Source organism: Stenotrophomonas sp. FR012, from assembly GCF_047520565.2.
Taxonomy (GTDB): Bacteria; Pseudomonadota; Gammaproteobacteria; order Xanthomonadales; family Xanthomonadaceae; genus Stenotrophomonas; species Stenotrophomonas sepilia.
This window is the reverse complement of record NZ_JAXBQL020000002.1, coordinates 67,180-293,074: the sequence shown is the minus strand read 5'-3', so window position 1 is coordinate 293,074 and position 225,895 is coordinate 67,180. Positions and strand designations below refer to the sequence as shown.

Annotated in this window: 213 protein-coding genes and 6 pseudogenes (1 of these 219 cut by a window edge); 93 read left to right on the top strand and 126 right to left on the bottom strand. The window is 66.8% G+C overall.

Translation table 11 applies throughout. The annotated features are described in order from the left end of the window. The 3 genes from ACM0O9_RS05465 to ACM0O9_RS05455 all read right to left on the bottom strand — a co-directional run. Positions 1-60, bottom strand: partial view of a DUF6622 family protein gene (locus ACM0O9_RS05465; RefSeq protein WP_065177788.1) — the beginning only. The gene continues 468 nt to the left of window position 1, outside the view; the window shows 60 of its 528 coding nt (coding positions 1-60); its start codon is at positions 58-60; the stop codon falls past the left edge of the window. Positions 61-148: 88 nt separating this feature from the next. Continuing rightward, positions 149-1,033: a methylenetetrahydrofolate reductase gene (locus ACM0O9_RS05460; RefSeq protein WP_065177787.1), complete on the bottom strand. Its 885-nt coding sequence runs from the start codon at positions 1,031-1,033 to the stop codon at positions 149-151. Beyond that, on the bottom strand, positions 1,033-1,947 hold the full coding sequence (locus ACM0O9_RS05455; protein WP_005416621.1) for a LysR family transcriptional regulator: 915 nt from the start codon (positions 1,945-1,947) through the stop codon (positions 1,033-1,035). Before ACM0O9_RS05455 ends, ACM0O9_RS05460 begins: the two co-directional genes overlap by 1 nt. 75 nt (positions 1,948-2,022) lie before the next feature. On the opposite strand from ACM0O9_RS05455, the gene msuE reads away from it, so the two are divergent. The 3 genes from msuE to ACM0O9_RS05440 are packed head-to-tail and all read left to right on the top strand — an operon-like array spanning position 2,023 to position 4,724. After that, the gene (gene msuE, locus ACM0O9_RS05450) at positions 2,023-2,616 is read left to right on the top strand and encodes an FMN reductase (protein WP_065186417.1); all 594 of its coding nucleotides are present in this window, start codon (positions 2,023-2,025) and stop codon (positions 2,614-2,616) included. Positions 2,617-2,672: 56 nt separating this feature from the next. Next, a complete protein-coding gene (locus tag ACM0O9_RS05445; RefSeq protein WP_414603746.1) occupies positions 2,673-3,650 on the top strand; it encodes a DUF1852 domain-containing protein in 978 nt (325 codons plus the stop codon). A gap of 39 nt (positions 3,651-3,689) precedes the next feature. Continuing rightward, positions 3,690-4,724, top strand: a complete 1,035-nt coding sequence (locus ACM0O9_RS05440) for a methionine synthase (protein WP_139727135.1) — start codon at positions 3,690-3,692, stop codon at positions 4,722-4,724. Here the strand turns inward: ACM0O9_RS05440 and ACM0O9_RS05435 are convergent. The 4 genes and pseudogenes from ACM0O9_RS05435 to ACM0O9_RS05420 all read right to left on the bottom strand — a co-directional run. Next, positions 4,681-5,316: a hypothetical protein gene (locus tag ACM0O9_RS05435; RefSeq protein WP_414603747.1), complete on the bottom strand. Its 636-nt coding sequence runs from the start codon at positions 5,314-5,316 to the stop codon at positions 4,681-4,683. The two genes, ACM0O9_RS05440 and ACM0O9_RS05435, sit on opposite strands and share 44 nt — an antisense overlap. Positions 5,317-5,394: 78 nt before the next feature. Beyond that, a complete protein-coding gene (locus ACM0O9_RS05430) occupies positions 5,395-6,198 on the bottom strand; it encodes a S1 family peptidase (protein ID WP_164229174.1) in 804 nt (267 codons plus the stop codon). Between the two features lie 173 nt (positions 6,199-6,371). Further along, positions 6,372-6,980 carry a hypothetical protein gene (locus ACM0O9_RS05425; protein WP_138951294.1) on the bottom strand — a complete coding sequence of 203 codons (609 nt, stop codon included), beginning with the start codon at positions 6,978-6,980 and terminating at the stop codon, positions 6,372-6,374. A 165-nt stretch (positions 6,981-7,145) separates the two neighbouring features. Continuing rightward, positions 7,146-7,277 (bottom strand): annotated as a pseudogene (locus ACM0O9_RS05420) (extracellular catalytic domain type 1 short-chain-length polyhydroxyalkanoate depolymerase); the annotation flags it as partial. A 237-nt stretch (positions 7,278-7,514) separates the two neighbouring features. On the opposite strand from ACM0O9_RS05420, the gene ACM0O9_RS05415 reads away from it, so the two are divergent. Further along, entirely contained in the window at positions 7,515-8,471 is a 957-nt protein-coding gene (locus ACM0O9_RS05415; RefSeq protein WP_065177780.1) for an NUDIX domain-containing protein, read from the top strand. A 49-nt stretch (positions 8,472-8,520) separates the two neighbouring features. Continuing rightward, complete coding sequence (locus ACM0O9_RS05410) at positions 8,521-10,365, top strand: hypothetical protein (RefSeq protein WP_414603748.1); 1,845 nt, start codon at positions 8,521-8,523, stop codon at positions 10,363-10,365. Between the two features lie 143 nt (positions 10,366-10,508). Here the strand turns inward: ACM0O9_RS05410 and ACM0O9_RS05405 are convergent, their stop codons facing one another. Beyond that, the gene (locus tag ACM0O9_RS05405; RefSeq protein WP_279946064.1) at positions 10,509-12,083 is read right to left on the bottom strand and encodes a S15 peptidase family protein; all 1,575 of its coding nucleotides are present in this window, start codon (positions 12,081-12,083) and stop codon (positions 10,509-10,511) included. 159 nt (positions 12,084-12,242) lie between these two features. On the opposite strand from ACM0O9_RS05405, the gene ACM0O9_RS05400 reads away from it, so the two are divergent. Both ACM0O9_RS05400 and ACM0O9_RS05395 read left to right on the top strand, forming a co-directional pair. Further along, a complete protein-coding gene (locus tag ACM0O9_RS05400) occupies positions 12,243-13,256 on the top strand; it encodes a DUF4034 domain-containing protein (protein ID WP_065177777.1) in 1,014 nt (337 codons plus the stop codon). A 311-nt stretch (positions 13,257-13,567) separates the two neighbouring features. Further along, positions 13,568-14,308, top strand: coding sequence for a DNA/RNA non-specific endonuclease (locus ACM0O9_RS05395; protein WP_414603749.1), 741 nt, complete (start codon positions 13,568-13,570; stop codon positions 14,306-14,308). Between the two features lie 18 nt (positions 14,309-14,326). Here ACM0O9_RS05395 and ACM0O9_RS05390 read toward each other — a convergent pair whose 3' ends face one another. Further along, complete coding sequence (locus tag ACM0O9_RS05390; protein WP_414603750.1) at positions 14,327-14,797, bottom strand: hypothetical protein; 471 nt, start codon at positions 14,795-14,797, stop codon at positions 14,327-14,329. A gap of 131 nt (positions 14,798-14,928) precedes the next feature. On the opposite strand from ACM0O9_RS05390, the gene ACM0O9_RS05385 reads away from it, so the two are divergent. Continuing rightward, entirely contained in the window at positions 14,929-15,624 is a 696-nt protein-coding gene (locus ACM0O9_RS05385; protein WP_111176402.1) for an HAD family hydrolase, read from the top strand. On the opposite strand, the gene ACM0O9_RS05380 is transcribed toward ACM0O9_RS05385, so the two are convergent. The 4 genes from ACM0O9_RS05380 to ACM0O9_RS05365 are packed head-to-tail and all read right to left on the bottom strand — an operon-like array spanning position 15,600 to position 17,671. Further along, positions 15,600-15,854 (bottom strand): hypothetical protein, encoded by a 255-nt coding sequence (locus tag ACM0O9_RS05380; RefSeq protein ID WP_414603751.1) that lies wholly within the window; start codon positions 15,852-15,854, stop codon positions 15,600-15,602. The two genes, ACM0O9_RS05385 and ACM0O9_RS05380, sit on opposite strands and share 25 nt — an antisense overlap. Beyond that, positions 15,851-16,276: a VOC family protein gene (locus tag ACM0O9_RS05375; protein ID WP_414603752.1), complete on the bottom strand. Its 426-nt coding sequence runs from the start codon at positions 16,274-16,276 to the stop codon at positions 15,851-15,853. Before ACM0O9_RS05375 ends, ACM0O9_RS05380 begins: the two co-directional genes overlap by 4 nt. A 10-nt stretch (positions 16,277-16,286) precedes the next feature. Continuing rightward, positions 16,287-16,748 carry a helix-turn-helix domain-containing protein gene (locus ACM0O9_RS05370; RefSeq protein ID WP_414603753.1) on the bottom strand — a complete coding sequence of 154 codons (462 nt, stop codon included), beginning with the start codon at positions 16,746-16,748 and terminating at the stop codon, positions 16,287-16,289. After that, positions 16,745-17,671, bottom strand: coding sequence for a LysR substrate-binding domain-containing protein (locus tag ACM0O9_RS05365; RefSeq protein ID WP_414603754.1), 927 nt, complete (start codon positions 17,669-17,671; stop codon positions 16,745-16,747). Before ACM0O9_RS05365 ends, ACM0O9_RS05370 begins: the two co-directional genes overlap by 4 nt. Before the next feature lie 91 nt (positions 17,672-17,762). On the opposite strand from ACM0O9_RS05365, the gene ACM0O9_RS05360 reads away from it, so the two are divergent. Further along, positions 17,763-18,803 (top strand): hypothetical protein, encoded by a 1,041-nt coding sequence (locus tag ACM0O9_RS05360; RefSeq protein ID WP_414603755.1) that lies wholly within the window; start codon positions 17,763-17,765, stop codon positions 18,801-18,803. Continuing rightward, positions 18,800-19,681: a TolB family protein gene (locus ACM0O9_RS05355; RefSeq protein WP_414603756.1), complete on the top strand. Its 882-nt coding sequence runs from the start codon at positions 18,800-18,802 to the stop codon at positions 19,679-19,681. The genes ACM0O9_RS05360 and ACM0O9_RS05355 overlap by 4 nt, the downstream gene beginning before the upstream one ends. Positions 19,682-19,688: 7 nt before the next feature. Here ACM0O9_RS05355 and ACM0O9_RS05350 read toward each other — a convergent pair whose 3' ends face one another. Next, entirely contained in the window at positions 19,689-21,044 is a 1,356-nt protein-coding gene (locus ACM0O9_RS05350) for a sigma-54 interaction domain-containing protein (protein WP_414603757.1), read from the bottom strand. A 397-nt stretch (positions 21,045-21,441) separates the two neighbouring features. Here ACM0O9_RS05350 and ACM0O9_RS05345 point away from each other — a divergent pair, with 397 nt between their 5' ends. The 15 genes from ACM0O9_RS05345 to ACM0O9_RS05275 all read left to right on the top strand — a co-directional run bounded on the left by ACM0O9_RS05345 (position 21,442) and on the right by ACM0O9_RS05275 (position 31,211). Next, positions 21,442-21,972, top strand: coding sequence for a FapA family amyloid fibril periplasmic chaperone (locus ACM0O9_RS05345; protein WP_414603758.1), 531 nt, complete (start codon positions 21,442-21,444; stop codon positions 21,970-21,972). Further along, positions 21,969-22,586, top strand: coding sequence for a FapB/FapC family functional amyloid domain-containing protein (locus tag ACM0O9_RS05340; RefSeq protein ID WP_005416643.1), 618 nt, complete (start codon positions 21,969-21,971; stop codon positions 22,584-22,586). Before ACM0O9_RS05345 ends, ACM0O9_RS05340 begins: the two co-directional genes overlap by 4 nt. 43 nt (positions 22,587-22,629) lie before the next feature. After that, complete coding sequence (locus ACM0O9_RS05335) at positions 22,630-23,946, top strand: FapB/FapC family functional amyloid domain-containing protein (protein WP_088497575.1); 1,317 nt, start codon at positions 22,630-22,632, stop codon at positions 23,944-23,946. Between the two features lie 99 nt (positions 23,947-24,045). Continuing rightward, positions 24,046-24,750 (top strand): C39 family peptidase, encoded by a 705-nt coding sequence (locus ACM0O9_RS05330; RefSeq protein WP_005416645.1) that lies wholly within the window; start codon positions 24,046-24,048, stop codon positions 24,748-24,750. A 13-nt stretch (positions 24,751-24,763) separates the two neighbouring features. Beyond that, positions 24,764-25,513 (top strand): hypothetical protein, encoded by a 750-nt coding sequence (locus ACM0O9_RS05325; protein ID WP_065186438.1) that lies wholly within the window; start codon positions 24,764-24,766, stop codon positions 25,511-25,513. Between the two features lie 49 nt (positions 25,514-25,562). Then, positions 25,563-26,855, top strand: a complete 1,293-nt coding sequence (locus ACM0O9_RS05320) for a transporter (protein ID WP_414603759.1) — start codon at positions 25,563-25,565, stop codon at positions 26,853-26,855. Positions 26,856-27,155: 300 nt separating this feature from the next. Further along, entirely contained in the window at positions 27,156-27,446 is a 291-nt protein-coding gene (locus tag ACM0O9_RS05315; protein WP_005416648.1) for a RebB family R body protein, read from the top strand. Positions 27,447-27,489: 43 nt separating this feature from the next. Further along, entirely contained in the window at positions 27,490-27,759 is a 270-nt protein-coding gene (locus ACM0O9_RS05310) for a RebB family R body protein (protein WP_262219992.1), read from the top strand. Between the two features lie 26 nt (positions 27,760-27,785). Further along, entirely contained in the window at positions 27,786-28,052 is a 267-nt protein-coding gene (locus ACM0O9_RS05305) for a RebB family R body protein (protein WP_329888859.1), read from the top strand. A gap of 60 nt (positions 28,053-28,112) precedes the next feature. Continuing rightward, positions 28,113-28,385: a RebB family R body protein gene (locus ACM0O9_RS05300; protein WP_005416651.1), complete on the top strand. Its 273-nt coding sequence runs from the start codon at positions 28,113-28,115 to the stop codon at positions 28,383-28,385. 70 nt (positions 28,386-28,455) lie between these two features. Continuing rightward, a complete protein-coding gene (locus tag ACM0O9_RS05295) occupies positions 28,456-28,692 on the top strand; it encodes a RebB family R body protein (protein WP_005416652.1) in 237 nt (78 codons plus the stop codon). Further along, positions 28,689-29,273, top strand: a complete 585-nt coding sequence (locus ACM0O9_RS05290; RefSeq protein WP_111128124.1) for a RebB family R body protein — start codon at positions 28,689-28,691, stop codon at positions 29,271-29,273. Before ACM0O9_RS05295 ends, ACM0O9_RS05290 begins: the two co-directional genes overlap by 4 nt. 47 nt (positions 29,274-29,320) lie before the next feature. After that, positions 29,321-29,668 carry a hypothetical protein gene (locus ACM0O9_RS05285; protein WP_005416654.1) on the top strand — a complete coding sequence of 116 codons (348 nt, stop codon included), beginning with the start codon at positions 29,321-29,323 and terminating at the stop codon, positions 29,666-29,668. 20 nt (positions 29,669-29,688) lie between these two features. Continuing rightward, entirely contained in the window at positions 29,689-30,768 is a 1,080-nt protein-coding gene (locus ACM0O9_RS05280; RefSeq protein ID WP_111128125.1) for a hypothetical protein, read from the top strand. 29 nt (positions 30,769-30,797) lie between these two features. After that, positions 30,798-31,211 (top strand): hypothetical protein, encoded by a 414-nt coding sequence (locus tag ACM0O9_RS05275; RefSeq protein WP_414603760.1) that lies wholly within the window; start codon positions 30,798-30,800, stop codon positions 31,209-31,211. Between the two features lie 59 nt (positions 31,212-31,270). On the opposite strand, the gene ACM0O9_RS05270 is transcribed toward ACM0O9_RS05275, so the two are convergent. After that, the gene (locus ACM0O9_RS05270; RefSeq protein WP_065196335.1) at positions 31,271-32,764 is read right to left on the bottom strand and encodes an AraC family transcriptional regulator; all 1,494 of its coding nucleotides are present in this window, start codon (positions 32,762-32,764) and stop codon (positions 31,271-31,273) included. A 667-nt stretch (positions 32,765-33,431) separates the two neighbouring features. On the opposite strand from ACM0O9_RS05270, the gene ACM0O9_RS05265 reads away from it, so the two are divergent. The 8 genes from ACM0O9_RS05265 (at position 33,432) to ACM0O9_RS05230 (ending at position 40,930) form a co-directional block, all read left to right on the top strand. Next, entirely contained in the window at positions 33,432-33,695 is a 264-nt protein-coding gene (locus ACM0O9_RS05265; protein WP_235652623.1) for a CD225/dispanin family protein, read from the top strand. Positions 33,696-33,827: 132 nt separating this feature from the next. After that, the gene (locus ACM0O9_RS05260; protein WP_495495878.1) at positions 33,828-34,967 is read left to right on the top strand and encodes an SPFH domain-containing protein; all 1,140 of its coding nucleotides are present in this window, start codon (positions 33,828-33,830) and stop codon (positions 34,965-34,967) included. Positions 34,968-34,987: 20 nt separating this feature from the next. Continuing rightward, the gene (locus tag ACM0O9_RS05255; protein WP_032954186.1) at positions 34,988-36,340 is read left to right on the top strand and encodes a membrane protein; all 1,353 of its coding nucleotides are present in this window, start codon (positions 34,988-34,990) and stop codon (positions 36,338-36,340) included. Continuing rightward, positions 36,337-36,594, top strand: a complete 258-nt coding sequence (locus ACM0O9_RS05250; RefSeq protein ID WP_005416661.1) for a hypothetical protein — start codon at positions 36,337-36,339, stop codon at positions 36,592-36,594. The genes ACM0O9_RS05255 and ACM0O9_RS05250 overlap by 4 nt, the downstream gene beginning before the upstream one ends. Positions 36,595-36,783: 189 nt before the next feature. Further along, positions 36,784-37,368 (top strand): AprI/Inh family metalloprotease inhibitor, encoded by a 585-nt coding sequence (locus ACM0O9_RS05245; RefSeq protein WP_005416662.1) that lies wholly within the window; start codon positions 36,784-36,786, stop codon positions 37,366-37,368. A gap of 69 nt (positions 37,369-37,437) precedes the next feature. Continuing rightward, positions 37,438-38,397, top strand: a complete 960-nt coding sequence (locus ACM0O9_RS05240; RefSeq protein WP_235649638.1) for a cation diffusion facilitator family transporter — start codon at positions 37,438-37,440, stop codon at positions 38,395-38,397. 72 nt (positions 38,398-38,469) lie between these two features. Continuing rightward, the gene (locus ACM0O9_RS05235) at positions 38,470-39,096 is read left to right on the top strand and encodes a DNA-3-methyladenine glycosylase (protein WP_235649639.1); all 627 of its coding nucleotides are present in this window, start codon (positions 38,470-38,472) and stop codon (positions 39,094-39,096) included. A 115-nt stretch (positions 39,097-39,211) separates the two neighbouring features. Then, the gene (locus ACM0O9_RS05230; RefSeq protein WP_414603767.1) at positions 39,212-40,930 is read left to right on the top strand and encodes a sensor domain-containing diguanylate cyclase; all 1,719 of its coding nucleotides are present in this window, start codon (positions 39,212-39,214) and stop codon (positions 40,928-40,930) included. On the opposite strand, the gene xth is transcribed toward ACM0O9_RS05230, so the two are convergent. The 3 genes from xth to ACM0O9_RS05215 form a co-directional block, all read right to left on the bottom strand. Continuing rightward, positions 40,931-41,722, bottom strand: a complete 792-nt coding sequence (xth, locus tag ACM0O9_RS05225) for an exodeoxyribonuclease III (RefSeq protein WP_095377540.1) — start codon at positions 41,720-41,722, stop codon at positions 40,931-40,933. It abuts the gene before it with no gap. Between the two features lie 223 nt (positions 41,723-41,945). Continuing rightward, a complete protein-coding gene (locus tag ACM0O9_RS05220) occupies positions 41,946-43,889 on the bottom strand; it encodes a MacB family efflux pump subunit (protein ID WP_065186447.1) in 1,944 nt (647 codons plus the stop codon). 2 nt (positions 43,890-43,891) lie between these two features. After that, positions 43,892-45,073, bottom strand: coding sequence for an efflux RND transporter periplasmic adaptor subunit (locus ACM0O9_RS05215; RefSeq protein WP_235649641.1), 1,182 nt, complete (start codon positions 45,071-45,073; stop codon positions 43,892-43,894). Between the two features lie 237 nt (positions 45,074-45,310). Between ACM0O9_RS05215 and ACM0O9_RS05210 the strand changes: the two genes are divergently transcribed. The 4 genes from ACM0O9_RS05210 to ACM0O9_RS05195 all read left to right on the top strand — a co-directional run bounded on the left by ACM0O9_RS05210 (position 45,311) and on the right by ACM0O9_RS05195 (position 48,833). Beyond that, positions 45,311-45,877, top strand: coding sequence for a hypothetical protein (locus ACM0O9_RS05210; protein ID WP_235649642.1), 567 nt, complete (start codon positions 45,311-45,313; stop codon positions 45,875-45,877). 41 nt (positions 45,878-45,918) lie between these two features. Next, on the top strand, positions 45,919-46,635 hold the full coding sequence (locus ACM0O9_RS05205; protein WP_235649643.1) for a response regulator: 717 nt from the start codon (positions 45,919-45,921) through the stop codon (positions 46,633-46,635). A 3-nt stretch (positions 46,636-46,638) separates the two neighbouring features. Then, entirely contained in the window at positions 46,639-47,715 is a 1,077-nt protein-coding gene (locus ACM0O9_RS05200) for an ATP-binding protein (RefSeq protein WP_005416672.1), read from the top strand. 191 nt (positions 47,716-47,906) lie between these two features. Beyond that, the gene (locus ACM0O9_RS05195) at positions 47,907-48,833 is read left to right on the top strand and encodes an ABC transporter six-transmembrane domain-containing protein (RefSeq protein ID WP_065177752.1); all 927 of its coding nucleotides are present in this window, start codon (positions 47,907-47,909) and stop codon (positions 48,831-48,833) included. Between the two features lie 96 nt (positions 48,834-48,929). On the opposite strand, the gene ACM0O9_RS05190 is transcribed toward ACM0O9_RS05195, so the two are convergent. From ACM0O9_RS05190 to ACM0O9_RS05180, 3 genes are all read right to left on the bottom strand, one after another. After that, positions 48,930-50,042, bottom strand: coding sequence for a DNA glycosylase AlkZ-like family protein (locus ACM0O9_RS05190; protein WP_235649644.1), 1,113 nt, complete (start codon positions 50,040-50,042; stop codon positions 48,930-48,932). Positions 50,043-50,113: 71 nt separating this feature from the next. Then, positions 50,114-50,740, bottom strand: coding sequence for a signal peptidase I (lepB, locus tag ACM0O9_RS05185; protein ID WP_065186452.1), 627 nt, complete (start codon positions 50,738-50,740; stop codon positions 50,114-50,116). Between the two features lie 139 nt (positions 50,741-50,879). Next, entirely contained in the window at positions 50,880-51,473 is a 594-nt protein-coding gene (locus ACM0O9_RS05180; protein WP_235649645.1) for a TetR/AcrR family transcriptional regulator, read from the bottom strand. Between the two features lie 254 nt (positions 51,474-51,727). Between ACM0O9_RS05180 and ACM0O9_RS05175 the strand changes: the two genes are divergently transcribed. Both ACM0O9_RS05175 and ACM0O9_RS05170 read left to right on the top strand, forming a co-directional pair. Then, positions 51,728-53,923 carry a TonB-dependent receptor gene (locus tag ACM0O9_RS05175; RefSeq protein ID WP_235649646.1) on the top strand — a complete coding sequence of 732 codons (2,196 nt, stop codon included), beginning with the start codon at positions 51,728-51,730 and terminating at the stop codon, positions 53,921-53,923. A 215-nt stretch (positions 53,924-54,138) separates the two neighbouring features. Then, on the top strand, positions 54,139-55,527 hold the full coding sequence (locus tag ACM0O9_RS05170) for a bifunctional NUDIX hydrolase/phosphatase PAP2 family protein (RefSeq protein ID WP_414603761.1): 1,389 nt from the start codon (positions 54,139-54,141) through the stop codon (positions 55,525-55,527). Between the two features lie 115 nt (positions 55,528-55,642). On the opposite strand, the gene ACM0O9_RS05165 is transcribed toward ACM0O9_RS05170, so the two are convergent. From ACM0O9_RS05165 to ACM0O9_RS05110, 12 genes are all read right to left on the bottom strand, one after another. Then, positions 55,643-56,014: a hypothetical protein gene (locus ACM0O9_RS05165; RefSeq protein WP_235649188.1), complete on the bottom strand. Its 372-nt coding sequence runs from the start codon at positions 56,012-56,014 to the stop codon at positions 55,643-55,645. Between the two features lie 478 nt (positions 56,015-56,492). Then, positions 56,493-57,224, bottom strand: coding sequence for a fimbrial biogenesis chaperone (locus ACM0O9_RS05160; protein WP_235649189.1), 732 nt, complete (start codon positions 57,222-57,224; stop codon positions 56,493-56,495). Positions 57,225-57,230: 6 nt separating this feature from the next. Beyond that, positions 57,231-58,274 carry a fimbrial protein gene (locus tag ACM0O9_RS05155; protein WP_152427450.1) on the bottom strand — a complete coding sequence of 348 codons (1,044 nt, stop codon included), beginning with the start codon at positions 58,272-58,274 and terminating at the stop codon, positions 57,231-57,233. A gap of 122 nt (positions 58,275-58,396) precedes the next feature. Then, positions 58,397-59,092, bottom strand: a complete 696-nt coding sequence (locus ACM0O9_RS05150) for a fimbrial biogenesis chaperone (RefSeq protein WP_235649190.1) — start codon at positions 59,090-59,092, stop codon at positions 58,397-58,399. 53 nt (positions 59,093-59,145) lie between these two features. Continuing rightward, positions 59,146-60,159: a fimbrial protein gene (locus ACM0O9_RS05145; RefSeq protein ID WP_235649191.1), complete on the bottom strand. Its 1,014-nt coding sequence runs from the start codon at positions 60,157-60,159 to the stop codon at positions 59,146-59,148. A 29-nt stretch (positions 60,160-60,188) separates the two neighbouring features. Then, positions 60,189-62,765, bottom strand: coding sequence for a fimbria/pilus outer membrane usher protein (locus ACM0O9_RS05140; protein ID WP_414603762.1), 2,577 nt, complete (start codon positions 62,763-62,765; stop codon positions 60,189-60,191). Between the two features lie 82 nt (positions 62,766-62,847). After that, on the bottom strand, positions 62,848-63,600 hold the full coding sequence (locus ACM0O9_RS05135; RefSeq protein WP_080104319.1) for a fimbrial biogenesis chaperone: 753 nt from the start codon (positions 63,598-63,600) through the stop codon (positions 62,848-62,850). Positions 63,601-63,659: 59 nt separating this feature from the next. Continuing rightward, a complete protein-coding gene (locus ACM0O9_RS05130; protein WP_235649193.1) occupies positions 63,660-64,211 on the bottom strand; it encodes a fimbrial protein in 552 nt (183 codons plus the stop codon). Positions 64,212-64,377: 166 nt separating this feature from the next. Next, positions 64,378-65,061, bottom strand: coding sequence for an outer membrane protein (locus ACM0O9_RS05125; RefSeq protein WP_005416687.1), 684 nt, complete (start codon positions 65,059-65,061; stop codon positions 64,378-64,380). 68 nt (positions 65,062-65,129) lie between these two features. After that, a complete protein-coding gene (locus ACM0O9_RS05120; protein WP_414603978.1) occupies positions 65,130-66,029 on the bottom strand; it encodes a hypothetical protein in 900 nt (299 codons plus the stop codon). Positions 66,030-66,275: 246 nt separating this feature from the next. Further along, complete coding sequence (locus tag ACM0O9_RS05115; RefSeq protein ID WP_065177739.1) at positions 66,276-66,497, bottom strand: hypothetical protein; 222 nt, start codon at positions 66,495-66,497, stop codon at positions 66,276-66,278. 88 nt (positions 66,498-66,585) lie between these two features. Next, positions 66,586-67,263 (bottom strand): response regulator, encoded by a 678-nt coding sequence (locus tag ACM0O9_RS05110; RefSeq protein ID WP_065177738.1) that lies wholly within the window; start codon positions 67,261-67,263, stop codon positions 66,586-66,588. A 77-nt stretch (positions 67,264-67,340) separates the two neighbouring features. Between ACM0O9_RS05110 and ACM0O9_RS05105 the strand changes: the two genes are divergently transcribed. Continuing rightward, complete coding sequence (locus tag ACM0O9_RS05105; protein ID WP_065177737.1) at positions 67,341-67,988, top strand: response regulator; 648 nt, start codon at positions 67,341-67,343, stop codon at positions 67,986-67,988. A 23-nt stretch (positions 67,989-68,011) separates the two neighbouring features. Here ACM0O9_RS05105 and ACM0O9_RS05100 read toward each other — a convergent pair whose 3' ends face one another. Beyond that, positions 68,012-71,383 (bottom strand): hybrid sensor histidine kinase/response regulator, encoded by a 3,372-nt coding sequence (locus ACM0O9_RS05100; protein WP_235649198.1) that lies wholly within the window; start codon positions 71,381-71,383, stop codon positions 68,012-68,014. Between the two features lie 32 nt (positions 71,384-71,415). Then, the gene (locus tag ACM0O9_RS05095; protein WP_235649199.1) at positions 71,416-74,082 is read right to left on the bottom strand and encodes a sensor histidine kinase; all 2,667 of its coding nucleotides are present in this window, start codon (positions 74,080-74,082) and stop codon (positions 71,416-71,418) included. A gap of 219 nt (positions 74,083-74,301) precedes the next feature. Between ACM0O9_RS05095 and ACM0O9_RS05090 the strand changes: the two genes are divergently transcribed. After that, positions 74,302-75,174, top strand: a complete 873-nt coding sequence (locus ACM0O9_RS05090; protein WP_065186486.1) for a hypothetical protein — start codon at positions 74,302-74,304, stop codon at positions 75,172-75,174. 42 nt (positions 75,175-75,216) lie between these two features. Here the strand turns inward: ACM0O9_RS05090 and ACM0O9_RS05085 are convergent, their stop codons facing one another. Together ACM0O9_RS05085 and ACM0O9_RS05080 are read right to left on the bottom strand one after the other, a co-directional pair. Further along, positions 75,217-75,642 (bottom strand): organic hydroperoxide resistance protein, encoded by a 426-nt coding sequence (locus ACM0O9_RS05085; protein WP_005416694.1) that lies wholly within the window; start codon positions 75,640-75,642, stop codon positions 75,217-75,219. A 117-nt stretch (positions 75,643-75,759) separates the two neighbouring features. After that, positions 75,760-76,425 (bottom strand): TraX family protein, encoded by a 666-nt coding sequence (locus tag ACM0O9_RS05080; RefSeq protein WP_065196367.1) that lies wholly within the window; start codon positions 76,423-76,425, stop codon positions 75,760-75,762. Positions 76,426-76,539: 114 nt separating this feature from the next. Between ACM0O9_RS05080 and pip the strand changes: the two genes are divergently transcribed. The 8 genes and pseudogenes from pip to ACM0O9_RS05040 all read left to right on the top strand — a co-directional run bounded on the left by pip (position 76,540) and on the right by ACM0O9_RS05040 (position 84,542). Further along, positions 76,540-77,487, top strand: a complete 948-nt coding sequence (pip, locus tag ACM0O9_RS05075; protein ID WP_065177733.1) for a prolyl aminopeptidase — start codon at positions 76,540-76,542, stop codon at positions 77,485-77,487. Between the two features lie 206 nt (positions 77,488-77,693). Further along, a pseudogene (locus tag ACM0O9_RS05070) lies at positions 77,694-77,993 on the top strand (EF-hand domain-containing protein). Positions 77,994-78,286: 293 nt separating this feature from the next. Beyond that, positions 78,287-78,586, top strand: a complete 300-nt coding sequence (locus ACM0O9_RS05065; protein WP_005416698.1) for a hypothetical protein — start codon at positions 78,287-78,289, stop codon at positions 78,584-78,586. A 63-nt stretch (positions 78,587-78,649) separates the two neighbouring features. Then, positions 78,650-81,409 carry a magnesium-translocating P-type ATPase gene (mgtA, locus tag ACM0O9_RS05060; protein ID WP_414603979.1) on the top strand — a complete coding sequence of 920 codons (2,760 nt, stop codon included), beginning with the start codon at positions 78,650-78,652 and terminating at the stop codon, positions 81,407-81,409. 31 nt (positions 81,410-81,440) lie between these two features. After that, on the top strand, positions 81,441-82,178 hold the full coding sequence (locus ACM0O9_RS05055) for an MgtC/SapB family protein (protein ID WP_065177730.1): 738 nt from the start codon (positions 81,441-81,443) through the stop codon (positions 82,176-82,178). A 162-nt stretch (positions 82,179-82,340) separates the two neighbouring features. Next, positions 82,341-83,396 (top strand): sensor histidine kinase, encoded by a 1,056-nt coding sequence (locus ACM0O9_RS05050; protein ID WP_138951462.1) that lies wholly within the window; start codon positions 82,341-82,343, stop codon positions 83,394-83,396. Then, positions 83,389-84,030, top strand: a complete 642-nt coding sequence (locus ACM0O9_RS05045) for a response regulator transcription factor (RefSeq protein ID WP_065186490.1) — start codon at positions 83,389-83,391, stop codon at positions 84,028-84,030. Before ACM0O9_RS05050 ends, ACM0O9_RS05045 begins: the two co-directional genes overlap by 8 nt. Further along, on the top strand, positions 84,027-84,542 hold the full coding sequence (locus ACM0O9_RS05040; protein ID WP_235649203.1) for a DUF1697 domain-containing protein: 516 nt from the start codon (positions 84,027-84,029) through the stop codon (positions 84,540-84,542). The genes ACM0O9_RS05045 and ACM0O9_RS05040 overlap by 4 nt, the downstream gene beginning before the upstream one ends. Here ACM0O9_RS05040 and ACM0O9_RS05035 read toward each other — a convergent pair. Both ACM0O9_RS05035 and ACM0O9_RS05030 read right to left on the bottom strand, forming a co-directional pair. Beyond that, a complete protein-coding gene (locus tag ACM0O9_RS05035; RefSeq protein WP_235649204.1) occupies positions 84,539-84,931 on the bottom strand; it encodes a DUF3224 domain-containing protein in 393 nt (130 codons plus the stop codon). The two genes, ACM0O9_RS05040 and ACM0O9_RS05035, sit on opposite strands and share 4 nt — an antisense overlap. Positions 84,932-84,962: 31 nt before the next feature. Then, positions 84,963-85,397: an EamA family transporter gene (locus ACM0O9_RS05030; RefSeq protein ID WP_321573322.1), complete on the bottom strand. Its 435-nt coding sequence runs from the start codon at positions 85,395-85,397 to the stop codon at positions 84,963-84,965. Positions 85,398-85,700: 303 nt separating this feature from the next. Between ACM0O9_RS05030 and ACM0O9_RS05025 the strand changes: the two genes are divergently transcribed. Genes ACM0O9_RS05025 through ACM0O9_RS05015 form a run of 3 tightly spaced genes read left to right on the top strand, consistent with a single transcriptional unit; the run spans position 85,701 to position 89,854 of the window. Next, the gene (locus tag ACM0O9_RS05025; RefSeq protein ID WP_065177724.1) at positions 85,701-86,897 is read left to right on the top strand and encodes a cell surface protein; all 1,197 of its coding nucleotides are present in this window, start codon (positions 85,701-85,703) and stop codon (positions 86,895-86,897) included. Position 86,898: 1 nt separating this feature from the next. Next, entirely contained in the window at positions 86,899-88,398 is a 1,500-nt protein-coding gene (locus tag ACM0O9_RS05020) for a DUF6384 family protein (protein ID WP_495495877.1), read from the top strand. 16 nt (positions 88,399-88,414) lie between these two features. Next, complete coding sequence (locus ACM0O9_RS05015) at positions 88,415-89,854, top strand: hypothetical protein (RefSeq protein ID WP_235649206.1); 1,440 nt, start codon at positions 88,415-88,417, stop codon at positions 89,852-89,854. Here ACM0O9_RS05015 and ACM0O9_RS05010 read toward each other — a convergent pair. Continuing rightward, a complete protein-coding gene (locus ACM0O9_RS05010) occupies positions 89,851-91,029 on the bottom strand; it encodes a low temperature requirement protein A (RefSeq protein ID WP_065177721.1) in 1,179 nt (392 codons plus the stop codon). The two genes, ACM0O9_RS05015 and ACM0O9_RS05010, sit on opposite strands and share 4 nt — an antisense overlap. A 9-nt stretch (positions 91,030-91,038) precedes the next feature. Beyond that, positions 91,039-91,305, bottom strand: coding sequence for a hypothetical protein (locus ACM0O9_RS05005; protein WP_005416705.1), 267 nt, complete (start codon positions 91,303-91,305; stop codon positions 91,039-91,041). A 203-nt stretch (positions 91,306-91,508) separates the two neighbouring features. Between ACM0O9_RS05005 and blaL1 the strand changes: the two genes are divergently transcribed. After that, entirely contained in the window at positions 91,509-92,378 is an 870-nt protein-coding gene (gene blaL1 / locus ACM0O9_RS05000; RefSeq protein WP_414603981.1) for a L1 family subclass B3 metallo-beta-lactamase, read from the top strand. A 116-nt stretch (positions 92,379-92,494) separates the two neighbouring features. Here blaL1 and ACM0O9_RS04995 read toward each other — a convergent pair whose 3' ends face one another. Beyond that, positions 92,495-93,034 (bottom strand): DUF411 domain-containing protein, encoded by a 540-nt coding sequence (locus ACM0O9_RS04995; RefSeq protein WP_414603982.1) that lies wholly within the window; start codon positions 93,032-93,034, stop codon positions 92,495-92,497. A gap of 481 nt (positions 93,035-93,515) precedes the next feature. Then, entirely contained in the window at positions 93,516-95,801 is a 2,286-nt protein-coding gene (locus tag ACM0O9_RS04990; RefSeq protein ID WP_235649207.1) for an FdhF/YdeP family oxidoreductase, read from the bottom strand. A gap of 244 nt (positions 95,802-96,045) precedes the next feature. On the opposite strand from ACM0O9_RS04990, the gene fdhD reads away from it, so the two are divergent. Both fdhD and ACM0O9_RS04980 read left to right on the top strand, forming a co-directional pair. Then, on the top strand, positions 96,046-96,885 hold the full coding sequence (gene fdhD / locus ACM0O9_RS04985) for a formate dehydrogenase accessory sulfurtransferase FdhD (RefSeq protein ID WP_164092822.1): 840 nt from the start codon (positions 96,046-96,048) through the stop codon (positions 96,883-96,885). A gap of 434 nt (positions 96,886-97,319) precedes the next feature. Continuing rightward, positions 97,320-98,087 (top strand): TraB/GumN family protein, encoded by a 768-nt coding sequence (locus tag ACM0O9_RS04980; RefSeq protein ID WP_235649208.1) that lies wholly within the window; start codon positions 97,320-97,322, stop codon positions 98,085-98,087. A 56-nt stretch (positions 98,088-98,143) separates the two neighbouring features. Here ACM0O9_RS04980 and ACM0O9_RS04975 read toward each other — a convergent pair whose 3' ends face one another. After that, positions 98,144-98,680: a carboxymuconolactone decarboxylase family protein gene (locus tag ACM0O9_RS04975; RefSeq protein WP_005416712.1), complete on the bottom strand. Its 537-nt coding sequence runs from the start codon at positions 98,678-98,680 to the stop codon at positions 98,144-98,146. Positions 98,681-98,786: 106 nt separating this feature from the next. Between ACM0O9_RS04975 and ACM0O9_RS04970 the strand changes: the two genes are divergently transcribed. Next, a complete protein-coding gene (locus ACM0O9_RS04970; protein WP_235649209.1) occupies positions 98,787-99,668 on the top strand; it encodes an AraC family transcriptional regulator in 882 nt (293 codons plus the stop codon). A gap of 251 nt (positions 99,669-99,919) precedes the next feature. Here ACM0O9_RS04970 and ACM0O9_RS04965 read toward each other — a convergent pair whose 3' ends face one another. The 8 genes from ACM0O9_RS04965 to ACM0O9_RS04930 form a co-directional block, all read right to left on the bottom strand. Next, entirely contained in the window at positions 99,920-100,477 is a 558-nt protein-coding gene (locus tag ACM0O9_RS04965) for a TetR/AcrR family transcriptional regulator (protein ID WP_065177713.1), read from the bottom strand. A gap of 4 nt (positions 100,478-100,481) precedes the next feature. Further along, on the bottom strand, positions 100,482-102,014 hold the full coding sequence (locus tag ACM0O9_RS04960) for an MFS transporter (protein ID WP_235649210.1): 1,533 nt from the start codon (positions 102,012-102,014) through the stop codon (positions 100,482-100,484). A gap of 150 nt (positions 102,015-102,164) precedes the next feature. Continuing rightward, the gene (locus ACM0O9_RS04955; RefSeq protein WP_235649211.1) at positions 102,165-102,908 is read right to left on the bottom strand and encodes a hypothetical protein; all 744 of its coding nucleotides are present in this window, start codon (positions 102,906-102,908) and stop codon (positions 102,165-102,167) included. Further along, a complete protein-coding gene (locus ACM0O9_RS04950) occupies positions 102,908-103,528 on the bottom strand; it encodes a DUF3299 domain-containing protein (protein ID WP_235649212.1) in 621 nt (206 codons plus the stop codon). The genes ACM0O9_RS04955 and ACM0O9_RS04950 overlap by 1 nt, the downstream gene beginning before the upstream one ends. After that, positions 103,518-104,069: a DUF3299 domain-containing protein gene (locus tag ACM0O9_RS04945; protein WP_065177709.1), complete on the bottom strand. Its 552-nt coding sequence runs from the start codon at positions 104,067-104,069 to the stop codon at positions 103,518-103,520. Before ACM0O9_RS04945 ends, ACM0O9_RS04950 begins: the two co-directional genes overlap by 11 nt. A 2-nt stretch (positions 104,070-104,071) precedes the next feature. Further along, complete coding sequence (locus ACM0O9_RS04940; RefSeq protein ID WP_065177708.1) at positions 104,072-105,325, bottom strand: ABC transporter permease; 1,254 nt, start codon at positions 105,323-105,325, stop codon at positions 104,072-104,074. After that, positions 105,318-106,013 carry an ATP-binding cassette domain-containing protein gene (locus ACM0O9_RS04935; protein WP_414603983.1) on the bottom strand — a complete coding sequence of 232 codons (696 nt, stop codon included), beginning with the start codon at positions 106,011-106,013 and terminating at the stop codon, positions 105,318-105,320. The genes ACM0O9_RS04940 and ACM0O9_RS04935 overlap by 8 nt, the downstream gene beginning before the upstream one ends. Next, positions 106,010-106,543, bottom strand: coding sequence for a ZrgA family zinc uptake protein (locus tag ACM0O9_RS04930; RefSeq protein WP_065177706.1), 534 nt, complete (start codon positions 106,541-106,543; stop codon positions 106,010-106,012). The genes ACM0O9_RS04935 and ACM0O9_RS04930 overlap by 4 nt, the downstream gene beginning before the upstream one ends. A gap of 32 nt (positions 106,544-106,575) precedes the next feature. Between ACM0O9_RS04930 and ACM0O9_RS04925 the strand changes: the two genes are divergently transcribed. Next, entirely contained in the window at positions 106,576-107,049 is a 474-nt protein-coding gene (locus ACM0O9_RS04925) for a MerC domain-containing protein (protein ID WP_005416722.1), read from the top strand. 175 nt (positions 107,050-107,224) lie between these two features. Here the strand turns inward: ACM0O9_RS04925 and ACM0O9_RS04920 are convergent, their stop codons facing one another. Beyond that, positions 107,225-108,127 (bottom strand): LysR family transcriptional regulator, encoded by a 903-nt coding sequence (locus ACM0O9_RS04920; RefSeq protein WP_005416723.1) that lies wholly within the window; start codon positions 108,125-108,127, stop codon positions 107,225-107,227. Positions 108,128-108,244: 117 nt separating this feature from the next. On the opposite strand from ACM0O9_RS04920, the gene dkgB reads away from it, so the two are divergent. Genes dkgB through ACM0O9_RS04900 form a run of 4 tightly spaced genes read left to right on the top strand, consistent with a single transcriptional unit; the run spans position 108,245 to position 111,285 of the window. Further along, positions 108,245-109,048, top strand: a complete 804-nt coding sequence (gene dkgB / locus ACM0O9_RS04915; RefSeq protein WP_065177705.1) for a 2,5-didehydrogluconate reductase DkgB — start codon at positions 108,245-108,247, stop codon at positions 109,046-109,048. 11 nt (positions 109,049-109,059) lie between these two features. Further along, the gene (locus ACM0O9_RS04910) at positions 109,060-110,007 is read left to right on the top strand and encodes a TIGR03571 family LLM class oxidoreductase (protein WP_065186500.1); all 948 of its coding nucleotides are present in this window, start codon (positions 109,060-109,062) and stop codon (positions 110,005-110,007) included. Between the two features lie 19 nt (positions 110,008-110,026). Next, positions 110,027-110,965, top strand: coding sequence for a cyclase family protein (locus tag ACM0O9_RS04905; protein WP_111176457.1), 939 nt, complete (start codon positions 110,027-110,029; stop codon positions 110,963-110,965). Beyond that, positions 110,962-111,285, top strand: coding sequence for a MoaF-related domain-containing protein (locus ACM0O9_RS04900; RefSeq protein WP_065177703.1), 324 nt, complete (start codon positions 110,962-110,964; stop codon positions 111,283-111,285). Before ACM0O9_RS04905 ends, ACM0O9_RS04900 begins: the two co-directional genes overlap by 4 nt. Positions 111,286-111,304: 19 nt before the next feature. Here ACM0O9_RS04900 and ACM0O9_RS04895 read toward each other — a convergent pair whose 3' ends face one another. Then, positions 111,305-112,258, bottom strand: a complete 954-nt coding sequence (locus ACM0O9_RS04895) for a LysR family transcriptional regulator (protein WP_065186501.1) — start codon at positions 112,256-112,258, stop codon at positions 111,305-111,307. Between the two features lie 106 nt (positions 112,259-112,364). Between ACM0O9_RS04895 and ACM0O9_RS04890 the strand changes: the two genes are divergently transcribed. Next, positions 112,365-113,108 carry an SDR family oxidoreductase gene (locus ACM0O9_RS04890; RefSeq protein WP_188238535.1) on the top strand — a complete coding sequence of 248 codons (744 nt, stop codon included), beginning with the start codon at positions 112,365-112,367 and terminating at the stop codon, positions 113,106-113,108. 165 nt (positions 113,109-113,273) lie between these two features. Here the strand turns inward: ACM0O9_RS04890 and ACM0O9_RS04885 are convergent, their stop codons facing one another. The 3 genes from ACM0O9_RS04885 to ACM0O9_RS04875 are packed head-to-tail and all read right to left on the bottom strand — an operon-like array spanning position 113,274 to position 118,764. After that, the gene (locus tag ACM0O9_RS04885; RefSeq protein WP_414603984.1) at positions 113,274-116,351 is read right to left on the bottom strand and encodes an efflux RND transporter permease subunit; all 3,078 of its coding nucleotides are present in this window, start codon (positions 116,349-116,351) and stop codon (positions 113,274-113,276) included. Beyond that, complete coding sequence (locus tag ACM0O9_RS04880; protein ID WP_164092811.1) at positions 116,348-117,520, bottom strand: efflux RND transporter periplasmic adaptor subunit; 1,173 nt, start codon at positions 117,518-117,520, stop codon at positions 116,348-116,350. The genes ACM0O9_RS04885 and ACM0O9_RS04880 overlap by 4 nt, the downstream gene beginning before the upstream one ends. Beyond that, positions 117,517-118,764, bottom strand: a complete 1,248-nt coding sequence (locus tag ACM0O9_RS04875) for a TolC family protein (protein ID WP_265329248.1) — start codon at positions 118,762-118,764, stop codon at positions 117,517-117,519. Before ACM0O9_RS04875 ends, ACM0O9_RS04880 begins: the two co-directional genes overlap by 4 nt. A 62-nt stretch (positions 118,765-118,826) precedes the next feature. Between ACM0O9_RS04875 and ACM0O9_RS04870 the strand changes: the two genes are divergently transcribed. Together ACM0O9_RS04870 and ACM0O9_RS04865 are read left to right on the top strand one after the other, a co-directional pair. Continuing rightward, a complete protein-coding gene (locus tag ACM0O9_RS04870; RefSeq protein ID WP_065177697.1) occupies positions 118,827-119,501 on the top strand; it encodes a response regulator in 675 nt (224 codons plus the stop codon). Continuing rightward, positions 119,494-120,867 carry a sensor histidine kinase gene (locus ACM0O9_RS04865; RefSeq protein WP_065177696.1) on the top strand — a complete coding sequence of 458 codons (1,374 nt, stop codon included), beginning with the start codon at positions 119,494-119,496 and terminating at the stop codon, positions 120,865-120,867. The genes ACM0O9_RS04870 and ACM0O9_RS04865 overlap by 8 nt, the downstream gene beginning before the upstream one ends. Positions 120,868-121,010: 143 nt before the next feature. Here the strand turns inward: ACM0O9_RS04865 and ACM0O9_RS04860 are convergent, their stop codons facing one another. Further along, the gene (locus ACM0O9_RS04860; RefSeq protein ID WP_065186505.1) at positions 121,011-123,362 is read right to left on the bottom strand and encodes a GH92 family glycosyl hydrolase; all 2,352 of its coding nucleotides are present in this window, start codon (positions 123,360-123,362) and stop codon (positions 121,011-121,013) included. A 461-nt stretch (positions 123,363-123,823) separates the two neighbouring features. Between ACM0O9_RS04860 and ACM0O9_RS04855 the strand changes: the two genes are divergently transcribed. Next, the gene (locus ACM0O9_RS04855; protein WP_065177694.1) at positions 123,824-124,069 is read left to right on the top strand and encodes a hypothetical protein; all 246 of its coding nucleotides are present in this window, start codon (positions 123,824-123,826) and stop codon (positions 124,067-124,069) included. A 59-nt stretch (positions 124,070-124,128) separates the two neighbouring features. On the opposite strand, the gene ACM0O9_RS04850 is transcribed toward ACM0O9_RS04855, so the two are convergent. Beyond that, the gene (locus tag ACM0O9_RS04850) at positions 124,129-124,452 is read right to left on the bottom strand and encodes a thioredoxin family protein (RefSeq protein WP_065186506.1); all 324 of its coding nucleotides are present in this window, start codon (positions 124,450-124,452) and stop codon (positions 124,129-124,131) included. 5 nt (positions 124,453-124,457) lie between these two features. Then, the gene (locus tag ACM0O9_RS04845; protein ID WP_065177692.1) at positions 124,458-124,874 is read right to left on the bottom strand and encodes a host attachment family protein; all 417 of its coding nucleotides are present in this window, start codon (positions 124,872-124,874) and stop codon (positions 124,458-124,460) included. 568 nt (positions 124,875-125,442) lie between these two features. Between ACM0O9_RS04845 and proP the strand changes: the two genes are divergently transcribed. Continuing rightward, positions 125,443-126,930, top strand: coding sequence for a glycine betaine/L-proline transporter ProP (gene proP / locus ACM0O9_RS04840; RefSeq protein WP_235649221.1), 1,488 nt, complete (start codon positions 125,443-125,445; stop codon positions 126,928-126,930). An 84-nt stretch (positions 126,931-127,014) separates the two neighbouring features. Here the strand turns inward: proP and ACM0O9_RS04835 are convergent, their stop codons facing one another. The 10 genes and pseudogenes from ACM0O9_RS04835 to ACM0O9_RS04790 form a co-directional block, all read right to left on the bottom strand. Continuing rightward, the gene (locus ACM0O9_RS04835) at positions 127,015-127,632 is read right to left on the bottom strand and encodes a hypothetical protein (RefSeq protein WP_069138412.1); all 618 of its coding nucleotides are present in this window, start codon (positions 127,630-127,632) and stop codon (positions 127,015-127,017) included. Between the two features lie 63 nt (positions 127,633-127,695). Continuing rightward, the gene (locus tag ACM0O9_RS04830) at positions 127,696-128,322 is read right to left on the bottom strand and encodes an ATPase (protein WP_065177689.1); all 627 of its coding nucleotides are present in this window, start codon (positions 128,320-128,322) and stop codon (positions 127,696-127,698) included. A gap of 3 nt (positions 128,323-128,325) precedes the next feature. Then, positions 128,326-128,667: a type II toxin-antitoxin system prevent-host-death family antitoxin gene (locus ACM0O9_RS04825; RefSeq protein WP_065177688.1), complete on the bottom strand. Its 342-nt coding sequence runs from the start codon at positions 128,665-128,667 to the stop codon at positions 128,326-128,328. A 70-nt stretch (positions 128,668-128,737) separates the two neighbouring features. Then, the gene (locus ACM0O9_RS04820; protein WP_235649222.1) at positions 128,738-130,324 is read right to left on the bottom strand and encodes a sensor histidine kinase; all 1,587 of its coding nucleotides are present in this window, start codon (positions 130,322-130,324) and stop codon (positions 128,738-128,740) included. Between the two features lie 9 nt (positions 130,325-130,333). Continuing rightward, a complete protein-coding gene (locus tag ACM0O9_RS04815; protein ID WP_005416747.1) occupies positions 130,334-130,738 on the bottom strand; it encodes a response regulator in 405 nt (134 codons plus the stop codon). A gap of 136 nt (positions 130,739-130,874) precedes the next feature. Then, the gene (locus tag ACM0O9_RS04810; protein WP_414603985.1) at positions 130,875-132,329 is read right to left on the bottom strand and encodes a surface lipoprotein assembly modifier; all 1,455 of its coding nucleotides are present in this window, start codon (positions 132,327-132,329) and stop codon (positions 130,875-130,877) included. Between the two features lie 90 nt (positions 132,330-132,419). Continuing rightward, positions 132,420-133,184, bottom strand: a complete 765-nt coding sequence (locus ACM0O9_RS04805) for a Slam-dependent surface lipoprotein (RefSeq protein ID WP_065186511.1) — start codon at positions 133,182-133,184, stop codon at positions 132,420-132,422. 52 nt (positions 133,185-133,236) lie between these two features. Further along, positions 133,237-136,359, bottom strand: a pseudogene (locus ACM0O9_RS04800) (TonB-dependent receptor). A 182-nt stretch (positions 136,360-136,541) separates the two neighbouring features. Continuing rightward, complete coding sequence (locus ACM0O9_RS04795; RefSeq protein WP_065186513.1) at positions 136,542-137,498, bottom strand: FecR family protein; 957 nt, start codon at positions 137,496-137,498, stop codon at positions 136,542-136,544. 82 nt (positions 137,499-137,580) lie between these two features. After that, entirely contained in the window at positions 137,581-138,084 is a 504-nt protein-coding gene (locus tag ACM0O9_RS04790; protein WP_005416753.1) for an RNA polymerase sigma factor, read from the bottom strand. A gap of 321 nt (positions 138,085-138,405) precedes the next feature. Here ACM0O9_RS04790 and ACM0O9_RS04785 point away from each other — a divergent pair, with 321 nt between their 5' ends. Continuing rightward, positions 138,406-138,804, top strand: coding sequence for an OsmC family protein (locus tag ACM0O9_RS04785; RefSeq protein WP_065177680.1), 399 nt, complete (start codon positions 138,406-138,408; stop codon positions 138,802-138,804). Between the two features lie 63 nt (positions 138,805-138,867). Here the strand turns inward: ACM0O9_RS04785 and ACM0O9_RS04780 are convergent, their stop codons facing one another. The 6 genes from ACM0O9_RS04780 to ACM0O9_RS04755 form a co-directional block, all read right to left on the bottom strand. Further along, positions 138,868-139,197, bottom strand: a complete 330-nt coding sequence (locus tag ACM0O9_RS04780) for a hypothetical protein (protein ID WP_065196391.1) — start codon at positions 139,195-139,197, stop codon at positions 138,868-138,870. A gap of 97 nt (positions 139,198-139,294) precedes the next feature. Beyond that, positions 139,295-141,040, bottom strand: coding sequence for a putative porin (locus ACM0O9_RS04775; RefSeq protein WP_139727178.1), 1,746 nt, complete (start codon positions 141,038-141,040; stop codon positions 139,295-139,297). Positions 141,041-141,083: 43 nt separating this feature from the next. Further along, positions 141,084-141,749, bottom strand: a complete 666-nt coding sequence (gene tolA / locus ACM0O9_RS04770; protein ID WP_414603986.1) for a cell envelope integrity protein TolA — start codon at positions 141,747-141,749, stop codon at positions 141,084-141,086. Between the two features lie 39 nt (positions 141,750-141,788). Further along, complete coding sequence (locus ACM0O9_RS04765; protein WP_065185671.1) at positions 141,789-142,202, bottom strand: ExbD/TolR family protein; 414 nt, start codon at positions 142,200-142,202, stop codon at positions 141,789-141,791. Between the two features lie 10 nt (positions 142,203-142,212). Continuing rightward, the gene (locus tag ACM0O9_RS04760) at positions 142,213-143,997 is read right to left on the bottom strand and encodes a DUF2341 domain-containing protein (RefSeq protein ID WP_414603987.1); all 1,785 of its coding nucleotides are present in this window, start codon (positions 143,995-143,997) and stop codon (positions 142,213-142,215) included. Positions 143,998-144,035: 38 nt separating this feature from the next. Then, a complete protein-coding gene (locus ACM0O9_RS04755; protein ID WP_414603988.1) occupies positions 144,036-145,652 on the bottom strand; it encodes a ShlB/FhaC/HecB family hemolysin secretion/activation protein in 1,617 nt (538 codons plus the stop codon). Positions 145,653-145,853: 201 nt separating this feature from the next. On the opposite strand from ACM0O9_RS04755, the gene ACM0O9_RS04750 reads away from it, so the two are divergent. After that, positions 145,854-146,189, top strand: coding sequence for a hypothetical protein (locus tag ACM0O9_RS04750; RefSeq protein WP_053500982.1), 336 nt, complete (start codon positions 145,854-145,856; stop codon positions 146,187-146,189). Between the two features lie 93 nt (positions 146,190-146,282). On the opposite strand, the gene ACM0O9_RS04745 is transcribed toward ACM0O9_RS04750, so the two are convergent. Then, positions 146,283-146,759 (bottom strand): general secretion pathway protein, encoded by a 477-nt coding sequence (locus ACM0O9_RS04745; RefSeq protein ID WP_176556922.1) that lies wholly within the window; start codon positions 146,757-146,759, stop codon positions 146,283-146,285. Between the two features lie 103 nt (positions 146,760-146,862). Here ACM0O9_RS04745 and gspH point away from each other — a divergent pair, with 103 nt between their 5' ends. From gspH to ACM0O9_RS04730, 3 genes are read left to right on the top strand one after another with little or no spacing between them, the layout of a single operon-like run. Next, positions 146,863-147,309 carry a type II secretion system minor pseudopilin GspH gene (gspH, locus tag ACM0O9_RS04740; protein ID WP_065177675.1) on the top strand — a complete coding sequence of 149 codons (447 nt, stop codon included), beginning with the start codon at positions 146,863-146,865 and terminating at the stop codon, positions 147,307-147,309. Then, entirely contained in the window at positions 147,306-147,668 is a 363-nt protein-coding gene (gene gspI, locus ACM0O9_RS04735; protein WP_065177674.1) for a type II secretion system minor pseudopilin GspI, read from the top strand. Before gspH ends, gspI begins: the two co-directional genes overlap by 4 nt. After that, on the top strand, positions 147,665-148,279 hold the full coding sequence (locus ACM0O9_RS04730; RefSeq protein ID WP_065177673.1) for a prepilin-type N-terminal cleavage/methylation domain-containing protein: 615 nt from the start codon (positions 147,665-147,667) through the stop codon (positions 148,277-148,279). The genes gspI and ACM0O9_RS04730 overlap by 4 nt, the downstream gene beginning before the upstream one ends. 355 nt (positions 148,280-148,634) lie before the next feature. Here ACM0O9_RS04730 and ACM0O9_RS04725 read toward each other — a convergent pair whose 3' ends face one another. From ACM0O9_RS04725 to ACM0O9_RS04655, 15 genes are all read right to left on the bottom strand, one after another. Beyond that, positions 148,635-161,018 (bottom strand): putative filamentous hemagglutinin family protein, encoded by a 12,384-nt coding sequence (locus tag ACM0O9_RS04725; protein WP_414604035.1) that lies wholly within the window; start codon positions 161,016-161,018, stop codon positions 148,635-148,637. Between the two features lie 164 nt (positions 161,019-161,182). Beyond that, a complete protein-coding gene (locus tag ACM0O9_RS04720; RefSeq protein ID WP_065196400.1) occupies positions 161,183-162,358 on the bottom strand; it encodes a substrate-binding domain-containing protein in 1,176 nt (391 codons plus the stop codon). Between the two features lie 270 nt (positions 162,359-162,628). Next, positions 162,629-163,828 carry a type II secretion system inner membrane protein GspF gene (gene gspF, locus ACM0O9_RS04715; protein WP_065177670.1) on the bottom strand — a complete coding sequence of 400 codons (1,200 nt, stop codon included), beginning with the start codon at positions 163,826-163,828 and terminating at the stop codon, positions 162,629-162,631. 7 nt (positions 163,829-163,835) lie between these two features. Continuing rightward, positions 163,836-165,269 carry a type II secretion system ATPase GspE gene (gene gspE, locus ACM0O9_RS04710; RefSeq protein WP_414604036.1) on the bottom strand — a complete coding sequence of 478 codons (1,434 nt, stop codon included), beginning with the start codon at positions 165,267-165,269 and terminating at the stop codon, positions 163,836-163,838. Then, entirely contained in the window at positions 165,266-167,647 is a 2,382-nt protein-coding gene (gene gspD, locus ACM0O9_RS04705; protein ID WP_065185679.1) for a type II secretion system secretin GspD, read from the bottom strand. The genes gspE and gspD overlap by 4 nt, the downstream gene beginning before the upstream one ends. Further along, on the bottom strand, positions 167,644-168,171 hold the full coding sequence (locus ACM0O9_RS04700) for a type II secretion system protein M (protein ID WP_005416793.1): 528 nt from the start codon (positions 168,169-168,171) through the stop codon (positions 167,644-167,646). Before ACM0O9_RS04700 ends, gspD begins: the two co-directional genes overlap by 4 nt. Continuing rightward, on the bottom strand, positions 168,168-169,331 hold the full coding sequence (gspL, locus tag ACM0O9_RS04695) for a type II secretion system protein GspL (RefSeq protein WP_005416795.1): 1,164 nt from the start codon (positions 169,329-169,331) through the stop codon (positions 168,168-168,170). Before gspL ends, ACM0O9_RS04700 begins: the two co-directional genes overlap by 4 nt. Next, positions 169,328-170,233 (bottom strand): type II secretion system minor pseudopilin GspK, encoded by a 906-nt coding sequence (gene gspK, locus ACM0O9_RS04690; protein WP_235649227.1) that lies wholly within the window; start codon positions 170,231-170,233, stop codon positions 169,328-169,330. Before gspK ends, gspL begins: the two co-directional genes overlap by 4 nt. A gap of 9 nt (positions 170,234-170,242) precedes the next feature. Next, positions 170,243-170,680, bottom strand: coding sequence for a type II secretion system major pseudopilin GspG (gene gspG / locus ACM0O9_RS04685; protein ID WP_005416799.1), 438 nt, complete (start codon positions 170,678-170,680; stop codon positions 170,243-170,245). A gap of 57 nt (positions 170,681-170,737) precedes the next feature. Further along, the gene (locus ACM0O9_RS04680; protein ID WP_235649228.1) at positions 170,738-171,295 is read right to left on the bottom strand and encodes a hypothetical protein; all 558 of its coding nucleotides are present in this window, start codon (positions 171,293-171,295) and stop codon (positions 170,738-170,740) included. Between the two features lie 144 nt (positions 171,296-171,439). Further along, positions 171,440-171,991, bottom strand: coding sequence for a hypothetical protein (locus tag ACM0O9_RS04675; protein ID WP_005416804.1), 552 nt, complete (start codon positions 171,989-171,991; stop codon positions 171,440-171,442). Between the two features lie 58 nt (positions 171,992-172,049). After that, on the bottom strand, positions 172,050-173,030 hold the full coding sequence (locus ACM0O9_RS04670; RefSeq protein WP_095377489.1) for a FecR family protein: 981 nt from the start codon (positions 173,028-173,030) through the stop codon (positions 172,050-172,052). A gap of 68 nt (positions 173,031-173,098) precedes the next feature. Beyond that, positions 173,099-173,629, bottom strand: coding sequence for an RNA polymerase sigma factor (locus ACM0O9_RS04665; RefSeq protein WP_065177664.1), 531 nt, complete (start codon positions 173,627-173,629; stop codon positions 173,099-173,101). A gap of 16 nt (positions 173,630-173,645) precedes the next feature. Further along, complete coding sequence (locus tag ACM0O9_RS04660) at positions 173,646-174,326, bottom strand: STN domain-containing protein (protein WP_065196405.1); 681 nt, start codon at positions 174,324-174,326, stop codon at positions 173,646-173,648. A 538-nt stretch (positions 174,327-174,864) separates the two neighbouring features. Then, positions 174,865-175,329, bottom strand: coding sequence for an Lrp/AsnC family transcriptional regulator (locus tag ACM0O9_RS04655; protein ID WP_005413654.1), 465 nt, complete (start codon positions 175,327-175,329; stop codon positions 174,865-174,867). Positions 175,330-175,456: 127 nt separating this feature from the next. Between ACM0O9_RS04655 and ACM0O9_RS04650 the strand changes: the two genes are divergently transcribed. From ACM0O9_RS04650 to ACM0O9_RS04635, 4 genes are all read left to right on the top strand, one after another. Continuing rightward, entirely contained in the window at positions 175,457-176,188 is a 732-nt protein-coding gene (locus ACM0O9_RS04650; protein WP_235649229.1) for an AzlC family ABC transporter permease, read from the top strand. Next, positions 176,185-176,499 carry an AzlD family protein gene (locus ACM0O9_RS04645; protein WP_065177661.1) on the top strand — a complete coding sequence of 105 codons (315 nt, stop codon included), beginning with the start codon at positions 176,185-176,187 and terminating at the stop codon, positions 176,497-176,499. The genes ACM0O9_RS04650 and ACM0O9_RS04645 overlap by 4 nt, the downstream gene beginning before the upstream one ends. Before the next feature lie 215 nt (positions 176,500-176,714). Beyond that, on the top strand, positions 176,715-177,143 hold the full coding sequence (locus tag ACM0O9_RS04640; protein WP_005416824.1) for a PAS domain-containing protein: 429 nt from the start codon (positions 176,715-176,717) through the stop codon (positions 177,141-177,143). After that, the gene (locus ACM0O9_RS04635) at positions 177,140-178,669 is read left to right on the top strand and encodes a flavodoxin domain-containing protein (protein WP_188247550.1); all 1,530 of its coding nucleotides are present in this window, start codon (positions 177,140-177,142) and stop codon (positions 178,667-178,669) included. The genes ACM0O9_RS04640 and ACM0O9_RS04635 overlap by 4 nt, the downstream gene beginning before the upstream one ends. A gap of 138 nt (positions 178,670-178,807) precedes the next feature. Here the strand turns inward: ACM0O9_RS04635 and ACM0O9_RS04630 are convergent, their stop codons facing one another. The 19 genes from ACM0O9_RS04630 to moaA form a co-directional block, all read right to left on the bottom strand. After that, positions 178,808-179,476, bottom strand: coding sequence for a sulfate/molybdate ABC transporter ATP-binding protein (locus ACM0O9_RS04630; protein WP_065177658.1), 669 nt, complete (start codon positions 179,474-179,476; stop codon positions 178,808-178,810). Beyond that, positions 179,466-180,149: a molybdate ABC transporter permease subunit gene (gene modB, locus ACM0O9_RS04625; RefSeq protein ID WP_065196410.1), complete on the bottom strand. Its 684-nt coding sequence runs from the start codon at positions 180,147-180,149 to the stop codon at positions 179,466-179,468. The genes ACM0O9_RS04630 and modB overlap by 11 nt, the downstream gene beginning before the upstream one ends. Before the next feature lie 3 nt (positions 180,150-180,152). Continuing rightward, positions 180,153-180,896 carry a molybdate ABC transporter substrate-binding protein gene (gene modA / locus ACM0O9_RS04620; protein ID WP_235649230.1) on the bottom strand — a complete coding sequence of 248 codons (744 nt, stop codon included), beginning with the start codon at positions 180,894-180,896 and terminating at the stop codon, positions 180,153-180,155. Positions 180,897-180,915: 19 nt separating this feature from the next. Beyond that, positions 180,916-181,692, bottom strand: a complete 777-nt coding sequence (locus tag ACM0O9_RS04615; RefSeq protein WP_005416832.1) for a helix-turn-helix domain-containing protein — start codon at positions 181,690-181,692, stop codon at positions 180,916-180,918. 11 nt (positions 181,693-181,703) lie between these two features. Then, complete coding sequence (locus ACM0O9_RS04610; RefSeq protein WP_414604037.1) at positions 181,704-182,918, bottom strand: oxygen-independent coproporphyrinogen III oxidase; 1,215 nt, start codon at positions 182,916-182,918, stop codon at positions 181,704-181,706. A 142-nt stretch (positions 182,919-183,060) separates the two neighbouring features. Then, positions 183,061-184,392 carry an MFS transporter gene (locus tag ACM0O9_RS04605; RefSeq protein ID WP_005416836.1) on the bottom strand — a complete coding sequence of 444 codons (1,332 nt, stop codon included), beginning with the start codon at positions 184,390-184,392 and terminating at the stop codon, positions 183,061-183,063. Between the two features lie 23 nt (positions 184,393-184,415). Then, the gene (locus tag ACM0O9_RS04600; protein WP_065185686.1) at positions 184,416-185,315 is read right to left on the bottom strand and encodes a peptidylprolyl isomerase; all 900 of its coding nucleotides are present in this window, start codon (positions 185,313-185,315) and stop codon (positions 184,416-184,418) included. A 3-nt stretch (positions 185,316-185,318) separates the two neighbouring features. After that, a complete protein-coding gene (gene narI / locus ACM0O9_RS04595; protein WP_235649232.1) occupies positions 185,319-186,026 on the bottom strand; it encodes a respiratory nitrate reductase subunit gamma in 708 nt (235 codons plus the stop codon). After that, complete coding sequence (gene narJ / locus ACM0O9_RS04590) at positions 186,023-186,703, bottom strand: nitrate reductase molybdenum cofactor assembly chaperone (RefSeq protein WP_005416842.1); 681 nt, start codon at positions 186,701-186,703, stop codon at positions 186,023-186,025. The genes narI and narJ overlap by 4 nt, the downstream gene beginning before the upstream one ends. After that, entirely contained in the window at positions 186,703-188,247 is a 1,545-nt protein-coding gene (narH, locus tag ACM0O9_RS04585; RefSeq protein WP_065177652.1) for a nitrate reductase subunit beta, read from the bottom strand. The genes narJ and narH overlap by 1 nt, the downstream gene beginning before the upstream one ends. Further along, the gene (locus ACM0O9_RS04580; RefSeq protein WP_414604038.1) at positions 188,247-191,990 is read right to left on the bottom strand and encodes a nitrate reductase subunit alpha; all 3,744 of its coding nucleotides are present in this window, start codon (positions 191,988-191,990) and stop codon (positions 188,247-188,249) included. The genes narH and ACM0O9_RS04580 overlap by 1 nt, the downstream gene beginning before the upstream one ends. A gap of 72 nt (positions 191,991-192,062) precedes the next feature. After that, the gene (locus ACM0O9_RS04575; RefSeq protein ID WP_053499738.1) at positions 192,063-193,481 is read right to left on the bottom strand and encodes a NarK family nitrate/nitrite MFS transporter; all 1,419 of its coding nucleotides are present in this window, start codon (positions 193,479-193,481) and stop codon (positions 192,063-192,065) included. A gap of 144 nt (positions 193,482-193,625) precedes the next feature. Continuing rightward, on the bottom strand, positions 193,626-193,991 hold the full coding sequence (locus ACM0O9_RS04570) for a hypothetical protein (RefSeq protein ID WP_053499740.1): 366 nt from the start codon (positions 193,989-193,991) through the stop codon (positions 193,626-193,628). After that, positions 193,988-194,530 carry a molybdenum cofactor guanylyltransferase gene (gene mobA / locus ACM0O9_RS04565; protein WP_065177648.1) on the bottom strand — a complete coding sequence of 181 codons (543 nt, stop codon included), beginning with the start codon at positions 194,528-194,530 and terminating at the stop codon, positions 193,988-193,990. Before mobA ends, ACM0O9_RS04570 begins: the two co-directional genes overlap by 4 nt. Before the next feature lie 36 nt (positions 194,531-194,566). Further along, complete coding sequence (locus tag ACM0O9_RS04560) at positions 194,567-195,067, bottom strand: molybdenum cofactor biosynthesis protein MoaE (protein ID WP_005416853.1); 501 nt, start codon at positions 195,065-195,067, stop codon at positions 194,567-194,569. A gap of 3 nt (positions 195,068-195,070) precedes the next feature. Beyond that, complete coding sequence (locus tag ACM0O9_RS04555) at positions 195,071-195,331, bottom strand: MoaD/ThiS family protein (RefSeq protein ID WP_111128615.1); 261 nt, start codon at positions 195,329-195,331, stop codon at positions 195,071-195,073. After that, positions 195,331-196,584: a molybdopterin molybdotransferase MoeA gene (locus tag ACM0O9_RS04550; protein ID WP_164229625.1), complete on the bottom strand. Its 1,254-nt coding sequence runs from the start codon at positions 196,582-196,584 to the stop codon at positions 195,331-195,333. Before ACM0O9_RS04550 ends, ACM0O9_RS04555 begins: the two co-directional genes overlap by 1 nt. Beyond that, positions 196,584-197,579 (bottom strand): bifunctional molybdenum cofactor biosynthesis protein MoaC/MoaB, encoded by a 996-nt coding sequence (gene moaCB / locus ACM0O9_RS04545; RefSeq protein ID WP_065185689.1) that lies wholly within the window; start codon positions 197,577-197,579, stop codon positions 196,584-196,586. Before moaCB ends, ACM0O9_RS04550 begins: the two co-directional genes overlap by 1 nt. Before the next feature lie 8 nt (positions 197,580-197,587). Then, positions 197,588-198,568 (bottom strand): GTP 3',8-cyclase MoaA, encoded by a 981-nt coding sequence (gene moaA / locus ACM0O9_RS04540; protein ID WP_065185690.1) that lies wholly within the window; start codon positions 198,566-198,568, stop codon positions 197,588-197,590. 194 nt (positions 198,569-198,762) lie between these two features. Between moaA and ACM0O9_RS04535 the strand changes: the two genes are divergently transcribed. Further along, entirely contained in the window at positions 198,763-199,167 is a 405-nt protein-coding gene (locus ACM0O9_RS04535) for a ribonucleotide reductase subunit alpha (RefSeq protein ID WP_065185691.1), read from the top strand. Here the strand turns inward: ACM0O9_RS04535 and ACM0O9_RS04530 are convergent. Further along, complete coding sequence (locus ACM0O9_RS04530) at positions 199,161-199,490, bottom strand: hypothetical protein (protein WP_019659894.1); 330 nt, start codon at positions 199,488-199,490, stop codon at positions 199,161-199,163. The genes ACM0O9_RS04535 and ACM0O9_RS04530 overlap by 7 nt on opposite strands. A 573-nt stretch (positions 199,491-200,063) precedes the next feature. Here ACM0O9_RS04530 and ACM0O9_RS04525 point away from each other — a divergent pair. Further along, positions 200,064-200,438: a hypothetical protein gene (locus ACM0O9_RS04525; protein WP_235649233.1), complete on the top strand. Its 375-nt coding sequence runs from the start codon at positions 200,064-200,066 to the stop codon at positions 200,436-200,438. A gap of 19 nt (positions 200,439-200,457) precedes the next feature. Here ACM0O9_RS04525 and ACM0O9_RS04520 read toward each other — a convergent pair whose 3' ends face one another. The 10 genes and pseudogenes from ACM0O9_RS04520 to ACM0O9_RS04475 all read right to left on the bottom strand — a co-directional run. Then, positions 200,458-200,937: a hypothetical protein gene (locus ACM0O9_RS04520; RefSeq protein WP_235649234.1), complete on the bottom strand. Its 480-nt coding sequence runs from the start codon at positions 200,935-200,937 to the stop codon at positions 200,458-200,460. 151 nt (positions 200,938-201,088) lie between these two features. Next, entirely contained in the window at positions 201,089-201,478 is a 390-nt protein-coding gene (locus tag ACM0O9_RS04515; RefSeq protein ID WP_065185693.1) for a hypothetical protein, read from the bottom strand. A 487-nt stretch (positions 201,479-201,965) separates the two neighbouring features. Then, on the bottom strand, positions 201,966-202,376 hold the full coding sequence (locus ACM0O9_RS04510; RefSeq protein ID WP_235652616.1) for a hypothetical protein: 411 nt from the start codon (positions 202,374-202,376) through the stop codon (positions 201,966-201,968). Positions 202,377-202,579: 203 nt separating this feature from the next. Beyond that, positions 202,580-203,020: a YbbD-related protein gene (locus ACM0O9_RS04505; RefSeq protein ID WP_235649235.1), complete on the bottom strand. Its 441-nt coding sequence runs from the start codon at positions 203,018-203,020 to the stop codon at positions 202,580-202,582. 192 nt (positions 203,021-203,212) lie between these two features. After that, positions 203,213-203,683 (bottom strand): annotated as a pseudogene (locus ACM0O9_RS04500) (RHS repeat-associated core domain-containing protein); the annotation flags it as partial. 38 nt (positions 203,684-203,721) lie between these two features. Beyond that, the gene (locus ACM0O9_RS04495) at positions 203,722-204,006 is read right to left on the bottom strand and encodes a hypothetical protein (protein ID WP_164229610.1); all 285 of its coding nucleotides are present in this window, start codon (positions 204,004-204,006) and stop codon (positions 203,722-203,724) included. A gap of 307 nt (positions 204,007-204,313) precedes the next feature. Beyond that, positions 204,314-204,797, bottom strand: a pseudogene (locus tag ACM0O9_RS04490) (RHS repeat-associated core domain-containing protein); the annotation flags it as partial. 14 nt (positions 204,798-204,811) lie between these two features. After that, positions 204,812-205,384, bottom strand: coding sequence for a hypothetical protein (locus ACM0O9_RS04485; protein WP_141750807.1), 573 nt, complete (start codon positions 205,382-205,384; stop codon positions 204,812-204,814). Position 205,385: 1 nt separating this feature from the next. Then, positions 205,386-205,811 carry a hypothetical protein gene (locus tag ACM0O9_RS04480; RefSeq protein WP_065185773.1) on the bottom strand — a complete coding sequence of 142 codons (426 nt, stop codon included), beginning with the start codon at positions 205,809-205,811 and terminating at the stop codon, positions 205,386-205,388. Positions 205,812-206,263: 452 nt separating this feature from the next. Continuing rightward, positions 206,264-207,004: pseudogene (locus ACM0O9_RS04475) on the bottom strand (RHS repeat-associated core domain-containing protein); the annotation flags it as partial. Between the two features lie 577 nt (positions 207,005-207,581). On the opposite strand from ACM0O9_RS04475, the gene ACM0O9_RS04470 reads away from it, so the two are divergent. Then, positions 207,582-208,403 carry an alpha/beta fold hydrolase gene (locus tag ACM0O9_RS04470; protein WP_414604039.1) on the top strand — a complete coding sequence of 274 codons (822 nt, stop codon included), beginning with the start codon at positions 207,582-207,584 and terminating at the stop codon, positions 208,401-208,403. Between the two features lie 35 nt (positions 208,404-208,438). Here the strand turns inward: ACM0O9_RS04470 and ACM0O9_RS04465 are convergent, their stop codons facing one another. After that, positions 208,439-209,233, bottom strand: coding sequence for an AraC family transcriptional regulator (locus ACM0O9_RS04465; protein ID WP_058981714.1), 795 nt, complete (start codon positions 209,231-209,233; stop codon positions 208,439-208,441). A gap of 70 nt (positions 209,234-209,303) precedes the next feature. On the opposite strand from ACM0O9_RS04465, the gene ACM0O9_RS04460 reads away from it, so the two are divergent. The 5 genes from ACM0O9_RS04460 (at position 209,304) to ACM0O9_RS04440 (ending at position 214,289) form a co-directional block, all read left to right on the top strand. After that, a complete protein-coding gene (locus tag ACM0O9_RS04460) occupies positions 209,304-211,274 on the top strand; it encodes an FUSC family protein (protein ID WP_235649237.1) in 1,971 nt (656 codons plus the stop codon). Positions 211,275-211,278: 4 nt separating this feature from the next. Further along, complete coding sequence (locus ACM0O9_RS04455) at positions 211,279-211,488, top strand: DUF1656 domain-containing protein (RefSeq protein ID WP_235649238.1); 210 nt, start codon at positions 211,279-211,281, stop codon at positions 211,486-211,488. Between the two features lies 1 nt (position 211,489). After that, on the top strand, positions 211,490-212,374 hold the full coding sequence (locus tag ACM0O9_RS04450; RefSeq protein WP_414604040.1) for an HlyD family secretion protein: 885 nt from the start codon (positions 211,490-211,492) through the stop codon (positions 212,372-212,374). Then, entirely contained in the window at positions 212,371-213,807 is a 1,437-nt protein-coding gene (locus ACM0O9_RS04445; RefSeq protein WP_235649239.1) for an efflux transporter outer membrane subunit, read from the top strand. Before ACM0O9_RS04450 ends, ACM0O9_RS04445 begins: the two co-directional genes overlap by 4 nt. 134 nt (positions 213,808-213,941) lie before the next feature. After that, positions 213,942-214,289: an RcnB family protein gene (locus ACM0O9_RS04440; RefSeq protein WP_065185701.1), complete on the top strand. Its 348-nt coding sequence runs from the start codon at positions 213,942-213,944 to the stop codon at positions 214,287-214,289. Positions 214,290-214,340: 51 nt separating this feature from the next. Here the strand turns inward: ACM0O9_RS04440 and ACM0O9_RS04435 are convergent, their stop codons facing one another. Then, positions 214,341-214,658, bottom strand: coding sequence for a hypothetical protein (locus ACM0O9_RS04435; protein ID WP_005416890.1), 318 nt, complete (start codon positions 214,656-214,658; stop codon positions 214,341-214,343). A 483-nt stretch (positions 214,659-215,141) separates the two neighbouring features. Between ACM0O9_RS04435 and ACM0O9_RS04430 the strand changes: the two genes are divergently transcribed. The 6 genes from ACM0O9_RS04430 to ACM0O9_RS04405 all read left to right on the top strand — a co-directional run bounded on the left by ACM0O9_RS04430 (position 215,142) and on the right by ACM0O9_RS04405 (position 220,684). After that, positions 215,142-215,774 carry a YbbD-related protein gene (locus ACM0O9_RS04430; RefSeq protein ID WP_235649241.1) on the top strand — a complete coding sequence of 211 codons (633 nt, stop codon included), beginning with the start codon at positions 215,142-215,144 and terminating at the stop codon, positions 215,772-215,774. 36 nt (positions 215,775-215,810) lie between these two features. Continuing rightward, complete coding sequence (locus tag ACM0O9_RS04425) at positions 215,811-216,341, top strand: nuclear transport factor 2 family protein (RefSeq protein WP_235649242.1); 531 nt, start codon at positions 215,811-215,813, stop codon at positions 216,339-216,341. 102 nt (positions 216,342-216,443) lie between these two features. After that, entirely contained in the window at positions 216,444-217,118 is a 675-nt protein-coding gene (locus tag ACM0O9_RS04420; RefSeq protein WP_095377093.1) for a response regulator transcription factor, read from the top strand. Then, positions 217,115-218,356: a sensor histidine kinase gene (locus ACM0O9_RS04415; protein ID WP_111129134.1), complete on the top strand. Its 1,242-nt coding sequence runs from the start codon at positions 217,115-217,117 to the stop codon at positions 218,354-218,356. The genes ACM0O9_RS04420 and ACM0O9_RS04415 overlap by 4 nt, the downstream gene beginning before the upstream one ends. A 56-nt stretch (positions 218,357-218,412) precedes the next feature. After that, a complete protein-coding gene (locus ACM0O9_RS04410; RefSeq protein ID WP_005416899.1) occupies positions 218,413-218,799 on the top strand; it encodes a diacylglycerol kinase in 387 nt (128 codons plus the stop codon). A gap of 73 nt (positions 218,800-218,872) precedes the next feature. Further along, positions 218,873-220,684, top strand: a complete 1,812-nt coding sequence (locus ACM0O9_RS04405) for a phosphoethanolamine transferase (RefSeq protein WP_065185704.1) — start codon at positions 218,873-218,875, stop codon at positions 220,682-220,684. Here ACM0O9_RS04405 and ACM0O9_RS04400 read toward each other — a convergent pair. Next, positions 220,588-221,511, bottom strand: coding sequence for a M14 family metallopeptidase (locus tag ACM0O9_RS04400; RefSeq protein ID WP_032954249.1), 924 nt, complete (start codon positions 221,509-221,511; stop codon positions 220,588-220,590). The two genes, ACM0O9_RS04405 and ACM0O9_RS04400, sit on opposite strands and share 97 nt — an antisense overlap. A gap of 146 nt (positions 221,512-221,657) precedes the next feature. On the opposite strand from ACM0O9_RS04400, the gene ACM0O9_RS04395 reads away from it, so the two are divergent. From ACM0O9_RS04395 to ACM0O9_RS04380, 4 genes are read left to right on the top strand one after another with little or no spacing between them, the layout of a single operon-like run. Continuing rightward, complete coding sequence (locus ACM0O9_RS04395; RefSeq protein ID WP_005416902.1) at positions 221,658-222,311, top strand: DUF3348 family protein; 654 nt, start codon at positions 221,658-221,660, stop codon at positions 222,309-222,311. A gap of 10 nt (positions 222,312-222,321) precedes the next feature. Next, positions 222,322-224,586 (top strand): DUF802 domain-containing protein, encoded by a 2,265-nt coding sequence (locus ACM0O9_RS04390; RefSeq protein ID WP_235649243.1) that lies wholly within the window; start codon positions 222,322-222,324, stop codon positions 224,584-224,586. Beyond that, complete coding sequence (locus ACM0O9_RS04385) at positions 224,583-225,221, top strand: OmpA family protein (protein WP_235649244.1); 639 nt, start codon at positions 224,583-224,585, stop codon at positions 225,219-225,221. The genes ACM0O9_RS04390 and ACM0O9_RS04385 overlap by 4 nt, the downstream gene beginning before the upstream one ends. Further along, on the top strand, positions 225,211-225,579 hold the full coding sequence (locus ACM0O9_RS04380) for a DUF2894 domain-containing protein (RefSeq protein WP_235649245.1): 369 nt from the start codon (positions 225,211-225,213) through the stop codon (positions 225,577-225,579). Before ACM0O9_RS04385 ends, ACM0O9_RS04380 begins: the two co-directional genes overlap by 11 nt. 53 nt (positions 225,580-225,632) lie before the next feature. Here the strand turns inward: ACM0O9_RS04380 and ACM0O9_RS04375 are convergent. After that, positions 225,633-225,895 (bottom strand): hypothetical protein (locus ACM0O9_RS04375; protein WP_495495876.1); only part of this gene is annotated, 263 nt, incomplete at its 5' end.

Genomic DNA, 225,895 nt, shown 5'->3' with positions numbered 1-225,895 from the left:
GGCCAGGAGCAGCCACACCCAGATTGGCGTCTGCGAGGCGAGGTGCTGGAGCATGTTCATGAGCGGTCCCCTTGGTGAGTGGTGGCGAGGCGCCCTCGCCTTGGCGCTCACTATTCGCTTCCGCCCGGGTTGCAGCCAGTGACAGCTGTCAGCCTTCGGGGATTACGCTGCGGGCACTGGAAATGCGCCGCCGGTACCGCGCCATCCACTCCAGCGACGGCGCAACACCGCCGAACGGGAAGAAATGCGGGCTGACCGGGCCATGGGCGCTGGTCAGCCCCTTCACCAGTCGATCGACGAACACCTCCGGCCCCGCCGTGCCGAGCAGCCGGCCGATCGAGATGCCATACCGGGCCAGCATCGATGCACTGGCGCCTACGCCGCACATCGCGGCGTATCGCAGCAGCCGGGTGATGCTGGCTGGACCCGGCACACCGACCAGCACCGGAACCGCGATGCCACGCGTGCGCAGTGCATCCAGCCAGGTCAGCACGGTATCGGCATCGAAGGCGAACTGGGTGACGACCAAGGGGGCCATGCCACGTGCTTCGATGGCCTGGCATTTACCCTCCAGCGCCTGCCAGCGTTCTTCACTGCGCATTGCCGGATGCCCTTCCGGGTGTCCGCCGATAGCAACGACCTTGATGCCGCATTGCTCCAGAACACCGGTCTGGATGATCGAAGCACTGTCGGCAAACGGTCCGGCAGGTGTGGCCAGGTCACCCGCGACCAGCAGGCAACGCGCGACCCCGGCTTCGCCGGCAGCACGCTCCAGGAAGCGCTCAAGCGCTGCGTTCGAGCCGATGCGGCGGGCAGAGAGATGCGGCATCGGTTCGAATCCGAGCGCGCGCACCGTGTGCGCGGCGGCCAGGCGGGTGTCGTCATCCTCGCTGGCCAGGTAGGGAATGGAGATGACCGTACCGCGCGGGATCCGATCCGCCTCGGCGCACAGCGCGGGCATGGCCTTCGCGCTGACTTCCAGTGAAAAAGCGCTGATGAAGGCGTCCGCCCGCAGTGACAGGCCTGCCGGCATCAACGTGCTCCGCCCACATTGCCGGCAAGCGGCGAGCTGTTGCGGGCCAGTTCGATGAAGGCCTGCAGGTAGTCGATACCGGTATCGGCCTCGCGCGCGCCCAGGTAGATCTGCTTGGGGATGCCCTTGGCGCCCAGCCGTACGGGCACCACGTCCATGCGCGTGGCGTACTCCTCCACCAGCCAGCGCGGCATGGCAGCCACGCCGCGGCCGCTGGCCACCATCTGCATCATGATGTCGGTGGTTTCAATGGCCTTGTGGCGCCGCGGGGTGATGCCGGCCGGCAGCAGGAACTGGTTGTAGATGTCCAGGCGCTCGAACGGCACCGGGTAGCTGATCAGCACTTCCTGGCTGAGCTGGCGCGGCTTTACGTGGTCGACCTTGGCCAGGGCGTGGTTGCTGGCCACCACCAGCACCTGCTCGTAGTCGAACACCGGGATGAACTTCAGGCCCGGCTTCAGCAGTGGATCGGGCGTGACCAGCAGGTCGATCTCGTAGCCGAACAGCGCGCCGATGCCGCCGAACTGGAACTTCTGCTTGACGTCCACATCCACGTCCGGCCACGCGGCCAGGTACGGCGAGACGATCTTCAGCAGCCACTGGTAACAGGGGTGGCATTCCATGCCGATGCGCAGCGCGCCGCGCTCGCCCTGGGCAAACTGGCGCAGGCGCTCCTCGGCCAGGTCCAGCTGCGGCAGCACCCGGTTGGCGACTGCCAGCAGATATTGCCCGGCCTGGGTCAGCCGCAGGCTGCGGCCTTCGCGCAGCCAGACATCGGTACCCAGCTGCTGCTCCAGCTTCTTCATGCTGTGGCTGAGCGCCGACTGGGTCAGGTTGAGCACGCCGGCCGCTGCGGTGAGCGAGCCCTGCTGCTCGACCTGCTGCACGATGCTGAGGTGGATCCGCTCCAACATAAAGATGAATCTCACTCATGGATAGGTGAAGTAATACCATTTTACGTCATGGAAAGGCATGACTAGGATCGGGTCATGCCTTCATCCCAACGCCCCCTCCGTATCGTCGCCGTTTCCGGTGGACTGCAGCGCCCCTCCCGGGCCGCCACCCTCGCCGAGCACCTGCTGGGCCTGATCGGCGAGAACATGCGCAGCGAACAGCAGCTGATCGAACTCGGCGAACTGGCGCCGCAGCTGGCCGGTGCGCTGTGGCGTTCGCAGCTCCCGGAGGTTGTCGAGCGCCAGCTGGTGGCCGTCGAACGGGCCGATGTGCTCGTGGTGAGCACGCCGGTCTATCGCGGCTCCTACACAGGGCTGTTCAAGCACTTCTTCGACTTCATCGACCAGGACGCGCTGGTCGATACCCCCATCCTGCTGGCCGCGACCGGCGGCAGTGACCGCCATGCACTGGTGATCGATCATCAGCTGCGGCCGCTCTTCAGCTTCTTCCAGGCCCGCACCCTGCCCCTGGGCGTGTATGCCACCGACCGCGATTTCGCCGAGGGGCGCGTGCACAACGAAGCGCTGATCCAGCGCGCACGACTGGCGGTGCAGCGCGCAATGCCGCTGCTTACGCTGTCCCATCGCCGCGCGCCACTCGCCGCCGCTGAGGCCATCGAAGCCCTTTGAATGCCAGATGCCGCCGACCTGCATCTGGATGTCACCCTGCAAACGGAACACCGCCCATGACGAACGACGCCTTCACCTTCAGCATCACGCGCATCCCCTTCAACGAGGACTACCAGCCGGCCGAAGGCACGCGCATCACCACCAACTTCGCCAACCTGGCGCGCGGCGCATCCCGGCAGGAGAACCTGCGCAACACGATCAGCATGATCAACAACCGCTTCAATGATCTGGCGCATTGGGACAACCCAAGCGCCGATCGCTACGCGGTCGAGCTGGACATCATCTCGGTGGAGATGCACATCGACGGCGCCGACGGCAGCGATCCGTTCCCGTTGATCGAAGTGCTGCGGCCGACCATCGTCGACACGCAGACCGGCGTGCGTAGCGAGGGCATCGTTGGCAACAACTTCTCGTCCTACGTGCGCGACTACGACTTCAGCGTCGTGCTGCCGGCCAGCAACGAGGGCAAGGCCACCTTCGGCCTTCCGGAGGGCTTTGGCGACCTGCACGGCAAGCTGTTCCAGCACTTCCTGCGCTCGGACGCCTACCGCGCCAACTTCAGCAAGGGGCCGGTGATCTGCATCAGTGTTTCCAGCAGCAAGACCTACCACCGCACCGAGAACCATCACCCGATCCTGGGCGTGGAATACCGCCAGGGTGAGTTCTCCCCCACTGACCAGTACTTCGACAAGATGGGCCTGCGGGTACGCTATTTCATGCCGCCGGGCAGCGTCGCACCGCTGGCGTTCTACTTCCAGGGCGACCTGCTGGGCGATTACTCGAACCTGGAGCTGATCGGCACCATCAGCACGATGGAGGCCTTCCAGAAGATCTACCGCCCGGAGATCTACAACGCCAATTCCGTGGCCGGCAAGGTCTACCAGCCCAGCCTGAAGCACCAGGACTACTCCTCCACCCGCATCGTCTACGACCGCGAGGAGCGCAGCCAGCTAGCGGTCAAGCAGGGCCGGTTCACCGAAGAACACTTCATCAAGCCGTACCGCGCCATGCTTGAGCAGTGGGCCGCCCGCTGATCCATCGATTTTCCATTCGCCCCCAGGACACACCACACGATGCCGACGAAGACGCTGCTCCCCACCTCCACCGCAGGCAGCCTGCCCAAACCCTCCTGGCTGGCAGAGCCCGAGAAGCTCTGGTCACCCTGGAAGCTGCAGGACGAAGGCCTGATCGAGGGCAAGCAGGACGCCCTGCGCCTGTCCCTGCAGGAACAGCAGCATGCCGGCATTGATATCGTCAGTGACGGCGAGCAGACCCGCCAGCACTTCGTCACCACCTTCATCGAGCATCTCAGCGGCGTCGACTTCGAGAAGCGCGAAACCGTGCGCATCCGCAACCGCTACGATGCCAGCGTGCCGACCGTGGTTGGCGCCGTGAGCCGCCCCAGGCCGGTATTCGTCGAGGATGCGAAGTTCCTGCGCCGCCAGACCACGCAGCCGATCAAGTGGGCGCTGCCCGGCCCGATGACGATGATCGACACGCTGTACGACGCGCACTACAAGAGCCGCGAAAAGCTGGCCTGGGAGTTCGCGAAGATCCTCAACGAGGAAGCGAAGGAGCTGGAGGCCGCCGGCGTCGACATCATCCAGTTCGATGAACCGGCCTTCAATGTGTTCTTCGACGAAGTGAATGATTGGGGCGTAGCCGCACTGGAGCGCGCGATCGAAGGGCTGAAGTGCGAGACGGCGGTACACATCTGCTATGGCTACGGCATCAAGGCCAACACCGACTGGAAGCAGACCCTGGGGTCGGAATGGCGCCAGTACGAGGAGTCGTTCCCGAAGCTGAAGGCCTCCAACCTCGACATCATCTCGCTGGAATGCCACAACTCCCACGTGCCGATCGACCTGATCGAGCTGGTGCGCGGCAAGAAAGTGATGGTGGGTGCCATCGACGTGGCCTCCAGCACGGTGGAGACCGCCGATGAAGTAGCCAGCACCCTGCGCAAGGCGCTGCAGTTCGTGGACGCCGACAAGCTCTACCCGAGCACCAACTGCGGCATGGCGCCGCTGGCGCGCCATGTGGCCAGGGGCAAGCTGCGCGCGCTCAGCGCGGGGGCGAGGATCGTGCGCGAGGAACTCTCGGCATAAGCCTGGCCGGGGAGGCATTGCCGTTGGAATTCCGGCTTGACCGAGCCTGCCCGGGTATCGACCAGGCTCCACCTCGCCCCTGCAGCTCCGGCCGGGTCTTCATCGCGGGCTGTCGCGGCGCCAGTGCCTGTTTGATCCGTACCACCTCACCCGCCCCGGCCTCGGCCAGGCGGCGGGCCTGCTGCCGTTGTTCCCGCGAAAGTGCGGGCGACGGCGCAGCGCTTGTTTCCGGCACCACGTCCACCAGGCGTGCCACCGCCTCGCGCAGCCGCAGCTGTGGGCAGAGCCGCGCGGCACACCAGCGCTCGGCGTAGCGCCTGGCCTGCCGCACATTCGTGGCGGCCACCACCTTGGTCTGGGACATCTTGCGTGCGTCCAGGTACACCCGGAACCCGAGCACGGCATGCGGCACGATGTTGGCCACGGAACGCCCGTTCCACCACAGGTCCCAACGCTCGCCGCTCTGCACCCAGCCGGAGGGCCGGGTGACCGTCATGAACTCTGGAAGATCGACGGGAGAACTCATGCCGGGAAGGATACGAGCGCCCGTCGCACCGGCTGAGATCCGCGCCGTGTGCTTGTTCTTGACCATGAATCGTTAAGGCGCGCTTCCCTCCGCTATGCCTGCTCCGCGCCGTCGCGCCAGGGGCACAAGAACTGAAGTTTCGCGTCACGCATCGATGATGCTTTCGATCCAATCGATGTAGCGGGACACGCGCACGTTGTAGACCACCTGCCCGTAGAAACCCGCCTCCAGCGCATGCTCGGGAACGGCGGTGATCCAGGAACCGAGGCCCACCAGCTGCCAGGCCCCATCTTTCCTGATCACCAGCGGGCCACCGCTATCGCCGTTGCCGAGCACGCCTTCAAGGGGAAGGCCCTGCGGAGGCGGATCGAAACGGTACCAGAGATAACGCGCGTTGCCGCCGGTGATCGCGTTGCAGGCCCGACGCAGGGTCGTACGATGTGACCCGCCGGGTACCAGTCCAGTCGCACCGTTGCCGGTGGCGCCCTTCCCTATCAGGGCGGCGACCTGCGTGACCTCGTCGGCGCCACGGTAGAGTGCGACCGGCGGAACATCGCTCACGGGTGCGGCAAGTTTGATCAATGCAATGTCATCGGACGCCGCCAGAAACGCGTGGATTTTCGACGCACTCCCCGTTGCCATGGCTTCCTCGCCCAGCGCCTCGGGCATCCTGCGGTAGCCGGGATGCAGGAAGACACGCTCGACGCCGTAGCTCTTCCCATCGAGGGTGATGGTGGCGCCCATCCCCTCCATCGGTGCGGCATGCGCTGCGGTCAGCACCCAGCGCGGTGCGATCAGGACGCCGTGCCCCTCGCCTGGCATGTCCGCCAGTGCCGGGAACACCGATGCGTCGATCTGGTACCTGGCATCGTCAACATCATCGCGGATGACCACGGCACCGGCAGCGAACGGGAGCGTGGCCAATGCCAGGAGAATCCAGCGGTTCATGATGACCTTCATCCTCGTCTTCGATCAGACCAGCCTAGCCGAACATATCCAGCATGGGGATGTCGTACGACCAGACCCTGGCACGGGTCGATGAAGCGGCAGAATCGGGCCATGAAACCCACGATGCTGCACGAGCCGCCCTGCGCATCAACACAGGAGCGGCCCGGGAGCGGTCAGGACCGGATCGGACCGACGTCGCTGATGCCGCTGCGATCGCAGAGCTCAAGAACCTTGCCTGGCTCCTTCACTTCGCCGCATGACACCCAGTTCGGACGCAGCCCCAGCACATGCTCGACGCGATCATGGAACAGCTTCAGATCGGCCGTGCCCTGGCGTCCGTCCAGCGGAAGATCGTGACGGAAGCTGCTGTGAATGGCCGGGACAGCAGGGTTGGCCCAGTACGAAGCCTGATCGTCGGCACGCGTCTGCAGCGCAAACCGGGCCCGCGTACCACCGGCCTCTTCAGAAAGCGCAACGGTGTACCAGCTGACCGCCGTCATGTTGACGTTGTAGAACGTCGTCATGGTGCCCTGGTAGCCCATGCGGCGTTCGACATACCCATAGGTGCGCTTCGCCGCGATACCGGGCGCGCCAGCATCGAATTCCATCTTTCCGGGCGCCAGCAGGTTCAAGACCTCGATTGAAGCAGCCCTGACCTGGTCGATCGATTTCCCGGGATAGAAGCGGGATGCCGCCACCGCCTGCTCGGGCGTTTCCTTCTTCGGAAGCATCCCGCACCCACTGATGGACAACGCCAGCGCCAGAACAACAATAACTCTCACAGAACTACATCCTTATATGTGGGCGAGAAGTGCCCAATCGAGCGGGCACCATGCCCGCCCCTGCGCATTAGCGACCATCGGCAGTACTTCTTGAGCCCTCCGACCGCCCTGCGAGGCGGTTCGTGGGGCGGTGGCGTGCATGGTTCTGCGCAACTGACCTGCGCCTGCATCCGGCCCCTTGGGATCGGTGAACGGCAGGCCCGACTGACTGCCGCTCCATGCATGCCCCATCCCCTGCACCACATAGTGCTGCACCAGCGTCCTGCCGCCGTGGGCATAGGTATCGACCGTGTAGGCGCATCTGTCCGTGGCAGGAAGAAGCTGCGTGGACTGCATGACCCGGAGGCAGGCGCCGGGAGTCGTTGACGCCCGGGCGGCCACGGGCTTGGCACCAATGCGGGGAAATCAACGCCCCCTGCCCTCCTGCTCCGTCGGTTCCACCGCATACATCATCGCTACCGCCGATTCTCCCTCGCCTCCCGCTTCTACAGTGGATCCACCGCGCCCGCCCCGCGCTTGATGGAGGACTGAATCATGCCCCAGGTCTATGCTGCGCTCTGGAACGGAACCCATTACCTGATCACCCGCAAGCGGGTCATCAACAACTGGTGGGCGTCCAATTCGGTGATGGTGCTGACTGCAGAAGCACTGGACGCTGCCCTGACAGTCGCCGCATCTCCCGCATTGCCGCGGGACGAGGACTGGCAGCCTGCGCTTGCGTTGCTCCAGAGTGCCCAGGTCGCTGCCACATCCGCCGGCTATGCAGAGACGACCCAAGGCCAGAGCATCCTGGTGAATCTCAGCAATGCCGTCCAGGCGATGCAGGCGTCACCGCCGAATCCGGACCAGGTTGGATCTGCTGTCACCCACCTCACCCGCAGATTGTTCCGTCAATCCACGCTGCCAGAGCGCATCAGGAACCTGGCAAACACGTTGCCGGTGTTCTCGCCGGATTCATGGGGGCCCGCGCTGCTGACGGCACAGAACCTGGCCCGGGACACCCGCGCATGGGCGGCGCAGGTTCCCATGGTTGTCGTCAACCAGGCTGGGCAATGGACGCTCCCTGGCGGCCGCAGGCATGACAACGAGACCGAGGAAGATGCTGCCCGCCGGGAGTTCATGGAGGAAACCGGCATCTCCCTCGACACCGTCAACTTCCCGCGGGATCTGCTCAAGCCTAATCGACGCTATGCATTGGTCCGCTTCAGGACGGTCGCCCGGGATCTGCAGAACATCGCCGATGCAGTCTGCGCCAACGTGCGGGCAAGGCCCAGTGTGATGCGCCCGACCGCCAGTGAGGTGACCGATTGGGAAATCGATCATGCACAGCTGGTGGCGGCCGCCGATCTTGGCAACTACCTGGGCGCACGCGCGGCGGTCACGCCACCCAGCACGCAGGATTTCGCCACCATGCTGCAGCAGATGTCCAGGCCCTACAGCCAGTCGATTGACTGGTACGCCGCGATGGCCGCATCGCTGTCTTCCAGCTGAGAGGGCCCTTCGCCCCCCTGCCCGCCCCTGCACCCCAGCGAGGCCCACCATGAAAGAGAGCACGCCCGAACGCGAGGCCCGGCGCCACATCAGCAAGCAGCTCACCGCGCAGATCAACAACGCGCAGGTGTATTCCGACGTCCGCTCGGTCGTGGTGAAGGCCCTGGCCGACATCAAGGACCAGCTGCGCAGCCTGTCCAGCAAGGTACGGCGGGATTACAGCCTGAAACCCGGTGAGCCGTTGATGTTCTTCTACGTCAAGGGCGGCAATGCGCTGGACGCACTGCTTGAACGCCCGGCAGACCCGCCGCCGACGCTGTTCGATTTCGGCAGGTCCGACTGGGACACGCAGGTGGTGATCAACCCCTGGATCCCGATCCCGGCACAGGACGCCCTGCACGGCGGTGTTGAAGACATCGTGATCGATGTGATGCAGGGTGCCGGCCTCAACATCGCGCTGGAGATCAGCGTCTTCCCACCCAACCAGAATCCGCTGGCCGGCCAGGTGGTGGATCTTGCATCGGTGGACATCCATGTGCCGCCCGGCCAGCAGTGCCTGGTGACATGTGACAACCCGCAGACGTTCCGGAAGGTGTACGAACGTGACCGCGCGGGCCTGCATCTGTTCACCAGCGAGCCATTGAAGGGCATCGGCACGTCCGCGCCGGTAACAAGCCCGTCCGTGCTGCCCCCTCCGCAGCCACCGTTGCCGCAGCCCGTGCAGCCGCCGCCTGTCCCTCCGCCGCCACCCGGCATCATCCTCAACGACGGCATCAAACCGTTCGTGCTGTATCGCATGGGCTATACTTGGCACGCGCGATGGGTGAAGGATCCGAAGGCGCCTGCCGGCGATGACCCGGTGACGCCGCGGCCGATCCTGATGGAACTGATCGATGTCACCACGCCGCGCCGCGATACCGTGGAGGCCGTGACAGTGTGGTCGGACATCATCCGCAACCACCTGGTGATTGCCGAGGATGCCGGTTCTGAAGAGCGCTGGCGGCTGCCCCTGCCCAGCATGGAGTACCACCTGTGGGAAGGCCTGACCATGCTGTGCGAGATCGCTGCCTATCCCGGCTGGCCAGGTGCGGACAAGCTGCAGAAACGTCGCCGCAACGTGCAGCGCATCCACGACTGGTACCGCGACCAGCAGGGCGACCTGGCGACGTTCGGCCGGGTGATCGATGGCATCGCGGCGGCGCCGGTGTTCGCCGATGACACGGACTGCATGCAGCAGGTCGATGCCTGCATGCGTATGGTCAAGGCGCGCATGCAGGCGTCAGCCTCGGGATTCGATCACGGCGCGCTGTCGGCCACCCACGCGCAGCGTCTGGCGCACGGGCGGCAATGGGGCGTGCAACGGGTCGCAGCGCTGCTGCAACGCCTGGGTGCACCTGCCGCTTCGTGCGGCTACAGCGACGATCTCGCCTTGATCGGGACACTGGCACAGAACCCGTACCTGGATGTCACCCAGGTGCCGATCTCCGGCGTCGACTGCGCGATGATCATCCGCACCGACCCTGCAACGCTGCGCAAGGCGACGGCGGCCAACTGCTTCCTTGCGCTTGCCCAGGATCTCGGCGCGCACATGACCATCGAGGATTCCCTGCACTCGACCGTACGCGCCACAGGTGTCAGCTACGAGCGGACGCTGGTGATCTTCGATGCGCCGCATTCGCCGTCGGCGCGCGTGGCCAAGGCAATCCTGTCGTTGACCACTGCAGGTCCGATCGATTGCCCATTCCACGACAGCCCCCATGGTTCCGGGCAGGCCATCGCACCGTTGCTGGACATGGACAACCAGCGCAAGGTGGCGGCCTCGATCATCCAGGGCTTCGTGCAACGGGCGAACCTGTCCAGGCAGCACGAAATGATCCGAGTGTTGCTGCCGTAGGGGGAGTGAGCCGCGCCACCCTGCCCTGCACCTGGATCGCATCAATCGCGCAAACTCCGCCGCAGCAAGGGTGCGGAGCAACTGATCCACCGGGAAACGCCTTCGCCCGGCATGGCGTCGAGCGAAGGCCGTGTGGCTTTGAATCAATGCAGCGGCACCTTCAGCACCGAAGGCGCGTTGGCCGGCGAGCTGAAGGTCACCGCCCCCCCCAGCTGGCTGATGCCCGCATAGCGCAGGTCCACGGTATCGACCACCAGGGTCAGCCGGCTGCCGGTCGGGAGGTTCCAGCTGCTGGCTTCCAGGCGAAGATCGATGGTTCTCGGCTGGCCGGGCGTGGCACCGCGCAGGGTGTACGGCTTGTGGCTGATCAGCTGGCCGTTGCCCAGCATATCCTCGGCATACAGGTAGGCATACAGCGTGGTGTTGGCGCGAGTGGGCGTCACCGTCAACCGCACTTCCGGTGCGCCATCCAGGCGGCGTGCACTCCAGTAGATCGGGCCCTGCCAGACGCCTGCGGCGTTGCGGCCAACGAATGGTACATAGGCACCGGGCGGCAGGTTGAACATCTGCAGCGCGCCGGACGCCATCACCACGCCGGAGTTGGCGGCAGTCAGCAGGCCGCTGCCGATCCGGTAGTTCCAACCGGTGCCGCCACCGCTCTCGGCCAGCCCTCCGGTGGGCAGCAGAAGCCCGGTCGGCGCGGTCAGCCCGTAGCTTACGGCGCCGGTAGAGGTGGCCTGCCAGTCCGGATAACGGCTCCAGCTGCCCTTCTGCGACTTCAACTGCACCGCCGGCTGGCGATCGATGCCATTGGCGACGCCCTTGAGGTAGTGGTCGAACCAGTCGCCCACCGTGGCATAGACCTCATTGGGAATGCCGAGCGCACCGAAGGCTTCGTTGAGGGCGTGGTCGCCATGGCGCAGCTGCAACTGCTTGGGTCCCTTCAGGCGGGTGAAGAAGTCGACCAGCTGGCCCGGCGGGAACAGGCTGTCGTTGAAGGCGTTGGCGAGGAATACCGCGGGTTGGTTGGCATTGATCTCATCAAGGCTGCTGGCCGGGCTGCGCTGTGCCGCCACCGGCAGCAGCGAGTCCACCGCCCCCTGGTAGTTGCCGACCAGCACATTGCCGTTGATGGTGGCCAGCTCCGCCCCGGGGCGGCCAGTGGCCAGGCCGGCTGCTACCAGCAGGGCAATGCCCTGCGCGCTGGGCGTGTCATGGCTGTAGAGCGACGCCTGCAGGTCGGCCCAGCCGCTCAACGCGGCAACGGCCTTGATGCGCGGGTCGCGTGCCGCCGCCAGCAGGCTGGTGCCGGCCCCATAGGAGATGCCCGATACACCGATTCGTGAGGGGTCGGCACGGGTGTTGTCCAGCGCCCAGTCAATCAGTGCACTGACATCTTCGACCGTGGCGGGCCCGGCGATGTCGATGCTGCCGCCGGACTCCCAGAAGCCGCGCGAGCTGTAGCTGATGACCACATAGCCGCGCTGCGCCAGCGACTGTGCCACGCCCACGTACTCCACGCTGGGCACTGCCCAGCTGCTGGGCATCACCAGCAGCGGATAGCGGCCACTGCCGGTATCCTGGGGTTCGATGACGAAGGCCCCGAGGGGCGTGCCATCCCAGCTGGGGATGGTGCGATGGGTGGTCTTGACCGTGGCCGCCAGGGCCGTGGGCGCCAGCCCGGTCAGCAGGATCAACAGCAGCAAAAGCTTGCGCATCGTCGTCTCTCCCCGTCGGTGGTGGTGCAACGGGTCGGACCGTACCAGTGCGAATGGTGGCTGGCACCTTGCGACGCAACATGCCGCAAAGCGCGCCTTGCTATGCCTCGAGGCACTGCGGGCCCTCCGCAGTCTCCCATCAAAGCAAGGACGCCCCCGATGCACAGGATGCTCGTCGCAGGCACGCTCTCCAGCGTTGCCTGCCTGTTCGCCCCTTCAGTGTTGGCAGAAGATGCCCCCGAACCCGCCAACGACTGCGCGGACATTGCGCGGCTGATGGCCAACGACGACTTTGCGGCACTCGACGCGATGGCCGCGCGTTTCCGCAAGGGCGAGCTCAACGCCGCCGGCCAATCCCGGCTCGGCCGTTTCTACATCTGCATGTCGCGTGCAATCGGCACGTCGCGGCAGGAGGTTCAAGCCTGGAACGACTGGTCTGCGTGGGCGGCGCGCTGGGTTCAGCACGCGCCGAAGTCTGCGGCGGCCCACCTGATCACCGCACGGATTCCACTCAACCTGGCCTGGAGCTACCGCGGCAACGGATACGCCAACACCGTCAACGACGAAGACTGGGCACAGTTCCATGAGTACAACGCGGTTTCGCGGGCCTACCTGCAATCGCATGAGGATGTTGCCGGCGGCGACCCGTTCTGGCACGAGATGAACGTGCTGATCGCGCTGCGCGAAAGCGCGGATGACGACGAAATGCTGGCGCTCGTTGATCGAGCAGCGAAGGCCTTCCCCGACTACGAACCACTGCACCTCATTGCCATGGAGTACTTCACGCCGGCCTGGGGCGGCAGCGCGCAGAAGATGGAAGCCTTCGCGCGGCACTCGATGGCCAGCGCACCAAAGAAGAAGCGGGCCATGCGCTACGCACGGCTGTACTGGTCGGCCACCGAGTATTCGCCCGATCACTTCCGCGCGGCGAAGCCCGATTGGCCGCTGATGCGCCAGGGACTGGACGAAATCGCTCAGCAGTACCCGACCATCGACAACCTGGAATCGATCGTCCGCTATGCCTGCCTGGCACGCGACAGCGACGCACTGGTCCGCTGGAATCGTTTGTGGTTGAGCCGCAGCGGTTTCGACGAGGCGGCCATTGCGAGCTCGACCGAGCAAAGCAAGGCCGCATGCCTGGCGCCGGACGAAGAACAGGAAGCATTCCTGTAGCGCCCGCCGCCGCAGGCCCTGGCGCGCAGCTGGCAGGCCTGCCAGGCGCCTAGCACGCGCGCGTGTCATCCACGCGCCGCGTGATCTGACATATCACCAGTGCTTGCGCATGATCACAGCTTCGCCCTTTCGTCATTGACCACAAGGCGCCAGCTTGTGACGCTTATGACACCGCAGGGCTGATGGCCCAACAACGCGGCCAGGCTCCACCGCAATCCGCAGCATCCGTCTCCGCAGCATCTCCGCATGTCCTCGCCCCGGCCAGGTCGTGACGGGCGGCTGCGCCCTGAATCTTCTGCTGGAGAATCGAAATGCGCCTTGCAGGCTTTGTCTTTGCCATCGTACTCAGTGCTTTTGCCGGTGCTGCACAGGCCCAGGTGGTCACCCTCAACAAGGGCGGCTTCGTGCTGACCTACGACTGCAGCATCCACAGCGCCACCCGCTACGAGTACACGCTTACCGCCGATACCGGTTCGGCCGCACGGCCGTCCAGCTTCTACAAGGACCCGGACCTGCCGGCCGGCTGCCTGGGCCAGACCAGCACCGCGTCCTACGCCAGCATCAGATCCGGCTATGACCGTGGCCATCTGGTCACGTCCAACCACATGGACTACGACGCGACCTACATCCGTCGCGCCAACTACATGACCAACATCGTGCCGCAGGTGTCCAGCTTCAACCAGGGCATCTGGGTGAAGGCCGAAAACGTGGCCGAGTGCTACCGCGACATCGCACCGGTGGACGTCTACGGTGGTGTGGTCTACGGCGACGCTGCCAACGATTACTTCCTGGCCAGCCATGGCATCCCGACCCCGGAGTTCTTCTGGAAGACGATCATCACCCGTGACCCGAACACCGGAACCGCCAAGGCGATCAGCTGGATCATTCCCAACGAGGCCAACCTGGGCAGCCTGGACAACTATCTGGTGACGATTGCCGATCTGGAGGAGCTGCTGGGCGCCAGCTATGTGGCGATCAACGCACCGACCTCGCTGAAGAACATGCTGCCGGCCAGCACCTGGCCACAGCCTGCAGGGTGTGACCTGGGCTGATCGGCGGGCAGAGCAACGTCACGATGCCTGTACACGCAACCATCGTGACGCCAGCACTCTGGCAGACAGGAACTGCAGTAGGGCGCCGATGAGCACGGCAAAGGCAAGCCCGCGCCCTATCGCCGGTACCCCACCGGACAGCATTCGCAGCAGGTAGGCCATGCTGGCCAGGCTGATCAGCAGGGACGTAGCAAGCAGGACCAGCGACACCACCATCGTGCGCACCATCGATGCGGGTCGCGGTGACAGCTCGCTGGCCCATAGGCCGGCAAACGTGGCCAGTGCGCAGGACACCAGCAGGATCAGCCCCGCACTCCGCAACTGCGCGGCCCCGTCGGCGACGGGCATGATGAACTCGCCTGGCGAGAATCCCGCAGGCAGCAGCAACACCAGGACGGGGAGCAGGCAGCTGCCGGCCAGCGCCACCGCGCCGGCGATGCCGGCACTGATGAGGTGATGGTGCCGGGCCTGGGATCGCACTTGGTTCAAGGGGTATTCCCGTGCAGGCGCTGGGTGGGGTGGCCCGGCAGTCTAGCGTTCCTGTGGCCGGCGTGCCCTGCCCGTCCCGCTATGGGAAAATGGCGGGCGCTTCGCCCTTTTGGCTGTTCCCGGAGTAGTAGATGTCCCGTTTCCCCTTCGATGCCGTGCTGTTCGACTGCGACGGCGTACTGGTCGACTCCGAGCCGCTGGTGGCCCGCGTGCTCTCGGAAATGCTGACCGCACGCGGCTGGCCGCTGACGCCTGCGCAGGCGGGCGAGGTCTTCCTGGGCCAATCCGTGGCCCATCTGGCCGGGCTGATCGCAGAGCGCACCGGCAAGCCGTTCACCGAGCAGTGGCTGGAGGAATTCCGCCAGCAGCGCAATCGTGCGCTGGAGCAGGACCTTGAGGCGATCCAGGGGGCGCCCGAGGCCGTGCGTGCGATCGCCATAGCAACCGGTGGCCGCATTGCCTGCGCGTCCGGTGCCGACCTGTTCAAGGTGAAGCTGCAGTTGAGCAAGGTCGGCATCCTCGATGCCTTCGGTGACCACGTCTTCAGCGGCCAGGACATGCCGCAGACCAAACCCCACCCGGACGTGTACCTGGCCGCTGCCGCTTCGCTGGGTGTGGACCCGGCCCGCTGTGCGGTGATCGAAGACACCGTGACCGGCGCGACCGCCGGCGTCGCGGCGGGTGCGACCGTTTTTGGGTTCAGCGAGGGCGGCCCGCACCACAGCACGCCGGAGGCCCTGCGCGCTGCGGGTGCGAAGGTGATCTTCCAGCGCATGGACCAGCTGCCGGCATTGCTGGCGGCCTACGCCGCCGACGCTGCCGCCTGAGTCGGCCTCAGCCCGCGGCGTCCAGTGCGGCGCTTCCCGGCGTAATGCAGCACGAACAGGTACAGGCCAGTGAACAGCTGCAGGAACAATGGCGGCAGCGGCGAATAGGTGATCCACGCTGCCGGCTCGCCCTGTCCCAGCCCGCGGACGGCGAAATTGGCGATCACCGCCAGGGTGAAGACGATCGAGGTCCAGCGATGCACGGGCCGCGCCCAGCCCCCCCGGCTCATTGACGGCGCCTCGCTTCAGAGCGGGCTTCGATCATCTTCCAGCCATTGCCGGACGGGTCACGGAATCCGGCATCGATGGCGCCATAGCGTTCGACCGGCTCCTGGGTGAACTCCACGCCCTGCGCCCGCCATCGCGTATAGCACGCCTGGCAATCGTCCACGGCCAGTACCAGCGGCGGCATGGCGCCCTTGGCCACCAGCTGCTGCAGCGCCTGCGCGGTGGCCGCATCGTGGGTGGGCGGGCCCGGAACGAACAGCCCCAGCTGGAATCCGTCCTGGCCGGGGCTGCGTACCGTCAGCCAACGGTAGCTGCCATTGCGCACATCGGTGTGCACTTCGAAACCGAGCATGCCGACGTAGAACGCGAGTGCCTCATCCTGGTCGCGCACATACAGGCCGACCGTGTTCACAGTGTTTCTCATGGGACCTCCCTCAGGTGGGGTCCACGTTAGCAACCGCCTGGCGACGGCGCTTCTCCAAAACTGCGATGTTCAGGTCCGGTCGCTGCGCGGCACGCGCATGGCATTCCGGCACGCTGGCCGGGGTCACCTGGCCAGCGCGCTCGCGCTCGCGCACGTTGCCGGGGCTGTCGCCGGTGATGTCACGGAAGATGCGGCCGAAGGTGCCCAGGCTGCTCCAGCCGGTCTGCGCGGCGATCTCGGTGACCGGCAGATCGGTGTCACGCAACATCGCCACGGCCCGTTCGATGCGGCGGCTCAGCAGGTAGCGGTGCGGCGGCAGCCCGAAGGCCTGCTTGAACGAACGCGCGAAATGCGCGGGCGATACGGCACTCACTTCGGCCAGGCGGGCCACCGGCCAGTCCTCGTGGCTGGCATGGTCCATCCGGTCCTTGGCACGCAGCAGGCGTCGCAGCAGTTCAGGGCTCTGGTTCATGCCGCCACCGTGCGCCCCAGATGATGTCGCGCCGCATGCCTGGCCTGCGCGGCCTGCTCGCCCAGCCAGTCACCGAATGCAATGACCTTGGCGCTCCGGCTGCGCGCCGTCGGTGCCACGAACCAGAAACCACGCCCGTCGCTGGCCACACCGGGATGTGCCTGCACCAGGCGCCCGCTGTCCAGTTCGGCCTGGAACAGGATTGGCGAAGCAATGGCGATGCCCTGCCCGGCAATGGCCGCGCCGACGTCCAGATGCTCTACCGCAAAGGGGCTGACCAGGCTCTCCTCGGCCGGCGGCGGAACCGCGCCATGTGCGGAAAACCACAGTGCCCACCAGTCGGGCCTGCCGAGCAGCGGAACCTCCAAGGCCCGGCGCCCGAGCCCGTCTGCCGCCAGCAGCAGCGCTGGCGCGCACAACGGGGTGAAAATGCTGGGGAACAGGGGCGTGGCCTGCAGCCCGGGCCACTCGCCATGCCCATTGCGGATGGCAGCATCAAAATGCCCGGCGGCCAGGTCCTGCGGCTCTGCCGACAGGTCCAGTTCCAGCACGATGCTCCGATGGCGGCTGCGGAAACTGCCCAGCCGCGGTGTCAACCAGCTGGTGCCCAGCGTGGGCAATACGGACAGGCGCAGTCGCGCCGCATCCATGTCAGCGGCACGCATGAAACTGGCACGAAGCGCGTCGAAGGCCCGGGTGGCCTCCTGCGCGACGCTGGCACCCGCTGCCGTCAGTTCCACATGCTGTGCATGGCGCAGGAACAGGCAGGTACCGGTCTGGGCCTCCAGCCGGCGCACGTGGTAACTCACCGATGCCGCACTGGTGTCGAGCTCCTCGGCGGCACGGGCGAAACTGCCCAGCCGCGCCGCCGCTTCGAAGGCGCGGATGGCGACAAGCGATGGAAGCTGGCGTTGGGTCACCATAAGTGTGGCTTAGCCTGAGCCCCGATATCTGCGTGGTCAATCCCCCTCGCACCCGCAACGATGGAGGCACGTCCGCCAAGGGGTCACGCACATGGATCGACGGCAGTTCCTGGCCACCTTGGCCGCGGCGGCAGCCTCAAGCGCCCTGCCCTCGGGGCGGCCCCTGGCCAGCCACAGCGAAGACTGGAAATGGTTACAGGGCAACTGGCGGGTCCGGCACCAACGGCTGAAGGAGCGCCTGCGGGGCGATACCCGCTGGGAAGCCTTCAGCGGCGCCAGCGCGGTCTGGCTCACCCTGGGCGGACTCGGCACCATCGATGACAACGTCATGGCGCTGCCTTCGGGTCCCTACAGGGGCCTGGGCGTGCGTGCGTTTGATCCGGTGTCTTCCACGTGGTCGATCTGGTGGATCGATGGACGCAACCCTGCCTATATCGAAGCGCCCGTGCGCGGTGTCTTCGAAGGCGATGGCGGCAGCTTCCGTGGTCGTGATCACTTCAAGGGCCGCCCCATCGACGTCTGGTTCCGCTGGCATGACATCCATGGCGAGGAGCCGTGGTGGGAGCAGGCGTTCTCCGACGATGCCGGCGCGCACTGGGAAGTGAACTGGCGCAACTGGTTCCGCCGCACTGCGGCAGCCCCCTCTCCGCTTCCGAAGCCGCCGGATGCACCGCGCGATTTCGATTTCCTGGTGGGCCATTGGAACGTGCGCCATCGTCGCCTGCGCGCTCGGCTGGCAGGCAGTGATGCGTGGGACGCGTTCAACGGCACCCTGCACAACTGGCCGGTACTGGGAGGATTCGGCAACGTGGGCGACAACCTGATGGACGTGCCGGGAGCACCACTGCGCGGCATGGGTATCCGCGCCTGGAGTGCGGCTGAGCGGCACTGGCTGAGCTGGTGGCTGGATGGCCGGGAGCCGACCCGGATCGGCGCGCCGCTGCGCGGTGGTTTCGAGGCCGGCGTCGGGCGCTTCTTCGGCGATGACCAGCACGACGGACGGGCGATCCAGACGCGGGTGATCTGGTCACGCATTACCCCGCGCTCGGCGCGCTGGGAACAGGCGGCTTCGACCGATGGGGGACGCAGCTGGGAAACCAACTGGGTCAGCGACTTCGAGCGACAGGCATGAAGCCGCTGTTGGCCGTGGTGCTGCTGGTTGCTGCGTCGCCTGCCGCGTCTCAATCAAGGCCGCTGCAGATCATCGGCCCCGCCGAACGCTTTGCCCCGGGCGTTGCATCCACGCAGTACGACGAGATTCGACTGACCTTGAGCCCGGACGGAAAAACCGCACTGTGGTTCAGCCGCAACCGGCCCGGCGGTCCGGGCGGGTATGACATCTGGGTCTCCCGCCACGATGGGCAGCGCTGGCGGCCGGCGACGCCGGTACCGTTCAACACGGCTGGGCGCGACTTCGATCCCGCGTTCTCCGCAGATGGGCGCGTCGTGTATTTCTGCTCGGACCGCGCAGGGGGCCAGGGCGGCGACGATCTGTACCGGGTCAGCATTGGACGCGACGGTCGATTCGGCGAACCGGAGAATCTGGGCCCCGCGGTGAACAGTGCGGCCGACGAGTTCGCACCGATGCTCTCCCCGGACGGTCGTACGCTGTTGTTCTCCAGCGATCGCGCGGGCGGTGCCGGCGGCCATGACCTCTACAGCGCCACGATGATCGGCGGCGTGGCGCAGCTGGCGCGGCCGCTGGCCGGTGGCATCAATACCGCCGCGCAGGAGTTCGATGCCACTTTCCTCGGCGACGGCCGAACGGTGGTGTTTGCCCGCGCCCTGGACTTCGCCACTGCACCGGTCCGCCAGTTCATTGCCTACGAGCGTAGAGGCCGTTATGACGCGGGCCATGCATTGCCCTCCCCGGTGAACGAAGCCTCCGGCGACAGCTACGGTGCGATGCTGGATGGCTCGCAACCTGACACTTTGACCTATTCGGCGCGGCGCGCAGACGGTGCGGGGTTGGACCTGTACCGCATCCGCTACCGTTCGGGCGAACCATGATCCGCACTCAACGCTGCGCCGGCAGCTCCAGCCGATGCTTCCGGCACAACCGGTACACGGTCACCCGCGAGATCTGCATCTGTCGCGCGCACTCGGAGACGTTGTAGCCGGTCTGGCGCAGGGTCTGCAGCAGCACATCGCGCTCGGCCTGGCCGCGGGCATCGTGCAGCATCGCCCCCGGCGGCGCATGCTCGCTCCCCCCCAGTTCGAGGTCACGCTCGCTGATCAGCTCGCCTTCGGCCATGATCGCCGCCCGCTGCACCCGGTTGAGCAGTTCACGCACGTTGCCGGGCCAACCGAAGCGTCGCATCGCCTGCAGCGCGGCGGGCGCAAAGCCACGTGCACGCACGCTGTGGCGCAGACGGAAGCAGCGCAGGAAGTGCTCGGCCAGCAGCTGCACATCGGCGCCACGCTCGCGCAAGGGCGGCATCAGCAGGCGCAGCACATTGAGCCGATAGTAGAGATCGCTGCGGAACCGCCCCTGCGCCACCGCGTGCTCCAGTTCGACGTGGGTGGCCGCGAGTACGCGCACGTCGGCCCGCAGCGGCTGGCTGCTGCCGACGCGCTCGAAGGTGCCTTCCTGCAGCACGCGCAGCAGGCTGGTCTGCGCCTCCGCCGGCAGGTCGCCCACCTCGTCGAGGAACACGGTGCCGCCGTGTGCGGCTTCGAATACGCCTATCTGGCGCTTGTCGGCGCCGGTGAACGAGCCACGCTCGTGGCCGAACAGCTCCGACTGCACCAGGCTGGCCGGAATGGCACCGCAGTTGATCGCGATGAACGGCTTGCCCGCACGGCCAGACAACGCATGCAGCGCGTGAGCCGCCAGCTCCTTGCCGGTACCGGTTTCGCCGGTGACCAGCACCGGCAGTTCGACCGGCGCGAACTTGTGCAGCACGGTGCGCACCGCATGCAACGCAGGACTCTCGCCGATCAGTGTGCGCGGCCCCTGGCCGCCGCATACCTCGCTGGCAGAAGGATCATCCGCGTCGAACTGCTGGCGCATCGCCGCCACCAGGTCCTGCAGGCCGAAAGGCAGCGTGAACCGCGAGATGCAACGCTGCAGCAAGGGCAGCCACGCTGCAGGCGTGGGCCCTGCGCCGGGTGGCAGCACCGCAAGCCAGGGCAGATGCACGTGCTGTTCGATCCATGGCGCCAGCAACTGCAGCGCGGGCGTATCCAGATGGCGAAGATCCAGCACAGCGAGCAGCCGATCACGCCCGCGCAGCCCGATCGCCATCGCCGGGTCGGGATGGATGCGGCGCACGTACCAGCCTGCGGCCGCCAGCGCGCTGCGCTCGTTCGCCAGCGGCTCGCCGAACCAGAGCACGCAACGTGATGTAGAAGCCTCCGGGACCGCCGCCATGCTTCCCCCAGCATCCGGACACCGTCGGCGGACTGTTAGGCAATCACCGGCGTGCCGCCCTCCGCCGGGACCCTTTACGGCCACCGCAGCGGCCTTTGATGGGCGGATCCTAGCGCTGCGCTAAACGGCGGCGCAATGAGCGCCGCGTCAAGAAAGCACCGGCTGAAGCGGCATCGTTGCAGTCCGCGACGGCACCTGTAACGCCAGTGTGACAGTCGGGCGCCCGCCTTGCCCTGCGGCGCTTGGTACAGCGCAATCCCAACATTTTTCCGACGCCGCTGTAACAGCGCGGCAGCAGCACCCCACGCCTGCCAGCGCCTGGCGCCATGGCAGCCAAGCCTTGCAGGGTTGGCACGGTTGATGCGTGGTTCCGCCGCACCCACCACGGGAGATCGGCATGGACGGCATCACCCCCATTCGCGGCCTGCTGGCAACGCTGGCCATGGCCCTGCTGTCGGTTGCCGCGAGCGCCTCTGCCTCCGGTGCACGCCAGGGCGTGAAGGCTCAACCGGGCGAAATCGTCCTGTTGCGTGATGTGTCCGCACGCCCGGCCTATCGCATGGCGCCCCCTGGCATGGCGCTGATCGCCGACCCGAAACCCCAGCGCGAGATAGCAGCGGCCCTCGGTGCGGGTGCCCCGGCAAACGGGATGGACGAGCTGAGCGATGAGGACTACGCAGGCATGGGGGCGGGTCAGGCAGCCACGGCCACCGCACCCGCAGGCACCACGGTCGAACGCGTGACACAGCAGGCATTGGGCGGTACGCTCGGCCGCCACGGTGACGGCATGGTCGGCGGCAGTCTCGGTGGCGCCATGAGCGGGCCGCTCGGCGCGGTCGGCAACAGTACCCGCGGCATCGGCGAGACCGTGCGCGGCGCTCTCGGCCAGTTCCCGCTGCAGGGCATGGCCCCGGCAGGTGGCAAGTGAGGCGGGCGCACTGGCTGCTGCTGATCCTGCCTGCCACGCCGTTGATCGCGCAGGCCGATGACTACAGCGGCATGCTCGCCTACCTCGACGTTGCCCGCATCGACGGCCGTGCACTGGCCGGCGCGAACGGCGCCATCGCGGTCAACCAGGCGGCCGGCGACCTCAATATGCAGGCCAACCTGCGCGGCATCGCCACGGGCGAACATGCCGACGTCTCGATCGGCAACCGACAACTGCGCGGTGGCAACCGCGTGCTGGGTGCACCGATGCACGCCACTGCCGTCATCGATGGCAAGGCGCTGGCCGGTGCCAGCGGCATCGCATCCATCAACCAGGCCAGCGGCATCGCCAACACGACGCTCAACGTCGTCAGCGCGACGCTGGCCCGACAGGGCATACGCGAAACCGACGATACGGCCTTGGCCGCCGAGGGTTCCGCGTTGGCAGGGGGGCGGGACGACGCCGGTCGCGGCGTCGCGACGGGCACCCGCAGCGCCGGTGTCACCAGCACCGCGCTGCGGGGATTCGACGGGGTCCTGCAACTCAATCAGATCGCGGGCAGCGGCAATGACACGGCCAATGTGCTGGGCCTGGTCGTGCAGGACCGCCCGTGACAACCACCCAACCGATGCACCACCTGATGAGAGAGAGGGCACCATGAAAGCGACCGTCAAACGGACCATGCTCGCCATGGCGATTGCCACTGCCTCGACCGCCGCTGCGGCCAATGGCTGGGACAACCAGAACGCCAACGCGAACATCAACCACACCCACACCGTCAGCGAAACCCGCAACGAGACGCACAACCACACCGACAACGACGTGCGCAACCGCACCGTCAACGTCAATGTGCAGAAGCACAGCACCATCCAGGCCGACGAACGCAAGGAAAAGAACAACCACGGCGTCGACGTGAACCTGGAGAAGGACCTGCGACTGAGCACCGACATCAATTTCTCCGGCGACCCGAACATCACCGGCGACATCGACCTCGACTCGGCGGCCATCGCCGTGATCGACAACCGCCAGTCGATCAGCAACAACGCCACCAGCAACAGCCTGGTCACCAACAGTGCCTCCATCGGTGACAGCGTGGGCGCAGGTGCCTCCGGCAACCTCGGCTTCAACGTGGTATCGGGCGACAACAACGCCCAGGACAATGCCGCGTCATTGTCCGCCGCCGACGCGTCCTTCAGCTTCGGCATGGCCGACGCCGAGGTGTTCGTCAACCAGGCCGGCTTCGGCAACGCGACCATGAACTCCGGCGTGACCAATGCCGCAGGTCTCGGTGGCAATGCCTTCGGCGGTGCGTCAGGCAACATCGGCGTCAACATTGCGTCGGGCAACAACAACGAGCAGAAGAACGCGCTGGCGGCGTCGGTCGCGACCACCGCGGTGGCGCAGTCGAGCATCAGCTCCAACCAGGTCTCCACCGGCAACACGGTCAGCAACGCCGGCTTCGTGCAGTCCTACACCGATACCGTGCAGGTCGGCATGCGTGGCGGCGTCAGCGGCCTGACCCTGGCCTATGGCGCCGGCACCTACCGCGGTACCGGCAACGCCTACCAGATGGCCAACTACTATCTGGATACCTGGAGTGGCGAGCTGCCACACCCGGGTGGCAGCAGCACCGGCCACATCGACCTGGACGACGAAATCCAGAACGCCACGATGAACCCCAACCGGCCGGGGGTGGGTGGCCTGGGCTTCGATACGCGTGAGAGTGGCACCAGCCAGTTCGTCGAGCTGGGCGTGGCCGACCTGTATGCCAGCCTCAGCGGCACGGTCAGCACCACGCGCTGGGTGAACGTCAACGCGACCAACACCTCGGCCTTGTCGGGCAGCGCCTTCTCCGGCGCCTCGGGCAACATCGGCGTGAACGTGGCCGCGGGCACCGGCAACCTGCAGGCCAACAGCCTGGCCCTGGCAGTCGCCCAGCCCAGCACCGGCGGCGGTGGTGGCAGCGGCGAGTAAGCGCAACACCCCGGCCGTCCGCCAATGGCCGGGTTCCCGGGAGCTCCTGTTCCTCCTCCCCCTTGGGACAGGGGCTCCCCCTTGCTGCCGGAGAATGCGATGTTCGGCCACCGTCTCTCGATACGCCTGCTGGCCTGCCTGCTGTTGCTGGGCGGCGCGTCTGCGCGGGCGGGCGACGTCGGCTTCGCCGGCGTACTGCCCAATGGCGCGCTGCTGCAGCAGAAGGTGGAGAGCATGCAGGAACGGCGCTACCGCAACGTGGTACGCCAGCACACCGATTACAGCTGCGGAGCGGCCGCACTGGCGACCATCCTGCGCCATGCCTACCACCTGGACACCGACGAGGCGACGGTGATCGAAGGGATGATGGGGGTGTCCGACCCCGCGCTGGTGGCCGAGCGCGGTTTTTCACTGCTCGACATCAAGCGCTATGTGGAATCGCTGGGCATGCGTGGGCGCGGCTATCGCATCGATGAGGCACGCCTGCGCACGCTTCGCGTTCCCGGTCTTGTGCTGATGGACGTGCGCGGATTCCGCCACTTCGTGGTGCTCAAGCAGGTACGCGACGGCGTGGTCGAGGTGGCCGATCCCATCCTTGGCAACCGCAGCCTGGCGCTGCCTGAATTTCTCGCTGCCTGGCCATCGCGCGCCGTATTCGTGGTGATCGGCAGCGATTTCGATCGCAACACAGTCCTGCTGCAACCCAGCGAACGACCCAGTGCCCGCGCGCTCTACGCGCGACAGGGGCCGATCACCGATGCCGAACTGGTCGATTTCGGCTTCAGCCACGCCGACCTGTTCTGAAGGAGGCTCCGCCATGTTCCGCCACCGACTGTTGATGGCCCTGCTGCTGGCCTGCCCCGCCCTGCCCCTGCAGGCAGCGGACGCGGCGCCCGGGCGTGGCCTGAAGGAAATTCCGGATCCCGAACTGAACCTGATGCGCGGCCGCTACACCGTAGGTGGCAATACCGTTGCCTGGTTCGGAGTGACGATGGTCTCGCAGTGGCAGGCCAGCAACGGAAGCGTGCTGCAGGGTGCGTTGACCCTGGGCATGGACTTCCGCGGCGGCGGCAGCCCGAAATTGAGCTTCCAGCCCAGCGTGCACGTGACCGCCGCAGATGCGCCGCTGCCTGACACGCAGGGTCGCCACATCGATAGCAGTGGCCTGGCCAACGCCAGCGGCCTGGTGCAGAGCGTGCAGGTGGCCGGCGATGGCAACGTCGCCCGCAATGCGACCACGCTGGTGGTGCGCAACGGCACGGTGCCGGCCCGTTCGTATGACGGTGCCCATTCGCTCAGTGCGCAGGGTGCAGGCGTCTCGGCCTCCGCGGTGCTGGACGGCAACCAGGCACGCCTGCAGTTGCAGGTGGATGGCCAGGGCCTGGTCCAGCAATGGATACGCAACGGCAGCGTCGGCCAGGGCATCGCCCTGAATGGTGACGGCCAGATCGCCAGCAACCAGCTGCGGCTGGAGCTGGTGCGGGATACCGCGGGCGGCAACCTGCCGTTGAGCCAGAACGTGGCCCAGGCGATTGCGATGAACCGCGGCATGGGGCCGGGCCGGTAGCACCACGGCACGGCGTTGGGGGAAGCGTTGCACAACGCAGGACACGAACATGCACACCTTGATGAGGATCACACCGTTGGCGCTGGCGGCGCTGGCGGGCACCGCCCTCGCCGCGCCACCCGCGGCGGAAGATGGCGCCGACGTGCAGGCACTGGCCAACCAGCTGGAGCAGCTCAAATCCAACTATGCGCAGGAAGTGCGGCGGCTGCGCGAACTGGACATGCAGGTGCAGGCCATGCAGGCGCGGCTGAGTGGGAAGGTTGGCCCGATGGCCCTGTCTACGGCTACGGCAGTCGAGCGTGGCGCGACTCTACAGACTTCGTCGGGTGGCGAAGGCTACGCCAGTACCGCCGCCGAGGCACAGCAGGCGAAGCAGGAATCGCGGCGCAGCGTGGATGATGTGAAACAACAGCAGTCGGCGCTGTTCTCGCGCCGCTTCACCGTCGAGAACAGCCTCACCTACGCCCGCTACGACCGCAAGCAGCTCACCCTCAATGGTTTCCTGGCGCTGGACGCGATCTTCCTCGGCAACATCGCCATCGAGAACGTTGAATCCGATTCGCTCACCTACAACCTGGCCGCACGTTGGGGTGTCAGCCCGAACCTGACGCTCAACCTGGACGTGCCTTACCTGGCGCGGCGCACCGTCTACCAGAAGGGCGGCGCCGGCGGTGCGGCGGCCGCGATCGCGCAGGAAGAAACCAATGGCAACGGGCTGGGCGATATCGGCCTGAGTGCGAATTACCGCTTGTTCGGCGAACGCGGCTGGCGCCCGGAGACCGTTCTCACTGCCGGCGTGACCGCCCCTACCGGGCGCGCACCTTACGGTCTGGACTGGAAGGTGATCGAGCGAGACGACGATGACTACATCCGCTTCGCCGTACCCAGGGAGCAGCCCACCGGCAATGGCGTGTGGCAGGCCAATGTGGGCCTGTCGATGGTCAAGGCCGCCGATCCGGCGATCCTGTTCGCCAACGTCGGCTATGTGCATTCGTTCCCGCGTGGTTTCAGCGACATCGACAGCAACCCCGACACGGTCAACCCGGGTGACGTGAAGCTCGGCGGCGCGGTCTACTTCGGCGCTGGCGTGGCCTTTGCGTTCAACGAGCGCACCAGTCTCAGCCTGTCCTTCAGCGACCGCATCAGCGCCCGCGCTTCCACCCGTTTCCAAGGCGGGAAGTGGATGAAAGTGATCGGCAGCGACGCCAACGCGGCATCACTGAATCTGGGCGTGACCTACGCGCTCAACCAGCACACCACACTGGTGACCCTGCTGGGCATCGGGCTGACCCCGGATGCACCGGACTTCACGCTGGCGTTCAAGATCCCTTACATGCTCTGAGCGGCCGGACCCGGCGACGACGTGGCCACGGCCCGTCGCCGCCGGATCGCGCTACCCACGCGCAGCATCTGTGTGTGCCCCAGGGCAACCCGCAAGCGCTGGCGACGACGGCGATGATCATCAGTTCCGCCGCATTCACGCCGCACCTTCACGGTGATCCCCCCGCATTCTCCGTCGATTCCGCCAATCCGGCGGCGACGCCATTTCCTACTCTGGCCCCACGGTGAGGCCCAGGCCGCTGCAGGCGACGCACCGTGACACTGGATACCACGCACTTCCACCCTTTCGCAGGAGCAGGACATGGCATTTCCAACCGCGGTAAACGACCAGATCACTGATTCGGTCACCCAGGCCAACACCAAGGTGCTGGGCGATGCGCCCGCCGTGGCAGTGGGCAATCTGTACCAGGCCACCGCACAGGCGCTGGCCAATGCCGCCCACAACGCCACCAACGCGCAGCAGCAGTCCTACGTCACCGCGCAGTCGGCCACCACCATGGGCGTGGCCACCCTGTACTCGATCGATACCGCCACCACAGCGGTGGCGAGCAAGGAAATCCTCAGCACCCGCGTTCGCGGCCTGGGTTCCTGACCTGTCGTTCCGTAGCTGATCCGCCAACCTCAAGGAGATCGACATGGCATTCCCGACCGCTGTAAACGACCAGATCACCGATTCGGTCACCCAGGTCAACACCAAAGTGCTGGGTGACGCGCCCGCCGTCGCCATGGGCAATCTGTACCAGGCCACCGCACAGGCCCTGGCCAACGCCGCCCACAACGCCACCAATGCGCAGCAGCAGTCCTATGTGACGGCGCAGGCGGCCACCACCATGGGTGTGGCCACGCTGTATTCGATCGACACCGCCACCACAGGCGTGGCCACCAAGCAGATCCTCGGCGCGTGATGCGCCGGCAGGCAAGGAGCTGAGCCATGGCATTTCCCACGGCCGTCAACGACCAGATCACCGACTCGGTCAGCCAGGCCAACCTGCAGACGCTGGGCGTGGCGTCTGCCACGGCAATGGGCACGCTGTACCAGGCCACCGCGCAGGCACTGGCCAATGCCGCCCACAACGCGACGCTCGCCCAGCAGCAGATGTATGTCACGGCGCAGGCCGCGACCACGATGGGCGTCGCGCTGCTCTACGCCGTCGATACCGGCGCCACCGGCGCCGCCACCCGGAAGATTCTCGGCTGATTCCATTGAGTGCCGGCAATCTCCGTTCCTGTAGTGCTGTCCACCCTAGGAGCTTCCACCATGGCATTTCCCACCGCCGTCAACAGCCAGATCACCGATTCGGTCTCGCAGGTCAACACCAAGGTGCTTGGTGATGCGCCGGCTATCGCAATGGGCAACCTGTTCGTGGCCACCAGCCAGGCGCTGTCCAACGCCGCGCACAACGCCACCAACAACCAGCAGCAGTCCTACGTGACCATGCAGGCGTCGACCACCCAGGGGGTGTCCACGCTGTATGCGATCGATACCGCCTCCAACGGCGTGGCCACCCGCGAAATCCTGGGTCTGCGCTGACGTGTCGGCCCGGCGTGACGCCAACCACCGCGCCCCCGCTCAGGGCGGCGTCACGCCGGGCCCCTGATCGATGGCCGCATCGCCCGCCACCGGCTACCTGCTGGCCGCCACCAGCGCCGGATCCGGTGTGGCGATCGCCCTCGCCCCCTCGTTCGCGATGTCCGCCACCTACCTGGCGATGGCCGACAGCCTCGGCCTGGCAATGCAGAACGCGGTGGCCAACCAGCAACGCGGCCAGGTGACCGCCGGCGCAAGCCTGGCCCAGGTCCTGGCCCTGATCATCCAGAAGGGAGCCGTTCCGTCATGAGCAGTGAGAACACCGTCAACAGCCAGATCGTCGACAGCGTCAGTGCCGCCTCGACCCTGCTGGTGGCCCAGGGGCCGGCGCAGTCCTTCAGCATGCTGGACATGGTGATGCTGGAGACGCTGGGCACCGCCATGCACAACGCTGTCGCACGCCAGCAGGGTGCCGGCATGGTCAGCAACGCAGCGGTCACCGCGACCTGCGCGAAGATGATCAATGCCCCCTGGCCGGTGCCACCGCCTGCTCCGGAACCCCCTCCGCCGCCACCGCCGCAGGTCATCCCCCTGCCCGGCCCGGTGCCGGCGCCCCCTTCGCCTGCGGCCGTGATCGCCGCGGCCACCGCAGAAGGAAAGACCGCCATCGGCGTCCTGCAGGCACAGACCCACGGTGCCACTGCCGACGCTGCGGCCGCCACCAGCAGCCTGCATGCACTCCAAACGCTTGCAGGCAATGCGGCAGCGCCTGCGCCCGGTCCTGCGCCCGACGCCGCGTCCGGTCCGGATCCGGACGCAGGTCCCGCCCAGGATCCCGCGCCAGATTCTCCTTCTTCTTCCCCGGCAGCCGACGCTGACGCCGGGGCCTGACACCCTGCAGGCCGCCTGCGGCCCCACCCGCCCATCAAGGAGCCCGTATGGACCCGAGCAACGTCAACGCCCAGGTCATCGATGTGATCAACCAGGTGCAGACGGCCACCATGTCCGCATCCGTGGTGAAGACCAGTGGCGCCGGCAAGGCCTACCAGTCGGTGGCCCAGTCTGCGGCGATCGCCGTGCAGGATGCCGCCGACGCCCTGCGCAATGTCTCAACCATCGCGACCACCGCGGCCGGCGTGGCCATGGCCCAGTACCTGGCGACGGGGGACGAAAAGTATGCAAGGGTGCTCACGCAGGCGCAGAACATGATGCAGGGGGCCACCGACGACTTCAATCGCGTCGGCAATGCCGCTGCGACCGTCCTAAAGGAATTTCCGGCCCAGTGAGGCCACCAGGAGAGCCACGCATGAGCGTTTTCATTGCCGGTCGTTCCATCCCCCAGGCCAATCAGATCAGCCAACCCTGCAGGCATGTCCTTCAGTTCATCGACGGTGGCGAGCAATGGCTGAAGTGGGCCATGGAATCGCATGAGCACCGTTACGCTTTCTCCGACGAGGGCACGATGCTCGATGGGGTGCAGCAGGGTCTGCACGGTTCGCGCATGACATGGTTGCCACGCCTCGGGTTGCAGGTCGGCCCGATCAAGCTGCTCAGCCTTGGCGCCAGCGACCTCGGTGCCCTGCGCAACATGGAGTTTGACGAAGAAACACGCCTGTCGCACAACGAGGCGCAGCGGGTACTGGACAAACACCAGCTGCTGACCAACACCGACCTCGGGGCCTCGCGCGCGTTCCTGGCGGCGATCGGTGCGGCCGCTGCTCCCCTGCTGCAGCAACTGGATTTTCGTGAGTCGCTGGCGCTCCACCAACTGGCCGGTGAGGTCGGCATGCCTGCCACAGGGCGCGATGACCTGGCCGACGCTGCCCACTTCGCGCTGCTGCACGCGCGCAGGCCCATCGAGTTTGCCGACTACTTCCGTTTCTACCAGCGGGTGAGCGCAGGTGGCGGCAGTCGCGAGCATCGGCTGGCGCGTGCCACCCGCGCGTTGCAGCAGGTGCTGCCGATCCTGTTCGGCTTCCTGGACGGGCCGCAACTGCCACAGTTGCCGTCGCCAGAGCAGGTGCGTGAGGCGATCGACGCAAGCCTGGCCGCGAACCGGCAGATCGGCTACGCCCGCATCTCGCTGGCCGCCCAGCAGATGGCAGCCTGCTTCGACAACGATCCCGACCTGCTGCAGGATGACAGCCGGCTGCGCGAGGCCGTGCGGTGGCAGCTGCGCGATGCGCAGGAATTCCTCAACGAACATCCGGTTTCCCGCGGCCGCCTCGGCCAGGATGGTGCCAGCGTGCAGTTCCCGATCGATGGCTCCAGAGCGCAGGCGCTGGTGCAGGTGGAGGACAATGTGATCACCCTGCAGGACTACCGCCGAACCGGCGGCTACCTGGGCGATGAAGGGACGCTGGATTACCGGGCGGACGCGGTGTGAACCCGGCTCCGGCGCCAGGTGGCGATGGCGTGCAGGCAGCAACGGAGGCGCTCGCGTCGGCAGCCGGCGCGGCCGTTGCTGCCGGACGCCTGGCGGCCCGGCAACAGGCGCAGAAGATCCTGGCCGATGCCCAGGCGGCATTGCGCCACATCCTGGGGGAACGCAGCGACGGTGTTCCCCCCTCATCCCCAGCAGGAGCACCGACGATGACCTTCCCGACCCCGCTTCCCGGCAAGCCCACTCCCGCCCATCCGGCGGGCAAATCCCCGATGCAGATCGCCCAGGAGCTGGCGGACGCCGCGATGGCCGCCAGTGAAGACGGCATCCGCGCCGCGATGGAGGTCTCGCAACGCGCGGTCGACGCTGCCGCCGAGGTGGCACGGCGCGCCGACGAAGCCGCCGAGCAGGCCGTGCAGCGCGCTGCAGAAGCAAACGCACGGTAACGCTGGATCTGCCACCCCAGCGCCCCGGGCAGGCCCGCGCCTGCGCCGGGGCGTTGCTTTTACTGGTGCGGGGTTCGCCGGTAGCTGCGCGGGCTGACCCCTACCGCGCGCCGGAAGCTCTTCTCGAAGTGGCTCAGGTCACCGAAGCCGACCTGCAGCGCGACATCGGTAATGCGCAGGCGCTGCCCATCCCGCAGCAGCTGCTTGGCATGCTCGATGCGAAGTTGCTGCAGCAGCAGCTTGAACGTCGTGCCCAGCTCGCTGCGGAACAGGAATCCCAGGTGCGACTGGCTCACATGGGCCTGGCGAGCGAGGTCGCCCAGGGTGAGCGGCTCCGCAGCATGGTCCTTCAGATAGGCCAGCGCACGTTTCAGGCCGTCGTGCAGGCCCTCATGCGCTGCCCGCACCGTATCCGGCTGCACGGGCTCAGGAGCGACGATCTCCTCAAGCGTGGGCAGCCGTTGCGGCGCGCACCCGGCACCGCTGGCGACGTGGCCTGCTGCCAGATCCGGCGCGTGGCGTGCAAGATCCTCGCGGCGGATGCATCGGCCACCGGTCATCACCGCCAGCCGTACCACCACCCGCTCCATTTCCAATAGATTGCCGGGCCAGTCATGCGCGCACAGGGCTTCCAGCACATCGTCGCCCAGCACGTGGGGATTGAATCCATGCAGCTCAAGCGAACGCGCCGCCAGCGCACCGATGTCCTCCACCCGTTCGCGCAGCGGTGGAATATCCACTGTCAGGAACTCCAGCCCGGCCAGCAGGGCGCGCGAGAACTGCTTTTCTCTCACCCGTTGTTCCAGGTCCGCGCTGGTCGAAGCGATCACCCGTATCGGGCCGGCCGCCAGCGCTTCAGCATGGGCAGCAGGCAGCCCACGCATGCGATGTGACAGCTGGCCCTGCAGCGGCACCGGCAGTTCGTCGACTTCGTGGAAGTACAGCGTCCCGCCCTGTGCGCGCGCGAACCAGTCGCTGGCTTCGCCCTGCGGGTGGACACAGTTCACTTCGACGAACGGGCCCTGCCTGCAAGGGCCGCCACTGTGGAGGGCAGCGGCCAGTTCCATCTTCTCGGTACCGAACTCGCCGCGCAGCAGGACCGGCAGCGGGCTGGCCGCGGCGCGCTCGACGAATTCATCCATCTGTTTCAACGCCTCGCCAGCGCCGACCAGCAGCAGTGGCCGGCTAAGCGCCTGTTCGGCCCAGTCCTTTGCCTCGTAGCGCTTGATCAGGTGCGCGCAGCGCTGGGCAAACTGCTCCCCCAGCGCCAGCGCACTGCCGTCCAGCCGCCCCCCCTCACTTTCCAGGTGCAGTTCACCCAACAGCTCGCCGCCATAGCGGATGGGAACCCGCTGCAAGCAAACCTCTTCCGCATTCCCGGACGCCGCCGGCAACCCCGCTGCCGCCCCTGCCACCGCACCACGCAACCGCACTTGACCACCACGCATCACCTTGTGCCGGGACAGCTCCTTCACGAACGCGCCCAGCAGGTCGGGCAATGACGGATAGGGCCGATAAGCGCGCTGCAGCATCTCACTGACTTGCCTGTGCATCGAAACTCCCCTTTGGAATGGCGACCCGATGCATCTGCAACGGGCGATCTCGCGATGCAGGCCCTCCGGCATCATCGCGGGATGCTGCGACGTCCACGCCGCACGCCGTGCCCGCTGGTCGAACCGCTGTTGCCGTGCACGCTTTCCGCTCCCGCGGTGCCGGGAACTGCCATCGCTGCTGGAGGTCGGCAACGCGGACGTCGTCCAGGCCTGGGTCGTGCGCCACAGGGCGGCACTGCCTGTGACGCGGCGCTCCCTGTGTTCCGGCCATCGCGTCCCTGGATTATGGAGAGCGAGTTTCCAGAAAATAAGCATGATAATGACGTGAATATCCGCGCCGGATATCTGTCGCCCACGTTTCCGTGCGCCGCTCGCCGCTCGCCGCAAAGCAGGTGAAGGCAAGCCGCCGAAATCCCATCCACGCTGATGATCAGCGCGTCTGCCCGAACCAGAGGCGGGCACGTGTTGCGCCGCCATGACGGCTACACCGCCTGCTCGCCCAGCCCCGCAGGCCACCGCGCATGCCTGCCGCGTCGCCGCCCCCGATCAATGACCATTCGACCAGCAGAAGATTGCGCACCACGCACGGGTGGCATGCCTTCCGCTGCGATTGGCCTGTCGGCATACTCGCGCTCCCGGCCGCAGCATGATCAAGGAGATCGACCGCATGGACCGCACCCCGCCACCCGTGCCCCCCAGGAACTACCTGATGTGGGCCATCCTGAGCATCATCGCCGGCTTCTGGCCGTTCGGCATCGTCGCCACCGTCTACGCCAACCGCAGCACGTCACTGGTCGCCAGCGGCCAGATCGGCGCGGCCACCGAGGCTTCGCGCAAGGCCCTGCGCTGGATGATCGCCTCCTTCGTCACCTTGCCACTGTGCCTGGCGATGATGATCGGCTATGCCCTGATCGCGCGCGGCATGGCCTGATCGCCTGCTGCCGCCGTCTCGCCATGATGAATGGGAGGCGCGCGCGGCGGTGGCGGCGGCCCATGCCGCTCCTCTATAGTCAGTCCAGCTCGGCAGGCATGGTGCCTGCCCTCGAATCACAGGGAGTTGGACATGGGTCTGGTACAGGCGGTGAAGGGTGCAGTCGGTGGTGTGCTGGCCGACCAGTGGAAGGACTTCTACACCGTGCCCACAGGCCTGCCCTCGACGGCGGCCCTGTTCGCCGCGGTGCCGCGCGGCCCCAACGCCGGCCGCGGCTCCAACACCAGTGGCTCGTCCAACATCATCACCAACGGCTCGAAGATCATCGTGCCGGAGGGCTACGGCCTGCTGCTGTTCCAGGACGGCGCGATCACCGCGTTCGTCGCCGAACCGGGCGGCTACGAGTGGCGTTCGGACGATCCCAACTCGCAGTCGATCTTCGCCGGCGACGGTCTGGTCAGCACCTTCATCAAGCAGAGCTGGGAACGCTTCAAGTTCGGCGGCCAGCCCGGTTCGCAGCAGGCGGCTTATTTCGTCTCGCTGAAGGAGCTGCCGGACAACCGCTTCGGTACCCAATCGGAAATCTACTGGGACGATGGCTTCCTCAATACCCAGGTGGGCGCGGTCACGCGCGGCTCGTACACGCTGAAGATCGTCGACCCGATCCTGTTCGTGAAGAACTTCGTGCCGGCCAGCTACCTGCAGCCGGGCCAGGTGTTCGACTTCACCGACCTGGACAACGCCGCCGCCAGCCAGCTGTTCAGTGAAGTGGTCGGTTCGCTGGCACCGGCCTTCAGCCTGTACACGAACGATCCGGGCAAGGGCAACCGCATCACCAAGTTGCAGCAGGACTCGCTGGGCTTTGCACAGAGCCTGTCGGCCGCCGTCGAGCAGGGCTACCATTGGAAGTCCGATCGCGGCCTGGCCATCGTCAAGACCGCCATTGTCTCGATCGAGTACGACGCCAACACCCGCGAACTGCTGAAGACCGTCCAGCGCGCAGATGCGCTGTCCGGCTCGCGCGGTAATTCCAACCTGCAGGCGAGCGTCGCCCAGGGCATCCAGTCGGCCGGCGAGAACGGTGGTGCGGCTGGCCTGGTCGGTGTCGGCATGGCCTCGGGCATGTTCGGTGTCGGCGGCATGCAGCAGCCGGTCACGCCGGCTGCCGACGATCCGGTGGCCAAGCTGAAGAAGGCCAAGGAAATGCTGGACCTGGGCCTGATCACCCAAGGCGACTACGACGCCCTGAAAGCAAAGGCACTGGGCCTGTAACAGCAGGACGCACAACGAACATGTCCGATCCCCGAAACGGCCCACCGCCGCTGCCCGGATCCGCGCCCGCGACGCCGCCGCCCTTGCCGGCGGCGTCGTTGGATGGGCCCGGTTCGCCGCAGGACGTCCCTCCCCTGCCCGGCAGCTTCCCGCTGGACACCTCGAAGCTGCCCCAGGCCATCCGCGATGAAGTGGAAGCGCCCGATCCTGTAGCCATCGATACCTCAGCCAGCGAGCTGAAGGACGGCCTTAACCGCTGCCCGAAGTGCGGCGCCACCGACATCCGGCCCAAGGCCGGCACCGATATCCTCGTCTGCCTGTACTGCCGTCACGAATGGCATGGCGCGCGCGTCGAGGAGGAATTCGGGCTGGGCGAGGCCATCGACCAGCTGCGCGGTACGGTCATCGCCTCCGGCGCGCGTGACATCGACGCCGACACCTCGGCGCTGATGACGTTCAAGTGCACGGGCTGCGGTGCCGAAGTCACGGTCAATACCGAAAGTACGATGACGGCGCGCTGCCACTGGTGCCGCCACGTCTTCGGCGTCAACGAACAGATCAGCAATGGTGCGGTGCCCGATGCGGTGCTGCCCTTCCACATCAAGAAGGACGATGCGGTCGCGCGCATCCGCCAGTTCGTCGACAAACGCCGCATGTTCGCGCTGAAGGCGTTCAAGGAGCAGTTCACCCCGGAAAACGTGGTGGGCGTGTTCCTGCCCTACATGATCGTGGACAGCAATGTCAGCGCGGCCGTGGCCGGCAAGGGCGAGATCCAGACCCGGCAATACACGGTCGGCAGCGAGAAGAACAAGCGCACCCTGTACGACGCAGATGTCTACCAGGTCGAACGCCAGGTGGATTTCACGGTTGATGACCTGCCCCTGGAATCCTCGGCCGAGCGCGGCAATCTGGATACCCGCGCCAACACCAACAACATCATCAACACCATCCTGCCGTTCGACACCAAGAACGCGGTGAAATGGAACGCCTCATACCTGGCCGGCTTCACCTCTGAGAAGCGCAACCTCGACGTGGAGAAGCTGCGGCCGCGGCTGGAAGACCAGCTGCTGTCGATCGCCCGCGCGCAGGTGGAAGGTTCGGTGAGGCGCTACAACCGTGGCGTGCGTTGGGAACAGGAACAGCTGGAGGTGCATGGCACTCGTTGGGTTTCGATGTACCTGCCGGTGTGGTTGTACTCCTACCACCAGCCCGGCAAGAACGGCGGCATGCTGCACTACATCGCGGTGAACGGCCGTACCGGCGAAACCATGGGCAGCGTGCCCGTGCAGCAATGGAAGATGCTGCTGGCGGCCCTGGCCACCGGCACCGTCATTGAAGCCCTCGCAATTGCCTTCCTGGTGGCATCGACATGAGCGACGACAGTGGCCTCTGGCTGTTGGCGGCAGGTCCAGCCGGCGCAACCGCGCTGTACTGGGCGCTGTACCGCTATTACCGCAACACCGACAAATCGCACTCCTTCGAACATGAGACCGAGATCGAGGCCAAACCGGTCACCGGCTCGGACCAGCAGGTCGGCCGGATCACCGGCACCGAGGACAAGCGTATCCGCGGTGACAACGTGTATGAGTACCGGAAACGGGTGGCAAGGGTGAAGCCGGATCAGTAGCGCCAGGCGATGCCTGGCTGCGGGAAGTGCCGGCCGCTGGCCGGCATTCCTTCGGTTTCTGGGCGCCAAGTGGGAGCCGGCCAGCGGCCGGCACTACCCTTCGCTGGGCTGCGCCAGCGCACACCCTCACACCGTCTCCCGCCCCACCGGTTCGATACTCGCGCGGTTCACCCGCCCGAGGATGCTGCAATGGCTGCCGTGCTCGCCCGTACCTGCCTGTCCGCGTTGTGCTGCCTGGCCCTGCCCGCCCTGGCTCAGGACGCCTCGTTCGGCTTCGGCGAACAGACCACCCACACCGACCAGACCACGCAATCCAGCAGCACCCAAACCCAGAGCAGTGGCGCGGTGACCACCCAGGCCACCACCAGCGGCAGCTCGCAGTCCGGGTCACGCAGCGAAAGCAAAGAGATCGACGTGGGCTTCGGTTTCCACGACGACAACGACGACTGGGGCCACGACCGCCACCGTGGCGGCCGCGATGTGCGCGACAGCGATCTGTTCGGCAGCTGGACACTGGGCCAGGAGAACGGCAACACCTGCTCCATCGAGCTGAAGAGTATCGAGTGGTTCGGCGGCTACAGTGCTTACGTGCCCGCCGGCTGCCCGGATGGCTTCTTCTCGGCCAACCGTTGGGTACTGTCGGGCAATCAGCTGCTGCTTACCGACACCAGCAACACCGTGTTCGGGCGCTTCCGCGCGTCAGGCGGTGGGCGCTGGACGGGCTACCGTGAATCGGATGGGGCGCGTTTGTACCTCAATCCCAAGGGGCACTGATCGCGCCGTGCACGCAATGGGCACGCGCTGATCGGGAAGATCAGGCGTCCGCCCCGCCCCGCCGCCGAAATGTCCGCTCCCACCGGTTCCCGTCTGGTCATCTATGCCGCCCTCGCGGGTAACCTCGCCATTGCCATCGCCAAGTTCGTCGCTGCCGGCATCTCCGGCAGCTCGGCCATGCTCAGTGAGGGCGTGCATTCGCTGGTCGACACATTGAATGAACTGCTGCTGCTGTACGGGCTGCGCCGTGCCGGCAAGGCGCCGGACCCGGTGCATCCCTTCGGCTATGGCCGCGAGCTGTACTTCTGGAGCTTCATCGTCGCCCTGCTGGTGTTCGCTGCTGGCGCCGGCGTCTCGGCGTACGAGGGCATCCAGCACATCCGCCGGCCGGAGCCGGCCACCAACCATGCGTTGAGCTACAGCGTGCTGGGCATTTCCATCCTGTTCGAGGGTGCTTCCTGGTGGGTGGCGCTGCGCGAGTTCCGGCGTACCAAAGGCAAGCTTGGCTACTTCGAAGCCTTCCGCCGCAGCAAGGATCCTTCCACCTTCACCGTACTGCTGGAAGACAGCGCTGCATTGCTCGGGCTGGGCTTCGCGTTGATCGGGCTGGTGGCCGCGCAGGTGCTGGACATGCCGGTGCTTGATGGGGTCGCCTCCCTTTGCATCGCCGGCGTGCTGGCCGCAACCGCCTTCCTCCTGGCCCGTGAAACCAAGGGCCTGCTGGTCGGAGAGCCTGCACATCCGGCAGTAGCCGAGCGGATCATGGCGGTGGCCGAAACCGATCCGGACCTGCGTCGCGCGAACGGGGTGACCACCATGCAGATGGGCCCGGAACAGGTGGTGGCCATGCTCAGCGCCGAGTTCGAGGATGACCGGCAGACCCCGCAGATCGAAGCCTGCATCACCCGCATCGAAACGGCGGTGAAGCGCGAGTATCCGGAGCTGGTGGCACTGTTCATCAAGCCGCAGACGCCGGAGGTGTATGCCGCCCGGCGCGCTGCATTGGCCGCACCGCCTGCGCCGCAATGACCCGGCGTCTGCGCCCGTTTCACCTGATCGATGCCACAGTGCCACAGTCTTTCTCCCGAGCCTGCCACCACCGTGCCGGATTGGTTGCCCGCCTCCCTGCAGATCCTGCCGCGCCGCTTCTACCGGCGTCCATCGACCGACGTTGCGCCGGAGCTGCTCAACAAGCTGCTGGTGCGCAACGATGGTCGCGTCGGCCGCATCGTCGAGGTTGAAGCCTATGCCGGCAGCGACGATCCGGCCGCGCACTCTTATCGCGGGGCAACGCCGCGCACGGTCAGCATGTTCGGTGAGGCGGGCCACCTCTATGTCTACTTCACGTACGGTATGCACTGGGGCAGCAACGTTGTCTGCGGAGAGATCGGCGAAGGCGTCGCCGTACTGCTTCGCGCCATCGAACCTCTCGAGGGGCTGGACCAGATGCGGGCGCGGCGTCCCGCCGCACGCCGCGACCACGATCTGGCCAGCGGCCCCGGCAAGCTCTCGCAGGCCTTCGGGCTGGACCGCAGTTTCGACGGCGCCGATCTGGTGACAGGCAGCCACGGCCTTGTCATCGCCAGCGATGGCGTGCCGCCTCCGGCAGATCCGGTGATCGGGCCCCGCATCGGCATCACCCGCGCGGTGGACTTCCCCTGGCGCTGGCATGTTCGCCACCACCGTCACGTTTCAGTGCGGCCCTCGCGCGGGCCCCGCAAACTCTGACCGCGATGCGTCACGCCAGCATCACCCTGCCATGGCGATACATAACGCCGCATGCATTACCGTGGTCTCAGACAGCCGCCGCAACCGCCCTCGCCACCCAGCCCTGAAAAGCGCCATGGACGAAGCCGAACGACTGCTCGAAATCGAACGACTGCACCTGTTGGATACGCCCCCGGAGCCGGTGTTCGATGCCATTGTCGCCGCCGCCCGCGCCGCGACCGGCATGACCATGGGACTGATCAGCGTGGTGGCCGAAGACCGGCAGTGGTTCAAGGCCAATATCGGGCTGGAGGGCGTCACCGAAACGGCCCGCGAGATCTCCTTCTGCACGCATGCGATCCGCCACGACGAGCTGTTCGAGATACCCGATGCACGCCAGGATCCGCGTTTTTCCACCAATCCACTGGTGACGGGCGGGCCGCGCATCCGTCACTACGCTGGCATCCCTCTGGGCTCAGCGCACGGGGCACGTATCGGCACGCTGTGCCTGCTCGATCCGATGCCCGGCGTGCTGTCTCCGTCCCAGCGCGAGCTGATGGTGCACCTTGCCCGGGTCACCACCCAGGTACTGGAGCAGCGCAGCATGCTGATGGCGCAGGTGGGCCAGGCCAAGGCGCTGCATCGTGAGCTCAAACGCAGTGAGGACTTCCTGGAGCGCACCAACCGCGCCGCCCGGGTGGGCGGCTGGGAGATGGACCTGGTCACCAACGAAGTGCGCTGGACCCGCGAGACCAAGCAGTTGCACGGCGTGCGCGGCAACTTTGAACCGACGCTCGACACCGCGCTGTCGTTCTATCGCGAAGACAGCCGCAACATCATCCGGGCAGCAGTGCAGCGTTGCATCGACGAAGGCACGTCCTGGGAAGTGCAGCTGCCGATGACCACGGCCGACGGGCGCGCGATCTGGACCCGCGTGGTCGGCAGCCGGCAACAGGTCGACGGCCACCCGCGCCTGGTCGGGGCGATCCAGGACATCACGGACGAACGAGCCGCGCTGGACGCGCTGGAAGCGAGCGAAACCCGTTACCGCCGATTGTTCCACTACAGCCTGGGCCTGATCTGCACCCACACGCTGGACGGAACATTGACCTCGGTGAATCCGGCGGCCGTGCAATCGCTGGGTTTCGAAGAAAGCCAGATGATCGGGCGCAGCCTGTGTGACCTGATGCCGCCGGAAAAACGCGCGGGCTTCAATGCCTACCTCGCTCGGATCCAGGCAAACCACACCGACGCTGGTGTGATCGAGCTGATCGCCGCGGACGGAACGCGCCACTACTGGGCGTATCACAACGTGCTCGACAACGAAGCCAGCCCGCCCTACGTGCTGGGACATGCTCAGGACGTCACCGCGCTGCGGATGCAGGAGCAGCAGCTGCGCGAAATGTCCTTCAAGGATCCCCTCACCCAGTGCTACAACCGGCGCTACCTGCACCGGCTGGATGAACTCATTGACGAGCGCTGGGCATGCGTGATGTTCGACCTGGACCACTTCAAGCACATCAACGACACCCAGGGCCACCGGCGTGGCGACGCCGTCCTGGTCGAGTTCGCCACGTTCCTGCGCTCACCACTGGGCAAAGATGAGACGGTGGTGCGACTGGGCGGCGACGAATTCATGGTGGTACTGGTCGCGCCTGCGGACGGCCGGTTGAGCGAACTGGAGCATTGGTACCAGGACCACGCCGCGCTCGCGCCCAGCGCGTTCTCGATGGGTGCGGCCATCAACACGCCCGGCGAGCCGGTGGCCGACACCATCCAGAAAGCGGACAGCCGCCTGTACCGCACCCGCGCACGGGTACGCCGCGAGCGACGCGAGGACCCAGCCGCGCGTTGATCACGCGCTTACCGTCACCCAGGCCGGCGCGTGGTCGCTGGCCTTTTCCTGCAGGCGTACCCAGCGGTCGACGCCAGCGTCCTTCAGTCGCCCCGCCAGTATGGGGTTCAACAGCAGATGATCGATGCGTAACCCACGGTCGCGCTCGGCATGCTGGCGGAAATAGTCCCAGAAGGTGTAGATCGTGGCGTCGCCGTGCACCTTCCGCACCGCATCGGTCCAGCCCTGCGCCAGCAGTCGTTCAAAGGCCTCGCGCACCTCTGGCTGGAACAGCGCATCGCGGCGCCAGGCCTTGGGGTCGTAGACGTCGGCGTCGGTGGGAATCACGTTGAAATCACCCAGCAGCAGCGCAGGGTGCGGCTGCTCGACCAGGCTGCGCGCATGCCGGATCAGGCGCTCCATCCAGCGCAGCTTGTAGTCGAACCTGGGCCCGGGCTGCGGGTTGCCGTTGGGCAGGTAGAGTGCACCCACCACAATGCCATGCGCCGCCGCTTCCAGGTAGCGGCTCTGGGTGTCCTTGGGCTCGCCCGGCAATCGGCGGCGGCTCTCAACCGGCGTGGTCCCTCGTGCCAGCAGCGCCACGCCGTTCCACCGCGCCTCGCCCTGCCAGAGCGCGCCGTAGCCAGCCTCTTCCAATGCCGAAGCCGGAAACGCGGCGTCGGTCGCCTTCAGTTCCTGCAGGGCAACCACATCCGGCGATTCCCTGTGCAGCCAGTCTAACAGCTGCGGCAGGCGTGTGCCGATGCCGTTGACGTTGAACGTGGCAATGCGAAGCATCTTGCGACGGGCCATGCGGGAAGTCTCCTCGGCGCATCGGGTGAGCGTTCAGTGTGCGCGCCCAGGCATCCAAGGACCGTGGATGCCGCGTAATGATGCGGTGCCATCCGGTTCACCGACCGCTGCCTTGCCGCGCAGCAGGCTGGTCACCGTGAACCCGGCATCAGCCACCTGTGGCTGCTGCCGTTCTACCGCAACGCCGGCCGTGATGGCGGCTACGATGTCACCGGGTGCGCCCCTACTCCGCCGCCAATGCCTGGATCGGGTCCAGCTGCGCGGCAGTGCGTGCCGGAAAGTAGCCAAAGCCCAGCCCGATGGCCGAAGAGCACGCCAGTGCGGCGAGCACCGGCCCCGGCGAGAACAGGAACGGCACGCCCAGCGACAACAGGCTCGACAGCGCACCCACAGCGAACGCGAGCAACACCCCCAGCACACCGCCGAACAGGCAGATCAGCACCGCCTCGATCAGGAACTGGCGCAGGATGTCGTTCTGCCGCGCCCCCACCGCCAGTCGCACGCCAATCTCGCGCACGCGCTCCTTCACCGACACCAGCATGATGTTCATCACGCCTACGCCGCCCACCACCAGCGCCACCGCCGCGATCGCCGAAACCAACGCGGCCAGGGTCTGGCTGGACTTCATCACCGCCTTGCGGATCTGGTCGGCGTTGTAGATGAAGAAGTCACGACGGCCATGCAGGCGCTCCAGCTCGGCGCCCAGCGAGGCTTCGGCGGCATTGGTGGGTACGTTGTCGCGTACGCGCACGGTGATGCTCTCCAGGCGTTGGCTGCCCAGCAGCCGGGAAGCCGCCGAGGTGTACGGCACGTAGACCGTGGGGGTTGCACCACCGGCGAACGCATTGGGACCGACCGCGCCGATCACCTCGACCGGCATGCCACCCAGCAGCACCGTGCTGCCGATGGGATTGCCAGTGAACAGCGCCTTCGCCGCCTTCTGGTCGACCACGCCCACTGCGCGGTGCGCATCGACTTCGGCGTCGGTGAAGAAGCGGCCGGCCTTCAGCCGCAGCCCCCGCACGCGCGGCATGTCGGCCCCTACGCCCAGCACCTGGGTGTTGGCACGACGGCTGCCCTGCAGTGCCGCCACCGATCCCGTCAGGTTCGGACTGGCGCTGTCCACATAACTCAACGCCGCAAGATGGTCCGCGTCGGCCACCACCAGCGTTTCGACTTCCGCCGAGCGCGGGTCACCGAAATCTGCGCCCGGGAAGATCTCCAGGGTGCTGGCGCCCAGCGCGTTGATCTGGGATTCAACCTGCGCTTGTGCGCCCTTGCCCAGCGCAACCACGGTCACCACCGCGGCCACGCCGATGATGATGCCGAGCATGGTCAACAGCGTGCGCAGGCGATGGGCCAGCATCGAACGCGCGGCCATGCGTGCCGCTTCGCGGACCGCGTCCCTGCGTGCGCGGCGCTCGGCGACCGGCGACGTGCCGCGTTCGGTCCCGCATCCTGCGGCCGCAGCCAGCAATCCCGGCTCGGCGCGGTCGGCCACCATCCGGCCGTCGGCGATCTCGATCACCCGCGCCGCGTTGGCGGCGATCGCCGCATCATGCGTCACCAGGATCACCGTGTGGCCCTGCGCGTGCAGGCGCTTCAGCTCGGCCATCACCTGCTGGCCACTGGCGTGATCGAGCGCACCGGTCGGCTCGTCGGCCAGCACGATCGCGCCGCCGTTCATCAGCGAGCGGGCAATGGACACGCGCTGCTGCTGGCCACCGGACAGCTGACCCGGCCGGTTCCCGGTGCGTTCGCCCAGCCCCAGCGCTTCCAGCAGCGTGCGTGCGCGCGCAGTGCGCGTCTGTGCGTCCACGCCCGCATAGACTGCCGGCAGCGCTACGTTCTCGGTGGCACTCAGGTTCTCCATCAGGTTGTAGCGCTGGAAGATGAAGCCGAAATGCTCACGGCGCAGGCGTGCCAGCGCGTCCGGCGCCATCTGTTCGGTGGCCTCGCCGTTCACGCGATAGCTGCCCTCGGTCGGCCGGTCCAGGCAGCCCAGGATGTTCATCAGCGTGGACTTGCCCGAACCCGAGGGGCCAATGATGGCGATGAACTCGCCGGCGTTGATGCGCAGCGAGACCTCCTTCAGCACCACCACCTCGCCGGCGGCCGAGCGATAGGCGCGCGATACGCCCTCCAGTTCCAGCAGTGCATGGGCCATGCTCACATCCCCAGCAGGCTGGCGCGTTCGGCGTCGCCACCGCTGGGCGCCTGTCCAACCACCACGTTATCGCCCGCTTTCAGGCCAGACAGGATCTGCACGGCGGTGGCGGTGCGCAGGCCGGTCGTCACCGCACGTTCCTCAGCGCGGCCCTTGGCATCGACCACGCGCACGGTGCCGCGGCTGCCATCCTTGTCATCCGGCTCGGCCAGTGCCGTCAATGGCACCTGCAGCGCGTTGGCGACCCGCGCCAGCTGCAGGGTCACTTTCACCGTCATCGAAGGCTTCAGCTTCAGGCCAGGATTGGCTACATCGAACAGCCCGGCGTAGTACACCGCTTTCGGCGTCTGCGCAGAGCCGCCCGCATTGCCGGAAGCGGCCTCGGCAATCGAGGTCGGCGCTGGCTCCAGCTGCTGCAGATGAGATTCATAACGGCGCCCGCTCGGCCCCAGCGTCGAGAACCACAACGGCAGGCCGGGTGCGACCAGTTCCACATCCGCCTCGGCGATCTCGGCACGCACGGTCATCGTATCCATCTGCGCCAGCATCACGATGGTTGGCGTGGTCTGCATCGAGTTCAACGTCTGCCCGGCCTTGGTGACGATGGCCACGATGTAGCCGTCGCTGGGCGAGACGATGCGGGTATAGCCCAGATTGATCCGTGCAGTTTCGACCTGGGTCACAGCCTGGTCGATCTGCGCCTGCAACGAGGCCACCTCCGAACGCGCCGCATCGCGTGCCACGCGCGCGGCTTCGAAGCCTTCCTGCGACACCAGGCGCGATGCCACCAGCTGCGACTGGCGCTGGTAAGCACGACTGGCCTGCGCATAGCGCGCCAGGCTGGCCGCATGCTGGGCACGCAGCGTATTGGTGGCTGCCTCGGCGCTTCGCAGCGCGATCCGCTGCGGTTGTGAATCGACCTCGGCGATCAGATCGCCGGCCCGCACGCGCTGGCCCAGCACCACATGAAGGCGCTTGACCTGGCCGGACACCTGCGCGCCCACCGCCACCAGCTCCTTCGGATGGACCCGGCCGACCGCCTGTACGGTCTTCTCCAGATCCGCCACCCTTGCCGGCGCGGTGATCAGCGCGGCATCATCGCCGCCTGCAAACGTCCACCATCCAGCACCGGCGGCCAACGTGGCCACGGCGGCACCAATCATCCAGGTCCTGCGGTTGCTCATCGAAACGCCCGGTTGCGGGCAGTCACCCAATGCGACCGCCGGAGCCGCAGTCTGGAAGACACTGATGGACGTTTCTTGGAGCCACCGTGGAGATTGCATGGAGGCGCCGCGGCCGTTCAGGCACCAGCGCCACGCCTGAACGCGATAGCTCCGCGTCCACGCAATCTCGACACAATCTCGACCGAATCTCCATCAACGGTCGCTAGCCTCGTCGGCCTCGCCGACCGCCTGTTTGCCGTGTCCCTTTCCTACCCGGACCTGCCACCCATCGATGTGCGCCGTGCCTACCTGGCATGGTGTGCGCCTTCGCCATGGTTGATAGCACTGGTGCTGGCATCGACCAGCACGTGGATGTGGGTCGCGCCGTATCCGGGCCTGCCATTGCTGGCCGGCTTCGGGGCCGCCGCACTGGTGGGGTTCGGCAGTGATGGGCCCGGCCGCACCTGCCGCACCGGGTCCCTCGCATCGCTGGCCTTGATCGGCCTGGCGGTCTGGGCGGCAACGCACCCGGCCGCCAACGTCAACCTGCATCTGCTGCTTGCCCTTGCCACCACCGTGGTGGCCGCCCTGCTGGCAGTGCGCCTGCACACCATCGCGCGCATGGCTGCACGGCTGCAGGCCCGGGTGGACGCCACCCCCATGGCCTCGCGCTGGAGCAAGCTACCCTCGGCGGTGTCCACCCTGATGCAGCAGCAGCTGCGCGGCGCGGCTGCGGTGGAACCCAGCCTGCAGCGCACGCTGGTGCTGGCCACACTGGCCTGGGCAGCCAACGAGGAAGCACAGGCCATGGAGCGCCACCGATGACCCAGCCCCTTCCCGCCCTGCCCTCGAACCCGCAGCACGCAATGAGACATGAACTCCGTAGCCGACCCGCGCCCCTGGTCCTGATTGCCGAAGATGAAGGCGAAATCGCCGATATCCTCGGTGCCTACCTGGCCCGTTCCGGCCTGCGCAGCGCACGCGCCGCCGACGGCGAGGCGGCGCTCGCCAGCTATCGCCAGCTGCGCCCGGACCTGGTGCTGCTGGACGTGCAGATGCCCAGGCTCGATGGTTGGCAGGTATTAAGCGAACTGCGGCGGCGCGGCAACACGCCAGTGATCATGCTCACCGCGCTCGACCAGGACGTGGACAGGCTGACCGGCCTGCGCGTGGGTGCCGACGACTACGTGGCCAAACCATTCAATCCCGCTGAGATCGTTGCACGCATCCAGGCCGTGCTGCGCCGCAGTGCCCCCACCGCCGCCGAAGAACCCAACGGGTTGATCCGCCAGGGGCCGTTCGAGATCGATCTGCGCAGCCACGAGGTGACGGTGCGCACCGGCGAGCAGGTGCACGCACTGAGCGTCACCCTCACCGAGTTCCGGCTGCTGGTGCATATGGCGCGCGCGCCGCGCCAGGTGCATGCGCGCGCGGACCTGCTGCATGCCTGCCTGCCCGAAGGTGATGCGCAGGAACGTACCGTCGACAGCCACGTCAGCAAGCTGCGGCGCAAGCTTGAAGAGGTGGGCGTGATCGGCATTCCCGCCACCATCCGTGGCGTCGGCTACCGTTTCCTGGACTGATCGATGAATCCCAAAGGCAAGAGCATCGGCCGCCAGATCACCCTCTCCATCACGGTCGCCTCGTTGTGTTCGACGGTGCTCTCGATCAGTGGCTTCTATCTGTTCTATTACCTGCTGGAGGTGTTCTATCCGCGCTGGTACGACGCGCCGGAAACGATCATGCCGTCCGGGCTGGAATGGCTGTGGATCGGCTTGACCGCCACCGTGGTGGTCATCTTCGCCACGCTGGTCGCCTCGCGCCTGACCCGGCGCATCATCACCCCGTTGAACTCGGTGGCCGAGAGCCTGCGCCGGGTGGCCAGCGGGGATCTGGAAGCGCGTGCACGTGGCGGCAACACCACGATGGCCGAAGCGGCCACGCTGGTCAGTGATTTCAACTCGATGGCCGAACGGCTCAGCCGGATGTCCGAGAACCGTGTGTTCTGGAACGCGGCGATCGCGCACGAACTGCGCACGCCGATGACTATCCTGCGCGGCCGCCTGCAGGGTATTGCCGAGGGTGTGTTCGAGCCGGGCCCCGAGCAGTTCAACAGCATGCTCACCCAGCTCGAAGGACTCACCCGCATCATCGAAGACCTGCGCGTGGTCAGCCTGGCCGAGAGCGGTCACCTCGATCTGCGCCTGCAGCGCAGCGACGTCAGCGTGCAGGTGGCCGCGGTGGTGGAAGCAATGTCCGACGCACTGGCCGAAAGCGGGTTTTCGGTGACCCTGGAGGCACGGCCGTCACTGGCGGACTGCGATCCGGCCCGCATCCGCCAGGCGGTGCTGGCGCTGCTGGAAAACGCACGACGCCATGCCGTCCCCTGCCCACTGCGGGTTCGTGTCACGCTGGCCGAAGGCCATTGCACCGTGACAGTGGAAGACGGCGGCCCCGGCGTGCCCGACGAGCTTCGCGACAGCATCTTCGAGGCGTTCCAGCGCACCGATGTCTCGCGATCGCGACAAAGCGGAGGCTCCGGCCTAGGCCTGGCCGTGGTGCGGGCGATTGCCGTGGCCCATCACGGAACGGCGCAGTGCCGCCCGACCGAACGCGGCGGCAGCGCGTTCGAGCTCCGTTGGCCGGTGCATGCGCGTCGTTGAGGACGCGGCAGACGCTGCCCTGGTAGCGGCCCACCTTTGATGGGCATTCGCTTCGCTGAACGGCGCCGGTTTCTCCACGCAATCTCCATCGATCCTCCATGCCCGCTCCAAAGGGCCGCAGATACTGGGCGCAACCCGGGAGATGGCAGGCATCCGTCCCCTGCCCTGTCCCCGACCCACCCAGGCATCCCATGAAACACCCCAACGATCCAGCGGCAGCCGCCGGCAGCATCGGCCAGCAGAGTGCGGCCGCCACTCTGAAGGCGATCCTGCGCACCTATCCCTGGCAGCTCACCGGCACGTTCTCGCTGGTGGCGCTGGAGAACACCCTGCTGCTGGCCTATCCGTTGTTCGCCGGCTTCGCGGTGGACGCGATCATCAGCGGCAACATCGGCCATGCCGTTTCCTATGCCGGCGTGGTGCTGTTGTTCTGGTTGGTCGGCGCCGCCCGTCGAGCGGTCGATACCCGCACCTTCACCCGCATCTATGCCGATCTGGCAGTGAGCGTGGTGCAGGCACAGCGCCGCCTGGGCCAGGCCACGTCCACCTCGGCGGCACGCGTGGTGCTGGCCCGCGAGTTCGTCGACTTCTTTGAAAAGCACGTCCCGATCATCGCCACCGCGCTGGCATCCATGTTCGGTGCGGTGGCCATGCTGCTGGCGATCGAACCGATGGTCGGTGCCGCTGGCCTGGTCACCCTGCTCGGGGCCCTGCTGGTACTGCCGTCGTTCGCACGCCGCAACGAGCAATTGCATGGCCGGCTGAACAACCGCCTGGAACACGAGATCCGCCTGGTCGACCGGGTCAGCCCCTCGGTACTGCGCCGCCACTACACCACGCTGTCGCGCCTGCGCATCCTGCTGTCCGATCGCGAAGCCGGCGCCTATGTGGTGATCGGGCTGGCTGCTGCGGCATTGTTCGCGCTGACCATCGGCCGCCTTGCCACCACCGACGGAGTTACCCCGGGCCATGTGTACGCGGTGATGACCTACCTTTGGACGTTCGTCGGCAGCCTGGATGATGCACCGTCGATGGTGGATCAGCTGGCACGGTTGAAGGACATCGGCCGCCGCGTCAGCCCCGGCATGGAGGATGCGGAGCGCAAGGACGCCGCTTGACCGGTAGATGCCCACCTTGGTGGATACCGGTGGAAGCCAGCGCCAACCAAGGTTGGCGGCTGACAGGAGCGATAGGCGCCCATGCGCCGCTTGGCGCTACAGGAACTCCGCCATGCGCTGCAGTTCGTCTTCAAGCGCGCCACGAAACACCTTGTCGCGGGCCAGCGACTTGCCGGCATAGCCCACGCTGGACACCAACTCACCCTCGCGCACGCTGAGATTGGCCCAGCCCACCACCTGGTCGTGCCACAACACCGGCAGTGCGTAGTAGCCATACTGGCGCTTCGGTGCAGGCGTGTAGGCCTCGAACTTGTACACCCATCCCCACAGCAGCTCGAAGCGACGGCGGTCCCACACCACCGGGTCGAACGGCGCCAGCAGGCGCACCTGTTCGTCCGGTGCATAGCGGCGCGAACGCGGATTCTCGTCCGCCGGCCAGTACCAGGTGGTGCCCTCCAGCGTGCAGCTGGCCAGCTGCTGCTTGGCCAGCGCCAGTGCCTTGCGGGTCTGCTCGGCCAGATGCGGTGCACCATAGCCCAGCAGGCGCACCAGATAGGTCAGGCTGGCCGATGGCAGCGGCGCGTACTTGCGCACCACCAGGTCGATCAGCGCGGCCGCGCGCTCGACCTGCGCTTGTTCGCTGGCATCTGGCTCGGCATGCGCGGCCACTGCATAGATGCGGGTGCCACTGTCGCGCCGCTGTACGCGCAGCAGGCCGCGGTAGTGCATGCCGTCCAGCAGGTGCGTGCTGGCATTGCTGGTGCCGCCCCAGTAGTTGGTCACCCGGCCATGCGCAAACGCCTGGTCAACCTCGCGGGGGTGCACACTGCCGCGCTCGCGCACGAACGCCAGCACCTCGGCAGCGCGGCGATGGGTCTCGGCGTCCCACTCGCGCTTGGCCGCGCGTGGGTGCATCAACGCCAGATGCTCGCGCGGCAGGAAGCCGTAGTTCACCAGGCAGTCCTCTTCCACCGGCAGGCGCGCATAACGACGTTCAAGATCACCTGCGCGGTAGTCCTTCACCCGGTGCCGCAGGGTCAGGTCCTGCGCGCGTGCCGGTGCCCGGATCGGGTCGGCCTGCACGAAGCCCAGCTTCCGGATCGCGGTCAGCAGCGTGGTCGGCTTGAACAGGGTGCGCGCCACCGCATAGCGGCGCAGATCTTCAAGGGTGGGCGTAGCTGGCATGGCCGCATTGTAGATCCACGCCATGCGTGGATGGGAACACGGCAATTCCCCCGAGGGCTAGCGCTCATCGCTCCCGGACACTTCACCGGGCCCAACTACAGGCGCTGCCAGACCACGCCCTCACCGCGGCGAAAGTACACCGCCACGGCGCGGCCGTAGATCCGGTCCGCATCGACCCAGCCGAAGAAGCGGCCGTCCAGGCTGTTGCCACGGTGATCGCCCAGCACCAGCACCTTGCCGGCAGGTACCCGCAGATCGGCAATGTCCGGGCCTCCGCCATGCGTTAGATCCAGTCGGGCCTGCCGCTTGCCGAACCGTTCCACGTCAGTCATGGCAGTCATCTGCAAAGGCTGGCCATTGATGGTCAATCGTCCCTCCTGCAAGCGCACGCGGTCCCCGGCTACTGCGACCACGCGCTTGATCATGCGCACGCCATCGGCCGGGGAAGCGAACACCACCACCTCCCCGCGTTGCGGCACGTTGTCGCCCATCAGCTTCAGCCCGGTGAAAGGCAGGCGCAGGCCGTGCGCCCGCATGTCGACAACCACACGATCACCCGGCTGCAGGGTCGGCTGCATCGAACCGGTTGGCACCACGTAGTGATTGGCCAAGGTGTCGCGTGCAGCCAGGAACAGGCTCAGCAGCATCAGCAGCGGCAAGGCCTCCTTCTTCAGCCACAGCAGCGCTCGCTGGGGCAACGGCGCGCGGGAAGGGGCATGCATTGAGGGCTCCGGAAGATGTTGGAGGGGTCCAGCCCCCAGCCTAGACGTACGGCTCTGGGCCATGCATAGGACAAATTCCAGATGTCCTCCCTGGGCGCATGAAGTGCCCACCCGGAGGGCTGTCCGGCCTGGCTCGACGTTACAGCGCGCCGTCCGCATCCAGCATCTGCAACGACCCGATCACCAGCGCCCGCATGCCCTGCTTGAACTCGGTGATCACCTGGCCCTCTTCGTCATCCGCAATCGCGTAGATGGTGTCGGCGCCGGCGATGCAGTAGAACGCGATTGTGGCCAGCAGCCAGCGTGCCTTGTCCATCGGCAGGCCGAAGACTTCGGCCACGTGCGCCTGGTGGGAGGCGATCTTCTCCAGCATCGGCGCGGTCGCCACCGTGCGCCGCAGCAGGTACGGCGGCAGCCCGGGATGCGCCTTCACCACCTCGCACAACGATTCCACGAACACCATCAGATAGCCCTGCAGGCCGCCCGCCGCATCGGCCGAGGCGCGCGGAATCTGCCAGCGCTGGAACACCGCCTGGGCCACCAGCCGCTTCAGCGCCTCCAGGTTCGCCACGCGCTTGTACAGCGCGGCCTGGGTCACCGCCAGTTCGGCGGCCACGTTGGCCATGGTCAGGTTGGGCAGGCCCAGGCGAATGCCGATGTCGGCCAGGCGCTCGTGGGTGATGGTGGGCGGGCGGCCACGGGTCGGCGCCGTTGGATCGGGGTGCGGGCTCATACGGTGCGTGTTCATACCCTGCCGAGGGTGCCAGCAAAGGGACCCTCTTGTCCGCTTCGGTCTATTTAGTTTAATTTACTCAACTAATTCGGAATGCGTCTGGTTCGCACTCATGGCGCCGCCCGAACCGAGCCCCAGGCTCACTTCCCGCCAGGTCCCCACCCAGCCGACAACCCTGCGCTGCGCGCTCTTCCCGTGCTTGCCGATGGCAGCGCGCCAGGCGCGCTCGCGCCCAAGATTCACAGGACCCTGGCATGACCACGTACCCCTCCTCTTCCCCGCAGAACCGCGCTGCCGCCGCGTCATGCGGCCAAGCGCATCTGCACGGCCTGGCCCGGCGCTACCGCGCATCGGCGCTCGCGCTTGGCCTGATGGCATCGTGCGCCGCGCTGGCCGAAACCGCGCCGTCCACCCTGCCCTCGGTGCAGGTACAGGAACAGCGCCGCGTGACCGGCGACTATGCCGGCGGTCAGGTGGCCGCCGGCGGCCGTATCGGCCTGCTCGGCGACAAGGATTTCATGGACACGCCGTTCAGTACGGTCAGCTATACCGAGTCCTTCATCCGCGACCGCCAGGCCAAGGACCTGACCGACGTCATCGCCGCCACCGACCCCACCGTCTTCAGCAACGGCGTCACCGGCGCATGGAGCGAGAACTACGCGATCCGCGGCTTCGCCTCCAGCACCAGCGACACCACCTTCAACGGCCTCAGCGGCATGGCGCCGTACTACCGCACTTCGCCGGAAATGTTCGAACGCATCGAGGTGCTGAAAGGCCCGTCTGCGCTGCTCAACGGCATGCCGCCGGGCGGCTCGGTCGGTGGCAGCGTCAACCTGGTCCCCAAGCGTGCCGGCGATCAACCGTTGCTGCGGGTCAGTGCCAACTTCGCCTCCGACGCGCAGTTCGGCACCCACCTGGATATGGGCCGTCGCCTGGGCGCCGACAGGCAGTTCGGCATCCGCTTCAACGGTGCCTACCGTGATGGTGACGGCGCAGTCGGCAAGCAGAGCAAGAAGGTACAGCTCGGTTCGCTGGCACTGGACTGGCGCGGCGAACGTACGCGGCTGTCGGCCGATCTGTACAGCGCCGATGACCGTGTTGATGGCCCCGCACGTGGCGTCGGCCTGGCACCCGGCGTCGCCATTCCGCGGCCGCCGCGTGGCGATACGCTGATCAACCCGGACTGGGCCTACGTGGACAGCCAGGACAAGGGCGCGATGCTGCGCGGCGAACTGGACATCAACGATAGCCTGATGGCCTACCTTGCGTACGGCACCAGCAGGACCGACTACCGCTACAACGGCTCGATCAGCGCGCAGATCCTCAACCCGGCGGGTGACTTCACCACCGTGATCGGCCAGCTCGCGTTCGACATCAAGAAGCAATCCGGTGACGCCGGCCTGCGCGGCAGCTTCCGTACCGGCAGCGTCGGCCACCAGTGGGCTGCCAATGTGACCCACTACCAGCACACTCAGAACGACTATGGCCGCCGCAGCGTGCCCGGCTGGGACTGGACCACCAACCTCTACAACCCGGTGTGGGGCCCGGCCGCGCCGTTCGTAGCGCCGCACATCTCGCATACCGAACTGCGGCTGGACAGCATCGGCTTCGCCGACACCTTGTCCTTTGCCGATGAACGTGTGCAGCTGACGCTGGGTGTGCGCCGCCAGCAGGTGGTCAGCGAGACCTTCAACGTGGCCACGGGTGCACGCACCTCACGCTACGACGAGAGCGCCACCACCCCGGCAGCGGCGCTGCTGGTGAAGGCGACCGACACGATCTCCCTCTACACCAACTACATCGAAGGCCTCAGCCAGGGCGCCACCGCGCCGATGACCGCTGCCAATGCCGGTGAAGTGTTCGCACCGTTCCGCACCAGGCAGAAGGAGCTGGGCCTGAAGCTGGACCTGGGCCGCTTCGCGCACACTTTCAGCCTGTATGAAATCAAGCGGCCCAGCAGCTACACCGACCCGGTCACGAATATCTTCTCGTTTGGCGGCGAACAGCGGAACCGGGGCGTGGAATGGGGCTTCTTCGGAGCACCACTGGACGGCGTGCGCCTGCTCGGTGGCGTGGCCTATGTGCAGCCGAAACTGACCCGCACGGCTGGCGGCGTGAATGAAGGCCGCATGGCCACAGCGGTTGCGCAGCGTCAGGCCAAGCTGGGCGTGGAGTGGGATGTGCCCGCGCTGGAAGGCCTGACTCTGACAGGTAATGCCACGGCGATGTCGAAGCAGTACATCAGTGCCGACAACCGCCTGTCGGTGCCGGGACGGACGTTGTTTGACGTGGGCGCGCGCTACAGCACCACGCTAGCCGGGTGGCCCCTTGCGCTGCGGGCCACGGTGAACAACGTGACCAACAAGGCGTACTGGGGCATGCCGTTGCTGTCCAGTCTGGCGCTGGGAGCGCCGAGAACGGTGTTGTTGTCGGCGACGATGGATTTCTGAGCCGAGCCAGGTCCACGCCAACAGCATCCACGCATGGCGTGGATCTACCGGAGCTTGCCACCGTCCGGGTTGGTGCCAACCTTGGTTGGCACTGCGGCATGCATCCGTGCATGGCGTGGATCCACAAAAACGCACTATCGGATTCGTACGAATCCGATAGTGTCCTTCCCAGCGGGCCTCCACCATCGGCGTGACCCTCCTCACGCGATGGTGCCATGCCCCTTCCAGCCCTCCCTTCCTTCGCCGCCTCGTTGCGGAATGTGCTGCTCGCAACACTGCTGTTGGCACCCCAGCTGGCCAGCGCCGCCTCGGTCTGCGTCATGCGCTGGGGCGAGCGCATGCTGCTGGTGCAGGATGTCACCTCGCGCTGGCAGCTGCCCGGCGGAACAGCAGAACATGGTGAGTTGCCGCAGCACACTGCCATCCGCGAAGCACTGGAAGAAACCGGGCTTGTCGTCGCCACCACCGACCTGCTGGACGACGAGGCGGGCGTGCATATCTTCGCCTGCCGCGCCCTCGAACCGGTCCAGGTGCAGGGCAATGCGGTGAACCTGCTGGATGCGCCGCACCTCGGGCAGGAAATCATCCAGGCGCGCTGGGTCGGCCGTGACGAGGCTCGTACATTGCGCACCCGGTTCCCGCAACAGCTGAAGCGCGCGTATCAACAGCTGCATGCGGCGCCCCCCAGCGAAGTGCAGCCCGTCGAGCGCTTCGCGCCGGTATCGGCGTTCCGGCAGGCCGAGGTGGATCGCGTGCAACGCACCCAGCAGTGGCCGGTACGTGGGCTGGCGGTGGTGGGCAACGCCCTGGGCGAATTCTGGTTCTATCTGCTGGCGATGCCGGTGTTGTGGGTGGCGTTCGGCGCGCAGGCAACGCGCCTGATGCTGATGGCGTTGATGCTGGTCACGCTGGTCGTGCAGAGCATCAAGGTCTTCGCACCGGTGCCACGCCCCTTCAGCTTCGACGCCACGCTCAGCCTGGCCGGTGCCGCCGGCCCTTCCCTGCCCAGCGGGCACACCACCAGCGCTGCCTGCTTCTTCGTGCTGGCCGCACTGTGGTTGTTGGCGCGCCAACACATCGCTGGCAGTTTCAAGCGCGCGGCAGTGCTGGGCATCGCACTGACCGCCGGGGTGATCTCCGGAATGGCAAGGGTCTGGCTGGGCGTGCACTACTGGAGCGATGTGGTGGCCGGGCTGCTGTTGGGCAGTGCGATCGCGGTTGCAATCCATGCCCTGGGTAAGTCGCTGGCACGCGCCAGCCATCCGGCTGCGCGCGAGCGAATCTGCTGGGGTGTCATCGCCGTTGCCAGCCTGGCCGTGGGCGTGACCTGGCAGGCCATGCCGCTGCTGTTGCCGTTCTGCGTGGCGGCCGCGTGCGCAATGGTGCCCCGTGTCGCCCCGGAACGTTCGTCGATGGGCTCGGCAGCATGGCTGCTGGCCGGCCTGCTGGTGCTGGGTGGCGTGTGCCTGCCGATGGCCCAGCGCGCCGAACCGTTCGTGCTTGCGGCCGGCCTGCAGGCGCTGGTCTACGTGGCGCTGGGCGCGTGGGTCGCGTGGGGTGCGGGCGCGGTTGCCGCGTGGCGGCCGATGAGGCACCAGCGGTAGCGTCCACGCATGGCGTGGCTCTGCTGTAGAGCCGAGCCGTGCTCGGCTGCGTTTTGTCCTGTGAGCCGAGCGTGGGCTCGGCTCTACATGAACAACATTCACGCATGGTGCGGATCTATTCGGGGTGCAGGCGATAGATGGCGTGGTTGGTCAGCGCCAGCGCGGCCAGCTTCAACCCTTCCATCACGCGGTCGCCCACGTAGTGTTCTGGGCCGCCATTCTGGCGGGCGCGCTCGGCGGCCAGCAGGATCTCGTTGACGATGCGCAGGCCCGCCAAGGCGCCGTCGCTGTCGGCCAGCGCCAGGCAACGGCCGGGCAGCTGGTGGCGCTCGGGCCAGGGCTGGCCGTCGGCGGCTACACCGCGACCAATCTGGTGCAGCAGCGCGATCAGGTTGTTGGGGTCGGGCCTTGCGCGCTCCTCTTCGCTCTCATCGGCGTTGGCCGGGGCATGCTGGGCGCGCAGAGGGGGAATATCCGATGGGTTCATGGCAGGTCTCCGTACAAGGCTACGGTGCCACCGCCCTTAACAAAGGCGGCGGGACGGTACGTGTGTGGAAACCGGTAGCTAAGCGTCATTACCCGGTGGGTACGCTTGCGCGCACCCCACGTACCGCCCGCCATGGAACGCGAACGGAATGCCAGCCGGCGCCGCGCAAGGCGACGCCGGCTGGCAAGCGTAAACAACGCATAGCTAAACGGGTTTCCACACCCGGCCACCCTTTTCCGGTGGCAACCCATCATGCGCACAACCGGCTTGCCATCAGCAAGCGCCGTGGTGCACAGACGGAGACATTCATGCAGCGGGCGGCATTGTCGCATACCCACAGACGCCCGTGTTTCAGGGCCCGCGCGCGCCACTGACATGCTTCCCAACCAGGCCCGGCACATCCCCAACTGCCAGCGCCCCGAATCCGCATCACCGCCACGGCCACGCCGATGCCGACATGTCCACGCCCTCAGCGCCGTCAAAGCGGCCGGGTCACCGCATGCAGCACGCCATCATCGTCCACCCATTCATAGCGCACCGCCGTCAGCGGACCGCTAAACTCTTCGGGCAGCGGCAATATCCGGCTCTCACCGGGGGCCAGGTAGAACGCGTCCACCGCCCGCTCGCCGGAGGCGGAGACCAATGTCATACCCGCCAGGTTGAAGTAGTGCCGTGCCGCATTGCGCAGCGCCAGCCCGCCCGCGCCTGCTGCCATGCTCACCTGGCCGTCAGGATTCACCGGCGCCCCGAGCCCCTGCGGGCGGTACAACAGCTTCATGCGGAAGCGGATGGCCACCTGCACTACGTTGTCACCGTCCTTGGCCTCGCGTGCGGGTACATCCACCACGTTCAGCCAGTACAGGTGCTCGTGGTCGCCCGTCGGCAGCTGCGCTGCGATGCCTCTTATCCGCAGTGCGTGGGATGCACCGGGGCCCAGCCGCAACATCGGGCGATCAAGCACGAACGGCGCTGCGGAGGCTTCCGGGGTCTGCTGAAGGTTTCCGTCGGCCACCCATGCCTGCACCAGCGACGCGCGTTCGCCGTCATTCTTCAATCGCAGCGCCGCCTCACGCTGCCCCGCCGCATAGATCACTCGCGTGCCTTCCACGGTCACGTCGGCCTGCGCGGCCGGCGCGAGGAACAGCAGCCACAAGGCGCTGGTCCAGCAGGCCGCGCGCAATCCTGTCATTGCTTGCACGTGATCGCGCATGAGGCCTCAGGGGAAGGTCAGGCTGAAGGTCAGCCCCGCGTTGGCGGGGCCGGGCGTGATGGCCGGAAGGGTCTGCCGATAGCGCACACCAAAGGTCTTGCGCAGGATCTCGGCGTTGGCCGAGCCCCGGCCAAACTCATCGGAACCATAGAAGCGCATCGGCGAACCATCGCCGTTGAGGAACTGATAGCCCACGCCAACCACCCCGCCGCTGGCCTCGGCGATGCCCTGCGAGGCATCCAGCACCGCCGTGGTGGGAACCACCTGATAGTCCACCCGCCCGACACCGGCTTCGCAGTCGAGCACCAGCTGATAGCTACGTTCGCCTGCGATGGATCCCACGCCCGTGAACGCCGCCACCGGTACGAACCCCATGTTGACCTCCTGCGTGCGCACGCGGCAGCTGGGACGGTCCTGAACCTTCAGGGTGGTTGCAGCTATCCACAGCTGCTGCCGCAGTGGGCCGACGCCGCCTTCGTAAAGCCGCGACTCGATCACCATTTCGCGGTTACTGGTTGCGCTGCCGTTGGCAATGTTGCCGGTGCGGATGTACTTCACCTTCAGCCGCGCCCCCACCGGCCCGGTTCCGCTGTCGCCTGCATGCAGCACTACCTCATCGTAGCCCATCGCTGACGGGCGTCCGCGGCTGCTGCCCTCGTACTCCGCCAGGAACGCCATGCCGATCCCCGCAACGCCGGTCTCATACACCACATACTCTGCGCCGCTTTCGTGATAGCGCTCACGGATGAACCCGCCGTGCGTCTCCATCCGGTAGTCGATGGGGGCGTTCGAGTCGCAGCGGAACTCGCCGGTGGACGCGCCGCCATTGGCTGGCAGCCACGGCGTCAGGCCGGCGCCCACGGGAACGTCGCGCGCGGTGAACTCCACCAGTGCGGGGGGGTGGAAGTCCGTATGGCCGCCACCACCACTGCAGGAGGCCGCGACGGCGATGCCCGGCACGAGTACACTGGGGACGAGCAAAAGCCCGAGACGCGCAACTGGCCGCCGCGAATGCCCCACGTTCAGCACCTCGCCAGTGGATGGGTCCATAGCCGGGAACGTGCCGCCTCAAGCCGTGATGCCAAACGATATACCCTCCTGCAGGCCGGCTGCGCAAGTCTGGCGCGGCCCGGTGGTTTCATAGCCTCGGTTGCCGCACGCCTGCGGATCCACTACCCCCCGTGGTCCAGTTCGCGGACGATCGGCAGCAGGCGGCCGTCATCATCGATCCAGTTCAAACGGGCACTCAAACGTCCGTCCGGGGCATCGCCGGGTATCGGAATCGCGACGCTGCCGAACGGTGCCACATGCGGGTTGCCCAAGCGGGTATCGCCCGACGCGTGCAGCAACGTTACGTCGCCCAGGTTCAGGTAGTACGGCGTCGGATTGGTCACGACCAGGGATCGCGCCGCGCCCTCGCGCCGCAACTGCACCGCGACCGCCTCTGCCCGCTTCACGCTTGGCGCCGGAAGGCCTTCAGGCCGGTACAGCAGCTTGTAGATGCTGCGCACCGGCAATTCCAGCCGATCGCCTTGCGCGAGTTCCGAACGTGATGAAATGGTGTGCACGTTCAACCAGTACAGGTGCTCGCGTGCATCGGTGGGCGCGCGCGTTGCGAGGGCCCTGATGCGCAGCGGCTTGTCCTTCCCCGGATCAAGCCGCATCAACGGCGGCGCCAATGCAAACGGTGCATCGGACTGCTCCGGCCTCTGGTTCGGGTCACCTTCGGAAATCCAGGCTTGCACCAGCACCGGAGTGATGCCCAGGTTGCGAAGAGGCACCGTCACCCCGGCCTGCTCGGCCCGCATGACGACGCGCGTGCCAGGTAATGCGACCTGTGCCACAGCACTCTCGGTGCAGGCCAGCAACAGGCATGCCACCATTGCCCAGGCGACGCAACGGCACCGTCTCAGCCGCCTGCTCATGGGTAAGCCATCACGATTGCAATGGCCGCGTTCGCGTCGCCGGGCACGATGTCACTCGCATTGCCAACGATCTGCACGTACCGGGCTTCAAAGCTGCGACGCAGCTCACCCGCTGCACCGCTGTGGCCAAAGGGCCTGACCGAATCGAACGGAATCGGCGTTCCGCCCACCTCGGTCATCTGAAGCGCGATTCCCGCAGCGCCGCCACTGACTGCAACAAGCCCCCGCTCACGATCAAGCAGCGGGCTGGCGGCACTCTCTTCAAGGTAGAATTGCACATCGCCGACTTTCTCTTCGCAGTCCAGCACAAGATCAAAAGAACGCGGTGAGCTGTGACTATACCGGGTAGAGAACTCCGTCTTGATCGCACGCCCCATATTCACCGAAGTGTTGCGTGGGTAGCAAAGCTTCCTGTGGATACCTTCAATGGAGGTTGCCGCGAGCATAAGACGGCCTCCGGTACCCACAGACGTGTAGTCGCGCAGCGTGAAGTTCGCTGCCGCGACCTCCGGTACAGTCAGGGTTCCTTCGGGAACGTCACCCACTTTGATGAAGCGGACTCTCAGGTCCAACGTCAGCCAGTCATAGAAGCGCACATTTGAGTTGGTTGCGCTTGCCAAGACGGGCTGATAGTCAATGTCGTCCAGCCGAGCCTCATTGCGGAATGCGAGGATGAAGCCAAGACCAGGAACGCCGGTGTCATAGATTGAGTAGGTGAGTCGGCCCTCCGAATAGCTCCCCAGGGTCGTGGCGCTGCCAGTCATGTGCAGCGTTGCAAGATTGCCAGAGGTGCAACCGCCCACGTCGTTGCTGGAAGACAGGCTGTACCATGGCGACAGCGGCCTGCCATTCTGGATGCCGTTCACCGTGAGCCGAAGGCCAGTGAGCGTCACACGGGCATCTTTACCAAAGTCACAGCGGGCCATGGCCGGTGCGGCTGCGCCCATCGCGGCCACCACCACCGCGGGCAGTAGCATTCGTTTCGCCCATTTGTGCAGTTGAGACTTCATGATCCACATTCCTCCAAGCCAATAGTGATTTAATCTGCTGCCAGCTGAGTCTGATCATTTGCCGGCAATGCACAGGTGGCGACCAGAAGATCCGCGTTCGAAGCTGCACGGAGGTCATAGGGAATTCGGCATTGCGCGTTCCCCGCGTCATGTGCAATGAAGAGCTCGCCCTGCTCATCCAGGCCGCGCACCCAGAGCCGGCTGCCCTGCCCCACCACGCCCACCACGTCGCCCCGTGCATTGAGCACATCGGTGCCGAAGGGCAACGCAGTGCCATCCGGCAGCCGCGCTTCGATAAGTGCATTACGGCCCACGGCCGTCGGCAGCACCATCTTCACCACCGCACCCGCGTTGGGGATGGCAGACACGGAACCGGCGCTGAGTTCGACGTCCAGTGACAGGTCACTGGGGTCCACGCCCAACTCGTTGCGGCGGAACGGGCTCAGGTGCGGTACCACGGCATAGCCACGCGAGTCGGTCTTCACGCCGGTGGAGCTGTCGACCTTGGCGCCCGCAGCACCCGGCACATGCACCAGGCCAACGGTCTCACCCAGGCGCTGGGCCAGCGTGATGCCGCCACCGTGCACCACCAGGCCGCCGCTGGCGCCCAGCGAGAGCCTGCTGCTCTGCGTTGAGCGGTTGAAGGAACCGGTGACGTGTGCCACCGGCAGCTGATAGTTGGCACTTACGCCGTAGCTGGAACGGTCGCCGTCGCGATTGAGCGAGGCGCTGTAGCTGCCCAGGCCGGTGTCGCCGAGGGATCCGATCACGCCCACGCCGTACCCGTTGCGCCCGCTGCTGTCGCGGCTTGCATTCACATCCAGGCGCGGCGCGCTGGCCGGCACGCCGAGCGGCACACTGACGCTGAGGTACACGCTGTTGGTGGCCTTCGCCGCGTCGCTGGAGAACAGCGACGATTCCAGCGTGCGACGGGCGCTGATCGTATAGCTGGCGCGCCCGATGCGGCTGCCATAGCCCAGCGAGAAGCTGGTCTGGCGTCGGTTCTGGTCCCAGTAGTCACTGGTGCTGCCGGTGAACGTCAGCTGGCCTTTGCCGTCCTGCAGGCGCTGGTTGATGGTCAGGTCCAGGCGGCTGCGTTGGCGCCCCACGATGTCATAGCCAGCCTCCTGGCCTACATTGCCACGCAGGCGCATGGCGTCGGCCAGGGTCAGGAAGTCGCTGGTCGAATAGCGGTAGGCCGCCATTGTGATGTTGGTGTTGTCGTCGAACAGCGCCTTGTTGTACGCAACGCGATACGACTGGCCACGGCGGCGCTCGACGCCGTTGATGCCCGGAATCCGCGCGTCGCTGAAGGTGACATCGCCGGAGAATGCACCGATGGGCGTCGACCAGGCACCGCCCAGCACCAACCCGGTATAGCCCGACGCTGCGGTGGCACCAGCATAGCCGGTGAACCGGTTGCTCACGCCCCGGCGCGGCGTCGCTTCAATGAAGCGCGGCTTGTGCACGAACTGGTCGTCGCGCAATTCACCGGCGGTGATGCTATAGCGCTGCTGGCCAGGGCGCAGCAGCTGCGGCATGGCGGTGAACGGCACCACGAAGCGCTCGATGCGGCCATCGGCCTCGGTGACCTCCACCTCGATGTCGCCACTGGAACCATAGATCTGCAGGTCGTCAATCTCAAAGGGACCCGGCGCGACGCTGGTCTCGTGAATCACGAACCCGCGCTGCCGAATGGTCACCCGCGCATTGGTCTGTGCCACGCCCCGCACGACAGGTGCGAAGTTGCTTGCTCCGTCCGGCAACATCCGCGCGTCGGTCGTGATGTTCACGCCGCGGTAGTTCACGCCCTGCAGCATATCGCCGCTGGTGGACGACTCGCCGACGGTCAACTGCGCCCCCAGTGAAGACAGATTGCGCTGCAGGTAGCTTCGCCCTGCCGAGTAGCGCATGCCGTCGTCCTTGCTGTGATGAAGATAGCCACTGTGACGCAGCCGCCACTGCCCCAGGTTCAGGCCGGCATCAACGGTCATGCTGGTGCTCTGGCTCTCCCGGCTATCGCTGCGATAGCGATCGTGGCTGATGCTGTAGCCCAACATGGCAGCGGTGATACCCTGGTCCCACCTGGCCGGGTCCACCCAGCCACGCTGGGTGCGGGCCAGATAGATCTGCGGAATGCTGATCAGCAGCGCCTGCTCGCCAACGTCGAACTCGCTCGTTGCACTCGGAATGAAGGCGTCCAGGCGTTCACAACTGGACTCGGCCGGCAGCGGCAGCAGGGTGCCTTCAGCACCGTCACCAGAGGCGCGCTCGGCCTCCAGGCGCTTCTCGTCCAGGCCCATCAGTTCGAAGAGCGCCGCATCAAAGCAGATGCGCACTTCGTCGTCCTGGGTAATGCGGGCCACGATGTCCCGTCGATCAACGACCTGGCCGTTGATACTGATATCCGCGTTGTAGGTGCCCGGCAGCAGATCGCCACGCTCGAAACGACTGAGGTCCACGTGTTCGCTGCCCATGCCGAACAGCAGATCCGGGTTGAACTCCACCTTCGGCGCGGCCCATGCGGACATCGGCAGCAGCGCGGCCACCACTGCGGCCGCCAACGGGCGACGGCAGAGCGAGTTGTGCTTGGCATGTCGAGTCATGGTCATGGTCCAGTATTCGGGCAAGGCGCTGCCGTCCCCGGGCCAGGCCCAGGTGAATGGCGGTCAGCGGGGAACCGGTGGGTCAGTGCGTAGTCAGCGGCATCGTGCGTTCAACAACGCCACCGTGGTCGTTGATGTACTTGAATGTCACGCTTCCCGATGAAACGGTGGACAACGTGCCCGTTAGTGGGAACCGATGCGTGGCGTATGGGCGCAGCATGTCCATGCTTCCGGCAGCGGCGCTCCTGCCATTCACGGTTACCGAAGCCTTTACCGTACTGACATGGAAAGGACTATCGTTCTTTGCCTGAAGCACCCAACCTTGACCTTCGGAAACAAGCGACCAACGGAGACTGTCGATGGCACCGGCAGCGTCAAGCCTGCTGATCGACTTGGGGCGATAAAACAACTTGAGGCGATTGCGGAGAACAATGTTCAGCACTCCGCTCGAGGCCTCATCTCCTACTGGGCTGGCGGGTATTTCTGCCAGATTGAGAGAAAACACGCTCTCACGATCTGCGGGCAGGTCATCGCCAAGAAAGCGGAGCCTGAAAACCTGGTGCTTTCCTGCATCAACGCGGACCACTGGAGGCAGGATCACGAACGGCGCGCTGCTCTCCGCAGGTGGCGTGCGTGCGCCATACGCGCTGATCCATGCCTGTACCAGCACTGGACCGCTTCCGGCATTCTGCGAACGCACGCTGAGTTCTCGGGTCCCTTCCGTGTAGACTACGCGGTTGGATTCAACCACGACCTTTGCTTCAGCGCTGAAGCCAGCCAGAAGTCCCGGCACGGCCAGCGCGCAGCACATCAGTGTTCGATGGGAAAAATGCATCGGAGGCGTCCTCTGGGGTGCAGTGGCGCCGGGGGCCAGTCGCCCCCGGCCCGGACTGCTCAGTAATTGTCGATATCAAAGGCTAGGCGGCCACTGAAATCACCAACGGTCAGATCTGCGCTGGTCGGGTTGTGGTAGCGCGCAATCAGGTTGTACTTGAATTCACCGGCGGTCTTGGAACGGACCAGGCTGCTGTCCGCGATATCGCTCAGGTCGATCACCCTGTTTGCATTATCGGCATCCAGCAGCTTCACGCGCGCGCTGGTTCGGGAACCGGTGCCGCCGGTGGTATCCGTGATCATGCCGTCCGACGAGAGATCGCTGGCGCTTGTGTCGACCACCAGTCGAGCGTTGTCCTCGCCGCAGGTTGCAGGGCTGGTGCCAGCCTTGAGCGTGATCGTAAACGGGGTGCTGCCTACCGTTTCATCGGTCTTGAAGGCACCCGCATTGATCTGGCGCAGCGCAATAGTGCTGGAGCCCGTGCTGAATTCGACCGCGCAGGTCGACGCGACGACCTTGCCGGTGAACGTGATGTTGGCGTCGGCGGCGCTGGCCGAACCTGCGGCGCCCAGCGAGAGCGCGGCCGAAAGTGCAATTGCAAGCTTGTTCATAATGTTGAATTTCCATTGGTAGATTGGTTTACAGCGCTCAAGCCGCGCTATGCCTGGGCTTGACCGAAGGGCATTCCCTTCGAGAGGGAATGCTAGAGATGTCGCGGATGCCAAGGCATAGGACAACGACGAGAAACGCCCCCCGGCAATCCGCGACGAGATTGGTTCAGAACGCGTAGCGCAGGCCCAGCGTCACTTCGCGCGACACCAGATCCAGCTGCATCTTCTCGTCCTGCAGGCCACGCGCATTGCCGAAGGTGTTCCAGCCGCTTTCGGTGCTGCCCAGGTCCACATAGCGGTAGCCCAGGTCCACAACCAATGCATCGCTGGCAGCGAACGAAACACCGGCACCCAGCGACCAGGCCAGGCCGGTGCGCGTGGCCTTGGCGTACTGGCGGCCTTCATTGCCCTGCCAGCCACCAGACTCGATCTGCGACAAGCCCAGCCCGGCACTGCCGTACACCGACCAGGCATCGTTGAAGGCGATATTGCGGTAGGCGTTGAGCATCAGCCGCTGCGAACGCACCTCATGTTGGTTGAAGCTGGTGGCGAAGATGCTGGAGCCGCTGGTGTAGGTGTCGTTGCGGCGGGCCACGTATTCGCCCTCGGTGCGCCAGCCATTGCCATAGGCACGGCCGAAGGACAGCGAACCGGTGGTGAAGTTCTGCTTCTGGTCGCCGGCAACGAACTGGCCGATACCCGGACGCGCACTGGCGTCCATGTTGCGGGCCTGATGGTGGGCGTCGATGACGCGAAGGGAAGCGTAATAGCCGGCTTCGGTTTCAGCGGTGGCCACCGACGGCAGTGCACACGCAGCGGTGGCGCACAGCGCCAACAGGGAGGTCTTCATCGGATTCTCTCTTGAAAACTGCAGGAAGATGGCGCAAAACCTGAAGGTCCTGCGCCATCCCTCGCGGATCAGTTGGCCGCGTAGGTCCAGCGGGCTTCGCTGGCGTTGTAGCGATAGGTTGCCTTGTTGGTCGCCTGCCCATTGATGGTGTAGAAGCGCGAGTTCGACAGATCGGTAAACTCGATGATGTCGCCATCAACTGCCTCGACCGGCAGCGTCAGGTGCTGCGGCGTGGTCACGTCCTGGGCCGGACCGGCAGTCACGATATCCGTCCAGCGCTGCTGCAGCTTCGGCAGCTGCGCTACAGTCGGCTGGAAGTGCGCACGGCCTCGACGGGCGTGCCACTGGCCATCGGCGCCATCAAAGACGAACGCGCAGGTCTGTGCAACAGCGCAGGTCTGCACACCACCGGCGACTTCCGGACCCTTGATCGTCACATCGTTCTGGGTGTAGTTCACCAGGCCCAGCACGGCACGTGCCGGTGCCTGCGGCGGCAGTCCGACGCTACTCACCGCCTTGGTCACGTGCAGGTCGATCAAAGTTTTGTCCGTCGCGGGCGCCTGCTCATGGGTTCCATTGTTGAGCACGATGCGGGTCTCACTCATGCCTCGCCCAGTGGCAATCCAGCGGCCCAGCGTATTGGTCTTCTGGAGCGCGAAATTGCTGAGGCGAGGAACGGGGATGTAGACGAGATCGGCAACGCTGGTGCCGGTCGCATTCAGCATCGCTGTCTGACGCTGGGCCATCGAGGTCAGCACCACCTGGTCCAGATGGCGCGGGATGGCCGGCAGCTTCAGCTCCGCAGCAAAGTCGCTGTCGGAAACTTCGAAGAACAGCTTGCTGTAGCCCGACGGCATGTCGCCGCTGCCACCGTTGGACTTCGGGGTCAGATGGGCTTCGGCGGCACTGGCGGTGAACGGGGCCAGGCACAGCAGGGTGGCGGCACACAGGAGCTTGCGTGAAATCATGGTCTCTCGCGGTTTCAGTTGAGGGAAACCACGCCACTGCCCAAGCCTGCGGCAGTAGCGTGGTGCCCCAACGATGCCTGCGAGGCGCCATGACATCTGTCTGACGTGTACGATTTTCACGTCGATTTCACATTGTGCAAGGGAGGGCTGGAACCTCACCGGGTGCTGCCTGTCTGGCGTGTACGAGAGCGACCTGCGCCGCTGGGCCGAAATCCGTTGGCAGTGACCAGGCCGAAGTGCATGCGGCTAGCGGGTGCCAGTACGCACCTGGGCTGCGGGCGTGTCCTCATGGCAGCCACAGGGTTCGATCACCACGTCCGGCCATGTGCTGCGCAGCTGCCTGCGCTGTGCGGGCGAGGCATACAGATACACATTCAGAAGATCCAGGAATCGCTTCTGCCCTTGCGGCGACAAGCGGGAGAAGCTGGACATCAATGCGGCGATGCGAACATCGAGCAGACGCGACACGGCGGCTCCGGAATGAGAGTGAGGGGTCCCCATCACCCTATCCAGTGCAGCGGCCAGTTCTATCGGACGACGTCTGATTTGCACGGCGTCAGTCATCTTCTTTGCTGCCGGTTCCGCGGGCCAGCCGTGCACCCTGTGATGCAGAAACCATGCCTTCGCTCACGGCGTACTCGAAGATGTCTGCCGTGCGATCAAGCTTCAACTTGACCATGGCCGAGTGCTTCTGCGTGCTGATGGTCTGGCGGCTGCGCTGCAGCTGTGCGGCGATTTCCTTCTGCGACTTGCCTTCGGCGATCAACCGCACCACTTCGGCCTCGCGCTTGGTCAGCACCGCCGGCGGCGCATCATCATCGCCCAGCTGGTGGCGCACGTCGCGAGAGAGGTAGCGCACGCCCTGCTTGGCGCAGCGGATCGCCTCGGCCAATTCGTCGATGGGGTCGGTCTTGGCCACGATGCAGTTCACCCCTGCCCTGCGTATGCTGCTCAGGACCTGCCGGCCGCCGACGGCGGTAAGCACCACCAGCGGGACGGCGGCGAAGCGGCGGCGCAGGAAGCCGACCAGGGCGACGCCGTCGCCGTACTGGCCCCCGGGCATCGAGAAGTCGGTGACCGCTACATCCACGGGAAGGCGGTCCATCACCTCGACCAATGCCGTAGAATCCTCTACGCTCGCTACAACCTTGATGTCGGCTACCCTGTCCAATGCTTCGCGTACGCCAGCAAGGATGACAGGATGGTCATCGGCAATAACGATGCGGATACTCATGGTGCGTTCTCCTTGAAGCGGTTCGTGTTTCCTGCTGCGCTGCCAGCCATCCCGTTTACGACCGGACAGTTCCCCTCATGATCCAGCTCGCCATCCGTGTTGCGCTCGCCGACGATCATCCGGTCATACGACTGGGCGTGCAGAGCGCGCTGGACCAGGCGCCGGCCATCCACTGCATCGGTGCGGTGGAAGACTCCACGGCGCTGGTGGCACTGCTGGAACGGGAGAACTGCGATGTGGTGGTGACCGACTACGCGATGCCGGGCGGTGCGTATGGCGATGGCCTGGAGCTGCTGGCGTACCTGCAGCAGCATTTCGCACAGCTGCGCATTGTGGTGATGACCGGCCTGGACCAGCCCAGCCTGCTCAACCGGCTGGACGTGCTGGGCGTGTCCGGCATCCTCAGCAAGGGCGACGACCTGCATCACGTGCAGGCCGCGGTGATGGCCGTGTATGCCCACCGCCGCTACTTTTCGCCGAGCGTGGCCGAGCTGCTGCAGCGCAAGGAGGCCCGGCGCGTGACCGAACTGTCGCCGCGCGAGAAGGAAGTCGTGGCCCTGTTCGTCAATGGGCTGACCGTTGCCGAGATCGCTGCCCGGCTGGACCGCAGGAAGCAGACCGTCAGCACGCAGAAAGTGAATGCCATGCGCAAGCTCAACGCCACCAATGACGCCGAGCTGCACAAGTTTGCCGTTGACCTGGGCCTGAACCTGCTCGGCAGCTGAGGCGGTCTGGCGCGCTGCGGGAATCACGGGGCCGCCTCCAGCGTCTGCCGGTACTGGTCCAGGCGCACCTGCAATGCGTGCTGCAGGGCATCCAGTGCTTCGGCATCGACCGTCTCGCCGTCACGCAACGCACGTTCGATGACGCCGCACTGCTCGGCCAGCGTCTTCTCGCCCAGCATCTGCAGTGCGCCCTTGAAGGCATGCACGCGCTCCAGCAGGCGCAGCGCGTCGCCGTCTGCACGGGCCTGTGCAATCGCACGCAGGTCCTTGTCGCCGGTTTCAACGAAGATGCGGCGGATCGCGGGCGACACGGTTGCTGCGGGCGGAGCCGCGTCCATGGCGGGCGTTGCATCCACACGCACCCGGGTCAGCCCGGCTTCCAGGCGGTCCAGGTTCAAGGGTTTCAGCAGCAGATCGTCGATGCCGGCCGCCAGGCAGCGCTCACGCTCGCTGGCCAGCGCGGTGGCGGTGATGGCCAGGATCGGAAGCGAGTGGCCACGGCTGCGCAGTTCACGCGCCAGCGCGTAGCCGTCCATCACCGGCATGTTGATGTCGGTCAGCACCGCCAGGTAAACGCCGTCCTGCCACAACGCCAAGGCCGCCTGGCCGTCCTCGGCGGCATCGACGGCAAAGCCCAGCTCCTCCAGCTGCTGCTGGATCAGTTCCCGGTTCACTGCATTGTCTTCCACCAGCAGCACCCGTCCACGTGCGTTCACCGCTGGCACCGGGTTCGCCTGTGGCGCAGGCGCGGCGCCTTCGTCGGCCCCGATCGCCGCCAACAGCGCATCGCTGGCATAGCAGGTGACTTCGGTATAGCCGCCGCGCAGTTCGGGATTCAACGGACCCTGTGCGTAGGCCAGCACGGCATGGCGATGGGCGGCGGCCAGCTGCCGTTCCTCCTCGCGGTCCCACGGGCGGTGATCGCCGACGACCAGCAGCACATCGCCAGCGGCTTCGGCCTGCGGATGATCCAGCACGGTGACAGCCGCACCCCACTGCGCCAGCAGGCGCTCGAACTCGCCGCGCCATTCCGGTGACGACGACAGTACGGTGATGCGACGCCCACGCAGTGGCTGCGGCCGCGCCGTCGTCGCTGCCTGCGTGCGCACTGGCAGCCACAGGGTGAAACTGCTGCCCACGCCCACCGTGCTCTGCACCGACACCTGGCCGCCCATGGCGTGCGCCAACTGCTGGCACAGGGCCAGGCCCAAGCCACTTCCGCCGTAGCGGCGCGAGACGCTGGCATCGGCCTGCTGGAAAGGCTGGAACAACTGCTCGGCCTGTTCGGCGGTCATGCCGATGCCGGAATCCACCACCTGCACCCGGAGCTGCGATGCGCTGCCGTCGACCAGCAGTTCCGCACGCAGCAGGATGCGGCCGGAGGCGGTGAACTTCACCGCGTTGCTGACCAGGTTGTTGAGAATCTGGCGCAGCCGGTGCACATCGCCGATGCAGTCCTGGCCGGCCGGTGCTTCCACCGCGAAGTACAGGCGCACGCCCTTGCGCAGGGCGTCGGGTGCGTACAGCAGGGCCACGCTCTCGATCAGCGGCCGCAGCGGGAACGGGGCCAGCTCGACATCCAGCTGCCCGGCCTCGATCTTGGAGAAATCCAGCACGTCACTGATGATCCGCATCAGCGCGTCTGCGGAGAACCGGATGCGGTCCAGGCGCTCGCGCTGGCTCGGCTGCAGCGGCGACCGGCCGAGCAGCTCCAGATGGCCCAGCACGCCGTTGAGCGGCGTGCGGATCTCGTGGCTCATGGTGGCCACGAACGCCGACTTGGCTCGGGTGGCGGCTTCGGCGGACTCGCGCGCGGCCTCGGAATCCTCGCGCGCGCGGCGCAGGTTTTCTTCCAGCTCGACCTGCGCGGTGACGTCGCGCAGTGCACACACCCACACCGCCTGATCGTGGTACCTGGCCAGCGCCAGGCTGATCTGCAGCTGGGTGGCATTGCCTTCTTCGGCCGACCAGTGCAGGTCCAATGATTCGTCACCCTGCACGCCCCGCCCGGCTTCGGCCAGGCGCGCGTACAACGGCGGCACTTCACCTTCCTCGGCATCATCCTCCTCAACGGCCCGCACCAGTTGCCGCGCGGTTTCGTTCTCAAGCAGTGGGCGGCCATTGTCGCGGGCAAGCAGCGCCAGCCCAATCGGTGCAGTACCGATGATGGCGCGACTGAGTGCCTCGCTTTCGTAGACACGCGACGCATCGGCCAGCGCCGGCGCAAACACCCGCCGGTCGATGCGGCGCAGCAGCCACCACAGCAGGACGATGATCAACAGCGCGCTGATCCAGCGTAACAGCAGGTAGTTGCCCTGCGCTTGCCAGATGTCGGACCAGTCATAGACGTGGCTGAGCGTCCAGTCCACGCCGGGCAGCGCGCAGGCAAGGATGAAACGGCCGTTCCCGTAGTGGCGCACTGGCTTGGTGCCCAGCCCGCTGGCGACGGCAGCCAGTGCCAGCGCCTGCTCGTCAGCGGTGAGCCCGCCGCTGCTCAGCACCACGCGATGGTCGCCGGTGGCTACCAGGTAGCGGCCTTCCTCGCGCGCTTCCAGGCGTGCACGGATGGTATCGATGGACTCGAACACGACCCGCCTGAAATACGGGGTGGTGCCTTCGGCCATGGTCACGGTTCCCACCAGGGATGCCTGGCCATTGAACGGATTCACGGCGAAATGTGAGCGCAGGCGTCCTTCACGCGACGCCGAGCGGATCGGGCCGGGGCGCGCTGCCAACCGCCGTACGTCGGGTTCGTCGCGCAGCAGCCGTGCGAAGGCCTGTTGCCGCGTCGCCACCCCAAGCGTCTGCAGCAGCTGCGCCTCATCACGCACGTTGGACACAGCCAGCAACCGTCCCTGTGGCTCGTAGGCGTAGACCATCACCGCGCCGGGAGCCTCCTGCGAGGTGATCGAATCGGCGGTGTAGGCGGAGTAGACCTCGATCATGCCCAGATAGGCACTGAGCTCATCCGCCGGCAGCGGGTTGTCGTGCAGCCCGAGCACCAGCCACGGCACCGCCGTGCGGCCTTCGGCCCGCACCAGGAGTTTCTGGTCCTGCGCCTGGAAGCGCTCGGCCAACGGTCCGCCGGCGTGCTGCAGGACCGCCCGCTGGTCGCGCCAGAGCACGTCGTTGCCGTTGACCACCGTGGCATACGCGCGGTCACGCTGGAACAGGAAGTAGTCCAGCGCGGCACGGGCTTCCATGAACGACTGGCGTTCGCGGCCATGGAACTCTTCCACGTCGGCGATGGAGCTGACGATGGCCGCCAGCAACACCAGCACGGTGATCAGGGCGCCGCCGCCGATGAGGAGGCGCTTGCGCAGGCGGCGCAGGTCGTCCAGGCGCGCTGCGGCAGCCGAGCTTCCTGCGGTGGGCGCGGTTCCGGAACCTGCCATGACATTGATCCTGACGTGGGTGCCCATGCAATTTATCCGATTGCGACATTCACTGGCGGTTCTGGCTCGCTTTGAACCAGAGCCTGATACAGCGATTCGCTGGCATAGCAGGACACCACCTGCCCCTCCCCTTGCCACTGCGGACGCAGCGGGCCTTCACGGCAGACCCGGACCCACGCACGGCCCGAGCGCTGCACGCCCTCCCACTCGCTTGGAGCAGGCTCAAACATCACCACCACCGCCCCTTCGGGAATATCCAGCCACGGCGCCGTCGCCAGCAGCTGCGGAGTGACGACCTGGGCTCCCCAACCGCGGATGCGCCGTTCAAGTTCCGCGCGCCACGGGCCGGCCGCAGCCAGCAGGCCCACCACCCGGCCCGCCAGGGGCACCGCCGCCGCCTGTGTGACCGAGGTCGCCAGCGGGGTTTCGAACACGAAACGGCTGCCGACCCCGGGGGTGCTTTCCACCCATATGCGGCCGCCCATGCGCTCGCAGAGCTGCTGGCACAGTGCCAACCCCAGGCCCGAACCACCAAACCGCGACAGGATGGTGGTGTCGGCCTGCACGAACGGCTTGAACAGCCGATCGCACTCGGCCTGGCTCAGGCCGATGCCGGAGTCGGTCGCCTCGAAGCGCAGCCACGCCAGCGCGTCCTCGCGACGGCAGGTTACGCCCAGCTGCACGCGCCCGGACGCAGTGAACTTCAACGCGTTGCTGGCCAGGTTGCGCAACACCCGCTCGATCGCCGCCATCGGCGCCACCGCGCCTTCCGGCACGTTGGCACCCACCACGCAATCGAGCTGCAGGCCCTTGGCATTGGCCATCGGTGCGAACAGCAGCGCCACCCGTTCAAGCATCGCCGCAGGCGAGAAGCGTTCGGGCGTCAGTGTCCACTGGCCGGACTCGATGCGCGACAGGTCCAGCACGTCGGTGATGATGTCCATGAGTGAATCGGCGGACTGGCGCAGGCGCAGCACCCGTTCCATCGACTCTGCGGGCAGGGGCGCGCGCGCCAGCAGTTCCAGGTGGCCGATGATGCCGTGCAACGGCGTGCGGATCTCATGGCTCATCGCCGCCACGAAATGCGATTTGGCGCGGCTGCACGATTCTGCGGCAGCGGTCTGCGCCTGCTCGGCCAGCAGGGCACGCATGTCCTCACTGATGTCCTCCACCATCAGCAGCACCCCGCCCGGCCACGCGTGCCCGCCGCAGTGGACATGAGTACGGTGGAACAGACGCTGCTGCGGATCGCTGGCCAGCGGCAGCTCGCCGCCGAGGATGACCGGGCCATCGGCCAGATCAGCCTGTTCGACCGCGGCGCGCAGCTGTGGAATCAAGCGGCCACCGCTGGCGCGGTCCATCCGCTGCAGGGGACTGTTGAGGTCCTGTACCTCACCACTGCGGGCATCCAGCAGCGCGACCCCGACTGGAACATAGTCCAGCAGCAGGCGCAGGCGCTGGTCGCGCGCGTAGATCGCCTTGACCTGGCGCAGCGCCGGCATGTACATGCGCTTGTGCAGCCACAGCAGGAAGATCCACAGCACGGCCAGCGCGGCGATCAACGAGGCGCCGCCCGACAGCAGCATCGGCGCTATGCCGCGCAGGATGTCGCGCCAGCGGTAGGTTTCCACCAGCGTCCAGGGCGTGCCATTCACCGCCAGCGCCAGGGTGAAGCGCCCGTTGTGGAAGCGTGCGCGGGTGGCATTGCCGAGCAGAACCCAGTCGGCGTCGGCGCCGCTGACATCACGTGCATCCTCGTGGCTGGAGAGCACGCGCAGGCCGTCACGGTCCAGCAACATCAGGTGGCCCTGGCTGTTGCGGCGAAGCAGGTCCTGCAAGCGGGCCAAGGGCTCGTACGCGACGAACGTGGCAATGGGGGCGTCGCCGGCACTGGCCTGGAACACCGAGACCAGCGACGGCTCGCCGCTGATCGGATGGCGGCCGAAGGTACGTTGCGGCGCGTCGCTGCGCGCCAGGCTCTCCAGCAACGGCACCTGGTCATGCAGCGAGGCCGGCGCCAGCAGCTGCGCCGGGGCCCGCAGGTGCGCGAAGATCTCCTCGCGCGAACGCATGCCCAGCGCGTCCGCCAGGCTGCGCTCGGTGAGGCCGTTGTCCAGCGACAGGTACTGCCCGCTGGGGTCGAAGAAGTACGAAGCCCCCACCGGCTCGCCTTCATCGGAGGTGCGGGTCAGGCGCTGGATCAACGAGACGGCGGCACTCAGCTGCAGGTAACGCTTCAGCTCCTGCGGCTGCCACTGCAGTGTCTGCAGGCCCAGCGCCATCTGCGGCCGGCTGCTGTCGTCGGCCACCACCAGCAGCCGCTGGCCGCCCTGCAGATACGCCTGGTACATCGCATCGGAACTGGCCTGGCCCAATCGCGCGTCGTGGCCCCAGGCGTACTCGGCCATGTTGGCCAGGCGGGCGTAGCTGGCATCCTGCCGCGCCAGCTGGATCTGCAATGCATTGTGAGCACGGCGGAAATCGGCGATGCGACGGGCCTCGTAGGCGTTCACCTGGACCACGATGAGGGTGATCAGCACGCTGATCGAGAGCAGGCTGAGTACCGCCCCGCACGCCAGCATCAGCCGACGTGGGTAGCGTCGCAGTGCCTGCAGCTCGCCGCCATCAGCCGGCCCCGCACCTGCACGGGCGTGCAGGCGGTACGGGGACGCTGCGACGGTGGTAGGGGACGACGGCATGGCAGGAGGCGGCGTTGGAGGCTCGCAGACAGATCGGGGACGCTCAGCATGCAGTCGCGCCCGCCCTATCGATGTAGGACGATGTCCAAATTCGACGTTTGATGTGTCGTATTCCGCCCAAATCTTCACGCTCCTCACAATTCGTACTTGTCCGGTTTCTGCCCGTCCCACCCGCCGCGACCCTGTCCGTCCCGAACCCCAGGACACGGAGAGACCGCGATGTGGGCACGACGCATGGGCGAACGCTGGTGGCTGCTGCGGCTGCTCAGCCGGCACGCACTCGATCAGGCCAGCCTGCGCTTGGGCGTCGTCGCCGCGCGCCTGCTGTCGCCGTCGCAACAACGGCGCGTCGCCTGTCGCATTTCTGCTGCGCTGGGGCCCAGCCTGCAGCCCCGTCGCTACCAGAGCGCCTGTAGCGTCCTGCAACGGCTCGGCCTGCCCGCCGGCACGGCGAGCAGGCTGGGCAGCATCGTGCTGGCGCACGCGTGGCTGCGACGAATGCGCCTGCGCCACCTGCGCACACTCCCCTTCCACGCGGTGAAGCGGCATGCGCGCCTGATCGCCTGGAAGGACCCTCAGGCACTTTGGGCGTCCGGCGCGGGCCGGCGCCGTGTCGTCTGCCTGCTGCCCACCGGTGATGTGGAGCTGGCCATCGCAGCGGTACTGGATCGACCCGGTGCGCCTGCGCACTATTTCATCCGCAGCCCGCACGCTCCAGGGTCGGCCGAGCATCGAATCCTGGCGGCACTGCAGGGCCAGGGCCATCGCCTGGACATCGGATCATCGCCCAGGCCCGGCCAGGGCTGGCGGCAACTGCGACGCGGCGCCACGATCATCGCGCTGCTGGACCCACTGCTGATGGCACATTCCGCCCTGCCGGGCCATCGCCAACCCGCACCGTTGCGGCTTGCGCGACTGGCGCGTGTGCCGGTGCTGCTTGCCGGGCATCGCAACGATGACGACGGCGCCGGCACCCTGCACGTGCTGGGTGAGTTCCGGCTGGATGGGAGCGCTGCGCAGTCGGACGCGCTGTACAGCACGGTGCAGGCATTTCTCGCAGCATCACCACTGGACTGGATGGCGCCGGGGTAAACCCGAAGGCCGCAGCGGGCGCGTCCCGCTGCGGCGGTTGGCTCAGGCTACGATGAGCGCGACGTTGATGTTGTTGCGGGTGGCATGCGAGTACGGGCATACCACGTGGGCCTTGCTGACCAGATCACGTGCCTGCTCGCTGTCTACGCCCGGCAACGAGATGGTCAGCGCGACGTCGATGGCGAAGCCGGTGCTGACCGGGCCGATGCCAACGCGACCGGTAACCGAAGCATTGTCGGGGATGCTCACGCCCTCGTGGCCAGCGACATGGCGCAGCGCGCCGAGGAAACACGCCGAGTAACCTGCGGCGAACAACTGCTCCGGGTTGGTGCCCGTCCCGCCAGTCCCACCCAGTTCTGCCGGCGTGGACAGCGCGATATCGAGCATCCTGTCCGATGAGGTGGCGTGGCCCTCGCGCCCACCGACGGCGGTGGCCTGGGCGGTGTACAGGATCTGTTCAATGCTCATGGAGTGCTCCTTTGCGTGGTTGCGCGACCGCAGACGCGGCCGGAAACCGCATCGTGGAAGCAGGATCGAGCACGTTCCATCGGACAGGGACGATAGCCGCCACCCTGCAGCGACGAATCAGGCGCGCAGCAGCACGTACGCAGCAAGCACCGCCAGGTGCCCGACGTAGTAGAGATAGAACGCCCACCGCCAGCGCGGCAGTGGCCATGTCACCCGCGCGGCCAGCAGCACCACCGGTACGGCCAGCAATGCCCAGCCGTTGTGGTTCGCCCAGCACACCGCTGCGAGCCCGACCAGCAGCAGCCACCACGCGCGATGCCGGAACGCGATCCATCCCAGCAGCACGCAGCCGACACCCGCCCACTGGTAATCCACGAACATCGGCAGCACGCCGGCAGCCAGCAACAGCTGAACGGGCCGATGGTTCGCCAGCGCATGAACGGCCACCGCAGCCAGGGCAAAGGTCAGCAGGATGTTGAGCGGCAGCCAGGAACCAAACGCGAATGCGTGCACTGGCTGCGCGATCAGCCCCCACAGCGCGAGCCGACGCATCGACTTGCGCAGGTCGGCCCCGGGCTGGGCCAGGTTGCAGGCCATCACCAGCGCGAACAGCGGGAAGGCAATGCGCCCCAGTTCGCTGACCACCGGTACGTAGCCGCCAAAGACCACCTTGGCCACGTGATCACCGGTCATGGCCAGCAGTGCGATCCACTTCAGCAGCTCGCGCGCGCCGCTGCCAAGGGTGAAGTTGAAGGTTGACGTCCCGGTCGTGGTCGCTTGCATCGCGGAAGCTTATGCGCATCGGCCAACCCATTTCCAGCGCCGCGCAGGAGTCCGTCGCTGCAGCCCGCAGGTGGCGGCGCTATGCTGGCCGCCCCAGCTTGTGAGACACCTGCCATGCGTACCCTGTACCCCGCCATCGAACCCTACCGCGAGTTCACCCTGCCGGTGAGCGATCTGCACACGCTGCATGTCGAAGAGTGCGGCACACCGGACGGCATTCCGGTGGTGTACCTGCACGGCGGCCCAGGCGCGGGCATTTCACCCACCCATCGCCGTTTCTTCGATCCGGCACGCTACCGCATTGTGTTGATCGACCAGCGTGGCAGCGGCCGCTCCACCCCGTTCGGCGAGCTGCGCGACAACACCACGCAGGACCTGGTGGCCGACATCGAGAAGGTGCGTGAGCACCTGGGCATCGAGCGTTGGCTGGTCTATGGCGGCTCCTGGGGGTCGACCCTGTCACTGGCCTACGCACAGGCACATCCCGAGCGCGCCACCGGCCTGATCGTGCGCGGCGTATTCCTCGGCCGCGAAATGGAAAACCGCTGGTTCGCCGAAGCCAACGGCGGTGCGCGCTGGATCTTCCCGGAGCGCTGGGACCGCTATGAGGCCTACATTCCGGAAGCCGAGCGCGGCGACATGATCGCAGCCTACTGGAGCCGCATGGACAGCCCGGATGTGGCGATCCGGATCGAAGCCGCGCAGGCCTGGCTGGGCTGGGAGGACAACGCGGCCACCCTGCAGCACGACGTGGATGCGCAATCCACCGACGACCCGCTGGACACATTGGCAAAGGCCCGCATTGAAGCGCATTACTTCCGCAACAGCATCTTCCTGGAGCCGGACCAGCTGCTGCGCGATATCGATCACATCCGCCACCTGCCCTGCGTGATCGTGCAGGGGCGCTACGACATCATCTGCCCGCCGCGCAGTGCGTGGGATCTGGCCAAGGCCTGGCCGGAAGCCCGGCTGGAGATGGTGACCTCCGGCCACAGCGCCAACGAGCCGGCCACGGTGGATGCGCTGGTGCGGGCCACGGACGCCTTTGCCGACCGTTTCTGAGCAGATGGTAGTGCCGGCCGCTGGCCGGCATCCCACCGTTCGAGGGTAGCTTCGACTCCGCGCAATCGCTGCTGCGCGGCCAGGTGAATGGCGACCCACCGGCAACGGTCCACGGCCCCATTCTTCGCAGCCCGCTTACAGCTCCGCGCAGAAGATCCGGCGGTGACCACCGCACCGGTGGTTCGCCCTTTCCCCAGGAGCACGCCATGACCGGTTATCGCTGCCTTCCCATCGCTCTCTCGCTATCTGCGGGCCTGCTGCTGGGCGCCTGTTCCAATCCCTAGGAGGCCAGCAAGGCCACCGCCGCCGAGGACGTGACAGAAGTAAGGCTCATCCCTGCCTACGAATCGCTGGACAAGGACAAGGACGGCATCGTCACCCTGGCGGAAGTCGATGCGGTAGCACCGGACTGGGCCGAACGGCTGCATGCCTGCGATACCGACCGTGACAAGACGTTGACCCGTGGCGAGTACGACGTGTGCAAGCAGACCAGCGCTTCGCATTGATCCATCACTGAACCCTCGATTGGCGCTGTGCATGCCCGGCTATACCAAGGTATAGCCGGGCTAACCCACGAGTCTCTAGGCCTGTCCCATTCAGGGGCGGACAATAGCACCACTGGCCAGGGCAACCCTGGCTGCCAACTTCCCCTCATGGAGACGCAGATGGACCCCGACCCTGCCGGGTGCGCCGCACCCCGGATCACCGCCTGTTGCCTGTTCCTGGCGCCTGCCCGCCGGTCCCTGCCTGCCTGAGTGACGGGGGACCGCCAGGCGCCGCCTGCCTGGAGATCGCCCCCATGTCCTACAAGATCCTCTACATCACCCTGCGCCGCCTGATCGGCGAGCGCGATGTTGCCGCCCTGCGCAGCCAGCTGCTGCAATACGGCCCGGTCATGTTTGCCCGTTCGCTGTCGCTCGGTTCGCCGCGCGTGGTAGCCGACGCCTTGTCGCTGCTGCCGATCAGCGAGCGCATCACTGTGCTGCGTCATCTGCCCTATCCCCTGCGCGATGCGATGAAGCCGCTGTGCATCGGTGGCAGCCAGCGGCTGCACATGCAGCCATGGTCACCGGCGGTGCTGGCGATGCGCCACGCCTGATCTGTGTCACCCATTCCGTTCGTGTTCCGGCTGCGGCCGGCTCTGACATTCGAGGAGCGTCCCATGAGCCTGCTCAACGCCTGGTTCAACGCCTTCCTGCGCAGCCGTCGCGCAGGCAACCTGTTCCGCCGCCGCGCGATGCCCGAAGTCGGGTTTGGTCCGGGCAGCGCCGAAGCGGCGCCGTTCGCGCTCACCACCGGCCTGGTCACGCTCGCCCAGCGGGACGAAGCCGAGCTGCTGGCCACGCTGGGCTCGCATGCCGATGGCCTCAGTCCCCATGAGGCCGAGGAGCGACTGTCCACGCTCGGCCCCAATGAGGTGGATCACGAGAAGCCGCTGCCGTGGTGGCGCCACCTGTGGCAGTGCTACCGCAATCCGTTCAACCTGCTGCTGACCGTGCTGGCGGCGGTGTCCTGGCTGACCGAGGACATCAAGGCGACGATCGTCATCGGTGCGATGGTGCTGCTGTCCACGCTGATCCGCTTCGTGCAGGAGGGTCGTTCGAACCGAGCGGCCGAGCGGCTGAAGGCACTGGTCGGCAACACTGCGCGCGTGCTGCGCCGCAATCCCGGCACCGAGGCTGCGGATGTGGCAGACCAGTACTTCGGCGCGCGCCTGCACAGCCGTCGCCCTGCACGCCTGCTGGACCTGCCGATCCGTGAACTGGTGCCCGGCGACCACATCGTGCTGTCGGCAGGCGACATGATTCCGGCCGATTGCCGCGTGCTGAACGCCAAGGACCTGTTCGTGGCGCAGGCGGCGATGACCGGCGAGTCGCTGCCGGTGGAGAAATTCGCGCACCCGGGCGATGGCCTGGCCGGCCTGCTGGAACAGCACAACCTGCTGTTCATGGGTACCAACGTGGTGTCCGGTACGGCCACCGCCATTGTGCTGGCCACCGGTAACCGCACCTACTTCGGCACCCTGGCCCAGCGCAGCACCGCCACCGACCGTGCGCCCACCGCATTCCAGGCCGGCGTCAACAGTGTCAGCTGGCTGCTGATCCGCTTCGCGCTGGTGATGGTGCCGTTCGTGCTGCTGATCAACGGCTGGACCAAGGGCGACTGGACCGAGGCGTTCCTGTTCGCGCTGTCGGTGGCGGTGGGCCTGACGCCGGAAATGCTGCCGATGATCGTCACTTCCACCCTGGCCAAGGGCGCGGTGCTGCTGTCGCGGCGCAAGGTGATCGTCAAGCGCCTGGATGCCATCCAGAACTTCGGCGCGATGGAAGTGCTGTGCACCGACAAGACCGGCACCCTCACCCAGGACAGGATCGCGCTGGAGCGCCACACCGATGTGTTCGGCCACGATTCGGAAGACGTGCTGAAGTTCGCTTACCTCAACAGCCACTTCCAGACCGGGCTGATCAACCTGCTGGACCGTGCGGTACTGGAGCACGTGGAGCTGCAGAGCTCGCTGCGGCTGTCGCAGGACTACCACAAGGTGGATGAGATCCCGTTCGACTTCGAGCGCCGCCGCATGTCGGTGGTGGTCTCCGAGCGCGAGGACCACCATGAGCTGATCTGCAAGGGAGCCGTGGAAGAGATGCTGGCGGTGTGCAGCACCGTGCGCGAGAACGGCCAGGACATGCCGCTGGACGAGCGCCGCCTGGCGCGGGTGCGGCAGACCACCGAGGAACTGAACGAACAGGGCCTGCGCGTGGTGGCGGTGGCGATGAAGGAGACCGCAGCCAGCCAGACCACCTACTCGCAGGCGGACGAGTGCGGGTTGACCCTGGTCGGCTACGTGGCGTTCCTCGACCCGCCGAAGGAATCGGCCGCGCAGGCGCTGCAGGCGCTTGCCGCGCATGGCGTGGAGGTCAAGGTCTTCACCGGCGACAACGAACTGGTGACCGCGCGTGTCTGCGCGCAGGTGGGGCTGGACGCCGACACCATCCTGACCGGGCCGCAGATCGAGCGCATGGATGACGGCGCGCTGTCGCGGGCGCTGCACCACCATTGCGTGTTCGCCCGGCTGACGCCGCTGCACAAGGAGCGCCTGGTGCGCGAGCTGCGTGCTCAGGGCAAGGTGGTCGGCTTCCTCGGCGACGGCATCAATGATGCACCGGCGCTGCGCGCAGCCGATATCGGCATCAGCGTGGACAGTGCGGTGGACATCGCCAAGGAGGCCGCCGACATCATCCTGCTGAAAAAGAACCTGATGGTGCTGGAGGAAGGCGTCATCCAGGGCCGGCGCACGTTCAACAACATGCTGAAGTACATCCGCATGACCGCCAGCTCCAACTTCGGCAATGTGTTCTCGGTGCTGGTGGCCTCGGCCTTCCTGCCGTTCCTGCCGATGCTGCCGCTGCAGCTGCTGGTGCAGAACCTGCTGTACGACATCTCGCAGATCGCCATTCCGTTCGACAACGTGGACGAGGAGCTGGTGCGCAAGCCGCTGAAGTGGAACCCGGCGGACATCGGCCGCTTCATGGTGTTCTTCGGGCCGATCAGCTCGATCTTCGACCTGAGCTCCTTCGCGCTGATGTGGTACGTGTTCGATGCACGCACGCCGGCCGACCAAGGCCTGTTCCAGTCCGGCTGGTTCGTGGTCGGCCTGCTGACCCAGACCCTGATCGTGCACATGATCCGCACGCCGAAGGTGCCGTTCCTGCAGAGCATCGCCGCGCCGCCACTGCTGCTGATGACCGGCCTGATCATGGCCATTGGCGTGGCCCTGCCGATGAGCCCGCTGGCCGGCTACTTCAAGCTGCAGGCGCTGCCGGCCGGCTACTGGCCGTTCCTGGTGGCGATCCTGTTCGGCTACGCGGTGCTGACCACTGCGCTGAAGCGGTTCTACATCCGTCGTTACGGCTGGCAGTAAGCGCCCGCCGCTTTGTCCAGGGAGAAACACAATGGACATCAATCCGAACCTGCCGGCGTTCGACGCCGGTGCCACGCTCAGCTCGCTGATCAGCCTGTCGGTGGCGTTCGTGCTGGGCACGGTCATCGGCCTGGAACGCCAGCTGCGGCAACGCACCGCGGGCCTGCGTACCAACACGCTGGTGGCGGTGGGTGCGGCGGTGTTCGTCGATCTGGCCGTGCGCTTCCATGACCTGTACGGCGGCCCGCCGTCACCGCTGCATGTGGTGGCCTATGTGATCTCCGGCGTCGGCTTCCTCGGTGCCGGCGCGATCATGAAGGACGGCGCGCAGGTGTCCGGCCTGAACACCGCCGCTACCCTGTGGGGATCGGCGGCGGTGGGAGCATGTGCCGGTATCAAGCTGCTGCCCGAAGCAGTGCTCGCCGCGGTGTTCGTGCTGGCCGCCAACACCCTGCTGCGGCCGGTGGTGAACCGCATCCAGCGGCAGCCGCTGCCGGAAGCGTTCAGCGAAGCGACCTATGCGATCAACGTGGTCTGCCAGCGCGAGCAACAGGCAGAGGTGCTGGATCAGCTGTTGCTGCTGCTTGAGCAGGCGCAGTACCCGGTGCGCGCGGTGGACCAGCGCCCGTTCGGCGAGCGCGACGTGGAAATCGAAGCGGTGCTGTATGCCACCACGGTGGATGCCGGCGAACTGGATGCGGTACTGGCGACGCTGGCGACCACGCCCGGCGTGCTGCAGGGGTTCTGGAACGCCAGCCTGGAGGAGTAGTGCCGGCGGCTGGCCGGCAACCTGATGATCTCCGGAAGCACCCTGCAGATGCCGGCCAGCGGCCGGCACTACCAGGCATCGCTTTGACCGGTGCCGACCAAGGCCGGTATCCACCGATGGCGGCTTTGCTATCCTTTCACCCCACGCCAGGGAGCTTCCCCGATGCCATCGCTGTCGCCCCGCCGCCCACTGGTGCTGCTGGCCCTGATCGTCGTGATGGCGGCGATCTTCCTGATCGACACCGTCACCGATTACGCAGTTGCCGCTGCCTGCTTCTACGCGGCGGTCATCCTGGCCGCATCGCGCGTGCTGGGCGCACGCGGGTTGATCACCCTGGCCATTACCTGCATCGCGCTGACCGGGCTGAGCTTCTTCCTGACCCGCTTCGGCACCTATCGCATCGGCCTGGTCAATTCGGTCATTGGCATGCTGGTGATCGGCATCACCACCTACCTTGCCCTGAACATGGAAGCAGCCAAGGCCGCCGTGCAGGAGGCGCAGGGCCGCCTGTTGCGTGTGGCGCGCGCGTCCACCGTAGGCGAACTGACCACTTCCATCGCGCATGAAGTGAACCAGCCGCTGGCGGCCATCGCCAGCAGCGCCGAAGCCTGCCAGCGTTGGCTCGCGCAGGACCCACCGAACGTGGACAAGGCCCGGCAGACCGTGGCCCGCATCCTGGCCGATGCACACCGCGCAGGCGACGTGATCGCCCGCATCCGCGGCCTGACCCAGGGCGCGGCACCGCAGCGACGCGCCTTCGATCTGAACGAGGCGGTGGAGGAAATGCTGGCGCTGTCGCGCAGCGAGCTGGACCGGCATGGCGTGGCCGTGGCGCTGCTGCTGGACGCCGAACTGCCACCGGTGCAGGCCGACCGCGTGCAGGTGCAGCAGGTGATCGGCAACCTGATCCTCAATGCGGTGGACGCGATGGAGACCGTGCCCACCGCCGACCGGCGCTTGTCCCTGCTGACCCGGCGCGACGGCCAGCGGGTCAGCCTCAGCGTCCGTGATCGCGGTGTCGGCCTGCCCGCCGACCATCCCGAACGCGTCTTCGATGCCTTCTGGACCACCAAGTCGCACGGTCTGGGGCTGGGTCTCAGCCTGAGCCGCTCGATGATCGAAGCCAACGACGGCCAGATCCGTGCCGAACGACCGGCAGGCGGCGGTGCCTGCTTTGTGTTCGACCTGCCCATTGCCACGGACGCCCACCATGCGTAAGCCCACTGCCGCCAACCCCGATCCGGCACCCATCGTCTATGTGGTCGACGACGATCCGTCGGTGCGCGCAGCACTGGAAGACCTGCTGGCCTCGATGGGCCTGCAGGTGCGGGCCTTCGCCTCCACCCAGGCCTTCCTCGAACACGCGCTGGAAGACGCACCGGCATGTCTCGTGCTGGACGTGCGCATGCCCGGCCAGAGCGGTCTTGAATTCCATCGCACGATGGGCAGCCACGGCCTGCAGCTGCCGGTGGTGTTCATCACCGGCCACGGCGACATCGCGATGGGCGTCAACGCGATCAAGGACGGCGCCATCGAATTCCTCACCAAGCCCTTCCGTGATCAGGAACTGCTCGATGCCATCCACAAGGGCATCGAGATCGACCGCCAGCGCCGCCGCGAGGGCGAGGCACTCGGCGCGCTGCAGCTGCGCTGGGACACCCTCAATGCCGGCGAGCGCGAGGTGGTCGATGGCGTGGTGCGCGGCCGCCTCAACAAGCAGATCGCCGGCGACCTGGGCGTCAGCGAGATCACGGTGAAGGTGCGCCGTGCGCAGGTGATGCGCAAGATGGGCGCACGCACCCTGGTTGACCTGGTGCGCATGTACGACCGCCTGCAGGCGGGTACGCCATGAACGTCCACGTCGCGCTGCTGCGCGCGGTCAACGTCGGCGGCACCGGCAAGCTGCCGATGCGCGAACTGGTGGCGATGTGCGAGGACGCAGGCTTCGCCGATGTCCGCACCTACATCGCCAGCGGCAATGTGGTGTTCCGCAGCGGGCTTGATGAATCCACCGTACGGGAGGCCCTCGCCCAACGGCTGCAGGCGTACGCCGGCAAGCCGGTGGGCGTGCTGGTGCGCTCGGCCAACGAGATCGTAGGCGTGGTGGCACGCAACCCGTTTGCGCAGGCCGCCGGCAACCGTGTGGTCGCGCTGTTCCTCGACGGCAGCCTGCCTGCCGATCCGCTGGACGGCGTGACCGGCCGGCGCGATGAACAGCTCGCACTCGGCACGCGCGAGATCTTTATCCACTACGGTGCCGGCATGGCCGACTCGCGCTTGCGTATTCCCGGTTCGGCACAGGGCACGGCACGCAATCTCAACACCGTCGCCCGGCTCGCGGCGATGGCAGCGGAACTGCGCTAGCGCTCTTCCGGCAGGCTGTACAGGAGCCGGTAGTCATGGCGACCCTCGCTGATGGTGATCTCCAGCGTGCCGACCAGGCCCAGCAAGCCGTCACTGCCGGAATCAGGCACCACCACCACGCTCAGCTGTGGCGTGCCACGGGTCATCAACCCATTGTGCTGCAGGGTGAACGCGCCGTGGCGCCCGGCCAGCGTGGCCGTCACCCGCTCCATCGCCACGTAGCCGGCCGAGCCCTGCACCGGTGTGCGGAAGGCCAGCATCTGGCCGACGCTGCTGCCGTGCAGGTCGCCGGCAAAGGTCTTGTTGATCGACATCACCGCGATCGGGCCGTTATTGCCACCGATCGCCCGCAGATCCACTTCAAACGTACCGTGTGCTTCACCCTGCATCCTGCTCTCCCCTCTGGTCGGTTGAACGCAGCTACTTCTTCGTGGCCAGCACGATCACCCTGGTCAGCACCAGGCCGATGCCGCTCCACTCCCGCAGGCTGGGCCGCTCGCCCAGCAGAAGATAGGCCAGCACGATCACCAGTACCACGCTGAACTTGTCCACCACCGCCACCTTGGCCAGCTCACCGCTCTGCAATGCGCGGAAGTAGAACAGCCACGACGCTCCGGTGGCCAGCGCCGACAGCACCAGGAACAGCTGGGTGCGCCCCGGCAGCAGCAACGGGTTGGACCATTTGCCGGTGACCACCACCAGCGGCAGGACTACCGCTGCCACCACCAGGGTGCGGATGGCCATGGCCAGGTCCGAGTCGACGCCCTTGACGCCGACTTTGGCGAACAGCGCGGTCATCGCCGCGAAGGCGGCAGACAGTCCAGCCCATATCAACCACTGCGGTACGTTCTGCACGGACCCCTCGCTTGCCGGAACGGATGAGCGTGCGCCAACGCTACTCCACCCTGCCATCGGTGGGGCTTCACCTGCCCATCACCACCGCTACAATGGGTGAGGAATCGCCAGGGGGGCTATCTGCAGGGAATGCGCCATGCGTGAACAGGACACCACCCTCGCCCTTGCCGGGCCGTCGTCCCTTGACCGGGCCCGCCTGCCGTGCACCACACGGCTGCTGCTTCCCCTCCCCTTCGTTTCGCAGCAACCTGCCCGTTCCGCATGGCAGGTTCCTCATCGCTTGCCCTGACCGGAGCCGTCGAAATGCCCGAGAACACCCTCCTTGCCACGCCGGCCGCCACCGCGCCGATCAAGTACCTCGACCGCGCCATGGCCACGCTGCGCAGCCTGGGCCTGGCCGCCCCCCAGGACAACAACGCACCGGCCATCGCGCTGGTCTCGCAGCTGTCCACCCTCGACCAGGGCCGCGTGGTGGCCATTGCCCGCGTGCTGCAGCAGTCCGGCCATTTCAATGCCGTGATGCGTGATGAAATCAGCTCGGCCAAGGTGTCCGACCGCTATACCGAGATCATCCGCGCCTTCGACAGCATCCGTGATGACGCCAGCAGCATGGTCGAGCAGGTGCGTGACGGCAAGATCGACATGGGCGAGCGCCTGCAGAACCTGTGGATGAAGGTCACCCGCGGCGACATTCCGAGTCGGTTCGAGAAGATCCGCCGTACGTTCCTGGACGTCAGCCGCGATTCGGCCGAGCAGCTGCAGCGTGAGTCGCGAGTGCTGGAGATGTACGGCGACTTCCGCCTGTCGATCAAGGATGCCGAGATCCAGGCCCATGAGCTGTTGAAGCTGCAGGAGCAGGCGCTGGCCGATGCGCGCGAGGCGCTGAAGCAGGCGCAGCAGCGCGTGGAATCGGCCGACCCGTCCGCCGATGCCGCCGACACCGGCCGCCTGGTCATGGCCCGCGACGAGGCCCTGCGCAACAACCAGGCCGAGGAGTCGCGCTACCAGCTGGCCAAGGACCTGGCCGAGAACCTGCAGGTGAACTACGCCACCTCCGAGGCGATCATGCTGCGCGTGCACCAGTCGCATGAGGTCAAGCGCCGCGTCAACGAGCGCTCGGTGGTGTTCTTCTCCACCAATGAGACCAGCTTCACCGCCTTGAACCTGGCATTCACCACGCAGATGGGCCTGCATGAGTCCACGCAGGCGCTCAATGCGATGACCGAGGGCACCTCAAAGGGCCTGGAAGCGGTGGCCAACATTGGCGACGACGTGCTGCACGAGGGCCTGAAGGCCGGCTACGGCGCCACCATCGGCGTCGATTCGGTGCGCAAGCTGGTCGATGCGGTGGTGCGCTTCCAGGAGACCTCGCTGCAGGAGATCGAGCAGCTGCGTGGACAGGCCACGCGCGATTCGGCGGAGATCGCCGAGTATGTCGAACAGGGCAAGCAGCGTTTCGCTGCCCTGCTGCAGGCACCGCCGAGCCCGGAGTCGCGCTGAGGTGAGTGCGACGATGGCCCCTGCCGAGCTGCAGGATGCGCTGCTGACCATGGATGTGGTCGACCAGCTGCGTTACCGCAATGCCGAAATGAAGGCGCTGGCCGACAGCGGCCATGACAAGGCGACGCTGAAGCAGCGCCTGCTTGAGTTGTACCGCTCGCAGGGCATCGAGGTCTCCGACGAGATCCTCGAGGCCGGCATCCAGGCCCAGCGTGAGCAGCGCTACCTCTACACCGCGCCGCGAGGCTGGAAGGCCTGGCTGGCGCGGCGCTGGATCGACCGCAGCCGGCTGCTGAAATGGGCGCTGATGGTAGCCCTGGTGCTGCTGATGCTCGGTGTCCTGCTGGTGATGGCGCGCAGCTTCGGCGCGTTCGTGCACGAGAGCAACGTGCAGAAGAACGTGCAGCTGCTGAACGACAAGGTGGCCGCGCAGCAACAGGAGGCTGCCGCAGCGCGCGCCCTGCTGGCCTCACAGGAACAGGCCCTGCAGGGACTGCTGCCACGTGCCACCGCCAGCGGCGAGCGCCTGCAGCCGCTGACCGAAGGTGCACAGACCGCGCTGGCCGAAGCACAGCGGCGCTTTGCCGACGTTCCCGCCGCGATGGCAACGCTGCCGACCCTTGTGCGCAAAGACAAGCTCACCCGGCTCAGCAGCGGTGGCAGCGCCACCGGCGAGCAGGCGGCCGCGCAGGTGGAACAGCACCGACTGGCAGCGGCGCAACTGCTGGCGCAGGCCAAGGACACCCTGCCTCCGCTGACCGAGCGGGTGAACACCTTCGGCCAGGCGATCGAGGCCAGCGAGCTGCTGGATACCACCAACGCCGCTGCAAAGGCAGCACGCCTCGCGCCGGATGCCGAGCAGGTGCGCGCACGCGCCTACACCGGCGGCGACGTGGCACTGCGCGCGGGCGACATCGCCGCAGCCGGCCAGGCGGTAGCGACCCTGAAGGACCTGATCGGCAGCGCCGACAAACTGGCCGCGCTCAACGAGCGCCTCGCCCAGCTCAAGGCCGATGGCCTCGCCACCGGCGTCACCGGCGAAGACCGCAAGCGCTTCGAGCGTGCACTGGAGCAGGCCGCCCGCCTGATCCGGGTCGAGACGCTGTCCGAAGCCGGGCCGGCCCTGGACGAGGCCAGCCAGCTGGTGGCGCTGCTGTCGCAGACCCTGGTCTACCGGATCGTCAACCGCGACAATGAACGCACCGGCGTCTGGCGCTACAACGAAAAGGCCAACGGTGGCCGCAATTACTACCTGGTGACCGAAGCACTGGACGAGGCCGGCAAGGCCACCGAACTGCTGATCCGCAACGAGGAAACCGGCAAGGACGAATGGACCTCGCTGTTCGCCGTGCGCGTGCCCGAGGCCACCTACAACCGCGTTGCCGCCGACAAGCAGGACAACGGCATCATCGAAGACGACCAGATCGGCAGCAAGCCGCGCGGCAGCCTGTCGCCGCGGTTCCGCATGCCCACCACCGGCGGCTACATCACCGAATGGTGATGGGTAAGGAACTGACATGAGAGATCTGAACGAGGCCATTGCTGATGTCGAAGCCGATATCGGCCAGGTGCAGGCACAACTGGCCGCGCGTGGCGACCAGTGCCGGGAACTGATCAAGGAACAGGAAGCGCTGCACGGCGGGGTCCGCGACGACTTCAACACCTTGGCCCGCCTGCAGGCCGAGGCCGCTACCGATGCGCCGCCGATGCTGGCCCGGGACCTGCTGCAGCAGTCCAGCGCCGATCTGCAGCGCCGTGACCGCAAAGCGGCGGTGCTGGCCGACGAACTGCAGGCGCTGCTGGACATCGAGCAGTCGCTGCAGCAGCGGTCGCAGGAGGCCGTTACCGCGCGCGACGCCGCCGGTGGACGCTGGCAGGCCCTGCAGGATCAGGTGGACACCGCGCTGCAAGCGGAACCCACCTACAGGGCCCTGCAGGACGATCTGCAGCTGGCCGTGGCGCGCGCTGACACGGTGGAGCGGATGGCCGCCTCCGCGCAGTCGGAGCGTGACGCCAAGGCCGGCGCCTACCAGGCCGACCCGATCTTCATGTACCTGCATCGACGCGGCTTCGGCAGCACGGCCTATCGCGGTTGGCCGCTGGTGCGCACCGTCGATGGCTGGTTGGCCGAGCTGTGCGGCTTCGACCGTGCCCGCCGCGAGTACGCCACGCTGGTGGAGCTTCCGCCCTATCTGCAGGAACATGCCGGACAGGCCCGTGCCGACATCGAGGCGGCCCGCCAGCCGGTACAGCAGGCCCGCGACGCCGCTCTCGCCCATGCCGGTGGCGACCCGCTGCGCCAGCAACTGCAGGCGGCACAGAGCGCAGTGGCGCAGGCACTGTTGGCCGAGCAGCTGCATCGGCAGACCGTGGATGCCAAGCAGGCACAGATCGATGGCTTCCGCAGCTGGACCGATGCCGAAGGCGGCGCCCTGCTCACCGCGCTGGCGCGCACGCTGTCTGCCAAGAGCATGGACGACCTGTACCGCCGCGTCGCCGCCACCGCCTCCGGCGAGGACGATGCCGTGCTCGAACGCATCCATGGCAGTCGCCTGCGCCTGGGCGAGATCGACGGCATGGTGGCTGAGCACACCCGTGAAATGGCCGTGCTGAAGAAGCGCCTGGACAGCCTGCAGGCTGCGCGCAGGAGCTACCAGGCAGCAGCAGACATCGAACGCCAGGCCTACGAGGCGCCGAGCTACCGGTCCGCCGCGCCGGCCACCGTCGCCGCATCCTTCTTCAGCACCACCCGCGGCCAAAGCACCACCCGCTCCTCTGGCAGCCTGTTCGACCTGCTTTCGGGCGGTTCCAGCAGTTCCAGCTCGAGGTCAAGCTCGCGTTCGAGTTCCAGCTCAAGCTCCAGTTCCGGTTCCAGTTCCAGTTCCAGCGGCAGCAGCTTCCACAGCGGCGGCGGTATCAGCGGTGGCGGTGGCTTCAAGACCGGCGGCGGGTTCTAGCCCGGCAACGACCGGGTGCGCCGCTTCAGCCGCGCATCCAGCACGCCCACGCCCAGCAGCACCAGGCTGGTCAGCCATCCGGCGGCCAGCAGGTGCGTCCATGGCAACACCAGGCACAGCACCAGCAGCGCGGCAGCGCCCAGCAGATGCGAGCGCGGCGCGTGCCCATAGACCACGCGCTTGTACAGGGCACTGCCCAGCAGATAGATCAGCGGGCCTGCCACCATCACGGTCACGTAAACCGGGGTGACGGCCACCCCCGGATGGTCCATGACCAGATCATTGCCCACCGCCGTGGCGATGATGCCGGCGATCAGCAATGCATGCACGTAGTGGAAGTTGGCGCCCATCCGCCCGGGGTCTTCGGCGTGGGTGATGGCCTCTGTGGCATCGCGGCTGGAGATGCCGAAGTACAGCCACCACATGGCAATCGTGCCGGCGAAGGTGGCCAACACCGCTGAAACCACTTCCAGGCTCCAATGCTCGACGTCGCTGAGCACGCCCCCGGTTGCCAGCAACGTCTCGCCCAGTGCGACGATGACGAACAGCTGGCAGCGTTCGGCCAGGTGTCCGCCCTCGATGGTCCAGTCGCGGGTGTGCGAACGGCCCATGCCCGGGAACGCGAAGCCGAACATCGGCGAGATGTATTCGCAGGCCACCGCCACCGCCCACAATGCCAGGCGAAGGTTGCCCTCGGCCGCCGCGCCGGCCAGCCAGAAGCAGGCCGACACGCTGACCCAGGCAAGCATGCGGCGGAAGTTCGGTGCCAACGGATGGCTCCGGCCGACCTCCAGCAGCACGAATGCGGTGCGTCCGACCTGCATCGTGGCGTACGCCCCGGCGAAGATCCACGCACGATCGGCAAACGCCTCGGGAATGGACGAGGACATCAACAACGCCAGCAGCATGGTGGCGAACAGCAGGCCGCGGATGCGCGGCGCCTCCGGGTCGAACCAGTTGCTGACCCAGCACGCGTACTGCCAGCCGAGCCAGACCGCGAACCACAGCACCAGCGTCTGCAGTACACCGGCCAGGTCCAGGTGGTGCAGCAGATGGTGGCTGAGCTGGGTGACCGCGAATACGTAGACCAGATCGAAGAACAGTTCTTCGTAGGTCACGCGGGCATGGTGGCCGTCGCGGTGGCGCAGCGCGGGCAAGCGCAGTCGGGTACGCATGGAACTCCTTCAGCGCGCCAGGCGCCAGTACAGGAAACCGGCCAGCAACGCCGGCGCGGCAAACACCAGCAACAGGATCGGCAACTCCTCGCGTACCGCGTAACCGGCCTTGCTGACCCCCACCCACATGTTGGCCACGGCCACCAGCAGCCAGGTAGCGATGAAGGCGATCAGCGCCGTGGGCAGCTGCGAGGTACCCACGCTCCAGAGACGGCCAAACAGCAGGAACACGCCCAGCAGGAGCACGCCGCCGAGCATCACCATGAGCACATGCATGGTCCACCTCCTTGAGCCTGGGAACAGGCTAGCCCCGGCCGATTGTGCGCAACAGCCCGTGGAGATGGATTCACAGTCCAGAGCAAGCGAACAATCCCGGCATCGGCTGCGGCGAACCTTATGGCAGCCATGAGTTATTCGCGAAACGGGCCGTCCAGGGTACGTGCTAGCTTCATCCGACCCTATCCAGACCCCTCTCCGCCATGCGCCGTTGCCTGACGACCCTTGCCCTGACTGCCACACTTGCCTTTGATGTCACTGCCGCCGACACACCGCTGCCACAGCTGCAGGCCTACACCGTAGACCCATCCTGGCTGCAGCCGATGGCGCCGCTGCAGATCGCCGACCATACCTGGCAGATCGGCACTGAGGACCTGACCGCGCTACTGGTGCAGACCGCCGACGGCGCGGTGCTGCTCGACGGCGGCATGCCGCAGATGGCCAGCCACCTCATCAGCAACATGAAGGTGCGCGACGTGGCGCCGCAGGACCTGCGCTTCATCCTGCTCAGCCATGCGCATGCCGACCATGCGGGCCCGGTGGCAGAACTGAAGCGCCGTACCGGTGCGATGGTGGTAGCCAACGCCGAATCAGCGGTGCTGCTGGCGCGCGGCGGCAGCAACGACCTGCACTTTGGCGACAGCATCACCTTTCCGCCGGCCAGCACCGACCGCATCATCATGGATGGCGAAGTGGTCACGGTGGGTGGCATCGCGTTCACCGCACACTTCATGCCGGGGCACACCCCGGGCAGCACCGCCTGGACCTGGACCGACACCCGCGATGGCAAGCCGGTGCGCATCGCCTACGCCGACAGCCTGAGTGCGCCGGGCTACCAGCTGCAGGGCAACGCCCGCTATCCCCACCTGGTCGAGGACTACCGGCGCAGCTTCGCTACGGTGCGCGGCCTGCCCTGCGACCTGTTGCTGACCCCGCATCCGGGCGCCAGCAACTGGAACTATGCCGCTGGCAGCAAGGCCAGCGACAAGGCACTGAACTGCAAGGCCTACGCGGATGCGGCCGAGAAGAAGTTCGACGCGCAGTTGGCCAAGGAAACGGCCGCAGCACGCTGATCCCGTAGAGCCGAGCCCATGCTCGGCTTGCCGGCCAAACACAGCCGAGCGTGGGCTCGGCTCTACACAGGATGCGTCGAAGAGTGCCGGTCAGAACGACCGGCACCCGTCGTCCATCAGCCACCCTGTCCGTGCTGGGCGAACGGCTCGGTACTGCCGTCGGTGCGCACCAGCTCGACGGTATACGGCTGCACGTAGCCATCCGGCATTTCCATGCCCGGCGAACCGGCCGGCATGCCGGGCAGCACCAGCCCGCGCGCGGCCGGGCGTTCGGCCAGCAGGCGCTTGATGTCCTCGGCCGGAACGTGGCCCTCGACCACATACCCGCCGATCTCGGCGGTATGGCAGGACGCCTTGCCGACCGGCACGCCCAGGCGAACCTTGATCGGGTTCATGTCGTCGGTGTCATGCACCTCCACCTGGAAGCCGGCGGCCTTCAGGTGGTCGACCCAGATGCCACAGCAGCCGCAGCTGGCGGTCTTGTGCACGATGACCACCGGCAAGGCCGGATCGACCTTGGCCGGGCTGGCCTGGATCGGTGCCACCGGTGCTGCGCTGGCGATCGGTGCGGCGGCGGATTCTTCGGCGGCACGTGCACAGGCGGTCGTGGCCAACACGGTACCCAGCAGCAGGCCGAGGGAGAGAGTACGGTTCATTGCGTGATTCCTTTGCAGAGGCGGGCAACGCGGCCCGTCGCCCGCGCATCGAAGGCACAGGCAGAGTCGAGAAAAGTCGAGCAACTACGGCAGGCGCTTGAGGCCTGCAGGGAATCACGCGATAGGGGGCCGCAACGGGTCCGGCATCGGCGGCGGTGCGCGTTGCCGGGTACTGGCGGCTACCGGCGCCTCGCGCCACGGCGAGGCGGGCATACCGCTCGACATGGCCAGCATGCCAAGGCAGGCCGGCGGGCATTCACACTCACCACTCTGGCAGGCCGCCGGGACCGCATCATCACAGCAGCCGGCTGCCGCCATCGCGGCCGAGTGCGGTGCAGCGCAGTGATCCTGGTTGGCCGACCCGCTGTACGAAGATGAGGCAAGCGCGAGCGCCGGTGCATTCAGCACCAGGGCGACAAGCAGCATCCATCGCAGCAGCAGGCCAGGCAGGTTCACCTGCCGATGATAGCCGATGCGCGTGTCACGCAGTCGCCGCCGCCATTGCACTCATCCGCACCGGAATCGACTTGGCAGCGGGCGTGCCGCTGATGCGGTCGTAGTAGTCCAGTGGCAACAACGGGTTCAGTTCCGGGTAGTACCCGGCCAGCGCGCCGCGCGGCATCGGGTAGTCCAGTACGGTCAGGCCCTCGACGCGCCGCTGCACGCCATCGCGGCTGATCGTCTCCAGGCTGACCAGCGCCTCCTTCTCCAGACCGCGCGCCAGCCGGTCCTCGATGTTCATGAACAGCACCATGCGATCGTTGTACACGCCGCGATAGCGATCATTGTAGCTGTAGATGGTGGTGTTGTACTGATCATGCGAGCGCACGGTGGCCAACCGCAACATGTCCGGATCGTGCACCGGATCGTCCACGTCCAGGCCGGGCATCACCAGGATGTTGGCCTTGCCATTGGGCGTGGGCCACACGCGGCGGCGCGGCGGAATGTCCAGATGGAAACCGTGCGGCTGCTGGATGCGCGCGTTGAAGCCGGTGTAGATCTCCGGGTACACGGCAGCGATGAGTTCGCGAATAGGTGCATAGTCGTGCATGCAGCGCGCCCAGTCGACCTTGCTGTGCGGCAGCGCAGCCATCGCCATGCGGCAGACGATCTCGACCTCGGGCAGCACCTCCGTGCTGACCGGTTCGAGCACGCCGCGCGAGGCGGTCACGTTCGACATCGCGTCTTCGATGGTGACGAACTGCTCGCCGGCCGGCGTGACGATGCGCTCCGAGCGCGCCACTACCGGCAGGATCAGCGCATCGCGGCCATGAACCAGATGACCTCGATTGAGCTTGGTGGCGATGCCCACGGTCAGGTCCAGCCCACGCATCGCTTCATACGCGCGAGGCGTATCGGGCACCGCATGGATGAAGTTGCCCCCCAGGCCGATGAACACCTTGGCGCTGCCGTCCAGCATCGCCTCGATGGACTCGACCACATGGTGGCCATGCTCACGCGGCGGATCGAAGCCGAACACCTGCTGCACGCGGTCCAGGTAGGCCGGCTTGGGCTTCTCGTCGATGCCGACGGTGCGGTCGCCCTGCACATTGGAATGACCACGGATCGGCCCTATGCCAGCACCGGGCTTGCCGAAGTTGCCACGCAGCATCAGCAGGTTGGCGACCTGCTGCAGCAGGCGCGAGCCGTACTGATGCTGGGTCAGGCCCATGCCGTAGCAGATCACGGTGGCCTTGGAGCGGATGTAGATCTCCGCATAGCGGTGTATCTGCGCCTGCGAGATGCCGGATACCTGCACGATCTGGTCCCAGTCCTGCGCCAACACATCCTCGCGCAGCGCCTCCAGGCCCACTGTGTGTTCTGACAGGAAATCATGGTCGAGCACGCGCTCGCCCTGCGCCTCGCGCTCGAACATCACCTTCATCATGCCCTTGATCAGGGCCAGGTCGCCGCCGATGCGGATGTGCACGAACTCGCTGGTGATCTCGGTCGAACCGAACGTGGCCATCTGCACCACGTCCTGCGGCTCGGCAAAGCGGATCAGCGCGCGCTCGGGCATCGGATTGACCGCCACAATCGGGATGCCGCGTTTGCGCGCATCGACCAGGTTGCTCATCATCCGCGGTGAATTGGTGCCGGTGTTCTGGCCGATCACGAAGATCGCCTCGGCGTGCTCGAAATCCTGCAGCACGATGGTGCCCTTGCCCACCCCGATGGCCGGCGGCAGCCCGCGGCTGGTCGGCTCGTGGCACATGTTCGAGCAGTCCGGGAAGTTGTTGGTACCAAACTCGCGCACGAAGATCGAATACAGGAACGCCGCTTCGTTGGGCGTGCGCCCGGAGGTGTAGAACTCGGCCTGGTGTGGGCTGTCCAGCGCCTGCAGGTGGCGACCGATCAGTGCAAAGGCATCGTCCCAGCTGCACGGCACGTAGTGGTCGGTGGCTGCGTCGTAGCGCATCGGCTCGGTCAGCCGGCCCTGCATCTCCAACCAGTAGTCGGTCTGCGCCATCAGCTCCGTGACGGTGTGGCGGGCGAACAACTCGCGGCCGGCCCGGAACTCCGTAGCCTCCCAGGCCAGTGCCTTCGCGCCGTTCTCGCAGAACTCCAGCTTCCTGCGTTCGTCGGCATCGGGGAACGCGCAGCTGGGGCACTTGAAGCCACCGGGCTGGTTCATCGCCAGCAGCGCCTTCGACCCCTTGCCGATCACACTCTGCTGCAGCAGCACCTTGGCGGTGGCACCGGCGGCACCCCAGCCGCCGGCAGGCTGGTTGTAGGGCTTGTAACGCGGCGGTTTCTGCTCGGACATGTTCGGGAACCTTACGGAAGGAACGCAGCAACAATCGGCACAACGCGGTCCGGCGGCGCAGTCAATGGCACGACCAGCCGCACAGTCAAGCACGGCCTGCGCGGCTTCGCCAGAGGGTACAGGCGGTTTTCAGCACAACCTGCCATGGCAACGGTTACAGCCGCGTCTGCGCGCGACCACTGCGCTATCCTCGAAACCGCAGGCGGTGGCCCGCCCGCGTTTCTCCCTTGTCCGGACGCGCTGCATGCCTGATTCGATCCCGCCACACACCCCACCTGCCGGCACCGCCCAACGCCCGCTACAGCGCTGGCGCAACGAGGGGCAACAGCAGCAGGTCGATGTGGTGGCCGAAGAAGTGCCGGTGGCGCTGCGCTACAACGGCGCCGCCTTTGCTGTGATGATGGCCACACCGTGCGACCTGGAAGACTTCGCGCTCGGCTTCTCGCTCAGCGAAGGCCTGATCGACACCCCCTCGCAGCTGCTGTCGATCGACATCCGCCCGCAGCTGGAAGGCATCGAGTTACAGATGACCGTGGCTGAGGAGGCACCCGGTGCCGACCTGGACCCGTCCAATGGACGCCTGCTGCCCGGTCGTGGTGGCTGTGGCCTGTGCGGCACGCGCCAGCTGGAAGAAGTGCTGCGCCCACTGCCGCAGATCCGCGAGCGACGCAGCTACTCGCCCGCCGCTCTGCAGCGCGCGCTGGCCACGCTGACGCAGCACCAGCCGATGAATGCGGCAAGCGGCTCCACCCACGCCGCGGCCTGGGCCGATGCCAGTGGACGCATCGGCTGGCTGCGGGAGGATGTCGGACGCCACAATGCACTGGACAAGCTGATCGGTGCGCTGCACCACAACGAACACGCCATCGAAGGCGGCCTGCTGGTGATTTCCAGCCGGGCCAGCTACGAAATGGTCAGCAAGGCGGTGCGCGCCGGTGCCAGCGTACTGGCTGCAGTCTCGGCACCGACCGCGCTGGCGATCGACCTGGCCCGCAGTGCCGGCCTGTGCCTGGTCGGGTTCGCGCGGGAGAGCGGGTTCAATGTGTATACCCATCCGGACCGGTTGCAGGCGGACGACCGGTAATCTCCGCTGCGTAGGGTCGACTATCACTCGTGGCGCGAGGTTTCCGGGCACCTGAAGGACGAGCAGTCGATTAACTGTCGACTCTACCGCAACGGCTTCCGGGCCCCTCGCCCAGCCAAGGCGAAATCGTCGTAGTCCGATAGCCAGCAATCGGCGCGCCACGCACCATCGAGGACACTCATCATGGTCCTTTCTGGAGTTCCCATGTCGGCTGCCCGGCAACCACGTTCACTGCTGTCGGTTTCCCTTGATGTTTCCGTGCACCGTACGTTGGCAGGTGCGCCGGCTTCCGGAAGCCGCGGAACCAAGGTAACGGATGCCCTGCCCCCCCCACGATCCGTGCAGAAGGTCCGGCGCTCTGGCAGGCAAGGCGTGAAGAGGCCCACCTGTGGATCCTGCCCGTCCCCACCGCGCTACCCGGATCGATGCGATGCGTGACGGGCGAAGCAGGACGCATTGCCGCGGTTGCGCACACCATTCTGGGCCGGCCGAAGGTGGACATCACCGGCAGATGGGAGGGCTCGGGACTGAGCGCGTTGTTCACACTGGCCCGTGCGGTGTCTGAAGCCGAAACCATCCACCACAATCCCGACAACCTGACCCTGAAGGATGTTCTGCCGGCGGACGTCCATGCAGAATGGCAAGCGGCATTGAATGAGTGCGGAATCGATCCAATCGAGCTGGAACGCCTGCGTCCCCACTTCGCGGCCAGAGCGCTGCGCAAGGCCGTCATGGCCAGGCATCAGCTGGAGTCGCCGAAGGCATTCTGCAAGGAGCTGCGCAGGATAGGACGCGCGGGTGGAGCCCGCTACTTCGTGCCGCGCACTGAACTGGCTATCGACATCGCGGCAGCTGACGACTGCGGTAAACCGCATCCTGCACTGGATGACACGACACGGTTTGCGGTGCAGGTCGAACGACTCCGTCGCCTTCACGATACCGCCCGTGTTCAGTCCAAGGCCTGGGCGCAGGGCGATGCACTTGGCATGTGTGGGCATGACGTGCCTATGGATATGCACGTGACAGCGACTGGCAGCAACGAGCTGGACACGCTTCGACGCGAGGCCTGGCTCAGCGCAGTGGAAACCGTAACTGCGGGAAGATCAACCACGCTTGCGATGCTCGATATTGCAGATGCGTTCGACGGGAACGGCTACATCAGAGCGCTGCGCGAACGCGGTTTCAGCTTCCAGCCGGCGTAGCCACTGAGCTGCGGGCCTGAGTCCGGGCAGCACTCTGCTGCCCGGAGCAATTGCACTCAGCGCAGCGCGACCTTCGGGAAGTCCACCGGCACGTCGAACGCTACGTTGACGTAGTTGGTGAACAGGTTGAGCGCCACATGCGCGAGGATCTCCACGATCTGCTCATCATCGAAGCCAGCCGCGCGCAGCGCCTGCACGTCGCCGTCGGCGATCTGCGCACGCTGCTCGACCACCTTCAACGCGAAGTCGAGCGCCGCCGCAGTGGCCGGGTCGCTGGACTGGCCGATCTGCGCGGCGGTCATCTGCTCGCTGCTGGCGCCGGCCTTGCGGCCCAATGCCGTGTGCGCGGCCAGGCAGTACTCGCAGGCGTTGCGGTTGGCGATGGCCACGGCGATCTGCTCGCCCAGCAGCGGCGACAGGCGACCGCCGCCCAGCGCGCCGAACGAACCCCACATGCTCTGCAGGGCGGCTGGCGAGTTGGCCACGGCGCGGAACATGGCCGGGGTGGCGCCGAAGGCGGCGTGGACCTGGCCCAGCAGGGCCTGGCGGTCGGCGGTGGCGTTGGCGGCATCGATCAGGGGGACACGGGACATGGTGGATCTCCTTGGGAAAGCGCCCGGGATTGGACGACCCGCTCATCCTAGGTAGACTCGCCGGACGCATCAGTCGTAATTCGCCATACATGTTGTCCATACGTCCATGAGCATGCCCGCCGCCGCCCCTGCGCCAGATCGACTCTCCTGCCTGCTGGAACGCTTCCGGGTGCAGGCGGCGCTGTTCCACAGTGGCCCGCTGTGCGGGCAGCATGTCTTCGAGCCGCAACCCGGCCGTGCGTTCCTGCACATCCTGCGCCAGGGTGAAATGGAAGTCCGCCATCCCGACGGCGATAGCGCGCTGCCCCGGCTGAAGATCGACACACCCAGCCTGCTGCTGTACCCGCAGCCGCTGCACCATGTGTTCTTCAACGCGCCGCTGGATGGCCCGGATTTCACCTGCGCCACGCTGGATTTCGATGGCGGTGCGCGCAATCCGATCGTGCAGTCGCTGCCACCGGTAATGGTAGTACCGCTGGCGGCCATCGGCGAACTGGATGACACCCTGCAGCTGCTGTTTGCCGAGGCCGATCGCCAGCGCTGCGGTTCACGGCTGCTGACCAATCGCCTGTTCGAGGTGGCGCTGATCCAGATCCTGCGCTGGGTGGTGGACCACCCGGATGCGGCCGGCGTCAGCCATGGGCTGATGCGGGGGCTGTCCGATGTACGGCTGGCACGCACACTGGTGGCGATGCACCAGGCACCGCAGGACGAATGGACGCTGCCCCGTATGGCCGCGATCGCCGGCATGTCGCGCAGCGCATTCGCGGCAGTGTTCAAGGAGGTGATGCAGGCGACGCCGGCCGCCTATCTGCTGGACTGGCGGCTGAGCCTGGCCTGCGCGCAGCTGCGGGCCGGCGTGGCAGTCAAGCAGGTGGCGGTCGAGGTGGGGTTTGCCGATACCGCGTCGTTGTCGAAGGCGTTCCGCAAGCGGTTGGGGGCGTCGCCCAGGGCCTGGTTGGCCGCGAGCGCCGCCCAGGCTGGGTAAAGGGTGAGGGGGTAGAGTCGGCCGCTGGTCGACTATCGCGCGACGCGCGGGATGTTCGTTGTCCGACCGAAGGACAGTCGACTAACGATCGACTCTACCGATGTGGCATTTTCGTGATCTGACCGAAGAGCAGCCGACCAGCGGTCGGCTCTACCACGGACGATCGAAGCGGCATTTTCATGGCCTGACCGAAGGGCAGCCGACCAGCGGTCGGCTCTACCACGGGCGATGTCTGCGCGCCGACCGGCCGCTCAACGGGACGTGCCGTCAGACTTCGCCAGCAGCCCGGCGATGCGCTCGGCCACCTGGGCGCGCACGCCTTCATCCAGCTGCCCTTCGTACATCGCCTCGTAGATCCACAGGCCGTCGGCGGCCAGCCGTGCTACGAAATTGTCGAGCGCGGCCGGGTCATTCAGCCCGGCCGACGGCGGCAACGGCGCCCAGCGGCGTACCGCCGGGCCCCACGGGCGCTCATCGGCGTCCGGGTCGGCCGATTCGAGCATGAACATCAGCTCGGCACGGGTAGCGCTCTGCGCCGAGACGCGCACGAAGGTCTGGTAACGCTCCAGCGCCGAGGCTTCGTCCGCACGCTTGCCCAGCAGCGTTTCCATCGACGACTCCCAGGCCTGCACCAGGTGCTCGTCGATGCCGCGCAGCAGTGCCTCGCGCGACGGGAAGTGGTACAGCAGGCCGCCGCGGGTCAGCTTGGCCTCGGCCGCCACCGACTCGAAGGTCACCGCTCGCACGCCATCACGATTGATCACGTTGACGGCGGCGTCGAGGATGCGGTCGCGTTTGCTGGTTCTCATCGTTTCATTTTACGCGATCGGCCGCGCCCTCGCGGCCGCCGATGCGGCCGCGCAGCAGGCGCGCGATGATCGCCGCGCCCACTGCCAATACCGTCGTGATCACCAGCAGCACGATCTGGTAGCCACGGTCATACGCGGCCGCAGCCAGTGCGAACCACTCACCCTGCCCGCTCTCGCGCGCGACATGCAGCGCCTGGGTGAAACCCTCGCGGGCAAGCACCGGCATATCGGCCGAGACCGGCAGGAACGCGCTGTACATCGCCGCGCTCAAGCTGCCCAGCATCGCCACCGCCAGCAGGCCACCGAATTCGTAGGACACCTCTTCGACCGACGAGGCCATGCCTGCGCGGTGTGCCGGCACATTGTTGAGGATGGCGGTGGATGCCACCGAGATGGCCGAGCCCATGCCGAAGCCGGTGATGGCCATACCAGCCACCACCCAGCCAAGGCCGTGCGGGAAGCCGAACGCCACCATGCCGACGCCCAGCGCACCTGCGGCCAGGCCACCACAGATCAGCGGGCGCAGGCCCACCCGGTGCAGGATGCTGCCGCCCAGCAGCGCGCTCGGAAGGCTGCCCATTGCCGCCACCGAGACCAGCAGACCCGCCTGCAGCGGCGTGAAGCCTGCCACCAGCTGGAAGCGCTGGGTGGTGACCAGCTGCAGGCCGGCCATCGCGAACAGGGTGAACACTGCCGACAGCGTGCCGGCCAGGAACGCAGGATTGCGGAAAATCGCAAAGTCCAGCAGCGGGTACGGCAGCTGTTGCTGGCGGCGCGCGAACGCCGCACCGCTGATGACGGCCAACAGCAGCGCGCCTGCGCCCAGCGCGTACGACGGCGGCGTAGCGATCAGCGACTTGATCGCCAGCACCAGGCCGGACAGTGCGGCCAATGCCAGCACCGAGGACACAAGGTCCCATGGCCGCGAGGTGTCACCCTGTCCTTCCGGCGCCAGCAGCAGCGTGGCCACGAACGCGACCACCACCACCGGCACGTTGATCAGGAACACCGAGCCCCACCAGAAGTGCTGCAGCAACCAACCGCCAATGATCGGGCCGAGCGCCGCACCGATGATGGCCACCGAACCCCAGATCGCGATGGCGATGTTGCGTTCGCGCTCTTCGTGGAAGCTCAGGCCGATCAGCGCCAACGTGGCTGGCATCATCGCTGCGGCACCGACTGCCAGGAGGGCTCGTGCGGCAATCAGCTGAGCTGCGGTGTCGGCGAACGCCGCGGCCAGCGAGGCGACGCCGAACACCACCAGGCCGATCAGGAACATGCGGCGATGACCGATGCGGTCGCCCAGCGTGCCCGCACCCAGCAGCAGGCCGGCCATCACCAGCGGATAGGCGTTGACGATCCACAGCGCCTGGCCGGCACTGGCCGAGAGTTCCTCGGTCAGCGTAGGCAGTGCGGTGTAGAGCACGGAGTTGTCGAGCGTGACCAGCAGCAGGCCGGCGGCGACGGTAAACAACAGCGCCCAGCGACGGGCACGCGACAGGGCCGGAGCACCGGCCAGGGGCTGGGACAAAGCCATGGGGAAACCTGATGGGGAGCGGAAAACGGCCATAACTATACAGGATGTCCTGTATAGTTATGAAAACAGCGCCGCCGATTCAGATTGGGGCCCGGGCAATGTTCATGTTGTCGTGCCCTCATGCCGGGTCGTGCCCGGTGTCAGGGATCATCACCGACAGTCTTCCGGCAGCGCGGCAACCGCCGATACCACCGCCGCCTGCATGCCCTTCCCCACAGCCATGTCCAGTTCCCCGCTAGTTCCGCCATGCTGGCGCCGCAGTTCGTCCTCGCACAGCCCGCGCACCCGCGCACGGGCCTGTGCGCGCAGGCTGCTGCACCGCCAATCGGTGCCGCCCAAAGGCAACACCGAGTACACCACGCTGTTGCAGGCATTGCCGGCGCGCTGCTGCAACGACAGCCCGCAGAAATCCCGCGGTTCGCTGCTGCGTTGCGGGTCGAAGTAGCTGTCCGGGAACGTGCGCGCGTACTGTTCGATGTCCACGGCCATGCGGCGTCCACCGGCCAACGGCATCTGCAGCGTCTGCCCGCACGGCGTCGCGTCGGCGCGATGCTGGATGTACTGGTAGATCGGCCGGTCCAGCGATGGATCCTGCTGGGTCACCGCGCTGACTGCCGCCAGCACAGGCAGCGATGCACGATTGGCCATGCGCGCCAACACTCCCGCCTGCGCCGGCTGGCAGCGGTCGCGCAATGTTGCCGCGAGCAGGAACAGCACGTCGTTGCGGAATGCGTGGTCGTCACCCAGGCGCTGTTCGATGCGCTGGCTGGCATTGGACGTCGGCGCCGGAAACGCGACCGCAGGCGGCGCGATGGGTGCGCGCTGCCGCTGCCACCACAGCAGCACCCCCGCGCCCAGCAGCACCCCGGCAGCCATGATCCAGCGCCGCGGCATCAGTTGTGGATCGCCGTCAGCGTGGCCGCCGCAGCATCGTAGGACGCGCTGGCGATGTCCGCGTCGAAACGCTTCACCTGCAGGCGGCCGGCAAGCCGGTACGGATCCCACAGATCGCCCAACGCGATCGGCGTCGCCAGGGTCACGTGGATGATCTGGTTGGGTGGCGGCGGCGGCACGTGGATGCAGGCCCCGTAGAACGGCACGAACAGCAGTTCATCGACCAGGCCGGCATCGTTGGTGCCGAGCGGCACCACGTAGCCATCCAGATCCACCGCGCGACCATCGACAGCGTCGACCACGCGCGAAGAGCCGAACTGCTTGGCGCGGTCCGGGCTGGAATGGTCGATCTCCTGCCCCGGCGGCGTGCCCGAGCCGGTGTCGTCGATCAGGCCACCCACGCCCTCCATCCCATTGCGTGACAGGCCGATCTGAGGGGGCGGTCGCTGGTAGGTCACTTCGTCGGGCCGCAACGCGTCCCAACGGTCGATGGGGGCTTCGCCCGTGGCCGAGGGTGCCGCTCTGTCCTGCGGCGTGACCACCACGGCGTCGCTGCCCGGCGCCGTACAGCCCGCCAGCCACAGGCATCCCAGCATGAGCAGCAGGTGGCTACGGTTCATAGGGCCTCAGCTGTGCATCACGCATGGTGTAGGCCGAACCGGCCAGATCGTCATCCAACCGTTCGGCACGCAGTGTGCCGGCCAGGAAGAACGGCGAGTACATGTCGGGCATGTCGATCGGGCGTGGCAGCACCACGTGCACGATCTGGTTCGGCGGCGGGGGTGGCACGTGGATGCAGGCGCCGTAGTACGGCACGAACAGGAATTCAGTCAGCCGCCCGTCCTGCGCGTTGGCCAGCGGTACCACGTAACCCGGCAGGCGAACCGGTCGCTGCAGCACCGTATCCACCGTACGGAACGTACCGAACTGCGGCATGCGCCGGTTGCCGTTGTGCTCGACCTCCGGGCCCTCGCCCCGCTCCAGCGCGGCCAGCTCGTCCTTCGGCATCATCTGCAACCAGTCCAGTTCCTGCTCTGCCGCATCCGCAGCGTCAGCGCGGTCGACAACCGGCGAGGGTGGCAAGGCCTGCACACCGGTATCCACCGGCCGCTCGCAGGCGGCCAGGGCCAACACCATCGGCAGCGACAGCATCCAGCGCATGCTCAGCCTCCCGGCGACAGGCCATCGGCCAGCGTGCGCCGGTAGGCCAGCAACGCCGGCACCAGCCCGGCCACAGCGCTGATCGCCAGCACGCCTGCCACCCAGGCCAGCTCGCGGCCGTCCGGCCAGACATGGGTGATCGACAGGCCAAAGTTGGCCAGCGCCCAGCCGCGCCCGGCAATGCTGGCGGCAACCAGAAGCACCAGCGCCAGCGCGCAGGCCACCGCGCTGGTCGCCACCGCCTCCACCACCAGCAGGGCAGCGATGTAACCCGGCCGTGCTCCGGTGGCACGCAGGATCGCCATCTCGCGCCGCCGCTCCTGCAGGGTCGAGACCAGCAGCGCCACCAGCGAGACCATGCCCAGTGCCACCACCATCGCGCTGATCAGCTGCAGCGCCCGTTCGGCCATGCCCAGCGACTGCCACAACTGCTGCAGCGTGACGCCGGGCAGGATCGCCAGCATCGCCTCGTCGGGATACTCGTTGATCCTGCGCTGCACCGAAAACGTGGCAATGCGCGAGTTCAGGCCGAGCATGAAGGCGGTGATGCTGGTCGGGGTCAGATCCAGATGACGCGCCTGCTCGGCGCTGACGCGCTGGCTGCGCAGCTGCACGCCCGATCGCCAGTCGACATGGATCGCTTCGATCGCCGGCAGCGAAACCAGCAGCGACGAATCCACCGGCGTGCCGGTGCGCTGCAGGATGCCGGCAACACGGAATGGCTTGTCGGCATGCGTGGCCAGCGTGACCGCGCCCGTGCCGTGCGCCAGCACGATCTCATCGCCGAGGCCGACCTTCTGCGCGCGTGCCACCTCCGCGCCGATCACCGCGTCGTACAGATCATCGAACGGCCGTCCGTCCGCGAACGCAAGCGCGTGCCCGGCGCCGTAGCGGTAGTGCTCGAAATAGCCATCGCTGGTACCGACCACGCGGTAGCCGCGCCAGGAATCGCCCAGCGAAAGCGGCACCGCCCACTTCACCTGCGGCAAGGCGGACAGCTCCTGGTAGGACTGCCAGGACACGTTGTTGGTCGGGTCGCCGATATGGAACACCGAATACAGCAGCAGGTTCACCGGCCCCGAACGCGCACCGACGATCAGGTCGGTGCCCGATACGGTGCTGGCGAACCCCTCGTGCGCCTGCGTGCGTACACGCTCGACGCCCAACAGCAACACCACGCTGAGGGTGATGACCAGCACGGTCAGTCCCACACTCAACGCACGGCTGCGCAGGCTGGCCCAGGCAAGCTCAAGCATGGCCGGCACCTGCCTGGTTGATCTCGGACAGTGAAATCGTGCGGTCGAACAAGGGCTGCAGGCTGTCGTCATGGCTGACCACCAGCACCGTGGTGCCGGCCGCCTGGCACTGCGCGGACATCAGCTTCAGGAACGCGGTTGCCGCGTCGCGGTCAAGCGCCGAGGTGGGCTCATCGGCCAGCAGCAATGCCGGACGACCGATCAGGGCGCGTGCTGCCGCCACGCGTTGTTGCTGGCCGACACTGAGCGTGCCTGCGCGCCGCTGCATCAGCGCCGGGTCCAGCTGCAGGGCCTGCAGCAGGCGGGCGATCTCGGCATCCAACGGGCCACTGATGCGTGCGCTGCGCAGGCGCGAGAAGCGCAGGCCCAGCGCGATGTTGTCGCGCACGGTGAGGAACGGCAGCAGGTTGAACTGCTGGAAGATCACACCCAGGTGGTCGGCGCGGAAGCGGTCCCGCGCGGCACCACGCATCGCCTGCAGCGCGTGACCGGCGACCTCGATGCTGCCCTTGCAGGGCAGCAGCACGCCCGCGAGCAGGCCCAGCAGCGTGCTCTTGCCATCGCCACTGATCCCGCGCAGCAGCACGCTGCTGCCCTGCTCGATCCACAGCCGCGGCACGTCCAGCACCAGCTGCCGGCCGTAGCCGAACTGCACGCCATCCAGCGCGATCACCGGTCGCATGCTCACGGAGCCAGCACCACGCGCAGGTTGTCCGGGGTCAGCACGCTGCGGTTCTGGCCATGGGCGGTGGCACTGTTGACGATTACTTCGTGCAGGCCCGGGAACAATGCGGGCAGGCGCACGACAATGGCCCGCAGCTCGGCAGGCTTGGCGCAGTGGTACTGCAGCGTTGCGCTGAACCCCGCGTGCCGATGCTGACCTGATGGCGGTGCGGCAGCCGTCGCATCGAATCCCTCGGCCTTGGCATCGTTGCCTGAAAGGCGGCAGCCCGCGGCGGTAGGCAAGGTGACCCAGCTGCCGCCCTGCAGCAGCGCAGTCGCACGCGCCAGCGCGGACTGCTCGGCCGCATTGGCCGGCGGCCGCTCGAAATCAAGGATGCCGATGCCGGGGGCCTTCAGGGCGAATTCCAGCGTCTGCTGGTCAAGCGCAACATCGACGCTGGCCTGGCCGTGCACGTGCGGTGCGTGCTGGCGGATATCGTGGGCCTGCGCGGCGCTGGCGGCCAGCAGCAGGAAAAGAGCAGCAGAAAGCTTCATGGGGGACACTCCAATTGTTACTATGTAACATTATGGACCACATCCCCACGACGCCCGCAAGGGCCCTGGCCCAGCCGCCAACTTCGGCACGCTGGCACCCCCGCTTCGATCTTGCCGGTGCCTGGCTGTCCCTGGCCTGCGCCGCCCATTGCATCGCCCTGCCCCTGCTGCTGGCCTTCGTGCCGGCAGCGATGATGGCGCTGCGTTCGTTCCAGCACCCCGGCCATGGCGCGATGACCGTGCTGCTGATGATGTCGCGCTGGGAATGGCTGTTCGCGCTGCTGGCCTCGTCGCTGGCCTTGGCGAGCACCTCGGCCGGGCTGCACCGGCACGGGCGCGGGCGGCCTCTGCGGCTGGCGTGCGTCGGCGCGATCCTTCTACTGTCAGCCTCGCTGTACCTGCCGCTGAAGGAATCACTGCTCTGGCATGGCGTCACCACCGCGTGCGGCGGCATGATGCTGGCGGCAGCACACATCGGCAATCGGCGGGCGCTGCACAACCGCTAACACCGGCTGCGGGTCGGTTGGAACACGCCATCCACGCATGGCGTGGATCTACTGAAACATGCAACACAGCCAACGGTAGTGCCGGCCGCTGGCCGGACGGAAAACACCATCCACGCATGGCGTGGATCTACTGATGCACTCCCGGCAGCCGGCCAGCGGCCGGCTCTACCCCTCCTTATTCGTCAAACGGACGCTGCCCCAGCGTCTGCGTCACATGGTCGACGAAGCAGGTGATGCGCGCAGCCAGCGCGGTGTTGCGGTAGTACACCGCGTTGATTGGCTGCCGCACCTCCTGCGTCTGCCTGGCCAACAGCTGCACCAGGCGGCCATCACGCCGGTCCTGACGGGTCAGGAAGTCGGACAGGCAGGCGATGCCCAACCCGGCCACCGCCATCTGCCGCAGCGTCTCGCCGCTGGATGAAGCGATCGCCGGCTCGATCACGAAAGGCCCGCCATCGGCATCGTGTAGTGGCCATTCGTTCAACGAACTGGGCTGGGTAAAACCCAGCAGGTCGTGCTCGCGCAACTGCTCCACGCGCGTCGGCGTGCCGTGCCGTCGCAGGTACTCGGGGCTGGCCACCACGCGGATGCGGCTGTGACCGATCGGTCGCGCATGCAGGGTGGAATCGCGCAGCACGCCGATGCGGAACGCCACATCGGTGCGCTTTTCGATCAGGTCGGTGATGCCCTCGTTGGAATTCAACTCCAGCTCCACCTGCGGGTAGCGATCACGGAAGCCCTCCAGCAGCGGCACGATCACGTGCAGCATGAACGGCGTGGCCGCGTCCACGCGCAGGCGCCCGACCGGCTGCAGCCGCCGCGCCGCCATCTGTTCCTCGGCCTCGTCCACCGTGGCCAGGATCGTGCGCGCGTACTCCAGGAACGCCGCGCCCTCCTCGGTCAGTTCCAGCCGCCGCGTGGTCCGCCGCAGCAGGGTGGTCTGCAGCTTGTCTTCCAGCCGCGCCAGGGTGCGGCTGGTGGCCGAGATGGTCAGCTCCAGCGCCTCGGCCGCCGCCGTGATGGAGCCACCATCGACCACCGCCACGAAGGCCTTCAGCTCATCCAAGGTGGTTTTCATTATTTACCTCGCCGCAAAAGCATTTCCCATATACACGGCTTAATCAACAAATGTAAAGCGCCCACACTTCGCCCTGTCCCGAGCCGCCGGCTCGCAACGAAATCCCTGGAGTCCATCATGAGCGTTCCTTCCTTTGGCGTCGGCACCTTCCGCCTGAGCGGCCAGACCGTCATCGACTCGGTACGCAACGCGCTTGACGTCGGCTACCGTGCCGTCGACACGGCGCAGATCTACGGCAACGAAGCCGAGGTCGGCCAGGCCATCGCCGAATCCGGCGTGCCACGCGACCAGCTGTTCCTGACCACCAAGATCTGGGTCGACAACTACGCTGCCGACAAACTGATCCCGAGCCTGCGCGACAGCCTGGCCAAGCTGCGCACCGAGTACGTCGACCTGCTGCTGATCCACTGGCCGGCGCCGGGCAATGGCGTTGAGCTGCGCGAATACATGACCGCACTGGCTGAAGCCAAGACGCTGGGCCTGACCCGCCAGATCGGTGTGTCCAACTTCAACATCGAACTGACACGGCAGGCCATCGAGGTGGTCGGCACCGGCGAGATCGCCACCAACCAGATCGAACTGAGCCCCTACCTGCAGAACCCGGCGCTGACCGCCTTCCTGCAGGAGCAGGGAATCGCGGTCACCTCCTACATGACCCTGGCCTACGGCAAGGTGCTGAAGGACCCGGTGCTGGCCGGCATCGCCGACAAGCACCAGGCCACCGTGGCCCAGGTCGCGCTGGCGTGGGCCCTGCAGCGGGGTTACTCGGTCATTCCGTCCTCGACAAAGCGCGAGAACCTGGCCAGCAACCTGCTCGCCCAGGACCTGCACCTGGATGCCGATGACATGGCCGCGATCGCCGCGCTTGACCGCAACGGCCGCGAAGTCGATCCGCCGGGCCTGGCCCCGGACTGGGACTGAGGCGCCTCGCCATGGGCAGTGCGTTGACGCGTCTGCAGGCCGGTGGCTTCAGCATCGGCATCGAGGCACCGCTGGACAATGACTGGACGCCGCTGGGCGAACAGGCACGACGCGCCGCGCGACGCCTGCCCGGCGAACCGGACCTGCAGCGCCATGCGGAACTGGCACGGCTGGCCGACCGCCTCGGCTTCCGTGCGCTCTGGGTACGCGACGTGCCGGTGTACGACCCGGCCTTCGGTGATGCGGCGCAGGTGTTCGAGGTATTCAGTTACCTCGGCTACCTGGCCGGCATCACCGAGCACATCCTGCTGGGCACCGGTGCGGTGGTGTTGCCGATCCGGGAGCCGTTGCTGACCCTGAAGTCGGCGCGCAGCGTGCAGCGGCTCAGCGGCGACCGCCTGCTGCTGGGCGTAGCCAGTGGCGACCGCCCGGTGGAGTACCCGCTGTTCGGCCGCGACTTCGACAGCCGTGGCCGCCGCTTCCGCGAGCAGATCGCACTGCTGCGCGAAGGCGCCGCTGCGCACCTGCCGCAGGGCTTGGACGTGCTGCCCGCAGGTGGCCCGGCCCTGCCGTTGTTCGTGGCCGGCCTGGCCCAGCAGCAACCGGCATGGATCGGCCAGCACATGGAGGGTTGCCTGGCCTACCCGGGCACGCCACAGGACCATGCGCAGCGCGTGGCGGCCTGGCGCGCCGTGGCCGGCAACAAGCCGTATGCCAGCTTCATCCACCTGGACCTGGTGGCCGATGCTGATGCCCCCTTGCAGCGCTGGCGCTTCGGCCTGCGTGGCGGCCGCAACGCCCTTTTGGCCGAGCTGCACGCCATGCAGGCAGCCGGTGTCGACCACATCGGCCTGCAGTTCCGCCGCAATGAACGGCCGTTGGCCGAAACCTTCCACGAAATCGCCGAGTACGTGCTGCCGCACTTCCCGGCCCATGCCCGCGCCGCCGCGACGGCCTGACAGTTACCGGAGCTTTGCCATGAAGATGAAGACCCTGGCCGCGCTTGCGCTGGCCACCCTGCCGCTGTCCTTCCAGGCCACCGCCGAGGACTGGTATCCCTCCGCCTACGGCGCCGACGACGAGATCGGCGCGGCCAACCTGCTGACCGCGGACGTGGTCAAGCACGCGGTCTCGCTGGTCAGGACCGGCAAGACCTATCCGCTGGCGGTGCCGGTGGACAAGAACCTGCCCGCGTTCCGCCACCGCAGCTTCCGCCTGTACAACGTGCAGGTCGGCCAGCAGGCTGGCAAGTCGCTGGGCCCCAACAGGTTCACCTTCAACGATGAACTGGTGAACGCCTGGACCGGCGTTGGCACCCAGCTCAACGGTATCGGCCATATCGGCATCGACAACGTCTACTACAACGGCAACAAGGCCGCCGACTTCGTCACCGTGGACGGGGTGCGCAAGCTCGGCGTCGAGAAGGTGCCGCCGATGGTCACCCGTGGCGTCGTGCTGGACATGACCGCGTACTACGGCAAGGCGATCGTGCCCGGCGGCACCGAGTTCACCGTGGCCGACATCCAGGCCGTGCTGAAGAAGCAGGGCCTGAGCCTGCGCAAGGGCGACGTGGTGCTGTTCAACACCGGCTGGCTGGAACTGATCGGCAAGGACGACAAACAGTTCCTGGAAGTGGAACCGGGCATCGGCATGGAGGCGGCGAAGTGGCTGGCCGACCAGGGCATCGTCGCCTTCGGTGGCGACACCTGGGCCTCGGAGGTCTACCCGAACCCGGACGGTGCCGAGGAGTTTCCGATCAACCAGTACATGCTGGCCAAGCGCGGCATCTACAACCTGGAGCTGATCGACAGCCGGGCGCTGGTGCGCGACAAGGCCTGGGAATTCCTGTTCGTGCTCGGCCAGCCGCTGTACGTCGGCTCGACCCAGGTGAACATCAACCCGGTGGCGATCCGATGAACACCGCCGCTGACCTTCCCGTGTTCGCCGGCCGCCGCTTCCGCGTCAGCTATGACGGCCTGGCCGCCGACAATGTCTACAGCGCCGATGGCCGCCACGTGCAGTACGCCATCGTCTCCGGCGCCCATGCCGGTGCGCAGGGCGAAGCCGCCTGCGAGTGGCAGCGGATCAGCGACGGGGTCTATGCCATTTCGTGGCAGGAAGCCGATGGCGCTACGGTCGTGCATGTCGACGATTTCGTGGGCGGGCGTTCGCTGGCCTGGTTCACCGCCACCGATGGCAGCTTCCATCGCATGCAGGGGCCGTTGGCAGCGCTGTGATGCCGGCCAGCGGCCGGCACTACCCCCTCCGGTCGGACAGCTTCGCGTACTGTGTCGGTAGAGCCGGCCGCTGGCCGGCATCCTCGAACGAGTCGAACACTCCGGCCACCCAGTCGATGAACACCCGAAACCGGGGCGACGGCGTGCGATTGCGCGGGTAGACCAGGCTCAACGGACTCGGCGTCGGCGGCGCCTCCGGCAGCAGCTCCACCAGCTGCCGGCGCGCGATATACGGGTCCATCCGGTAGCGCGGTGCCTGGATGATGCCCAGGCCCGCCAGCGCAGCGCCAAGGAACGCGTCCGCACCCGACACACGCACCCGCGCCGGCAGCGGCAGGTAGCGCACCTGCCCGCCCTGCTGGAACTCCAGCGGAATCAGCTGGCCGCTGGCGCTGGAGCGGTAGCCGACCATCTGGTGGCCGTCCTGCAGGGCATCGATGCTGCCCGGCACGCCCCTGGCCTGCACGTAGCCAGGCGAGGCGACCGTCACCTCGCGCAGCATCGTCAACCGGCGCGCCGCCAGATCGCTGTCGGCCAGCGTCCCGACCCGCAACGCCGCATCCACGCCTTCGCCCAGCAGGTCAACATAGCGGTCGCCTTCGCTGACCTCCAGTTCGATCTCGGGGTAGCGCTGCAGGAATTGCGGCAGGTGCGGGAACAGCAGGTGCCGGCCCAGCGTGCCATGCACTTCAATGCGCAACGGGCCGCGCGGCGGCGCGTCACGGAACGCGGCCTCCGCATCATCCATGTCGGCGATCAGACGCAGGCAACGGCCATAGAAGGCCTCGCCTTCCAGCGTTGGCACCACCCGCCGCGTGGTCCGGTGCAGCAGGCGCACGCCAAGCCGCTCTTCCAGTGCCTTGATCGCGTCGGTCACCGTGGCCCGTGGCAGGCCGAGGTCTTCGGAGGCCCGGGTGAAGCTGCGGCGCTCGACGATACGGACGAAGGCGCGCATGGCCGTGAAGCGATCCATTGTTCGGTGATCCGGATGATGTTGGCGGATTATGCAGGATTATCCGAACGGGCAATGTCGCGAAGATGGCTCTGCGCCACTCCGGCGTGCCCGACTGGAAGCCACCATGACCCTCTCCCCCGCCCGCCCTGTCGCCCTGGTCACCGGCGGCTCCCGTGGCATCGGCGCCGCCATTTCCCGCCGGCTCGCCGCCGATGGCCACGCTATCGCCATCAACTATTCAGGGCGCCGCGACGACGCCGAAGCGCTGGCGGCCGAACTCAACGCAGCCGGCGCACAGGCCATCGCGCTGCAGGCCGATGTCGCCGATCCGCAGGCGGTGCGGCAGCTGTTCGATGCCATCGAAGACCGCTTCGGCGGCATCGACGTGGTGGTCAACAGCGCGGGCGTACTGCAGCTGGCGCCGCTGGCCGACACCGACGACGCCCTGTTTGATCGGGTGATCGGCATCAACCTCAAGGGCGCCTTCAATGTGCTGCGCGAAAGTGCACGACGGGTGCGCGACGGTGGCCGGTTGATCACCCTGTCCACCAGCGTGGTCGGCATCCGGCTGGAGAACTACAGCGTGTACGCGGCCAGCAAGGCGGCGGTGGAAACGATGGGCGCGATCCTCAGCAAGGAGCTGCGCGGGCGCAACATCACCGTCAACGCGGTGGCGCCGGGCCCGACCGCCACCGACCTGTTCCTGGACGGCAAGTCACCGGAACTGATCGAGCGGTTGGCGAAGATGAATCCTCTGGAGCGGCTGGGTACGCCGGAAGACATCGCCGGCGCGGTGGCGTTCCTGGCCAGTGCCGATGGCGGATGGATCAACGGCCAGGTGCTGCGCGCCAACGGTGGGATGGTCTAGGTCGCGCGGACGGCATCCACGCATGGCGTGGATCTGCTTGGGAAACCGTGGCGGTTGATCGAATCCACGCAGGACGCGAAGCCGGTGTAGAGCCGAGCCCATGCTCGGCTGCTCTTCGCGCGAAGGCCAGATGCAGCCGAGCGCGGGCTCGGCGCTACCGTCAGGTCAGGCGCCATGGGCCTCGCGGCGCTGGTGTACCCAGTAGTACAGCGTGGGCAGTACCAGCAGGGTCAACAGCATCGCCGACAGCAGGCCGCCGATCACCACCACCGCCAGCGGCTTCTGCGCCTCGGCACCAATCGCATGCGAGGTGGCCATCGGCAGCAGGCCGAACATCGCCAGTAGTGCGGTCATCAGCACCGTGCGCAGGCGCTGCAGCGAACCTTGCACCACCGACTGCAGCAGGTCCATGCCCTGCTCGCGCAGCTGGGCGAAGCGACTGAGCATCACCACCCCGTTCAGCACTGCTTGCCCGAACAACGCGATGAAACCGATCGCCGCCGACACCGACAGCGGAATGCCGGTCAGCCACAGGGCCAGGATGCCGCCGATCATCGCCAGTGGCACGTTGGCCAGGATCAGCGCAGCGCTGCTGATGTCCTTGAAGGCATCGAACAGCAGCACGAAGATGATCAGCACCGACAGCGGAATCACCCAGCCCAGCCGCTCCATCGCACGCTGCTGGTTCTCGAACTCGCCAGACCACTCCAGCCGGTAGCCGTCCGGCAGCTGCACGCTGGCGTCCACGCGCTTGCGCATGTCGGCCACCACGCTGCCCATGTCGCGGCCGGCGATGAAGATGCTCACCGCCTTCACCCGCTGTGCGTTCTCACGCGAGATGTTGATCGCGCCACTGGCCATGCGGAACTCGGCCACGTCGGACAGCGTCACGGTGTGGCCATCGCCAATGCCCACCGGCACCGTGCGCAACCGTTGCAGGTCACGGTCGGCGTCGTCCAGGCGCAGCGTGATCGGGAACCTGCGGTCACCTTCCCACAGTTCACCAACCTGGCGCCCGCCCAGTGCGGTCTCGATCACCTCGTCGATGTCGCGCACATTCAGTCCATAGCGTGCCGCACGATCGCGGTCGATCTCGATCTGCAGCTGCGGCAATGAGCCGTCACGATCAATGAAGGCACTCTCTACGCCCTCCACGCCACGCACCTGCCCCAGGATCGCCTGCGCGTGCTGGTTCAGTACATCCAGGTCCGAGCCGCTGACCTTGATCACCACCTGGCCCTTGATCTGCGAGATGCTCTCCAGGATGTTGTCGCGCACCGGCTGCGAGATCGAGAACTCCGGCCCGGGAATCCGCTGCTCCAAGGTGCGCTGCAGATCGCTCACCAGCTGGCGCTTGTCCACGCCCTTCGGCCATTCCTTCTCAGGCTTCAACGCCACCAGCGCCTCGATCTGGTTGGCGCCCTTGGCATCGGATCCGTCTTCCGGGCGCCCCAACTTGGCCACCACGGTCGATACCTGCGGGAAAGTGCCGACCAGCTCACGGATGCGCCGCGACTGCTGCTGCGCCTCGGCCAGGCTGGTGCTCGGGTCGAGCGTGGCGGTCAACCAGATCGAGCCTTCGTCCAGCTCGGGCAGGAACTCCGAACCCAACCGGGTGCCCAATGCCAGCGTGCCGACCAGCAGCGCAACTGCGGTCAGTACCACCGCACGCGGGCGGGCCAATGCACGCTCCAGGATCGGCTTGTACCAGCCGGTCAGGCGGTCCATCAGCGGATTGCCATCGCGCATGCGGTCGCGGCGCAGCCACCAGTAGCAGAACAGTGGCACCACGGTCAGTGCGAGGATCAACGCACCGATCAACGCCGAGGTCACCGAGTACGCCATCGGCGCGAACATTCGGCCCTCCTGGCGCTGCAGGGTGAAGATCGGGATGTGTGCGGCGATGATGATCAGCATCGAGAAGAACGTTGGGCGCCCCACTTCGGAGGCTGCCGAGAGTACGGTAGAGAAGCGCGTCTTCCTGTCAGCGTTCGGCGGCAGCTTCGACAGCCGCGACACGATGTGTTCGGTCACGATCACCGCGCCATCGATGATGATGCCGAAGTCCATCGCACCCAGCGACAACAGGTTGGCCGGTACGCCCCACAGATGCAGGCCAAGGAAGGTCGACAGCAGGGCCAGCGGCATCATCGCCGCCACGATCAGCGCGGCGCGGGCGTTGTACAGGAACAGCCACAGCACCAGGAACACCAGCACTGCGCCTTCCAGCAGGTTGCGGAAGACGGTTTTCAGCGTGGTCGAGACCAGCCACGAGCGGTCGTAGAACGGCTCGATGCTGACACCGGCCGGAAGCTGGTTCGCTTCGATCTCGGCGATGCGCGCATGCAGGGCATCGAGCACGTCGGACGGGTTCTCGCCCTTGCGCATCAGCACCATGCCGAACACCGCATCGTCGTTGTCATCCTGGCCGACCAGGCCCTGCCGGGGCAGGCCGGTATCGGCGATGCCGGCCAGGTCGCGCACCAGGATCGGCGTGCCTCTGCGCTGCGCGACCACCACGTTGCCGATGTCGGCCGGCGAACGCATCAGACCGACGCCGCGGATCAGGAACTGCTGCTGGCCGCGTTCCACATAGCCGCCGCCCGCGTTCGAACTCCCCTTCTCCAGCGCCTCGGCGAACTCACCGAGGCTGATGCCGCGGTCACGCAGCTTGTCCAAATCCGGTTTGACCTGGAAGGTGCGCGCAAAGCCACCGAAGCTGATCACATCGGCCACTCCAGGAACGGTGCGCAGGCTACGCTCCATCGTCCATTCCTGCACGGTGCGCAGCTGGGTCGGGGTCAGGTGCGGGCCTTTCAGCACATAGCGGTAGATCTCGCCCACCGCCGAGCTCATCGCCTCCAGCTCCGGGGTCACCCCTTCTGGCAGCTCCACGCCCTGCAGGCGCTCCAGCACCTGCTGGCGTGCGAAGTAGTCATCGGCCTTGTCGTCGAAGGTCAGGATGATCATCGACAGGCCGAACTGGGTGTGCGAGAACACCCGCACCGAATGCGGAATGCCAGACAGCGCCACTTCCAGCGGCATCGTCACCTCGCGCTCGACCTCTTCGGCGGCACGGCCCGGGTGCAGCGACACCACCGTCACCTGGGTGTCGGACACATCCGGGAAGGCTTCCACCGGCAGCACGCGGAACGCGGCGATGCCAGCGCCGATGAACAGCAGCAGCGCCAGCATCACCATCAGCGGCTGGCGCAGGCAATAGGCAATCAGGCGATCGATCATGGCGCGGCGCGCCCCGTGCCGGTGCTGACGGCTGCCGGCGCGCTGTCCACCAGCTGTTGCAGCAGCAGGCCACCCTCGACGACCACTCTGCTGCCCGGCGCCAGGCCTTCACGCACCCACAGGCGGCCGTCACCCAGCTCCTCGGCGTGCACCGCGTGGCGCACGAAGCGGCCCTTGCCTTCCTCCACGAACACCACCTGCTTTCCGTCGATCAGCAACACCGCGGCGTCGGGCAGCGAGACACCGCCCTCGGACGGCAACGCCACCTGGGCGCGCACGTACTGCCCGGCCTTGAAGCCACGTGCGCGGTTGTCCAGCTCGGCACGCGCCTGCACCACCCGGCGTTCGCTGTCGATGAAGTCATCCACGTGCTGCAGGGTCGCCTGCAGCGGCTGTCCATCGGCGCCGGGCACGCTCACCTGCATGCCGGCCTTCAACCGCCCTGCCAGGCTTTCAGGAACATCCAGCAGCAGCCACAGGCGGTCCGGATCGCCGATCACTGCCAATGGCTGCTCGCTGTCGGGACTGACCGACATGCCCGGATTCATCCGCCGCTCCACCAGCACGCCATCGATGGGGGCGCGCAGCGGCAGGAGCTGGTCCACGCGCTGGCCATTGCCATAGGCCCGGGCGAATGCAGTCGCGCGCGCATGATCGGCCTGGCTGCCGGCAAAGCTCGCTTCGGCTTCATCCAGTTCACGGCCCGACGCCACACCCGCGGCGTGCAGCTCGCGGGTGCGCTCCAGCTCCTTGCGTGCCTGCTGCAGTTCGGCACGGCCACGCGCGCCCTCGGCCTGGGCCTGGCCGAACTCCGGCGAGGTGATCCAGGCGATCACCTGCCCTGCCTTCACTCTCTGCCCCGGCTGCGCCTCGATGCGCGCCACCTGACCCGGCAACGGCGTGCGCAGTGCACTGGAGCGTGTCTCGTCCCAGGCCACCCGGCCCGGCAGCTGCAGGCTGGCGCTGGCGCCGGCGGTCACCGCCTCGCTGCGCAGCACGTCCAGCTGGCGGCTGCCGGCTGGAAACTGGATCTGGCCGGCACTGACCTGCGGCGCGTCCTCGGTATACGACGCCGGTTCGCGGCCGCAGCCGCCCAGCAGGGCCAGCGCCAGCAGGGCCGGCAGCACGGCATGTCGCGCACGCAGGCGACGGGCGACGGTGGACTTCATCGGGACTCTCCTTCAACAACGGATGTGGCCGCTTCCCAGCGCGCCAGGGCAATGGCATGGTCGGCACGCGCTTCGATCAACGCGGCCTCGAATTCGCGCCAGCTGCGGCGCGCATCCAGCAGATCGGTCAGGCTGGCGGCGCCGCGCCGGTAGGCCAGTTCGATGCCCTGCACCGCCTTGCGCGCGGCGTCGGACTGCAGTCCTTCGTAGTCGCTGCGGCGCTGCGCGGCGGACTGCGCGCTGGCCTGCAGCAGGTCAAGTTCGGCGCGCGCTTCGCGCTGCAGCACCTGCAGTTCCAGCGCCGCACTATCACGGTCGGCCTCGGCACGCTGCATCGCGCCGCGTGCACGCGATGGGCCACCGAGTGGAATGGTCAACGACACGCCCCAGGTCACACCGCTGATGTCGGTCGGCTCGCGTTCGGCTTCCACACCCAGCTGGACATCGCGATGGCGCTCGCTGCGCGCCAGTGCTACACCGGCATCGGCCGCGGCCAGGCGCGAACGCGCTGCGCGCAGATCGGCACGCTGCTGCGGATCGAACGCGCGCGTTGCGGCAACGCCTGCGAGGTCCGGCCAGGGATCATCGGCGCTGAGGTCACCGCTGTCGTCACGCCCGAGCAGGAGGGCCAGCGCATGCCGTGCATCGCGCAGATCCAGGGCCGCCTCGCGCGCCGCGTCGGCCACCGCCAGGTCGTCCACCGCCAGCCGCGCGCGGTCGACCGGCGCCATCGCCCCGGTGGCAACCTGCTTGTCGGCTGCCGCCATCTGTTCGGCCGAACTCTGGCGGTTGGCCTCGGCAATCTGCACCCGCTCCTGCGCGCGCTTCAGGCCGAAGTAGGCCTCATGCAGCGCCACCTGCTGGCGACGCCGCGCATCGAGCATCTCCAGCCCGGCCACCTCCAGCAGCGCATCGGCCTGGCGGATACGCAACGCGCGCTTGCCACCGCGTTCCCAGGTCCAGCCCAGGCCCACGGTGCTGTCCATCCGCTTGTCCTGCCAGCGGCCCGGGCCGACGCCGTGCCTGGGGCTGAGCTTGCTGGTGCCGATCGACAGCTCGGTCGCTGGACGCAGCGCCGCCGTCTGCGCGTCGCCCTGCACGCCACGCAGCGCCAGTGCCGCCACACGCAGGTCCGGGTTGTGTGCTTCCATGGCGCGCTGCGCCTCCTGCAGGGAAAGTGCCGACGCCGCAGGTGCGCACAGGAGGGCGGCCAACACAGCCGCAAGGCAAGGGAAGAAGTTCATGCGCGTCACGGTAAGGTGACGCACTTGCGCCAAACTTGCCCCAACCTTGCACGAAGCTTGCAATGCGAATCCTGCTGATCGAAGACGACGCCGCCCTGGCCGATGGACTGATCCGTGCCCTGCAGGGCGCGGGTCATCTGTGCGACCACCTCTCGCGCGGGCTGCATGCACCCGCTGCACTGGCCAGCGCGCCATATGACGTGATGGTGCTCGACCTTTCATTGCCCGACGTCGATGGCCTCGACCTGCTCTCGCGCCTGCGCAACGACGGTGTCACCCTGCCGGTGCTGATCCTCACGGCGCGCGATGGCGTGGAGGACCGCATCCTCGGCCTCGACCGGGGTGGCGACGACTATCTCGCCAAGCCATTTGCACTGGGGGAACTGGAAGCCCGCCTGCGTGCGCTGTCGCGTCGCCGCAGCGACGCACCGGCGCAGAAGCGGTTGGGCCGTTTGTGCTTCGACAGCATCCGCAATGAGGCGCAGGTGGACGGCCAGCGCATCGAACTGACCGCCCGCGAGCTGTCGCTGGTCGAAGCACTGATGCAGCATCCCGGCCGCACCGTCACCAAGCAGCGCCTGTTCGACGCTTTGTACAGCTGGGACCACGAGGCCAGCTTGTCGGTGATCGAAGTGCATGTCAGTCGCCTGCGCCGCAAGCTGGAACACGCGCGTGCCGGCGTCGGCATCCGCATGCTGCGTGGCCTGGGTTATCGCCTGGAGGCCAGCGGTGACTGAGCGCGTGCACAGCCTGCGGAGCCTGCTGCTGCGCCGCCTGTGGCTGCCGCTGCTGGTGCTGCTGATGTGCAGCGCGGTGGGTTCCTTCGCGCTGGCGCGCTTCTACGCCGGTCAGGTCTATGACCGCTGGCTGCTGGACTCGGCGATGTCCCTGTCCGAGCTGGTGACGGTACAGGAGGGTCATGCATCAATCGAGATCACGCCCGCGGTGTCACGTATGTTCAGCTGGGACACCGCCGACGAAGTGCATGGCGAAGTGGTCGATGCTGCGGGTGGACGCTTGTATGGCGACTTGGCCGAAGCGCTGCCGCGCCCGGCCACCGCCGCATCAAGCGACGACGCGGTTTATTACGATGCGCGCCTGCGCGGGCAGCCGGTGCGCATGGTCGAAGTCCTCGTCAGTGCCGGACCGGGCCACGATATCCGGCTGCGCGTAGCCGAGACGCTGCGCAAGCGCCACCGGCTGGAGCGCAAGCTGCTGCTGACCAGCATCCCGTTCCAGGCTGCGATCCTCACGCTTGCCGCGTGGCTGGCCTGGTCCGGGACCGGCGCGGCCGCACGCCATGCCAACCAGGTGGCGCGGCGCTTGGCCAGCCCCCGCCCGGACCCACTGGCGCCCCTGGAACCCGCGCAGGAGGCGCCACGCGAGCTGTGGCCGGCGGTGGAGGCCTACAACGCGCTGTTGCAACGACTGGACGCCATGCAGGCCGCGCAACGGCGCTTCGTCAGCAATGCCGCGCACCAGCTGCGCACGCCGCTGGCGGCAATGCAGGTGGAGCTGGAGAGCTCACTCCGCCACCAGGATCCGCAGGCCCAGCAGCTGGCGTTGTCCGGCACGCTGGCCGGGCTGGCACGGCTGCAGCACCTGGTCAACCAGCTGCTGATGCTCAGCCGCTCGGAAGATCCACAGGGCAGCGCACTGCCGCTGCAGCCTCTGGATCTGGCCGCGCTGGCGCGTGGCGTGGTCGAGCGCTACGCTGACCGTGCGTTGGCTGCGGGCGTGGACCTGGGTTACGACGGACCCGACGACGGCGTGCAGCTACAGGGCGATGCGCAGTTGCTGCGCGAGGCGTTGGGCAACCTGCTGGACAACGCGCTGCGCTACGGCGCCACGCCCGGAGTCATCACCCTCGGCGTTCGGCAGGGAACCGACGGCGTGCAGGTATGGGTGGACGATGACGGCGCCGGCATCGCCGAAGCCGAACGCGCGCGCGTCACAGAACGCTTCTACCGGGCCAGCAGCGAGGGCGACGGCTGCGGGCTCGGACTGGCGATTGTGGCCGAGATCGCGCAACGGCATGGCGCGACCTTGATGATTGATACCGCCCCGATCGGCGGTGCGCGGGTGGGGTTGCGGTTCCGATGAGCGCTGTTGAACCGCCCTTGTAGAGCCGAGCCCATGCTCGGCTGCTCCTGGCACGATGCCTGAGCCGAGCATGGGCTCGGCTCCACAGGTTCCTGGTCACCCGTGAAGCGTGCCGACCAAGGTCGGCACCTACCGAGTGCGCGTCACCGGCTCATCGAATAGGGCGCCTGCGCGCCCTGCCCCGGCCAGTCCTTGTTCGGCTCGGCCTGCATGCTGAAGCGCAGTTCGCCACCGGCCAGGATCTCGTCGTGGCGCAGGAAGGTACGCTGCAGCGGCTTGCCGTTCAACGTCACGCTGCCCACATACGTGTGCGCGTCATCCAGCCCCTCGGCCACGATGGTGAACGTCTTGCCGTTCGGCAGACGAATCGCGGTCCTGGGCAGGAACGGACGGCCCAGGATGTACTCGCCCGAGCCCGGTGCCACCGGGTAGAAGCCCAGCGCGGTGAACACATACCACGCCGACATCTGGCCGACGTCATCGTTGCCGGCCAGGCCATCGGGACGGTCGGCATACTGGGTATCCATGATCTGCTTCAGCCGCGCCTGGGTGCGCCACGGCTGGCCGGCGTACGAATACAGGTAGGCCACGTGGTGGCTGGGCTCGTTGCCGTGCGCATACCAGCCGATCAGGCCGGTGATGTCTTCCATGTGCTCGAAGATCGATGGATCCACCTTGGCGTTGAACACCTCGTCCAGGCGCGCGAGCAGCTTGTCGCTGCCCCCGTGCGCGGCGGCCAGGCCAGCGACGTCCTGCGGCACGTACCACGAATACTGCCATGCGTTGCCCTCGGTATAGTCGGTGCCGTAGCCGCTGGCGCTGGGGTCGAAGGGCGTGCGGAAACTGCCATCGCGCTTGCGCGCGCGCATGAAGCCGGTGTCCTTGTCGAAGGCATTGCGCCAGTTGCCTGCGCGCTTGTCGAAGGTCGCCGCGATATCGGCCTTGCCCATGGCCTGCGCCATGCGTGCGATGGTCCAGTCGTCGAAGGCGTACTCCAGCGTCTTGCTGGCCGCTTCACCTTCCTCGTCGATCGGCACATAGCCCAGCTCACGGTACTGCGCGATGCCGTCGTAAGGGCCGTAATTGGCGGTCTCGACCATTGCCTTCAGCGCCTTGTCGGCATCGAAGCCACGAATGCCCTTCACGTAGGCATCGGCGATCACCGGCACGGCGTGGTAGCCGATCATGCACCAGTCCTCCAGGCCGTGGAACGACCACACCGGCAGCATGCCGTAGGGGCTGTGCTCGTGGTGGGCCAGCATGGAGTTGATGAAGTCGCTGTTGCGCTTTCCCGGCTGCACCAAGGTCAGCAGCGGGTGCAACGCGCGGTAGGTGTCCCACAGCGAGAACGTCGAATAGTGCGTGAAGCCATCGGCCTTGTGCACGGCATTGTCCGCGCCGCGGTACTGGCCATCGGCATCCATGAACAGCGTCGGCCCCAGCATCGTGTGGTACAGCGCGGTATAGGCACTGCGCCGCGCATGTTCCGGCGCGTCAATGTCCAGCACGGACAGTGCCTGCGTCCACTCCTGCTTCGCCTGTGCACGGACGCGGTCGAAATCGAAGTCGGCCACTTCCGCGTCGAGGTTGGCGATGGCACCGGCTTCACTGACCGGCGAGATCGCCACCTTCACCACCAGCGGTGCATCGAGCTTGCCGAAAGCGAACGTACCAACCAGCTGACGACCCTCGATCTGGGCGCGCTGTGCCGGGTCCTTTTCGCCCGGCGGCGGAAAGCCCTTGTAGACGATGTCCTGCTCGGTGTTGTGCAGCTCATGCCCGGCCAGCGGGCGTGAGAAGCGCATCGCAAAGTACAGCTGGCGGCCCGGCGCCCAGCCTCGGGTTTCGCGGAAGCCGGTCACCGTGCCATCGGCGCGCACCCGCACCCGCGACCACAGCACCTTGCCCGGGTAGTCGTACATGCTGGTACGCATGTCCAGCAGCACCTTGGCGTCGGTGCCCTTGGGGAAGGCGTAGCGATGCACGCCCACGCGCGCACTGGTGGTCAGCTCGGCACGCACCTTGTAGTCATCCAGGGTGACTGCGTAGTAGCCCGGCTCGGCCTTCTCGTCAGCGTGGCGGAACCGTGAGGCGTAACCGCTGCGCGGCTTCTCCGGATCGCCGCGCTCCAGCCCGGGATTGCCGGTGAACGGCATCAGCAGGACGTCACCCAGGTCCGAATGACCGGTGCCGGAAAAATGCGTATGCGAGAAACCGACGATGCTGCTGTCGTCATAGCGGTAGCCCGCCGCCCAGCCATAGGCCTTTTCACGCGGCTGGATACGCGTGTCCGGGCTGAGCTGGACCATGCCGAACGGCACCGTGGCGCCGGGGTAGGTGTGGCCCTCGCCACCGGTGCCGATGAACGGATCGACCGAGGCGTATGCCTTGTCGGCGGCGGTTCTGGCTGGGGCCGCACTGGCCAGGCCGGAAGCGAACATCGCCGTGGCGGCGACAGCGATCAGGAGACGACGGTCCAGCGTGGGCATCGGCATTTGGATCGATTCAGGTGGTGGTCAGAGAGTAGCACCGGCCCTGCCCTGTCGCATGCTGCAGTGCGGCCGCCGGAACCGGCACGATGATTTGCACATAATTGCATGGCCGGACGACGAATCGCCTCATAGGCTTCCGGCTTCCCGCTTCCAGATCGGTGCCAATACGGCAGTGGATGTCCACACATGCACTTCTGAAAGACCGCGCCTTCGGAGCGGGACAAAGCGAGACGAACCATCAATTGGTGCGCAGCGCCTCGATCTGCCCAGAATGGCGCCGCAGCGGACATCCCGCTGCCGGGATTGGAACCCCCGAAAAGAAGGACAGAGATAGCTCGTCGTAACTGCGGCGGGCGCTGCGTGTGGCCGTCAGGCCCTCCGGTTTTCTCTGTTCCTTCCGGGAGTTCCAAGCACGCATCGCCCGCCACCCTTGCGGTGGCCCTCGCTTCCCAAGGAGTTTCCGCATGAAACACACGCGTCCGCTCAGCCCGGCCATGGAATCGCTGTTCCAGCGTATCGAACATGCCCTCAACAGTGCCGAAGGCATGGCCATCCTCATCGGCGAGCAGTACGGCCCCGAGCCGAAGCCACCCGCACCGATGGGCTACAACGCCAAAGAGATCGCCGACGCGATGGTCATGCTGAGCCAGCATGGTCGGTCGTTGCTGCAGAAGCCGCGTGCGGAAGCGGAAAAGGTGACCTATCACTAGACCGCGACGCAGCCGAACCTGCTCGGCGCCGTGCGCACCGCACGCAGCGATTGCTGCCCTCAGCCCGGCAATGCGCCCTGCAAGGTGGCGAGGTCGGCGCTGTCGATCGGCCTCACCACCCGCGCCACCTCCTGGCCGTCATGCAACAGCACCACGGTGGGCCACAGTTTTACCTTGAAAGCACGCCCCAGCGGCTTTCCCTTGCCATCCTCGATCTTCCAATGCACCGGATCGTGGGCGTCGACAAACGCCTGGAGTGCGGGCTGCGCGGCCTGGCAGTGACCACACCAGGGTGCACCGAACTCGAGCAGCAGCCAGCCCGCCTGCGCGTCCACGTCCGCGCCAGCGGGCTCCGCCGCCAGGTAGTCACGCATGAACGGCATGCCGGTTACGCCGCCAACGCTTTCTGGATATCCGCCAGCGGGGCGTTTGTCAGGTCCTTGGCAATGTCGCCCAGCAGGCGGGCCTGGACCTCCTTGTGCAGCAGCGGGCGGATACGGCCCAGGGTGGTGGGGTCTGCCACCAGCACCAGGTGTGCAAAGCGGTTGTTGAGCGCATCTTCGTTCAACTGCTCCGCCACCTGCTTGGCGAACGTCGCCTCGTTGAGCTGCGAAATGGACATGTCTTTCGGCACCGCACCGGCCGGCCCCTGCCCGGAGACACCCTGCTCGCTGATGTCCTGCAGGCGCAGTTCGCCTTCCTGCTTCAACGCCAGTTGATGTTCGTTGCCGACGTTGGTGAACACGCGGGCCGAACCACCATCGGCGACGATGATCAGCGTACCTTCGGGAATGCGACGGGTCATGCGATGCTCCTTCTCGATTGCGTTCAGCGCTACCGTAGACAGCGTTGCGTGAGCGCTGCGGCCAGAGTTCGTTCAACGCATGTCATTGCACGCTGCGCGGATGAACAGGCGTGATGGAACACAGCGTGCAGATCAGGCCGCTTCTCTGCATGCTCACGCCGATGCCGTTATGATGAACGGATGATCGACATGACCCACTACGTGACGGGCGCACCTGTTACGTGGAAAGCACTGCCGACCGGCGCTTCGCTTGCCACGATGGCTCCCGCCCTGCCCTTCCACCGCCTCGCGCTGGATCCTGGCGGATGACGCCCGCAGGCGCTCTGGCCTGCCCTCCCTACGCTGCTGTGACCTCCGGCCGCTGACTGCGCGACCGCAGTGATCCTGTTGCTGCGTTTCCGCCGTTGCGGCGGTGCGTTGCCGTGCGCGTGGCGTCGTGCCTGCACACATTCCCCGGCCCCCACGCCACTCACCGATGCCCCTGCGCCACCTGCGCCTGCATCGCCGTTTCCGATTTCCGGGACCTAGCCCACCGTCTATTCACCTCTTCCACTTACAAGGGAGCCCCATGCAGGACACCCCCGAGGCACACGCCCATTTCGGCTGGTTCAAACGCCGCCGCCACCTGAAGGTCGATGAGATCACCGTCGTCGACAAGCCCATGCTCAAGCGCGCCGTCGGCGCGGCCGCACTTGGCAATGCCATGGAGTGGTTCGACTTCGGTGTCTACGGCTATCTGGCGGTCACCATCGGCCAGGTGTTCTTCCCCTCCAGCAATCCCACCGCGCAGGTGATCGCCGCGTTCGCCACGTTCACCGTAGCGTTCCTGGTACGGCCGCTGGGCGGCCTGGTGTTCGGCCCGCTGGGTGATCGCTACGGCCGCCAGAAAGTGCTGGCGTTCACCATGGTCCTGATGGCGCTGGGCACCTTTTCGATCGGCCTGATTCCCGCCTACGAGCGCATCGGCATCTGGGCACCGGTGCTGTTGCTGCTCGCACGCGTGGTGCAGGGCTTTTCCACCGGCGGTGAATATGGCGGCGCGGCGACCTTCATCGCCGAATACTCCACCGACCGCAACCGCGGCCTGATGGGCAGCTGGCTGGAGTTCGGCACGCTGGGCGGCTATATCGCCGGCGCCGGTACCGTGACCGCGCTGCACATGGTGTTGAGCAGCGAACAGATGCTGGACTGGGGCTGGCGCATTCCGTTCCTGGTGGCCGGCCCGCTGGGCCTGCTCGGCCTGTACATGCGCATGAAGCTGGAGGAAACCCCGGCGTTCCGCGCCTTCGCCGAGGAAGCCGAGAAGCGCGAGCACGACCGGCCCGGGCTGGGCGCGCTGTTCCATGTGCATGGCCGCCAGCTGCTGGTGTGCATGGGCCTGGTACTGGTGTTCAACGTGACCGACTACATGCTGCTGACCTACATGCCCAGCTACCTCAGCGTCACCATGGGCTATGCCGAGAGCAAGGGCCTGCTGCTGATCATCATCGTGATGCTGGTGATGATGCCGCTGAACATCGTCGGCGGATTGTTCAGTGACCGGCTGGGCCGCCGGCCGATGATCATTGGCGCCTGCATCGCGCTGCTGGTGCTGGCGGTGCCCTGCCTGCTGCTGGTGGGCAGCGGCAATGACGGACTGATCTTCCTGGGCCTGATGCTGCTGGGGCTGGCGCTCGTGTGCTTCACCAGCTCGATGCCGTCCACGCTGCCGGCGCTGTTCTACACCCCGGTGCGCTACAGCGCGCTGTCGATCGCCTTCAATGTGTCGGTGTCGCTGTTCGGTGGCACCACGCCGCTGGTGACCGCGTGGCTGGTGGAGCGTACCGGCGACCCGCTGGTGCCGGCCTATTACCTGATGGGCGCGGCGGTGATCGGCCTGGTGACCATGCTGTTCGTGAAGGAAACCGCCGGCCTGCCGCTGCGCGGTTCACCGCCGGCCGTCGGCAGCGACAAGGAAGCGGCCGCGCTGTTGAAGAGCGATGTGCCGGTGACGGTGGACCCGACCTTGCCGCCGCTGCCGGATGTTGCCGAGCCCGAGCAGGTGAAGCCTGCCTGAGGCCGGGTGCAGAATGCGATCCACGCATGGCGTGGATCGATGGGCCAAGTGGCGCCGGGTGGATACGCCCGGCGCTGCATGGCGCTACGTCTTGATGCGGGTCAGCTTCCCCGGCGTCCAACGCAGCGTCCAGGTGTAGTTTCCGTCCGGCGGACAGACGTGGCGGAAATCGCGGGGAATTTCGCAGACCGTTGCGCCTGCGGTAACGGTGAAGGCAACGATGATCCGGTTGCCTTCGATTCGGATCGACTGCACCGCGCCCGGAATCTGGATGCCGGCATCATCGCCATAGCCATACCTGCGGATGGCGGCATAGTCCTCTGCCTCCACCGGCGACAGGCTCTTCGGGTTCTCCTGGCCACGCGGATCGTTCGCTGTCAGCGCCGTCATCACCGCCACCACATTGCTCTGCGCGAAGCTGCCGCCGGTGTAGGTGGACGTGTAGAAATACACGACCTCGGCACGGCCATCGCCATCGAGATCGGCAACAGCGGTCCACACCGGACGGAACTCGGATTCAATGTCATCGCCGGGAATCAGCCGCAGATTGGCTTCGGCGGCCCGATACGCCTGTACCAGGCTGGGCGGCGCCACCACCCGCTTGGACGCGGCCGGCGCGGCCATCGCCGTCAGGCTGGACAGCGCCAGCGCAGCAAGCGCCAGGCAGGTCGAAGTGGAGCGGAACATCGCAGGTCCGTGCATGTCATCCTCCTTGGGTGTGCGGCCAGTCTAACCACAGCCAAGGCATCCCCGCATGGCGTGGATCTAGCGCGGGGTGTTCGATTCCATTGCACGCATCACGATGGGCTTGGCCCAGCCGGGCGTGTGCAGCAGGTCGGCTACGGCAATCGGGTACTGCAGTTCGCCTGCAGCCATGGCCAATACCGGCAGCGGCACCACGCAACCCTGCGCGTCGGCCGGTGCGCTGTTGTCGTAGACGTGCAACTCGGCCAGGTGCGGCAGCAGCTCCAGCAGGTTCGCGCGCGCGGAATCGAAACGCGCGCGGATCTTCTCGACTGGAATGTCATGGCCACCGGCGGCCACCCGCGCAGCAACACGGGCGATATGCAGCTCAACATCGGCCAGCCCACAGAACCAGATCGCCACCTGATGCCGTTCGCAGGCCTCACGCAGCAGGCGCGGAATGGTGTTGCCGCCGAGCGTCGTCTCGAAGGCGAAGTCGGTGCCATCGGCCATGGTCTGGCGCAGGCGGCGGGTGCCTTCCTGCCATGCCTCGGCGTTGGCCTCCGGCAGCGACCAGCCGGCGTCGACCAGGCGACGGGTGAACGCGTCCGGGTTGAACCAGCTCAGCCCTTCGGCGTCCAGCCAGGTGCCCAGCAGCGAACTCTTGCCGGCGCCATTGACACCGGCCAGCGCCAGGATGCGTCCCATCGATCAGAGCGGGCGGCCGAGGGTGACCTTGCGGCCGCGCCGGATCGGCTGGCCCAGCACCTTGCCCAGCCCTTCACCGCGCTGCAGCCCGGCCAGGGTCTGGTCGAACTCGTTGCGCAGGCGCTGCAGTTCCTCGTTGCGCTCACCGGCATCGCCGCCAGCGGCCTTGGCCAGCAGTTCCTGGTAGGTGCGGATGTCCACGATCACCGCTTCCGGGTGATTGTGGTTGGTGATGACCAGCGCCTGCTTTTCGCGCACGGTGCGCATCAGGCTCGGCCAGCCGCGGGTCTTCACCGACGAGGCCGGGGCCTTTTCGAGGCCAGGCAGATCCAGCGGCAGGGTCATGGCACGGCTCCAGGCGGGGCGGATGGGAACCACTATAACCAATTTGGCCAAATTGGAGATAAATGCCCTTTTACCCAGGCAGCCCGGTGTCCGGGGCGTCGGTCTGCAGCAGGCTGTCGCGATCGCGCAGCGGGAAGCGGATCCAGGCATCCAGGCCTTGCGGGGTAAAGCGCAGCTCGCCGCTGCCGGCCAGTTCATAGGGCACCCGCTGCTCGATCAGGACCCGGCCCAGGCCACGCTGGCGTGGCATCTCCCACCCCTCCACCTCGGCATGGCGCTCGCACCAGTGCAGGCCCAGCCACGGCTGCCCGTCCTGCACCTGCAGGTGCCAGCAGACATCAACCCGCCCGTCCTCGTGGGCCAACGCGCCGTGCCGGAGCGCATTGGCGGCCAGCTCATGGATGGCCAGCGACAGTACTTCGGCCGCCTTCGGTGGCAACAGCACATCCTCGCCCTGCAGGTGACAGGCGGCGGCCGCCGGTGCCTGCGCCGCGATCTCCTCCTCGAGCATGCCGCGCAGGCAGACCCCTACATTGGCGCCGCGGGTCAACAGGCTCTGCGTGCGCGCCAGTGACATCAGCCGCGCGCACAGGCGCTCGGCATACTCGTCCACGCTGCCGACCGATACGCGGGTCCGCCAGGCAATGGCATGGATGGTCGACATGATGTTGCGCACCCGATGCTGCAGTTCGGCCAGCAGCACCGACTGGCGCTCGGTGGCACGCTTGAGATCGTCGATGTCCACTGCGATCGCGAACACGCCACTCACCGCGCCATCGGCATCACGCAGCGGTGCGGCGGCGACGCGTGTCCAGCGCGCGCGCCCGTCGTCATGGATGAACTGGAACTCCAGGCCCGGGACCATCGTCTCCCCCCGCAGGGCGCGGGCGATGGCGAAATCGTGGGGTTCGATGCGCGAGCCATCGGCATGCACCCCCTGCCACCTATAGTGGTTGGGGCGATCCGTGGAGGGCACCTTGCCGGTGGGAAGATAGGTCCGCATCTGGTCGTTGGACAGCTGCAGGTTGCCGTCGGCGTCGACAATGCAGACACCCACCGGCAGCACCTTGAAGGCCAGCGCCAACCGGCGGTCGCTCTCACGGCGCTTCTGTTCCTCGCGTTCGCGGGCCGCCTGCGCGACGTGCGCAGCGGTCGTTTCGAACATGGTCACCAGCACGCCGTTGATGCACCCGTCCTCTCCGCGTATGGGGCTGTAGGTGATGGTGAACCAGACATCCTCCAAACGCCCCCGCCGCGCCAGCGGATAGAGCTTGTCCTCGTACGTGATGGTCTCGCCCTGCCACACACGCTGGTAGATCGGGCCATTGATGTGCCAGACCTCGGGCCAGCACTCGCGCGTCGGTTGGCCCAGTCCGCCAGGATGCTTGTCAGCCAGGATCTCGGCATAGCCATCGTTGTAGAGCTGCACCAGCTGCTCGCCCCACAGCACAATCATCGGGAAGCCGTGCGCAAGCATCAGGTCGACGGTGGCGCGCAGGTGCGGCGGCCATTGCTCGATCGCACCCAATGGCGTGCCTGACCAGTCGTGCCGGGCAATGCGGGCGGCCATGCCGTCATGGCGCGCATGGGCCTGCAGCGACGGCGGCATGCCTGCCGGGCGCTCAACGGCCCGGAGGCCTTCGGTGCGGCGCGACATGCCGCGCAATCAGGCGATGCCCGCAGGGGCCTGCGGCGTCGCCACCAGTCCCGCCAGCTGCTGGACCAGGGCCTCGATGTGATAGGGCTTGGTGCAGCGGGGCGCATCCGCGAAGCGGCTGGGCAGGTTGTCATCGTAGCCAGAGGTCAGCATGAACGGCGTACCCGCTTCGGCCAGCCGGTCGGCCAGCGGATACACCTGTTCACCGCCCAGGTTGATGTCCAGCAGGGCCACATCGATGGGGTTGTCATCCAGCAGCCGGCCGAGTGCCTGCAGATCCCCGGCCGGCCCCACCACCTGCGCGCCCTTCAGCTCCAGGTAGTCCACCAGGAACATCGCGATGGCGAATTCATCTTCCGCCACCAGTACTCTCAACCCTTTCAGGCCTTCTGGTTTGTTGCCCGCTTCCAGCACGACCGGCGCTCCTCGATACACGCGGCCCACCTCCGCCGCAACGGCCGTAGGATGCGCGAACCGGGCTACAAGGGCGCGTGATGATCGATGAAGATCGCAGCCGCGGCGCATTCACTCCGGCATGGCAGCGGTGCGTTCAGAACGCACGCTCCCATTTCAGGCTGAGCAGGCTGCGGTCATGGCTGTACAGCCAACCGACGTTGCTGTCGATGCAGGCGTAGCGCAGGCTCAGGCTGGGCACCAGCCCGCCCACCGCCAGCCGCTCGCTGCGCACGATGGCGATCAGGTTCTGTTCGTCGTCCTGCCTGCGCGCCTCCAGCAAAGGACTCCAGGCACCATAGTCACGGTGACGCAACGACACGAACACCGTGGCCGTGGTGCCACTCCACTGCCGTGCCGCGCCCAGCCGCAGGCCGTGCTGGCGGTAGCCGTTGGCCGGGTCGGCTGCGCTGCTGTCGGTCAGGTCCACGCCCGCGAACAGGGTCCAGCGCGGGTTGAGCGCGCGGAACCAGGTGGCATACAGCGCGGCCAGTTCGCCATCGTAGTTGTCGGCCAGGCCCGGCTGCCGGTAGCGCTGGCGTTTCCAGTCGGCCTCCAGCTTGAGCAGGCTGCGCGCGTCCAGGGCGTACTGCCATTCGCCGTGCACACCACTGCCGCCCTGCAGGGCGTGGTTGCCCAGCGCCTGGTAGTCATGGCTCGGCGCCAGCTGCAGGGTGTGCCGTGCACTGCGCCAGCTGTAGCCGGCCTGCACGCTGGCGTTGAGCTCGTTGTATGCGCTGTAGCCACGCCAGGCCTGGCCGAACGCCAGCCCACGCACGTACAGGCCATGATGGCCTGCCAACGCCCAGCGCCGTTCCAGGCTGGCGTCGTAGTCCAGGCCGGTGGCGCGCTGCGCTTCGGGCAGCGTGCGTTCGATCAGGCAGGTGTCGCCGACACCGAACAGGCAGGTGCGGCTGGCCGAACTGCGGTTGATGTTGTCGCTCCATGCAGGCCCGGCGGCGACCGCACCCTTCCAGCGCCCGCGTGCCTGCAACGCGTCCAAATAGCTGTCCACGCGTGCGCGCACACCCGCGGTGGCCGGATCGTTGCTGTCGATACCGGCCTTGATTGCACCGAACAATGCCACCGCCTCGCGGTCGCGCTGGTCTTCGGCATAGACGCGCGCCAGTTCAAGGCGGGCGGGCAGGAAGTCCGGCTGCGCTGCCAGCAGTGCTTCGTACTCCTGTGCGGCGCGCGAATGGTCACCGGCCACGCGGGCCAACGCACCTTGCGCGTAGTGGCGCAGCAGCGGATCGTGCCCCGGAAGCTCGAGGTATTCGGCCAGGAACGCCGCAGCGGCCGGCCACTGCTGATGCTGCAATGACAGGTAGAGGGCCTGGCCGAGATCATCGACGGTGCGCTCCACCCGCACGGTCTGGCCATCGATGGTGAGCGTCGGCCGTTGCGATTCGGCCTGCTGCAGGCGCTGCTGGTCCTGCTGCTGGTGGCGCAGTTCGCTGCCCTGTTCGAGCACGCGGCGCAGATCGTCCTGCTGGGCGCGCACGTCGGCGGCAACAAGCAGCAGGAACACAAGGGAAATGGGGTGGCGCATGGTCGATCCGTGGCGGTGCATGCAGCGGGCCGAAGCAGGGACTGGCGGATCGCGGCTTGTCCCTGCCCTGCCCCGTCAGGGGCGTGGCAATCAGTTCTTGCTGCCGCCGAAGGCGGTGTCGTACTGGCTGTTGCCGGCGAACGTAGCGATACCGGCCAGGGTGGCGGCGTTGGCGCCGAAGAACTGGCCCTGGCTGTTGCCGGTGACCGAACCGTTGGCCACAGCGGTGCCGGCGAAGGACGCATCGGCGCTGTTGATGTTGGCGCTGATCGCCAGGGTCTGGCCACCACCGGTCAGGCCGCCGGTCAGCTTGCCGGTACCGAAGTTCGCGGCGAAGGTGCCGCTGAGCAGGTTGCTGCCGTTGAACTTGTTCAGGCCAGCCACCGCGTACGTGGCGGTGCCGCTGGGCAACGTGGTGCCCGCACGGTCGCCAGCGAAGTACACCTGGCGATTGTTGAAGCCGCCTGCGGCGCCATCCTTGGACCATTCACCGAACCAGACATCGCCACTGCCCACCTTGACGAAGTTGAAGTGGCCCATGCCGGCATGATTGCCCGGGGTGCCGGTGATCGGCATGGCCAGCGTACGTACGGTCACGTTGCCCACGGTGGTGGGGGCCGAGTATGCGGCCAGGCCCTGGAAATCGACCGGCTTGGCGTTGGAGACGGTGCCGACACCGATGCCGGCCTTGCCTGCGCTGTGCGGGCCGCCATTGACTTCGGAGGCACCGACCTTGACGTACAGCTGCGAATCGGTGGCCGGGCTGGCCGCACCGACGATGTCGGCGGCCTGGGCGGCACCGGCCAGGGCGAAGGTGGCGGCCATGGCCAGTACGGAACGGGAGATCATCTTCATGGAACTACTCCTTGGGTTGAGGGAACAACGGGTACAACAACGAGGCAGGTCATCAGAAGCGTGCAGTGACACCGAGCTTCAGCGTGCGCCCTGGCGCCGGCAGCGTGGAGCGCGTGGCCGGGTCGACGTAGTAGCGGTTGCCGAGGTTGGTGCCGACCAGCTCGACGCTGGCATGGTCGTTGATGCGCCAGCGCGCGTAGGCATCGACGGTGGTGATGTTTCCCCAGGTGAACGGCACGTTCTGCCAGATCAGGCCACCACTGCCGGCGTACAGGCGGTCACGGTAGGCCTGCAGGTCCGGGTTCTGGTGGCGCTGGTAATGCACGATGCGGCTGCCCAGCTCCAGGCGCTCATCGAACAGCCGGGTGCCCAGCGACGCGTTCACCGACAAGCGGGGAATGGCCTGGGTCAGCAGGTAGCCGCTGACGAAGCCGTCCTGCACGCAGTTGGGCACCTTGCCGGCGAGTGCGTCGAGCTGCACCGCCATGCTTTCATCACAGACCTTGTTTTCCAGCGTGCGGGTGATGCCCAGGTCGGTGAAGAAGCGGCGGTTGTCGAAGCGCGCCTGCAGCTCCACGCCGCGGATGCGCTGCTTGTCCAGGTTGTCGAACAGGAAATTGCCGTCGCGCTCGATCACGTTGCGGGTCTTGTGCACGTAGTAGGCCAGCTTAACGTCGGCATCAGCGGTGTTGCCGAACAGCGCCGACAGGTTGTGCACATAGCCCACTTCGTAGTTGTAGGCGTGCTCGGGCTTGAGCGGGTACAGCGGGTTCAGGCTGCTGGAGAACGCGATGGTGCTCTCGAACATGCTGGGGAAACGCACCGCCTCGCTATAACGGACGTAGGCGCGCGCATTGGGCGAGAAATGCGCGGTGGCCGAGAAGGTCGGCAGCCAGGTATGGTCGCGCCTGCGCTCATTGCGCCCGGACACCGTCTGCGGCCGTCCGCTCTGGATACTGCACAGGATCTGCGACCCCTGCACCGGCAACAGCCCGGGAATGGCCGCCACCTCGCCATTCAGGCAGGGGTTGCTGGCACGGCTGTAATTGCCGTCCGCATCCGGCAGCCACGGAATGGCGTGGTCCACCGCAACCGGCGTCTCATACCTGCTCAGCAGGCCCTTCAGCAGATCATCAACAATGAAGCCCATGCCGATGCTGTCCCAGAACGCGCGCTGCGACTCGATGGCGTCGATCTCGCCCTGCAGGCTGGCCGGGCGTTCGGGCAGTTCGTTGACGCGGTAGCGGGCCTCCTTGGGGAACACCGAGGTGGTCATCAGCTCCGGGTGGTCCTGCAGGAAATCATCGAAGGCCCAATAGCGCGCGTAGCGCACGCCGGCACTCAGGGAGAGGAAATCCATCGGCCGCCAGTCCAGCACCAGGTAGCCCTCGCCTTCCTGGCGGCGCCCCGCGCGCGGGTACATGCGCCAGCCATCGCTGACGCCGAAGTACGGGTCCGCCGAGCGCAGTTTCTCGAACTGCCAGTTGCCGCCCACGGTCAGGTCCAGGGTGGAATGCAACGCGAAGCGGTTGCTCAGGGTCAGGCCGGTGCGGTCGTTGCGGGCATTGGCCAGCGCGGTATTGCGCAGGATCGGGCTGCTGCCGGGGTTCCAGTCGGGGTTGCTGGCAAAATTGGGGAAGCCGCCAGCGGTGTACGTATCGCTTGTGGTTTCGGTGCGCTACAGGTTGGCACGCAGGTCCAGCCAGCGGCTGCCGGCGGGCTGCCAGTGGTATTCCAGGTTCCAGGCACCGGCATCGACGCGGCTGAGCGGCCACTGGATGCGACCGTAGTCGGGCGCTGACAGGATGCGCGAGGGCATGATCTCGCCGTAGTGGGAGAGCGTACGCCGCCAGGTCGCGCGCAGCTGCTGGTCGTCGCTGATCTGCCAGGTCGCCTTCAGCAACCACGACTCCTGCTCGCTGGAGGTGTTGGGCACCTCGTCGCCGGGCTTGAAGTAGCGCGCCAGCGTGGTGATGTAGTCCAGGCCCTTGTACTCGAACTGCTCGCGCGGATCCCGGTCGTAGTACGCCGCGCCCCGGGTGCCGGAAAAGTAGTTGCCCCGCTTGCGCCAGGCATAGGCCGCCATCAGGTCCACGTGTTCGCCACGCAGGCCCAACGCCAGCCGCCAGGCCTGGTCTTCCCCGGCGAACACATGGGTTTCAGAACCGCGCGACTTCACCGGCACCAGCAGCGTGCTGTCGGCATAAGGTGCCGAGGGCGAGCCCTGCGGGAACCCCGGCACCGTGCGGTAATCCTCGCCGGTATGCAGCCGCGGCAGGCGTGGCGCCACCGCATTGCTGCTGCCTTCGATCTTCAGCTCCCCGCCGAAGCGCTCGCCGGCAGCAACAATGTCGTCAACGTCGATGGTCTTGATCACCAGCGCACCACCAATCCCGCTGTGCACATCGCGCACCAGCCCTGGCCCCTTGATGACCTGGATGCCACCGATCAGGTTGGGATCGATGTAGTTGCGGTTGCTGACGCCGTTGTAGCCGCGCCAGACCGTGAGCGCCTGCTCGCCACCGTCGATGCTGACCGGCACCCGCCCCGGCCCCTGGATGCCGCGGATGTTGATGTCCAGCGCGCCGCTGTTGCGCGCATCACCGCTGAACACACCGACCAGATCCTTGACCACGTCGGCCGGATTGGAGCCGCGGTAGCGCTCCACCCGGTCGCGCCCCGAGTACGCCGTGGTCAGATCCAGCGCGAAGACATCGTCGTAGCCGCGCCGATCGCGGGCCTCGCCCCCTTCCGACTGCAGGCGACCGGCCACGTCCAGTGTTTCGGTCACCCGCACCCCTTCCCCGTCCCCTTCCCCCGCCTCCGCTGCGGCGCGCAGGCTCCAGGTGCCATCCATGCCGCGCTGGGCACGCACCCCACTGCCGCGCAGCAGCTGCTGCAGGGCCTGCATCTGGCTGTACTCGCCGCTCACCGCGCTGGATCGACGGCCCTCCACCAGGTCACTGCGGAAGACCACCTGCACATCGGCCTGGCGGCCAAAGCTGCGCACGGCATCGGCCAACGGTTGTTCCGGAATGGCGTAAGTGCGCAGCGGTGCGGCCACCGCTGCTTGCGCCTGCACCACCGGCACCCAGGCCAACGGCAACAATGCGGTGGAGATCGCCAAGGACAGGACGGTAGCGCGACGATGACAGGCGGATGCCGTGGACGGCATGGACAGGAACTCCTCAAGCGGGGCGGGACCACGGTCACGACCGGTGCCCGGTGGTGTGTCTGGCTTGAGAAGAAACGCGGTTTCGCTCTGGCTATACCTCTATAGACAGCGGGGTACGACGACTGCCCACGGTTTTTTCATGTTTTTTCATGCAGCCTGTTCATGCGTGCTCCGCGGGCGCCTCACCACACCAGCAACGCACCACCGGGCAAGCGCTGCACCCGCAGTCCCGCCTGCGCGGCCACGGCGTCGATGGCCGTGTCCGGTTGCTGCAGATGGAACAGGCCACTGACCCGCACGCGTGTGCCCTGCCCGGCCACCACCCAGACCGGGGCACGCCGGTAGCGGCCGAGATCGGCGATGGCCTGCGCGGCAGGCAGACCGTCGATCACCACCTCACCACGGCGCCACGGCGCCATCGCCTCCGGCGCGGCCTCCCGCAGCGGCTGCAACCAGCGCCCGTCACGGAACGCGCGCACCTGCCCGGCGCGCAGGCGCTGCACGCTGCCATCGCCCGGGCGCACATCGACCACGCCCTCGCTGACGTCGGTGGTGATGGTGGCGCCCTGCATCGACACGCTGAACGCCGTACCGATATCGCGGATCTGGCCACCGCCGGCCTCGACCTGGAACGGTCGCTGCTCATGCGCCACCTGGAACCAGGCCTGCCCTCGCAGCAGCTGCACGCGCCGCTGCTGGCCATCGAACGTGAATGCCAGTGCGGTGCAGGCATCGAGTACCGCCGTGCTGCCGTCGTCCAGCCGCACCACGCGCGGCGCATCACTGCTGCGCACATCGCTGCGCGCCAGCAGCAACGCGTGTGGTGCGGCCGCGACCATCAGCACTGCGGCCGCAGCACTGGCGAGCAGCCAGGGCAGACGGCGGCGCGGTGCGATCGGGCGCAGCCCCTGCCGATCTGCGGTCAGCTCGGGCAGCGCTGCCAGCACCTCCGGCCCGGCAGCGTCCAACCGCTGCCAGAAGGCCTGCTGCTGGCGCCAGGCCCGCGCGTGGCGGGGATCGGCCTGCAGCCAGCGCTGCAGGGCTCGTTGCTGGCGTTCCGGCAGCGGGCCTGCACTGCGCAGTATCACCCAGCGCAACGCCTGCCTGGCCTGACGCGGCGAGGGTTCGGACGTGGTCATGGTTGTGGCCTGCCGCACCACGAACGGGTGCGCTTTCCTGTTCTGACAACGGCGGGCGCGATCTGCCCACGGTAATCGCCGCTCATCGCCGCGCCCCCTGCTGATGCTGTTGGATCAGCAACGCTGCACGCAGCACATGCTTGCCGACCAGACTCTTGGAAATGCCGAGGCGCGCAGCGATCTCACGCTCGCTCAGGCCCAGGTATCGATTGAGGACAAAGCACTCGCGCACCTGGACCGGCAGGGCGAGGATGGTCTGGGTGATCTCGCGTAGCTGCGCCTGGTCCAGCGCCTGTGCCTCGCCATCGCGACTGGCCTCGGCCATGTCGACGGCGTACTCGGCCATGGCACGTCGCTCGCGGGCGTCGGCCTGGCTGCGGTTGAGCGCATGATGGTAGGCCATCCGGTACAGATAGCCGCGCGGCTCCAGGATGGGCGGATCGCCGGGCACGCTGCTGGCCTTCAGGTACAGGTTCTGCAGGGTGTCCTCGGTACTGGCCGGGTCGAGATAGCGTGCGATGAAGCGGGACAACGCGCGGCGCTCGCGGATCAGCAGCTCGACCAGCGCCAGGGCATTGGGAGACATAGGTGCCAAGGCCGGACCGGGGAATGATGGGCGTGATGGCGACGGTCCGGACGTGGATTGTGGGCTGCGCGGCCGTGGGCGGCAAGCCGCGGGCTCGTTCATCCACGCATGGCAGGTGCTCTGCGAACTGCAGCGCGACTGGGCCCGCTCGGCAACGGTCCCGGATTTCATGAACCTCTTCATCGCAACCGGTGGTACCGCGGGCATCCAGTTCTCGTACGATCGTACCGAGTGATGGGGTGGCGGCCCCGGTCCTGGCTGGGGCCGCCCTTTTTGGCGCAGTCGAGCGTGGCTCGACGCCACAGACAGATGGAGAACGTGATGGCCTACGCACGCATTGTTTCGACCGCCGACGACTATCTGCACCACATCAGCAACGGCAGCTTTGATGTGGATGCGGACGAGCCTGCCTCGCTGGGTGGCCAGGGCAAGGGCTTTGCGCCGTTCGACCTGTACCTGGCCTCGCTGGCGGCGTGTACCGCCATCACCCTGCGCATGTATGCGCAGCGCAAGGGCTGGGATCTGGGCGAGTTCCATGCCGAGCTGCGCTCGGAACGTGACGAGGATGGACGTTTCCACGTGCACCGCGTGCTGCATGCCAGCGCCGAGCTGAGTGATGCGCAGTGGCAGCGGTTGCTGGAGGTGGTGGAGAAGACCCCGGTGACCCTGGTGATGCGCGAGGGTGCACGCATCACCAGTGAGCACGGGGGTGCTGCGTAACCCCATCCACGCATGGCGTGGATCTACTGTAGAGCCAAGCCCATGCCCGGCTCTGCAAAAGGCTCAGCGCCGTGAATGCAGTACGGTGCGCTGGCGCATCGCGTTGAATTCCTGCTCTACCTGCTGGATATCCTCGGCCTGGAACCCGGCCGCGTCCAGCAGCTGGTCGGCGGCGGCGGCGGCCAGCGGATCATCCTCACGCTGGCGCCAGCAGCGCGCTGGCAGGAAATACCCCACTTCGCTGCGCCCGCGCATGATCACCACCGGCCGGCCTGCGTACAGCAGGAACTCCGCCAGGTGCTGGCGCAGCCCCTCCACCGAGACATAGGCCGGGCCGATGCCCAGCGATCGGCTGGACGGTTCGGAACTCTCGAACAGCTTGCGACGGCTCATCCACTCCTCCTTATGTGCAGCGCGTGGTCTCCTTTCCTTAGACGGGCGCATCGCTGCGCCCCCGCCACGCACTACGTGATCCACATCACGCCGTCACTCAGAACCCGGTATTGAACTCCAGCTGGAACACATCGATCGACAGTGGAGCACCGGACACTTCCTTGGCCGCCATCCACTTGCCGCTGATCCAGCTGCGCGCGTCCAGCGCGTAGGCGCCGCCCACGTAGTAGCCGCGGGCATTGGTGCCTCCGAGGTGGAAGTTCGGGTCGTTGTAGGCGTCCGGCAGCGCATCGGCCTCGATGCGCTTGTAGCCCAGCAGCGCCTGCCACTGGCCCTTCTCCTTCAGGTCGGTGGCACCGAAGGTGGCCTGCACCATCCAGGCGGTGTCGCCGCTGCGGAAGGTGTCGATGCTGGCGGTACCACCGGCGCCGTAGTTGTTGACGATGCCGTTGTTGGCGCGGCTGAACATCGCCTGCTTGTCGTAGGCCAGGTTGCGGATGTAGTCGCCGTCCAGGCGCAGGCCGATGCCCTGGGCCAGCTGCGTATCCCAGCGCAGGTTCAGCGTGGCCAGGCGGAATGCCGAGGCCAGGCCGACGTACTGCGGGGTGGGCGTGTTGGCTGGATCCAGCGGGTTGCGTGCGATGTCGCGGATCAGCATCAGGGTGTTGCCCTTCTGCATGAACGCCGGGCGCGACCAGTCGGTATCGCAGCCCACCGCGCCCGCATACAGCGCGCACGGCGAGGACAGGCGGCCGCTGATGTTCTTGAAGTCGTAGTAACCCAGCGCCGCGCGCAGCGCGTTGTCATCGTTGAAACGCCAGTTCACGCCGACCTGTGCACCGGACAGCCACTTGTTCTCGTTCGGGGTCTTGACCCGGCTCTGGCTGGGCGCGCTGTCGGAGGTGTACTCCAGCGGTACCACCGCCAGATTGCCGAACAGGCCAAGGTCACCGCCGTCGAAGTCGTACTGCAGGTTGGCGGCCAGGCCATCGAAGTTCAGGTCGTTGGAGAACAGCGTATCGCTGGTCCAGAACGGATTGCCGAAGCGGCCGCCGCGCACCGTCACCCAGTCGGCCGGGCTATAGGCCAGCCAGGCCTGGTCCAGCCACACGTCCTTCTTGCTCAGGCCACCACCCAGCTGCTCGGTGGTTGACACCGGGCCATTGCTGCTGCCGCTGGCCAGGCGCACGCCAGCCGTGGTGTGCTGGCCGATGGTCGCCTCGATGCCGAGGCGGGCGCGGATGCGCCACAGGTTGCGGCGGTCCTGGCGGGTGTTCAGCAGCGGTGGCAGCTGCAGGTTGGTGTTGGTATTGGTGTCGAAGCCGTTGCCGGAATTGATCGACGACCAGTTGCTGACGATGTCGCTGTTGCGTTCGGAGAAGAAGCGCGACTCGCTGCGCACGCGCATGTCACCGGTGACCTTGATGCGCTTGGTCCACTCAGCCACTTCGTTCGGCGCCGCCCAGCCCTCGGACCTGGCCTGCGTCATCACCTCCTGGCGCACTTCGTCACGAATGCCGTCGCGCACGCTCTGCGGTACGTACGGCACGCGCACGTCACCGGCCTCCAGGGCCACGCCACCACTGGCGGCCGGTGTCCCGGCGGCCGCGGTGTGCTGCAACGCTGCTGCTTCGGCCTGCGCCTGCACCAGCAATGCCTGGCCGTCTTCGGGTTTCAGTGCACCGCTGGCGATCAACCCCTTGATCAGCTTGACCATGGTGGTTTCGGCGGCCATCGCGCCGGCCGGGGCGGCCAGGTTGAGCAGCACGGCGCAGCACAGCAGCGCCCGTCGGGCCGGCCGCGGGCGGCGGGAATCGGTTCGTGCGCGGACGTGGTCGTTCATCACGGTTCTCATCGAATGAAGGGAAATCATGGAGGTCGGGGAATCAGGCCCCGGGCCGGCGGCCCTGGATCAGGACGCGGGCGGGGAAATCAAGCGACGGCGGCGGTGCCTGGTCGACCTTGCCGATGCGACGCAGTGCATCGAGCACGGCCGCGTCGGCCTCCTCGTTGCCACTGCCACGCACCAGCTCGACCTTTTCCAGGCGACCATCGCTGGCCAGCCACACATTCACCTGCAACTGGAACGCCAGGCGCTTGACCTTGTCGTCGCGCGAGATCGCCCGCTGCATCAGGTAGCCGAGGTAGCGCCCATAGGTGGCGTTGCCGGCACCGCCACGACCGACACCGGACGAACCGCCACCACTGCCGGACTGGATGCCGAAGTTGTCGCCACCGGCCTGCGCGTCGGCGTTCATCGTCACCGGATCGCTGTTGTCCGGGGTCGGCGTCGGCTCTTCGGCCGGCGTCGGCTGATCCAGCGGCTCCGGTTCGGGCATCGTCTCTTCCGGCGGCGTTTCCGGTTCCGGCGGTTCTTCCGGTGGCGGCGGGGGTGGCGGAGGCGGTGGCGGCAACGCCAGCATCGGCGGCTGCACCACCGGCCGGCGGGTGCTGGCGGTGTCCTTGAACAACAGCCACCACAGCGCGACGCCGAGCACCAGCAACGCGACCAGCACCAGCGCGACGGTCACCAGCAACGGGCGACCACGCATGCCGGGCTCCGGCCGGGGGGGTTGATGGGCGGTCATGCCTCAGCCCTGCGCCTTGCCGGTGACCAGGCCCACCTGGGCCAGCTCCAGGCGCCGCAGCAGGTCCAGCACCTCGACCACGCGGGCATACTGCACCTGTGCGTCTCCGCGCACGATCACCGGGAAATCCGGCGTGGTCGCGCGCTCGGTACGCAACCGGTCTTCCAGCTCGGCCATCGTCACCGGGTAGGCATCCAGGAACACCTGGCCGCTGGGGTCGATGGTGATCGCCTTGGTCTTCGGCTTCTCCAGCGCCACGGCGTTGCTGGCCTTCGGCAGGTTGACCTCGATACCGGGGACGGAGGCGTTGCTGGTCAGGATGAAGATCACCAGCACCACCAGCAGCACGTCGACGAAGGGCGTCACGTTGATGCCCTTCTCGCGCTTCTTGATGCCGAACTTCGCCTTCTGGCCCATGGCGCGCTCCTCAGCCCTGGACCGCGGCCGGGCCGCGCCCGTCCTGCTCTTCAGCCAGGCGCGCGGCGAACTCGTCGATGAACACCGCCATGTCCGCGCCGATCGCTTCGGCACGCGCGCCCAGGTAGTTGTAGCCGAACAGCGCCGGGATCGCGACGCCGAGGCCAGCCGCAGTACACAGCAACGCTGCGGCCATGCCGGGTGCCACCGAGTTGATGTCGACCGCGCCAGCCATCGCCGCCACCACGAACACCAGCATGATGCCGATCACGGTGCCGAACAGGCCCACATACGGGGCCCCCTCGATGGTGGTCGACAGCCAGTTCATGCGCCGTGCCATCGCCTCCTGCTCACGCACCATCACCGCATCCATCGAGGCACGGATCGCCGCGATGGTAGCACCACTGAGGTAACCGCTGTTGCCATCGCGCTGGTGGCGCTGCTGCATTTCATCGATGGCCACCTGGTAGATGCGCCACAACGAGCCATCGTGCATCGCGGCCGGCGCCTTGCCCTGGCGGTCCATGTCGGACAGGGTGCGCAGCGGCACGCCGGACAGCTTGCCGAAGCTCTCGGTGAACACCGCATTGGCCTTGCTGGTACGGCCGAAGTGCCGCCCCTTGGCGATCATGATCGCCCACGACAGCAGCATCATCAGGCCGAGGATCGCGACCACCACCCAGGCATCGAACGGCATCGCCTTGAGGATGAAGGCGAAGTGGCTCTGCCCGGCTGACTGCTCGTCCGCGCCGTAGCTGATCAGCCGCGAATCGGCACCCTGTGCGGTGGCATCGGCCAGCAGCAGCGCGGCCGGCCGTGCCACGCGCGAGACGCGCAGTTCATCCAGCGCACCTTCGAAGTTGGCCAGTGGCTGCACCGCCCCCGGCGCATCGGCACCCACCACCGGAGCCGTGCCCAGCGCCGGCAGCGCACCGCTCAGCTGGGCAACGACGCGCCCGTTGAGGTACAGCTGCAACGCGCCCTTCTCTGCCGTCAGTGCAACGTGTGCCCACTGTCCTTCCGGAACCGGCTGCGCGGGCGTGCTGCGCTGGCCATTGAGCTGCACGAACGGCACGCGGTTCTCGATGCCCAGCACCAGCTCGGATGCGCCGTCGCGACGCGCATAGATCGCCTGCGCCGCAGTGTTGCCGCCCGGCTTGATCCAGGCTGAAACGGTGAGCGGCGCGCCCGCTTCCTGAGCCAGCGATGCGCTGGCCGGCAGCGGCAGCGGACCGGCGCCCAGCTGCACGCCACGGCCGATCACCGAGCCTTCCGACGGCGGCACCACCGCACCGGCATTGTTGCCATAGGCGGTGGTGTCGCGTGCCGGCGCATTGGCCTCGGCAAAGTGGTAGACCAGCGTGTAGTCCGGATCGAACACCTGCTGGCCGTTGCCGCTGGCCGGTGCCTTCTCATTGCCGTAGTACATCCAGATCGTCTGCGGCGAGGCAGCGCTGACTGCCGGTACGTCGACCCAGACCAGGGCCAGGCCCATCCTGGGATCGAACTGTTCGATCTGGTGGGCCAGCACGGTACGGCCATCACCCGAGACGAAGCGCAGGTCGTTGCCCGCATCCTGGGTTCCGTCGAAGCCGAAGTTGCCGGTATGCAGGCGCAGCAGCAGCGGCGTGCGGCCCGGGTCACCGGCCAGGCCCGCGCCCTGCGGGCCGGCGTCGATGGTGATCGGCTTGCGGTACTTCCATTCGGCCTGCCACCAATTGGCATCGGCCGCAGCCACCGGCAGCGCAACCAGCGCCGCCAGCAGCAACAACACTCGGGAAAGCAAACGGTCCATGCGAAGGGTCTCCGGAGAACGCATGTTCAAGGGAAGGGTCAGTAACTGGTGCTGATGTTGAAATGCAGGCGCGGGTCGTCCTTGCGCGTGACCGGGCCATCGGCATACGGCCAGGCGTAGTCCAGGCGCAGTTGCAGGTGTTCACCCAGGCGCAGCTGCGCGCCCAGGCCGACCGAGGCCAGGTTGTACTTGTCGCGCTGTTCGGGCAGCGGCTGGCGCAGGCGCAGATAGGCCGCGTCGGCAAAGCTGTAGACGCGCAGGTCGGTGCCGCGCCACAGTGACCACGCAGGCGTGCGCCATTCCAGGCTGGCCAGGCCGCCGTAGTCGCCGATCGCCTCGGCCGACAGGTAGCCGCGCACGGTGTACATTCCACCTGCGGCGAACTGCTCGGCCGACACCAGTGGCGCATCGGTTACCTGCAGCGAGCCGCGCGCATACCATTGCCAGTCGCTGCCGAAGGTATGCGTGTTGGCCACGTCGGCCTTGAACGCCACGAAACTCGGGTCGGCCCAGTAGCGCTTCTGCCCGAACGCGGTGGCGTCACTGCCGTAGCCGAACAAGCGACGCGTACCGGCCACCAGCTGGGTGTTGATGCTCAACTGATCCTGCTCGCCCTGGCGTACACCGACAAACGCCAGAGTGATCGGCGCGTACCTCAGCGGCGTCTTCAGGCTCTCCTTGCCCATCTGCGTGTCTTCCTCGGTGTCCTTGAAATCCACGCCGAGGCTGAGCTGGCGCCACCACTGGCTGCTGCCCGGCAGGCGGTAGTTGAGCTTGAGGCCGATCGAATGGCCGTTGCCGATCACATTGGTGCCGGTGCCGGTACCGACCTGCCCACCTGCATTCAACACGCGGCTGTCGGATCTGTAGCCGGAGGCTTCCAGGCTCCACGGCGTACCTTCGAACGGCATCGTGTACGAGGCCGAGAACACCTTGGCCTGCTTCGTGTCTTCCGGCGCCAGATACACGCCGAGGTTGGCGCTGTGCCCACGCTTCCACAGGTTGTCGTAGGCCAGCGATGCACTCAGGCGCAGCTTCTCGGTGTCGGCGCTATGGTCGTTGTTGAGTGACGCACTGGCACGCCACGGCGACTTCTCCTCGACCTGCAGGTCCACATCCATCGTGCCCGGCACCTGGCCTTCGCGCACCAGTGGCATCACCTGGCGACGTCCGCCTTCGTTCAGTGCGGTCAATTCCTTCTGGGCCTGGTCGAAGTCAGGCACCTTGCCCTCGGCCAGCGCCGGTACACGTTCCCGAATGCGTTCGGGCGACTCGTGGCGGGTGCCGACCACGCGCAGCTGGCCGATCGGCGTCTGCTGCACCTTCAGCAGCACCACGCCCCCACTGACCTGCTGCTCGGGTAGCTCGACGTAGACCGACTGGTAGCCGGCCTGCTGGTAGAGCGCATGGACCGCATCGCGCGCCTTCTCAACATCGGCCAGGGTCTTGCCCGGGCCGAGGAACGGTTCCACCGCACGTTCAATCTGCCGCGGATCGAGCACCGTGTTGCCGCGCACGACGTATTCGTTGATGTTCACGCTGGGCGCGGGTGCTGCCTCCTGCGCGAACAGCGGCAGCGGCATCGCGGCCAGGGCCAGCACCAGCGGATGCAGGCGCAGCGGAAGGCGAACGGCTCGGCACGGAACAGGATTCATCGAAGGCATCGCGTCGTATCGAAGGGAGGGGCCAGGGAGCGGCGCGTGGATCTACCAACAGGACGTGTACATCGCGTCAAAGCCGCCAACAGTTTTGTGACAGCACTGTCATCTTTTGAAAGCGCCGCAACGCACGCAGGCGGACCCTGCCTTGGCCACCCGTCTTCATTTCAGGACATCGATTGCTGCGGGAGATTCGAGATGTGTGAATCGTTGATGCCGGACCTGCGCGCTGCCCTCGCCCTCGCCCTGCTGCTGGCGCTGCCATCGGGTCGCGCCGACGAGGCGAAGAAGCAGGAAGAAGCTGCGCCCTGCATCGAAGTACTGGTCAACGGCGAGCGGATTCCGGCCTGGGACTGTCTGCAACGCAAGCTGGCGCCTGCGACAAGGCCGGCGAAGTCGGCGGCGCTCCCCGAAGCCGAACGCCTGATGCAGCAGCCCGGCAACCAGCTGATGCAGTACAACCTGGAAGGCACGCGGCAGCGCATGGGCGATGCGTTCGGTCGCTCGGTGGTGCCGCAGCGACCTGCGCGCTGAGCCTCCGCAGCTGTGGGGCTGAGCGCGCGCTCGGCTGTCTTTGCATTCATCGGCGATGCCACGGCGCGAAAGCCGCCGAGCGCAGGCTCGGCGCTACTGCGTGCCGCTCTGCCGACCGGCCGGCACGATGCCATCGCTTGGTACCGGCGGCAGCTCGGGAACCGGCAGGCTGCGCAACTGCCCCGCCTGGTTCAGCTCCACCGCGTTGGCGCTGATGCTGGCGAGAACCGTGCAGGGCCCCAACCGCTGACCCGGCGCGTACGCTTCGGCAGGACGCCCATCCACCGAAAGCAGCGCCAGCGGTGCGTGGTCGCCGGCCAACACGCCAAGCACCACCACCTCGGTCTGCACTGCGCCGGGGGACAACAGGCGCACCAGCGGCAGGCTGGCCACTGCATCGAACATCGGCCGCACCGGCGCCTCGGCTTTCGCCTCGCTGGCCACGGCCGCCGGCGCCACCGCAGACAGGGTGACGCTCCAGTAGGCCACCACCGCCAGCAGCAGCGCCGCCGCCAGCAGGGCCAACATGCGATTGCGATCCCAGCGCCTGCCGTCCATGTTCCGCACCATCGCCACGTTCATGTCTGCCCACGCTAGCAGGTGCGGCTGACGCTTTTGTTTCATCATGCGGGCCTACGCTGGCAGGCATCGACCCGGACAGGAGGCAACGTCGATGCAGCGCGTGCCGCGTGGTTTCACCCTGCTGGAACTGATGGTGGTGCTGGTGATCATCGGTATCTGCACGGCGGGTATCGGGCTGGGCCTGGGCAGCCTGCTCGACCCGGGCCGGCAGCTGCGACAGGAAGCCGAACAGTTGGCGCAGCGCCTGCAGGTGGCGCGCGACGAGGCCCGGATCGATGGCCGCCCCCTGCGCTGGCAGGCCGACGCCGCCGGCTACCGCTTCAGCCGCCGCGAAGGCACCGGTTGGGTGGATGTGCAGCGCGACGACCTGCTGCGCCCACAACCATGGCAGCTGGCGGGCATCGCGGTGCAGCCGACCACGCCGATTGAACTGAGCCCCGAATGGATTGGCGTGGCGTGGGAGTTGACGCTGTCGTTGCAGGGCCGCCAGCTGCGTCTTCGTGATGATGGCAGCGGACAGTTGCAGGTCGTGCAGTGAAGCGGAACAGTCACGGGTTCACCCTGATCGAAGTGCTGATCGCATTGGCGATCGTTTCAATCGCACTGGCGGCGGTGATGCGTTCGGTGGCGGTGGCTACCGACGATCAATCGCGCCTGCGCGACCGTCGGCTGGCACTGATGTGCGCGCAGGACCGCTGGCAGGAGCTGCGCCTGACTGGGCAGCCGCCGCAGGATGCACGGCAGCGCTGCGTGCAGGGGCACAGCACGTTCCTGGTGCTGCAACATCTCGGCACCGGCAGCGACAGCCAGCCGCAACTGGAACTGAGCGTGGTGGCCGAAGATGCACCGCAGCAGTCGCTGGCGCGGATGCAGCTGCCATGGACCACCATGCAATGAAGCGGGTCACGCGTGGCTTCACCCTGATCGAAGTGATGATCGCGATCACCATCATGGGTGTGCTGGCGCTGATCTGCTGGCGTGCGCTGGACAGCGTGGCCAGCAGCGACCAGCGCCTGCGCCGGGCCGATGCAGAAACCACGACGGCGCTGCGCATCCTGCAGCAGTTCCAGCGCGATATCGAGATGCGTGCCGACGACGCGCTGATGAATGGTGCAGTGCGTCCGGCCGATCAACCGCAGCGGCTGCTGCCTCCGTCCCTGGTAAGCGAACGGCACCCGGATGGCAGCTTCGCACTGGAGATCACCCGCAGTGTCGGCAGTGATGGACTACGCTGGCAGCGGGTGCGCTGGTGGCGGCAGGGCAATACGCTGTGGCGGGCCAGTGGCGCGGCGACGGATCGATACCCCCTGCCCGCGCCTGAGCCGTCGAAAGGCATTGCGGTGGCCAGGGATGTGCAGCGGTTCGAGATACGCGCCTGGCAGCCGGGCGCGGGGTGGGCGCTGTTGCCGAGCGAAGGCGAGGTGCTGCCGGCCACCGGGCTGGAACTGCGGTTGGGCCTGCGCGATGGGCGTGGGCCGCTGAGCTACCGGCGGGTGCTGGAGCTTTAGGATTCCTCCCAGGCAAAGCATCCACGCATGGCGTGGATCTACTGCCGAGCGGCTTCTACTGCCCGGCCTGCCCTGGTGGGTGCCGACCGTTGGTCGGCACTGATGCTGGCCCAGCCATCCACGCATGGCGTGGACCTACTGCCGAGCCTGCCGCCGGGTGCCATCCTGCGCCCGGCGGCGCCGTGTCGGTGGTCCTCACCGCCGATGGCCGCTCCCTGCCCTCCGTGCCGTCCTGGCTGGGGCCGCCACCATTCCCTGGCGGCTGGCCCGATGCCGTCCGTTCTTCCTGGTCAGTCCCATCCACGCATGGCGTGGATCTACTGCCGGCCGCGATCGTGCCGATCAGGGTCGGCACCTAGCGGCGCTGCGTGCCGTCGTCGCGGCTGGCCTGCGGGAACTGGAATGCGCTGTCGGCGTCGTAGCCGCTGTTGGCGGTAGTGCCACGGGCCGGCGGCGCTACGCTGCTGGTGCCGCTGCCGAAGCCCAGAATCTGCACGCTGATCACTGACGGCTGGTTGCGCCGTGCGTCGTCCTGGCTCTTGCGCATCACGTCCTGTGCCGCCTGGCTGGCGCTGTTGGCTGCCGCACTGGCCGCGGCCAGCGCATTGACGTTGACCGATGCCAGCACCGGCAGACCCTTGCTCTCGCCCTGCACCTGGATGTTGGCCGCGTTGAGCACCTGCAGCGCGGCCAGATTGATGTTGCCGGAGACGCGTATACCGGCCTCGCCCGCATCGATGGTGCCCAGCGGTGCGATCAGATCGACGTCGCCCGGCGGCACTTCGGCGATGGGGTTCAAGGTCGCGATGCCAGCACCGCTGGCCGGGGCCTGCGGCGACAGGATCACATTGCCCCAACCGTCATAGACGCGGCGCGGTGGCGTGTACAGCAGGGTCGTGCGCGAACCACGACCGGCATTGATGTCACCCTGCTCCGACCACGCCAGGATGTCGCCGCCGAACGTGGTCATCACCCGCGACAGGCCCAGCAGCACGCTGTCCTGGCCGAACAGCCGGATATCGCCCTGCCCTTGGGTCACCAGTCCGGCACTGGCCGGGGGCACCACGCCCTGCACACCGATCACGATCTGCCCACCCGGCGCCATCAGCTCGATGTTGCCACCCGCTTCGGTGCGCACGCCGGAGCCGCCGTACATCACGATGTCGCCGGTACGGTCGATCGTCGCGCCGGTCGCAGCCTTGTCTGGCATCAGCGTAGCGATGGCCTCTCGCCCACGCAGGTAGGAGCCGAAGCGGGGTCCTTCTGCATCGGTATATTCCCGTCCACCTTCGCGCAGCTCGGCGTAATAGATCTGGCGCAGGAAGATGTGCTGCTGTTCCTGCGGCAGCGCATCGAAGGCAGCCAGCGCCCCGTCGCCGTCAGCAGCCACGCCGAAGCGCTGCTGCAGCCACTGCTTCAGTTCCTGGTCGTAGACCTTGACTGCCTTGCCCGGCTGCGACGCAAGCGATTGCGCGGGATCGGCAAGGTTGACGGGGTCCAGATAGCGGGCACGCAGGGCCGCGAAATCGATCTGCTGGTTGCCGGCCGTCAGCGCGATGCTGGCGCCGGGACGGGTGTCGCCCTGCACGATGCCACCGAGGCTGACGATGCTGCCCGCATCCTCCTGGCGCAGCTGGCGGCCGGCACTGATCTCGGTATTGCCGGGGCCGGCGATGGTCGCGTTCAGATGCACGACGTCGCGGCCCGCCGCTGCCACCGTGATATCGGTGGGCGCGGTGTTCAACGCGGTCATCGACACCCCGAGGATGTCCCGGCCTGCCCGCAGTTGCACGGCGCCGGCGGCCTCGAACCAGTTCAGCTGGGTGCGCTGCCCCACGTTGGGATCCAGCGTGCGCCGGGCGCCGGTGGCCAGACCGATGATGTCGCCCTGCACCGCGTAGAAACGGCTCGGCGCCAGGGCCGCAGACACGGAGGACAGCGGAGTATTCGGACCGAACGCAAACAGCGGAAGCGACGCGTCCGGCGATGCAATGTTGCCGTCGACCGACAGGTTGTGCCGCGAGCGGGTCACATTGCCGCCGGAATCCCCCAGCTGGGCCAGGAATGCGGGGTCGAAGGGTCCCGGCAGGCGCGCATCCGCGCCCGAGCGCGCGATCTGGGTCGCGCCACGTTGGGCGAAGATGCTGCCACCGGCCAGCACGTCCAACCGTCCCGTTGCCGAGGGTGCCAGCAGGATCACATCCTGCGTCCCCGGCGTGGCGCTGATCCGGTCCAGCTTGATGTCGCCCTGCGCAGCAATGGCGCTGAAGCGCGAGGGATAGAGCCAGTAATTCAGCAGATCATCACCACCACGCACATCAAGCTGGACCTGCTCGCGCCACAGATTGCTGCCGGTCACGTTATCCGGCCCGGCGAGGCCTGGCGCGAGGTCACCACCGGCACTGAACAGATCCACGGCCGTGCTGGCGGTCCACAGGGAGAACCACGTGCTGCCTGCAGCGCGCGCGCCATCATCCTGCAGCACCGCGCTGTAGTTGGCCAGCGGAACCCGGCCTGCATCGGCGACCCCGCCAAGCACCACATCGCCCCGTGCCTGTAGCTGCGCGACCGCATCGCCCAGCACCAGCACCGGTCCGCCCATTGCGCGGGCGGCGTCGGGCGCAAACAGGTCTGCCGCGCGCTGCTGACGCAGCGTCGCGTAGTTTTCCAGGGTGACGCCCATTGCACCGATGCGCCCGGCATCGAGCTGCAGGCTGCCACGCAGATTGCTGAAGGTACCGTTGAGGTCGAGATTCTGTCCCGCCCTGGAGGGATTGAGGCTGGAGATCGTCGCCTGCAGATTCGGATTCAGTGCGCCACCGATGCGCAACCGCAGGTCGCCGCCACCGGTCAGGTGCAGCTGGCCATTGCTGACGCGGCCGGTCGATCCCACCGCCGCGATGATCGCGCCCGAGCGTGGTGCGCTCAGCGAGCCCAGCGCGTCGCCCATCGGATCGCGGACGCCGGCATTTCGCCCGGCCTCAAGCGTCAGGTCGCCGCCACCCAAGGTGCCGAAGCCGGTGAAGCCGACCATCCGCGGAGAGGCGCCAGCGGCAGCGGACACGTTGGTGTAGGTACCAAAGTTCACCCACCAGCTGGTCGGCACCGGCTCCACGCCGGTGGTGCTCCCGGTTCCCTGCCGCCACAGCCAATTGCCGACCGCGGCACTGGAGTACAGCGCCCAGTCGCGCTCGCTGGTGCCCGACTCCGCGCGCGCGGTCCAGGCGTCGCCGACGATATCGCGCCCGGCTTCGACCCGCAGGTTGCCACCATGATCGGGATACCAGGCCTGGTAGCCTGCGATCGCTGCGTCATAGCTGCCCGGCACCAGGTTCGGCCCCAGCAGTGCGGTGTTCCAGGGAGCCGCTGCACGGGGCGAATTGAAGGCAGCGTCGTGGCCCCCACCCAGCGCGGTGGGAGTGCCGGCGGTGTAGACACCGAAGCCTGACTTCATCACGACGTCACCGGCAGCGAGCAGTTCCATGTCCCCCTTGCCGGTGCGCAGCACGCTCCACGCCGGCGTGCCCGCGCGCTTGCCGTAGGTGGTCACTTCGGTCTGCGTGCCGCCGCCGGCGCAGTAGGTGGGCGCGGTACTGCAGAACTCGTCTTCGGTCATGCCGAACATCGCGGCGAAGTCCTTCGCAGGGGTGCCCACGTAGGACTCGTCACCCCAGTAATCCAGCGAGCCCTGCGCGGCCACCTGGCGGGGTGCCGGGCCGCAGTAGTCGGCCGACATCGCGCAGAACTCATCTTCGGTGAAGCCGAACATGTCGGCCAGCTCTGCGATCGGGCGGCCCGCATAGGACGTGTCGCCGATCCAGTCCAGCGATGCCCGCTCGGTCAACGCACGATCACCCACCCAGATGATCTCGGTCTTGACCGTACCGATCGAGCCCTGGTGGGTATCGGCCAGCACCACGCTGCCTTCGCTGCCCCAGCGCCGGCTGCGTGGATCGGCCGCCCCGACATCGGCACCGGCAACCACGGTCAAGTCCCAGGAGGTGGTGCCCTCGGCCAGCATCGGCGCCAGCGCCCAGTTGCGCCCCTGGTTGCCGTTGGCATCGGCCGGCCGCAGATTCACTGGCGCGTCGCCGGGCAGTTCCACCTTGGTCAACGAAGGAATGTACGCGCCCACCTTGAGCGCGACTTCCCGTGCCAGGCGCAGCGCAACCGGCAACACCGCGCCGGCGGGCCACTCCTGTGCCGCCACCTGTACCGCACTGCGCAGGCGGAAGCCGGCTCCCAGCCGCGCACCTGCCGCCAGCACCAGCGGCTCCTGCAGCACGGTGCCCGCGGCCAGCGTCTGCCCGGAGTCGGTGGTCACTGCCGCACCCAGTACAGTACCCGCGGGCAGGCGCAGATTCTGCGAGATCACCATCGGCGCGGGCAGCACGGTACCAACCGGAAGCGTTACCGATTCGACCGGCACGTCGTAGTTCAGGCGGGTGCCGGCCTGGAACTCGGTGCCGGGCTGCAGCTTCACTCCGTCCACCGGCACCACCAGGCCGCTGCCGAAGGGGGTGTGCCCCGCGCTGCCATTGCGACCCTCATACAGCTGCCAGCCCCCCTCATCCGGCGTGGACGGCGGCGGTGCGAAGCCATCGTTGATGCTGCCGTAGACGTTGATGTTGCCTTCGGCCCGCAGCACCAGCGAGGCCGATTCGCCGAAGCCACGCCGCGATGGATCGGCGCGGTTGGCGTCGGGCCCGTAGCGGTAGCCGGACAGATCGATGTCGCCGGCAATGGTCAGGTCGCCGTCCGGGTTGGCGTCGCTGCGCCGCGCCACCACCTGCACACCGGGACGAAGGCGGACATCACCCAGCGCGCGCGTGCGCTGCTGCAGGTCCGGGTTGCCCAGCGCACCATCGACCCACGCCACGCTGTGCGGATCGACCACCTGGTCCAGCCACTGCTGGGTAACCAGCTGCGCGCGGTTGCCGCGCACATCAGCGGTGCTGGCCAGGGGCGCATCGTCGTAGCGGCGGACACCATTGAGCTGGATGTCGGCCGCGCCATCGATGCGCAGGCCATTGGCCGCGGCAATCGCCGCGTCGTTGCTGCCCACCCGCGGCACATCGATCTTCAGCGAGCCCCGCGCCATGCCGTCGTTCTGTCCAGCGCCGTCGCCGACGGCCACGCCGCTGCCGGCACGCAGGTCCAGGTGCGCCGCGCTGCCCAGACCCACGGCGCCTTCGGCGCTGCCCAGCGTGATGGTGGCCCGGTTCGGACTGTCGATGATCTTGCCATGGCTGTCCACGCGCAGGCCGGTACCGTGCGCGTCCAGCGTGCCGTCCACCTGCAACTGGTCGCGGGCGTACAGGCGGATGCTGCCGACCTGCTCGCCGCTGGCATCGATGCGGCCGGCCACGGTCAGGCTGCCCGCGTCGACACTGATGTCGACCCGGCGCGCCTTCACTTCGTCGCCGATCCGAAGATCGCCTTCACCGATCTGGAAGCTGCGGCCGCCGACGACACCGCCGGCGGTCAATCGCTGGTTGAGGCCGGCGAAGTCCTGCAGCTGGCGTGCCCGCACCACCAGTTCGCCACCGTCGTAGGGCACCAGCGTGCCGCCGGCATCGTAGCGGCCACTGGCGGCACCCTGCAGAACACCGGCCAGATCGGCTTGGCCGGCCACTGCGGTGACCGTCATGCGCCCGGCGCGGTTGTTGCGGGCAGAAACATCGATGCGGGAGGTAGCATCGGTGCGGATGTCACCCGTGTCGCTGGACAGCAGGACATCACCGCCCCAGCTGAACTTGTCCACGTCGTACAGCGGGACCTTGCGCCCGGCCAGGTCCAGCACCGCCCGGCCGCCAAGCGTGATGCCCTGGCGTGCGCTCGCCGACAGCCGTCCTGACGCCAGCGCGATCGTGCTGTCCAGCGTGATCCGGTTGGCGTCGATGCTCAGCTCACTGCCCAGTGCATCGCCACCCGCCTTGCCGGTGCCCCCCTGCAGGCGGAACTCGCCGCCAGTGCGCACGCGCAGCTGCGCGGCGGGATCGGCGGTCAACAACGGGGTATCGATGCCGAGGCTGCCTCCGCTGTACTGCCAGCCCTTGTCGGCCAGATAGTCGCCGCGCTGCTGGAACACGTCCAGCGTGCCCTGCGCGGAGAACGACAGCTGCTCCGAAGCACTCAGGTTCAGCGCACTGAATCCGAGCACCTGCCGGTTCGCAGGTACTTCAGAGCTGGGACGGCTGAATGGTGCCCGCCCGAGCTGCAGCTGGCGGGTGACGAGGTCCAGCTGCCCGGCGCCGAGCCGGTCCACCATCGGATCGGCCGGCGGCACCGACGCGTCGCTGCCCGGCGCCTGGCTCGCCGCCAATGCGCCGTCCCAGACCAGCGTGTCCACCAGGATGCGCGCACGGTCGGTCGCCGCGCCGTAGCCGCGGATGGCCTGCGCACCCAGCACAAGCGTCTGCAGGCCACTGCGGCCGGTGGCACTGTCGCGCGCGTCCAGGTCGACGCTGCCGAACACGTTGACAGACTCCCGCGCGACCAGGCTCAGCGTGTCCAGCGCCGGCGCGCCGGTGGCATCATTGCCGCGCAGCAGTTGCTGCAGCACGGACTGGTTCATGGTCATGCCACTGGGCAGTGCCCCTGCCGCAGCGGCCTGTGCGATCGCTTCGGCACTGCCGAGGTTCAGCGCCGCCATGCTCAGGCCGAGCTGACGGGTGCCATAGCTGACCGAGTCGCGCATCTGCAGCGTGCCATCGGTCGCTACCGCGATGCTGCCATCGGAAACCAGCCGGGCCTGGCCGTCGCACGCCGCCTGGCACCCCCCGATGTCGATCGCCACCGGACCGGCCTCCACGCCCGTGGTGCCGGTGATCAGGTTCAGGCGCTGGTTGGACACCGCCAGCAGGCCGCCGGAGACCTGGTAAGGCAGCGTCGCGCTGGCACCCGCGTTGGCGGTTGCGAACGGCAGTGTATCGAGGGTCGCACCGGCCTCGACCAGCACGCCGCTGCCACCGGAGGCCGCTGCCACCAGCACTTCCGGTGCGTTCAGGGTGACGCCGGAACGGATCGCCACACTGCGCGCCTGGCCGGTCACCGCCACCTGCGAGGCCTCCTGGCTGAACTGCCCGCCGATGATCATCCGCGCAGGCAGGAAGGCATTGAGCGCGTCGTCGCTGAAGGTGGCGCCGCGATCACGGGCCTGCGATTGCGCGCTACCGTCAACGATCTCCAGTGAACCGACCGCCGGGCTCGCCAACGTGGCTGCCAGCGTGCCGCCGCGCCCATTGTCGGTGGCGGCGCCGAACCGCGCGGTGCCGGCGAAGCGGATGGCAGGCGTGTCTGCACGACCTGCACCTTCGCCCAGCGCTAGGGTCAACCCGAGCGCATCGATGGTCTGCCAGCCACGCGACTCGCCGCGGCGGTCGGCCACCGACTGCGCGAAGCTGTTGTAGGAGGTTTCGTTGTAGCCCGAGTGCCGGCGTACCACTGCGGCGGGCGTCAGCAGGATGTCGGTGAGCAACGGCGAGATTGCCGCGCCCAGCGCCGTGCGCTGCTGCCCGGACACACGCCAGGTGCCGGTGCCGGTCGCAATCGGTTGCACGATGCCAGAGGTGCCGGTAGCGCCCAGCTCCACCCGGAATGCACCGGGCTGCAGCGCATAGCTTGCCGGCATCAGCGTGTAGGTGCCGGCCGCCAGGCCGGGCACGCCAGCCGGCACGGTGATCTGCTGGCCCACCGCCGGAGCTGCGAATCCTTCTTCGCCGCTGGGGGCGAACGCCTCGGCGCGTCCCGGTACGATCGCGTACACCGGGTTGCCCGACGCACTGAACGCGTAGCGCGGATTGGCGTCGGCCAACGCCGTGCGCAGCACGTCGACGGAGCCGCCGCGCCCGGACACGAAGGCGGCACCGGTCAACTCACCACCGCCGGACATGTCCAGCAGTGCCCCCGACGCCACCTCGATCTCGTTGGCCTTCAGGGTCACCCCCATCGATGAGATGCCGGCCGGCGCCAGCGAGCTCAGGCTGCGCGTGCCTACCCGCCAGTCGACACCATCGACGGTGCCACCATAGGGCAGCGACAGGCCGGCACCGCTGGTGGAGGTAACGCTGCCTGGCAGCAGTTCCACCCGGCTGCCGATGGTTCCGTTCTGGATCAGGCCGCCCAGCTGCAGCGTGCCCATCGGCGCCTGCACGTTGCCGCCCTGCTGCACCGTGGCGGCCACCAGGCGAAGCGTGCCCAGCGCCGATTCCGGCGCCGGCTGCGTGGCCGCACCTGTGCCGTGGATTCGCAGCACGGCAGCTGGATCGGCCCAGTAATCAGCGGTCTGCACGGTCTGCGCCGAAGCGCCGGCCACCAGTGTGCCGACCGCGCCTGCGGTGGGGTACAGGCGCGCAGCGGTGACGTCCATCGAACCGGCCGTCATCAACGCGCTGGTGTTGCCACTGCTGGCAATGCCGTTGGTCAGGCGCACGTCACTGCGGCTTTCCAGCGCCACGTGGTCGAACCCGGGCAGCCAGGTGACGTCGCGGATGTCGATCAGCGCGGCCTGCACCGCCAGCGCGTGATCGTCCGGCCCGGCCGAAGCGACCGCCGCAGTGCCCTGCAGGTTCTCGCCCGCCAGCTGGCCCCAGCGCGCCTGCGCCAGGCGGACGTAGGGCGCACTCAGCCGCAACGCCGACGACGGCCCGGCAGCCACGGCCATGCCCAGGCTCGAAGTGCCCTGGCCATGGATGCGCAGGCTCTGGGCCAGGCGCAGGTCGACATCGCCAACGGCGCGGATGTCACCGAACACGGACAGGTTGTCGAAGCCGCCCGCCTGCAGCTGCTCGACCGACAACGCGGCGTGGCCATACTCCAATGCGGCCGGCAGTGGCTGCACCGGTGCGCTGTGCTGGCTGAGGGTGATCGCACGTGCCCGCAGTACCTCCTCGCTGGCGCCACGTGCATGGATGCTGCCGCCGAAGGCCAGCCCAAGCGTGCCACCGCGTGCGCCGGCACCACCGGCGGCCGCGTCCATTCCGCCCTCCAGATACAGCGCATTGGCCGAGCGCAGCACGATCTGCCCGCCGTCGCTGTCCACGCGTACACGGCCTTGGCCGTCGATATCCAGCTCGGCCGACGCCCCCCGCGCCTGCAGGCGCGCGCCGCGTTCGACCACTACGAACGCTTCCGGTGGTCGGTTGTCGACGAATGCTGCGGTCTCCCAGTCCAGCGCCCCGCCGATCTCGATGCGTCCACCCGCGCGCACCTGCCCACGCAGACGGCCGCTGGGATCGGGCAACGAGATTGCGTCTGCATCGGCATCCAGCAGCGCGCCTTCGGCGAAACGCCAGGTGCGTTCGGTGCGCTGCCCGGCGTACAGCGCATTCTGCGGACGCACATCGTCGATCACGATACGGCCGCCCTTCGCAAGCAGTGTGCCTTCAACATCGATGTTGCCTGCACCCAGCAGCGAGATCGTCTGCCCTGGATCGACCGCCACCAGCGCATCCTTGCCGACGCGCAGGTCACCGCCCACGCTGTTGCGGTCCGAACGCAGGCTGATACTCGCACCGGCGCGCTGGCTGACGCGCCCGTTCGATGGATCGGCGCTGTACAGCGGCACATCCCACGCCGCCAGTGCGGACGCCCGATCGGTTGCCATCTGCGCGTCCTGGGTCAGGCGCAGGCCTGGCAGGGCAGCGACCAGCCGCGCGCCGTCGGCCACCGCCACGCCTTGGTGGCCGTTGATGTCGTACTGTGCGAAGCCACTGCCGAACAGGCCGGGATCCAGTCGCAGCGACGCGCCCGCCGGGTCCGCATCGCCCACTCGAACGCGGCCACCGGTTCCCAGCGAGAAGGCACCACTGCCCTGTCCTCGGCCACTGAACCGGCTCCCCTCGCCCAGTTGCACCCGGCCACTGCCGTCCGTCGTAACCGTGCTGCTGTTGGCCTGCAGGCTGACGCTGCCCCCTTTGCCGATGCGGCCTTTACCGCGCAGGTCCAGCGCGGCGCCGGCCTCGACGTCCACCGTTGCCTCGGCGCCCACGACCACGTCATGACTGTTGCTCAGGCTCAGGCGGCCGCCATCCGTCCAGGCACCGCTGGCGTCGAGCGGCATCGCCAGTGACGCGTTGCTCCATTCACCGGAGAGATCGATCCGCGTGCCGCCGGCAATGGCGGTGCGGGCGCGGCCATCGTGCAGCAGCGCCGTCGGCCGCCCCTGGACATCCAGCAGGTTGCCCGCCGACAGCTGGCCGCCGGCAATGCCGATGTCGCCTGCCAGTTCCACCTCGCTGCCGGTCAGGTTGAGCTGTCCACCTGCCTGAAGCCGAAGGCTGCCGTCGATGCGGATGCGATCGGCGGTCGCCAGGTCGATCCGTCCCCACTGCTGGGCACTCAGCGCTGCGATATCCAACCACACCGTGTCACGCCGCTCCTCGTTGACCGGAGCCAGCAGCGACCACGCCGCCTTCGCCGGAGCCTTGTCATCCAGGCGCACATCCGAGCCGAACACACCACTGCGGCCCTGGCCGTCGTAGCGCCCCAGGTACAGCTGCGCATTGCGCGCCACTGCCGTCTGCGCCTGCGCATAGCCATCCAGCGCGGCCTCCGGCCTGCGGTTCTGCTGCGCGCCCTGGAAGGTGGTCGTCTCAACCTTCCCATCCAGCACTGCGGTCGGTGCGGAGACGATCAGCCGACCTGCATCGCGGCCGACGGTGTATCCGTTATCGACACGCTGCGCCGCGAATACGATCGGATCACGGAAGGTCTCAGTGATGCCCCAGCGCTCCTGCTTTACTTCATGGCCGCTGTACAGGCCATCGAACAGCATCTCCGCCGGCGCCTCATCAAGGCGGTAGACCTGGCCGTCGACGCCGCGCACCCAGCTCTGCCGGACCACGCCGCTCTGCACATCCAGGCTGCCGCCGGCAAGGTTGATGCGTGAGCCACCGTTCGTGATCACTTCCCTGCCGCCCAACAGGACGGTGCCTCCCTGCGCAGCCCACTCGCCGATCGAGTGCCCCTGGTTGTCGAGGTAGCCACCCACCTCCAGCAGGCCGCCTGCAGCGTACCAGCGCTCCCCCTCGTAGCCCCCGGTACCGGCCGGAACGTGGACCAGCCTGCGGCGATCGACCCAGACTTCACTGCTGGTCAGCTTGCCGCTGTCGCGGTTGTCCAGGGCATCGCGCAGTTCGTTGCCCTGCACCTTGACCTGGACATTGTTGCTTTCCATCGACACCTGCACGCCCACTGCGCCGGACACGTCCACGCGTGCGGCGTCGTCTACGTAGCTGCGGGCCGCCGCATCGGCGATGATCTGGCCGCCCGTGGCAACCGTCAGCGAATCCCTGCTGAAATGGATGTTGCCACCCGAGACGATCTCCACCCGCGACTGGTCCCGGCGATCATTGTGCTGGGACAGATTGTCGAAGGTTGCCGAGCGCGCGCCAGCGCGGATCGCGTCCTGCTCTGCCGACTCCTTGATGAGGCTGTCGCGCTGCGTATCCAGCACCGTGGCCTTGCCATCGTCCTCGATCAGCACCGCCGTAGTGGCGCCATCGGCCAGCGTGACGCTGCTGCCGGCATCACTGGCCGAGGCCAGAAGATGCACGGTGCCGCGCTGTGCGAGCGTGGTGCTGGCCACGGCCACACCGGCCTGCTCGACGCTGCGCCCGGCCAGAGTCACGTCACCCTCAAGCGCGCGCAGCAGGCCGGTGTTGCGTACGCTGCCAGCCGTGCTGCCGGCGATGAAGCGCGGCGCGATCTCATTGCCCCGGGTGGTGGAGCTGGTGTTGGTGGCCGTACCCACGCCGCGCCGGATCACGAAACTGTCTCCCGCAGCGAGCTGCACCTGGCCCTTGCGCGCCTCGATATGGCCAGCATTCTCCACGCTGTGCCCGGCCAGCAGCACGTAGCCACCGCCGCGCGTCGCACTGGTCGGCTCATGGGTCGCGATGCGGGCACCCTGCTCCACCATCACCTTGCCGAATGCATCGCTGAGCGTGCTGCTGCTGGCGTCGGGGCTGTACAGGCCATTGTCGCGGAACTGTGCATCGCTGATCCGTGCTGCAGCCGCCAGCAGATTGCGTACATTGACCTGGCTGTTGTTGCCGAACACCACGCCGTTGCGGTTGGCGACGAACACCGTGCCATTGGCCTTCAGCTGGCCCAGGATCTGGCTGGGCCGCGCCTGCGGATCGTTGACGCGGTTCAGTACTGCCCAGTCAGGGTGCTGCAGGAAGTTCAGCGTTGTGTTGCCGCCGATGTTGAAGGTCTCCCAGTTCAGGATCGCCTTGTCCGCGGTCTGCTCGACCGTGACCTGCACCCGCCCGTCGCTGCCCTGCGACTGGATCGCCTCGCGCGCATTGAGCCAGCCACGGGTCAGCGGATTCTGGTCGACGCTCAGGCCGTCCTTGCCGAGGCCATCGGCAACGATGAAGCCAGCTTCGCGGCGCGCCTGCCGCGCCTGTTCCTGCAGGCGCTGCTGCAGGGCAATCGCCTGCGCCGCCGTGCCAAGATTGTCGATCGACTGCTGCAGCTTCTGCCGTGCTGCGTCCTGCTGCTGGGCCGGCAACTGGAACTGGATCGGCACGCCGTTGGGCATCCGGCCACTCTGTGCCGCGCTGCCCTGGGCCGCGCCTCGTTCGGCGAACCAGCCCGGACTGAACGCCTGCTGCGCTTGGCTGGCCGGGGCCACCATGCTCCCCAGTGCGACTGCGATGGCCCACGCCATCGGATGATTGCGGCGCATCGACGCGGCCGGACGAACAACGGACGGGAGCGGGTGCGACATCGGAACCTCATCAACCTGGTGGCCCGCGGCTGCGGCGACGATCGGGGAGGCACGCGCAACGCATGCCCTGCCACTGATAGACGGTTCACGTGGCACGAAACCGACAGCGAAACACTGCGGCGGCGGCACCGTCGCGTCAAGCAGGATTCAACCGGTGCTGCGGATTACAGCGGACGACCGATGCCGGCGCAGGTGCTGGGGTTGTTCAGGCCGGCCGTGCTGCTGGCCAGCACGAAGCGGTTGCGGATCGCATCGCGCCACGCCTTGGTCAGCGGGATGAAGCCGTGGTCGGTGATCGACTTCTCATACGCGACGGTGTAGGTCGCCGGATAGTGGCGGGCCAGGAAGCCGCGCAGGCTGGTGGCGACGCTCGAATCCTTGTAGCACTGGCCGATCACCAGGTTGGTGTAGCCGGCGATCGGATAGCCAGCCGACGGGTTGCCGAACACCGGCACCCAGTTGGCGGGGTTCTCAGCATCGGTGCCGGTCGGCGGAGCGACGGTGTCCAGGGTGGCCTGCACGCTCACCTGGTCGGGCGAGAAGCCCTTGACCTTGGCGACCTTGGTCGCATCGGTCAGGCTCGGGATCACGTCCGGGCCAACGTAGCCGATACGGCCTTCAGCAGCGTAGACCGTGTTGTACAGCGAGGTGCCACCGGTGGCCGGGGCGGCCACGAGGAACGCCGGCAGGTTGCCGTTGGCATCGCGCTTGTACAGGTCGGCGAAGGTCGACTTGATGGCGAACTTGCCGCCCACCAGCTTCGAGGTTTCAGCGTTCTCAGCGGCACAAGCCGCGGTCAGGAAGCGGCTGAACATTTCGCTGGTACCGCTGCTTTCCGCGCGGTACACCACCTGGATCGGGCCACTGCGGTTGGCATCTATGGTCGACCAATCGCTGATCGCACCCGAGAACACGCCGCAGATCTGCGCCACGCTCAGGTCCACCGCCGAACCGGCCTTGTTGAACGGAATGGTGACCGAGGTGGCCACCGACGGCACCTGGATCAGCGCGCCGTAGCGGTTGGCGTTGGTCGCCTGGTTGAAGTTGGTGGTGTAGTTGCTCAGCTCGGTGCTGCTCAGCACCGAATCGCTGCCGGCGAAGTGCACGGTGCCGGTGGTCGAGAACAGCGCCGAGTTGTTTTCCAGGAAGGCCTTCTTGCCGGTACCCGAACCGGTCACGGCGTAGGTGAAGTTCGCCGGCAGGATGCTGTCGGCCGAACCCTTGTAGAGGTCGGCCGGCAGCGAGGCACCGCCGCCGGTAACGGTCTGCGCCGAGGCGGCGCCCACGGTAGCGAGCAGCGCGGTGGCAACCAGCGCGGCCAGGGTCTTGTACTTGGTCATGATCTTCTCCTGAAGGGTTTACTGCGAAGGGAAACGCCAAGGGAGGAACGGTCACTACACGCCTGCTGCCGCCGAGGGCCTCCCAGCCCACTCTGCGGCGACGGGTCCATGCTGGTCCGCGCCGATGACAGGCCGCTTAAGAAACCTGTGGAAGATCGGAAAAAGGTGTGGAGGATTGTGTGGAGAAATCCAGGCACCAGTAGATCCACGCCATGCGTGGATGTGCCGCCCATGCGCGCGTCGGTTGATCCATCCACGCATGGCGTGGATCTACTGCACCAGCTGATTCATTTCCATGATCGGCATCAGCACGGCCAGCACGATCGTCAGCACCACGCCACCCATCACCAGGATCATGGTCGGTTCCAGCAGGGCGGTCAGCGCCATCGCGCGACGCTCGATCTCGCGCGAGATGGTCTGCGCGGCGCGATCCAGCAGCGGCGCCAGCGAGCCAGTCTTCTCTCCGCTGGCCACGAGATGCACCAGGATCGGCGGATACACTTTCTGTATTTTCAATGCAGAACCCAACGCAGCGCCTTCGCGTACGCGCGCGGACACATCATCGGCGCAGCGCGCCAGCAACGCGTTGCCCAGGGTCTGCCGCGCCGCCTCCAGTGCACGGAGAAGCGGCACGCCGGCATCGAGCAGGATCGCCAGCGTCGAGGCGAAACGCGCACTGTTCACGCCCAGCACGAAGCGCCCGACCATCGGCAGCCGCAGCAGCATCGCGTCCCAGCGCAGGCGCAGTTCCGGCCGGCGCAACGCCAACCGCCATGCCACCACCAGCGCAGCGATGCCGAGCCCCACCCACATGCCCCAGCTGCGCACGAACGCGCTGGCGGCCAGCATCACCTGGGTCAGCATCGGCAGCGTCTGCCGCGCCTGCACGAATGCGGTCACCACCTGCGGCACCACGTAGCTGAGCAGGAAGATCACGATCGCCACCGATACCAGGCTGATCGCCGCCGGGTAGATGAAGGCGGTCAGTACCTTGGCCTGCAGCGCATTGCGTTCCTCGATGTAGTCGGCCAGACGCTCCATCACCCGCGCCAGATCGCCGGAATCCTCACCTGCACCCACCAGCGCCCGATAGATCGGCGGGAAATCGCGTGGCCGCGCGGCCAGTGCCACGGTCAGGCGCTGGCCGGCGCGCACGTCGGCGCGCACAGCGGTGAGTGCCTGGGCCACGTGCGGGCGCTCGGCCTGTTCGATCACCGCACTCAATGCAGCTTCCAACGGCAGGCTGGCCGCCAGCAGGCTGGCCAGCTGGCGCGTGGCCCAGGCCAGCTCGCTGGCCGACAGGCGGCGAGCGCCCCAGCCAGTGCCTGCACTCCGTGCCGCGCTGACCTGCACGGGTGTCAGACCGCGCCCACGCAGCAGCTGGCGAGCACCGCGCGGGCTGTCGGCGTCCAATTGACCCTTCTCGATGCGGCCCTGCGCGTTGGCAGCCTGGTAGTCGAACAGTGCCATGCAGGCCTCAATCGTCGCCGGTGACGCGCAGGATCTCTTCCGGCGTGGTCACCCCGCTGTCGACCCAGCGCTGGCCGTCCTGCCGAAGGGTCCGCATGCCGGCCCGCCGCGCCGCCTCGCGTAGCGCAGGCTCACCCTGCCCTTCATGGATCAGTGCGCGTACCCGGTCGTCCACCACGAACAGCTCATGGATGCCCGTGCGTCCGCGATAGCCACTGTTGGCACAGGCCGTGCAGCCCACTGCGCGCCATACGGTCCGGCCTTCGCCATCCAGCTCGGCACGCCGGCACTGCGTGCACAGCCGCCGCACCAGCCGCTGCGCCAGCACACCGCGCAGCGACGAGGCCAGCAGGAACGGTTCCACGCCCATGTCGGCCAGGCGGGTCACCGCCGAGACCGCATCGTTGGTGTGCAGCGAAGCCAGCACACCGTGCCCGGTCAGCGACGACTGCACCGCGATCTGTGCGGTCTCCAGGTCACGGATCTCGCCGATCATGATGGTGTCCGGATCCTGGCGCAGGATCGCGCGCAGTGCGGTGCCGAAGCTCATGCCGATGCGCGCATTGACCTGGATCTGGCCGATGCCGGCAAAGTCGTACTCCACCGGATCTTCCACGGTGAGGATGTTGCTGGTGCTGCTGTCGAGCTGGCCCAACGCGGCGTACAGCGACGTGGTCTTGCCGCTGCCGGTCGGCCCGGTCACCAGCACGATCCCATGCGGCTGGCGGATCAATCCGGTGAACGTGGCCAAGGTGTCATCGGCCATGCCCAGGCGCTGCAGCTGCAGGCGGCCGGCATCCTTTTCCAGCAATCGCAGCACGGCGCGCTCGCCATGCCCGGTCGGTACAGTGGAAACACGGATGTCCAGCGGCCGCCCGCCCACGCGGATCGCGATGCGCCCGTCCTGCGGCAACCGCTTCTCGGCGATGTCCAGGTGGGCCATGATCTTGATGCGCGACACCAGCGCCGCGTGCAATGCGCGCCGTGGCTGCACCATGTCGCGCAGGGTGCCGTCCACCCGGTAGCGCACTACTGAATGGGTCTCGAATGGCTCGATATGCAGATCGCTGGCGCCATCGCGCGCGGCCTGTGCCAGCAGCGCATTGATCATGCGGATCACCGGTGCATCGTCCTGCGCATCCAGCAGGTCGGTGACCTCCGGCATGTCCTGCAACAGCCGGTCCAGATCGACTTCGCTTTCGGCGGCACCGACCACGGCAGCGGCATCACCGCCGTCACGGTACTGCTCACCCAACCGCTGCTGCCAAGTCGCGGCATCCAATGCCTGGAACGGAAGCGGGCCATGCCGCCGGCGCAGCTCGGCCACGGCCCACGCTGCGGTATCGTCCGTTCCCAGCAGCACCGGCTCGCCACCGGCTTCGGTCAGCATCACGCCGTGGCTGCGCACCCACGCGTACGGCAGCGGCAAAACGGCGCTCACGGCCCGATCACCAGTTCCGGCGTGTAGCCCAGCCCGCGCAGCTGCTGCAATGCCGGGTCCAACTTCACCGGATCACGCGGCAGCCGCACGCGCAGGCGTTGCCCACTCTCGCCCGGCGTCGCCTCCGCGTAGGCCTGCAGGCCCAGCGCCCGCACCTGCGCCACGCCCTGGCTGGCACGGCTCGGCTCCAGCCCCTGTGCGAACTGCACCAGCTGCGCATCGCCGTCACCGGCCGGATACAACGCTGCCAGGCTGGTGTTCTGCAACGGCTGGCCGTGGCCATCGCGCGCATTGCCCTGGCCGAGTACCGACAGGTCCTGCGGTGGCAGCTGCGGCGCCGACAGCGCGGGCAAGGCCCAGCTCTGTACGGGCTGCGCGCCGGCCTGCGCATTGCGCATGTAGTCGTAGCGGTCGCGGGTCAGGCGCTGTCCTGCGGCCGGGTCGCGTACCACGTGCGGACGCAGGAACACCATCAGGTTGGTCTTGGCGCGCTTGCGCGAGTCGCTGCGGAACAAGGCACCCAGCACCGGGATCTTCCCCAGCCCCGGCACCGCATCACGGCCGTGGCTGACGCTGTCTTCCAGCAGGCCACCGAGCACCATGATCTGGCCATCGTCCAGCAGCACGCTGGTATCGAGTGCGCGCTTGTTGGTGATGATGCCGGCCGTGCTGTTCGCGCTCTGCGCGTCGATGCTGCTGACTTCCTGGTAGATGTCCAGCTTCACCGTACCGCCCTCGGAAATCTGTGGGCGCACCCGCAGCTTCAGGCCCACGTCTTCGCGCACGATGGTCTGGAAGGGGTTGTTGCTGCCGCCGCCACCGTCGGTCACGTAGCGGCCACTGACGAACGGCACGGTCTGGCCGACCATGATGCTGGCTGCCTCATTGTCCAGCGTCATCAGGTTCGGCGTCGACAGGATGTTGGCGCCGCCCTTGCTCTGCAGCGCAGTGGCCAGCGCCTTCATGTTGAGGATCTGGCCGACACCGGGCAGATTGATGGTGCCGTCGATCACGCCGATCTTCAGGCCATCCTTGGGCAGCACGTCCAGCGTGGTACGCGCACCGGTATTGAGCCCGCTACCGCCGGTAGCGCCCCCGAAATGGGTGCCGCCAAACGTACGGCCGTTGCCCAGCATCCACTGCACGCCCAGCTCGGCCGCGTCGGTCTGGTTGACCTCCACGATCAGGCTTTCCACCAGCACCTGCGCACGGCGCTGGTCGAGCTGGTCGATCACCCGCCGAAGGTTGCGGTACACCGGCTCCGGCGCCGAAATCAGCAGGGTGTTGGTGGCCACGTCCGCCTGTACCGAAATGCCGTTCTGGCTGAAGCCGGTGCTTCCTGCATCGATCGGGTCGCCCCGGCTCGGGTCCAGCCGCTGCGATTCCAGCGCATTGCCCCCGGGCTTGGCCTGCTGCGGCTGCGACGTCTGGGTGGGCGTGGGACGGTTGGCGTCACCCGGCAGCGGGGTGATTCCTTGGTTGCTGCCCATTGCCGGTGCATCGCTCTGTCCGGCTACCACGCCACGCAGCACACCGGCCAGCTGGTTGGCCTGGGCGTTGCGCAGGTAGACCACATGCAGGTTGCCGGACTCGTCCTGGGCACGGTCCAGCTTTTCCACCAGCTGCCGCGCCAGGCGGGTGCGGCCCGGGCTGCTGGAACGCAGCAGCACGCTGTTGCTGCGCGGGTCGGCCATCACCACCACCTTCTGGCCCGGCTCGGCACCCTGCGCATCCAGCAGCGGTGCGACCATTGCCGCCACGTCCACCGCAATGCCCTGCTGCAGCTTCACCACATCGGTGTCCATGCCGGCGGGCGTGTCGACGCTGGCGATCACCCGCGCGATGCGATCCAGGTTGTCGGCGTAGTCGGTGATCACCAGGGTGTTGTTGCCTGGATTGGCGGTGATCGGATTGTCCGGGCTGATCATCGGCCGCAGCACAGCCACCAGCGCCGCCGCATTCTCATAGCGCAGCGCAAAGGTGCGCGTGGCGATCTCGCCCCCTGCACCACCGCTGCCCACCCGTCCACCGAGCAACTTGGCATCGGCCTGCGGCACCACCCGGCTGACGCCGCCGTTCTCGACCACGGCGAAGCCACGCATGCGCAATGCGCCCAGCAGCAACTGGTAGGCCTGGGTACGGCTGACCGGGCCATCGGAAACCACCGTCATCTTGCCGGTCACGCGTGGGTCGACCAGGAACTGACGCCCGGTGAAGCGCGCGGCCATGCGCAGCACGCCGCCGATGTCGGTGTCGACCAGGTTCAACTGCACCGGTTCATCGCGGGTGTCCTGCGCCAGCACGGGTGCCGGCGCGTGGCCCATGCACACGATCAGCGCCAATGCGGCACTGCAGGCAAGGCTGCGCATCGCCCTCATGGATGGGCACCCGCAGTTGCCACCATCACGATGTGTCCTGAAATCCGTGCCGCCGGCATGTTCGCATCCCCTGTGCGTGTCAATTGCAGCTGCTGCAACTCGATGGCCGGGTCGGCCAGCAGCGGCAGCAGCCAGTTCCATAGCGCATCGGCGGGTACGGCCCGTACCTGCAGGTGCCAGCGCCCGTCGCGCGCTTCGATATGCAGGGCGTCGGCCAGACCGGCAGCCTTGATCTGGTCACGCAGCCCGGCCAGGGTCGGATGCTGGCCCTGCGCCAGCTGCTGGCGCTCACGCGCGCGCAGCAGCGGCGCCAGTGCGCGGGACTGCGCCTGCAGCCGTGGCAGTTCGGCCTGCCAGTGCGTGCGCTGCTTCAGCAGGGGCTCCAGCCATAACGACCACAGGCCCGCCACCAGCAGCGCCACCACCATCACCCACAGCATCAGCCGGTCGCGCGGTGGCAGGCGTTGCCAGCGCTGCTGCAGGCCCACCAGCCCCTGGCCCAGCCGCAGGGTTCGGGTCGTCACTGTCCCGCTCCGCTCACCCGCAGGCGTCCACCGGCATCGCGCGCCAGCTGCAGCCCCTGCGCCTGCATCGCTTGCTGCCAGCGCTCAAGCCGCTGTGGATCGTCGGCCAATGCCTGGGCATCGGCGTCCAGCTCCAGGTACACCTGCCCGGGTTGGTATTGCAGGCTGTGCACCTGACCCGCCAGCTCCGGAACCGCATGCAGCGTGCTGGCGACCTGACGCTGCAGCGCCGGCAACGGTGGCGCTGGCGGCGGAACCGCCAGCGCTCGCCTTGCCTGCAACACCGGGTCCACCACGTCGGTGATCTCCGGAAAGCGTGCGCTGAACTGCCGTGCCATGTCCTGCTGCAGCGCCTCACCCTCGACCCGCCAACGCGAGACCTGCCACTGCAGGCCAAGTGCAGCCAGCAGCACCGCCGCCAGTGCCAGGCCGATCGCCAGTCGCGGCGCTTGACGGCCTGCGCCGGGCAGCGGCAATGACCACCCCGGCAAAGGGCCACAGGCCTGCCGTTCATGCGCGACTGCGGTGCCCGGCAGGCTGTCCGGCCACGCCGGCGGTACGCTGTCGATCCATTGCACGGCCCGCACGCCGGCCTGTTGCAGGCGGGTGGCCAACGCCTGCATCACCGCAGACGCGTCACGTCCGCCATACCATTGAACAAGTCCCCGATCGCGCCCGCTGCGCACCAGCAGATGCTCGCCGCTGACCTGCAGCGTGGCGTGGCCGCGCTGCCAGGGCAGCAGCAGTGGCGTCGGATACAACGCCTGCAGCTGCAGCGCACACGAGGCCAGCAGCTGCTGCGCCTGCGCGATGGCCTGCTGGCCGAGCCAGGCCACCGGAACCGTACCGTCTGCCGCCTGCGCACCGTGGGCCAGCGCCACCTCCTGCAGGTCATCCAGCAGCATGGCCTCCACCTCGCCCTGCAACGCCGCCTGCAGGCGGCGCCCGGACAGCGGCGGCAGCTGCAGTTCCAGCAGGATCAGGTCGTTCGGATCAAGGCAGGCATGCACTGTGGCCCGCGGATGCCGCAGACCCAGCGCGGCCAGCGTGTCGCGGCCGTGTGCCACTACCTCGTCCTTGTGCAGCTGCGCCCAGTCCACCGCGCTGTCGGCGCGCAGGTGCGCCAACGGCGGCAGGCGCACCCGAAGCTGCACCGTCATGCGCCGATCCTCGTCCACACCCGTTGTACACGTACCCCGTCGTCGCGGTACTCGCGCCAGAGCAGCGCGCGAAAATCAACCGCGCTGCCGTCAGCCTGCACCCGGCCCACGGCCAGGAACCACTCGCTATGGATACCCAGCGGAAGCACGGCCATCTGTTCGTTGCTCAGTTGGAGTCGGTTGGCGATGTCACCGCGGTTGAGCAGCCAGTGGCCGGCGTCGCGCTCAGCGAGCAGCGCCTGCAGCCTTGCCGGTTCCACCGCAGGCGCGACCGCCTGCAGGACGCTCAGGTCGCAGGTGTTGGCGTTGACCAGGGTCTGCGCCGGCAACACCACTGTGCGCCGCACCAACGCCTGCAACGCCACCGGGTCAGCGCCGACCAGCGCCTGTTCGATCAGTGATTCGCGCGGCAGCGGTGCCTGCGCCTGCACATCGCCGTCGCGCAGGCGCGCCTGGATGTGGTCCACCGCGGATGCGCAGGTGCCCTGGCCCAGCCCCTGCCCGGCGCACAACGCGACGAACGCGCCCCGCGCCTCGGGGTCCGGCCTGCCCTGTGCCAGCAGGTTGCGCAGGTTGAACATCGACTGCGCATCGACCAGTTGCAGCTGCACCGGCAATGGCGCCTGCAGTTCCAACGGGCGCGCCCAGCGCCCGCTGCGCACCGTGGTCAGCTGTTCCTTGACATCCTCACGCAGCTGCTGCGCCGCACGCTCCAGCGTCGCATCCACCGCCATGCGTACCTGTGCGCGCAACTGGTCGCCGCGCAGCGCGCGCTGCTGCGCCGACTGCCGGGTCAACAGCGCAGTGGCAATCACGGCCACCAATGCCACCACCAGCAAGGCGACGATCACCGCCACGCCACGCTGGTGGATGCATGAAATCGAACGCGTCCGGGCTGCCATCAGCACGCCTCACAGCTGCCAGGAGCCGATGTCTGCGTTCCCGGCGTCGCCACCGGGCTTGCTGTCCGCACCCAGCGAGAACACATCGATGTCGCCATGAGTGCCTGGAACCTGGTACTGGTAAGGATGGCCCCACGGATCATTCGGCAGGCGATCCAGATACGGCGTCACCGGCAACGCACCGCTGCCCTGCGGCGGCTTCACCAGCGCCTGCAGGCCCTGTTCGGCACTGGGATAGCGCCCATTGTCCAGCTTGAACAACTTCAGCGCCTGCATCAGCGCCGCGATGTCCTGGCGCGCCGCCACCACACGCGCCTGGTCCGGACGGTCCATCAACCGCGGCACGATCAGCGCGGCAAGGATGCCGATGATCACCACCACCACCATGATCTCGATCAGGCTGAAGCCCTGCTGCCGAGCCCTGCGACCACCTGCCTGCCTTGCCATTGTTCCGCCCTCGTCATCCTGGAAGAGACCGCTGCACCATGGTCAGCGGTGCATGTGTCAGTACGATAAACATCCGCCTGCGATTCGCTGCGCGGTTGCCTGTGCGGGCGCACGTGCAGCCGGCACGCGTGCCGCCTCGAGCAGGTGCGGCGGCACGCTGGCCAGTGTTTGGTCGATGCACTCGCGCAGCAACGGATGCACGCACGCCTGCAGCAGGCGCATGCACTGCGTCGGCGACCACGCGGTGCCGTGGTCGAAACCGATGAACATGCGGTACGCCTGGTGGTAGCGCAGGTCGTCGTACACACGCTGCGCACTGTTGAGGTCACGCACGATCACCAGCAGGGCCGCACGTTGCAGCAGCCGCGCATCGGCTGCGCCAAGCGGCAGCGCGCTCATGGCCGCGTCGGGCCAGGGCGACAGCCGCAGGTCGAGGGCCTTTCGAAGTGCCGCCAGTGGATGCGCACTGCTGTCCAGTGCCGCCCAGCGTGCCGCATCCGCCCAGGCGTCACTGGACAGCACCCAGACCCACGAGCGCCCGTAGCGCTGCACGTTCAGTGGCGTGTGCCGTGCCTGTTCCAGTGACTGGCTCAGGTGGCGATCCAGCTCCAGCATGCTGATCCTGCGACTGTCTTCCATCTGCGCCGCCCGTGCTCCGCGACGCGTGGTGCGTCGTACTCTGGAGAAGACGTCAGCAAGGCAGGTGAAGCGACACCGCGAATGCAACTCTGTGCACGGGGTGGCGCTTCATCGGCAACGTCATCGCAGCGTCATCCGCCTGCAGGCTTCGCGCTGCAGCCGCGGTGCGTCACCCCCACAACGGCGGGCCAGTACCGCCACGTCGCTGCGGGCAGCGAATGCGACCAGTGCATCGGTCATGTCCACGTCATCGCACCATGACGCCAGCGCGACGCGCAGTGCGGGCAGCTGCCACCCGTCCATCACCCCATGGGCGCCCGCCACGAACCAGTGCCAGAGCCGATGATGCAGCACCTGCTCATGCAGCTGCGTGAGATCGTCGATGCCATGGATGTCCGCCAACAGCAGTGCGCGTGCGAGCGCCGCAGGCGGCAGCGCCCCGGATTCGACCAGGGGCATCTCCTGCTGCTGCAACCGCAGCAGCATCGCCAATGGGTGTGACTGCGGATTGAAGTCCAGCAGCACCGCCTGCTGCTGCCACTGCGCGTCGGACACCACGCACACCCAGGGCGAACCATAGCGATGCACCATCAAGGGCCTTCGCTGGGTGGTTTCCAGCAATGCAGACAGATTGCGACGCAGATCGAGCACACCGATGGTCTCGTTGCGCATCCTTGGCCTCTCCTCGCTTGCAACAGCCCTGCGCGGCGCGCACGGCCAGCGTCGTCATCTATCCAAGGACGGCGATGCCACCCGGAAAGCGACGCAGATCCAGCGACATCGTCAGTCGCAGCTGCTCCAGTGCCGCGTCCGGATCATCGATGCGGAAGCGGCCACTGACCGGCGCGCGCGCCAATGCCGATTCACCCAGCAGTACCTTGCCCCGCCGGTAACGGTTGATCTCGTCCACCACCTCGCCCAGCGGTGCGCGGCGGAACACAAGCATGCCTTCGGTCCAGGCACTCACTTCCGAAGCTACGGCCTCGGCCACGACGCCACTGAGGCGCTCGTCGAACCGGGTCTGCTGGCCGGCCTGCAGCTGCAGGCGGCCCTGCGGGTGCTCGATACGGGCGCTACCCTGCAGGCAGGTCACCCGTACCTGGCCGTGGGTGTTGCGCACGTCCAGGCGCACCGCACCTTCATCGGTAATCACGCAACCCGGGCCCGCGAACAGCGCTAGGCGCAGGCCAGCGCCGGTTTCGATCGCGGCCTGGCCCTGCACCAGCTCGAAGCCTTCGCCCTGCGCGTGCGCGCGGCGGCGCAGGCTGCTCTGCGTATCCAGTTCGATCTTGAGCTGCGGCAAGGGCGCGATCTGAAGTCGTTCACCTGTGCCGGTGTGGAAGTCGGCCGCCATCGCCGTCACCGAGGGCCACAATCCCAGCGGCGGGCGGAGCGCCGCCGCCACCACCAGACTGGCTGGCGCTGCCACCGCAGCGCCCAGGAAGGCGCGCCGACTCCAGCGCTGGGCCGGCGTCGGCGCGACCGGTTGGCGCGCGCCGGCGGGCAGTCGCTCGCCGGCCAGCCGCACCTGCTCCCACTGCCGGCGCGCACGGCCAAACGCTTCACGATGACGCGGGTCGGACTCGCACCATGCACGGAACCGGCGCCCATCGGCAGCGGTCGCCTCGCCCGAGGTCAGCCGCACCACCCACGCATGGGCCTGACGCTCAACGGCATCCAGCGGGCGTTGCGGGCGGTCGTCAGGATCCATGGGTCTCATGCCGGACCCGCACGCTGCGGGGTTCTGCTCGGCGTCAAAGTGTAGACGGATGCCGTCGCTCAGAACCGCACCTGGCGCCCCTGCCCGCTGCGTTCGGCCAGGTAGTCCTGGGCTGCCTTCAGCTCCCGCTGCACCAACCGCAGCGACACACCGAGGTGGTCGGCCACGTCGCGCTGCTGCAGGCCATCGACGCGGATTGCCAGCAGGATGCGACGACGGCGCTCGGGCATGCGCTGCAGCAGGCCGACCATGTCTTCCAGCGCGAAGTCCAGCTCGGCCGCCTGCGCCGGCCCCGGCCCCGGGTCGGCCATGTCCATCAGCGTATCCACCTCCTCCAGGCTCAGCAGGCGGTGGTCTGCCCGTTGGCGGTCGATCACGGTGTTCATCGCCATCCGCAGCAGGTAGGCCGCAGGGTTCTGCACCGCGTCCAGGCGGTCACGGCGCGCACTCAGGCGCACCCACGTGTCCTGCAGCGCGTCGCCGGCCAGCTCTTCCGATCCGAGCTTGCGCACCAACCGGCGTTTCAGCTCGTCGTAGGCACCCAGGAGGTGGTCCATCAGATCAACCGCCCCAGCCGTACCGTTGCTCATGTTCGAATCCTTGAAGTCATGGAAGGGGCGCGCGCCGGCCGCAGTCGTGGTCGGTGCCGGAAGGACGGATCTGCAGCGTCACCGGCTGTGGCAGCGCGGCGGCCTCGGCCGCCAGCACCAGGCCGTGCAGCGCCTGCAGCAGGCGTGCGTCGCGGCGATCACTGCCACTGCCGGACAGCAGCTCGGGCTCGCTCACCTGGCCCGCGCCGTCGATGCGGAAGCGCAGCGTTGCGGCATAGCGGCCGGGCGCAATCTCCGGGTCGTCACAGAACGCCGCACGCAGCCGCTGCTGCAACCCGCCGTAGCGACGCCGGCGTTCGGCCTCGGGCAGCCCCGCGCCAACATCGGGTTCCGCGGCCGAGGGCTTGCCCCGGCGCAGCACCACACGCTGCTCGCCGATCACCTCGGCCTCGATCCCGGTGTCCTGCAGCAGCGACTCCAGCGCCACAAGCGGCGCCAGGCTCCCGCGCAGCGCATGGCTGCTGCGGCCCGAAGCAAGGTCGCCGGGGTACATCACCGACCACCCACTGATGACACTGAAGCGCTCGACCGCCTGTTCCAGCGGCTGCGCAGGGATGTCGTAGGCGTGAACCGCGTCCTGTGCGGCAGCGGCAAAGGACAGCAGCAGCCATGCGGCGATGGCCACCTTCCAAGTTCTGACCGCATGGTGTCCATTCAGCCCCCTGACGTAGAACACATGACCCTCGGCAGCGACAGCAGCTGCAACGGTCGCGCACCACAACCGGAACCCCGGCCCGCGCGCGACCCGCAAGCGGGCTCAAACCGTACCGAGGGCACATGTCATTTCGATGACCGCCGCCACGGCTGACGCCGGGGCAGGCTCCGTGGGGCCAGTCACGCATCAGGAATCAATGAATCGAACAGACATGACCATCTGCCCCTGGGGTCAGAGCCCGTTGCGCAGCAACGGGATCCGCCCCGTGCCGACCCAAACGTGTCGACCAAGGTCGACCCCCACCAAGAGCAGTTCATGCCGTTCCGGCAGATCGCGGGAAACTGTCGAAGGCGGGGGGGGTCTGGTTGCAGGGGTGTCCGCGGCATGGATGCCGCGGCCAAGCCCCCATGGAAGGGTTTACGGCGTCCCCTGCAACCAGACCCACCCCGCCATCCCACGGAATGCAAGCTGTTGCTTCGGCCGTTGCTTCTGAGGTTGCCGGCCAGCGGCCGGCACTACCGGCGGGTGCCGGGTGCAACCCGGCCGCAAACCCCATCCCTCAAAGCGGCAGCTGGGTCGTCTGCTTGATCCGCTGCATCGGAATCTCGGTCTTGGTGTTCTGCACGCCGGCGATCCGGTTCAGGTGCTGCATCTGGAACTGCCGGTAGGCATCAAGGTCGGCCACCGCCACCCGCAGCAGGAAATCGCAGTCACCGGCCATCAGATGGCATTCAAGCACTTCCGGGAAAGACTTGATGCTGTTGATGAAGTGATTGGTGGTGTCCTCGTCCTGCCCGCGCAGCCACACCCGCACGAACACGGTGAAGCCGCGGCCCACCTTGGCCTCGTTCAACAGCGCCACGTAGCGGTCGATGTAACCGCCCTCCTCCAGCAGCCGCACCCGGCGCAGGCAGGCCGACGGCGACAGCCCGACCAGACGGGCCAGCTCCAGGTTCTGCAGGCGGCCGTCGCGCTGCAGGGCGTCGAGGATGCGGCGATCAAGGTTGTCCAGCTGGTACTGCATGAAATTTCGTCCTGGTCGACTCTGGCCGCATGGAATATCAATCATCCAGAATCCAGTGGCATCAACGCAACCCGATTTCGTGATCGGACCGCTAGCATGGGCCACCCCCACCTCGTCGTGCCGTTCCATGGACGCCCGTACCACCCTCCCCCTGCCAGACACCTGCGATACCGCGCCGCGTGCCGAATTCCTGCGCGGCCTGCGCGCCGCCGTACCGGTGATGATCGGCTTCATTCCGTTCGCCCTGGTGCTCGGCGCGCAGGCGGCCCAGAAGGGCCTGAGCGCACTGGAAGTACCGCTGATGACCGGCCTCAACTTCGCTGGCGGTTCGGAGTTCGCCGCCGTCGAACTGTGGACCTCGCCACCGCACATCGCACTCATCGTGGCCATCACCGCGCTGGTCAACAGCCGCCACCTGCTGATGGGCGCCAGCCTGGCCCCACTGCTGCAGCACCTGCCGCGCCGTCGTGTGCTGCCGGCGCTGTTCTTCATGTGCGACGAGAGCTGGGCGCTGGGTGTGGCCGACGCGCGTCGCCGTACCCTCGGTTTCAGCCTGGCCTACTACCTGGGCGTGTCGGCCGGCCTGTACACCGTCTGGGTGGCCTGCACCGCACTCGGCGCAATCGTTGGCCCGATGCTGGGCGACATCCACGCCTACGGCTTCGACATGGCCTTCCCCGCCGTGTTCCTGGTGCTGCTGCGCGGCATGTGGCAGGGCATGAAGGCGGCTAGACCGTGGCTGGTCAGCCTGGTCGTCGCCGCCGCCACCTACCTGCTGATCCCGGGCGCGTGGTACGTGGCCAGCGGCGCATTGGCCGGCCTGGCCGCCGCCTGGCTGCTGGCGGAGGACCCGGCATGATCTTCAATGGACTGATCCACTGGACCTCGGTGTTGACCATCGTGCTGATGGCTGCCGCCACCTACCTGACCCGCATCGTCGGCTTCCTCGCGCTGCGCAACCGCACGTTGAGCAAACGCGCCGTGACGGTGATGGAAGCCGCGCCGGGCTGCGTGCTGATCTCGGTGATCGCCCCGGACTTCGTCGCCGACAAGCCGGCCGACCTCGCCGCGCTGGCGATCACCCTGCTGGCCGCCACGCGGCTCTCGATGCTGCCGACGGTGCTGATCGGCGTCACCTCGGCCGGACTGCTGCGCTATCTGATGGGCTGACGCGCCCGCCGTTTCTGTAGAGCCGAGCCCACGCCCGGCAGCTGGCATTCCCGCTTGCCGCGCGAGCCAAGCATGGGCTCAGCTCCCTGCGACACCCGGTCGCAGCCCTTCGCGCCACCCGCTTGACCAATGTCAAACCGCCCGCTGCCGTGCGGGCGTATCTCTATGCAGGACCCGAACACGCCGGCGTTACCGGCATCCACAAGGACCCTGCGATGAGCTACACCCCCGACAACGCCCAGCTGCTGAACGCCATGCAGAACGTCATGGTGATCTCCACCACCGACCTGCAGGGCAACATCACCTACGCCAACGATCTGTTCTGCACCCTCACCGGCTTCGCCCGCGAGGAACTGATCGGCCAGCCGCACAGCATCGTGCGCCACCCGGATGTGCCCAAGGCGGTCTACAAGGACATGTGGGACACCATCAAGGCCGGCAAGACCTGGACCGGCATCGTGCCCAACCTCGGCAAGGGCGGCGTGCTCTACGTGGTCGACACCACCGTGCAACCGCTGTTCGACGCCGACGGCAACATCACCTCCTACATCAGCATCCGCCGCGTGGTGAACGACCTGATGCAGAACTACGAGCTGGTCGAGTTCAGCAAGGAAAAGTTCGACGACTTCTACGAGGCCGCGTGAACGCCCTCCCGACCAGTACGCCCTTCAGCCGCCTGCTGGTGGGTTTCGCGTCCGAGTCGGGCAATGCCCGCGCCCTGGCCCAGCGCCTGGGCGCGGACCTGCAGCCGCACGCGCCGCAGGTGCTCCCTTTCAACGACATCGAGGTGGCCAGTCTCGGTCACGGCGACGTGCTGCTGGCGATTTCCAGCTCGTTCGGCGATGGCGAACCGCCGGCCAATGGCGAACAGTTCTTCGAAACACTGCGCCAGACCCCGACGCTGGCTGGGCTGCGCTATGCAGTGTTCGGCCTCGGTGACACCGGCTACCCGAGCTTCTGCGGCTTCACCAAGGCGCTGGATGCTGCACTGAGCGAGCGCCAGGCGCAGCCGCTGCTGCATCGGGTGGACGCCGACCTGGGCTACGAGCAGTTCTTCCAGCAATGGCGGCCGGTGCTCGGCCAGGTGCTGGAGGGCGACCTCAACGCTGGCCAGGACCTGCGCCTGCAGGTCACCGCCTATGGCGAAGACAATGCGTTTGCCGCCCCCATTCTCGAACGTCGCCGCCTGAACAGCAGCGACCCCGCTGCCTGGCACCTGCAGCTGGACATTGCCGGCAGTGGCATGGCCTACCGCGCAGGTGACACCCTGCACGTGGTACCCGAGAACGATCCCGCCCTGCTGCAGGCATTGGCTGCCTGGTATGGCGACACCGCGGCCGTGGCCGCCCTGCACGACCGCGAGCTGCGCCTGCTGAGCAAGGGCGTACTGCGCGAACTGGCCAGGCTCGGCGGTAGCGAGGTACTGAAGGGTCTGTTGAAGGTCAGCCAGAAGCGCGAGCTGGACGCCTACCTGCACGGCCTGGACCTGCTGGACGTGCTGCAGGACCACGCCACCCCGCACAGCGTTCCTCTGGCCAGGCTGCGCGGGCTGCTGTCACCGCGGCTGCCTCGCGCTTATTCCATCGCCTCTCACCCTTGCGACGACCAGCTGAGCCTGTGCGTGCGCGAAGTGCGCTACACCCTGCGCGACCGCGAGCGCTTCGGCACCGCCACCGGCAGCCTGCTGCACGGCGGCGACCACGCCCGGGTGTACTGCCGTTCCAACCCCGGCTTCCACCTGCCCGATACCGGCCAGGCACCGCTGCTGCTGGTCGGCACCGGCACCGGCATCGCACCCTTGATGGGCCTGATGCAGGAACTGCAGGCCAACGCCTGCGAACGTGAAGTGCACCTGGTGTTCGGCGAGAAGCACCGCCAGCACGACTACCTGTACCGCGACCAGCTGCAGGACTGGCACACGCGAGGCGTGCTGGCCGGCCTGCATACCGCGTTCTCGCGCGATGGCGCCGAAAAGGTCTATGTGCAGCATGTGCTGCAGCAGCGTGCCGCCGAAGTGCGCGATGTCCTGGCCCGCGGTGGGCACCTGTACCTGTGCGGCAACAAGAGCCACCTGGAAGGCGCGGTGCGCGAGGCCATCGATGCCATCGGTGGTGAAGGATACTGGGACACACTGCGGGGCGAAGGCCGCACCCACTGCGAGTTGTATTGATCCATGACCACCGGACCGCACGGACCTTGAACCGGTAGAGCCGGCCGCTGGCCGGCTGCTCAGGATTCCGTTGTTGCCGGCCAGCGACCGGCACTACCATCAGATGTGACCAACCAGCGCCGGTGCGTCCATCACGGGTCAATTGCCGACGATGCGGCCGTCCACCACGCGCGCCACTTGCTGACCAAACATGGCTACGTCCTGCGGGTCGTGGCTGATCAACAACAACGGGATCCCGGTCTTGTCCAGCACCGCCTCCAACTCCTGGCGCAGATGCTGCCGAAGGTCATGATCCAGTGCGGAGAACGGTTCATCCAACAGCAGCGCCTGCGGTTGCGTCACCAGCGCCCGCGCCAGTGCGGTGCGCTGGCGCTGCCCGCCGGAAATCTGCGAGGGCAGCAGATCACCCACGGTGTCGATGCGGAAGGCGTGCAACCACTGCTCCACCGCACCGAAGCGCTGGCGGTTCCGTGGATTCAACCACCCCTTCTCCAGCCCGAACGCCACGTTCTGGCGCACGCTCAGATGCGGGAACAACGCGTAATCCTGGAACACATAGCCCAGCCGGCGGCGCTGCGGCGGCAGATCCACGCCGGTGGCCGCATCGAACAGGGTCTGCCCCTGCACGCGCACATGCCCCTGGCCCGGCCGCAGCAGCCCGGCCACCGCCTTCAAGGTCAGGCTCTTGCCCGCGCCCGAGGGCCCGAACAACACCACCTGCCGCTGCGTGCACTGCAGCGATACGTCCAACACGAACTCCTGGCCGGCCGCCTGCAGGCGACGCTGCACCTGCAGGTCAAGCCACATCGCGCAGCTCCCGGCGACGCCCGCCCACCAGCCGCGCGGCCAGCAACAGGATCACGATGCAGACCACCGAGGTCAGGATCACCAGCGCATTGGCCTTGCCGTCCTGGCCGGCCTGTACCGCCTCGTAGATGGCGATCGACAACGTCTGCGTCCGGCCCGGAATGCTTCCGGCCACCATCAGCGTCGCGCCGAACTCGCCCATCGCGCGCGCAAACGCCAGCAGCAGGCCGGCGAGGATGCCGCGCCACGCCAGTGGCAGCGTGATGCGGAAAAACACCGCCACTTCGGACACACCCAGCGTGCGTGCGGCCTGCTCCAGCTGCCCGTCCACTTCCTCGAACGCCGCGCGTGCCGGCTTGAACACCAGCGGCAGCGAGGCCACCGCCGCAGCAATCACGGCCGCCTGCCAGGTGAACACCAGGTTGATGCCGAACCACGACTGCAGCCACGCACCGATCGGACCATTGCGACCGATCAACACCAGCAGGTAGTACCCCAGCACCGTCGGTGGCAGCACCATCGGCAGGGTCAGCAGCGAATCCAGCAGCTCGCGCCCGGGGAAGCGACGGCGGGCCAGCAACGCGCCCAGCGCCACGCCCAGCACCAGATTGATCGCGGTGGCCCAGCCGGCCACCTTCAGCGACAACCCCAGCGCGCTCCAGTCTAGATCCATGCGTCAGGGCTTGCCGAATCCGTGTTTGGCCAGAATCGCCTGGCCCTGCGGCGAACGCACGAAGGCAGCGAAGCGCCGTGCCCCTGCCGGCTGCGTACTGCCCCTGGTCACCGCCAGCGGATACGCGATGCGCCCGGACACCGGCACCGCGAACGCACGGCGCACCCGGTCGGGCATCGCCTGCGCGTCGGTGGCATAGACGAAACCCGCATCCACTTCACCGCGCGCCACGTAATCCAGCGACTGACGCACGTTCTGCGTGGTGATGGTCTTGCTCTGCACCGACGACCACAGGCCCGCCACTTCCAGCGCGCCCTTGGCATAGCGGCCGACCGGCACGCTGTCCGGGTTGCCCAGTGCGATGCGCTGCACACCGGCACCGGCCAGGTCCTTCAAGGTACGCGGCGCCGCCTTGGCCTGCGGCGGCACCACCACCCACAGCGCGTTCACTGCAAACACCTCGCGGGTGCCGGCCGCCAGCAGATCCTGCTGCTGGGCCTGGTCCATCGTGGTTTCGTCGGCCGAGGCGAACACATCCACCGGCGCACCGCGGCTGATCTGTTGCAGCAACACGCCGGACGCGGCGAAGTTGAAATCAACCTTGGTGCCCGGGTGTGCCTTCTCATAGGCATTGCCCAGTTCGCGGAAGCTCTCGGTCAGGCTCGATGCCGCCGAAACGGTCAGCGTGGCCGCCCAGGCCGGCACCGTGGCCAGCAGGCCCAGCAACAACAGTCCAGCTCGCTTCATCGTCGGCTCCCGGCCAGGTTCAGTTCGGATCGGATTCGTCGGCCACCGCCAGCGCGGCCAGGCGCTCGGGCTGCAGCAGCAGGATCTCACGCTGCTTCACCGCGATGATCCCATCATCGCTCAGGCGGCGCAGCACGCGGCTGGCGGTTTCCGGCGCCATCCGCAGGTAGTTGGCGATCTCGGTACGCGCCATCGTCAGGTTGAAGCGCGTGGCAGAAAAACCGCGCCGCGCGTAGCGCTCGGACATGTCCAGCAGGAATGCGGCCATGCGCTCTTCGGTACGGTGGTTGGCGGCCAGCGTGGCGACCTTGCCGATCTCCGCACTGAGCAGGCTGAACAGCTTGGCCTGCAGCCCGGGCATACGCGTGGCCAGCGAGCTCAGCTTTGGGAACGAGATGCGGCACAGATGCACCGTATCCAGCGCCACCGCATTGCAGGGGAAGCGCGAACCGTGGATCGCATTCAGGCCGATCACTTCGCCCGGCAGGCTGAAGCCCAGCACCTGCTCGTTGCCCTGGCTGTCGTCGACGAAGGTCTTGACCATGCCGGCGCGCACCGCAGCAATCGAATCAAACGACTCGCCAGCGCGGAAGATGTAGTCACCCGCATGGAACGGACCGACGTGGTCGACCAGCACGTGCAGATCGCCCAGTGCGGTCTTGTCGTAGCCCTGCGACATGCAGGCGTCGGAAAACGCGCAGGTGCTGCAGAAGTGCAGCGCGTCGCCGTCATCGGCGGCGGCGGGGTTCGGGGTGGCCTGTCCAAGGCGGCCGTGCGAAGGCGGATTCGAAGACATCTGGGCAAGACTCAAGCGATGGCGGCCGCCGGCCGGAAGCATGCGGCCATCATACGCCACAGCAGGCGCCCTTCTTCGGCCAGCCGCAGCACGCGCGCATCCCAGTGCGCCCAGCCGCGCGCCAGCAACGGTGCCAATGCTGGCAGCTGCCCGGCGAAGCATTCTTCGAACGGTTCATCGTTGCGCCATTCGAAGGCAACCGCATCGAGCGCGTGATCGCAGGCGATACTCTGCGCCACCTCGGCCGCCAGTCGCTCGTCTTCGGACAGGATCAATCCAGCAGACACGCCCATATGCCCAGCCTGCAGCCGCGCACGCCATTCGCCCAGTTCGTCCTCCAGGCGGTAGAACACCTCGCCGATCTGGCTGCAGGCGGACAGCCCAAGCCCGATGAAATCGCTGCGGTCGCGGCGTGGCACGCCGGCCAGGTCACAATGACGCTGGCCATCGCCCGGGCCATGCGGGATCGGCAGGTCGCCGCGCTGGTAGTGGTCAGCACCGATCGGTTCGTAGCCGGCTGCGCGCAGCAGGCGCCAACTCTGCAGCCATCGTGCCGCCGAGGGATGGTCTGGCAGCGCGCAAGGCGCCGGCAGCAGGATGCGCTCGGGCGCTTCGGCCAGCACCTCATGCAGTCGTTCGATGAAGCCGGTATCCGCGCTGCCGGGCACCCGCAACTGGTAGTATCGCGCGGTAAAGCCCACCTGTCGCGCATGCGCCAGCAGCGTCGGCCCGGGTGCATCGGCGCGATCAATCACGTTCAGGCGGGTGCAGCCCACCGCACGCAGTTGTGCCGGCGCCAGCGCGCTGCCCGCGTCCAGCCGCACCTCCACCTGTGGCCGCGCCACGGTGCGCAAGTACTGCGGCACGGCATCCAGCAGCTGGCCCAGCTGTGGTGGCGGCAGCGTCTCGGCCAGCCCCAACTGCAGCACCATTGCCACCACCTCGCGATCTTCAGCCAGCGCGCCGGCCTGCAGGCGCAGCGCCAGCAGCAGGGTGTCCAGATACGCCTGCGGTGGCACGTCGCGCCCGCCACGACCCGCCTGGAAGCCGAGCGTCAAACCACGCGGGATCAGGTGCTCGTTGCTGGCGCGCACGGCGGCGCGCCACCCGCTTTCGCCAAAGCCGGTACTGAACTGGTCAGCCGGCGGAAACAGCACGTGCCGTGGCTGCCGCAGCAATGCCGCCTGCAGCGCAGTGTCCTCGCTCTCGTCAACGTGGAAGCTCATGGCAGACATCTTCGGGCGTTCCTCTTCGCGTGGCCCTGATTGAAATCAAGCGTGGCGAATCTGATGGTTCCTGCCGGCCAGCGGCCGGTACTACCCTTTCACCCACCACTCGGTCGTGCCGGCCGCTGGCCGGCAGCACCCTTCACCCGCCGCGCACCCGCTCGGCGGCGGCCGCGTCGATGGCTTCGGGCAGGTCGGTTTCGCGGTCGATCTGCGGGAAGTGGCGACGTTCCATGCGGCGGATCGCGAAATGCATCCACGCCAGTGCAGCCGCCACCAGCACGAACAGCAGCATGAAGCAGCTGCTCCAGATGCCCACCGCATCGTTCAACGCGCCAAACACGATCGGCAGGACGAAGCCACCCAGGCCGCCGATCATGCCGACCACGCCGCCCACCGCGCCCACATGCCTGGGGTAATACACCGGAATGTGCTTGTAGACCGCGGCCTTGCCCAGCGACATGAAGAAGCCCAGCACGAACACCAGCACGGTGAACATCACCACGCCGATGGCCAGATGGAAATGGAGCGGGCCGTGGATACCCTTCACCACATACTCGGTATCCGGGTAGGCCAGCAGGAAGGTGCAGATGGCCGACACGCCGAAGGTCCAGTACATCACCCGGCGCGCGCCCATCCGGTCCGACATCCAGCCACCGACCACGCGGAACAGGCTGGCCGGGATCGAATAGCACGCCGCCAGCATGCCGGCGTGGCCCACGTCCATGCCATAGGCGCCAACCAGGTAGTGCGGCAGCCACAACGCCAGCGCCACGAAGCCGCCGAAGACGAAGAAGTAGTACAGCGAGAACCGCCATACCTGCAGGTTCTTCAGTGGTGCCATCTGCTCGGCGAACGGCACCGGCTTCACGCCTTCGCGGCGGCGCTGTTCCAGAGACGGGTCTTCCTTGCTGAAGAGGAAGAACAGCACCGCAGTGACCGCCAGCGCGACGGCCCAGACCTTGGCAACCATGGTCCAGCCGGCCGCCACCATCACCAGCGGCGCCAGCAGCTTGGTCACCGCCGAACCGATGTTGCCGGCACCGAAGATGCCCAGCGCAGTGCCCTGCTTGCTGGCCGGGAACCACTTCGAGACGTAGGCCACGCCCACCGAGAAGTTGCCGCCGGCGATACCCACGCACAGCGCGGCAACCAGGAACTGGCTGTAGGTCTGTGCGTAGGTCAGCATCCAGGTAGCGACTGCACCACACAGCATCACCAGCACCATCACCTTGCGGCCACCGAACTGGTCGGACCAGATGCCGAGGAAGACGCGGCTGACCGAGCCGGTCAGCACCGGCGTGGCGATCAACAGACCGAACTGGGTGTCATTCAAACCGAGCTGTTGACTGATCTGGATACCAATGATCGAGAAGATCATCCACACCGCAAAGCACACGGTGAAGGCGAACGTGCTCAGCCACAGCGCACGTTGCTGCTGCCCGGCACTGGCGGGGGCAAGGGCCTGGTTCATGAATTTTCCTCGTTCAAAGGGGTTCAGCCGATATCCGCTTCGGCTTCGATCTCATCCAGCCCGCGCACCGGGTAGCGTTCCTGCAACTGCAGCAGGTAGGCCTGCACCTCGCGCTGCCGCACCTGCAACTCCAGGTAGTCACGCAGCTGCGGCAGCACGGCCTCGAACGGCTGCGGCTGGCCTTCCTCGCGGGCATCGACGCAGACCACGTGGTAGCCCCAGCGCGATTCCACCGGGAAACCGGCCAGGCCTTCGCGCAGGCGGAACACCTGTCGGTCGAACTCCGGCGTGGTCTGCCCACGCTGCAGCCAGCCCAGGTCACCGCCTTCGCTGCTGGACGGGCAGCGTGAATGACGCAGGGCGAAATCGGCGAACAGGTGCGGCGACTCCTTCAGCAGTCCGAGCAGCCGCTCGCCCTCGGTGCGTGCAGCGAAGCGCCCGGCCACGTCGTCGGCCGGTGCGGCCAGCAGGATATGGCGCAGGCGCACACGGTCGGGGGAGCGGAAGCGCTCCGGGTTCTGCTCGAAGTAGCGCCGGCAGTCTTCATCGGTCGGCACGCGGTCTTCGATCGCGTCTTCCAGCAGCTGCTGGATCAGCACTTCCTCGTCACTTACCCGGTTACCCTCCGGCGCCTGCAGGCCCAGCCGCTGCGCTTCCAGGCGCAGCAGTTCGCGCACCACCAGTGCGCGTGCCGCTTCGGCACGTGACTGTTGCGGGCGCATCGCCCGGTGGTGCTGCATCTCGCGGGCGATGTCGGCCTCGCTGATCGCGGTCTCGTCCACGAACAGCCGGCACGGTGCCGGCTGCCCGAGCGAACGCGGCCCCTGCGCCGCCGCGTCATGGTGGTGCGAATGCGCCTCGGCGGGAACCGGTGCGGCGGAGTCGATCACGGTAATCGGCAGGAATTTCGGCAGGCTGCGCATGGTTTACTCCCGCGGCCCATAGCGCAGCGTGGCCTGACGGCGGCGCACCACCTGGTAGGGCCGCCACAGGTAACTGATCGGAATGCTCCATACGTGCACCAGGCGGGTGAACGGCGCGATCAGGAACAGGGTCAGGCCCAGGAAGATATGCATCTTGTAGACCCAGCTGACGCCCTCGATGTAATCAGCGGCACCGGCACGGAAGGTCACGATGTGCTGCGCCCACTCGGCCAGCTGCACCATCACCCCACCGTCCAGGTGACCGGACGAGACGCGGATGCTGTACAGGCCCAGGCACAGCTGCGCGAACAGCAGCACCAGCACCAGGGTGTCACCGAAGCTGCCGGTAGCCCGAACACGCGCATTGAACAGGCGGCGTACCAGCAGGATGCTGATGCCGATGAAGCACAGTGCGCCGAACACACCACCGACCACCATCGCCAGCATCTGCTTCTGCGAGGAGGTGATGAAGTGCTCGTACACCGCGTGCGGCGTCAGCAGCCCGACCAGGTGGCCGCCGAGGATGGCCAGGATACCGATGTGGAAGCAGTTGCTGCCGAGCCGCATGCCCTTGTCCGACAGCATCTGACTGGAGCCGGTGCGCCAGGTGTACATGGCCTTGTCATAGCGGGCCCAGCTGCCGATCAGCAGCACTGCCACGGCGATGTACGGGTAGTACTGGAAGGTGAATTGATGCAGGGAGTAACTCATGGCTGGACCTCACGATGCGAAGGACGGGCCGGCGAACGCACGGGCGGCTTGCAGTCTTCGGCAGGGGCTTCGGCGCCGAAGCGCACCGCCTCCTCCTCCCACAAGCGGTCCATGGCCTCGGCGGTATCGTCGCGGACTTCCTCGCTGGCACGCTGGCGCAGCGCCTGCAGATCGGCCTTGCCGTCACCGGCTTCGACCAGGATCTCGAACAGCACCCGGTGCGGCAGCTCACGCTCGGCGGCACGCGCGGCCAGCATGCCGGCGATATGGCCGATGTGGTGCAGCCACTCGCGGGCCTCGCTACCGGGGCGGTGGGCCAGGAACTCCAGCAGCAACGGCAGGTAATCCGGCAGCTCGCGGGCATCCAGTTCGAAGCCGTTGCGGCGGTAGGTTTCGACCAGATCGACCATGGCCTGGCCGCGGTCGCGCGACTCGCCATGGATGTGTTCGAAAAGCAACAGGCTCATCGAACGGCCGCGGTCGAAACTGGCCAGCCACGCCGCCTGTGCATCCAGCGCATCGGTGGCCAGCAGCTGCTGCACGAAGCTGCGCAGCTGCTGGCGGCGGGCGGGGTTCAGCGCCGGGTCGTCACAGGCGGCGAGCAGCTCCTCGCCGTGCTCCCACAGTTCCTCGCGGGGGTAGTCCAGCAACACCCCGACCAGCTTGAGCACGCTCATCACACCACCTCCTTGCGGCGCTGGTTCGGGCCTTTGTCCACCACGAAGGTGGTGGTCTTGCGCTGCCCGAACAGGTCCGCCGGGCTGTCACCATTGCAGCCGTTTCCGAAGCTGAAGCCGCAGCCGCCGCGCTCACCGAAGGCGTCGTTGGCGTACTCGCGGTGGCCGGTCGGAATCACGAAACGGTCCTCGTAGTTGGCAATGGCCAGATAGCGGTACATCTCTTCCACCTGGGCGATGCTCAGCCCGGTCTGTTCCAGCACGGCGGTGTCTTCCACGCCGTCCACGTTCTTGGCCCGGCGCCAGGCACGCATCGCCATCAGCCGCTCCAGCGCGCGTACCACCGGCGCCTCGTCACCGGCCGTCAGCAGGTTGGCCAAATAGCGCATCGGGATGCGCAGCGACGCCACGTCCGGCAGCTCGCCGCTCATGCCCACGCGGCCACGCTCGGCGGCGGACTGGATCGGCGACAGCGGCGGCACATACCAGACCATCGGCAGCGTGCGGTATTCCGGGTGCAGCGGCAGCGCCAGCTTCCAGTCGATCGCCAGCTTGTACACCGGCGACTGCTTGGCCGCATCCAGCCAGCTGTCCGGGATGCCTTCCTTGCGCGCGGCGGCGATCACTGCCGGATCGTTCGGGTCCAGGAAGATGTCCAGGTGGGCCTGGTACAGGTCCTTCTCGGCGGCTACCGAAGCGGCCTCGGCGATGCGGTCGGCGTCGTACAGCATCACGCCCAGGTAGCGGATGCGGCCCACGCAGGTTTCCGAGCACACGGTTGGCTCACCCATCTCGATGCGCGGGTAGCAGAAGATGCACTTCTCCGACTTGCCGCTCTTCCAGTTGTAGTAGATCTTCTTGTACGGGCACGCCGACACGCACATGCGCCAGCCGCGGCACTTGTCCTGGTCGATCAGCACGATGCCGTCTTCCTCGCGCTTGTAGATCGCGCCCGAGGGGCACGCCGAGACGCACGCCGGGTTCAGGCAGTGCTCGCACAGGCGCGGCAGGTACATCATGAAGGTCTTTTCGAAGGCGCCGTAGATCTCCTTCTGCACCTGGTCGAAGTTGTAGTCGCGTGAGCGCTTGCTGAACTCCGAACCGAGGATCTCCTCCCAGTTCGGGCCCCACTCGATCTTCTGCATGCGCTCGCCACTGATCAGCGAACGCGGGCGTGCGGTGGGCTGGTGCTGGCTGTCCTTGGCGGTGTGCAGGTTCTGGTAGTCGAAATCGAACGGCTCGTAGTAGTCGTCGATCTGCGGCAGGTCCGGGTTGGCGAAGATCTTGGCCAGCATGCGCCAGCGGCCACCTGCGCGTGGCACCAGCTTGCCGGCGCGGCTGCGCACCCAGCCGCCGTTCCACTTGTCCTGGTTCTCCCATTCCTTCGGGTAGCCGATGCCCGGCTTGGTTTCCACGTTGTTGAACCAGGCGTACTCGACGCCCTCGCGCGAGGTCCAGACGTTCTTGCAGGTGATCGAGCAGGTATGGCAGCCGATGCACTTGTCCAGGTTCAGCACCATCGCGATCTGTGCACGGACCTTCATCACACCACCTCCTTTACAGCTGCAGGTACTGCCTCATCGTCCAGCCAATCGATCTTGTCCATCTTTCGCACGATCACGAACTCGTCGCGGTTGGTTCCGCAGGTGCCGTAGTAGTTGAAGCCATAGGCCATCTGCGCGTAGCCGCCGATCATGTGGGTCGGCTTGAGCACGATGCGGGTCACCGAGTTGTGGATGCCGCCGCGGGTGCCGGAAATCTCCGAGCCCGGCACGTTGATGATGCGTTCCTGCGCGTGGTACATCATCGCCATGCCCGGCATCACGCGCTGGCTGACCACCGCACGCGCGGCGATCGCACCGTTGACGTTGAACAGCTCGATCCAGTCGTTGTCGACGATGCCGGCACTGCGCGCGTCGTCCTCGCTGATCCACACGATCGGACCACCGCGCGACAGCGTCTGCATGATCAGGTTGTCGCTGTAGGTGCTGTGGATGCCCCACTTCTGGTGCGGGGTGATCCAGTTCAGCACGATCTCCTTGTTGCCGTTCGGGCGCTGGTTCAGCAGCGGCTCCACCGTGCGCGTGTTGACGGGCGGGCGATAGCTCATGAAGGCCTCGCCGAAGTCGATCATCCATTCGTGGTCCTGGTAGAACTGCTGGCGACCGGTCACCGTGCGCCACGGAATCAGCTCGTGCACGTTGGTATAGCCGGCGTTGTAGCTGACGTTGTCGTCTTCCAGTCCCGACCAGATCGGCGAAGAGATGATCTTGCGCGGCTGCGCCTGGATGTCACGGAAGCGGATCGCCTCGTGCTCCTTGCCCACCGCCAGATGCGTATGCTCGCGACCGGTGAAGGCGCCCAGCGATTCCCAGGCCTTCACCGCCACGTGGCCGTTGGTTTCCGGCGCCAGGTGCAGGATTACTTCGGCCGCGTCGATCGCGGTCGAGATGGCCGGGCGCCCCTGGCTTATGCCTTCTTCGTGCACGGTGTGGTTCAACTTGCCGAGGAACTCGACCTCGTGCTTCGTGTCCCAGCTCATGCCCTTGCCGCCGTTGCCCTGCGTGTCCAGCAGTGGGCCGAGCGAGGTGAACTTGCGGTACAGGTTCGGGTAGTCACGCTCCACCACCGTCATCGACGGCATGGTCTGGCCCGGAATGGCCTCGCACTCGCCCTTCTTCCAGTCGGCTACGCCGAACGGCATGCCCAGCTCGTTGGGGGTGTCGTGCAGGGTCGGCACCAGCACCAGGTCCTTCTCCACGCCCAGCACGCCCGGCGCCATCTCGCTCACGGTGCGGGCCACCTCCTTGAAGATGTCCCAGTCGCTGCGCGATTCCCACGCAGGGTCCACCGCCTTGGACAGCGGGTGGATGAACGGGTGCATGTCCGAGGTGTTGAGGTCGTCCTTCTCGTACCAGGTTGCCGTCGGCAGCACGATGTCCGAGTACAGCGCGGTGGTGCACATGCGGAAGTCGAGCGTGACCAGCAGGTCCAGCTTGCCTTCCGGCGCCTCGTCGCGCCACTTCACCTCCTGCGGCTTCACTGCGCCCATTTCGCCCAGGTCCTTGCCCTGCAGCCCGTGGCGCGTACCCAGCAGGTGCCGCAGCATGTACTCGTGGCCCTTGCCCGAGGAACCGAGCAGGTTCGAGCGCCAGATGAACATCATGCGCGGGTGGTTCTGACTGGCGTCCGGGTCGGCGAAGGCGAAGTCCAGCGAGCCATCCTTGAACTTGCCCAGCGCGTAGTCCGCCGGGGCCACGCCGGCCGCTTCGGCCTCGCGCACCAGCTGCAGCGGGTTGCGGTCCAGCTGCGGGGTGCTCGGCAGCCAGCCCATGCGCACCGCGCGCAGGTTCAGGTCAGCCAGGCTGCCGCTGTACTTGCGGGCATCGGCCAGCGGCGACAGCAGCTCGTCCACCTGCAGCTTCTCGTAACGCCACTGCCCGGTGTTGAAATAGAAGAACGAGGTGCCGTTCATGTGGCGCGGCGGCTTGCTCCAGTCCAGGCCGAACGCGAGCGGCTGCCAGCCGGTCTGCGGGCGCAGCTTCTCCTGGCCCACGTAATGCGCCCAGCCGCCGCCGGTCTGGCCCACGCAACCACACATGATCAGCATGTTGATCAGGCCGCGGTAGTTCATGTCGTTGTGGAACCAGTGGTTCATGCCCGCGCCGACGATGATCATCGAGCGGCCGTGGGTCTTGTCGGCGGTACGCGCGAACTCGCGGGCGATCTCGATCACCTCGGCGCGCGACACGCCGGTGATGCGCTCCTGCCACGCCGGCGTGCCCGGCACCCTGTCATCGAAGCTCGATGCCACGTTGCCGCCGCCAAAGCCACGGTCCACGCCGTACTGGGCCAGCAGCAGATCGTAGACCGTGGCCACCAGCGTCTCGCCGCCGTCGACCGTGGCCAGGCGGCGCACCGGAATGTTGCGGTCCAGTACGTCTTCGGCCGGTGCGGCGGTCCAGCCGTCGCTTTCAATGCCACCGAAGTACGGGAAGCTCACCGCCTCGATGCCGTCATTGGCGTCGGACAAGCTCAGGCGCAGGCGCGTGTCGGCGCCATTGCTGGCCTTCTCTTCGATGTTCCAGCGGCCCTTTTCACCCCAGCGGAAACCGATCGAGCCATTGGGTACCACGATCTGGCCGCTGTTCTCGTCGTAGGCCAGGGTCTTCCAGTCCGGGTTGTTGGCTTCACCCAGCCCGCCCAGCTCACTGGCGCGCAGGAAGCGGCCCGCCACCAGGCGGCCATCGTCGCGGCGCTCCAGGCGCACCAGCATCGGCATGTCCGAGTACTGGCGGCAGTAGTCCTGGAAATACTGCGAGGGCGAATCGACATGGAACTCACGCAGGATCACATGGCCGAACGCAAACGCCAGCGCCGCGTCGGTGCCCTGCTTGGGGTGCAGCCAGTGGTCGGTCAGCTTGGCCAGCTCGGAATAGTCCGGGCAGATCGCCACCGTCTTGGTGCCGTTGTAGCGCGCCTCGGTGAAGAAGTGCGCATCGGGCGTACGCGTCTGCGGCACGTTCGAGCCCCAGGCGATGATGTAGCGGCTGTTGTACCAGTCGGCCGATTCGGGCACGTCGGTCTGCTCGCCCCAGATCTGCGGCGAGGCCGGCGGCAGATCGCAGTACCAGTCGTAGAACGACAGGCAGGCGCCGCCCAGCAGCGACAGGTAACGCGCGCCGGCGGCGTAGGACACCATCGACATCGCCGGAATCGGCGAGAAGCCGACCACGCGGTCCGGGCCGTACTGCTTCACCGTGTACAGATTGGAAGCGGCGATGATCTCGTTGGCCTCTTCCCACTGCAGCCGCACGAAGCCGCCCATGCCGCGGCGGGTCTTGTACGAACGCGCCTTCTCCTTGTCTTCAACAATGCTGGCCCAGGCATCGACCGGGGCCTTGCTCCTGCGCGCTTCGCGCCACAGGCGCAGCAGCGTGCCGCGGATCAGCGGGTACTTCAGCCGGTTGGCACTGTACAGGTACCAGGAGTAGCTGGCGCCACGCGGGCAGCCACGCGGTTCATGGTTGGGCAGGTCCGGACGCGTGCGCGGGTAATCGGTCTGCTGGGTTTCCCAGGTGACCAGGCCGTTCTTGACGTAGATCTTCCAGCTGCAGGAGCCGGTGCAGTTCACCCCATGGGTGGACCGCACGATCTTGTCGTACTGCCAGCGGGCGCGGTAACTGTTTTCCCAGTCGCGGCCCTCGCTCTTGGCAAATCCATGGCCATCGGCAAAGGTCTGGGGGTCACGCTTGAAGAACTGCAAGCGATCGAGGAAATAACTCATCGGGGATCTCCCTTTGCGGACATCGGCATCGTGGCTGTGTGTGTCATCTGGCTGCGGTGCGTTTTCATGTCGTCAGCAGGGTGTCTCGGCACCGCGCCGGTAGTACCACCACCAGGTCACGGCCAGGCAGGTGACATAGAAAACAACGAATCCGTACAGCGCCATGTCGGGGCTGCCGGTCAACGTAATGGACGAGCCGTAGCTCTTGGGAATGAAGAAACCGCCGTAGGCGCCGATCGCACCGGAAAAGCCGACCACCGCAGCCGACTCGATGCTGGCCTGGTGCGCGGCGGTAGCCTTGCCCTCGGCGTTGTCGTTGGCCGACCAGCGCTCATGCAGCGTGCGGAAGATCACCGGGATCATGCGGAAGGTCGTGCCGTTGCCGATGCCACTGAGCACGAACAGCGCCATGAAGCTGAGCAGGAAGCCATGGAAGTTGCCGCCCTGGCCATCGCTGGGCAGGAAGTGCAACACACCGAACACCGCGGCGATCATCAGCGCGAACACCCAGAAGGTCAGGCGTGCGCCACCCCAGCGGTCGGCCATGCTGCCACCCACCGAGCGCATCAGTGCGCCCAGCAGCGGGCCGATGAAGGCGTAGGCCAGCGGGTTCACGTCCGGGAACTGGCTCTTCACCAGCATCGGGAAGCCGGCCGAGAAACCGATGTAGGAACCGAAGGTACCGATGTACAACCAGCACATCAGCCAGTTGTGCTTGCGGCGGAAGATCACCGCCTGCTCGGAGAACGACGAGCGGGCGCTGGTCAGGTCGTTCATGCCGAACCAGGCCGCGATGGCGCACAGCGCGATGGCCGGCACCCAGATGAAGCCGGCGTTCTGCAGGAACAGCGGTGCCCCACCCTCCACCGTGGGCTGCGGTGCACCACCCAGCGCACCGAACACGCCTACGGTGATGACCAGCGGGATCACCGCCTGCGCCACCGACACGCCCACATTGCCCAGGCCAGCGTTCAGGCCCAGCGCCAGGCCCTGCTTCTGCTTGGGATAGAAGAAGGAGATGTTGGACATCGACGATGAGAAGTTCGCGCCACCGAAGCCGCACAGGATCGCGATGGCCACGAACACCCAGTACGGCGTGGCCGGGTCCTGCACCGCAAAGCCGAGCCAGAGCGTCGGCGCCAGCAGCGAGGCGGTCGACAGCGCGGTCCAGCGGCGGCCGCCGAAGATCGGGATCACGAACGAATAGAAGATGCGCAGGGTCGCGCCGGACAGGCTGGGCAGCGCCACCAGCCAGAACAGCTGGTCGGTGCTGAAGTTGAAGCCGATCTTCGGCAGGCTGATCGACACCGCCGAGAACAGCACCCAGACCGAGAAGGCCAGCAGCAGCGAGGGGATGGAGATGACCAGGTTGCGGGTGGCAACCCGCTTGCCGGTGCGCTCCCAATAGCCGGGGTCCTCCGGCGTCCAGTCGCTGATGACGCGACCCGGACGGGCAGTGCTGCGGACAACAGGATCGCTACCGACGGTCATACATGGCTCCAAGGCTGTGGAATGACGTGGGTATTGCTTTCAAGTTGTGACCCGTCGTCGTGCAGCCATTAGGCCGTGCGGCAACTACGACGGGGTTGATCTGGATCAATCAGGGGCCGGTTTTCACCCTGCCCCTGACAAATGTCAAACCGATGAAGCGGTATTGCGGCGCGTGACTCCGCGCTGGCGCACGCTGTCGCGCACGTCCACATCGAACTGCAGCTGAAGCCGGCTGCCATCTTCCAGGGCAATGTCGAATGGCAGGCCATCCCGGCACGGCAGCCGCGCCGCCAAGGCCTCAACCGCCGGGCGCGGCAGCACCAGGCGGCAGAAGGTGCCACCATCGAGCAGCACCGGCCGCTCGCCGCCATGCAGCGACACCGCCATGCCCCAGCCCTCGATACCGCCGAAGCGGGTCATGTTCTCGACCGATTCACCGGCCAGCAGGCGCGCCAGTTCGGCCTCGTCCAGGCGAAGCCGTACCGATTGGTCCTGCAACTGCACTTTCATGACGCAACATCCTCCCATTGTTCGGGGGTATTGCAGTTGACCAGCCCGGCCTCGTCAACCGGCGCCAGGGCCACGGAATTCACGCCAAGACGGCGCTGCAGGGCCTGCAGCGAGCGCGGGCCGTCCGGGTCATCCAGCATCGATCCAAGTACGTTGCGGCAAGCATCGTCTATATCCACCAGCATGGGCAGGGGGTGGCCCGCAAAGATCGTGCATGGACCGCGATGGCCGTCACGCAATTGCTGTAGCAATCGCGGCGGCAGCAGCGGTGTATCCACCGGCACCACCCAGGCCGGGCCATCGGGCATGCGCATCGCCACGCTGTAGAGCCCGCCCAGCGGCCCGCAACGTGCCAGGCGGTCCGGTATGCCGCCGAACGCCGGGTAATTTCCGCTGACCCAGACCTCGCGTGCGCCAGCCTGCATCAACAGGCCCCGCATGTGTTCCAGCAGCGTGCGCCCCTGCCACGGCAGCAGCGCCTTGTCGCGGCCCATCCGGGTGGACAGGCCACCGGCCAGCACGATGCCGGTGATGCTCATCGCAGTAGAGCCACGCCATGCGTGGCTGCGCCGGCATCAATGTTGATGATCGTGCGCATGGTCGTGGGCATGTGCAGGTTCACTGTCCGCGTGGCAGAGGCTGCAGCCCTCGCTCCACGCGCTGTCGCCGTCTTCGTAATGTTCCTGCTTCCAGATCGGGCACTGATGCTTGACCACCTCGATCAATTGCCGGCAGGCGCGGAACGCCTCGTCACGGTGCGGGCTGCCGGCGGCCACCACCACCGCCACATCGCCGATGCCGAGCCGGCCCTTGGCATGGGCCACATACAGCTTCAGCTTCGGGCCAAACGTCGCCTCGACCTCGGCGGCCAACCGCTTGAACTCGTTCAACACCAGCGGCTCGAACAGGTCGTAGGTGATCCCGGTCACCGGCCGGCCGATGTTGACGTCGCGCACCTTGCCGATGAACACATCGATGCCGCCGAAGCCCGGATCGGAGACCGCCGCGATGCCTTCGGCCGGATCGATCGCCGCCTGCGCGCGGTCCACCACCTTGGCAATGATCGTCTCGCTCATCGCTCAGCCCCCGCTCACCGGCGGCAGGATCGCCACCCGGCCATCGTCGGGCAGCGCCTCGTCGTCGCGCAGCACGCGTTGCTGATCGGCGAATGCCGAGTAATCCAGCAGGCCGGCACGGAAACCCGGCCAACGCAGTGGCAGCAGCTCGCGCAGCGCCTGGCGCAGATCGGCCACGGTGCCACCGGCCACCTCCACCGCGATTTCACGGCTGGCATCCAGATCGGAAAACGCACCGAACAACTGCAGATTCACCTGTTTCATCATGACTCCTGGCTCACCAGCTGCACCGGTTCGTGGTGACCCCAGCCCTGCACCCGCACATAGGTGCCCGCGCTGGCCAGGTCTCCCTCGGACTCCAACACCACCCAGGCGTTGGCCTGCAGCATGGACATCAAACGGAATGATTCCTGCCCGGACAGCACGCGCGCACTCAGGCGCCCCTGCGCGTCCACTTCCACCCGCGCCCGCGCATGGAAACGCAGGCCCGGCGGCGTGCGCACGTCGGCCTGCAGCGGCAGCGTCAGCACCGGCTCCGGCGCCAGCCCCAGCAGGCGGCGCAGCACCGGCTCGACGAAGAAACGCTGGCCCACGGCCGCCGAGACCGGGTTGCCCGGCAGACCGAGATACAGCGCGCCATTGGGCAGCACCGCAAACAGCAACGGCTTGCCGGGGCGGATCGCCACCTTGTGGAACACGATGCGCGCACCCCGTCCGCGCAGCGCGTCGGGAACGAAATCGTACCGGCCGGCCGACACCGCGCCGGTGCTGATCAACAGCTGCGCACCCGCAGCCAGCGCTTCATCCAGCACCGCATTGAAGGCGGCCACGTCGTCGCCCACCGTGCCCTGCCACACCACCTCGGCACCGGCGGCCTGCAGGCGGCCGACCAGGTATGGCCGGTTGCTGTCACGGATCTGGCCGGATTCCAGCGTCTGCGCCGCCTCGGTCACCAACTCCTTGCCGGTAGCGATCACTGCCGCCTTCGGCCGCGCCACCACCGCCACCTCGCCCACGCCGATCGCATGCAGCAGGGTGCGCGCGTTGATATCCAGCACCTGCCCGGCCTGCAGCACGCGCTCGCCGTCGCTTACATCCTCGCCACGCAGGCGCACGTTCTGGCCCGGCTTCACCAATGCCTTCAGGGCAATGCGGGTCGGGCGGCCGTCCTCGCTGGCGAGGATCTCCACATTCTCGACCGGCACCACCGTGTCCAGCCCAACCGGCATGCGTGCCCCGGTCATGATTTCCCAGGCACCCTCGCCGCCTTCGGCGCCAGCATCGCCGGCCGCCTGCCAGCCCTGCACCGCGAACTCGGTACCGGCCTCGAACGTCGCGCCGTCGGCGCGCAGCGCGAAGCCGTCCATCGCCGAATTGTCGAACGGCGGCAGCGACTGCGCGCTGTGGATGTCACGGGCCAGAGTGCGGCCGCCGGCCTCATGCAGCGGCAGATGTTCAGCCGGCAGCGGCATGGCCGCGTCCAGCAGGTGCTGCAAGGCTTCGCTATAGGCAATCATCAGTGGCCACCACCCTCGACCATTGCCAGTGCGTGGCCCAGTACCGGCGCCAGGATGTCCAGGCACTGCGCCGCCGCCTTCGGGCTGCCCGGCAATGCAAACACCAGCATGTTGCCCAGCTGCACCACCTCGGCGCGGCTCAGCCAGGCCATCGGCGTGTGCTGTGCACTCAGTGCACGCACCATCTGCGCCAGGCCATGCACCGGCCGCGCGTTCAAGGAACGCAACGCCTCCGGGGTCAGGTCTCGCGGGCCCAGCCCGGTCCCGCCGGTACACAGGCACAGGCGCACGCCCTCGGCGGCCAAGGCCTGCAGGCGGCCCGCCAACGGCTCGATGCCATCGGGCAGTACCTCGGCGGCTACCACCTCGCCCCCCAGTTTTTCCACGCCAGACACCAGGGTCGGGCCGGACACATCTTCATAGGTGCCGTCGCTGGCGCGATCGCTCAGCGTGATCACCGCGCAGGCCGCGCCCTCCAGGCCCTTCGGCGCACGCGGTTTGAAACGCTCACGCTCGGCCTCGTCCATGCCGTCCGGGTGCAGCCAGACACCACGCTTGCCGCCTTCCTTGAACAGCAGGCGGATGCCTTCGATGCGCAGCGCCGGTTCCACCGGCTTGCTCAGGTCGTACAGGGTCAGCAGCGCCGCGTTGACGCCGGCCAGTGCCTCCATCTCCACGCCGGTGCGGGCCTCGCTGGCGCACTCGCACCACACGCGGATCGCCTGCCGCTCCGGCACCGGCGCGCAGAACACCTGCACCAGTTCCAGCGGCAGCGGATGGCATAACGGCATCAGCATCGACGCCATCTTGGCGCCCTGCAGGCCGGCAATCTCGGCCATCACCAGCGCATCGCCTTTGGGCAGGCGGCGCTCGACGATCAGCGGATACGCCACTGGACCGGCATGCAACTCGCCCACCGCCACCGCACGGCGGCGGGTGATGCGCTTGTCACGGACATCGGCCATATGGAAGGCCGCATTCAATTCCCCACTCATCGTGTTGCTCATCCTCCGATGGAGGCCAGGTGCGGGGTCAGCCCGGTCTGGCCCTGGTGCAGTCCATGCCCGGCCGCTTTCAGGCCAAGCTGGGTGGTGATGCGTGCCAGCAGCGCGTCGCGGTCCTCGTCGCGCTGCAGCAGCGGGCGCAGCGGAACGCCGAACTCGCCAAACAGGCACAGCCGCAGGTCGCCCCTGGCGGTCACCCGCAGGCGGTTGCAGCCCTTGCAGAAGTCACGCGAATACGGCGCGATGATGCCGATGCTGCCGCGATGGTCGGGGTGGCCGAACTCGCGCGCCGGGCCGGCATCGGCCGCGCGCGGGCGCTCGTGCCAGCCCGCGGCCAGCAGCTGCTCGATCACCACGTCGGCGCGCAGGTGGTGGCGCTGGAAATAAGCTTCGTTGTCGCCGGTGCGCATCAGCTCGATGAAGCGCACGCTGAAGGGGCGGTCGCGCAGGTAGTCCATCCACTGCGGCAGCTCGTCGTCGTTCAGGCCGCGCAGCAGCACCGCGTTGAGCTTGATCGCCGGTAGGCCCAACGCCTGCGCCAGCGCCAGGCCCTGCTGGATCTCCGGCAGGCGGTCATGGCCGGTGATGGTCTTGAAGCGTTCGCGCTGCAGGCTGTCCATGCTCACGTTCAGCGCAGTCAGGCCCGCCCGGTGCCAGCCCGGCAGGCGCCGCGGCAGCAGCGTGCCGTTGGTAGTGATGGCCACCTTGCGGATGCCCGGCACCGCCGCCACGGTGGCGATGATCTCGTCCAGGTCCTTGCGCAGGCTGGGCTCACCGCCGGTCAGGCGGATCTTGCTCATGCCCAGCGCGGCAAACGCACGCACCAGCCTTGCGATTTCATCCACCTGCAGGAAGCGCGGGCGGCCATCGGCCTGGTAACCGTCGGGCAGGCAGTAGCTGCAACGGAAGTTGCAGGCTTCGGTCAACGACAGGCGCAGGTACGGAAAGCTGCGTCCGAAACCGTCGGTGAGTTGGCTCATGGCTGGTCCACCTTGTTGCTCCACCGTCTTGCCTGTGCCCGGAACGGCCCGGATACCCTCGCCTGCTGGAACGATTGCCAGAGTACGCGGCCTTCAGTTCCATCGGCATGACTTAAATCAATCGCGTTCGGCCCCGCGCGGAAGGCGTTGTGGCAGCATGCGGCTTTCCGTGCAGCGGGCGTGTGACAACCCTCATGATGATGAACGATTTCCAGCAACTGCTGCACGCCGCCGGCGAGCAGGCTGAACCGCAACGCCTGCTGTTCGTATTCGTGCGCGCCGAGCTGCCCGAATCGCCCACCAGCGACCAGCGCGACCGGCATGACCGCCGCGAGGGCGGCACCCTGTCGCCGGTGCTGTGCGTGGACAAGCTGCCGGCCGAGGTGCCCAGCTTCCAGGCGCTGGCGGCCGAATCGACCACCACCGGCATCGACTGGGACCTGGTGTTCGTAGCGGCGCTGGATGGCCGTGGCGGTTTCGCGCCGAACAGCGACGAAGCCGCGCGCCCGTTGCAGCTGATGGTCAACGCCATCCATGACGGTCAGATCGGCCGCTTCGCCGCCTTCGACCGTGGCGGCGAGCCCGTTCAGTTCTATTGAGCCACCAGCTGCAGGGTCAGGAAGAAGATCACCAGCACGGTGTTCAGCCCCCAGGCCACGGTCAGCCCGCGCGCCGCCACGCCCAGGTTGGGGTTGTGCGCGGTGGGCGCCGCCCGCCAGACCGCCGGGATGATCCAGCCGGTATAGAGCAGCAGCACGGCAAATACCCCCAGCAGCAGCGGGGTGCGCTGGTTGGCCAGCGCCCAGAGGGCCACCGCCCACAGAATGTTGCTGGGAATGACGCCCTGCAGCCAGAACACACTCCACAGGCGGGAACGGCCTTGGGTGTCGGGGGTGGGGTGCAGCGAAGCGGTGGCGGTCATAAGTCTCCTTCTGTTTAGGAAACGTGCTGAACAAGCCTGCGCTTGGTGGCTGGGAACGTCAACCCGAGTCGCACGTCACGCTTTGGCGCCTGTAGACGCGGGCCATGCTCGACACAGGTCGCTCCCCGCAGAGCCTGTCGTCATCGCCCCTCCCCCTTTGTTCCCTAACGCCCCCCAACCTCGACATCTGTCGCAGATTGCACGGTGCGGGCGGACCGCCGCGCCAGCCAGCGCTGGCAGTGCTTAACAGCATGGGAGAATGCCGAAAGCGTCTCCAATCGAGTGATGTTTGCAACTCTTCTGATTGGCATTGCACAGCGCCAGGGGCTCAGATGGCGTGCCACCGGAAAAGGGTGGCCGGGCTTCGAACACCCGAGTTGATGTTGATGTATGCGCTTGCCAGCCGGCGCCACCTCAGCGTGGCGCCGGCTGGCAATCCGTCTGCCGGCTATGGCGGGCGGTGCGTGGGGGCCTTCGGGCCCGCCGGACTGACATCAACCCGGTGTTCGAACCACGTACCGTCCGCCACTTTTATGAGTGGCGGCTGCCGATTGCCCTGCACGGAGCCTTGCCATGAACGAATCGGACTTCCCGCCTCTGCACGCCTACCGCAGCACCGCCGGCGACGACGGTTCGCCACAAGCCGCGCCGCCAGTGGACAGGAACACCTTCATTGCCAACCTCCACCGCATCGGCTCCGGTGCGGCGGCCGACGGGCAACCCTGGCCGGAGCGTCACCAGCTGCCCGGTCGCTGCCTGGCCCTCGCCGATGCCGATTGCGCGCTGAGCGGGTTGCGGGTGGTGCTGGAAATGCTGCTGGCGGCGGAGCGCACCCGGCAGAACGGCGAACCCGGGCAGTACGTGGGCGACCGGGTGATGGAGGGGTTGGTCATGGCTTGCCAGTCGCTGTGCGCCCAGGCGGTGGGGCGGTTGCAGCCCGAAGGGTGAATGTCATGTGCAACGCCCTTCAGCGAGAACCGCCTTCCACCCGACATGCCAGCGGCGTAGCGCCCTTCGCCGAGGGAATCGCGAGTACATTCCAGCGCTCGGCCAAGGTGCGTTCGACGCGGAAAGAAAATGACCGTGCCTCGGCGGGCATCTTCCCTTCAGAGAAGCCGATGGCTATCTCGAAGCGATCCAATCCGAAGTTCCCCGCCTCCAGTCCAGAGCCATCTTCCCGCTTCACTCCGACGTAGACGACAGGGCGCTTCACGTCCACCTTTGCTCTGGCAAGCTGGCGATCCAATTCAGCGCTGCCATCGAAGTACTGCATTCCTTCGTCCTTGGCGATAGAGCTGAGGGTCTGCTTGAACCGATTCACGCCCTCTTGGTCATGCACGCAGAACTGGATCATCTTGAAGGGCCGCTTTCCTACAGCCCATGCGCCGCCAGAGAATCCAAGTCCGACTCCAATCAGAAGTAGTGCTGTCAGGATCCTCACCATCATCAAGGCCCCAGTTTGCAGAGTGTGGCGGACAACGTCGCCGCAGGGCCAAAAATCATGACCCCAAGCACATCTCCGCTCGTTCTTCACAGACCGCTTCCCCTGGATGAGGGAGACCTTGTCGGGGGTGAGGAATCTGGGCACGGAATATCCTTCAGGACACTGCACCCGCCATCGGCAGATGCTCGATCCGCCATGTCCTGGCGTAGATGAGAATTACGCTTCCGGTCGAGGTAGTCTCGATACGGAAACACTTCAGGCCGGACAACGGATAGCCGACCGCCTTCCAACGATCAAGAAGATGAGCAAGCCCCGGCTCGTCGTCCTCGACCCTGGCGAACTCTATTCCCTCCTCCCCCAGTACGCCGAAGTTCATGAGCGCCGAGCACCCGTAGGCTTCCGAGAAGCAGACGGTTGCCTGCCGGCCGTCCGGCCAGCGCACGTGGACCTTTACCTCGTCGCATACGCCAGGTTTGCTCCTATCAATGTTGATGGCCAGCAACGTGGCGTCACACCATTCGAGGGAGTTGAAATCTTGGTTCATCTACTGGAATCCACCAGATGCATACCACGGTGGTGCGACCTCGTCCGCCCCTTCCTCTCTCTCACCACTCCTGAAGCTCCCCAAGGTTGAGATCCCGAGCATAGGAGCGCCGACTACTGATCAGCACCGGCTTGGATGCGAACCTCCGGCCGTCCGTGCATTCAACGGCGAATTGGTAGCTCTGGGGTTCCGGACCTGCAACGACCATCATGGGGACCGAGAATGTGCTTCCAACCGGTTTCGACGAAACTACACCTTCGCCCTCCCCGAGCATGCTCAGCTCACAATCCAGAGCGCGAACGTCACCCTGACCTGGCGGCACGCTTCCCGAGACGCGCACGATCATATCGCCACCCAATGTTGCACAGCCGGCCAGAACCAGACCGGCCATGACAGCTGCGGCACACCTCACCTTTGGCATCCTCGGATCCTCAGTACGCACTGCGACGTCTCACGCATACAACCATTCAGGTACGCATCAACCTCATCAATAGATACCCGCCATGATACGAAGGTAGTCGTCGAGCGAATCCACCCGCCGATTGACTGCAATACCCCGTTCTTTCGCGAGCGATTGAAGCTCGAATATTAAAACTCCATATCCCGAGTCCCAGCCATCAGCTTCACCAGGCGACAGTTCCTTCGAAAATCGATCTCCAGGACGGAGCTTCCCGGAGGGCAAACGAAGCTCGTCTGCAACATGCTCCAGCAGCTCCACTACGGTTTCCTGATCCAGGCCACTGTCCGCATAGTATTGGTCATAGAAGCCAGTTGGCGACAGCGCCTCTCTTTCTCTCATTTTTTCTTTCATTTCTATTCGCCTCCATCCACCGCCTGCGCTGCAGCCGCAATAGAGCATGGAGCCGACATCCCAGATCCCCTCCCATACAGTCGTCATCACGGCCACGCGCCCCAGGACCTGCCGGAACCTGCGATGCTCTGACAGCGCCTTCCCATTCGCGAACATGGCCAGTGGCGAGGTCGATGTGACCCATGCCCGACCTCGACGCTCGGCCGGAAAGTAGCGAATCAGGCACCGGGAAAGGACATCGCAAAGTGCCAGCCACGCATTTCGCTTCCCAGGCGAGACCGCCCAGCCACTTATAGCGCTATTCCGCTGTAAACAAGGCCCAGCTCTTCATCGCGCATGACCCAGCGACCAACATCACCCTCCGGGCACAGATAGAACTTCCCGGAGTAGCTTGATGCTCGTGACCACGCGCTGCGGGCAAACTGAGGAAATCTCCGCATGACTCGCGCGCCAAACAGCTCCGGCCTGCTCACCAGCCTACATTCTTCGGGCAAAGTAAGAACCCCGCTGGTCAGGTGGAAAACCAGCCACGATTCATTTGTGTCAATGTCGTGCGACTCGCGTATATTGACTGCATCTTCTGGCAACCATGAAGGCAACCATTTGGATTCACCGATTGCTTGCCTTGAGACGGCTTGATTGCGGTCTGCATACTCGGTGCTGGCAACTTCCATGCAACCAGAAAGTGCGATTGACAGCGTCACGATTGGGAGCAGCTTGGGGGCGTACATCTGAGGCATCCGAGTCATCAGCAAGGGAAGTTTCCACCGGGTCGATAGCTCCCGCACATCTGCGAGCAACTCCGCGTACGGCTCATTTGTCCAGATGATCGTCCGAGGCGGTTTGCCAGCTGATCCGCAGCGGAGTCAGCGGTGGAGTCGCCCTTGATGTTTTGATCGAACCACTATAGTTATCGAACCACTATAGTTGTAGAACCACCCGCTCGCATCCGTGGCCTGCTGGCCCGGGAAGCGCAACGCCAGCTCGAACACCACACCATCGCCATCCGGATCGGCACTCGGAAGCTGGTTGCCGAATACCTCGCTCTTGTTGCTCCACTCCCAGATCGCCACATCGCGCACCGGATCGATCACCACGTGCGGTGTGCCCAGATGATCCGGCTGCACGTAGGCCAGCTCCGGCACGCCGGTAGCCGGCACATTGATCAGCGCCACCGGGTAGTTGTCCAGCCAGATGGCCAGCTGCTCCGCCTGGCCGGTGGCCGAGTAGTTGCCCAGCCACTGCCCTGCTTCGTCGTACAGGGTGATCTGCGCTACGCCACTACCCGAGGTAGGCAGCACGCGCACGCCGCGATGGTTGTAACCGTAGCTCTCAATTGTGGCGTCACCCAACTTCACCGAGCTCATGCGGTTGGCATCGTTGCAGGTGAAAGAGAAGCCCCGCGTGGCGGGGCTTCGGATATGCAGCTCACTTAAATTCCTCCTGCACCAAGAAACAGGAGCATCAGCAGAGTAAATAATTGCAGCCCCGCAACGATGATGGCTAACCATTTCGGAATCCTGCTCGCGAACAAAAACATGATCACGTTAAGCCCTACAAACATAGCCGGTATTACAACGTAAAATGTCGCATCTCCAAGATACGGATATGGGAAGCCTCTCACAGCGCCCGGGTAGCCAGGAGCATCTCGTCCTGCGACAGCAATGAATCCCAAAATAGATTTTACGAACCATACGAGCAGAAACAGAGCGAACACCAATCGGCGCCTTGAGCCCTTCTTTAGCACGTTATTCATGGCCCCAAAGACCTCGCAGCGCGGGAACCGAGATACTCAAAAATCATCGGCCCCATAAGCTTATTCATGATCGGATTCGGCCCGATAACAGCTCCAACGATATGCGCACCCACCACACCGCTCCTCTGTTGAATTGAAATAGTGACCGATCCGCCAGTTGGTGACCTGGCAAAGCCACATTCTTGATGGTTCTCTCGCAAGGATCAACGGTCTGATTGATCGGATTTCCTTTTATCAGACTTGGCAGCACAAGGTAGCGGCTTCCGTCTTGCTGGCCCGGGAAGCGCAATGCCAGTTCGAACGCCACACCATCACCATCCGGATCGGCACTCGGAAGCTGGTTGCCGAACACCTCGCTCTTGTTGCTCCACTCCCAGATCGCGACATCACGCGCTGGATCGATCACGACACGCGGCGTGCCCAGATGATCCGGCTGCACGTAGGCCAGCTCCGGCACGCCGGTAACCGGCACATTGATCAGCGCCACCGGGTAGTTGTCCAGCCAGATGGCCTGCTGTTGCGCCTGGCCCGTGGCCGAGTAGTTGCCCAGCCACTGCCCTGCTTCGTCATACAGCGTGATCTGGGCAGTTCCACCGGCAGGGGTCCGCAGCACGCGCTCGCCGCGATGGTTGTAGGCGTTGCTTTCCTGCACGGCATTACCCTGCTTCACCGCGTTCATGCGGTTGGTATCGCTGCAGGTAAACGATCTGCTGTCAGAGCGTGGTATTCCCTGCTGCATTAGGGCTGCGTGCAGCGCGACGATTCGCTACCGTCCGCTGCCCCAGGAGCTGCCACCCACTAATCGATCCGTCTGAACAGACCACGCCTCCAAAAGATGCTGCGCGCCGGATTCACCACCATTCTTCAGTACAGAAAGAATCGCATCTAATCTACTTTTAATAGCATTGGACATTGGCAACTTCAAAAGCGTCTTCAGCGTCGCGTCCGCCGCCACGAAATCGCCAAGCCGGATGGCGGATATGTATTTTACCCATTCCGAATAGTCGCTTGTGAAGTCAAGACTGTCGACATAGAGCAACAAGTCTGCCGCCGTTCTCACTGTCTCAAGCTTTTTGGCATGCGCCTCATGCATTCCACAGAAAAAACCTTTATCCACTTCCGCGCTTGCAATCCTCTGACCTAGAGACATGTGCAGGTAGGGCAAATCATCATATGTCGGAATTACGAAGGTCCATACATAGGTAGAGGATGGCGCAGGATCCAACGTGAAACCTGAGATAACATCGCGCGTATGTAACGCAATCAAAAAATTGCCAACGACTCGCAGACCGCTCCTCTTGGCCTCGCGCTTCATTCTCCAAAGCGCAATGGACTTCATGCTAGGGCGCCGACTGTTCAGAAGAACCAGAGGCGGCGCCTGGCTGGCGATCGTACAAAGCGATAAATGCCTCCCAGCCGAATTCCTTCTCAATGGCTTGCCGCACCAATCCCGAAGTCGCGAACCAAGAGGTATTGGTATGCATGTCAAGACCTTCAGGGCCGAACTCGTCCAAGAGGTAGAGCATCTTTCTTCTAGACATCTTCGCCCTCTCGTCCCGAAGAATTGCGCGACGATGTTTTTTCATAAGCAGTCTGAACTGCTTGGCCGTTGTAACACCTAGCCGCGCAAGCTCATCCAGCAGTTCTTCGGGCTCGAAATCACCATAGTCGTGCCGGCGATGGAACAGACTCCCCACTATTTTTCTTAGAGCCCTTGCGGTCAAGGGCGCCAAGTCAATCTTCGCTCGCGAATGCAATGACTTCACTATCAACTCCACGTCCTGTCATCTACAGGCATGCTGCGAACCATCACGGAATCCAGGCCGCATTGTGCCTGGAACCATGAAGATCGACGGATCACTGCCTATCACTGCAAATTCAACGACGGCCCCTCAGTTGAACACATCGCTACATTGGGTCCGGCGAAGTCAACATTGCCACAGACCTCAGGGAACAGAGTACAGAGCGTCTTGCAGGAGGCAAGGTCGCCATTCTCACAGGCTACCTGAAGGGCAACCCGGAGGACCAGACCCGGCCCGATTGCCTTTGGGGGAAGCAGGTAGTGCGGTCTCTTTTTGTACTTCGGCTTGCCTGAATGGCCATCCAGCTGCCAACCCCATCCTGGCCGCTTGGGATCATCCTTCCAATGCTTATCCGGGTTGCCTGTGCCATCTGGCGAGCGAGTCAAATTGCGCTCACCTTTGCGTCGCGACATTTCCCCTAGAGGATCAACATAGGACAGAGGATTGCTTTCAGCGTAAGAGAATGTGGAGATGCCGCCATCCAGCCCGATGGGATCACTCTGAGAGTAGCGCCCCACGGATGGGTCGTACTCGCGCTGATAGTTGTAGAACAACCTACTCGCACTCGTTGCCTGCTGACCCGGGAAGCGCAGTGCCAGTTCGAACGCCACACCATCCCCGTCCGGGTCTGCACTCGGAATCTGGTTGCCGAATACCTCGCTCTTGTTGCTCCACCCCCAGATTGCAACATTCCGCACCGGATCGATCACCACGCGCGGCGTACCCAGATGATCTGGTTGGACGTAGGCCAACGCCGGCACGCCGGTAGCCGGCACATTGATCAGCGCCACCGGGAAGTTATCCAGCCAGATGGCCTGCTGCTGCGCCTGGCCCGTGGCCGAGTAGTTGCCCAGCCACTGTCCTGCCTCGTCGTACAGCGTGATCTGCGCCGCGCCACCGGCCGGGGTGCGCAGCACGCGCTCACCGCGATGGTTGTAACCGTAGCTTTCCAGCACGGCATCACCCTGCCTCACCGCGTTCATGCGGTTCGCATCGTTGTAGATGAACGTCTTGCTGCCGATGCTGGTGGTATTCACCGCTGCGTCATGGTTGCGTACCTCGCCATCCACCGCAGCCAGGCGATGGCTGGTTGGGGGATAGGTGTAGCTGGCGGTGCCTGCCGAAGTGGTCAGCGGGGTGCGATTACCGGTGGAGTCAAGATTCTCAAGCCCCCCCCTTCGAAGAGGGGGCTGAGAAGGCACGCTACTCTTGTGATCCACCAGCCAAATGCTGCTTTCTCCTCAAGGCAACGAGAAAGAAGGCTGTCGCAGCTAGCAACGCGCCACACGCATCCCAGATTCGGTCAAGCCACAGCATCAAAGTGAAAATGGCCAGCCACATTACAGATAGTGCAAGAAACCATCCGCGCGTCAGCTTCATAGGGCTCAATACACAGTTTGAATTCCAACCATAGCGCAGACGATACCCAATGCAACCCAATAGATTGCCGGCATCCCTTCCTCCAACTGCTGCAACGCCGGCGACAAAGGGCAAAAGCAGCGTCAGATCCGACGCACCAGATGCCGGCAAGGTCAGCCGCGTTGATAGGGGGGCGGAAGAACCCGCAGCGCAGGCGCAGCGACCTCATGCACCATGACTTCCTGCACAGGGAGCAGGTGTTATACCTCACTACATTACCAGCACGACCCGTCGCGAGGTCGCCAGGCTGTGGCACTCCGCTGCAGACCTGACCCATCGGAAGGACTGGCACGCGCACGGCCCAGGGGAACGGCAATGAAGAGCAGCCGAGTGACGTTGTGGGCGCTGGCCGCGATGATGGCCGCAGTGGGCACCGCGCACGCAGGGGAAATCCAGGTGGATCGAGGCGCTTACGCACTGCAGGCCGAAGAAACGGGGTCAGGCCCGATCACCGTGGTCTTTGAATCCGGTTTCGGCCAGGGCGCGGGCGCCTGGAAGGAGGTGGTCGCGGGTCTGGGGCGCGACTATCACAGCATCACCTACGCCCGTGCGGGATTCGGCAAGTCCGGCAGCGACGGTCACCCCAAGCGCATCGATGCGCATCTGGCCGACCTCACGGCCGTGATCGATACGCTCGCTCCCGGTCGCCGCGTGGTGCTGGTGGGTCACTCCTATGGCGGCCTGCTGGCCACGGAGTTTGCACGCCGCCATCCGGAGCGGCTGCAGGGCCTGGTGCTGGTGGACCCGGCCACGATGGGGCAGCGCCATGCGTTCAAGCAGGCCGACAGTGCACGCGTGCAGGCAGACGATGCCCAGCTGCAGGCAATGCTGCCGCCGGCCATGGCCGCCGACTATGCCGTGCTGACCGAACAGCTGGATGCACCCGGTGCGGAAACCCCGCGCACGATGCCGGACGTGCCGGTAGCGCTGCTGACTGCAACCCAGCTGGCTGCCGAACCGCTGTTCTTCGAAGAGACCGCAGCGGGCAAGGCGCTCTGGAAAGCACAGCACGCCCTGCTCTTCTCGGGATTCACGCGCGGCTCGCATCGCTACCTGGCGACCGGGCACACCCTCCAGCGCGAGGATCCTGCTGCGGTGGTGGCCGCGATTCAATCTGTCTCAGGCACTTTAAAGTAGCTGTTCCAGGCAGGGGCTTCCCCCGCTGTTCCCTGCTACTGCCCACGCAGGCGCACCGCAAAGTACCGCGCCGGGGAAAGGCCAAGCGCCTTCTTGAACATCGTGATGAAGGCCGTCACCGACTCATAGCCCAGCGTCTCGGAAACGCGTTGTACGGGTGCACCGGCGGCGAGTTCCCGAATGGCGATGAGCAGGTGCAGTTGCTGCCGCCAGCGCCCGAAAGACAGTCCCGTTTCCCGTTCGATGAGGCGGGTCAACGTGCGCTCGCCCAGGGCCAGGCGCACGGCCCACTGGCCGATGGTGCTGCGGTCTGTCGGATCCGCAGAAAGCGCCGCAGCCAGCGCACGCACCTTCGGGTGATGGCTGACCGGCAGCGACAGATGCTCAGCCGGCATCTGTACCAGCTCGTCCAGCAACACCCGCGCCAGCCGGTCGGTGTGGCTGCCATGCGGATAGTCCAGCGGCGCGTCGGCCAGGTGCAGGATCATCTCGCGCAGCATCGGCGAGATGGCTAGCGTCACGCACTGCGCCGGCAGGTCGACGATGCCGGGCTCGACGAACAGGTAGCACAGGCGCGCGTTTGCGGTGGCGCGGTTGCTGTGCGGCATGCCGCCCGGAATCCAGACGCCACACTGGGGCGGCACGATCCACAGCGCATTGGCCACTTCGCAGGTCACCGCCCCATGCAGCGCAAGAATGAGCTGGCCCTTTCGATGCTCATGCACCGGAATTTCCGCGTCGTGCTCGGCCACCTGCAGGCGGCTGGCAACCGCCGGGCGATCGGTCTCGTCCGGGTCCAGGTCAAAGCCGGGGAGCGAAATGCGAGCCATTCTCACATTGACCGGTTTTAGCGATTGATTGTCATTGTAGCGAAATTCGCCAGTGCGGCCGATCACTAGCATGAGCCGCATGCACTCCCCCTCCCCGTTCCGCCCCCACGTGTTCCAGGCAATTGCCCGATTGAAAAGCCCTGCCCTCAGGACCGACCAGGAGGCGGTGCTCTTCTCGCTCAAATGCCTGCTCGCCGCGTCGCTGGGGCTGTATGTCTCTCTAAGGATCGGCCTGAATCGCCCGTTCTGGGTGATCGGCACGGTCTATCTGGTATCGCAGCCTCTGTCCGGGGCGACACTCAGCCGCGGCCTGTTCCGCCTGCTCGGTACCGTGGGCGGGGCCGTCGCCACCGTCGTGCTGGTGCCGCGTTTCGCCAATGCACCCCTGGTGCTGAGCGCCGCGCTCGCCACCTGGATGTCGCTTTGCCTGTATCTGGCGATGCTCGACCGCACGCCACGTGCCTATGCGTTTCTGCTGGCCGGCTATACCACCAGCCTGATCGGGTTTCCTGCGGTGATGGTGCCGGGAGAGGTGTTCACCATCGCCATCACGCGGGTGCAGGAAATCGCCATCGGCATCCTGGCCGCAACGCTGGTCCATGGGCTGGTGCTGCCGCGCCGGGTCTCGATGCGCGTGCACGCACGGGTCGCTGCCGTGCTGGATGACGCGGAACGATGGACACGGGACATGCGCGCCGGCGCATCGGACACGGTGCTGGCGACGGACCGCTCGAAAGTGGCGGCCGACCTGCTCGAGCTGCATGTGCTGTCGATCCACCTGCCCTTCGACAGCGCCCACGGCGTGGCCCAGGTGCAGATCCTGCGTGCCCTGCATGACCGGATGCTGGACGTGCTGATGCTGTCCAGCGCGGTGGAAGATTCCATCGACCGGCTGCGTTCACCACAGGCCGGCGCGATGGATGCAACGGGCTGGCGCGATCTGCTACAGGCCGGCCTCGCCGCGCAACAGACGGAGCTCGACCTCGCCCACGCCGACTGCCGCGTGCTGCAGGCGCAACTGCACACTGCCCGTCCCGACTGGCGCCGGCATGTACCTGCCCGCCTTGCACGACATGTGCCGGGTGCGGTACTTCACCGGGATCATCGGCTTGCCCTGCGCAGCGCGCTGGGCGCGTTCGTCGGCATCCTGCTGAGCTGCGTTCTATGGATCGCTACCGGCTGGTCGGAGGGCGCCACGGCGGTGTCCATCATCGGCACGGCGTGCGTGCTGTTCGGCACGATCGAAGCGCCAGCGCCGCATGTCATGCGCTACCTGGTCGGCTCCGCCATCGGTGTCGCCGTCGGTCTTGTGTACGCCCTGGTGATCATTCCTTCGCTGTCGGGTATCGCCGGCCTGGTCGCCGCGCTCGCGCCGGTGCTGCTGCTGTGCGGATCGTTCCTGGCCCGGCCGCCCTTCATCATGGCCGCGCTGGGCGTGGTGCTGACCTTCCCGCTCATCGCCGGCCTGGGTGCGACCAATGCGATCAACATCGTCGGCGCACTCAACAACAGCGTTGCGTTGTTCATCGGTACGACGGTGGCACTGTGCAGCATGCAGCTGTTCCAGACCGCCGATGCGGGCCGCAACCGCGCACGGCTGGAGCGTTCGATCCGTCGGGATATCGCACGACACGCCGCCGGACAAGGTGATGTGACACGCGCCTGGCTCAGCCGCATGCTGGATCGAATCGGGCTGCTCGCTCCCAGGCTGCAGGGCCGTTCCAGCGCCGCGCACGACCTGCGGGCATTGTTTGCGGATGTTCGTGCGGCACGTGCATCCAGCCAACTCCGCGCACTGGACAAGTGCCGGGACAACCCACACGTTCGGGCACTTCATGCGGCGCTGATCGAACGCGTCGCCGCACATTTCAGGATCCGCTCGCACGCGCCACGCAGTGTCGATGCCCATCTTCTGGAACTGCTCGACCGCATGCGCGAGGCCGCGACGGCCAGCAGCGGGGCTGATCGGGATCACCTGTTGCATCTGCTCTGCGGGCTACGTCGCGACCTGCTGGTACCCGCGCTCACCCTTCGGCACTGACCTCATGTTTTCTGATCTCTCCATTGATGGCGTGCTGATCCCCGGCCTGCTCGCCGTGGCCGTCGCCGCGCTGGCGCTGTCGGTACTGACCTCGCGCCTGCTCGCCAGTCTCCGCCTGTACCGCTTGTTCGCCGCGTGGCCACTGGTGGGTCTGTCCCTGTTCGTGATCCTGGCGGAGCTGATGATCCGGCTCGCGCCCCTGTTCGAGAAATGAGATGAAACACACGCTTGCTGTCATCGGGCGCTGGAGCGCAACCCTGGTGGTGTTCGCAATTGCCGTCGTCGCTGCACTGGCCATCTGGCATCGCTACGAAACACGCCCGTGGACGCGCGATGGGCGGGTGCGCGCCGACGTGGTGCGCGTTGCGTCGGACATGGGGGGATTGGTCACCCAGGTGCTGGTGCACGACAACCAGCGGGTGAGCGCCGGACAGCTGCTGCTGGTGCTGGACCAGCCGCGCTTCGCTGCCGCACTTGAGAAGGCCGACGCAGCGGCCAGCAGCGCACGCGCCACGCTGGCACTGGCCCGCCGCGAATCGACGCGGGACGACGCACTGGGCAACCTGGTCGCTTCGGAAACCCGCGAACGCAATGCCGCCAAGGTCGATACCGAGCTGGCCGCCCTGGCGCAGGCGCGGGCCGAACAGCGCGTTGCCCGGCTCAATGTGCAACGCACCGAGGTGCGTGCGACCACCGATGGCATCGTCACCAACCTGGACCTGCACGCGGGCGACTACCTGCAGCCGGGGGCACAGGCGCTGGCGCTGATCGACACCCGCAGCCTGCGCGTCGAGGGCTATTTCGAGGAAACCAAGCTGGCCTGCATCACCGAGGGCGATGCCGCCGTGGCCCGGCTGATGGGCGACGACCACGACGTGCGCGGGCACGTGGATACCATCGCCGCCGGCATTGCCGACGATCAGCGCTCAAGCACCCACAACCTGCTGCCGGCGGTGGCGCCGACCTACACCTGGGTGAGGCTGGCACAGCGGATCCCGGTACGCATCCGCATTGACGATGCGCGGCCGGATACCCGCCTGATCGTCGGTCGCACTGCGAGTGTGACCATCACGCCCTCGGCACAGGGAACCTGCAAGTGAGCCTGCGAACACTACGCGGTGGGCTGCTTGCCCTGCTGCTGCCGATGACGGCCTGCGTGTCCGGCCCCGACTATCACCTGCCTGCGAATGCCGTCGCTGCCTCCACACGCGCGGCGCAGGCGTTCGTCTCGGGCCAGGAGGCATCGTTCAGCCACGACCCACCACCGGATCGGTGGTGGGAACTGTATGGCGACCCTCAGCTTGACGCCTACGTACGCGAAGCACTGGCGGCCAATACCGACCTGCGCGCCGCCGATGCCAACCTTCGGCGCGCCAGCGCGACCGTGCTGGAGTACCGCGCGCGCGGTGCCGTGCAAGGGGACGTGGATGCATCGGGCACGCTCGTCCATGCCGGTGGCTACACCCAGGCGTCGGCCGCGCCGCAATCCTATGCGCTGGGCCTTCGCCTCTCCTATCCACTGGATCTTGCAGGCGGCATCCGCCGCGGCATCGAAGCCGCCAACGCCGACGCGGAGGCCATCGCTACGGCACGCGACCAGGTCCGCGTGGTGGTCGCTGCGGCTGTCACCCGTGCCTATCTCCAGATCTGCACAAGCAATCACACGCTCGCTGCGACCCGGCATGTGCTGGCGATACAGCGCGCCACGCTGGAGGCAAACCGTCGCCTGGCTGCAGGCGGGCGTGGAACGGACTTCGATGTCAGCCGTGCCGGAGCCGCGGTCAACCGCAGCGCGGCGGCGGTACCGCACCTGCTGGCAGAACGCCAGGCCGCACTGTTCGAACTGGCCGCACTGATGGGCAAAGTCCCGGCAGACTATCCCAAGGAAACAGGAGGGTGCCCACAGCCCCCTGAGCTGCAGCAGGCATTGCCGGTCGGTGACGGCTGGCAGCTGCTCCAGCGGCGCCCTGACGTACGCGCAGCCGAACGCAGCCTGGCCGCCGCGACTGCAATGATCGGTGTCGAGACGGCGGGTCTCTATCCGCAGATCACCTTGGGCGCCTCTTCGGGCGTGGCTGGCACACCGGCGCATCTGCTTTCCGCCGACAGTTTCGGGGCGAGCGTCGGGCCGCTGCTGTCATGGCACTGGCCCAACCGCCGCGTGGCCAAGGCCCGCATCGCAGCGGCCGGTGCCAATGCAGATGCGGCTCTTGCTTCCTTTGACGGCGCGGTGCTGCAGGCACTTCGCCAGACCGAGACTGCGCTTTCTGCCTGCACGCAGGCGCTTGAACGCGAGCGCAGCCTGGCACAGGCGCATGGGGACGCAGCGCGGGCCGCGGGACAGGCGCAGCTGCTCTACCGTTTCGGCAGGATCGATTTTCTCGATGTGCTTTCGGCCCAGGCCGCGCTGGCAGATGCGGAGTCCGCATTGGCCGCATCGCGCGCGGACCGGGTCGATCGCCAGATGGATCTGTTCCTGTCACTGGGCGGCGGCTGGGGCGCATTGGGTCCGGCCCCGGACGGGGCCCGTTGATCCTTTCCGGGGCGGCGACTGCACGTCACGCTGTGTGTTCAGGAAAGTGTCGCGCACACCCGTATTCATTCACGTTGTCTGCCCTATATTCCCGCCACAGCGCCGCATGCTGCGGCCATGACGGAGGCACATCCATGAAGACCACACGTTTGCTTGCCATCGCTTTGACCACCGCCACCGCGTTGGCTGCGGCCCCCGCCTTCGCCGATCCGCCGCACCACGCCCGCGGCAACGGCCCGCCGCCGCATGCAGGTGGCCCGCACAACCGCGATGCGCCGCCGCCGGGCTGGCAGAAGAAGGCCTGGCGTCGTGGCGACCGCCTCCCTTGGGCCGAAGTGGACCGCCGCTACTGGGTGGACGACTACGCGCGCTATGACCTGCGCGAGCCGGGCCGCGACCGGCGCTGGGTCCGGCAGTCCGATAACGAGTACCTGTTGGTGGAGATCGCCACCGGGCTGATCATCGACGCGCTGCATCGCTGACACCTCCTGCGGTGTCCCTCCGCGCGGCAGAACGCCGCGCGGAGAGATACTTCACGACCTGGGCTGTGACGATCGGCGGCGCTTATGCCCCCGACGCTGTACCTGCCTTCGCGGCCGCCCGGCATGCATGCCCTCCCGCAATGCGATATACGCGCACATCAGCGCTGTGGCAAACAGTCCCATCGCCACCAGCAGTTCGAATCCCCGATCACCGAAGAGCAGGCGGAGGGAGACCTCCAGTGAGCACAGCCTGCCACAGCGCAGGCCCTGCTCGTTGAAGCCATGGATGAGCACCAGCACGCCCATCAGCCCGCACAACGCCATCAGGGCCAGGCTTGCGATGAAGATGAAAGGTCGATGGATGCGCATGCGTTCGTCGCGGTCTTCTAGGGTGACGTCAAGCGCGACGTTGTGAGCACGCGATCGGAAGCATCCAGCTCCACCGACCAGGCTTCGGTATCCAGGCCCAGCCGGTTCTCATACCACCATCGCTGCGCACAGCGACCACTGCATCCACGGCTGGCATAGCGGGTAAAGGGAGCAGCGGCGTGCTCCACCACGTCAGGTTGCCCCAGCGCCTGGAGTACTCCGGCCTTGCCCGCCCCCGGCCGAACCGAGGCAAGCGCGCGGGAATGCCACGCCGAGATTGCCGAGCAACCGGCAACGTACGCCAGGAACAGGCCGGCAAGCCCCCACATCAATGTCCTCATTGACAGATCCCCTCCTGCGCCGCGCGCCCGCGCATCATCCGCGCAGACCTTCCTCAACGTCAAACCGGCCTGTTGCGGCGCCCGTCATCCGTGCTAGCGTGCGCCGACCGATGATTCAGGATGAACACAGGGACGCCCGTCGATGGCAGGCAAGAGCCGGAAGGACAGGATCGCGCAGGAGATCGGCCTGTTCATGCAGCAGTACGCGCGCAAGGCGCAGCGCCATGCAGAACCCTGCGACCGGCCGTACGACCGGGGCTGGAAGCGCGGCTCAAGCGCTTGCCGCCCTAGGAAGTGGGTAGGCTGCTTTCCGCAGAGCATGACGACGATGACCAGCCCCGTTGCATGGGCCAGGCGCGCCATTGTCGTGACGTTCTGTAGCGCGCTATGCGCCTGCGGTATGGTGATGGACAGTTCGTTCGACACCCTGCAGGAGGCGCTTGACTCCGACAGAGTGAACAAGGGGTGGATTCCCGGCTGGGTGCCCCACGAGGCGACCGACCTCCGCGAGGTGCACGACCTCGACTCAAACACCAGCGCGCTGGCCTTCACCAAGCCCGCTGCGACACCACTGCAGCTGCCTGCGGATTGCCAGGCGACCACATTCAACAACAGCGATCCTGTTGCGTTCGATCGATACTGGTGGCCGGGCGACGGGACGCTCAAGTCGTCGTACCGCGTCTTTCGCTGCGCGCCCGAATCCGGAAAATCCGTCTTCGTCGCCGTCAACACGGCCGAAGACCACGTGCTTTTCTGGCGAACCTACGCGCGCTGATGCGCGAGCGCCACCTCACTCCTCCCCAGGACCCCCATGATGCCCAACGCACGTGCACGCTCCGCCGCCCTCGCCCTTCTGCTCCCGGCGTGGCTGCCAGTCTTAGCCGCGCAGAACGCCCCTGCCGACGTCAAGGCCATCGAACAGGTGGTCGAATCGTTCCGCACCTCGCTGATCAACAAGGACAAGCCGACCTACATGAGCCTGTTCTTCTCTGACAAGCCGGAAGATATCGGCTGGCAGTTCGTTTCCGAGGACGCGCGCCTGCAGGACATCCGCAAGGCCAAGCCCGATGCGATCAAGGCACGGCAGATTCCCGCCAACAACTTCATCGCACTGATCGACGGGGCGGTGGCCTCGCCGAAGCTGAAAGAAGAGACATTCTCCAACACGAAGATCGAGACGGATGGCGATGTGGCCTCGGTGTCGTTTGACTACAGCTTCCACGACGATGGGGTGAAGACCAACTGTGGCAGGGAAATGTGGCAGCTGGTCCGCACCGAACAGGGCTGGAAGATCTTCTCGGTGATCTATTCGATCCGCGATTCACGCAGCCCGGCCGACTGAACGTCTTGAGGACGCCGAGCGCGGATTGCGATCCATTCAGCCAGGGCATTGGCATCCGGCAAGGGATCGGGCAGAGTTCGGCCACGCGCAAGGACGCTCGCAATGACCCGCCTGCTGATCATCGAAGACAACCCCGAACTGGTTGCCAACCTGTACGCCTTCTTTGAGCCACTCGGCTATGTGCTGGACGACGCCCGTGACGGCGCCAGTGGCCTGCGTCGGGCCACGCAGAACGACTACGATGCCATCCTGCTGGACCTGATGCTGCCACGCCTGGACGGGATGGCGCTGTGCCGGAAGCTGCGCCAGGAGTTCCAGAATCCGGTGCCGGTCCTGATGCTGACGGCGCGCGATCCGGTCGAAGACCGCGTGCAGGGCCTGGCGCTGGGCGCGGATGACTATCTGGTCAAGCCCTTCTCGCTGAAGGAGCTGGATGCGCGGATCAAGGCCCTGGTGCGACGCGCCCAGGGCCGCCAGGTCGACAGCGTACTGGCGTGGAAGGACCTGCAGGTCGATACGCGGTCGCCGCAGGCCTGGCGGCAGGGACGCTGCATCGCGCTGACGCCCACCTCGCACAAGCTCCTGTTGTGCCTGGTACGCGCGGCACCCGCCGTGGTCCGCAAGCAGGAGATGGAATACCTGGTCTGGGGCGACGAGCCACCGGACGGCGGCGCGCTGCGTACCCACATCCATGAGCTGCGCCTGCAGGTGGACCGCAGTTTCGACACCACGCTGATCGCCACGGTGCACAGCGTCGGCTGGCGCATGCCGGCGTGACCCCCGCCGCTCTCTACCGGCGCTTGACCCTGCGCACCCGCATCACGATTTCGTTCGTGCTGCTGATGGCCGGCGCCATGGGCTTCATCGTTCTGGCCGAACAGGTGGACTACGACCAGGTACGGGCCGCCGTCGTTGGACGCACCCAGGACAGCCAAGTACGCCGCCTGCAGGACGAACTGGCTCGTGGCCAACGCCCCGCCCTGCCCTCCGGCAGCGCACTGTACGATGCCCGGAACGTACCTGTGGTGCTGCGCCAGTATGGCCTGGGCTACCACGGCGAAGCAGCACCCAACGAGTGGCACCTGCGCGTGTTCGACAGTGGCGGACAGCGCTACTACCTGCTGCAGGACGCGGCGCCTTATGGCTATCTGGAATACCTGATCAACGCCTTTGCAGCGCTGGTCATTTCGATCTGCGTGCTCGGCGCCTTCCTGATCGGTCGCAAGGTGGCGTCGCACGTCATCGCGCCCATCACGCAGTTGGCCGATGCCGTGCAGAGCGGGCGGAAGCCCTTTCCCTGCCAGGACGCACGCGACGAGATCGGTGTTCTGGCCCGCGCCTTTGCCCGGCACAGTGATGAACTGGAGCGTTTCCTGCACCGCGAGCAATGCTTCAGCGGCGATGCCAGCCATGAGCTGCGTACGCCGCTGGCCATCATCGGCGGCGCTGCGGAAACCCTTGCCTGCCAGCTTCCTCCTGACAGCCATCTGGTTCCCAGCGCAGAGCGCATCCTGCGTACTACCCAGGAGATGCAGCGCCAGTTGTCCTGCCTGCTGTTGCTCTCTCGTTCCCCCGGCTCAGTCCCGCGCAGCGAGGTGGCTTTGCGTCCGTTGATCGAGTCCTGCGTGGAACGCTGCCAGCCCTGGCTGGCCGGCAAGCCGGTCGGCATCACCGTTGATCCCGGTCGCGAGGTAACGATGCACACCAATCCGGACCTGGTACACAGCGTGATCTGGAACCTGACGCGCAACGCCTGCCAATACACCGAACAGGGCAAGGTCCGGATCACCCTGGACACCACCGCACTGATCATCGCAGACACCGGCCCCGGCCTGCCCTCCAGCATCGACCCGCAGCAGTTCCAACGATTCGTGCCCGGGGCACCGCACAGCGGCGAAGGATTGGGACTGTCCATCGTGCAGCGCATCGTCGAACACCTTGGCTGGACAATGACGGTACAGTCCTCGGAGCGCGGCTGCCGGTTCGCCCTGCACTGGCCTGCGGCCCGCATCTGACGTATTCCTGACAGCGGCGTGCACATGCTCGGGGTTGTCCCAACCTCGAGAACGGCATGCAGCACCCCAAGCACAGCGGCAAGTATCCGCACGGCAAGACCGGCCTGAGCCGCATCTTGCACACCCTGGTCCATTCGCGCGATGGCTTCATCGCGACCTTCCGCGGCGAGGCCGCCTTTCGCCAGCTGCTGCTGCTGCACGCGCTGTTGATCACTGCGGCGTTCGTGCTGGACATCAGTACAACCGAGCGCGCGTTGGTGCTGGCGGTCTGCTTCATCAGCCTGCTGGTGGAACTGCTCAACTCGGCAATCGAGGCCGTGGTTGATCGCATCTCGCTGGAGCAGCACCCGCTGTCGAAGAACGCCAAGGACATGGGCAGCGCCGCACAGACCACCGCGTTGTTGATGGTCGGCGCGGTGTGGGGCGTGATCCTGCTGGGCTAGGCCGGCAATCCTGACAACTTCCTGATAAGGCCGTTTCGATACTGCGCGCACTCCTGTTCCGCGGACCCTGCTCGTGCGTCAATGCCTCCGTTTTCCACGGCCCCATCCGATCATCCTGGTCTGGGCCGCAGCGTTTTTCTTCACCACGATTGGAAACATCGCCCTCTGGAAGTCGCTGTGGGAACTGACCGATCTCAACGGTGTGCGCAGCATCCTGTTCCTGGCCAGCCTGCCGCTGGTGTTGTTCTGCCTGTTCAATCTGCTGCTGACGCCATTGCTGGCACTACCCTTCGTGCGCAAGCCGCTGCTGGCCGTACTCATCGTCACCAGCGCCGCCTGCAGCTATTTCATGCTGCACTACAACGTGCTGATCGATCGCAGCATGGTGCAGAACGTGTTCGAGACCAATCAGGCCGAACTGAACGCCTATCTCTCGCTGCCGCTGCTGTTGACCCTGCTGGCGCTGGGCGCGATGCCCGCTGCAGCGCTTGCCCTGGTGCGCACCGCCAGCGGAGCGGGTTCGATACGGTCGCTGCTGGTGTGGCCGGCCAACGTTCTGGCGTCACTGGTGATGCTGCTGGTGATCGGCTTTGCGTTCTACAAGGACTACTCCTCGCTGCTGCGCAATAACCGCTACATCCGCGACCAGGTACTGCCGTTGAACGTGATGCGCCATACCCACGGTTACCTGAAAAGCCTCCATAGCACCCGCCAGCAACCGCTGCGCCCGATCGGCATGGACGCGCGGCGCATACCCGGCCCGCGCCCGAAGCTGGTGGTCATGGTCGTCGGCGAGACCGCGCGGTCACAGAACTTCCAGCTCAACGGCTACCCACGCGCAACCAATCCCCGGCTCTCACGCACGGAAGGCGTCATCAGCTTCAGTGATGTCTCCTCGTGCGGAACCGCAACGGCCATCTCGGTGCCGTGCATGTTCTCGCAGATGACCCGCCAGCAATACGACAACGTTCGCGCGGCGACCGAGGAGAACGTGCTCGACATCCTGCAGCGTACCGGCGTCAGCGTGCTCTGGCGCAACAACAACAATGGCGGCTGCAAGGGCGTGTGCGAGCGCGTGCCGACCGAGGACATGCCTGCGCTGAAGGTGGCGGGCCAGTGCGTCAACACCGACGGCACCTGCTACGACGACGTGCTGCTGCACCAGCTTGGCACACGCATCGACGCGATCAACGGCGACGGCCTGGTCGTGCTGCATCAGCTGGGCAGCCACGGCCCGACCTACTTCGAGCGCTATCCGGCTGCCTCGCGGGCCTTCAGCCCGACCTGCGACAGCAACCAGATCCAGCATTGCAGCAACGAGGCGCTGGTCAACACCTATGACAACACCCTGGTGCATACCGACCGGGTGCTGGCGGAGACCATCGACCTGCTGCAAGGCTATTCGGACCGGCGCGACGTTGCGCTGATCTATGTGTCCGACCACGGCGAGTCGCTCGGCGAACGCGGCATGTACCTGCATGGCACGCCCTACTTCATCGCCCCGCGCGAACAGACCCAGGTGCCGATGGTGATGTGGTTCTCATCGGACTTCGGCCGCAACGCGGGCCTGGACATGGCCTGCCTGCGTGGGAATGCGCTGCAACGGGCGCACAGCCACGACAACATCTTCCACTCGCTGCTGGGCCTGTTCGGGGTCAGCAGCACGGTGTACCAGCGTAATCTGGATGTGTTTGCCGGATGCCGCCCGTCGGGTTCGCCGGCTGTGGCCGCCGCGCCGGCGAAGAAGCGGCACCGGCTGATGCCGGTCACCGCCCGCAACGTGGCGCGCTACTGCGCCGCCAGGGCGAAATCCAGGCCCGCACACACCGCCGCCACCTGGGCGTCGTTGCATTCCTGCGGGTTGGTGCGCGGGCTGTCCGGGTAGACCTCGGTGGTGGTCGCAAAGCGTGCGTCGGTGAAGCCGGCGCAGGCGCCGATCGAACGCGACTCGCCCCAGACCACGCCCGGCGACTGCAGCGGCAGGCCGACCAGGTTGCCGTCGGCATCGGCCGGGGCGATGTGGGTGATGGGCGCCACTGCGGCAATCAGGGCCTTCTGGAACTCGGCCTGCGGATCTTCGCTGTTGCCGATCACATAGAAGCCATCGGGAATCGTGTCGCGCTCGAACAGCTTGCCGTCGCGCGCGCAGCGCGCCGGATCGAACTCGTTCAGGTCGCTGTCGGTGGTCTCGTGCAGGTCCAGGTGCACCAGCAGGTTCGCCTTGCGCTCGCCCACCCAGGCCATCAGTGCGGCGGCTTCCTTGATCTGGCCGCCGTCACGGAAGCTACGGTTCGGATCGATCGCATCCGGGTTCCAGCGCTGGATGCGCTCGTAGCCCCACGGGCTGACGCATGGCGCGACGATCAGGTTCAGCCGGCCCAGGTAACGCTCGGCCTGCTGTTCCAGGAACTGCAGGGCGCCGTGCACGCCGCTGGTTTCGTAGCCATGCACGCCGCCGGTGATCAGCGCGGTCGGCAGCGCCGGGTTCCAGTCGTGGTTGACCACGGCGAACAGCGGGTAATGGTCCGGTGCATAGTCCAGCTGGCCGTACTGGATCACGTCGAAAACGCTGTCGTCCAGGCGCTCAAGGGCGGCCACCACGTCATCGTGGTAGCTGCGCTGGCGCTGCTGGCGGGCCCGCCACTGTGCGCGTTCCGCGTCGCCCCAGGGCTGTCCGGGGGTGCCGATCGGGTAGAACTGCGCAACAGTCATGGGGGTACTCCAGGGGACGAACGGGGGGATGCAGCCGGACATTCTAAGCCTTGTCGCGCCTGTGGGTACCGCCACCCAGGCCCCGCCTTCATCCAGCCGGGGTCATCTGGTTGTAAAATCAACGGTTTTTGGCCCCTCACCCCTTGATGGCGAACGCAGCGCAGCCGGTCCTGGGTGGACCGGAGTTCCTCCGCCTGCTCGCCCGTCTCAGCGACGGCGCGATGCCGGCCAGCAGTCCCGCCCTGACCGATCGCCTCGGCCAGTGGGTGGACTGGAGCCGTGCCGTGGCCCTGTCCGGCGCGTTGGGCGGACGCCTGCCCGAGCCCGGCGAAGCTGCCGAGGGGGCCGAGGATGTACTGGCCGACTGCGCCCAGGCCCATGCCAGCCTGCTGGCCTCGATCCGCGAGGACGCCGAGGCCGAGCGCCTGCTGGACCTGGCCGAGGCCGCTGCCGCACCCAACTTCGCTTCGCTGCGCCAGCGCTACCGGGTGCTGCAGCAGGCCATCCAGACCGCCACCGGGCGCCTGCGCGGCCGCCTGCGCGACCAGCTGGTACAGGTCTCGCCGGAGCTGGCGCGACTGGCCGAGGTTGATGCGGTGATGGAACAGACACTCACCCCGCGCGAGCACAGCCTGCTGGCCACCGCGCCGGCGGTGCTCGGCGCCCGTTTTGAACGCGTGCATGGCCAGCCCGGCTGGCGCGCGGCCTTCCGCCATGACATGCGCACGCTGCTGCTCGCCGAGCTGCAGCTGCGCTTCCACCCGATCGAAGGGCTGCAAGACGCCCTGCGCTCCCACTGACCGGAACACCATGTCCAGAACTGCTCTCCATGTCGTTGTTTTCCTTGTCGGCCTGCTGGCCGTGTGCTGGATCGGCATTGGCTACGTTTCGGTGCATCCGCTGGGTGCAGCGGTGGCGGCGATCATTGCGGCCTGCTACATCGCCGGCGGCGTGGAGCTGTACCGCTACCGCCAGGCCAGCAACGGCCTGCGCGCCGCACTGAATGACCTGTCCAGCGCGAAGGAAAGCCTCGCCCCATGGCTGGAGCGCGTGCCGGTAGGCCTGCGCAACGCCGTGCGCCTGCGCGTGGAAGGCGAGCGCACCGCCCTGCCCGCACCGGTGCTGACCCCGTACCTGGTCGGCCTGCTGGTGCTGCTCGGCATGCTCGGTACCCTGCTGGGCATGATGGACACGCTGCGTGGCACCGGCCTGGCCCTGCAGAGCGCGACCGACATGGCCGCGATCCGCGGCTCGCTGGCCTCGCCCGTGCAGGGCCTGGCGGTGGCCTTCGGTACCTCGATCGCCGGTGTGGCCAGCTCGGCCATGCTCGGCCTGCTGGCGGCGCTGCTGCGTCGTGACCGTCTGCTGGCCGTGCAGCAGCTTGACCGCGCCATTGCCGGCGACCTGCACCCATATTCGCAGGCCTGGCAGCGCGCCGAATCGCTGCGCCTGCTGCAGGCACAGTCCGCCGCGCTGCCGGCGCTGGTCGACCGCCTGCAGGCGATGACCAGCACCTTTGAACAGCACAGTGCGGCCGCCAATGAGCGCCTGCTGGCTGGCCAGGCCGAGTTCCTGACCCAGAGCCAAGCGCTGCAGGAACGCCTGGCCCTGTCGCTGCAGCAGTCGCTGCGCGAAGGTGCCGAAGCCAGTGCCGCGGCCATCGGTGGCGCGCTGCAGCCGATGGCTGAAACCACCCTGGCCGGTCTGGCTCACCATGGCGAAGCGTTGCATGCCCGTGTCGAGCGCGCCGTGCAACAGCAGCTGGCGGGCCTGAGCGACGGTTTCGAACGCAGCCGGGTCGCCACCGAAGCCAGCTGGGCCAAGGTGGTGAGTGAACAGACCCAGGCGCAGCAGGCGCTGGTGAGTGATCTGCGCCAGCACCTGCAGGCCTTCAGCGATGGCCAGGGCACGCACGCCGAAGCACTCGTCGCGCGTATCGGCGAGCGCCTGCAGGCCGATGCCAACGGCAACGCCGAGGCCTGGCGCGCCGCCATCGAGCAGCAGCAGGCACTGAACAGCGCGCTGGTCGAGCGCCAGCAGCAGGCGCTGCTGGCGGCCGGCCAGCAGCTGGACGAGCGTGCGCAGGCATTGCTGCAGGCACTGGAGCAGCGCCACGACGCCAGCCAGTCGCTGCTGCAGGACCACGAACAGCAGCGCTCGCAGCAGTGGCAAGCCGCCCAGGCTGCCGCCGCGACTGCGCACGCCGAACTGCAGGCCAGCCTGGACAGCCGCGAACAGCAGCGCCAGGCGCGCTGGGACGCGGTCAGCGCCGAACTCCAGCAGGCCCACGCCACCCTGCATGCGCAGCTGCAGGCTGGCGACGAACAGCGCCTGCAGCGCTGGAGTGATGCCCTGCAGCACGTTTCCACCGAGCTGGCCGAGCGCCTACAGGCCAATGGCGAACGCCTGGCTGCACAGCAGCAACAGGTCTGCGACACGCTGGCGGCGACCGCACAGCAGATCGGCGAGAACGGTCGCGCGCAGGCCAGCGCCACGCTGGCCGAAGTGTCCACCCTGCTGCAGACTGCGGCAGCGGCACCGAAAGCTGCTGCCGACGTCATCAACGAGCTGCGCAGCACGCTCTCTGAAAGCCTGGTGCGTGACAACGCGATGCTGGAAGAGCGCGGTCGCCTGCTGGCCACCGTGCAGACCCTGCTGGATGCAATCAACCACGCATCGCACGAACAGCGCACCGCGGTGGACGCACTGGTTGGCGGTTCGGCCGAGCTGCTGGAGCGTGTCGGCAACCGCTTTACCGACCATATCGCGGCCGAGACCGGCAAGCTGGATGGCATTGCGGCAGCACTCACCGGCAGCGCGGGTGACGTCGGCCAGCTGGCCGGCGCCTTCGGTGAAGCGGTCGCGCAGTTCAGCAACGCCTCCACCGAGCTGTCCGGCCGTCTGGAACAGATTGGCGGCGCGCTGGATGCCTCGCTGGCCCGTAGCGATGAGCAGCTGGCTTATTACGTGGCGCAGGCGCGCGAGGTGGTCGACCTCAGCCTGCTGTCGCAGAAGCAGGTGATGGAAGAACTGCAGCAGCTGGCCGCGCGCCGCGGCAAGGCCGGTAGCGCATGAGCGACGAGCTGGAGGTCGATGGCGGCTCGCACGCACCGATCTGGGCCGCCTTCGGCGACCTGATGTCGGTGCTGCTGGGTGCGTTCGTGCTGATACTGGTCGGTGTGGTCGCGGTGCAGCTGGAGCTGTCGCAGCGGCTGGACCAGGAAGTGAAGCAGCGCCAGGCCGAAGCCAAGCGCCTGCAGACGCTGGAACAGGCGCTGGCCGGCCCGCTGACCGCCGGTCGCGTGACCCTGGTCGATGGACGCATCGGCATCAGCGGCAGCGTGCTGTTCGCGCTGAACTCCGACCAGCTGCAGCCGGAAGGCCAGGAGCTGCTGCGCAGTCTGGCCGCACCGCTGGCCGCCTATCTGGGCAGCCGCGAAGAGATCCTGATGGTCAGCGGCTTTACCGATGATGCGCCGGTGCGCGAAGGCAACCGCCGCTTCGCCGACAACTGGGAGCTGTCCGCGCAGCGTTCGCTGACCGTGACCCGCACCCTGATCGCCGATGGCGTACCGGCTGACGCCGTGTTCGCCGCCGCGTTCGGCAGCGAGCAGCCGGTCAGTTCCAACGCCAATGAGGAAGGCCGCGCGCGCAATCGCCGTGTGGAAATCGCGCCGATCCCCAAGCCCAAGGCAGCGGATGGCAAGTAAGCCGCCCGCGCTGGAAGGCCTGCGCGCATTGGTGCGTGACCTTGATGCGGGGTCGCGCTCGCTGCCGCATTACCCACAGGTGCCGATGCTGCAGCAGGTGCAGCGCGAATGGTCGGAGCTGCGCAGCGAACTGCAGGTGCGCCGCTCGCTGCGCGCCGAGGCCCCGGCCGATGGCGGCCCACTGAACTCGGCAGTGCTGGTGCAACGCATGCTCGACACGATGCAGGCCACCAGCCCCGGCTACCTGCGCCACTTCATCGACTATGTGGACACGTTGTCCTGGCTGCAGGCGCTGCAGGATGGCGCCGCCAGCGGCGGTGAGACCGCAAGGCCGAAACGGACACGAAAGCCGCGCTGACCGTTGAATGGTAGTGCCGGCCGCTGGCCGGCAGCTACGCACCTCCGCGCGGGTCATGTCGTTGCCGGCCAGCGGCCGGCACTACCATCGCGGGTGCTCTGTGCGCAGTAACGGAATCTGCGCTGCGCTTCGGTTCCGCTGTGGTAGTGCCGGCCGCTGGCCGGCATCACATCCAGGCCGACCACGCCAAAGCGCGCGCAAGCGCCGCTGAACAGCGAATGGCCGCGCTGAACAATGAATGGCAGCGACGGCCGCTGGCCGGCAGCTACGCATCTCCTCGCGGGTTCCTGCGGGTGCCGGCCGCTGGCCGGCAACC

Bases quoted from the DNA above. Each gene is read 5' to 3' on its own strand.
- ACM0O9_RS05460 (WP_065177787.1), bottom strand. From the start codon at position 1,033: ATGCCGGCAGGCCTGTCACTGCGGGCGGACGCCTTCATCAGCGCTTTT.
- ACM0O9_RS05455 (WP_005416621.1), bottom strand. From the start codon at position 1,947: ATGTTGGAGCGGATCCACCTCAGCATCGTGCAGCAGGTCGAGCAGCAG.
- msuE (WP_065186417.1), top strand. From the start codon at position 2,023: ATGCCTTCATCCCAACGCCCCCTCCGTATCGTCGCCGTTTCCGGTGGA.
- ACM0O9_RS05445 (WP_414603746.1), top strand. From the start codon at position 2,673: ATGACGAACGACGCCTTCACCTTCAGCATCACGCGCATCCCCTTCAAC.
- ACM0O9_RS05440 (WP_139727135.1), top strand. From the start codon at position 3,690: ATGCCGACGAAGACGCTGCTCCCCACCTCCACCGCAGGCAGCCTGCCC.
- ACM0O9_RS05435 (WP_414603747.1), bottom strand. From the start codon at position 5,316: ATGGTCAAGAACAAGCACACGGCGCGGATCTCAGCCGGTGCGACGGGC.
- ACM0O9_RS05430 (WP_164229174.1), bottom strand. From the start codon at position 6,198: ATGAACCGCTGGATTCTCCTGGCATTGGCCACGCTCCCGTTCGCTGCC.
- ACM0O9_RS05415 (WP_065177780.1), top strand. From the start codon at position 7,515: ATGCCCCAGGTCTATGCTGCGCTCTGGAACGGAACCCATTACCTGATC.
- ACM0O9_RS05410 (WP_414603748.1), top strand. From the start codon at position 8,521: ATGAAAGAGAGCACGCCCGAACGCGAGGCCCGGCGCCACATCAGCAAG.
- ACM0O9_RS05405 (WP_279946064.1), bottom strand. From the start codon at position 12,083: ATGCGCAAGCTTTTGCTGCTGTTGATCCTGCTGACCGGGCTGGCGCCC.
- ACM0O9_RS05400 (WP_065177777.1), top strand. From the start codon at position 12,243: ATGCACAGGATGCTCGTCGCAGGCACGCTCTCCAGCGTTGCCTGCCTG.
- ACM0O9_RS05395 (WP_414603749.1), top strand. From the start codon at position 13,568: ATGCGCCTTGCAGGCTTTGTCTTTGCCATCGTACTCAGTGCTTTTGCC.
- ACM0O9_RS05385 (WP_111176402.1), top strand. From the start codon at position 14,929: ATGTCCCGTTTCCCCTTCGATGCCGTGCTGTTCGACTGCGACGGCGTA.
- ACM0O9_RS05380 (WP_414603751.1), bottom strand. From the start codon at position 15,854: ATGAGCCGGGGGGGCTGGGCGCGGCCCGTGCATCGCTGGACCTCGATC.
- ACM0O9_RS05375 (WP_414603752.1), bottom strand. From the start codon at position 16,276: ATGAGAAACACTGTGAACACGGTCGGCCTGTATGTGCGCGACCAGGAT.
- ACM0O9_RS05370 (WP_414603753.1), bottom strand. From the start codon at position 16,748: ATGAACCAGAGCCCTGAACTGCTGCGACGCCTGCTGCGTGCCAAGGAC.
- ACM0O9_RS05365 (WP_414603754.1), bottom strand. From the start codon at position 17,671: ATGGTGACCCAACGCCAGCTTCCATCGCTTGTCGCCATCCGCGCCTTC.
- ACM0O9_RS05360 (WP_414603755.1), top strand. From the start codon at position 17,763: ATGGATCGACGGCAGTTCCTGGCCACCTTGGCCGCGGCGGCAGCCTCA.
- ACM0O9_RS05355 (WP_414603756.1), top strand. From the start codon at position 18,800: ATGAAGCCGCTGTTGGCCGTGGTGCTGCTGGTTGCTGCGTCGCCTGCC.
- ACM0O9_RS05350 (WP_414603757.1), bottom strand. From the start codon at position 21,044: ATGGCGGCGGTCCCGGAGGCTTCTACATCACGTTGCGTGCTCTGGTTC.
- ACM0O9_RS05345 (WP_414603758.1), top strand. From the start codon at position 21,442: ATGGACGGCATCACCCCCATTCGCGGCCTGCTGGCAACGCTGGCCATG.
- ACM0O9_RS05335 (WP_088497575.1), top strand. From the start codon at position 22,630: ATGAAAGCGACCGTCAAACGGACCATGCTCGCCATGGCGATTGCCACT.
- ACM0O9_RS05330 (WP_005416645.1), top strand. From the start codon at position 24,046: ATGTTCGGCCACCGTCTCTCGATACGCCTGCTGGCCTGCCTGCTGTTG.
- ACM0O9_RS05325 (WP_065186438.1), top strand. From the start codon at position 24,764: ATGTTCCGCCACCGACTGTTGATGGCCCTGCTGCTGGCCTGCCCCGCC.
- ACM0O9_RS05320 (WP_414603759.1), top strand. From the start codon at position 25,563: ATGCACACCTTGATGAGGATCACACCGTTGGCGCTGGCGGCGCTGGCG.
- ACM0O9_RS05315 (WP_005416648.1), top strand. From the start codon at position 27,156: ATGGCATTTCCAACCGCGGTAAACGACCAGATCACTGATTCGGTCACC.
- ACM0O9_RS05310 (WP_262219992.1), top strand. From the start codon at position 27,490: ATGGCATTCCCGACCGCTGTAAACGACCAGATCACCGATTCGGTCACC.
- ACM0O9_RS05305 (WP_329888859.1), top strand. From the start codon at position 27,786: ATGGCATTTCCCACGGCCGTCAACGACCAGATCACCGACTCGGTCAGC.
- ACM0O9_RS05300 (WP_005416651.1), top strand. From the start codon at position 28,113: ATGGCATTTCCCACCGCCGTCAACAGCCAGATCACCGATTCGGTCTCG.
- ACM0O9_RS05295 (WP_005416652.1), top strand. From the start codon at position 28,456: ATGGCCGCATCGCCCGCCACCGGCTACCTGCTGGCCGCCACCAGCGCC.
- ACM0O9_RS05290 (WP_111128124.1), top strand. From the start codon at position 28,689: ATGAGCAGTGAGAACACCGTCAACAGCCAGATCGTCGACAGCGTCAGT.
- ACM0O9_RS05285 (WP_005416654.1), top strand. From the start codon at position 29,321: ATGGACCCGAGCAACGTCAACGCCCAGGTCATCGATGTGATCAACCAG.
- ACM0O9_RS05280 (WP_111128125.1), top strand. From the start codon at position 29,689: ATGAGCGTTTTCATTGCCGGTCGTTCCATCCCCCAGGCCAATCAGATC.
- ACM0O9_RS05270 (WP_065196335.1), bottom strand. From the start codon at position 32,764: ATGCACAGGCAAGTCAGTGAGATGCTGCAGCGCGCTTATCGGCCCTAT.
- ACM0O9_RS05265 (WP_235652623.1), top strand. From the start codon at position 33,432: ATGGACCGCACCCCGCCACCCGTGCCCCCCAGGAACTACCTGATGTGG.
- ACM0O9_RS05260 (WP_495495878.1), top strand. From the start codon at position 33,828: ATGGGTCTGGTACAGGCGGTGAAGGGTGCAGTCGGTGGTGTGCTGGCC.
- ACM0O9_RS05255 (WP_032954186.1), top strand. From the start codon at position 34,988: ATGTCCGATCCCCGAAACGGCCCACCGCCGCTGCCCGGATCCGCGCCC.
- ACM0O9_RS05250 (WP_005416661.1), top strand. From the start codon at position 36,337: ATGAGCGACGACAGTGGCCTCTGGCTGTTGGCGGCAGGTCCAGCCGGC.
- ACM0O9_RS05245 (WP_005416662.1), top strand. From the start codon at position 36,784: ATGGCTGCCGTGCTCGCCCGTACCTGCCTGTCCGCGTTGTGCTGCCTG.
- ACM0O9_RS05240 (WP_235649638.1), top strand. From the start codon at position 37,438: ATGTCCGCTCCCACCGGTTCCCGTCTGGTCATCTATGCCGCCCTCGCG.
- ACM0O9_RS05230 (WP_414603767.1), top strand. From the start codon at position 39,212: ATGGACGAAGCCGAACGACTGCTCGAAATCGAACGACTGCACCTGTTG.
- xth (WP_095377540.1), bottom strand. From the start codon at position 41,722: ATGGCCCGTCGCAAGATGCTTCGCATTGCCACGTTCAACGTCAACGGC.
- ACM0O9_RS05220 (WP_065186447.1), bottom strand. From the start codon at position 43,889: ATGGCCCATGCACTGCTGGAACTGGAGGGCGTATCGCGCGCCTATCGC.
- ACM0O9_RS05215 (WP_235649641.1), bottom strand. From the start codon at position 45,073: ATGAGCAACCGCAGGACCTGGATGATTGGTGCCGCCGTGGCCACGTTG.
- ACM0O9_RS05205 (WP_235649643.1), top strand. From the start codon at position 45,919: ATGAGACATGAACTCCGTAGCCGACCCGCGCCCCTGGTCCTGATTGCC.
- ACM0O9_RS05200 (WP_005416672.1), top strand. From the start codon at position 46,639: ATGAATCCCAAAGGCAAGAGCATCGGCCGCCAGATCACCCTCTCCATC.
- ACM0O9_RS05195 (WP_065177752.1), top strand. From the start codon at position 47,907: ATGAAACACCCCAACGATCCAGCGGCAGCCGCCGGCAGCATCGGCCAG.
- ACM0O9_RS05190 (WP_235649644.1), bottom strand. From the start codon at position 50,042: ATGGCGTGGATCTACAATGCGGCCATGCCAGCTACGCCCACCCTTGAA.
- lepB (WP_065186452.1), bottom strand. From the start codon at position 50,740: ATGCATGCCCCTTCCCGCGCGCCGTTGCCCCAGCGAGCGCTGCTGTGG.
- ACM0O9_RS05180 (WP_235649645.1), bottom strand. From the start codon at position 51,473: ATGAGCCCGCACCCCGATCCAACGGCGCCGACCCGTGGCCGCCCGCCC.
- ACM0O9_RS05175 (WP_235649646.1), top strand. From the start codon at position 51,728: ATGACCACGTACCCCTCCTCTTCCCCGCAGAACCGCGCTGCCGCCGCG.
- ACM0O9_RS05170 (WP_414603761.1), top strand. From the start codon at position 54,139: ATGCCCCTTCCAGCCCTCCCTTCCTTCGCCGCCTCGTTGCGGAATGTG.
- ACM0O9_RS05165 (WP_235649188.1), bottom strand. From the start codon at position 56,014: ATGAACCCATCGGATATTCCCCCTCTGCGCGCCCAGCATGCCCCGGCC.
- ACM0O9_RS05160 (WP_235649189.1), bottom strand. From the start codon at position 57,224: ATGCGCGATCACGTGCAAGCAATGACAGGATTGCGCGCGGCCTGCTGG.
- ACM0O9_RS05155 (WP_152427450.1), bottom strand. From the start codon at position 58,274: ATGGACCCATCCACTGGCGAGGTGCTGAACGTGGGGCATTCGCGGCGG.
- ACM0O9_RS05145 (WP_235649191.1), bottom strand. From the start codon at position 60,159: ATGAAGTCTCAACTGCACAAATGGGCGAAACGAATGCTACTGCCCGCG.
- ACM0O9_RS05140 (WP_414603762.1), bottom strand. From the start codon at position 62,765: ATGACTCGACATGCCAAGCACAACTCGCTCTGCCGTCGCCCGTTGGCG.
- ACM0O9_RS05135 (WP_080104319.1), bottom strand. From the start codon at position 63,600: ATGCATTTTTCCCATCGAACACTGATGTGCTGCGCGCTGGCCGTGCCG.
- ACM0O9_RS05130 (WP_235649193.1), bottom strand. From the start codon at position 64,211: ATGAACAAGCTTGCAATTGCACTTTCGGCCGCGCTCTCGCTGGGCGCC.
- ACM0O9_RS05125 (WP_005416687.1), bottom strand. From the start codon at position 65,061: ATGAAGACCTCCCTGTTGGCGCTGTGCGCCACCGCTGCGTGTGCACTG.
- ACM0O9_RS05120 (WP_414603978.1), bottom strand. From the start codon at position 66,029: ATGATTTCACGCAAGCTCCTGTGTGCCGCCACCCTGCTGTGCCTGGCC.
- ACM0O9_RS05110 (WP_065177738.1), bottom strand. From the start codon at position 67,263: ATGAGTATCCGCATCGTTATTGCCGATGACCATCCTGTCATCCTTGCT.
- ACM0O9_RS05105 (WP_065177737.1), top strand. From the start codon at position 67,341: ATGATCCAGCTCGCCATCCGTGTTGCGCTCGCCGACGATCATCCGGTC.
- ACM0O9_RS05100 (WP_235649198.1), bottom strand. From the start codon at position 71,383: ATGGCAGGTTCCGGAACCGCGCCCACCGCAGGAAGCTCGGCTGCCGCA.
- ACM0O9_RS05095 (WP_235649199.1), bottom strand. From the start codon at position 74,082: ATGCCGTCGTCCCCTACCACCGTCGCAGCGTCCCCGTACCGCCTGCAC.
- ACM0O9_RS05090 (WP_065186486.1), top strand. From the start codon at position 74,302: ATGTGGGCACGACGCATGGGCGAACGCTGGTGGCTGCTGCGGCTGCTC.
- ACM0O9_RS05085 (WP_005416694.1), bottom strand. From the start codon at position 75,642: ATGAGCATTGAACAGATCCTGTACACCGCCCAGGCCACCGCCGTCGGT.
- ACM0O9_RS05080 (WP_065196367.1), bottom strand. From the start codon at position 76,425: ATGCAAGCGACCACGACCGGGACGTCAACCTTCAACTTCACCCTTGGC.
- pip (WP_065177733.1), top strand. From the start codon at position 76,540: ATGCGTACCCTGTACCCCGCCATCGAACCCTACCGCGAGTTCACCCTG.
- ACM0O9_RS05065 (WP_005416698.1), top strand. From the start codon at position 78,287: ATGTCCTACAAGATCCTCTACATCACCCTGCGCCGCCTGATCGGCGAG.
- mgtA (WP_414603979.1), top strand. From the start codon at position 78,650: ATGAGCCTGCTCAACGCCTGGTTCAACGCCTTCCTGCGCAGCCGTCGC.
- ACM0O9_RS05055 (WP_065177730.1), top strand. From the start codon at position 81,441: ATGGACATCAATCCGAACCTGCCGGCGTTCGACGCCGGTGCCACGCTC.
- ACM0O9_RS05050 (WP_138951462.1), top strand. From the start codon at position 82,341: ATGCCATCGCTGTCGCCCCGCCGCCCACTGGTGCTGCTGGCCCTGATC.
- ACM0O9_RS05045 (WP_065186490.1), top strand. From the start codon at position 83,389: ATGCGTAAGCCCACTGCCGCCAACCCCGATCCGGCACCCATCGTCTAT.
- ACM0O9_RS05040 (WP_235649203.1), top strand. From the start codon at position 84,027: ATGAACGTCCACGTCGCGCTGCTGCGCGCGGTCAACGTCGGCGGCACC.
- ACM0O9_RS05035 (WP_235649204.1), bottom strand. From the start codon at position 84,931: ATGCAGGGTGAAGCACACGGTACGTTTGAAGTGGATCTGCGGGCGATC.
- ACM0O9_RS05025 (WP_065177724.1), top strand. From the start codon at position 85,701: ATGCCCGAGAACACCCTCCTTGCCACGCCGGCCGCCACCGCGCCGATC.
- ACM0O9_RS05015 (WP_235649206.1), top strand. From the start codon at position 88,415: ATGAGAGATCTGAACGAGGCCATTGCTGATGTCGAAGCCGATATCGGC.
- ACM0O9_RS05010 (WP_065177721.1), bottom strand. From the start codon at position 91,029: ATGCGTACCCGACTGCGCTTGCCCGCGCTGCGCCACCGCGACGGCCAC.
- ACM0O9_RS05005 (WP_005416705.1), bottom strand. From the start codon at position 91,305: ATGCATGTGCTCATGGTGATGCTCGGCGGCGTGCTCCTGCTGGGCGTG.
- blaL1 (WP_414603981.1), top strand. From the start codon at position 91,509: ATGCGCCGTTGCCTGACGACCCTTGCCCTGACTGCCACACTTGCCTTT.
- ACM0O9_RS04995 (WP_414603982.1), bottom strand. From the start codon at position 93,034: ATGAACCGTACTCTCTCCCTCGGCCTGCTGCTGGGTACCGTGTTGGCC.
- ACM0O9_RS04990 (WP_235649207.1), bottom strand. From the start codon at position 95,801: ATGTCCGAGCAGAAACCGCCGCGTTACAAGCCCTACAACCAGCCTGCC.
- fdhD (WP_164092822.1), top strand. From the start codon at position 96,046: ATGCCTGATTCGATCCCGCCACACACCCCACCTGCCGGCACCGCCCAA.
- ACM0O9_RS04975 (WP_005416712.1), bottom strand. From the start codon at position 98,680: ATGTCCCGTGTCCCCCTGATCGATGCCGCCAACGCCACCGCCGACCGC.
- ACM0O9_RS04970 (WP_235649209.1), top strand. From the start codon at position 98,787: ATGAGCATGCCCGCCGCCGCCCCTGCGCCAGATCGACTCTCCTGCCTG.
- ACM0O9_RS04965 (WP_065177713.1), bottom strand. From the start codon at position 100,477: ATGAGAACCAGCAAACGCGACCGCATCCTCGACGCCGCCGTCAACGTG.
- ACM0O9_RS04960 (WP_235649210.1), bottom strand. From the start codon at position 102,014: ATGGCTTTGTCCCAGCCCCTGGCCGGTGCTCCGGCCCTGTCGCGTGCC.
- ACM0O9_RS04955 (WP_235649211.1), bottom strand. From the start codon at position 102,908: ATGCCGCGGCGCTGGATCATGGCTGCCGGGGTGCTGCTGGGCGCGGGG.
- ACM0O9_RS04950 (WP_235649212.1), bottom strand. From the start codon at position 103,528: ATGAACCGTAGCCACCTGCTGCTCATGCTGGGATGCCTGTGGCTGGCG.
- ACM0O9_RS04945 (WP_065177709.1), bottom strand. From the start codon at position 104,069: ATGCGCTGGATGCTGTCGCTGCCGATGGTGTTGGCCCTGGCCGCCTGC.
- ACM0O9_RS04940 (WP_065177708.1), bottom strand. From the start codon at position 105,325: ATGCTTGAGCTTGCCTGGGCCAGCCTGCGCAGCCGTGCGTTGAGTGTG.
- ACM0O9_RS04930 (WP_065177706.1), bottom strand. From the start codon at position 106,543: ATGAAGCTTTCTGCTGCTCTTTTCCTGCTGCTGGCCGCCAGCGCCGCG.
- ACM0O9_RS04925 (WP_005416722.1), top strand. From the start codon at position 106,576: ATGGACCACATCCCCACGACGCCCGCAAGGGCCCTGGCCCAGCCGCCA.
- ACM0O9_RS04920 (WP_005416723.1), bottom strand. From the start codon at position 108,127: ATGAAAACCACCTTGGATGAGCTGAAGGCCTTCGTGGCGGTGGTCGAT.
- dkgB (WP_065177705.1), top strand. From the start codon at position 108,245: ATGAGCGTTCCTTCCTTTGGCGTCGGCACCTTCCGCCTGAGCGGCCAG.
- ACM0O9_RS04910 (WP_065186500.1), top strand. From the start codon at position 109,060: ATGGGCAGTGCGTTGACGCGTCTGCAGGCCGGTGGCTTCAGCATCGGC.
- ACM0O9_RS04905 (WP_111176457.1), top strand. From the start codon at position 110,027: ATGAAGATGAAGACCCTGGCCGCGCTTGCGCTGGCCACCCTGCCGCTG.
- ACM0O9_RS04900 (WP_065177703.1), top strand. From the start codon at position 110,962: ATGAACACCGCCGCTGACCTTCCCGTGTTCGCCGGCCGCCGCTTCCGC.
- ACM0O9_RS04895 (WP_065186501.1), bottom strand. From the start codon at position 112,258: ATGGATCGCTTCACGGCCATGCGCGCCTTCGTCCGTATCGTCGAGCGC.
- ACM0O9_RS04890 (WP_188238535.1), top strand. From the start codon at position 112,365: ATGACCCTCTCCCCCGCCCGCCCTGTCGCCCTGGTCACCGGCGGCTCC.
- ACM0O9_RS04885 (WP_414603984.1), bottom strand. From the start codon at position 116,351: ATGATCGATCGCCTGATTGCCTATTGCCTGCGCCAGCCGCTGATGGTG.
- ACM0O9_RS04880 (WP_164092811.1), bottom strand. From the start codon at position 117,520: ATGAAGTCCACCGTCGCCCGTCGCCTGCGTGCGCGACATGCCGTGCTG.
- ACM0O9_RS04875 (WP_265329248.1), bottom strand. From the start codon at position 118,764: ATGAACTTCTTCCCTTGCCTTGCGGCTGTGTTGGCCGCCCTCCTGTGC.
- ACM0O9_RS04870 (WP_065177697.1), top strand. From the start codon at position 118,827: ATGCGAATCCTGCTGATCGAAGACGACGCCGCCCTGGCCGATGGACTG.
- ACM0O9_RS04860 (WP_065186505.1), bottom strand. From the start codon at position 123,362: ATGCCGATGCCCACGCTGGACCGTCGTCTCCTGATCGCTGTCGCCGCC.
- ACM0O9_RS04855 (WP_065177694.1), top strand. From the start codon at position 123,824: ATGAAACACACGCGTCCGCTCAGCCCGGCCATGGAATCGCTGTTCCAG.
- ACM0O9_RS04850 (WP_065186506.1), bottom strand. From the start codon at position 124,452: ATGCCGTTCATGCGTGACTACCTGGCGGCGGAGCCCGCTGGCGCGGAC.
- ACM0O9_RS04845 (WP_065177692.1), bottom strand. From the start codon at position 124,874: ATGACCCGTCGCATTCCCGAAGGTACGCTGATCATCGTCGCCGATGGT.
- proP (WP_235649221.1), top strand. From the start codon at position 125,443: ATGCAGGACACCCCCGAGGCACACGCCCATTTCGGCTGGTTCAAACGC.
- ACM0O9_RS04835 (WP_069138412.1), bottom strand. From the start codon at position 127,632: ATGCACGGACCTGCGATGTTCCGCTCCACTTCGACCTGCCTGGCGCTT.
- ACM0O9_RS04830 (WP_065177689.1), bottom strand. From the start codon at position 128,322: ATGGGACGCATCCTGGCGCTGGCCGGTGTCAATGGCGCCGGCAAGAGT.
- ACM0O9_RS04825 (WP_065177688.1), bottom strand. From the start codon at position 128,667: ATGACCCTGCCGCTGGATCTGCCTGGCCTCGAAAAGGCCCCGGCCTCG.
- ACM0O9_RS04820 (WP_235649222.1), bottom strand. From the start codon at position 130,324: ATGTCGCGCCGCACCGAAGGCCTCCGGGCCGTTGAGCGCCCGGCAGGC.
- ACM0O9_RS04810 (WP_414603985.1), bottom strand. From the start codon at position 132,329: ATGCGCCACCCCATTTCCCTTGTGTTCCTGCTGCTTGTTGCCGCCGAC.
- ACM0O9_RS04805 (WP_065186511.1), bottom strand. From the start codon at position 133,184: ATGAAGATGATCTCCCGTTCCGTACTGGCCATGGCCGCCACCTTCGCC.
- ACM0O9_RS04795 (WP_065186513.1), bottom strand. From the start codon at position 137,498: ATGACCACGTCCGAACCCTCGCCGCGTCAGGCCAGGCAGGCGTTGCGC.
- ACM0O9_RS04790 (WP_005416753.1), bottom strand. From the start codon at position 138,084: ATGTCTCCCAATGCCCTGGCGCTGGTCGAGCTGCTGATCCGCGAGCGC.
- ACM0O9_RS04785 (WP_065177680.1), top strand. From the start codon at position 138,406: ATGGCCTACGCACGCATTGTTTCGACCGCCGACGACTATCTGCACCAC.
- ACM0O9_RS04780 (WP_065196391.1), bottom strand. From the start codon at position 139,197: ATGAGCCGTCGCAAGCTGTTCGAGAGTTCCGAACCGTCCAGCCGATCG.
- ACM0O9_RS04775 (WP_139727178.1), bottom strand. From the start codon at position 141,040: ATGAACGACCACGTCCGCGCACGAACCGATTCCCGCCGCCCGCGGCCG.
- tolA (WP_414603986.1), bottom strand. From the start codon at position 141,749: ATGCGTGGTCGCCCGTTGCTGGTGACCGTCGCGCTGGTGCTGGTCGCG.
- ACM0O9_RS04765 (WP_065185671.1), bottom strand. From the start codon at position 142,202: ATGGGCCAGAAGGCGAAGTTCGGCATCAAGAAGCGCGAGAAGGGCATC.
- ACM0O9_RS04760 (WP_414603987.1), bottom strand. From the start codon at position 143,997: ATGGACCGTTTGCTTTCCCGAGTGTTGTTGCTGCTGGCGGCGCTGGTT.
- ACM0O9_RS04755 (WP_414603988.1), bottom strand. From the start codon at position 145,652: ATGAATCCTGTTCCGTGCCGAGCCGTTCGCCTTCCGCTGCGCCTGCAT.
- ACM0O9_RS04750 (WP_053500982.1), top strand. From the start codon at position 145,854: ATGTGTGAATCGTTGATGCCGGACCTGCGCGCTGCCCTCGCCCTCGCC.
- ACM0O9_RS04745 (WP_176556922.1), bottom strand. From the start codon at position 146,759: ATGGTGCGGAACATGGACGGCAGGCGCTGGGATCGCAATCGCATGTTG.
- gspH (WP_065177675.1), top strand. From the start codon at position 146,863: ATGCAGCGCGTGCCGCGTGGTTTCACCCTGCTGGAACTGATGGTGGTG.
- ACM0O9_RS04730 (WP_065177673.1), top strand. From the start codon at position 147,665: ATGAAGCGGGTCACGCGTGGCTTCACCCTGATCGAAGTGATGATCGCG.
- ACM0O9_RS04725 (WP_414604035.1), bottom strand. From the start codon at position 161,018: ATGTCGCACCCGCTCCCGTCCGTTGTTCGTCCGGCCGCGTCGATGCGC.
- ACM0O9_RS04720 (WP_065196400.1), bottom strand. From the start codon at position 162,358: ATGACCAAGTACAAGACCCTGGCCGCGCTGGTTGCCACCGCGCTGCTC.
- gspF (WP_065177670.1), bottom strand. From the start codon at position 163,828: ATGGCACTGTTCGACTACCAGGCTGCCAACGCGCAGGGCCGCATCGAG.
- gspD (WP_065185679.1), bottom strand. From the start codon at position 167,647: ATGAGGGCGATGCGCAGCCTTGCCTGCAGTGCCGCATTGGCGCTGATC.
- gspL (WP_005416795.1), bottom strand. From the start codon at position 169,331: ATGACGGTGCAGCTTCGGGTGCGCCTGCCGCCGTTGGCGCACCTGCGC.
- gspK (WP_235649227.1), bottom strand. From the start codon at position 170,233: ATGGCAGCCCGGACGCGTTCGATTTCATGCATCCACCAGCGTGGCGTG.
- gspG (WP_005416799.1), bottom strand. From the start codon at position 170,680: ATGGCAAGGCAGGCAGGTGGTCGCAGGGCTCGGCAGCAGGGCTTCAGC.
- ACM0O9_RS04680 (WP_235649228.1), bottom strand. From the start codon at position 171,295: ATGCTGGAGCTGGATCGCCACCTGAGCCAGTCACTGGAACAGGCACGG.
- ACM0O9_RS04675 (WP_005416804.1), bottom strand. From the start codon at position 171,991: ATGCGCAACGAGACCATCGGTGTGCTCGATCTGCGTCGCAATCTGTCT.
- ACM0O9_RS04670 (WP_095377489.1), bottom strand. From the start codon at position 173,030: ATGGATCCTGACGACCGCCCGCAACGCCCGCTGGATGCCGTTGAGCGT.
- ACM0O9_RS04665 (WP_065177664.1), bottom strand. From the start codon at position 173,629: ATGAGCAACGGTACGGCTGGGGCGGTTGATCTGATGGACCACCTCCTG.
- ACM0O9_RS04655 (WP_005413654.1), bottom strand. From the start codon at position 175,329: ATGCAGTACCAGCTGGACAACCTTGATCGCCGCATCCTCGACGCCCTG.
- ACM0O9_RS04650 (WP_235649229.1), top strand. From the start codon at position 175,457: ATGGACGCCCGTACCACCCTCCCCCTGCCAGACACCTGCGATACCGCG.
- ACM0O9_RS04645 (WP_065177661.1), top strand. From the start codon at position 176,185: ATGATCTTCAATGGACTGATCCACTGGACCTCGGTGTTGACCATCGTG.
- ACM0O9_RS04640 (WP_005416824.1), top strand. From the start codon at position 176,715: ATGAGCTACACCCCCGACAACGCCCAGCTGCTGAACGCCATGCAGAAC.
- ACM0O9_RS04630 (WP_065177658.1), bottom strand. From the start codon at position 179,476: ATGTGGCTTGACCTGCAGGTGCAGCGTCGCCTGCAGGCGGCCGGCCAG.
- modB (WP_065196410.1), bottom strand. From the start codon at position 180,149: ATGGATCTAGACTGGAGCGCGCTGGGGTTGTCGCTGAAGGTGGCCGGC.
- modA (WP_235649230.1), bottom strand. From the start codon at position 180,896: ATGAAGCGAGCTGGACTGTTGTTGCTGGGCCTGCTGGCCACGGTGCCG.
- ACM0O9_RS04615 (WP_005416832.1), bottom strand. From the start codon at position 181,692: ATGTCTTCGAATCCGCCTTCGCACGGCCGCCTTGGACAGGCCACCCCG.
- ACM0O9_RS04610 (WP_414604037.1), bottom strand. From the start codon at position 182,918: ATGAGCTTCCACGTTGACGAGAGCGAGGACACTGCGCTGCAGGCGGCA.
- ACM0O9_RS04605 (WP_005416836.1), bottom strand. From the start codon at position 184,392: ATGAACCAGGCCCTTGCCCCCGCCAGTGCCGGGCAGCAGCAACGTGCG.
- ACM0O9_RS04600 (WP_065185686.1), bottom strand. From the start codon at position 185,315: ATGCGCAGCCTGCCGAAATTCCTGCCGATTACCGTGATCGACTCCGCC.
- narI (WP_235649232.1), bottom strand. From the start codon at position 186,026: ATGAGTTACTCCCTGCATCAATTCACCTTCCAGTACTACCCGTACATC.
- narJ (WP_005416842.1), bottom strand. From the start codon at position 186,703: ATGAGCGTGCTCAAGCTGGTCGGGGTGTTGCTGGACTACCCCCGCGAG.
- narH (WP_065177652.1), bottom strand. From the start codon at position 188,247: ATGAAGGTCCGTGCACAGATCGCGATGGTGCTGAACCTGGACAAGTGC.
- ACM0O9_RS04580 (WP_414604038.1), bottom strand. From the start codon at position 191,990: ATGAGTTATTTCCTCGATCGCTTGCAGTTCTTCAAGCGTGACCCCCAG.
- ACM0O9_RS04575 (WP_053499738.1), bottom strand. From the start codon at position 193,481: ATGACCGTCGGTAGCGATCCTGTTGTCCGCAGCACTGCCCGTCCGGGT.
- ACM0O9_RS04570 (WP_053499740.1), bottom strand. From the start codon at position 193,991: ATGAAAGTGCAGTTGCAGGACCAATCGGTACGGCTTCGCCTGGACGAG.
- mobA (WP_065177648.1), bottom strand. From the start codon at position 194,530: ATGAGCATCACCGGCATCGTGCTGGCCGGTGGCCTGTCCACCCGGATG.
- ACM0O9_RS04560 (WP_005416853.1), bottom strand. From the start codon at position 195,067: ATGAGCGAGACGATCATTGCCAAGGTGGTGGACCGCGCGCAGGCGGCG.
- ACM0O9_RS04555 (WP_111128615.1), bottom strand. From the start codon at position 195,331: ATGAAACAGGTGAATCTGCAGTTGTTCGGTGCGTTTTCCGATCTGGAT.
- ACM0O9_RS04550 (WP_164229625.1), bottom strand. From the start codon at position 196,584: ATGATTGCCTATAGCGAAGCCTTGCAGCACCTGCTGGACGCGGCCATG.
- moaCB (WP_065185689.1), bottom strand. From the start codon at position 197,579: ATGAGTGGGGAATTGAATGCGGCCTTCCATATGGCCGATGTCCGTGAC.
- moaA (WP_065185690.1), bottom strand. From the start codon at position 198,568: ATGAGCCAACTCACCGACGGTTTCGGACGCAGCTTTCCGTACCTGCGC.
- ACM0O9_RS04535 (WP_065185691.1), top strand. From the start codon at position 198,763: ATGATGATGAACGATTTCCAGCAACTGCTGCACGCCGCCGGCGAGCAG.
- ACM0O9_RS04530 (WP_019659894.1), bottom strand. From the start codon at position 199,490: ATGACCGCCACCGCTTCGCTGCACCCCACCCCCGACACCCAAGGCCGT.
- ACM0O9_RS04525 (WP_235649233.1), top strand. From the start codon at position 200,064: ATGAACGAATCGGACTTCCCGCCTCTGCACGCCTACCGCAGCACCGCC.
- ACM0O9_RS04520 (WP_235649234.1), bottom strand. From the start codon at position 200,937: ATGATGGTGAGGATCCTGACAGCACTACTTCTGATTGGAGTCGGACTT.
- ACM0O9_RS04515 (WP_065185693.1), bottom strand. From the start codon at position 201,478: ATGAACCAAGATTTCAACTCCCTCGAATGGTGTGACGCCACGTTGCTG.
- ACM0O9_RS04510 (WP_235652616.1), bottom strand. From the start codon at position 202,376: ATGACGACTGTATGGGAGGGGATCTGGGATGTCGGCTCCATGCTCTAT.
- ACM0O9_RS04505 (WP_235649235.1), bottom strand. From the start codon at position 203,020: ATGTACGCCCCCAAGCTGCTCCCAATCGTGACGCTGTCAATCGCACTT.
- ACM0O9_RS04485 (WP_141750807.1), bottom strand. From the start codon at position 205,384: ATGAAGTCCATTGCGCTTTGGAGAATGAAGCGCGAGGCCAAGAGGAGC.
- ACM0O9_RS04470 (WP_414604039.1), top strand. From the start codon at position 207,582: ATGAAGAGCAGCCGAGTGACGTTGTGGGCGCTGGCCGCGATGATGGCC.
- ACM0O9_RS04465 (WP_058981714.1), bottom strand. From the start codon at position 209,233: ATGGCTCGCATTTCGCTCCCCGGCTTTGACCTGGACCCGGACGAGACC.
- ACM0O9_RS04460 (WP_235649237.1), top strand. From the start codon at position 209,304: ATGAGCCGCATGCACTCCCCCTCCCCGTTCCGCCCCCACGTGTTCCAG.
- ACM0O9_RS04455 (WP_235649238.1), top strand. From the start codon at position 211,279: ATGTTTTCTGATCTCTCCATTGATGGCGTGCTGATCCCCGGCCTGCTC.
- ACM0O9_RS04450 (WP_414604040.1), top strand. From the start codon at position 211,490: ATGAAACACACGCTTGCTGTCATCGGGCGCTGGAGCGCAACCCTGGTG.
- ACM0O9_RS04440 (WP_065185701.1), top strand. From the start codon at position 213,942: ATGAAGACCACACGTTTGCTTGCCATCGCTTTGACCACCGCCACCGCG.
- ACM0O9_RS04435 (WP_005416890.1), bottom strand. From the start codon at position 214,658: ATGCGCATCCATCGACCTTTCATCTTCATCGCAAGCCTGGCCCTGATG.
- ACM0O9_RS04430 (WP_235649241.1), top strand. From the start codon at position 215,142: ATGGCAGGCAAGAGCCGGAAGGACAGGATCGCGCAGGAGATCGGCCTG.
- ACM0O9_RS04425 (WP_235649242.1), top strand. From the start codon at position 215,811: ATGATGCCCAACGCACGTGCACGCTCCGCCGCCCTCGCCCTTCTGCTC.
- ACM0O9_RS04420 (WP_095377093.1), top strand. From the start codon at position 216,444: ATGACCCGCCTGCTGATCATCGAAGACAACCCCGAACTGGTTGCCAAC.
- ACM0O9_RS04410 (WP_005416899.1), top strand. From the start codon at position 218,413: ATGCAGCACCCCAAGCACAGCGGCAAGTATCCGCACGGCAAGACCGGC.
- ACM0O9_RS04400 (WP_032954249.1), bottom strand. From the start codon at position 221,511: ATGACTGTTGCGCAGTTCTACCCGATCGGCACCCCCGGACAGCCCTGG.
- ACM0O9_RS04395 (WP_005416902.1), top strand. From the start codon at position 221,658: ATGGCGAACGCAGCGCAGCCGGTCCTGGGTGGACCGGAGTTCCTCCGC.
- ACM0O9_RS04390 (WP_235649243.1), top strand. From the start codon at position 222,322: ATGTCCAGAACTGCTCTCCATGTCGTTGTTTTCCTTGTCGGCCTGCTG.
- ACM0O9_RS04385 (WP_235649244.1), top strand. From the start codon at position 224,583: ATGAGCGACGAGCTGGAGGTCGATGGCGGCTCGCACGCACCGATCTGG.
- ACM0O9_RS04380 (WP_235649245.1), top strand. From the start codon at position 225,211: ATGGCAAGTAAGCCGCCCGCGCTGGAAGGCCTGCGCGCATTGGTGCGT.